Origin of the sequence: Stieleria magnilauensis (assembly GCA_007753675.1) — a bacterium.
Classification (GTDB): Bacteria; Planctomycetota; Planctomycetia; order Pirellulales; family Pirellulaceae; genus Stieleria; species Stieleria magnilauensis.
In genome coordinates, this window is record CP036432.1 from 3,740,357 (window position 1) to 3,971,042 (window position 230,686).

General features: G+C 59.4%; 154 protein-coding genes and 1 pseudogene (1 of these 155 only partly in view). 68 read left to right on the forward strand and 87 right to left on the reverse strand.

Going from position 1 to position 230,686, the window contains the following annotated elements:
• Positions 1-126 precede the first annotated feature (126 nt).
• The 4 genes from TBK1r_RS13240 to TBK1r_RS13255 form a co-directional block, all read right to left on the reverse strand.
• Positions 127-1,206: a methyltransferase domain-containing protein gene (locus tag TBK1r_RS13240; RefSeq protein WP_145211177.1), complete on the reverse strand. Its 1,080-nt coding sequence runs from the start codon at positions 1,204-1,206 to the stop codon at positions 127-129.
• A gap of 6 nt (positions 1,207-1,212) precedes the next feature.
• Positions 1,213-1,599 (reverse strand): PAAR domain-containing protein, encoded by a 387-nt coding sequence (locus tag TBK1r_RS13245; RefSeq protein WP_145211179.1) that lies wholly within the window; start codon positions 1,597-1,599, stop codon positions 1,213-1,215.
• Positions 1,600-1,708: 109 nt separating this feature from the next.
• Positions 1,709-1,996: a peptidylprolyl isomerase gene (locus TBK1r_RS13250; RefSeq protein ID WP_145211182.1), complete on the reverse strand. Its 288-nt coding sequence runs from the start codon at positions 1,994-1,996 to the stop codon at positions 1,709-1,711.
• A 56-nt stretch (positions 1,997-2,052) separates the two neighbouring features.
• On the reverse strand, positions 2,053-3,150 hold the full coding sequence (locus TBK1r_RS13255) for a hypothetical protein (RefSeq protein ID WP_145211185.1): 1,098 nt from the start codon (positions 3,148-3,150) through the stop codon (positions 2,053-2,055).
• A 142-nt stretch (positions 3,151-3,292) separates the two neighbouring features.
• Here TBK1r_RS13255 and TBK1r_RS13260 point away from each other — a divergent pair, with 142 nt between their 5' ends.
• The 4 genes from TBK1r_RS13260 to TBK1r_RS13275 all read left to right on the forward strand — a co-directional run bounded on the left by TBK1r_RS13260 (position 3,293) and on the right by TBK1r_RS13275 (position 6,543).
• Complete coding sequence (locus TBK1r_RS13260; RefSeq protein ID WP_095740215.1) at positions 3,293-3,487, forward strand: hypothetical protein; 195 nt, start codon at positions 3,293-3,295, stop codon at positions 3,485-3,487.
• Between the two features lie 74 nt (positions 3,488-3,561).
• Positions 3,562-5,097, forward strand: coding sequence for a type VI secretion system contractile sheath domain-containing protein (locus TBK1r_RS13265; RefSeq protein WP_145211188.1), 1,536 nt, complete (start codon positions 3,562-3,564; stop codon positions 5,095-5,097).
• 40 nt (positions 5,098-5,137) lie between these two features.
• Entirely contained in the window at positions 5,138-5,719 is a 582-nt protein-coding gene (locus TBK1r_RS13270; RefSeq protein WP_145211191.1) for a class I SAM-dependent methyltransferase, read from the forward strand.
• A gap of 236 nt (positions 5,720-5,955) precedes the next feature.
• Positions 5,956-6,543, forward strand: coding sequence for a hypothetical protein (locus tag TBK1r_RS13275; RefSeq protein WP_145211194.1), 588 nt, complete (start codon positions 5,956-5,958; stop codon positions 6,541-6,543).
• A gap of 10 nt (positions 6,544-6,553) precedes the next feature.
• On the opposite strand, the gene TBK1r_RS13280 is transcribed toward TBK1r_RS13275, so the two are convergent.
• From TBK1r_RS13280 to TBK1r_RS13335, 12 genes are all read right to left on the reverse strand, one after another.
• The gene (locus TBK1r_RS13280) at positions 6,554-7,678 is read right to left on the reverse strand and encodes a phosphatidylinositol-specific phospholipase C domain-containing protein (protein ID WP_145211197.1); all 1,125 of its coding nucleotides are present in this window, start codon (positions 7,676-7,678) and stop codon (positions 6,554-6,556) included.
• Positions 7,679-8,080: 402 nt separating this feature from the next.
• Positions 8,081-9,034, reverse strand: coding sequence for a phosphatidylinositol-specific phospholipase C domain-containing protein (locus TBK1r_RS13285; RefSeq protein WP_145211200.1), 954 nt, complete (start codon positions 9,032-9,034; stop codon positions 8,081-8,083).
• A 248-nt stretch (positions 9,035-9,282) separates the two neighbouring features.
• Positions 9,283-12,048, reverse strand: coding sequence for a type VI secretion system ATPase TssH (gene tssH, locus TBK1r_RS13290; protein WP_145211204.1), 2,766 nt, complete (start codon positions 12,046-12,048; stop codon positions 9,283-9,285).
• 66 nt (positions 12,049-12,114) lie between these two features.
• The gene (gene tssG, locus TBK1r_RS13295) at positions 12,115-13,140 is read right to left on the reverse strand and encodes a type VI secretion system baseplate subunit TssG (protein ID WP_145211207.1); all 1,026 of its coding nucleotides are present in this window, start codon (positions 13,138-13,140) and stop codon (positions 12,115-12,117) included.
• The gene (gene tssF, locus TBK1r_RS13300; protein ID WP_145211209.1) at positions 13,104-14,978 is read right to left on the reverse strand and encodes a type VI secretion system baseplate subunit TssF; all 1,875 of its coding nucleotides are present in this window, start codon (positions 14,976-14,978) and stop codon (positions 13,104-13,106) included. The genes tssG and tssF overlap by 37 nt, the downstream gene beginning before the upstream one ends.
• Before the next feature lie 14 nt (positions 14,979-14,992).
• A complete protein-coding gene (tssE, locus tag TBK1r_RS13305; protein WP_145211212.1) occupies positions 14,993-15,490 on the reverse strand; it encodes a type VI secretion system baseplate subunit TssE in 498 nt (165 codons plus the stop codon).
• Positions 15,491-15,495: 5 nt separating this feature from the next.
• Positions 15,496-16,455, reverse strand: a complete 960-nt coding sequence (locus TBK1r_RS13310) for a type VI secretion system accessory protein TagJ (protein WP_419581310.1) — start codon at positions 16,453-16,455, stop codon at positions 15,496-15,498.
• Between the two features lie 158 nt (positions 16,456-16,613).
• On the reverse strand, positions 16,614-17,099 hold the full coding sequence (locus TBK1r_RS13315; protein ID WP_145211215.1) for an Hcp family type VI secretion system effector: 486 nt from the start codon (positions 17,097-17,099) through the stop codon (positions 16,614-16,616).
• A 100-nt stretch (positions 17,100-17,199) separates the two neighbouring features.
• Positions 17,200-18,696 (reverse strand): type VI secretion system contractile sheath large subunit, encoded by a 1,497-nt coding sequence (gene tssC / locus TBK1r_RS13320; protein WP_145211218.1) that lies wholly within the window; start codon positions 18,694-18,696, stop codon positions 17,200-17,202.
• Between the two features lie 6 nt (positions 18,697-18,702).
• Positions 18,703-19,230 carry a type VI secretion system contractile sheath small subunit gene (tssB, locus tag TBK1r_RS13325; RefSeq protein WP_145211221.1) on the reverse strand — a complete coding sequence of 176 codons (528 nt, stop codon included), beginning with the start codon at positions 19,228-19,230 and terminating at the stop codon, positions 18,703-18,705.
• A gap of 59 nt (positions 19,231-19,289) precedes the next feature.
• Positions 19,290-20,462 carry a type VI secretion system protein TssA gene (gene tssA / locus TBK1r_RS13330; RefSeq protein ID WP_145211224.1) on the reverse strand — a complete coding sequence of 391 codons (1,173 nt, stop codon included), beginning with the start codon at positions 20,460-20,462 and terminating at the stop codon, positions 19,290-19,292.
• Positions 20,463-20,944: 482 nt separating this feature from the next.
• Positions 20,945-22,666 carry a hypothetical protein gene (locus TBK1r_RS13335; RefSeq protein WP_145211227.1) on the reverse strand — a complete coding sequence of 574 codons (1,722 nt, stop codon included), beginning with the start codon at positions 22,664-22,666 and terminating at the stop codon, positions 20,945-20,947.
• 454 nt (positions 22,667-23,120) lie between these two features.
• Here TBK1r_RS13335 and tssK point away from each other — a divergent pair, with 454 nt between their 5' ends.
• From tssK to TBK1r_RS13350, 3 genes are read left to right on the forward strand one after another with little or no spacing between them, the layout of a single operon-like run.
• Entirely contained in the window at positions 23,121-24,551 is a 1,431-nt protein-coding gene (tssK, locus tag TBK1r_RS13340) for a type VI secretion system baseplate subunit TssK (RefSeq protein ID WP_145211230.1), read from the forward strand.
• A gap of 3 nt (positions 24,552-24,554) precedes the next feature.
• The gene (locus tag TBK1r_RS13345; protein WP_145211234.1) at positions 24,555-25,205 is read left to right on the forward strand and encodes a DotU family type IV/VI secretion system protein; all 651 of its coding nucleotides are present in this window, start codon (positions 24,555-24,557) and stop codon (positions 25,203-25,205) included.
• Between the two features lie 36 nt (positions 25,206-25,241).
• On the forward strand, positions 25,242-27,299 hold the full coding sequence (locus TBK1r_RS13350) for a type VI secretion protein IcmF/TssM N-terminal domain-containing protein (protein ID WP_145211237.1): 2,058 nt from the start codon (positions 25,242-25,244) through the stop codon (positions 27,297-27,299).
• Between the two features lie 55 nt (positions 27,300-27,354).
• Here TBK1r_RS13350 and msrA (TBK1r_RS13355) read toward each other — a convergent pair whose 3' ends face one another.
• The 3 genes from msrA (TBK1r_RS13355) to TBK1r_RS13365 form a co-directional block, all read right to left on the reverse strand.
• Complete coding sequence (msrA, locus tag TBK1r_RS13355; RefSeq protein WP_145211240.1) at positions 27,355-28,002, reverse strand: peptide-methionine (S)-S-oxide reductase MsrA; 648 nt, start codon at positions 28,000-28,002, stop codon at positions 27,355-27,357.
• Between the two features lie 29 nt (positions 28,003-28,031).
• A complete protein-coding gene (locus TBK1r_RS13360; protein WP_145211243.1) occupies positions 28,032-28,736 on the reverse strand; it encodes a hypothetical protein in 705 nt (234 codons plus the stop codon).
• Between the two features lie 313 nt (positions 28,737-29,049).
• Positions 29,050-31,134 carry a TolC family protein gene (locus TBK1r_RS13365; RefSeq protein ID WP_145211245.1) on the reverse strand — a complete coding sequence of 695 codons (2,085 nt, stop codon included), beginning with the start codon at positions 31,132-31,134 and terminating at the stop codon, positions 29,050-29,052.
• 191 nt (positions 31,135-31,325) lie between these two features.
• Between TBK1r_RS13365 and TBK1r_RS13370 the strand changes: the two genes are divergently transcribed.
• The 3 genes from TBK1r_RS13370 (at position 31,326) to TBK1r_RS13380 (ending at position 36,660) form a co-directional block, all read left to right on the forward strand.
• On the forward strand, positions 31,326-33,380 hold the full coding sequence (locus tag TBK1r_RS13370) for an efflux RND transporter periplasmic adaptor subunit (protein ID WP_145211248.1): 2,055 nt from the start codon (positions 31,326-31,328) through the stop codon (positions 33,378-33,380).
• A gap of 29 nt (positions 33,381-33,409) precedes the next feature.
• Entirely contained in the window at positions 33,410-34,297 is an 888-nt protein-coding gene (locus TBK1r_RS13375) for an efflux RND transporter periplasmic adaptor subunit (RefSeq protein WP_419581311.1), read from the forward strand.
• 146 nt (positions 34,298-34,443) lie between these two features.
• Positions 34,444-36,660 (forward strand): site-2 protease family protein, encoded by a 2,217-nt coding sequence (locus TBK1r_RS13380; RefSeq protein WP_145211254.1) that lies wholly within the window; start codon positions 34,444-34,446, stop codon positions 36,658-36,660.
• Here the strand turns inward: TBK1r_RS13380 and TBK1r_RS13385 are convergent.
• The gene (locus TBK1r_RS13385; RefSeq protein ID WP_145211257.1) at positions 36,653-37,702 is read right to left on the reverse strand and encodes a hypothetical protein; all 1,050 of its coding nucleotides are present in this window, start codon (positions 37,700-37,702) and stop codon (positions 36,653-36,655) included. The genes TBK1r_RS13380 and TBK1r_RS13385 overlap by 8 nt on opposite strands.
• Before the next feature lie 574 nt (positions 37,703-38,276).
• Here TBK1r_RS13385 and TBK1r_RS13390 point away from each other — a divergent pair.
• Together TBK1r_RS13390 and TBK1r_RS13395 are read left to right on the forward strand one after the other, a co-directional pair.
• Complete coding sequence (locus tag TBK1r_RS13390) at positions 38,277-50,957, forward strand: hypothetical protein (RefSeq protein WP_145211260.1); 12,681 nt, start codon at positions 38,277-38,279, stop codon at positions 50,955-50,957.
• Positions 50,948-57,085 (forward strand): protein kinase domain-containing protein, encoded by a 6,138-nt coding sequence (locus TBK1r_RS13395; RefSeq protein WP_145211265.1) that lies wholly within the window; start codon positions 50,948-50,950, stop codon positions 57,083-57,085. The genes TBK1r_RS13390 and TBK1r_RS13395 overlap by 10 nt, the downstream gene beginning before the upstream one ends.
• A gap of 66 nt (positions 57,086-57,151) precedes the next feature.
• Here the strand turns inward: TBK1r_RS13395 and TBK1r_RS13400 are convergent, their stop codons facing one another.
• From TBK1r_RS13400 to TBK1r_RS13420, 5 genes are all read right to left on the reverse strand, one after another.
• A complete protein-coding gene (locus TBK1r_RS13400) occupies positions 57,152-58,060 on the reverse strand; it encodes an FHA domain-containing protein (protein ID WP_145211269.1) in 909 nt (302 codons plus the stop codon).
• A gap of 78 nt (positions 58,061-58,138) precedes the next feature.
• Positions 58,139-60,169 carry a type VI secretion system Vgr family protein gene (locus TBK1r_RS13405; RefSeq protein ID WP_145211272.1) on the reverse strand — a complete coding sequence of 677 codons (2,031 nt, stop codon included), beginning with the start codon at positions 60,167-60,169 and terminating at the stop codon, positions 58,139-58,141.
• 190 nt (positions 60,170-60,359) lie between these two features.
• Positions 60,360-61,679 (reverse strand): tetratricopeptide repeat protein, encoded by a 1,320-nt coding sequence (locus tag TBK1r_RS13410; protein ID WP_145211275.1) that lies wholly within the window; start codon positions 61,677-61,679, stop codon positions 60,360-60,362.
• A 53-nt stretch (positions 61,680-61,732) separates the two neighbouring features.
• Positions 61,733-62,371: a hypothetical protein gene (locus TBK1r_RS13415; protein WP_145211278.1), complete on the reverse strand. Its 639-nt coding sequence runs from the start codon at positions 62,369-62,371 to the stop codon at positions 61,733-61,735.
• Positions 62,372-62,376: 5 nt separating this feature from the next.
• Entirely contained in the window at positions 62,377-63,339 is a 963-nt protein-coding gene (locus TBK1r_RS13420) for a hypothetical protein (protein WP_145211281.1), read from the reverse strand.
• 326 nt (positions 63,340-63,665) lie between these two features.
• Here TBK1r_RS13420 and TBK1r_RS13425 point away from each other — a divergent pair, with 326 nt between their 5' ends.
• Positions 63,666-65,006: a tetratricopeptide repeat protein gene (locus TBK1r_RS13425; RefSeq protein WP_145211284.1), complete on the forward strand. Its 1,341-nt coding sequence runs from the start codon at positions 63,666-63,668 to the stop codon at positions 65,004-65,006.
• Positions 65,007-65,058: 52 nt separating this feature from the next.
• On the forward strand, positions 65,059-66,540 hold the full coding sequence (locus TBK1r_RS13430) for a methyltransferase (RefSeq protein ID WP_419581312.1): 1,482 nt from the start codon (positions 65,059-65,061) through the stop codon (positions 66,538-66,540).
• Positions 66,541-66,543: 3 nt separating this feature from the next.
• Here TBK1r_RS13430 and TBK1r_RS13435 read toward each other — a convergent pair whose 3' ends face one another.
• Complete coding sequence (locus TBK1r_RS13435; RefSeq protein WP_145211290.1) at positions 66,544-66,960, reverse strand: hypothetical protein; 417 nt, start codon at positions 66,958-66,960, stop codon at positions 66,544-66,546.
• 221 nt (positions 66,961-67,181) lie between these two features.
• Positions 67,182-67,559: an RNA recognition motif domain-containing protein gene (locus TBK1r_RS13440; RefSeq protein WP_145211293.1), complete on the reverse strand. Its 378-nt coding sequence runs from the start codon at positions 67,557-67,559 to the stop codon at positions 67,182-67,184.
• Positions 67,560-67,935: 376 nt separating this feature from the next.
• Here TBK1r_RS13440 and TBK1r_RS13445 point away from each other — a divergent pair, with 376 nt between their 5' ends.
• The 18 genes from TBK1r_RS13445 (at position 67,936) to TBK1r_RS13530 (ending at position 88,511) form a co-directional block, all read left to right on the forward strand.
• A complete protein-coding gene (locus TBK1r_RS13445) occupies positions 67,936-68,949 on the forward strand; it encodes a metal ABC transporter solute-binding protein, Zn/Mn family (RefSeq protein ID WP_145211296.1) in 1,014 nt (337 codons plus the stop codon).
• Positions 68,950-68,981: 32 nt separating this feature from the next.
• Positions 68,982-69,815, forward strand: a complete 834-nt coding sequence (locus TBK1r_RS13450) for a metal ABC transporter ATP-binding protein (protein WP_145211300.1) — start codon at positions 68,982-68,984, stop codon at positions 69,813-69,815.
• A 128-nt stretch (positions 69,816-69,943) separates the two neighbouring features.
• On the forward strand, positions 69,944-71,518 hold the full coding sequence (locus tag TBK1r_RS13455; protein ID WP_419581313.1) for a metal ABC transporter permease: 1,575 nt from the start codon (positions 69,944-69,946) through the stop codon (positions 71,516-71,518).
• Positions 71,518-72,873: a metal ABC transporter permease gene (locus TBK1r_RS13460; RefSeq protein ID WP_419581314.1), complete on the forward strand. Its 1,356-nt coding sequence runs from the start codon at positions 71,518-71,520 to the stop codon at positions 72,871-72,873. Before TBK1r_RS13455 ends, TBK1r_RS13460 begins: the two co-directional genes overlap by 1 nt.
• A gap of 198 nt (positions 72,874-73,071) precedes the next feature.
• Positions 73,072-73,548, forward strand: coding sequence for a hypothetical protein (locus TBK1r_RS13465; RefSeq protein WP_419581315.1), 477 nt, complete (start codon positions 73,072-73,074; stop codon positions 73,546-73,548).
• Positions 73,541-73,969, forward strand: coding sequence for a TadE/TadG family type IV pilus assembly protein (locus TBK1r_RS13470; RefSeq protein WP_145211303.1), 429 nt, complete (start codon positions 73,541-73,543; stop codon positions 73,967-73,969). Before TBK1r_RS13465 ends, TBK1r_RS13470 begins: the two co-directional genes overlap by 8 nt.
• Positions 73,970-73,976: 7 nt before the next feature.
• Positions 73,977-75,053, forward strand: coding sequence for a VWA domain-containing protein (locus tag TBK1r_RS13475; RefSeq protein WP_419581316.1), 1,077 nt, complete (start codon positions 73,977-73,979; stop codon positions 75,051-75,053).
• Between the two features lie 200 nt (positions 75,054-75,253).
• Positions 75,254-75,619 carry a TadE family protein gene (locus TBK1r_RS13480; protein WP_419581317.1) on the forward strand — a complete coding sequence of 122 codons (366 nt, stop codon included), beginning with the start codon at positions 75,254-75,256 and terminating at the stop codon, positions 75,617-75,619.
• 191 nt (positions 75,620-75,810) lie between these two features.
• Entirely contained in the window at positions 75,811-76,689 is an 879-nt protein-coding gene (locus tag TBK1r_RS38585) for a DUF4339 domain-containing protein (protein ID WP_419581318.1), read from the forward strand.
• Between the two features lie 135 nt (positions 76,690-76,824).
• The gene (locus TBK1r_RS13490; protein ID WP_145211305.1) at positions 76,825-77,400 is read left to right on the forward strand and encodes a hypothetical protein; all 576 of its coding nucleotides are present in this window, start codon (positions 76,825-76,827) and stop codon (positions 77,398-77,400) included.
• A gap of 70 nt (positions 77,401-77,470) precedes the next feature.
• On the forward strand, positions 77,471-78,997 hold the full coding sequence (locus TBK1r_RS13495; protein WP_145211308.1) for a hypothetical protein: 1,527 nt from the start codon (positions 77,471-77,473) through the stop codon (positions 78,995-78,997).
• Complete coding sequence (locus tag TBK1r_RS13500) at positions 78,994-79,767, forward strand: CPBP family glutamic-type intramembrane protease (RefSeq protein WP_145211311.1); 774 nt, start codon at positions 78,994-78,996, stop codon at positions 79,765-79,767. Before TBK1r_RS13495 ends, TBK1r_RS13500 begins: the two co-directional genes overlap by 4 nt.
• An 11-nt stretch (positions 79,768-79,778) precedes the next feature.
• Positions 79,779-80,495, forward strand: a complete 717-nt coding sequence (locus tag TBK1r_RS13505) for a methyltransferase domain-containing protein (RefSeq protein WP_145211314.1) — start codon at positions 79,779-79,781, stop codon at positions 80,493-80,495.
• Between the two features lie 12 nt (positions 80,496-80,507).
• A complete protein-coding gene (locus tag TBK1r_RS13510) occupies positions 80,508-81,743 on the forward strand; it encodes an NAD(P)/FAD-dependent oxidoreductase (RefSeq protein WP_145211317.1) in 1,236 nt (411 codons plus the stop codon).
• 853 nt (positions 81,744-82,596) lie between these two features.
• Positions 82,597-83,457: a rhomboid family intramembrane serine protease gene (locus tag TBK1r_RS13515; RefSeq protein WP_419581319.1), complete on the forward strand. Its 861-nt coding sequence runs from the start codon at positions 82,597-82,599 to the stop codon at positions 83,455-83,457.
• Positions 83,458-83,574: 117 nt separating this feature from the next.
• The gene (locus TBK1r_RS13520; RefSeq protein WP_145211325.1) at positions 83,575-84,216 is read left to right on the forward strand and encodes a redoxin domain-containing protein; all 642 of its coding nucleotides are present in this window, start codon (positions 83,575-83,577) and stop codon (positions 84,214-84,216) included.
• A 78-nt stretch (positions 84,217-84,294) separates the two neighbouring features.
• Positions 84,295-85,164 carry a sugar phosphate nucleotidyltransferase gene (locus tag TBK1r_RS13525; protein WP_145211328.1) on the forward strand — a complete coding sequence of 290 codons (870 nt, stop codon included), beginning with the start codon at positions 84,295-84,297 and terminating at the stop codon, positions 85,162-85,164.
• Positions 85,161-88,511, forward strand: coding sequence for a UTP--glucose-1-phosphate uridylyltransferase (locus tag TBK1r_RS13530; protein WP_145211331.1), 3,351 nt, complete (start codon positions 85,161-85,163; stop codon positions 88,509-88,511). The genes TBK1r_RS13525 and TBK1r_RS13530 overlap by 4 nt, the downstream gene beginning before the upstream one ends.
• Positions 88,512-88,575: 64 nt before the next feature.
• Here TBK1r_RS13530 and TBK1r_RS13535 read toward each other — a convergent pair whose 3' ends face one another.
• Positions 88,576-89,082: a hypothetical protein gene (locus TBK1r_RS13535; protein ID WP_145211334.1), complete on the reverse strand. Its 507-nt coding sequence runs from the start codon at positions 89,080-89,082 to the stop codon at positions 88,576-88,578.
• A gap of 13 nt (positions 89,083-89,095) precedes the next feature.
• Here TBK1r_RS13535 and TBK1r_RS13540 point away from each other — a divergent pair, with 13 nt between their 5' ends.
• Positions 89,096-89,653 carry a hypothetical protein gene (locus TBK1r_RS13540; RefSeq protein WP_419581320.1) on the forward strand — a complete coding sequence of 186 codons (558 nt, stop codon included), beginning with the start codon at positions 89,096-89,098 and terminating at the stop codon, positions 89,651-89,653.
• Between the two features lie 113 nt (positions 89,654-89,766).
• Here the strand turns inward: TBK1r_RS13540 and TBK1r_RS13545 are convergent, their stop codons facing one another.
• The gene (locus tag TBK1r_RS13545; RefSeq protein WP_145211337.1) at positions 89,767-90,342 is read right to left on the reverse strand and encodes a hypothetical protein; all 576 of its coding nucleotides are present in this window, start codon (positions 90,340-90,342) and stop codon (positions 89,767-89,769) included.
• 445 nt (positions 90,343-90,787) lie between these two features.
• Here TBK1r_RS13545 and TBK1r_RS13550 point away from each other — a divergent pair, with 445 nt between their 5' ends.
• A complete protein-coding gene (locus TBK1r_RS13550; RefSeq protein ID WP_145211340.1) occupies positions 90,788-91,681 on the forward strand; it encodes a universal stress protein in 894 nt (297 codons plus the stop codon).
• A 32-nt stretch (positions 91,682-91,713) separates the two neighbouring features.
• The gene (locus TBK1r_RS13555; protein ID WP_145211343.1) at positions 91,714-92,673 is read left to right on the forward strand and encodes a universal stress protein; all 960 of its coding nucleotides are present in this window, start codon (positions 91,714-91,716) and stop codon (positions 92,671-92,673) included.
• On the opposite strand, the gene TBK1r_RS13560 is transcribed toward TBK1r_RS13555, so the two are convergent.
• The 7 genes from TBK1r_RS13560 to TBK1r_RS13590 form a co-directional block, all read right to left on the reverse strand.
• Positions 92,665-93,183 (reverse strand): response regulator transcription factor, encoded by a 519-nt coding sequence (locus TBK1r_RS13560; RefSeq protein ID WP_145211346.1) that lies wholly within the window; start codon positions 93,181-93,183, stop codon positions 92,665-92,667. The two genes, TBK1r_RS13555 and TBK1r_RS13560, sit on opposite strands and share 9 nt — an antisense overlap.
• Positions 93,184-93,632: 449 nt before the next feature.
• A complete protein-coding gene (locus TBK1r_RS13565) occupies positions 93,633-94,526 on the reverse strand; it encodes a hypothetical protein (RefSeq protein ID WP_145211349.1) in 894 nt (297 codons plus the stop codon).
• Positions 94,523-95,401 carry a hypothetical protein gene (locus TBK1r_RS13570; RefSeq protein WP_145211352.1) on the reverse strand — a complete coding sequence of 293 codons (879 nt, stop codon included), beginning with the start codon at positions 95,399-95,401 and terminating at the stop codon, positions 94,523-94,525. Before TBK1r_RS13570 ends, TBK1r_RS13565 begins: the two co-directional genes overlap by 4 nt.
• Before the next feature lie 6 nt (positions 95,402-95,407).
• A complete protein-coding gene (locus TBK1r_RS13575) occupies positions 95,408-96,406 on the reverse strand; it encodes a MotA/TolQ/ExbB proton channel family protein (protein ID WP_419581321.1) in 999 nt (332 codons plus the stop codon).
• Entirely contained in the window at positions 96,403-98,475 is a 2,073-nt protein-coding gene (locus TBK1r_RS13580) for a hypothetical protein (RefSeq protein WP_145211355.1), read from the reverse strand. Before TBK1r_RS13580 ends, TBK1r_RS13575 begins: the two co-directional genes overlap by 4 nt.
• Positions 98,476-98,533: 58 nt before the next feature.
• Positions 98,534-99,070, reverse strand: a complete 537-nt coding sequence (locus tag TBK1r_RS13585) for a hypothetical protein (protein WP_145211358.1) — start codon at positions 99,068-99,070, stop codon at positions 98,534-98,536.
• A 6-nt stretch (positions 99,071-99,076) separates the two neighbouring features.
• Positions 99,077-100,252, reverse strand: coding sequence for a redoxin domain-containing protein (locus TBK1r_RS13590; protein WP_419581322.1), 1,176 nt, complete (start codon positions 100,250-100,252; stop codon positions 99,077-99,079).
• A gap of 394 nt (positions 100,253-100,646) precedes the next feature.
• On the opposite strand from TBK1r_RS13590, the gene TBK1r_RS13595 reads away from it, so the two are divergent.
• Positions 100,647-101,012, forward strand: coding sequence for a DUF5658 family protein (locus TBK1r_RS13595; protein WP_145211364.1), 366 nt, complete (start codon positions 100,647-100,649; stop codon positions 101,010-101,012).
• Between the two features lie 12 nt (positions 101,013-101,024).
• On the opposite strand, the gene astB is transcribed toward TBK1r_RS13595, so the two are convergent.
• The 5 genes from astB to TBK1r_RS13620 all read right to left on the reverse strand — a co-directional run bounded on the left by astB (position 101,025) and on the right by TBK1r_RS13620 (position 110,195).
• Positions 101,025-102,374, reverse strand: coding sequence for an N-succinylarginine dihydrolase (astB, locus tag TBK1r_RS13600; RefSeq protein ID WP_145211367.1), 1,350 nt, complete (start codon positions 102,372-102,374; stop codon positions 101,025-101,027).
• A gap of 43 nt (positions 102,375-102,417) precedes the next feature.
• Positions 102,418-103,866, reverse strand: a complete 1,449-nt coding sequence (gene astD / locus TBK1r_RS13605; protein WP_145211370.1) for a succinylglutamate-semialdehyde dehydrogenase — start codon at positions 103,864-103,866, stop codon at positions 102,418-102,420.
• A complete protein-coding gene (locus tag TBK1r_RS13610; RefSeq protein ID WP_145211373.1) occupies positions 103,863-104,912 on the reverse strand; it encodes an arginine N-succinyltransferase in 1,050 nt (349 codons plus the stop codon). The genes astD and TBK1r_RS13610 overlap by 4 nt, the downstream gene beginning before the upstream one ends.
• 160 nt (positions 104,913-105,072) lie before the next feature.
• The gene (locus tag TBK1r_RS13615) at positions 105,073-106,533 is read right to left on the reverse strand and encodes a DUF1501 domain-containing protein (protein WP_145211376.1); all 1,461 of its coding nucleotides are present in this window, start codon (positions 106,531-106,533) and stop codon (positions 105,073-105,075) included.
• 224 nt (positions 106,534-106,757) lie between these two features.
• On the reverse strand, positions 106,758-110,195 hold the full coding sequence (locus TBK1r_RS13620; RefSeq protein WP_145211379.1) for a DUF1553 domain-containing protein: 3,438 nt from the start codon (positions 110,193-110,195) through the stop codon (positions 106,758-106,760).
• A 525-nt stretch (positions 110,196-110,720) separates the two neighbouring features.
• Between TBK1r_RS13620 and TBK1r_RS13625 the strand changes: the two genes are divergently transcribed.
• Together TBK1r_RS13625 and TBK1r_RS13630 are read left to right on the forward strand one after the other, a co-directional pair.
• Positions 110,721-111,827, forward strand: a complete 1,107-nt coding sequence (locus tag TBK1r_RS13625) for a hypothetical protein (protein ID WP_419581323.1) — start codon at positions 110,721-110,723, stop codon at positions 111,825-111,827.
• A 425-nt stretch (positions 111,828-112,252) separates the two neighbouring features.
• Positions 112,253-112,630: a SpoIIAA family protein gene (locus tag TBK1r_RS13630; RefSeq protein ID WP_095736400.1), complete on the forward strand. Its 378-nt coding sequence runs from the start codon at positions 112,253-112,255 to the stop codon at positions 112,628-112,630.
• A 67-nt stretch (positions 112,631-112,697) separates the two neighbouring features.
• Here the strand turns inward: TBK1r_RS13630 and TBK1r_RS13635 are convergent, their stop codons facing one another.
• From TBK1r_RS13635 to TBK1r_RS13650, 4 genes are all read right to left on the reverse strand, one after another.
• The gene (locus TBK1r_RS13635) at positions 112,698-114,176 is read right to left on the reverse strand and encodes a proton-conducting transporter transmembrane domain-containing protein (RefSeq protein ID WP_145211382.1); all 1,479 of its coding nucleotides are present in this window, start codon (positions 114,174-114,176) and stop codon (positions 112,698-112,700) included.
• A gap of 46 nt (positions 114,177-114,222) precedes the next feature.
• Entirely contained in the window at positions 114,223-115,617 is a 1,395-nt protein-coding gene (locus tag TBK1r_RS13640; protein ID WP_145211386.1) for a proton-conducting transporter transmembrane domain-containing protein, read from the reverse strand.
• Between the two features lie 122 nt (positions 115,618-115,739).
• Positions 115,740-118,934, reverse strand: coding sequence for a DUF2309 domain-containing protein (locus TBK1r_RS13645; RefSeq protein WP_419581324.1), 3,195 nt, complete (start codon positions 118,932-118,934; stop codon positions 115,740-115,742).
• Complete coding sequence (locus tag TBK1r_RS13650; protein ID WP_145211389.1) at positions 118,931-119,143, reverse strand: hypothetical protein; 213 nt, start codon at positions 119,141-119,143, stop codon at positions 118,931-118,933. The genes TBK1r_RS13645 and TBK1r_RS13650 overlap by 4 nt, the downstream gene beginning before the upstream one ends.
• Before the next feature lie 238 nt (positions 119,144-119,381).
• On the opposite strand from TBK1r_RS13650, the gene TBK1r_RS13655 reads away from it, so the two are divergent.
• The 3 genes from TBK1r_RS13655 to TBK1r_RS13665 all read left to right on the forward strand — a co-directional run bounded on the left by TBK1r_RS13655 (position 119,382) and on the right by TBK1r_RS13665 (position 124,647).
• Positions 119,382-120,023 (forward strand): carbonic anhydrase, encoded by a 642-nt coding sequence (locus TBK1r_RS13655; protein WP_419581325.1) that lies wholly within the window; start codon positions 119,382-119,384, stop codon positions 120,021-120,023.
• Positions 120,024-120,102: 79 nt separating this feature from the next.
• Positions 120,103-121,473, forward strand: a complete 1,371-nt coding sequence (locus TBK1r_RS13660) for a two-component system sensor histidine kinase NtrB (RefSeq protein WP_145211395.1) — start codon at positions 120,103-120,105, stop codon at positions 121,471-121,473.
• A gap of 243 nt (positions 121,474-121,716) precedes the next feature.
• Entirely contained in the window at positions 121,717-124,647 is a 2,931-nt protein-coding gene (locus TBK1r_RS13665) for a PVC-type heme-binding CxxCH protein (RefSeq protein ID WP_145211398.1), read from the forward strand.
• 524 nt (positions 124,648-125,171) lie between these two features.
• Here the strand turns inward: TBK1r_RS13665 and TBK1r_RS13670 are convergent.
• Positions 125,172-125,447, reverse strand: a complete 276-nt coding sequence (locus tag TBK1r_RS13670) for a hypothetical protein (protein ID WP_145211401.1) — start codon at positions 125,445-125,447, stop codon at positions 125,172-125,174.
• Between the two features lie 344 nt (positions 125,448-125,791).
• Here TBK1r_RS13670 and TBK1r_RS13675 point away from each other — a divergent pair, with 344 nt between their 5' ends.
• On the forward strand, positions 125,792-128,752 hold the full coding sequence (locus TBK1r_RS13675; protein ID WP_145211404.1) for a PVC-type heme-binding CxxCH protein: 2,961 nt from the start codon (positions 125,792-125,794) through the stop codon (positions 128,750-128,752).
• Positions 128,753-128,817: 65 nt separating this feature from the next.
• Here the strand turns inward: TBK1r_RS13675 and TBK1r_RS13680 are convergent, their stop codons facing one another.
• Positions 128,818-129,438 carry a DNA-3-methyladenine glycosylase gene (locus TBK1r_RS13680; protein ID WP_145211407.1) on the reverse strand — a complete coding sequence of 207 codons (621 nt, stop codon included), beginning with the start codon at positions 129,436-129,438 and terminating at the stop codon, positions 128,818-128,820.
• A gap of 25 nt (positions 129,439-129,463) precedes the next feature.
• Between TBK1r_RS13680 and TBK1r_RS13685 the strand changes: the two genes are divergently transcribed.
• Both TBK1r_RS13685 and TBK1r_RS13690 read left to right on the forward strand, forming a co-directional pair.
• Positions 129,464-130,702 carry an amidohydrolase family protein gene (locus TBK1r_RS13685; protein WP_419581326.1) on the forward strand — a complete coding sequence of 413 codons (1,239 nt, stop codon included), beginning with the start codon at positions 129,464-129,466 and terminating at the stop codon, positions 130,700-130,702.
• A 47-nt stretch (positions 130,703-130,749) separates the two neighbouring features.
• The gene (locus TBK1r_RS13690) at positions 130,750-132,030 is read left to right on the forward strand and encodes a radical SAM protein (protein WP_372896760.1); all 1,281 of its coding nucleotides are present in this window, start codon (positions 130,750-130,752) and stop codon (positions 132,028-132,030) included.
• Positions 132,031-132,210: 180 nt separating this feature from the next.
• Here the strand turns inward: TBK1r_RS13690 and TBK1r_RS13695 are convergent, their stop codons facing one another.
• From TBK1r_RS13695 to glgA, 3 genes are all read right to left on the reverse strand, one after another.
• Entirely contained in the window at positions 132,211-134,376 is a 2,166-nt protein-coding gene (locus TBK1r_RS13695; protein WP_145211410.1) for an alpha-amylase/4-alpha-glucanotransferase domain-containing protein, read from the reverse strand.
• Positions 134,377-134,870: 494 nt separating this feature from the next.
• Positions 134,871-136,286: a galactose-1-phosphate uridylyltransferase gene (locus tag TBK1r_RS13700; RefSeq protein WP_145211413.1), complete on the reverse strand. Its 1,416-nt coding sequence runs from the start codon at positions 136,284-136,286 to the stop codon at positions 134,871-134,873.
• Between the two features lie 211 nt (positions 136,287-136,497).
• Positions 136,498-138,000 carry a glycogen synthase GlgA gene (glgA, locus tag TBK1r_RS13705; protein WP_145211417.1) on the reverse strand — a complete coding sequence of 501 codons (1,503 nt, stop codon included), beginning with the start codon at positions 137,998-138,000 and terminating at the stop codon, positions 136,498-136,500.
• A gap of 243 nt (positions 138,001-138,243) precedes the next feature.
• Here glgA and TBK1r_RS13710 point away from each other — a divergent pair, with 243 nt between their 5' ends.
• Complete coding sequence (locus TBK1r_RS13710) at positions 138,244-141,438, forward strand: serine/threonine-protein kinase (protein ID WP_145211420.1); 3,195 nt, start codon at positions 138,244-138,246, stop codon at positions 141,436-141,438.
• A 117-nt stretch (positions 141,439-141,555) separates the two neighbouring features.
• On the opposite strand, the gene TBK1r_RS13715 is transcribed toward TBK1r_RS13710, so the two are convergent.
• The 5 genes from TBK1r_RS13715 to rpsR form a co-directional block, all read right to left on the reverse strand.
• The gene (locus tag TBK1r_RS13715) at positions 141,556-143,196 is read right to left on the reverse strand and encodes a hypothetical protein (protein ID WP_145211423.1); all 1,641 of its coding nucleotides are present in this window, start codon (positions 143,194-143,196) and stop codon (positions 141,556-141,558) included.
• Positions 143,197-143,530: 334 nt separating this feature from the next.
• Positions 143,531-145,351, reverse strand: coding sequence for an ABC transporter ATP-binding protein (locus tag TBK1r_RS13720; protein WP_145211426.1), 1,821 nt, complete (start codon positions 145,349-145,351; stop codon positions 143,531-143,533).
• Between the two features lie 130 nt (positions 145,352-145,481).
• Positions 145,482-147,224, reverse strand: a complete 1,743-nt coding sequence (locus tag TBK1r_RS13725) for an ABC transporter permease (RefSeq protein ID WP_419581327.1) — start codon at positions 147,222-147,224, stop codon at positions 145,482-145,484.
• A 290-nt stretch (positions 147,225-147,514) separates the two neighbouring features.
• On the reverse strand, positions 147,515-147,940 hold the full coding sequence (locus TBK1r_RS13730) for an acyl-CoA thioesterase (RefSeq protein ID WP_145211433.1): 426 nt from the start codon (positions 147,938-147,940) through the stop codon (positions 147,515-147,517).
• Positions 147,940-148,203, reverse strand: coding sequence for a 30S ribosomal protein S18 (gene rpsR, locus TBK1r_RS13735; RefSeq protein ID WP_095736868.1), 264 nt, complete (start codon positions 148,201-148,203; stop codon positions 147,940-147,942). The genes TBK1r_RS13730 and rpsR overlap by 1 nt, the downstream gene beginning before the upstream one ends.
• Before the next feature lie 591 nt (positions 148,204-148,794).
• On the opposite strand from rpsR, the gene fusA reads away from it, so the two are divergent.
• Positions 148,795-150,876, forward strand: a complete 2,082-nt coding sequence (gene fusA, locus TBK1r_RS13740) for an elongation factor G (RefSeq protein WP_145211436.1) — start codon at positions 148,795-148,797, stop codon at positions 150,874-150,876.
• A gap of 32 nt (positions 150,877-150,908) precedes the next feature.
• Here fusA and TBK1r_RS13745 read toward each other — a convergent pair whose 3' ends face one another.
• The 5 genes from TBK1r_RS13745 to TBK1r_RS13765 all read right to left on the reverse strand — a co-directional run bounded on the left by TBK1r_RS13745 (position 150,909) and on the right by TBK1r_RS13765 (position 155,558).
• Positions 150,909-151,214, reverse strand: coding sequence for a hypothetical protein (locus TBK1r_RS13745; RefSeq protein ID WP_145211439.1), 306 nt, complete (start codon positions 151,212-151,214; stop codon positions 150,909-150,911).
• Positions 151,211-151,954, reverse strand: coding sequence for a 4Fe-4S dicluster domain-containing protein (locus tag TBK1r_RS13750; RefSeq protein WP_145211442.1), 744 nt, complete (start codon positions 151,952-151,954; stop codon positions 151,211-151,213). Before TBK1r_RS13750 ends, TBK1r_RS13745 begins: the two co-directional genes overlap by 4 nt.
• Before the next feature lie 76 nt (positions 151,955-152,030).
• Positions 152,031-152,852 (reverse strand): multiheme c-type cytochrome, encoded by an 822-nt coding sequence (locus TBK1r_RS13755; protein ID WP_145211445.1) that lies wholly within the window; start codon positions 152,850-152,852, stop codon positions 152,031-152,033.
• Positions 152,849-155,266 (reverse strand): molybdopterin-dependent oxidoreductase, encoded by a 2,418-nt coding sequence (locus TBK1r_RS13760; protein WP_145211449.1) that lies wholly within the window; start codon positions 155,264-155,266, stop codon positions 152,849-152,851. Before TBK1r_RS13760 ends, TBK1r_RS13755 begins: the two co-directional genes overlap by 4 nt.
• Before the next feature lie 16 nt (positions 155,267-155,282).
• Positions 155,283-155,558, reverse strand: coding sequence for a chaperone NapD (locus TBK1r_RS13765; RefSeq protein ID WP_145211453.1), 276 nt, complete (start codon positions 155,556-155,558; stop codon positions 155,283-155,285).
• A 232-nt stretch (positions 155,559-155,790) separates the two neighbouring features.
• Here TBK1r_RS13765 and TBK1r_RS13770 point away from each other — a divergent pair, with 232 nt between their 5' ends.
• The 5 genes from TBK1r_RS13770 (at position 155,791) to TBK1r_RS13790 (ending at position 161,454) form a co-directional block, all read left to right on the forward strand.
• Positions 155,791-156,360: a cytochrome c3 family protein gene (locus tag TBK1r_RS13770; RefSeq protein WP_419581328.1), complete on the forward strand. Its 570-nt coding sequence runs from the start codon at positions 155,791-155,793 to the stop codon at positions 156,358-156,360.
• Positions 156,344-157,306, forward strand: a complete 963-nt coding sequence (locus TBK1r_RS13775; RefSeq protein WP_145211459.1) for a 4Fe-4S dicluster domain-containing protein — start codon at positions 156,344-156,346, stop codon at positions 157,304-157,306. The genes TBK1r_RS13770 and TBK1r_RS13775 overlap by 17 nt, the downstream gene beginning before the upstream one ends.
• A gap of 173 nt (positions 157,307-157,479) precedes the next feature.
• Positions 157,480-158,760, forward strand: a complete 1,281-nt coding sequence (gene dsrP / locus TBK1r_RS13780) for a sulfate reduction electron transfer complex DsrMKJOP subunit DsrP (protein WP_145211462.1) — start codon at positions 157,480-157,482, stop codon at positions 158,758-158,760.
• 280 nt (positions 158,761-159,040) lie between these two features.
• Complete coding sequence (locus TBK1r_RS13785; protein WP_145211465.1) at positions 159,041-159,904, forward strand: alpha/beta hydrolase; 864 nt, start codon at positions 159,041-159,043, stop codon at positions 159,902-159,904.
• A gap of 77 nt (positions 159,905-159,981) precedes the next feature.
• Positions 159,982-161,454: a sulfatase family protein gene (locus TBK1r_RS13790; RefSeq protein WP_419581329.1), complete on the forward strand. Its 1,473-nt coding sequence runs from the start codon at positions 159,982-159,984 to the stop codon at positions 161,452-161,454.
• A gap of 508 nt (positions 161,455-161,962) precedes the next feature.
• Here the strand turns inward: TBK1r_RS13790 and TBK1r_RS13795 are convergent.
• From TBK1r_RS13795 to TBK1r_RS13805, 3 genes are all read right to left on the reverse strand, one after another.
• Complete coding sequence (locus TBK1r_RS13795; protein WP_145211471.1) at positions 161,963-163,180, reverse strand: carboxypeptidase-like regulatory domain-containing protein; 1,218 nt, start codon at positions 163,178-163,180, stop codon at positions 161,963-161,965.
• A gap of 95 nt (positions 163,181-163,275) precedes the next feature.
• Positions 163,276-166,941: a carboxypeptidase regulatory-like domain-containing protein gene (locus TBK1r_RS13800; protein WP_145211474.1), complete on the reverse strand. Its 3,666-nt coding sequence runs from the start codon at positions 166,939-166,941 to the stop codon at positions 163,276-163,278.
• A complete protein-coding gene (locus TBK1r_RS13805; protein ID WP_145211477.1) occupies positions 166,938-167,354 on the reverse strand; it encodes a BlaI/MecI/CopY family transcriptional regulator in 417 nt (138 codons plus the stop codon). Before TBK1r_RS13805 ends, TBK1r_RS13800 begins: the two co-directional genes overlap by 4 nt.
• Positions 167,355-168,276: 922 nt before the next feature.
• Between TBK1r_RS13805 and TBK1r_RS13810 the strand changes: the two genes are divergently transcribed.
• From TBK1r_RS13810 to TBK1r_RS13820, 3 genes are all read left to right on the forward strand, one after another.
• The gene (locus tag TBK1r_RS13810; protein ID WP_145211480.1) at positions 168,277-169,821 is read left to right on the forward strand and encodes an arylsulfatase B; all 1,545 of its coding nucleotides are present in this window, start codon (positions 168,277-168,279) and stop codon (positions 169,819-169,821) included.
• Positions 169,822-169,845: 24 nt separating this feature from the next.
• Entirely contained in the window at positions 169,846-171,258 is a 1,413-nt protein-coding gene (locus TBK1r_RS13815) for a DUF4832 domain-containing protein (protein WP_145211483.1), read from the forward strand.
• 110 nt (positions 171,259-171,368) lie between these two features.
• On the forward strand, positions 171,369-171,644 hold the full coding sequence (locus tag TBK1r_RS13820; RefSeq protein WP_145211486.1) for a hypothetical protein: 276 nt from the start codon (positions 171,369-171,371) through the stop codon (positions 171,642-171,644).
• Between the two features lie 114 nt (positions 171,645-171,758).
• On the opposite strand, the gene TBK1r_RS13825 is transcribed toward TBK1r_RS13820, so the two are convergent.
• From TBK1r_RS13825 to TBK1r_RS13835, 3 genes and pseudogenes are all read right to left on the reverse strand, one after another.
• Positions 171,759-172,490, reverse strand: coding sequence for an IS630 family transposase (locus TBK1r_RS13825; RefSeq protein ID WP_145211489.1), 732 nt, complete (start codon positions 172,488-172,490; stop codon positions 171,759-171,761).
• Between the two features lie 56 nt (positions 172,491-172,546).
• Positions 172,547-172,939: pseudogene (locus TBK1r_RS13830) on the reverse strand (helix-turn-helix domain-containing protein); the annotation flags it as partial.
• A gap of 177 nt (positions 172,940-173,116) precedes the next feature.
• Positions 173,117-174,466 carry a sulfatase gene (locus TBK1r_RS13835; RefSeq protein WP_145211495.1) on the reverse strand — a complete coding sequence of 450 codons (1,350 nt, stop codon included), beginning with the start codon at positions 174,464-174,466 and terminating at the stop codon, positions 173,117-173,119.
• A gap of 544 nt (positions 174,467-175,010) precedes the next feature.
• Here TBK1r_RS13835 and TBK1r_RS13840 point away from each other — a divergent pair.
• The 3 genes from TBK1r_RS13840 to TBK1r_RS13850 all read left to right on the forward strand — a co-directional run bounded on the left by TBK1r_RS13840 (position 175,011) and on the right by TBK1r_RS13850 (position 188,857).
• Positions 175,011-176,111 (forward strand): cis-3-hydroxy-L-proline dehydratase, encoded by a 1,101-nt coding sequence (locus TBK1r_RS13840; RefSeq protein ID WP_145211498.1) that lies wholly within the window; start codon positions 175,011-175,013, stop codon positions 176,109-176,111.
• A gap of 305 nt (positions 176,112-176,416) precedes the next feature.
• Positions 176,417-183,136, forward strand: coding sequence for a tetratricopeptide repeat protein (locus TBK1r_RS13845; protein WP_145211501.1), 6,720 nt, complete (start codon positions 176,417-176,419; stop codon positions 183,134-183,136).
• A gap of 291 nt (positions 183,137-183,427) precedes the next feature.
• A complete protein-coding gene (locus TBK1r_RS13850; protein WP_145211504.1) occupies positions 183,428-188,857 on the forward strand; it encodes a tetratricopeptide repeat protein in 5,430 nt (1,809 codons plus the stop codon).
• Between the two features lie 28 nt (positions 188,858-188,885).
• Here TBK1r_RS13850 and TBK1r_RS13855 read toward each other — a convergent pair whose 3' ends face one another.
• Entirely contained in the window at positions 188,886-189,980 is a 1,095-nt protein-coding gene (locus TBK1r_RS13855; protein ID WP_145211507.1) for a hypothetical protein, read from the reverse strand.
• 222 nt (positions 189,981-190,202) lie between these two features.
• Between TBK1r_RS13855 and TBK1r_RS13860 the strand changes: the two genes are divergently transcribed.
• The 3 genes from TBK1r_RS13860 (at position 190,203) to TBK1r_RS13870 (ending at position 193,825) form a co-directional block, all read left to right on the forward strand.
• Positions 190,203-191,522, forward strand: coding sequence for a hypothetical protein (locus tag TBK1r_RS13860; RefSeq protein WP_145211510.1), 1,320 nt, complete (start codon positions 190,203-190,205; stop codon positions 191,520-191,522).
• Between the two features lie 127 nt (positions 191,523-191,649).
• A complete protein-coding gene (locus TBK1r_RS13865; RefSeq protein ID WP_145211514.1) occupies positions 191,650-192,435 on the forward strand; it encodes a hypothetical protein in 786 nt (261 codons plus the stop codon).
• A gap of 88 nt (positions 192,436-192,523) precedes the next feature.
• On the forward strand, positions 192,524-193,825 hold the full coding sequence (locus TBK1r_RS13870; RefSeq protein ID WP_145211517.1) for a DUF11 domain-containing protein: 1,302 nt from the start codon (positions 192,524-192,526) through the stop codon (positions 193,823-193,825).
• Positions 193,826-194,270: 445 nt separating this feature from the next.
• On the opposite strand, the gene TBK1r_RS13875 is transcribed toward TBK1r_RS13870, so the two are convergent.
• A complete protein-coding gene (locus tag TBK1r_RS13875) occupies positions 194,271-194,783 on the reverse strand; it encodes a CAP domain-containing protein (RefSeq protein WP_145211521.1) in 513 nt (170 codons plus the stop codon).
• A gap of 275 nt (positions 194,784-195,058) precedes the next feature.
• On the opposite strand from TBK1r_RS13875, the gene TBK1r_RS13880 reads away from it, so the two are divergent.
• The 4 genes from TBK1r_RS13880 (at position 195,059) to TBK1r_RS13895 (ending at position 202,227) form a co-directional block, all read left to right on the forward strand.
• A complete protein-coding gene (locus tag TBK1r_RS13880; protein WP_419581330.1) occupies positions 195,059-196,483 on the forward strand; it encodes a hypothetical protein in 1,425 nt (474 codons plus the stop codon).
• Positions 196,484-196,613: 130 nt separating this feature from the next.
• Positions 196,614-197,039, forward strand: coding sequence for a globin domain-containing protein (locus TBK1r_RS13885; protein ID WP_145211524.1), 426 nt, complete (start codon positions 196,614-196,616; stop codon positions 197,037-197,039).
• A 38-nt stretch (positions 197,040-197,077) separates the two neighbouring features.
• Complete coding sequence (locus TBK1r_RS13890; RefSeq protein WP_145211526.1) at positions 197,078-197,776, forward strand: MBL fold metallo-hydrolase; 699 nt, start codon at positions 197,078-197,080, stop codon at positions 197,774-197,776.
• Positions 197,777-198,078: 302 nt separating this feature from the next.
• Positions 198,079-202,227, forward strand: a complete 4,149-nt coding sequence (locus TBK1r_RS13895; protein WP_145211529.1) for a calcium-binding protein — start codon at positions 198,079-198,081, stop codon at positions 202,225-202,227.
• Between the two features lie 340 nt (positions 202,228-202,567).
• On the opposite strand, the gene TBK1r_RS13900 is transcribed toward TBK1r_RS13895, so the two are convergent.
• The 14 genes from TBK1r_RS13900 to msrA (TBK1r_RS13965) form a co-directional block, all read right to left on the reverse strand.
• A complete protein-coding gene (locus tag TBK1r_RS13900; protein ID WP_145211532.1) occupies positions 202,568-204,379 on the reverse strand; it encodes a V-type ATP synthase subunit A in 1,812 nt (603 codons plus the stop codon).
• Positions 204,380-204,509: 130 nt separating this feature from the next.
• A complete protein-coding gene (locus TBK1r_RS13905; RefSeq protein WP_145211535.1) occupies positions 204,510-205,169 on the reverse strand; it encodes a DUF2764 family protein in 660 nt (219 codons plus the stop codon).
• A gap of 6 nt (positions 205,170-205,175) precedes the next feature.
• On the reverse strand, positions 205,176-205,886 hold the full coding sequence (locus TBK1r_RS13910; protein WP_145211538.1) for a hypothetical protein: 711 nt from the start codon (positions 205,884-205,886) through the stop codon (positions 205,176-205,178).
• A gap of 4 nt (positions 205,887-205,890) precedes the next feature.
• The gene (locus tag TBK1r_RS13915) at positions 205,891-206,355 is read right to left on the reverse strand and encodes an ATP synthase subunit C (RefSeq protein WP_095736334.1); all 465 of its coding nucleotides are present in this window, start codon (positions 206,353-206,355) and stop codon (positions 205,891-205,893) included.
• The gene (locus tag TBK1r_RS13920) at positions 206,355-208,256 is read right to left on the reverse strand and encodes a V-type ATP synthase subunit I (protein ID WP_145211541.1); all 1,902 of its coding nucleotides are present in this window, start codon (positions 208,254-208,256) and stop codon (positions 206,355-206,357) included. The genes TBK1r_RS13915 and TBK1r_RS13920 overlap by 1 nt, the downstream gene beginning before the upstream one ends.
• Positions 208,257-208,271: 15 nt before the next feature.
• The gene (locus tag TBK1r_RS13925; protein WP_145211544.1) at positions 208,272-208,862 is read right to left on the reverse strand and encodes a V-type ATP synthase subunit D; all 591 of its coding nucleotides are present in this window, start codon (positions 208,860-208,862) and stop codon (positions 208,272-208,274) included.
• Entirely contained in the window at positions 208,859-210,178 is a 1,320-nt protein-coding gene (locus TBK1r_RS13930) for a V-type ATP synthase subunit B (RefSeq protein WP_372895528.1), read from the reverse strand. Before TBK1r_RS13930 ends, TBK1r_RS13925 begins: the two co-directional genes overlap by 4 nt.
• Before the next feature lie 155 nt (positions 210,179-210,333).
• Positions 210,334-212,235, reverse strand: a complete 1,902-nt coding sequence (locus TBK1r_RS13935) for a propionyl-CoA synthetase (RefSeq protein ID WP_145211549.1) — start codon at positions 212,233-212,235, stop codon at positions 210,334-210,336.
• Positions 212,236-212,292: 57 nt separating this feature from the next.
• Positions 212,293-214,257 carry a YXWGXW repeat-containing protein gene (locus TBK1r_RS13940; RefSeq protein WP_145211551.1) on the reverse strand — a complete coding sequence of 655 codons (1,965 nt, stop codon included), beginning with the start codon at positions 214,255-214,257 and terminating at the stop codon, positions 212,293-212,295.
• A 356-nt stretch (positions 214,258-214,613) separates the two neighbouring features.
• The gene (locus tag TBK1r_RS13945; RefSeq protein ID WP_145211554.1) at positions 214,614-216,047 is read right to left on the reverse strand and encodes a phytoene desaturase family protein; all 1,434 of its coding nucleotides are present in this window, start codon (positions 216,045-216,047) and stop codon (positions 214,614-214,616) included.
• A gap of 86 nt (positions 216,048-216,133) precedes the next feature.
• Positions 216,134-216,814, reverse strand: a complete 681-nt coding sequence (locus tag TBK1r_RS13950; RefSeq protein ID WP_145211557.1) for a hypothetical protein — start codon at positions 216,812-216,814, stop codon at positions 216,134-216,136.
• On the reverse strand, positions 216,811-217,785 hold the full coding sequence (locus TBK1r_RS13955; RefSeq protein WP_145211560.1) for a sugar phosphate isomerase/epimerase family protein: 975 nt from the start codon (positions 217,783-217,785) through the stop codon (positions 216,811-216,813). The genes TBK1r_RS13950 and TBK1r_RS13955 overlap by 4 nt, the downstream gene beginning before the upstream one ends.
• Positions 217,786-218,057: 272 nt before the next feature.
• A complete protein-coding gene (locus TBK1r_RS13960) occupies positions 218,058-218,636 on the reverse strand; it encodes a hypothetical protein (RefSeq protein WP_145211563.1) in 579 nt (192 codons plus the stop codon).
• Between the two features lie 48 nt (positions 218,637-218,684).
• Complete coding sequence (gene msrA, locus TBK1r_RS13965) at positions 218,685-219,413, reverse strand: peptide-methionine (S)-S-oxide reductase MsrA (RefSeq protein WP_145211566.1); 729 nt, start codon at positions 219,411-219,413, stop codon at positions 218,685-218,687.
• 109 nt (positions 219,414-219,522) lie between these two features.
• Here msrA (TBK1r_RS13965) and TBK1r_RS13970 point away from each other — a divergent pair, with 109 nt between their 5' ends.
• Complete coding sequence (locus TBK1r_RS13970; RefSeq protein ID WP_419581331.1) at positions 219,523-220,005, forward strand: acyl-CoA thioesterase; 483 nt, start codon at positions 219,523-219,525, stop codon at positions 220,003-220,005.
• 96 nt (positions 220,006-220,101) lie between these two features.
• Here TBK1r_RS13970 and TBK1r_RS13975 read toward each other — a convergent pair whose 3' ends face one another.
• The 4 genes from TBK1r_RS13975 to TBK1r_RS13990 form a co-directional block, all read right to left on the reverse strand.
• Positions 220,102-221,370: a DUF1559 domain-containing protein gene (locus TBK1r_RS13975; RefSeq protein WP_145211568.1), complete on the reverse strand. Its 1,269-nt coding sequence runs from the start codon at positions 221,368-221,370 to the stop codon at positions 220,102-220,104.
• Between the two features lie 41 nt (positions 221,371-221,411).
• Complete coding sequence (locus tag TBK1r_RS13980; RefSeq protein ID WP_145211571.1) at positions 221,412-221,675, reverse strand: hypothetical protein; 264 nt, start codon at positions 221,673-221,675, stop codon at positions 221,412-221,414.
• Positions 221,676-221,989: 314 nt separating this feature from the next.
• A complete protein-coding gene (gene uvrA, locus TBK1r_RS13985) occupies positions 221,990-224,536 on the reverse strand; it encodes an excinuclease ABC subunit UvrA (RefSeq protein ID WP_419581332.1) in 2,547 nt (848 codons plus the stop codon).
• Between the two features lie 136 nt (positions 224,537-224,672).
• A complete protein-coding gene (locus TBK1r_RS13990) occupies positions 224,673-225,671 on the reverse strand; it encodes a lysophospholipid acyltransferase family protein (protein ID WP_145211574.1) in 999 nt (332 codons plus the stop codon).
• Between the two features lie 327 nt (positions 225,672-225,998).
• Between TBK1r_RS13990 and TBK1r_RS13995 the strand changes: the two genes are divergently transcribed.
• A complete protein-coding gene (locus TBK1r_RS13995; protein ID WP_419580133.1) occupies positions 225,999-227,708 on the forward strand; it encodes an IS1182 family transposase in 1,710 nt (569 codons plus the stop codon).
• A 235-nt stretch (positions 227,709-227,943) separates the two neighbouring features.
• Here the strand turns inward: TBK1r_RS13995 and TBK1r_RS14000 are convergent, their stop codons facing one another.
• A complete protein-coding gene (locus TBK1r_RS14000; RefSeq protein ID WP_145207138.1) occupies positions 227,944-229,338 on the reverse strand; it encodes an IS4 family transposase in 1,395 nt (464 codons plus the stop codon).
• A gap of 428 nt (positions 229,339-229,766) precedes the next feature.
• On the opposite strand from TBK1r_RS14000, the gene TBK1r_RS14005 reads away from it, so the two are divergent.
• The gene (locus TBK1r_RS14005) at positions 229,767-230,585 is read left to right on the forward strand and encodes a sugar phosphate nucleotidyltransferase (RefSeq protein WP_145211578.1); all 819 of its coding nucleotides are present in this window, start codon (positions 229,767-229,769) and stop codon (positions 230,583-230,585) included.
• A protein-coding gene (locus TBK1r_RS14010) for a ribose-phosphate diphosphokinase (protein ID WP_095742452.1) crosses the window boundary here: on the forward strand, positions 230,578-230,686 show its start. The gene runs 842 nt beyond the window's last position; 109 of the gene's 951 nt are visible here — the first part of the coding sequence; its start codon is at positions 230,578-230,580; the stop codon falls past the right edge of the window. The genes TBK1r_RS14005 and TBK1r_RS14010 overlap by 8 nt, the downstream gene beginning before the upstream one ends.

Below are 230,686 nucleotides of genomic sequence, written 5' to 3' on the forward strand. Positions count from 1 at the left end.
CTGGGTAGGCGTACGCTGGTCGCGTACGCGAAGAGTCGCAAGCTGGAAGCGTACGCCACTGCTGGAGGCGTGCGCGAAGAGACGCAAGCTGGAAGCGTACGCCACTGGTGGAAGCGCAGCTACTTTTCAGCTGCACTTTTGGGCGACGACGAGATGGCTGTCGTAGGACACCATGCTGCGGTCGTGCATGCGGACGTGCCAGGAGCAGTTGTCTTCCACGACCAGACGCAACGTGGTTAACGATTGCGGGTGACCGGGGCTGAGCAACTGTCGCAAGATGGGTTCGCTGGCGCCGCCGCCGGGACCGCGTTGGGAGTGCCCACCGAGCCAGCCTTCCATCGACGTGGCCGAGGATGACCAATCGTAGGGACAGGCCAGAACCGCCGAGCCATCGGGCTTCAAAACCGATCCGAGCGACGCGAGAAATTCCATCGGCGAGTGGACGCAATCGAGCAGGTTCATGCTGAACGCGGCGTCGACCGAATGTTCAACAAACGGTAACGCGGTTGCGTCGCAGGCCCAGAAGTCAACCTGATGAGCATTCGGAAAAGTCACCGGAAACTCACGCCGATCATAGACAACCCCGACGCGCCGTCTGGGATAACGCACCATGCCGTCGCGCAGGGCCCCCGCGGCGATGCGCAACATCGGAAAATTCAAGTCGATGCCGAGCACCGGGCGATCCAGTTTTTCGGCCAACGCGAACGTGCCTCGTCCGACCGAGCATCCGACGTCTAAAACGTTGTGCAGATTCGCCGATTTCAACTCGGACAATTCCAAGCCACGTTGGAGGACACGGAGCATCGAGCCCGGTTTCGGATCGACCGGCGGCTCCTCCGGATCGAGATCACCGTAATGGTCCCAGGTGTAACAACTGGTGTGCTGTCGGATCGCATCCAGCGTCGACCCGTGCCCACAGCAATCGCCCAAAACGCTTTCGATGGTTTCACTCAGATCGCTTCGTTGGCAGACCTGCAAAACATTCTCCGAGAGATAACTGCGGATGTCTCGGATGATCAACGGCACGCCATCGATGATGGGGTATTCGCGTTGGCAATGAATGTTGCTGCAATGCAACAAGCCTTCGACGATGTGATCGTCGACTTCTTTGATGACCGTTGCCAGTTCGAGAAAACTGACCTGGTCGGTCGCGGCGCGACAAACCGGGCAGACCGGTTGAAAGGTTTCGAGATGCCGGCGTCGCACGAGACGTCAGCCCCCGATCATGACAGTCGGGCAACCCGGCGGCAAGACTTTACCGACCGGGCTGGGGATCGGCGCAACGCAACTGGCGTGGGCGGTCATGTCGTTGATCCTGGCAGCCGGCAGACCGCCGATCAATACCTTCCCGGATCCCTTGGCAATCATGCCGGGACCGGCAGGTACACAGCCTGGCAACATGCAAGGCAGTGTCGTGTCGGTCACGCGTGCGGCGGGCATTTTTCCGATCAGCACGTTGGCCTGGCCCTTGATAATCGTCAACGGCAGTGGCGGATGAGCCACCGGCGTCGGAACCGGAGCCGGCGGATGAATCGGTGCGTGGCAATGCGGAGCGTCTTGTTTGACAAGATCAGTCATGCGGGCAGCGGGAGGAGCCATGGAATCAAACTCGTGGCAGTGCCGGTCGAACAGGGGTCGCGGAAGTGAAGTTTAGCTTGGGGAAGGTGATTGTGCCATCGCAGTCGGCGTGATTGGGGCTTCGTCGGTCTTACGCATAGTCTGTCCGCGCGAGCACTTCGACGAGGTGATAACCGTTGGCGGTGGCGACGGGTCCATAAACGTCGCCGATGTCCCCTTGCAGAAACACCGGCTCCAGTTCGGGAGCCATGTGCCCGGGACCGAATTCGCCCAGCGAGCCGCCTTGGCGGGCGGTGGGACATTCCGAATAGACCCTCGCCAATTCGCCAAAATCCGCACCCTGTTGCCATTTCACCATGACCTCGTTGGCCAGTTCGGGCGTGGAGACCTGAATGTGGCGGGCTTTGATGCGTAGCACGTTGTGAGTCTCCGTGGTGGGTGAAACTGAATCGGTCGATGTTGAAATGACAGTCGTCAACGTCCGGCGACGCAAAAGATGTTGGGGCAGGGGGCGCCGGAGATCATCGGGGTTTCCATCGCGGCTTCAAAGGACGCGGCCATGGAGGCCGCGATCGACATGTCGCCCATGCTCGGCAACCCGCCCGGCTCCATCGCAGCCAACGCGGGCGCCGCCGGCATCGGTGCTTCGGCGGCGATGGCCATCGCCGCGGCCAGTTCGGCGGCGGCGCCCCCTTCCGCACCGCCGGTTAACTCGGCAGCCATATCACCGGAGGCGGCGACAGCGGCTTCCATGTTGGCGGCCATCCCCGCGGCGCCTGCTTCCATCGCCGGCAATGCCATTTCCATCGACATCTCGCCCATCTCGGCGCTGACGAGCCCGAAATCGGAGAGCCCAGCGCTGACTTCGCCCATCTCACCGGCCGACATCGCGAGCGGAGGGACTTCGAGACTGCCCGCCATTTCCAGCGCCGCGGCAAATTCGCCGGGGGCGGCAGGGTTGAATCCCAGCGCGACCGCGGCGTTCAGTGCTCGGGCGGCCAACGCGAGCTCCATCGCAAAGGAACCTCCGGCGGAAACGGAAAGACCGAGTGTGCCCGACATTGCCAGTGAAGCTTCCAGCGCCGCGGCCAAGCTCGCTTCGAGTGCCGCAGCCGCGCCGGGGGCGGCCATGTCGATTCCCAAGGACGCTTCAATCGCGGCGTTGATCCCCAGCGCCATCGGCAGTCCGCCCAGCGGTTCCATCGCGGCACCGAGAGCCCCGCCCAACTCACCCAAGGCGGGCGCGGCGATGTTCAAGGCGCCCGCGGCGAGCGACAGTTCCATCGCGGCGCTCGGTGCGGTCATGTCGATCCCCAACGAAGCGCCGACTTGCGCCATCGCTTCCATCGCCAAAACAGCTTCCATCGAAAACGCCGGCAACTCGGCGCTGAGCATCGCCTCGAGGGCTCCCGAGGCGGCCATTTCAGCCGTCGCATTGACCGCCGCGGCGACTCCCGCGGCGGCTGCCAGTCCGGCTGCACCGGCGGGCAGCGGCGGCACCTCGATCGCGACCGGCGGGATCTCGATGCCGGCAGCCATCTCGGCAACTTTCGGCATGCAAATACAAAACATGGATCACACCTTCACAAAGACACGTTTGACTCGGCCGCCGGCGAACTTGTCGCCCCAAGTCGCGACAACGCTTCGCAATACTGGTAGATTATGGACAAGAAACGGTCGCGTAGGGCCATGATGTAACTGTCGGAGAGATCTTTTGTCAGAAGAGAGTCAGCTTTTCCATGTCGCCGAAGAATCGGGAAAATTTGAAGTGCTCGATCCGTCCGGCCGTTCCATCTTGACCTGCCGCGATGCCGCCAGCGCCAATCACTATGCCGTCCTACTCAATAAGGCCTACAAACACGGTTACAAAGACGGCTATCACGCGGCAAAGTCCGTAGACGATTCATGAAGACCGAAACCGTTGACCGACTGAAACGTTCAGAACCCTTCCCGTCCATTGCTGCCTGAACCGGAGTCCTTACGTTGTCCAACTCATTTGAATCCAGCTTTCAATTCGGCAATGTCGGCTCGGCACGCCCGCTCGATCCACAACAGCCGATGCGGATCGTAGTGATGGGGAACTTTTCCGGCCGCGCAGGCGACTCCGGATCCCTGGCGGAGAAAAAGTTTCAACGCGTCGATATCGACAACTTCGAAGACGTGTTGGAAAAAGTCGCTCCGACCGCAGCGGTCCGGTTGAGCGACCACTGCGACGGCGTGATCGAGATCGGAATCAGCGAGCTGGATGACTTTCATCCCGATTCACTGTATCGCAACGTGTCGATCTTTCACGAATTGCGGCAATTGCGAAAGCGGCTGATGGATCCCAAGTCGTTCTCCGCTGCGGTCGCGGACTTGAGCCAGGCACTGTCGCTGCAAACGGCAAAGGAATCAGAAGAGGCGAAACAGGATGCGTCTGCGGCAGCGGACGCAGAACCCGAGGCCGGCGACGAAAGCGACTCGGATACGTTGGAGCGTGTGCTGGGTCAATCGGCCAAAAGCGTGGACACGACGGGGCCACGCTCACCACAGCTGGACATCCAAGGTTTGATCAACCAGATCGTCGCACCCTACATCGAACCGAAGCCCGATCCGCGGCAGGACGAATACATCGGCCACGCCGACGCGGCGATCGCCGGACAGATGCGAACGATTCTGCACGACCGATCGTTCCAGGCCTTGGAAGCCGCTTGGCTGGGCCTGAATTTCCTTGTTTCCCAAGTAGCGCAATCCGAGGAGGTCCAGGTCTTCCTGTGGGACGTGACCAAATCGGAGTTGCTGGAAGCGGGCGAGTCGCCGTCGGAACAATTGGAAGATTCGTTGCTGTTTCGACGTCTGGTCACCGATCGAGAACAAGTCCCGTTTTCGCTGTTGGTCTGCAATGAAACCTTCAGCCATGAACTGAACGATCTGATCTTGCTGACCCGGCTGGGAGCCATCGGGGCAAACTCGGGAGGCCCCGTGCTGGCGGCGGCATCGCCACAGTTGGTCGGTTGCCAGGCGTGGACGGATGAAATTCCCAAGCCCACTGCGGAGCCGAGTCGACAAGAAGCGGATTGGCAAAGCATTCGCGAGAGCGCGGCGGCGCGTTGGATCGGATTGTCCGGACCGCGGTTTTTGTTGCGATTGCCCTACGGCGCATCGACCAGTTCGGTCGACGCATTTGATTTCGAGGAGATCGACGACCCGATCACCGATCACGAGTCGCTGCAGTGGGGCGCGTCGTCATGGTTCGTCGCGACGTTGTTGGCGACCTCGTTCCTGGAATCGGGCTGGCAAATGACGCCAGGTGACTTGCAGGAGATCGGTGATTTACCCGCGCTGACGTACAAGGACGAAGACGGCGAAGTGCACTTGAAGGCTTGTGCGGAAGTGTTTCTGTCGGAGCGTGTGGCCGATCAGGTATTGGATCAGGGCGTGATGCCGCTGATGAGTTTCAAGAACCGCAACGCCGCGCGGGTGTTGCGAGTGCAATCCGTCTCCTCTCCGCCGTCGGCGCTCGCCGGGCCGTGGTCGTAGCTCGACAGGCATGGCCAAACAGGAATCTCATTCGCCTCCGATGGATCTCATCGAACTCGACTTCCCGGTGTGCTGGGACACACCGCCGCAGGAAATTTTGCGCACGATCGAGATCGCCGAGCGTTTGCGAGAGCAGATGAAGTCGGACGAGAATCAGAAGCGGATCCCGTTGCTGGTCAACAGCAACTACTACATCGCCTACCACGCATTCAAGCACATTCGAGACGCAGGACTTGGCGGCGACCTGTCGTTTTGCGAATGGGGCAGCGGGTTGGGAGTGGTGACGTGCATCGCGTCACAACTCGGTTTTCGCGCGACGGGAATCGAAATCGAGGAATCGCTATGCGAGTTTTCAGAGAAGCTCGCCAAGCAGGCAGACGTTGACGCACGATTTTTTCAGGGCAGCTATCGATCCCCGATCGGCAACGAAATCTCTCAACTTCAGCCACGTGAAGGGGACCGTCCTTTTCCCCTGGGGCGAAGGAACTGCGACGTCATCTATGCCTACCCTTGGCCTGCTGAAGCAGCGTATCTCGCGTCGCTTTTCGAGCAATCCAGTGCGTCCTTGCTCGTCACCTACCACGGCGGAACAACGCTTCGCGTCAGAAAACACATCTGCTGATTCAGCGAAGCCGTTCGCCCGAATCTCTCAGAGATGACCATCATTGTCGCCTTGAAAAAAGTCGAGTCTGATGCGAGTCATCAACCATTATGATATGATCAAAAAAGTCAAGGGGTCCCACTTCAACAGGCCCGACACGCGATCAAGAGACACGGCGTTTTCCTGAATGCTCACCGGGATCTTGGACGAAACCCAACTGCAAATGCACCACTCTCAAACATTGAGGATCGTAAGCCATGCCATTGAGCGGAAGAGATATCCAGGAAGGAGTAGCAGGCAGCGACGCGCATCGTTTGTATGGCGAAGTTGAAGACGCGATTGCGGCCAATACGTACTCCGAAAGTGAACTGAGAGTGGTAAACGCCGTTCGGGAATTATATCGACGTGCCGCAGCCGAAACGCCTGGGGGCGCAGGCGCGCTTGGTGGCAGCCGCGTGTTCGAGGGCGGCCATGTCTTGCTCAACGACAAAGGGACATGGTACACCTGGCTCAAGGCGAGAGCGGGAAAATCTCAAAAGCAGAACGCCGGGCAATCGCGAGTCCGCTGGTCGTCACACGAAAGCACATCGCAGAACCAATATGAAATCCCACTCGGCGGACTCGGCTGCATTTTGTTTGGAAAGATCAACGGTAAGACGTGGTTCCAAAACGAGGCGCATGCGGCAACGACGACTCTCTCCGATTCGATCCTACACGGCTTGGACTGGGTCAAGCATAAATGGAGTGGGAATCAGCAAGTCGGTGCGTTGGGATACAGCCCGTTTTCAGAAAAAAATGGCACCCATCTCGTGCTGAGCCACCCGCCCAGCCCGGATGACTACTGAGCGTAAGCGATTAGTCATCTTCATGACCAGCCAGCATGTCGACCAACGCGGTCGATGCAATGGTGTTTAGATCATAGACAATGGTGCATTGCGTATCATTGGCAAAATCCATCATGATGATATTGGGGATGAAGGCTTTGAGTTGCGGTCCTGACGCATAATTGGTTCGCTTGATTCGATTGTGTTCACTTCGTTCACGAATGGAGTCATAGAGACCACCTTCCCAAAGCCCTTTCATTCGGTCGACGTTTGCGCCTTCCCACATCTTGGTGTTTCGCTTCTGGATGTTCTCGAAGTACCCCGTCGAGGTCCAGTACATCATTCCGAGGACGTCGGAACTATGAGACATGACGCCGTTTGCCTCAATCATCGGCTTCATGCGTTTTAATTGTGTTTTTTCATTATCTTTGATTTTCCCTTTCATCGTCCACTTCATCTTGAACGGGTTCAAAGTGGTCCCACCTTTCCCGGAGTACTGGAGCCCGTCGAATCTTGAATCGTAGGCTTTCGGGCCATTCTCCTTGTCATAAACATTGCGCCATTTCTTGATGCCTCTGGCGGCGTAATAAGTCAAGTGCCCGGTTTCTGCGAAGCCCTTCTCTGAGAACAACACAATCACCTTTCCCTTCACGTCCTGCAAGGTCCTGCGATTGATATCACCCTGATCGACGAAGATCGTGTCACCAAGGTAATCGATGCAGTAGTCAGCAATCAGACTCCAATTACTACACTTGTCGAACTTGAAGATCAGAAATTCAGACTTGTAGTTCGTGACGAATTGCTTGGCCTGTTCCAACATGCCTTTCAGGCCCATCCCCCAGGTACCGACAGTAAGCTTTGACCTGGTCACCTTAACGGTTTCACCGCTGCCCTCAAGTTCTACTGTCTTCTTGCCTTTGATGATCCCGCCCCCGGCGTGATAGGCGCTAAGTCTTGCCCGTCCACCGCCGATGGACCGGGCATGGATGCGAAGATCGAAGAACCGCACCCCCGACATCGCTTGGTGGTAAATGTTCTGGCTTTGAGTCTTGGCATTTCCGCCACCCTCGGTAATCCCCGCGTCGTGGCTACCAGCGATCACGATATCCCTGAGCCGTTTGTCCATCCCAAGCTGTCCGTAGAAGCAATTGCTCATGAGGTTATCCTCCTTATCAAAAACCTGAATTGAATTGTGGCAAACACTTACAGAATCGATTATATCTGCCGCTGAAATCGCTGACGACTACTTCACATCACACTTTCCGTCAAAAATCCAGCACGCGGTCTCTCTATTCGGGATTGGCTTGCTGGCAGGTCCAGCCGTCGATGCTGCTCGTCAACCCCGAGACTGATGGGCAGAGAGGAATGCGCCACGAATGTTAGTCGTCCAGGAACCGAACTCGTGGTCGCCGCCCCGCCTCAAATCGTCCGTCCGCGGAATTGCGACGGTGACGATGCGTCAGAACAATCCAATCGTCGTCGCGCATCGACAGGAACGCACAACCAGTTCTGCCGACCGCATTCATCTGAATCCACCCACTTGCAAAAAGTGAAGCCCCTATCTGGGCATGACGAACTCGTTCGTGAATGGCTTGTAAGGATTGTTCAACGAAATGATTTTGTCGCTAATCTCCTTGCAGACAAAGTCGTACTGAATGATGTTTGGCATTTTGTACCGAACACTCTTTCGTTCATTGAGTTCGTCGACCAATTCATCGACGCGAAGGTTCACTCCTGCGGGCTTTTTCACCCGCCCTGCCCTATTCCTCACTTCCGGCCCCTTCGTCATTTCCTCGATACTCTTATTTCTTATCGCCCCCGTCTTGGACAAGGTCTGCTGCCAATAGAGTGAGTGCAGCACTCTGCTTGTCACCGCCCCATTTTGATCATTGAAGGCGTCTAACTTGCCCAATTGTCCCGTCAGCACAGTCGTGGAGTCTGGGTTATCTGAGAATTTGCCGTTGATGGCTAACCCAGTATCGCACGGCTCGATCCCTTTTAAGTACTGATGAATCCCTTCTTCCTGAGGAAATGCCCTTGTCTTCGTTTTTGAGAAGATGCAAATTGCTTTGCCTCGTAGCAAGCCAATATCCATTGTCGCGATATTGCCAGTCTGGCACAACAATTTACCCTCGAATATTTCACGCACTCCATCTTCGAGATCCTGCTTATCGTGACATTTATCAAACCGCAGGATCACAAACTCCGAGCCCCGGGCGCTTAAGAAGTTGCTAACACCTTCGAGTGAATCAGTCACATTAGCGCCATAAGAACCGATCATGGCCTTTTTGCCGAATGGCGTCTTTCCATGGTAAAATCGGTCGCCGATCACTCGCAAATCGAAAAACCGAGATCCAGCCATACACTGTTCCTGCAACGTACCATCCTGAGTCTTGGCATTCGCGCTGGCACCTTCATTAAAAATTCCTGCGTCGTGACTTCCCGGGATACAGATATCCGCAAGTGATTTATCATCCCTAAAGCTCGCCATAAATAATGAGGTGTCTATCACTTCACTGTTCCTTGCATTATGTCGGTAATCTGAAACACTGCACTCCGAGCGACGTTGCTTAGACTAAAATGACAGGCTTCTATTAAAATGGCATTGCAGGCCACCGGGAACATCTGTCCCAGGTGGCAATCATTTTGCGGCGCGGCGAATTGCTTCACTTGCGCCGACGCTCCAAAAACATCGGTGCGCCGCACAAGCCCCCGCCGCTATGGCGGGTGAGAATTCAGCCTCGATAAAACTCGTTTGTCCTACTCAAACGAATAATCAAATTCACCGTCTTTGACTTGTACATGGACGCGCTTGGCAGGGTTGCCTTCCATCATACGGGTCAGGAATTCGCCGCTGATTTGTGGCAGGACTGTGTTGGTCAGGATCGCGTCGATCATGCGGCCGCCGCTTTCCAGTTCCGTGCAGCGGCTGGCGATCAACTTGATCACTTCATCATCGTACGTGAACGGGATGCCGTGGTTGGCTTGCATCCGTTTGGCGATTCGGCCGAGCTGTAGTTTCGCGATCGCGCCGACCATTTCGTCGCTGAGCGGATAGTACGGAATCGTCACGATGCGGCCGAGCAGTGCCGGCGGGAAGACCTTCAACAGCGGTGCACGCAACGCCTTGGACAGGCCCTCGGGATCGGGCATCAACTCCGGATCCTTGCACATGTTCATCGTCAGGTCGGTACCGGCGTTGGTGGTCAGCAGGATCAGCGTGTTTTTGAAGTCGATCACGCGGCCTTCGCCGTCTTCCATCCAGCCCTTGTCAAAGACCTGGAAAAAGATTTCGTGCACGTCGTGGTGCGCCTTCTCCACTTCGTCCAACAACACGACGCTGTACGGTCGACGCCGTACCGCTTCGGTCAACACGCCGCCTTCGCCGTAGCCGACGTATCCGGGAGGCGCCCCTTTGAGCGTACTGACGGTGTGCGCCTCTTGGAACTCGCTCATGTTGATCGTGATGACGTTTTGCTCGCCGCCGTAAAGCGCTTCGGCCAGGGCGAGTGCGGTTTCCGTTTTCCCGACGCCCGAGGGACCGGCCAGCATGAACACGCCGATCGGTTTGCCGGGGTTGTCCAAGCTTGCCCGCGACGTTTGGATGCGTTTGGCGATCATCTCCAGCGCGTGACGCTGGCCGATGATTCGATCGTTCAGGATATCAGCGAGTTTGAGAACGGTCGCCAATTCGTCTTTCACCATCCGTCCGACAGGGATCCCGGTCCAATCCTGGACAACCGATCCGACGGCTTGCTCGTCGACGGTGGGCAGAATCAACGGGTGTTCGCCTTGCAGCTCCTGAAGCTGGGATTGCAGTTCTTTGAGTTCATCGAGCAGCTTTTTTCGGTCCGCGTCGGACAGCTTGACTTCGGCTTTCTCTTCGGCCGGCTCGGCGGTCTGAACCTTGACGCTTTTGGCTTCCGCGTCGGCGGCCTTTTCCAACGGACTGTCGGTGCCTTCGACTTTGCCGTGGTGACCGCGGAGCTGGCTGCGAACGTCCAGGATTTTTTCGACCAGTTCCTTTTCGTTGTTCCAGCGTTCTTCCAAACCGCTCAGCCGTTCTTGTTCGTAAGCGAGCGCCTCGGTCGCGCGTCGCTGTCGTTCGGTCGTTTCGACGCCCACCAGGTCCTCGTCGGCAATGATTCGCAATTCGGTATTGAGCGCATCGATGCGTTTCCGAGAATCATCGACTTCGGCCGGAACGGCATGCTGACTGATTGCGACGCGTGCAGCGGCGGTATCGAGCAGACTGACCGATTTGTCGGGCAACTGACGCGCGGGGATGTAGCGGTGGGACAGTTTGACGGCGGCTTCCAGGGCTTCGTCGAGCACTTTCACCTTGTGGTGTTTTTCGAGCGTCGACGCCATGCCACGCATCATCAGGATGGCGCGTTCTTCGCTGGGCTCTTCGACTTGAACGACCTGGAAACGCCGCGTCAGCGCGGGATCTTTCTCGATGTGTTTTTTGTATTCGGCCCAGGTCGTTGCCGCGACGGTGCGCAGGGTCCCTCGGGCGAGGGCCGGTTTGAGCAAGTTGGCCGCGTCGCCGGTGCCCGCGGCGCCACCGGCGCCGACCAGCGTGTGGGCTTCGTCGATGAACATGATGATCGGCTTTTCAGAGGATTGGACTTCTTCGATCACCTGTTTGAGTCGGTTTTCAAATTCGCCTTTCATGCTCGCGCCGGCTTGCAACAGGCCGACGTCCAGCGAACGCAACGAGACGTCTCTGAGCGGCGGCGGCACATCACCCGATGCGATCTTGAGCGCGAAGCCTTCGACGACAGCTGTTTTTCCGACGCCGGCTTCACCAGTCAGAATGGGGTTGTTCTGCCGGCGTCGCATCAGGATGTCGATGATTTGACGAATCTCTTCGTCGCGTCCGACGATCGGATCGATCTTGCCTTGGCGAGCATTTTCGGTCAGGTCGACAGTGAATTGTTTGAGCGCTTCCTGTTTGCCCATCGCCGCCGGAGCCATCGCGCCGCTGGCTTCGCCCGGGGCCGCGCCGCCGCCGACCTGGAACCCGTCGCTGGCGCGCATGGATTCTTCCGGGGACCCGCTGACAACTTCATCGAATCGGTCGGTCAGCGTGTCCAATTTGACCTTTTCGAATTCCGCGGAGATGTCGTACAGGGCGTGTGTCAGACTGCGTGTCTTGAGCATTCCGACGACGAGGTGCCCGGTGCGGACTTGCGATTCGCCGAACATCAACGTTCCGTAGACCCAGCCCCGCTCGACGGCTTCTTCGATGTGTGACGACAGGTCAGAGATCGAGGTGGACCCACGGGGCAGCTTGTCCAACGACTCGGTCATGTCCTTGACCAGTTTCGAAGGGTTGATGTTGAACTGCTTGACGATGTGATGGAGGTCCGAGTCCTCCAGCTGTAGGATTTGGTTGAACCAGTGGACGAGTTCGACGTAGGGGTTACCGCGCATCTTGCAGAATACGGTGGCACTCTCGATCGACTTGTAACCCACGCTGTTGAGTTTTCCAAACAGTGCGGTGCGGCTGATATCGGACAAGGTCTTTCTCCTAGGTTGCGAACTTGACAGGCCGGAAGCCTATCCCACTTGTTCATTCGAGTCTTTTTAACTGTGTAACAATAAGTCTTTCGGATCTTCGGTGACGCCATCGCTGTCCAACCACATGGTTTGACCGAGTTTTGCCTCGCCCAGTTGCCAGGAAGGCGTTTCTTCTTTCTTGAGGACGAGGTTCAGATCCCAAAGCAATTCTTCGCCGAGATAGTTTTTGACCAGCGCGGTCAATCGCTGCAGGCTTTCGCCACCGGGAAGCAGGCGGGAAAAATCATCCCAACCGACCGGTCCGACGGTGATGCGAAAGTTTTGTTGGCACTCCCAGACATGCGAACCGAGCGTGCAAGCGACCCCGACGCTGGAACTGTCGGGATCGTCACCGAGGTTGAAGCGGCAGTTGTCGGGGATTTCGGTCCATCGGCCGACAAACTCTTCGATCTCGCAGGGCACTTTGAAAAAGTCTGAAATCATGGCCTGCAAGCCTTCCGGGTTGCGGGCCTGGCAGGCGAAGCGACCGGCATAAAACAGCTTTGCCAGATCGGGCAATTCGTCACGATCTTGCAGCGACGGCATGCCGATCCCCATCAGGGACCCGACGTAGACCGAGAATCGATCCGATTCGGGACGATCGAAATGCGCGACCGGTTGAGCATCAGCCCAAGCCCGATAGAAGAGCGAGAGCATGCGGTGATGAAAGACGTCCAGGAAAGCGGCGAACGTGGTGTCGTCGTGGTGCTGGATTCGATCGCGAATGTATTCGGTCAAGTGCAGCGGCAGAGCGCCGTTGGGACCGCACAGCCCGAAGAAGCGGACGCTCATTTTGTGGTAGTCGTTGGCGCCGGCCCCGCTGGCGAGATCAAACGCCGACAACGACGACGGTGCGAAACTGAGCGAGGGTTGCTGTGCCAACCGGACGCGATCGTCGGACAGACGAATGGTGTGACCGAACCGAGGGGAATCGGGAAACGCACATTCGAGCAACCGCATCGCTTGATAGAAATCAAACTTGTACGGTTCGTCGTTTAGCCGTTGCAGCGTCACGTCTAAAGGGCGTGTCGCCGTCCCATCTTCGCGGGCCATCGCGTTACCTCTCCTCGTTCGGCCGTTCGAAAGACCGTTTCGGTAAATGAGTTGATTGACACATACTTTGCAAAGAATTCGTTGAGCACCGCCGCCATCAAGAACGCACCGGTTCCCTCGAATCCTGTTTCGTCCAGCGTGAGCGTGAGTTCGAGACCACGGCCGAAACTGAGCGGACCGGACGACGAAATCGGGCGGGTGACCGGTTTGGATTCGATCGACCGCACTGCGTCGATCTGCTTGTTTGTCATCACGTTGTTGGTGTCGGAGTAGAGCGACAGCAGCTCGCGGAGCGCGGTCGCGCCGCCGGATTCGCTGTTGACCAACGAGAGATAATTGAGCGACAGGTGATTGATCAGACGCCAAGTGGTCTGGCCGTTCTCGTAGCTTCTGGAAGGCTGTGGTTTGGTGGGGCCGACCAGACAGCGAACGGCCTGGACGGGGGCGCTGACTTCCAAGGTAAAGTCGGAATCGCTGATTCCCACCGGCATCTGCAGCGGCAGATCACGATTGGTGCAAAGTGTCTCCACCGACAGCTGGCGAAGCTCGTGCGAATACGGAGCCTCGTTCGCGTCGACCAACGTCAGGAATGCTTCGCTGCCGATGTAGCTCGAACGTGGCCCGTATTGTTTATGCTTGCCCGACAGCATGCGGGGCCGCCGCGTGACGGTGAAGTACGCCCGGCTACGGTGATCCGACGTGAAGTCATTGATCGAATAAAACGGCCTGAACTCCTGTTCGCGGTCGTTGCTGGTGCCGTAGCCTCGCACCTCGCCGACATCGTAAACTTCGAAATCCAGGGGCCGCGTGCGATCCGGCATGACCTGGTATTCCGACGCACGGTCACTGAGATGGATTCGATCGGCGCGTTTGGGGAACAGATTGACCGCCGGACAGCTGAAGAGCGAAAAATGAGTCGCGTCGACGCGATTGGAAAGCTGCGGGTCGCCGCGGCGAAGCAGAATCGCAATTTCAATCGACTCGCTGTCGCATTGTTTGACCAGTGACTGAAGCTCGTTCAGCCGGGCGAACATGTACCGATGCGGGAACGAAAAGTATTCCTGCAACAAGCGGTATCCCTGGAAGGACCGCGGGCCGTAGGGGAGCATGGCTTGGTCATCGCCAAAACCCATCGGGCTGACCTTCGACTTCCCCATTTGGACCTTCCAGCGTGCCTGATTGCCGCCGGCCCGCACGGCGATTCCGACGCCACCGGTCATCAATTGTTCATAGATCCGCATCGGCACGTCGGTGGCGCCGCGAATAAACAGGGGCAGCTGATCGAGCGGAAGCTGATTGAATTTGAGTCCCGCGGTGGACTCCAGCTTCAACACCATGGCGGCTTTGACCGACGGATGGTCGGGCAGCCCCAGCGCGGCGACGTCACGCAGGAAGTAATCCGCCTTGGCCAACTTGATCGGCCAAAGCGTGACCTCGTCGGCCGTGCGGAAGGTACAGCGTGTCTGTTCGCCTTTGCCCAACAGACTTTGCAGCAACGTGTTGCGAGGCAGCTTGAATCCCTCGGCCAACGCCCCTTCGGTCAAATCGGGCTGAAACTGGACAACGGCCATCGAGGGTTGTGGCGACAGATAGTGGGGACACACCATTTGCAGCAAGTGCTGTGTCAGCCGGGGGAATTCGGCATCCAGCTTCAACTGAATCCGCGCGGCCAGCAATGCAAACCCTTCGAACAACCGCTCCACATACGGATCGGCGCACTCAAAAACGTCGATCCCCAAACGGCTCGCGATCTTGGGATATTCCTCCGCGAACTCGGCGCCCGATTCTCGAACGAATTGGAGCTCCTGGTTGTAATAATTCAGCAGACGCGGATCCATGCAGACGTGCCTCGTTAGGCTTCGTGAATATTGACGTTGCCCGTCTCTAGATCGAGCTCCGAACGCAGATACAGACGTTCGGGAAACGGCCTGGACCAAAGTTCGCCTTCGATCTCAAACTGCAATGAGTTTGACAGCGGCGAATCGGGGTCCTTTTCACCTCGCACTTCTAACGTGTCGGCAAGGATTCGGGGTTCGAAATCCAAAATCGCTTGACGGAGCGCCTGTTGGACCTCGAACACTTGCAATCCGGAGACAGTTTTACCGGTCAGATCCGGGATGCCATAATTGATGACCGACTTGGCCACCTCGGGGTAGTCACTGAGGTCCTGGTGGGCGGCAAGGTGGCACGTGTTCATCAGCCATGCCAGGTCACGCAAAACGGCCGCGCGCAACTTGTGGATCGAGAACACACGCTGGTCGCGTGATTCGGTTTTGGTTCCCGCTTGGTCATCGGTCAACCGATCCAACAGCGAAGGAAACAGACGTTCTTGAGAACTCAGGTCTGCCATCGTACTCAGTCATCACCACTTGGAACGTCGCTTGATTCGTCCTGGTCAGATTCAGATTCCTGATCGGCTTCGATCTCCACGTTCAACGTGATTTTTCGGACGTCCAGCAACGCGTATTCATCGGCGTCGGTCGCGAGCATGCGTTGACCGATACCGATCGTGAGCTCACTGTCGGAATCCACAACGTGTTGCCAGTCGGTTTTGCGGGAGAGTCGGACCAGGGGATCATCGATTGATTCGGACCCGGGATAGCGAGTCGGAATCATGCCGAAGGATTCTCCGCCGTTGGCCCACGTGAAATGCACCGGTGTCCAGACAAAATCTCGCAGGTCCGAGGGTGCTTCGATTTCGATTCGGGCGATTCGGTGGAACGGGATCCAGTAATATTGTCCGTTGAGCAGGCCTTCGAGCACGGGTCCGAGTCTCGGATCGGCGTCGGCAATCCAATCGAATTCGTGCCGATGATCACCGGTCAATTCGAGGGTCCCGGCGGTGGTGGGAGCGGACTCGAACGCCTCCGACCGCAGCGATTCGGCTTTAGCGTGTTGCCCGTTGGCGGCCAGCTTGAGCGCCTCGATCATCAGGGCCAGCCAGCGATCGGGTTCGCCAAAAATCATCGGCGAGGTCTCGCCGGCGAAGACGCGGGCCCGAATGGTTTCGCACTTGATGGCTTCGCGATAGGCTTGCACCATCGCCAGATTCCCGGCGTCCAGATCGCCGGCGATTTCGAGTTGGCTCAGCGCGCTGTCCCACTTGCCGAGCACCGTCAGCATTTGGAACAGAAACACCCGATACTTTTCATTGGCCGGATCCTGCTGGACGACCTTTTTGAGTTCCGCAAAGGCTTCATCCAATTTTCCATCACGGAGGTATTCTTCGGCGAGCATTTGCAGCGATCCGATAAGAGAGACGCCAACGTCAATCGGTCCAATGACGACAGCGATCGAGTGAATGGGGAACAGCACCGAGGGTCTCGGCGCTAGCAATGTCAGAAGCCCTGCTCCCGATGCGCGATGGGAAACCGCACATCGGCAAAGGACATCATGGCTGGACGACCGACCCAGCGGACGAGCGTGTCACCGACAGGCTCGTCCCCTCAGATCAATCGATCGCAATCGCAAGATCACGATGCGGCGTTTTCGGCGATGTTCCAGGTGAACACTTTTGCAGAGTCTGCCGTTCCGTCAGCCTTTTGAGCTTTGTACTCGACCTTCACTTCACGGAAGTTGAGCGACACGTTTTCGGTCAATCGGTCTTCTCCACCCGACCCACCAGTGCTGACCGAGGTCACCAGAACATCCTTCATCTGAATGACCAGATATTCCAGCGGGTTCTTACCGGCCTTTCGGATCGTCAATTTGGCGTTGGTGAAGTGATCACCGTTCGCACAGTACACCATCAAAATCGGCGAGGAGGAGTCGATCCATTTGGTGACACTGATGTCTTGGAAGTTCGCCTTTCCGGAACCACCACCGCCACCGGCGTGGAAAGAGCCGGATTGCGACATCCCCCAACTCCAGGCGAGAACATCAATCTCGTCCTTGTGAGTTTTGTCTTGAGATTCTCCTTGAATCTCTCCCTTGATGTCCAGAAACATGTCTACAGCCATCGTGATTTCCTTTTGCAGTCAAGTGCCAGTCAGTGAATAAAACGTCGCGAAGGTTACCGCTTCGCGACGTGCGAAAGTCTACACGCCACGGAGCTATCGATCAGCCACCCTTGGCCGAAGGAAGTTTCGAGACGAGACGCAGAGATACCGAGAGTCCCTCCAATTGATAGTGCGGACGCAAGAAGAATTTGGAGGTGTAGTATCCAGGATTCCCTTCGACCTCTTCAATCACCACTTCGGCGGCGGCCAATGGCTTGCGTGCCTTGGTGTCTTCGCTGGAAGTCCCAGGGTTACCGTCGACATATTGGTTGATCCAGTCTTGCAACCATCGCTGCATGTCCTTGCGTTCTTTAAAGCTGCCGATCTTGTCACGCACGATGCACTTCAAGTAGTGCGCGAACCGGCAGGTGGCGAACAGGTAAGGCAGCCGCGCACCCAGGTTGGCGTTGGCGGTCGCATCGGGGTCATCGTACTCGGCCGGCTGATGCAACGACTGGGCGCCGATGAAGGCGGCAAAGTCGGAGTTCTTTTTGTGGATCAATGGCATGAAGCCATTTTTGGCGAGTTCCGCTTCACGACGATCGCTGATGGCGATTTCGGTCGGACACTTCATGTCGACGCCACCGTCATCGGTCGGGAACGTGTGACAGGGCAAGCCTTCGACGGCACCGCCGGATTCGATTCCACGAATTCGCGAGCACCAACCGTACATCTTGAACGAACGGGTGATGTTGGTCGCCATGGCGTAAGCGGCGTTGGACCAGCAATAGTTTTCGCTGTTTGCCGCATCGGTGTCCTCTTCGAACGCAAATTCGTCGACGGGATCCGATGCCGCACCGTAGGGCAATCGCGACAGGAAGCGTGGCATTGCCAACCCGATGTACTTGGAATCATCCGACTCCCGTAGCGAACGCCAGGCGGCGTACTCGGGGGTCTGGAAGATCTTGGTCAAGTCGCGCGGATTGGTCAGCTCTTGCCAACTGTCCATCTGCAACACTGCCGGTGCGACACCGGCGATGAAGGGCGAGTGACAGGCGGCGGAGATTTGAGCCATTTCGCCCAGCAATTCGACGTCCGGCGGGCTGTGGTCGAAGTGGTAGTCACCGACGAGGCAGCCGTAGGGCTCGCCGCCGAATTGACCATATTCCTCTTCGTACATCTTCTTGAAGATCGGACTTTGGTCCCAGGCGGTGCCTTTGAACTTCTTGACCGTTTTGTGCAGCTCTTTCTTCGAGATGTTCATCACTCGAATCTTGAGCATCTCGTCGGTCTCGGTGTTGTTGACCAAGTGATGCAATCCGCGCCACGCACCTTCCAATTTTTGGAAGTCCGCGTTGTGGAGAATCAGATTGATCTGTTCGCTGAGCTTGGAGTCGATCTGGGCGATGATCGCTTCGACCGATGCCAGCACGTCATCGGAGATGAGTGCGGTTTGCGAGAGCGCGTGTTCGGCCAGCGTTTTGACGGCGGTTTCGACCGCCTCTTTGGCTTGGTCGGACTTGGGGCGGAATTCCTTCTGCAACAGCGAAGAGAACTCACTCGCTTCGAGGGTTGCGCCCTCGGCCTGTCCTGCGGATGCGGCTTCGTCAGTACTCATTATGGATTACTCCTCGTTGGCGGGTGTTTCTGCGTCGCCGTCCGCTTTCGGAGCGGCGGAAAGGGATTGCAGCAGTGCGGGGTCTTTCAGGGCTTTGGCGAGCAAGGCTTCGGCGCCGTCTTTGCCGTCCATGTAGGTCAGCAGATTGGAGAGTTGCTCACGGGCTTGCAACAGTTTGCTGAGCGAATCGACTTTGCGGGCGATTGCCGCGGGCGAAAAATCATCCATGCTCTCGAACGTCAAGTCGACGGCCATGTTGCCTTCGCCGGTCAACGTATTGGGCACCTGGAACGCGACGCGAGGCTTCATGGATTTCATTCGTTCATCGAAGTTATCCACGTCGATCTCAAGCGCCTTTCGGTCCGCGACCGGCGCGAGCGGTTCTTCCGGCTTGCCCGACAGGTCAGCCAGCACGCCCATCACGAAGGGAAGCTGAACCTTCTTTTCGGCACCGTAGACTTCCACGTCGTATTCGATCTGCACACGAGGAGCTCGATTCCTCGCGATAAATTTCTGAGCGCTAGCTTTAGCCATCTGTTACTCCTGCGTAAAAATTCGGGCGGTCACGTGCCGCCGCTATTGAAATTGTGGGGTCACCAACTTGATGATTCGTCTTGGGTCGCTTCGCCTGAATCGCTGACCGGCTCGCTGCTGGAATGTGAAAGATCCGATTTGCTTCCGCCGAGCGCTTCGGCCTGCGAGACGGCATCGGGGGCCAAGTCACGCAGAATGTCCAGAAAACTTTTCGATGCGAGACGTTGGGCGCGTCGAATCAGCAGGGGAAGCGGGCTGGACGGTTCGTTTTCTTCATAGAAATCGCAAACATCATCCAACGCTTTGATCGCATCTTTTCGTGACGCGATCTTGCCGTTGACGCGATACCCCGGTGCCGCGACTGACGCGGAATCCGCGACTTGCTCGCCTGAGCCAGGCGTTTCAGCACTGTCATCCCAGCCCCATTTGCCCTCGCTTTCGGTTTCGGATTCGGGTTCGCTGGCAAAGACACCGCGTCGCTCGAGTTGCGAAACGACAAACTTGTCCATCTCCTCAAGCAGCATGCGCGGCGGAGCGAGGCTGACGGCAAAATTGACACCGACCTGCTGGGTGACAAACTTTTCGATCGCATCGAGGTGTTCGGCCGCAAGACGCAGTGCTTCTTCGGTCGCCTGAATCGATTCCACGCTCACATCACTGAACGCCGCGTCGATCACGCCGAGCGTGGGACCGCTGGAACCGGATTCTTCGTCGGTGCTGGGATTCTCGGCAGCCTCGCGGGCATGTTCGACGTCGCGAAGCGAAAAACGTCCGACCGTGCGCGATGCGACCAACGGGGCGTCGCGCAAATCTTTCATGATCCCCTGTTCGTCACAGAACGTGATCAATGTGTTCGTGCGGTAGGTCGGATCGTCATTGTCTTCGCGGTCCAACTCGGGATGCACGGTCTCCCAAAACGTTTCGAGATAGCTGCGTAGCAGATGCAATGCGTGAGAGAAACCGATCACGCCGTCTTGGTTGAGCGTCGCACGCGCCAACATGGCGACGACTCGCATGTCCTTGGTGCGGGACAACAGGGCTTCGGCCCGTTTCTTGACGTCCTTCCAATCGGGCGGCTCGGCGGCGACGACGGTATCGCCGTACTGTTGTTCGGCCGTGCTCTGCGCCGCTCGCTCCATCTCGCCGAACTCGGCATCGTATTCCAAGTCCGGACCACAGGGTTCGTCGTCGGAGATCGGCGCAAGTAGTGTTTCGAGATCCGTTAGATCCATCTGGCTTACAACTTCCCGGAGAGCGACTTGGATGAAGGTACGATGGCACCGAGGTCGGTGCGAAACGACGCCGCCACGCCGCTAGAGTGTCTCAAACGCTTGATACGTCGAGCGTCGGACTTGGGAACCGTAGGACATCGATAACGATGCGGTCGTTGACCAGAAAGATTGGCAGTCACGATTTACCCCATCTCGGTTGGATGGAAGGAAAACTCCGGTGATACCACTCAAGATACAATTCCTACAGTCGCCAATGTGTAACGTGGGGAAAAAAATCGTCTCAACACGATTCTATCGCGATGGCAGCGACAGCATGCGAAGCTCTAGTTTCGGCGAACAGGTGCCACCGGCTTGAGTCGCACCTGGACGATCGTCCCAAGGAGAATGCAATTTGTGAACGCAAAACGGCCCCAAGGGTACTTCGCCGTTTTGCAACCTGACCCCTATTCTGTGGCACTCCAGGTTGAAAAGTTGACGGAGCGTTAGAACGTCCAGCGCAGATCCAGTCGCAACACGCTGCGATACCAATGTCGCTCGGTCACGCTGACCCCGCCGTTGATCCCCAGTTCAAACAGTCGTCCGTTGTCACGAACGATCCGCAAACCGGGATAAAGATTAATGATATTTTCGCCGTCGATGCTTTGAGGATTGGGCAAGCCGACGGATTTCTGTCCCGTCAAAATGGACCAACCAACCAGCTCAAACGTGGGAAGAATTGCAAACGTGTCACTGTCATAGAGGACGTTTGCAAAACCCATGCCGTATCTTAATACCGGACCCGAAAACCCCGGTTCGCCGCCGATCGGAAACCATAATTTCAGTTCATTATGAATCAGCGTGCGATCGCTCCACTTATAACTTGCGACAAACCCCGGCTCCATCGAGACGTGTCCGTTGCCGAGCCCACGTTTGGCCGACCCCGTCGCCAGCTGGTTCCGCAACACCTGCGTCAGCTGCAGTGAGTCGCCATCGAGGAGCACCGTTTTGGTCGTGATTGCCATATCCCCCATTCCACCTGTATTACTCAGGATGGTGGGATCGATGAACCGCAACGGCAGTTCAGTGGTGGCGGAGAACCTGCTGCCGCCGACTTCGAACGACAGCCGAATGTCCTGGTAGTCGACCGAGGGTTCGAACGTCAGTGGGTTGGTAAACTCAGGCCCCTTCTTGCCGATTCGGGACCAAAAGTATTCCACGCGATCGGCGAATTCCCAGTCGCGCGCCGACTCAAACCGCAGACGAAAATTATTGGACGGTTGTGAGGCATCGATTTCGAACAGGGCGAACGGCAACCGCTCGACACCCACACCGACATCGCGTCCGGCTTGGCTGCGCATCGCCCTGGCGGTGCGTTCAAACAGTGCTGCCAAGGGTTTTCGCCGTCGATTGCGAAACGTTTCGAACCGATCACTGGCCGCGGAAGGGACCCAGACAGGATCGGGTTGGAAGTTTTCGGCGATCGGAACGCGGTCGCCTTCGACTGGCAGCGTCGACGGAATCAGCTCCGTCGCGATGGCGTTGGGCGTCGGCAGAATCTCAGCGGCGGGATCATCGGCCAGATGAACGGTCGGCTTCAAAATCGTGCCCGCGGCAGGGTCCCAACTGGGAACGGCTGGCTGAAACAAGATCCTGGGCCGCGCCGCATCGGGCGTGACGAACCGCTGTGAAACCGTTTTGCCTGCGGTACTTGGTGAGCGTTGAGGGGCATCGGCTGCCATTGCGCCGTGATCGGGCGGCGGCAGCGCCGAGTCCGATTGGGCCAGCACGACGGCGGGCTGGCCGTCGGTCGTCGGCAGGTTTTCCAGCGGATCGGACGAGGCAATCCGAACGTGCGGCGGTCGCGTCGTCGCCGAGGGCGATTGGCCGAGCGAAGGCGATTGACCGAGCGCATGCGAGTGACCGAGCGCATGCGGCGTGCTGTTGAGCGTCGCCGGCATCGTGCCCACCGTGACGGGAACCGACAACCGCTCGGGCAGCAACAGCCCTACGATCGGCTGCGGCTCGTCGATGGTCCACGAAAACGGGGCGTCGGGATCGGTGGACGACCGCTGGGTTGAAGACGGTTCGGCGGACGACAGCGGCGTCGAGGTCTGACCGGCCGCGAGTGACGGGTTCTGGGCATCCGCGGAGTGGACTGCCCCCAGGGTGCAGCCGAGCAGCAGCCAGATCAGCAGTCGTAGCGGGACGTGCAGAGGATTCGTCACTGAAATGGTGAGTGTCTCTGGAGGAATCGTGGGTCTAAACCTCAGCCTGACCGGCGGGCGACGTGGTGCGAACCCGCTGCCAGGACGGTCGATGTTGGTTGGTCTCTGTCGATTTATCGGACGTTCGGAACTTTACGGTCATGAGAATTGGGTAAGATTTGTCGGTTATTACCGAACGGCCGCTTGATTTCCTGCCCGATTGGGCTGTGGGAACGGATGTTGGGCAACGAGGATGCCGATGACGGGCCGGTCGGGAACACGCAATCACGTCCGTGAAGGGAGGATCAGCAGTTTCACGGCAGAAACGTTGAACGCCGGGTCCGGTTTGCCAGGTGTTGTTGGCGGAATGACGTTGCGACGACTGCTGTAGGAGATCCAACAGCGGATGGCGCATAATGGGCCGGAGTCTCACAAGATGGGTCGACTTGATGAATAACAGAGGCGTTACCGACGTATGAAGAATCCACGCGTGCACTGGTATCAAGGGCTGTTTGTGCGGCCCCACCATCTACAGGCAGCCGATCGACACTGGTTGGAGCTGTCGCACACGTCCGAAAGCTGGGATCATCCCTATGGTTATGGTCTGCACGCGTTTCAGTACAGCAAAGACGCCTTGGCCAGCGGCCATTTTCGCGTCGAAGAGCTTGACGCCCGCTTGCGTGACGGCACGTTGATCCGATTGGACAGCGGCCAGGAACTGGAGGTGGATTTGAAGGCGGCGTTCGACGCCCAATCGGCGACCGAGTCCGAGACGTCGTTGATGATTTACATCGGCGTCCCGAAGTTGAACCTGGGCGGCGAGAACGTCAGCGGAGATTCCACCAACGGATTCGCGCGTTTCACCCGCATTCAATCCAACGTTCCGGACGAGAACGGCCAGGACAGCGGCCAACCGATCGAATTTCGCCGGCTGAATTTGCGGCTGATCGTCGGCAGCGACACCGCCGGCTACGAAGTGCTGCCGATCGCGCGGGTCCGCAGCGCCAGCGAGCGCGAGGTCCAACCGGTGATCGATGAAAACTACATCCCGCCGATCCTGGCGACCCATTCCTGGCCCTACCTGCGGCGCCATTATGTGCAGGGGATCCGCGACGTGTTGAGCGGCAACATGGACACGCTCAGCGAACCGGTCCGGCAGTTGAGTGTCGGCCGCCACAGTCTGGAACCGGCCGATTCGGGTCGCGTGTCGATGCTGGACCGTTTGAACGAAGCGTACAGCACGTTGGACGTGATGGGCCCGGCCTTGGGCGTGCACCCGTTCGACGCCTACATGGAATTGGCCCGGATCTTGGGTCGGTTGTCGATCTTCGGCCCCGAACGACGCGCCATCGAGGTGGAGCCGTACGATCACGACAACTTGGGATTCATCTTTGCCGACATCCGCGAAAAGATCCTGGGCATTTTGTACGCCACGCAGTTCGACGAATACCTGCGGGCCAACTTCGAGGGCTACGGATCGACGATGCAGGCTCGGTTGGGCCCGGAATGGTTCGACCCCGATTGGGAATGGTACCTGGGCGTCGAACGCGGTGGTGCGAGCGAGTCGAACTTGCGCGAATTGTTGGAGCGTTCCCCGGAATGGTATTGGGTGTTCGCCAGCGCCGATCAGGTCGAAGATTTCTTTCACGTCCGCCAGAACGGGCTGGGCCGCGAGATCGTCTCGACCACGATTCCGGATCTGCCCTCGCGACAGTACTGGACGTATTACAAGGTTTCTCAAGACGAGTACGAATCGCCGGCCTGGCCTGAGATTCGGCGCACCCAGTCGGTTGCGATGCGGGTGCGGAACTATGACGAACTGACCGGTGCGCGACACTTGGATGTCGTGACCCCCGACGGCAATCGCGCCCGACTTCGATTCGCCCTTTTCGCCATCCGCACGTAAGTCATGACGCCAAGATTTGCCGACGCCGTCGATCCGATCCTGATTCACGCGTTTTCTTTGATGGAGCGGATCGATGGAGGCGTGGAGATCGCTCCGGCGGAAGAGAAACGGACGTTAGAGGGGCTGCTGCAACAGGCCGACAGTCGACTTTCCGGCTACACCGATGACTGGGATCTGGCCAAGTACGCCTTGGTGACGTGGATCGATGAGATGCTGGTCGATGCCCACATTTGGTCGGGGCAAAACTGGTGGCGTGACAACGTGCTGGAATGGAGTTTGTTCAATACCCGGCGCTGCAATGATTTGTACTACGTCAACGCGACGACGGCGCTCAATGCCGGCTCCGATGACGCGTTGCAGCTGATTTATGTCTGCGTGATGCTGGGATTCCGCGGTCTGTATCGAGACCCCAAATTGAATCGGATGCTGATCGACAAACATGGTTTGGCGGTCGATCTGCCGTCCTGGGCGGCCGAATATGGAAACGCCGTCGGCCAGGCGCGACAGCGCTGGAACGACGCGACCGCGGGACAGGAATGCGAACGGAACCTGGTCCCGGCGGTTCCGCACTGGACGCGCGCCCGGCTCGTTTGGCCTTGGCTGTTGGCAACCATTCTCGCCGGATTGCTCGCCCTTTCCTTCTTCCGAACCTGATGACAGACGTCACGGTAACCGCTAACGATAGTGACCATGTCCAACGAACCGCCGCCCGAAAAAAAGCTTCCGCTGCATCGTCGTTTTTTGCCCACGACGCTGGCCGGAAAATCGGCCGCCGTGACGGCATTGGCGCTCGTGATCCTGTTGATCATCGTTTGGATCTTCCGCTTGTTCGGTTCGCAAAGCGTCCGCTTGATTCACGCGGTCTCGATGACCCACATCGTGATCGAATTCGCGCTGGTGATTCTGATTCCGGTCGTGCTGTACTGGGGCATGCGGCGTTGGAACCAGGTGATCGAGGGTGAATTTCCCGATATCGACCGTGCCTGGGAGGCCGGGATTGCAGCGCTCGAGGCAAAGGGCGTCTCTCCATCGGACTATCCGATCTTTTTGATCCTGGGATCGTCCGACGACCAAGCCGAACAGGGTTTGATGGAAGCGTTGGAGACCAAGCTGCCGGTGCACGGCGTGCCGGAAGCGGCTGGCGTCAGCCACGCCTTGCAGTGGTACATGAGCACTGATGCGATCTACCTGTTTTGCCCCGGCGCCAGCTCACTGAGCGCGTTGATGGGGCGTTGGGCGCCGTCGTCGATGAACGTCGCATCGCGGCGGATCGCGCGCCGCAGTGACGGCGGGGCCGCCGCCTCGGCCGCGCCGAACGCCGCGCCGGATGCGTCACCCAGCCCGATCGGCATCCAGAAAATACAGCGTGCCGCCCCCGGCAAACCTCCCGCACCGGCCGCCGCCAAATCGCAACCGCCGAAGCTGCAGAAGGAATCGGCGATGCGTCCGGCTCCGCAATCGACACCGCCTGATCGGCAGCCGGCACAACCGCAGACCTACCTGGGCACGATCGGCAACCAAGCGATGGACTCGTCACCGCTGGCCGGGGCGGGCCGAGAATCAGCGTCACTGCCGCCGCGTGGATCCGCGTTTGACCTCCCGACACCGCCCCGCCCTCAAACGCCTCAGCCTCAGTTGCCTCAACCGCACGTGCCCCAACCGCAAGTGCCGCGTCCCCCCGCACCCGCCGCGGCGATGGGTGACGCGCTGCGACCGGCACCGCGGTACGAAGGGACGATCTCGTTCGACCAATACCCGCCCAGCCAACCCAGCGCAACCCCCACGCCGGCTGCCGCGTCCGCGACGGCTTCGCCATCGCCGGCGGTTGCCGCTGCACCTCGCGCAGCGGTTGCTGCCGAGACGCCGTCGCCGCCCCACGTCACCACGACGACATCGTCCGGGGCTCCGTTGGCCATGCCGCGCAGCAGCGGCAACAAAAAGGTCGCCTTGCCGGCGTCGCTGGACACGTCGGACCAAATCCCTCGCTTGCGTTATGTCTGCAAATTGCTCAAGCGTGCTCGACGTCCGATGTGTGGCATCAACGGTGCTGTGACCCTGATCCCGTTTGAACTTTCTCGCGTCGGTCCGTTACAACTTTCGGCCATCGCCCAATCGGCCCGCAGCGACATCGAAACGATCCAACAAACGATGGGCGTGCGGTCGCCGGTCACCGCTGTGATCGTCGGTCTGGAACAAGACAAGGGATTCATCGAGCTGGTTCGTCGCTTGCAATCGGGATTGTTGTCGCGACGACTGGGTGGCCGTTTTGATCTCCGCAGCCGGCCCACGCCCGACGAATTGAACACCCATAGCGATCGCTTGTGCGATGCATTCGAAGACTGGGTGTACCGGCTGTTCAGCCGCGAGGACGGACTGGCCCAGCAACGTGGCAACCGCAAGCTGTACGCGCTGACGTGCAAGATTCGACACGAGTTAAAACCGCGACTGCGGATGGTGCTGGGACAAGCGTTCGGATGTGAATCGAGCGAGAAGAGTGCCGGCGGCGAGAAAGACGATTCCTTCTTTTTCAGCGGTTGCTACTTTGCCGCCAGCGGAGCGACCACGGGACAAGCCGCGTTCGTCAAAGGCGTGTTGAAAGACAAACTGATCGACGAGCAATCCAAGGTCGAGTGGACGCCCGAGTCCCGTCGGAAGCAACGGCTGCTGACCACGTTCACCGTGCTCGGCTGGATCATCGCGCTTTTGCTGACCGTGCTGTTGGTGCTCCAGAGTTTTGTCTGGAGCTAAGGGTCGAATGGGAAAGAAGTGTCGAATGCTACCAGTGGGATAGGCATCCGGCCTGTCACCGAGCGTCTGTGCTGTTTGCCGGATCGGCTTTCAGTTGATCAGGAAAGAGTTCCTCTAACTTCTTCAGTTTCGGAACGATGTACGCTTGGCAATACTGCTTGTCTGGGTTTCGGTTGAAGTAGTCCTGGTGATCCGCGTCTGCGGGATAAAACGTGCTGGCCCGTTCAATGGACGTCACGATCGGCGACTGGAATGCCTTTTGCCGATTCAACAGTCGCTTGTACTGTTGGGCGACGTCTCGCTGCTGGTCCGTGTGGGTGAACACCACACTGCGGTACTGCGGTCCGACGTCTGGACCTTGACGGTTCTTGGTGGTCGGGTCGTGCGTGCGCCAAAACACCTGCAACAACGTCTCAAAGGTGACCACATCGGGGTTGTATTCCAATTGGATCACTTCGACGTGACCGGTCCGTCCCGTCAGCACTTGGCGATACGTCGGATTCTCAATTCGTCCGCCCATGAATCCGGGCCGGACATTGCTGACGCCTTCAATCCTTTGAAACACGGCTTCCACGCACCAATAACAGCCACCGCCGAACGTTGCCGTTTCTCGCTTGGGTTCCTCGGCCGAGCCAGCCGAGGGAACGCAACACCATGCGGCCAACAGGATCAACGCAAGCAGCGCGTGTCGATTGATAGTCATGGCAGCTCGTTGATGATTGGTAAAAAAGGTCATTCGATCAGTTTAGGAAAGTTCATTGTCGCGATGGACGCCGCAACATTTTGCTGTCGTTCGGTTGGCAGTTCGTCCTTCACCAGGCCGCTGCTGCCCATGGTATACCGGGTATCGGCGTAGTAGTCGAAGAAGTACGTTTCGTCCTCACCGCGGAAGACGATTCCCGATGGCTGTCCGTCGCCGTGCCGGGCCGCGACGAAGTACGTGTTCTTGTCAAGTTTCTTGTACGTATTGGATCGTTTGAATCCGTGGTCATACAGAAACTGCCCCGCCATCGCGGCGTTGGGAAAGTCATCGGCCAACTGATCCTCAATTGCACCGACACGTTCCTTCACGGGGCTCCCCTTCACAGGATACCAATCGGCAAACCGCAAATCGGACTCGGGACGGTGGGGCTTGCAGGATTTGCCCCGGAGAAGGAATCGGTTGCACGGCTGGTACTGAATCAGATGCTTGCCGAGGATGAACTTGACAAAGAAAACGCGCCGAGCCGCCTCGGTTGCCTGACCGCCAGGCGTACTCACGCTGTACTCCCCCTCGTCAACATCGGGGGCCCCTCTGCGTTGATAGCCGAGGGACTCGAGCAGTTCGATGGTCGGCTCAAATCGCTCGTCCTGCGGAAAGCCGTCGATCACCATGATGATGGCGCCCAGTTCGTCGAAGCCTTCCGCAACGAAGCGGTCGAATTGTGTTTTCAGCATGGTCAAACGGCCCAGGAAAAGCCGGGCAATAAAAAATGGTGCGTCTCAAGTCGGTGAGAGATTTGATTTCCACCTAGGCAGGTGTCTAACGTACCAGCATTCTGTCGCAACTCAATTTTATCGTTGTGGAACTTTCAGAAAATTCACAACGTTCTGCCCGGTGAATACGTTGCGGTAGACGACAGGTCTTCGTCCGCTTTACGGCCATCCCGCTGAGTCGACCTCAATGAGGAGGCCGCTGGCGCTGGCGCGAACCGGCTGATGTCAATGGATGATCAGCCGTATTGGGCGTGAGCCGACGGGCCCCAACGAGTCAGAACGCGACATCCGAAGGTGACTCGATCGGTGCGTCGATGTCGACGGTCTGCCCCCGAGATGCTTCGAAGGCAAGCTCTCGTTCGATGATCGCGTTGATCGTGCTTTCACCGAACACCGATTCTTCGGGTTCGGCGGCCACGGTCGATGGCGGATTGCCGGCGAGGGGGGCGTTGTCGTTGTCGTCGCTCCACGGGGAGGTGGCGAAATCGACGACCGAGCGAACGATTTGTCGGCCGGGTAGGGGCGATGTCATCCGCGCCGCGGCCGACTGCGTTTCCGTCAAGTGAATGTTGAAGTACTCCAGCAGCGTTCCCATTTCGAAGTTCAGGTTTTTCGTCGCCAAGGCGTACTGGACGCGGGCACGATTGGCGTCGCTGGCCGCCTCGGCGTAACGCTGTTCGGAGTCCAACAAGGCATTGAAATCGAATTGACGCACCGGCGCCTGGGCTTCCCCGGCCAAGATCTCGTATTGTTCTTTCGCCGCGTTCTCGCGATTCAACGCCGTTCGTAAGATTTCGTAGGCGCGATCACTTTCGGCCATCGCGTTGCTCAATCCATACACGACCTGACGCTCCAGTTCACTCAGCAGGGCGCGTTCACGGGCCAACCGCAATTGGGCGTTGCGGACCGCCGAGTGGGCTTGCCGGAATCCGACCGGATAAGAAAGACTGAGCCCCATCAACCATTCGTGCGTCCCCGTGCCGGTCGCGGTACCGGCCGGAGAGATATTGTGATCGAACAGGCTTTCGCCCAGGGCGCGATACCGGTAACGACCGACGGCATCGAGACGTGGCAGCAAGAAATTTCGGCTGGCGGTCAATTCGTAGCGTCGTCGATCGACGTTCAGCCGCTGGCGGCGCAGCTCGGTGCGGCGTGCTAAGGCGTTGGAAACGATGTCGTTCCAATGGTAGGTAACCGGCGCGTCAGTCGGCGGGCTGGAAGGATGAATCAGTCGACCATCGTTGATCGGCAATCCCATGATCAACCGCAATCGTCGTTCGTTGACATAGACGCCACCGGTCCCTTGAAAGGTCCCGCCGCCACTGCCGTTGAACGTTCGGGTGCCGACGACCAGACGACCGGCCAGCGAATTTTGAACGTCTTGCTCGAACCGGAAGTATTGCTCTTTGGCCTGCGCCAGTTTGTCGTCTTCGGCCCCGGGAAGCCCCTGCCGTGCCTTGAGTAACAGGTAGGTATTGAGACTGCGGTCACGAGCCTGTTGCTTGACTTCCAAATCGGCGTACGCGAAGTGTAGATCCCAGTAGGCGTTTTCGACGTCGCTCAAGTAGTCTCGCAGCGCGATCTCAAGCTGGGCCACCGTCACGTCGGCACTCAGTCGGGCGATAACGACGCCGTTGTAGACACCTGGTGTGGCATTGGGGCCGGCGATTCGATTGAAGTTGACGCCCCGCCCTTGCAGCAACGGATGTCGGACCTCGCCTTCAAAATTCCAATTCCACGCCGTGCCATCGAGCAGATTGCGATCGGAATTGTTCAAGTCCGCGTCAAAATTGTGTCGCAGGGTAAACAAGGCTCCCGAGGCCGTCTGTTTACTCAGGCTCGATTCCAGCCGCGTGAGTTGCTGTTGGTAGAAATTTTCGCCGCCGCCGGCAAACTCGTTGTTGAGCACCCGGTCGTTGTCTTCGTGAAACAGGTCGCCGTTGACCTGGGCATCAAATTCGCTGAGCGCCGCTTCCACACCGCTGGTCGGATCGGTTGCCTGAATTGCCGGTCCATAAATGGTCGGCGTTAATCCCGGCGTTTGAACCACACGGGCACCCAGGTCACGCAGCACTGTGGAGTTGGCCAATGCGATCTGAACCGCCTGATCGATCGTCAGATCCCAGGGCTGGGGTGCCGCGGTCCCGGGCGACGCACCCTCACCAATGGAGAACGGCGTGTTGGCACCGAGCGGGGCATCGCTCTGGACCACGTCGTTCAGATTCGGCTGCGCGATCGTGACCTCCGCCAAAATGCTCGACACCGCCGCAGACGGCACCGAAACACGGGTCGCGCAACCGACAATTGCCAGCAGGGAGATCGCGCAAAGGCTGTAGTTCGTGATGCTCCTACACGTCATCGGAGGTCTAATTGTTTCCGTAGCGTTTGCGAATCGTTCCGTGGTACGATGGTAGCCCCGTGTCGTAGATCGGCATCAAGACGGCCGAAATAGATTCTGTTTTCGGCAAAGACGCTCTTTTTGATACATTCGCAACAGGCGACCTAGACCCCCTATTTTATCGTAAAGGTCGATTTCAATTGGCAGACAGTGTGACGTCCTCCCCGGAACAATGCGGCGAAGAGTGGGGCGAGATCGAGCAGTTTGTTGCCGAGATTTCCGAGCTTTCCCAGGCTTCCGATTCACTTCACGCGTTCGCCAGCGAAGCACTTGAGCGAACCGTTGAACTGCTCGGTGCCGCCGGCGGCAGTGTTTGGATGGTCGACGACGCCGCAGGGTTTCAGTCGCTGTGCCAGGTAAAGGTCGACTCGGACTTGCCGGAAGCCGCTTTGATCGCTGGTGAACACCACACACGATTGTTGCGTTCGGTGCTCGACAGCAGTCGTCAGCAGTCGGCCGCATTGCCCCACACCACCGAACCGGGCGACCGGCCCCAGAGAACTCCGTCACGGCGCGGCGGCGTCCACGAAACGTACTTTTGGACCGGTTCGCCGCTGCGGATTGACCGGGACGTGATCGGCGTCCTTGAAGTCATTCAATCCAACTCGGTCAGCCCCGCGGCGCGAACGGGAAGTGAACGTCTGCTGGCAATCGTCGCCGATTTGGCGGGCGACTTCTTGCGGCGACAGCGGCTGAAAGATCTTCAATCGGCGGTCGATCGCTGGCGTCAATATGAAGCGTTGTGCCAGCGTGCCCATGCGAGTTTGGACTTGCGCGACACGGCGTATCAACTGGTCAACGACGGGCGCTGGTTCATCGGCTGTGACCGGGTCAGTTTGCTGGTTCCCCTGCGTGGTCGCTTGACCGCGATGGCGACCAGCGGCGTCGACACGCTCGATCGCCGCTCGGACCTGGTGCGTTCGATGGAAGAACTGGCCAAAGCGGTCGAGCCGTCGCGACAGTGGTTGCGTTACCGGGGGACGACCGATCAGTTCCCGCCTCAATTGGAACGCCCCCTGTGTGCGTTTGCTGATGACTCCCACTCGCAATCCATCGACGTGGTGCCGCTGTTGGCGGCGAGCGACGTCTCGGGCAACGTAGCGGGCGATGCGGCGGGCAATGCGGCGGGCAATGCGACGGAATCACTGGTCGGCATGTTGGTGTTGGAAACGTTCGACGCTTCGATCAACCCGGATGCGGAAGAGCGGATCGTTCGCATCGCCAACCTCTGCAGTTCTGCGCTGCGCAACGCGATCGACTACCAATCGCTGCCTATGCTGTCGTTGGCTCGTTGGCTACGCCGGACGATCCGTTATGGCGGACTGCAACGACGAAAACTGGTGATCGCCACGGTGGCCGTGGTGCTAACGATCTTGGCGCTGCGGGTGATTCCGGCGACCCATTACGTGGCAGCCGAAGGGGAAGTGCAACCGCTGATCCGACGCAATATCTATGCGCCCGTGGATGGTGAAGTGGTCGAGGTGCGTCGCGGGCACGATGAATCGGTCACCGCCGACCAGATCCTGGTGGTGCTCCGCAGCCGAGATTTGGAACTTGAACTGGAACGGTTGCAGGGCGAGTATCAGACGACGGAGAAACGATTGTTGGCGATCGCATCGGCGCGTGTTCAAACCGGGTTTAACGAGACGTCCGCGCGAATTCCAGGTCAGTTGGCTGCCGAAGAACAAGAATTGAAACAGCAACTGGCGAGTTTGCAGACCCAGATCGCGTTGGTCCGCAAACAGCGCGACAGCTTGGAAGTACGCAGTCCGATCGGCGGGCGAATTCTGACCTGGGATCCCGAAGACTTGTTGGCCGATCGCCCCGTCCAACGGGGGCAACTGTTGGTCAGCGTCGCGGACCTGTCCGGCCCCTGGGTGCTGGAATTGTTGGTCCCCGATCGCAGCGCCGGCCACGTGATCTCGGCCCAGCGAATCGAGGACGCCCCCCTGGACGTTTCGTTCACACTGGCGACCGGCAGCTCACCGACGTATCGTGGCAGCTTGAAGCAGATCGCCGGACGCACCGAAGTGCTGGACCAACAACAGGCTTCGACTCGGGTACTGGTTTCAGTGCCGAGCGAAGCGGTGGAGTTGCTGCGACCGGGAACGACGATCAAGGCGAAATTCGATTGCGGCCGTCGATCGTTGGGCTTCGTCTGGCTACACGACCTGTTTGAAACGGTCCGAGGATGGATTTTATTTTGAACCTGTTGAATCACGAACGGGATAGACGGATGAAGAACGGGAAAGCGATCGGCATGTTTCACCTGGCCTTGTGGACGATCATGCTCGCATCAACTTCCGTCGTTGCCTCGGCCGAAACGATCGGGGTGGATTCGGTGCTGATTCGATTGATCGATCAAGTCGACGTGCCCGCTCGGGCGGTCGGCTCGCTGGTCCAGGTCCATGCATCGGAAGGCAAGCTGGTCGAGAAGGGAGATCTGCTCGCACAAATCGACGACACCGAAGCCCAGTTGGACTACAAGCGTGCGACGTTTGAATTGGACATCGCGATGCGCGACGCTGAAAACGATGTCGCGGTCCGATCGGCCATGAAGACACGGGTCTATTCACAGGCCCATTTCGATCGACTGGTGCGAGCCGACGCCGCACAGCCGCGAAGTGTTTCTCAGTCGGAACTGGAAAAGGCGCGACTGGATGCGGAACAGGCGGAAATTGAGATTGAAAAAGCGCGCAGCGAACTCCAAAATGCCAAGACGAAAAGAGACTTGATGGCCAACGCGCTCGCCATGGCTGAACGAAACATCGAGGTGCGGCGCATTTTGGCGCCGCAGAGCGGAGAGGTGGTCGAAGTGTTGCGTCACGTGGGAGAGTGGGTAACGCCCGGCGAAAAGATCTTTCGGATCGTCAGCATCAAACGGTTGCGTGCAGAAGGATTTGTCCAAGCGAGCCAGGTCACCGAAGCGTTGAAGGGAATGCCGGTTTGGGTCGTGCCGCACGACGAACACGATACCGCGCAGTCCTATTCGGGAACGATCGTGTTCGTCAGTCGCGAGATCGACCCGGTCAACGGCCAAGTTCGTATCTGGGCCGAGGTCGACAACCACGACGGACGATTGCAACCCGGCCATCGCGCTCGAATGTCGATCATCACGGATTGACCCTGGGGTGCCGCGGAAAAGGGGTCAGGTAACAAAAATGCGAAGCACCCGTCGGGCCATTGGGTTTTTGGTACCTGACCCCTTTTCCGCTCGACAAACGCAACCCTTCATTCAAATCGGAACAGAGCACCAGGGAGACAAGCGAAGTGTCGACCGACAGTGAATCATCGGCGGGAGCGGGGCGTCTAAAGCTTCGCAAACGTCCGGACCTGGAAGTCTACCCGCAGCGTCGTCGCGGACAGTCCGTGTGGGTGATCAAAGACCCGCTTGCGCTGCGATACTATCAGTTTCGTGAGGAGGAGTTCGCGATCCTGGGGTGGCTCGATGGTCGCTCGAGTCTGGAGCAGATCAAGCAACGGTTTGAACAACGTTTCGCCCCGCGCCGGATGACCAACCAACGGCTGCACTGGTTTGTGGCCCATTTGCATCGCAGCGGCCTGGTCCTTTCCGATACACCGGGACAAGGCGAACCGTTGCGGACGCGTCATGACCAGCAGCGACGCGCCTCGTGGATGAACGCATTCTCCAATCCGCTGGCGATCCGATTTCGCGGATTTGATCCCGAACGTTTACTGAACTGGCTGTATCCGAAACTGCGTTGGGTGTTCTCGCCCTGGTGTGGTGCGGCGTGTGGTTTATTGGTTGTCACGGCGGTTGCGTTACTGGTGACGCAAGAGGCTTCACTGACACGGCGATTGCCGGAGATGAATGCGTTATTGAGCCCGCGCAATTTATTGGCGTTGGCCGTAGCGATGGCGTTGATCAAGTTGCTTCATGAAATCGGTCACGCGTTGACGTGCAAACACTACGCCGCCCGCTGTCATGAGCTGGGTGTCATGTTGTTGGTGTTCACGCCCTGCTTGTATTGCAATGTGACCGACGCATGGAAGCTGTCCAGTCGATTGCAGCGTGTGGCGATCAGTTCAGCGGGGATCGTTGTGGAGGTGGTTCTGGCAGCGATTTGCACGATCCTATGGTTGTCCAGCCAACCCGGATTGTTCAACACCCTCTGCCTGAACGTGATGATTGTCTGTTCGATCGGAACGGTGCTACTCAACGGAAACCCGCTGCTGCGGTACGACGGCTACTACATCTTGTCCGACGTCCTGGATTTGCCGAATCTCTGGCAGGACTCACGGCGCGTGGTGCAGCGTCTCGCCTGGCGTGTGTTTCTGGGCATTGATCCGGGGAAACCGGTCTCCGTTCAGGGGCGACGCGGAGTGTTGTTCCTTTATGCCCTCGCGTCGATGCTTTACCGAATGGTGGTGATGGTTTCGATCCTGTTTCTGGTGTACCGCATTTGCAAACCGGCGGGATTGATTTTGATCGCCCAGATTTTGACCGTCGTTTTGCTCGTCGGTCTTCTTTCGCCTCTCTTGACCGCGGTAGCGAGAATCATGACCAACCCTTCGACACGTCGCAAAATGAAGCCCGGCCGGTTGTTGATTTCCGCTGGGGTGGTGACCTTGCTGGTCGCCGCCTGCCTGTGGGTGCCGCTTCCCTGCCGGATTGTCGCGCCGACGATGATCGAGCCGTTGAATGCCCGCCGCGTCTATGTTTCGGTGCCGGGCCGGCTGACGAAATCGGTTGCTGCCGGAACCAAGGTGGCTGCGGGAGAACCGCTGGCCTACTTGGAAAACATCGATGTCAAGCGCGAGCTGGAAAGTGTTCGCGGTCAGCTGAGCCACCAAGAACTGCGGGTCAAGCATTTGGAATCGTTGCGTGGCGACGACGAGACGCTGGCCTCTCAATTGCCGGCCGCCCGAGAAATCCTGGCGGACTTGCAACGCAGATTGGTTCAGTTGCGCAACGATGAACAAGCGTTGGTGTTGACCGCTCCGGTCGAAGGCACGGTGCTGGCTCCGCCGACAGTGCAGCCGCCGACGCCCGGTGAGCTGGAACTGGTCCGTTGGAGCGGCACGCCGATGGACCCCAACAATTTGGGGATGACGCTGGAGCGAAAGACGCTGTATTGCCTGATCGGCCAGGAAGATGCTTTTGAAGCGGCGGTTTACATCGACCAATCGGACCTGCAATTTGTCCGCAAGGATCAGCGGGTGAAGCTGCTGTTGGACATCGCCGGCGGTGAAGTCATCGCAGGCACGGTGACAGAGATTTCACGAGTGAGTGTGAAAAGTGTTCCAACGGAATTGGCGGTGGATCAACAACTCTCCAGCCGTGTCGACCAGGCCGGCGTGCTGCGACCGGAAACGACGTCTTACAAGGCCCACGTTCAACTCGATCCGACCGATGTGCCGCTATTGATCGGCGCTCGCGGTCGGGCGAAGATTTCGGTTCAATCGCAACCGCTCAGCCAACGTGTGCTCCGCGTCCTCTCACGCACCTTCAAAACGGTTATCTGATCAACCGTTTCAACGGTGGCGTGTGGTAGCCGCTGCGAACGGAACTGCAGGGCGGATCGATGGCCGCAGACAACGGCAAGACACCGGCTTTCCATGCGAAGTGGATCCCTGAGTGGACCGCCGGCACGCGTTTCAGCGGACCACGGATCGCGCCGTAGCGTTCCAATCGGTTGTCTTCAAAATACAGCGGCTGGTGGCAAAACGACGCGCCCGTCCAAAAGTCTCGCATGGTCAAGTCAGACCGATGCAACGAGGTCAGATGCGGAACAGCATCGTGCCGGGGCAGGCCACTGGTATCGCCGGGCAGATCCGCGTCGGCAACCAGCTGCGATGACGCGCCCAGGCCTCGAGGGCGAACGTCCAGCCACGCGCCCGTGGATTGCGGTGTGGCTGTGACACGTTCGTGCCGCATGACATCGCGACCGAACTGCCTGTCACCCAGATCCAACACGTCGCTCTCGATCAGCTCCGGCTGTGGGTCGTCAAATGAATCGAAGGTCCGGGAGCCCTCGTCGTTGGACTCGGCGGCGGGTTCACGGCGGATCGGCAACAGCCCCGGCGGTTGTGACACGGGCACGGGCTGCACCAATGCCGGCACCTCCACTTCCACTTCGACCGTGTTGTCGGCGGACGGTCGGGGCAGTGATTCGAATGGTTGTTGCGTCGACGGCTCCGGCGCCGCCGGTGCTTGGCCGGCCTGATGGAGCGAGGAAAAGGTCGCTTGGGAAACGAGCGTCGGTGGATTCGAATGACGCCGCGACTGATTCCATGTCTTGCTCGCCGAAGCGTTGATTTCGGCTGGGTTGCTGATCAAGATCCTGGGGGCGAGTCGAACGATGGTGGCGGTCGGATCGGTGGTGATCGGCACGGTGGTGATCGGCACGGCGCGGTCGATGTCGGCGCCCCCGGCGGCCAGATGGGTGGCGGTCAGCATCGAGGTGGCACAGGCCAATGTGGCCACGCCCCTGCGGCACAACGAATCAAGGGTGTTTCGACGTCGAATGCGGAGCGATCGCGTCGGGCGGATTGCCGAGTCGGTCATGGCCAGTCACTTTCCAGCGTGTTGATGCAACGTGTGGATGCATCGTTTCGATGCACCGTGTGTTCAATCAGCGTGTTAAATCAGCCGCTCAGATCTCGAGGCCGCCGAGGGCGGCCGCTGTGAATGGAGGACAGAGTACCTGGAGCAAGAGATGGCTTCGTCGCCGACGGACATCGGACTGCAGTTTCTGGCGTTGCGCGATCAAACAGGCAGGACCGCTACATCCAGAGCAAGTGCATCAGTTGCCCAGAATTGTGACTCAAGCCGATCGAGATTCCGCAAAGCCTGGGAATCTGATCCGTTTGTACCGAAATTACACCGGGACGGTTGCGGACCTGTCAGTGTTTCTGACGGTGATCCAGGGGCGATGTGTTAAAATCTGAAGGTTGCGTCAATCGTCGGTAAGAGAACGCTTCTTTCGGCTGTTCGTTTCGTACCATTTGCCGGTCTGTCGGGGTCACGCCGGGTCCCGACCGATCAGCAGGCGGTCATCGGCCGGGAAGAATGCAGGGAACTCCTTGCCCGGCAGATAGGTCCAACGTCAGGTCGCCTTGTTGATTCCGAGCTCGTCATCATGAAACTCCCCAATTGGATTCGAAAGCTCACCGGTGGACGCCCACCGGTGCGACGAAGACGAATCGATCGGCGGAGAGAGGAACTTTTCGCGGAATTGAACGTAACGCGACTGGAAACCCGCCGTGTGCTCAACGGCGATGGTTTGGCCAGCGAATTGGTCGTCGACGCCGGCGCGGACGCCAACGACGGCCACGCCGATGCGTTTCATTTGCAAGTCGATCAGGATCAGGTCCACGTCAGCGTCAACGGCGAACGCGTCAACAGCGTTTCGGTCGATCAAGTCGACACCATCACCATCCACGGTTCCGCTGACGATGATTCCCTCGTCATCGATCTCGGTGACGGCACGATGGCCGAACAGACGATTCGGTTTGATGGCGGACAAGGCCAGGATTCGGTTCGGATCATCACCGCCGCGCACATCGAGTCGCTGATCCACGCCATTGAGTCTCCCGGTGTCGTGCATACCGATCTCCGTTCCGCCGCCGGCGGCTCAGCATTTCAGTTCGAGGGCATCGAGGATTTGAGCCACGACCTGAGCGTGGATCGTTTGACCGTCCAGCTGGGCAACGATGCCGATCGGGTCACGTTGGATCAATCGGACGTCGCGGGAGTCAGCCAATTGCAGGTCTGGCAATCGTTTGACGCGAACATCGATTCTCAATCGCCATTCACGATGTCCTTCGATGATCCGAATGAATCCTTGCGAATCGTATCCGACGTGGACGGTGAAACCGATGCCGATCACGTCGACGTCAAGGGACTGTCTGATTCATTCGGGGCAAGCTTTGTTTTCCAGGGCGACGAAAACGATTTGATCGTGTTCTCCGGCGCAACGAATCTGGGCGGCGGTGACGTTCGCGTGACGGCGGGCAACGTGCAGCTGTCCTCCGCGATTCACACCGATCATGCCGAAGTTGAATTCGTCGCGACCGAGGAACTGACGCTCACTACCACCGGCAGCATTGTCAATCACGGCGGCACCGTGGAACTTTCCGGTCCGTCGCTCGAAATGGACGGCTCCATCGATGCCTCCGCCGGCTTCGCCTCCCTCGATAGCGGTGAAACTGGCGTTGCGATTGTCCGCGGACGGATCGACGTTTCGTCCGACCAAGCGGGACATCAAGGCGGTGTCGTTCATGTGTTGGGATTCGATGTCGGCTTGCTGGAACAAGCACGCATCGATGCGTCGGGGTCAGCCGGTGGCGGAACGGTCTTGATCGGAGGCGATTATTTGGGCAAGGGCGAAGTGAAAAACGCTTACGTCACCTATGTCTCTCAAGACTCGATCGTTCGTGCCGACTCGCTCGACAACGGACGTGGCGGCAAAGTGGTTGTCTGGGCCGACCACACCACGCGGATGCATGGCACCATCTCGGCACGCGGGGGCAGGCTGGGCGGGGACGGAGGCCTGATTGAAACGTCGGGAAAAGTGTCGCTCGACGTGACCGCAAGTTCGGTCAACGCCAGTGCCGCAATGGGTGTTGCGGGATCATGGTTGTTGGACCCCTTGGATGTGACGATCTCCGACGGCTCGACACAAAACAACATCCCGAACACTGGCGGACTCTTCACGCCCAGCGGGAACAATGCAAACATCGGTGACGACATCATCAACGCCGCACTTGATGCGGGCACCAGCGTCACGATCACCACAGATTCCGGCAGTACCAGTGACAACAGCGACGATGGCAATATCCAGCTCAATGCGAACGCAGATATCGTCCTCAGTACCGCTCAAACGGTCACTCTAAAACTGATCGCCGCGGGTACCATCGATCTACGGGGCACGATCACGACGGCAACGGGGACCTTGAACGTCGAATTGGTCGCCAATGACAATAGCGGGACTCAAACCGATCAAAAAACGGGCGAAGGCGATGTACTGGTCAAGGATGTCGTGACCACCGGCGGAGGAACGTTCACTGCCTCTGGAGTCAACTTTGATAATTCCGGTGGCGCGATTACCACCGGCGGTGGTCTGATGAAAATCGAACACACCGGCAACGTAAAGATCGGTGCGGCGATTGATGCCGGAGTCGGCAATGCCGAGATCACCACGACCGGCGGCAACATCAATGGTGGGGGCACCGTGACCGCCGCCGCATTGAGATTGGACGCCTCGGGTGGCATCGGGACAGCAACCACGTTCAACACGGACGTCGATTCATTGGACCTGACAACCGGCGGCTCTGGCAACGCCGGCGACATCACACTGGTCGAAGCCGATGGGGCAAGTCTGACCGCTGCAACCGACGCCACGGCACAGTCGATCCAAGTCACCGCGACGACCGGAGACTTGACCATCGGAGGCGCGACCGGTGATGGCAATGACAATGTCACCTTGATCGCCTTGGCGGGAGACGTCGACGGCGGAGCGACGGTGACTGCGAATGCACTGGTGATCAATGCCGGTGGTGGGATCGGGATCGGCACAACATTCTCCGCCAATGCAGCCAGCTACAGCCTGACCACGTTGGGCGTCGGGGCATTGGGCGACATCACGTTGGTGGACACCGGCGCGCTCAACACGAGCCAAATCACGACGCTGTCCAGTGTCGCGTCGGTTCAAACGGTCAGCCTGACCGCGACGACAGGCGACCTGACGATCAACTCGGCGATCGGCAACACCACTGACAACCTGACCCTGACCGCGACGGCGGGCGATATTGTGGGCGGCCTGACGGCGACGGCGGCCACGCTGACGCTCAATGCCAACGGCGGCATCGGAATCGGAACCGCGGTGACCGCCAACGCCACCAGCTACGTGCTGACGACGTCCGGTGCCGACGCTTCCGGTGATATCCACCTCAGTGACACCAACACGCTGAACACCAACCAAGTCACACTCACGACAGCCGGAACGGCCCAAACGGTGCACCTGACGGCACTGACCGGCCATCTGACCGTCGGTAGCGCGATCGGAAATGCGACCGACAACCTGACATTGACCGCCACCGCCGGGAATGTCGTCGGCGGAGCGACCGCGACCGCTGCGGCACTGACCGTCAGCGCCGGACTCGGTATTGGAATCGGCACCACGCTCAACACCGACAGCGACACACTCGATCTGTCCAGCGGCGGCGCCACCGGAGCCGGCGACATCACGGTCATCGAAGCCGACGCCGTGGACCTGTCCGTCGCCACGGCCGCCACGGCGCAAACGGTCAGCGTCACCGTTTCCAGCGGCGACCTGACCGTCGGCGGGGCAATTGGTGGTGCCAACGACAATGTCTCCTTGATCGCTTCATCCGGCGACATCGTCGGCGGTGTGGCTACGGTGAGCGCGAACACTTTGACGCTCAACGCCAGCGGCGGAATCGGGATCGGTACCGCCCTGCAAGTCAACGCGACCAGCTATAGCTTGACCACCACCGGCGTCGCCAACGCCGGCGACATCGTCTTGATCGATACCGGTGCCTTCAATACCAATCAGATCACACTGCTTTCCACGGTCGCATCGAAGCAACTCGTCAGCCTGACCGCGACCACCGGCAATCTGACCATCGGCGCAGCGATCGGTAACGCCGTCGATGATCTGACACTCGTCGCCACCGCCGGTGACATTGTCGGCGGTGCGACCGCGACCGCCGACGCATTGACGTTGAACGCCGGCGGCGGCATCGGTGTCGGCACCGCCGTGACCGCCGATGCGACCAGTTACAGCCTGACCACCGCTGGAACCAATGCCGACGGCAACATCACACTCATTGACGTCGGAGCACTCAACACCAATCAAATCAGCACGCTCGCCACTCACACGTCGGCACAGATCATCAGCCTGACTGCGACGACGGGTGACCTGACCGTCGGGGCCGCGATCGGCGATGCGGCTGACGACCTGACACTGATTGCAACCGCCGGTAATGTCGTCGGTGGCGCCACTGCCACGGCGGCAACCTTGACGATCAACGCCAACGGCGGAATCGGCATCGGAACCACGTTCAACTCGGACGCCGATACGCTGGACCTGACCAGTGCGGGTACCACCAACGCCGGCAACATCACCATCGTCGAAGCCGACACCGCGAATCTTTCGGTCGCCACCGCAGCGACCGCGCAAACGGTCGATGTCACGCTGACCACCGGCGACCTGACGATCAGCGGAGCCGTCGGTGATGCCAATGACAACGTCAACCTGACCACCTCCGGCGGAGACGTGGTCGGCGGGGCAACGGTCACGGCCGGCACCCTGACGATCGATGCCAGCGGTGGCATCGGCATCGGCACCGCACTCGACACCGATGCCAACACGCTGGACCTGACGACTGGCGGAACCAATGCCGACGGCAACATCACCGTTGTCCAGGCCGATGCCGCCAATCTGATGATCGCCACCGATACGTCGGGTCAAACGATCAGCATCACGCTGACCACCGGTGACTTCACCGTCGGCGGTGCGATCGGCGACGGCAACGACAGTTTGACCTTCATCGCATCAGGTGGCGACATCGTTGGCGGCGGAACCGTCATCGCCAACGACTTGACGCTCGACGCCAGCGGCGGCATCGGCATCGGAACCGCCGTGACCGCCAACGCGGCCAGCTACAGTCTGACCACCAATGGCGCTGACGCCGCCGGCAACATCACGCTGGTCGACACCGGGGCGCTCAATACCAGTCAAATCACCACGCTCGTGACCGCCGGCACGGCGCAGACGATCGACCTGACCGCGACCACCGGCAACTTGACCGTCGGCGGAGCCATCGGACAGTCAAACGATGACCTGAACTTGACCGCACTGGCAGGCAACATCGTCGGCGGTGGCGCGACGGCGACCGCGGCAACCTTGACGTTGGATGCCAGCGGCGGAATCGGGATCGGTACCGCCCTGCAAGTCAACGCGACCAGCTACAGCTTGACCACCACCGGCGTCGCCAACGCCGGCGACATCGCCTTGGTCGATACCGGTGCCTTCAACACCAATCAGATCACACTGCTATCCACGGTCGCATCGAAGCAACTCGTCAGCCTGACCGCGACCACCGGCAATCTGACCATCGGAGCAGCGATCGGTAACGCCGTCGATGATCTGACACTCGTCGCCACCGCCGGTGACATTGTCGGCGGTGCGACCGCGACCGCCGACGCATTGACGTTGAACGCCGGCGGGGGCATCGGTGTCGGCACCGCCGTGACCGCCGACGCGACCAGTTACAGCCTGACCACCGCCGGAACCAATGCCGACGGCAACATCACACTCATTGACGTCGGCGCCCTCAACACCAATCAAATCAGCACGCTCGCCACCCACACGTCGGCACAGACGATCAGCCTGACTGCGACGACGGGTGACCTGACCGTCGGGGCCGCGATCGGCGATGCGGCTGACAACTTGACGCTGATTTCAACCGCCGGTGATGTGGTTGGTGGAGCGACAGCCACTGCGGCAACCTTGACGATCAACGCCAATGGCGGAATCGGCATCGGAACCACGTTCAACTCGGACGCCGATACGCTGGACCTGACCAGTGCGGGTGCCACCAACACCGGTAACATCACCATCGTCGAAGCCGACACCGCTAACCTTTCGGTCGCCACCGCAGCGACCGTGCAAACGGTCGATGTCACGCTGACCACCGGCGACCTGACGATCAGCGGAGCCGTCGGTGATGCCAATGACATCATCAACCTGACCACCTCCGGCGGAGACGTGGTCGGCGGAGCAACGGTCACGGCCGACACCCTGACAATCGACGCAAGCGGTGGCATCGGCATCGGCACCGCACTCGACACCGATGCCAACACGCTGGACCTGACGACTGGCGGAACCAACTCTGACGGCAACATCACCGTTGTCCAGGCCGATGCCGCCAATCTGATGATCGCCACCGATACGTCGGGTCAAACGATCAGCATCACGCTGACGACCGGTGACTTCACCGTCGGCGGTGCGATCGGCGACGGCAACGACAGTTTGAGCTTCATCGCATCAGGCGGCAATATCGTTGGCGGCGGAACCGTCATCGCCAACGACTTGACGCTCAACGCCAGCGGCGGGATCGGCATCGGCACCGCAGTGACCGCCAACGCGGCAACCTACAGTCTGACCACCAACGGTGCTGACGCCGCCGGCAACATCACGCTGATCGACACCGGGGCGCTCAATACCAGTCAAATCACCACGCTCGTGACCGCCGGTACGGCGCAGACGATCGACCTGACCGCGACCACCGGTAACCTGACCGTCGGCGGAGCGATCGGACAGTCAAACGATGACCTGAACTTGACCGCACTGGCAGGCAACATCGTCGGCGGCGGCGCGACTGCGACCGCGGCAACCTTGACGTTGGATGCCGACGGCGGGATCGGGATCGGCACGGCGGTACAGGCCGACGCGACCAGTTACAACTTGACGACGACCGGCGTCGGCAACGCCGGTGACATCGCCTTGGTCGATTCCGGCGCCTTCAACACCAGCCAACTCGCCACGCTCTCCACGGTCGCCTCGGCGCAAACGGTCAGCGTGACCGCGACCACCGGCGATCTGACCATCGGAACCGACATCGGCAACGCCATCGATGACCTGACCCTGGTCGCGACCGCCGGCAACATCGTCGGTGGCGCGACCGCGACCGCCGCCACGTTGACCCTGAATGCCGGCGGCGGGATCGGCATCGGCACCTCCGTGACCGCCGATGCGGCCAGCTATAGCCTGACCACCGCCGGCACCGGCATCGTTGGCAACATCACGCTGATTGATATCGGGCCACTGAACACCAATCAGATCACCACCCTGGCGACCGACGGTCCGTCGGCACAAACGATCAGTCTGACCGCCACCACGGGGAACTTGACTGTCGGAACCGCGATCGGCGACGCGGCCGACAACCTGACGTTAATCGCAACCGCCGGGAACGTCGACGGCGGGGCGACCGCGACCGCAGCGACGTTGACGATCGATGCCGACGCGGGCATCGGCATCAATGCGACCTTCAATTCCGACGCGGACACGCTGGCCTTGACCAGCGCCGGTGTGGGCGTTGCCGGCGACATCACCATCATCGAAGCCGACGCCGCCAATCTTTCGGTCACGACCGACGCGTCGGCGCAGACCGTTGACGTGACGATCACCACCGGAGACCTGACCGTCAACGCAGCGGTCGGTGATGCCAACGACAACATCAACCTGACCGCCTCCGGCGGTGACGTGGTCGGCGGAGCGATGCTGACGGCCGATACCCTGACCATCGATGCCAGTGGCGGCATCGGCATCGGAATCGCACTCGACACCGATGCCAACACGTTGAACCTGACCACGAGCGGAACCGACGCCGCCGGCGACATCACCGTCATTCAGGCCGATGCGGCCAACGTGATGATCACCACCGATGCCTCGGCACAGACGATCGGCATCACACTCTCCACCGGTGACTTCACCGTCGGCGGTGCGATCGGCGACGGCAACGACAGTTTGAGCTTCATCGCATCAGGCGGCAACATCGTCGGCGGCGGCGGAACCGTCACCGCCAATGCTCTGACGCTCAACGCCAGCGGCGGCATCGGGATCGTCACCGCCATCACGGCCAACGCCAACACCTACAGTCTGACCACCGCCGGAACGAACGCCGCGGGCAACATCACGCTAATCGACGCCGGCGCACTCGATACCAATCAGATCACCACGCTCGTTACGCACGGTTCGGCGCAGACGATCGACTTGACCGCGAACAGCGGTGACCTGACCGTCGGCGGAGCGATCGGGCAGTCAAACGATGACCTGAACTTGACCGCAGCGGCCGGCAACCTCGTCGACGGCGGCGCTGCGGTAACGGCCAACGTCCTGACGCTGGATGCCAGCGGCGGGATCGGCATCGGAACCGCCGTACACGCCAACGCGACCAGCTACAGCTTGAAGACGACCGGAGTGGGCAACGCCGGCGATATCGCCCTGATCGATACCGGAGCCTTCAACACCAATCAAATCACCCTGCTGTCCACCGTCGCGTCGACCCAAACGGTCAGTCTGACCGCGGCGACCGGCGACCTGACGATCGGAACGGCGATCGGCAACGCCGTCGATCATCTGACGCTCATCGCCACCATCGGTGACATCGTCGGCGGTGCGACCGCAACCGCCTCGACGTTGACCCTCAATGCTGGCGGCGGCATCGGCATCGGTGTCGGCAACGCCGTGACCGCCGATGCGACCAGTTACAGCCTGACCACCGCCGGCACAGACGCCGCCGGGGACATCACGTTGGTCGACATCGGAGCACTGAACACCAATCAGATCACCACCCTGGCGACCGACGGTCCGTCGGCACAAACGATCAGTCTGACCGCCACCACGGGGAACTTGACTGTCGGAACCGCAATCGGCGACGCGGTCGACAATCTGACCTTGGTTTCCAGCGTGGGCGATGTCATCGGTGGAGCAAACGCGACCGCAACCGCCGAAACGTTGACCGTCAATGCCAACGGGGAGATTGGGAATGGAATGGCGTTGATGACCGACGCCAACACATTGAACCTGACGACGAGCAGCGTGGGGGCTGCCGGCGACATCACAGTGATCCAAGCCGACGCCGCCAATCTCTCGGTCACGACCGACGCATCGGCACAGACGATTAGCGTGACCGTCTCGACCGGAGATTTCACCCTGGGCGGTACCATCGGCGACGGCAATGACAGTCTGGCCTTTGCCGCTACGGCCGGGAACATCATCGGCGGTGGCACCGTGACGGCCAACGATTTGTCTTTGAGCGCGGGCGGGGGAATCGGAATCGGCATTGCCGTGATGGCCGATGCGACGACCTATAGCTTGACGACATTGGGAACCGACGCTGCGGGTAACATCACGCTGGTCGATACCGGGGCGCTCAATACCAATCAAATCACCACACTCTCAACGAGCGGCTCAGCGCAAACGGTCAGCCTGACGGCGACGACAGGAGATTTGACCGTCGGCGCTGCAACCGGTAACGCGACCGACAATCTGACGTTGATCGCATCGGCCGGCGACGTTGTCGGGGGTGCGACCGCGACCGCCGCAACACTGACGGTGAACGCCGACGACGGGATCGGAATTGGTATCACGCTGAACACGAACGCCGACACGCTGAACCTGACCAGCGGAGGCGCAGCGGGCAACGGCAACATCACGGTGATCGAAGCCAATGCCGCGAAGCTTTCGGTCGACACTGCGGCGACGGCTCAAACGGTTAACGTGACCGTGACGACCGGTGACCTGACCATCAGCGGCCCCGTCGGAGACGCCAACGACGACGTCAACCTGACCACCTCCGGCGGCAACGTGGTCGGCGGCAGCTTTGCCGTGACCGCGGACACGTTGACGATCGATGCCAGTGGCGGGATCGGTGTCGGAGTGGAGCTTGACACCGATGCCGACACTCTGGACCTGATGACCCACGGTGTCGCAGAGGCCGGAAATATCTCGATCGTTCAGGCCGACGCGGCAAACTTCTCGATTGTAACCGATGCGACCGGCCAAACGATCAGCGTGACGCTAACGACCGGTGACTTCACCGTCGGCGGTGCGATCGGCGACGGCAACGACAGTTTGAGCTTCATCGCATCAGGCGGCAACATCGTCGGCGGCGGAACGGTGACAGCCAACGACTTGACGCTCAGCGCCAGCGGAGGGATCGGCATCCTCACTCCGGTGCAGGCCAATGCGGCAACGTACAGCCTGACGACGACTGGAATCGGAACCGACGGAAACATTCGATTGGTCGATACAAATGGGCTCAATACCAATCAAATCACCACGCTCGACACGGACGGTTCGGCGCAATCGATCAGTCTGACCGCATCGACGGGCGATCTAACAATCGGTTCCTCGATCGGGAATGCCACCGATCATCTGAGCTTGATTTCAACCCTGGCGAACGTGGTGGGCGATGAGACCGTGACCGCGACCGCGACGGCGGCGACGTTGACCCTCAGCGCCGGCGGTGGGATTGGGATTGGCGTCGGAAAGGCCGTGACCGCCGATGCGACCGGCTACAGCCTGACGACGACAGGAATCGGTACCGCAGGCAACATCACGCTGATCGACGCCAATGCGCTCAATACGAATCAGATCACGACGCTCTCCACCGACGGTTCGGTCCAAACCGTCAGCCTGACCGCGGCAGCGGGCGATCTGACGGTTGGATCGGCGATCGTCGATGCCGTCGACAATCTCACCTTGATCACATCGGCCGGAAATGTGGAAGGTGATGGAGTGACGGTGACCGCGGAAACGTTGACCGTCAATTCCAGTGGTGGAATCGGGATCCTGACCCGGCTCGAAACCGACGTGAACACATTGAACCTGACGACCGACGGCATCGGTGCGGCCGGAGACATCACGGTGACTCAAGCCGACGCATCGAATCTGTCGATCGCAACTGACGGATCAGCACAAACGATCAGTGTCACGTTAAACACGGGTGACTTTACGATCGGCGGTGCGATCGGCGACGGCAATGACAGTTTGACCTTCATCGCATCAGGCGGCGACATTGTCGGCGACATCGGCGGCGGCGGAACGGTCACCGCCAATGTCCTGACGCTCAACGCGAGTGGCGGGATCGGGATCGGAACCGCCGTGACCGCCGACGCCAACACCTACCATCTGACCACCTCGGGGACGAACACCGCGGGCGACATCACGCTGATCGACGCCGGCGCACTCAATACCAATCAGATCACCACGCTCGTTACGCACGGTTCGGCGCAGACGATCGACTTGACCGCGAACAGCGGTGACCTGACCGTCGGTGGAGCCATCGGGCAGGCAAACGATAACCTGAACTTGACCGCAGCGGCCGGCAACCTCGTCGGCGACGGGGCAGCGGTGACGGCCAACGTCCTGACCCTCGACGCCAGCGGTGGGATCGGCATCGGCATGGCGGTGCAAGCCAACGCGACCAGCTATAGCTTGAAGACGACCGGGGTGGGCAGCAACGGCGACATCGCACTGGTCGATTCAGGAGCCCTGAACACCAGCCAACTGACGACCCTGGCGACCGACACATCAACTCAAACGATCAGTCTGACCGCAGCGGTGAGCAACCTGACGGTCAATGCCGCACTCAACCACGCCAACGACAATCTCGAATTGATCGCTTCGGGCGGCGCCGTGCAAAACACCGGCGCGTCCGTCACCGCCAACGCGCTGGCGGTTGATGCGATGGCGGGGATCGGGCTCAACACCAATGTCAGCTCGTTGACGGCGATCAATCGCGTCGGCGGAGACATTCAGGTCGCTGAATCCGACGCCGTCACGATTTTGATGGTCGAACAATTCTCCCCGGGCGACATCTCGATTTCCGCCGGCGGAACCATCGACCTGTCCAGCGGCGGACGCATCCCGAGTGGCATCACGTCGAGCAGCGGTTCAATCAGTTTGGAAGCCGTCGGTACCGCGTCGGATCTAAACGTCAATGGCTGGGTCACCTCGGGGACCGGACAGATCACCTTGCGGGCCGACGACGACCTGGCGCTGGGCACCGTGGCCCGCGTCACCACCGGCAGCAACGATGCGGTGTCGGTCACGCTCTCGGCCAACGACGACGGTGCCGGCACGGGCGTTCTGACACTCAATGATTCCGCCATCGTGGCAACCAACAAGGGACAAATCAGCGGCGTGCTGGTCAACTCACCCACTCCGATCAGCGGAACCCAAGTCGGTGAACTACTCGGCGGCACCCAGCGAAACGCCCAGATCGATGTGACGGTCAATGATCCTTCGGGGCTGGGGTTTGTCGCCGAAGTGGACTGGCTGGAGGGCAACCCGGGTGACAGCGACCCGTCTCGCCGCAACCCGCTGGAAAAGAACATCAGCACCGGTGGCGTTGGGGTGAACTTTCAACACTCCTACGACGTCGCCCCGAATCAGGGTGACATCAATGTGAACGTTTCGCTGACGTCGATCGCCGATGGTTCAATCGTATTGAGACAAAACACGACCGACTTGCTCAATCGCCCGGAGTTCACCACCACGGTCACGCTGCGGGTCGAAGGCGCGCTGCTGCCGTTCTCGGCTCCGTTGCCCGAAGCCGACAGCGTTGATTTTGTCCGCACCTTCGAGCAAATCGTCGTCACCACTCCGGCCACCCAACGCATCGTTTTCGTGACGCCTCCGTTGCAATTCAACAATTCGGTCGGTTCCGCCGTCGTGACCAGCCAGCGCTACTATGTGCTGCGAATCGTTTCGTTCGGTGCCGAGTCGGAGGGCGAAGTCAAGCTTTGGGATTCCGAGCCGGGACGCGAGGAGTACAGCCTGCCGGATCTGGAAGACCCGAATTCGGGCGAGGGATTTGAACTGAGCCAGTTGCCAGAATTGTTCAAGCGATTGCCCGACGATCGTTATCGAATCTATTTGATCGAAGGTCAAACGGAACGTCTGGTGTTGGACTTCATCATCCGCGACGGACAACCGATTGAATCTCAAAGCGACGACCAACCGGTTCAGGAAAGCGAAGCGACCGAGTCCGACGGGGAAATGGACGCCGAACCGCCGGAGATCCCTGAGGCTGGGCCGATCGCGCGTCCCAACTTGAGCAGCATCGAACGCTTGGGCAGCGTTCCAGTGGTCTCCACGGGCGGCATTGTGCTGGCCGCGGGGATGGCCAAACGCGATGGAAGACGGCAGCGGCGCACCGCGTCAGCGCAACCCGAGCGCGATCGAAATAACATGTCAGCGAGGAGACCAGCGTCATGGCGCTAATCTGTTCTTATTGTGGTTCCGAATGCAGCCAGCGCGACCAGGCCAATGGGCGTTGCGGAAGCTGTGCGTGCTTCTTCACCGGCAACGAAGAGATCATCCCTGATGCCCCGGCCGAACAGCCGGTTGCGTCGTCCGACGATGCCGCCTCCTCTCCCTTGACCGCCCCCAAACCGGCGGCCGAGACTGCGGAATCCGATACGGAACAGGCGGGATCGGCACCGGACACCGCGGTCCCGCCGCCGAGTCAGTTTGATCCGACAGCGATTGAGCCCGACAGCCCACTGCAGGAGCTTCCCAGCAGCGAAGGGTTGATTCAGCCGCGACGTTTGTCGCCCCAATTTCGGCGACGGGTTGAACGCACGTGGGAGTCGACGTTCGGCGGCGGAGGAGCAGGCTTTACCGCAGAGAGCACGCTCAGTTCCCATCAGCCGTCGACCGAAACGAAGGTCGAAAGCCCGACGCTGAGCATCGCGACACGAAAAATCACCAAGGGAAAAAGCGGTGCTAAAGGGGCCAGTGAAGGCGATTACGAACTGACCGATGTGATCGGCGAAGGCAGCATGGGTCGTGTTTGGTCGGCCCGCCAGACCTCGCTGGACCGGAACGTCGCAGTCAAAGTTCCGATGCCTGAATTGGCCGGCGCCGGAAGCGTGGGCGAGAGCCAATTCATTTCCGAAGTCGTCGTCACGGGACAACTGGAACACCCCAACATCGTTCCGATTTACGAACTCGGACGCGATTCGACCGGGATCCCGTTCTATTCGATGAAGCACGTTCAAGGGCGACCCTGGAACGAGTTCATTCAGGAGAACACGATTCAGGAGAATCTGGAAATCCTGATGAAGGTCTGTGACGCGATCGCCTTTGCCCACGACCGAAACTTCTTGCACCGAGACATCAAGCCACACAACGTGATGGTCGGCGAGTTCGGTGAAGTCTCGGTGATGGACTGGGGGATCGCGGTTTCGATCACCAAAGATCCCAACCAACCCTGGGCGTCGGTCGCGACCGGACCGGCCGGTACACCGGCTTACATGGCGCCCGAGATGGCGGCCCACAATCCGTCCGAGCTGGGTGTGGTCAGCGACATCTATCTGTTGGGCGCGGTGCTGTATGAGATCGTCACGGGAACACCGCCACACCCCAAAACCGGCGACACCGGGGAAGCCCTGCTCGCCGCGGCAGCCAACGAGATCATTCCGACGACGCGATCGGGAGAGTTGGTGGACATTGCCCGCCGCGCGATGGCGACCAATCTGGATGACCGATACCAGTCCGTTCAAGAGTTGCAGGATGCGATTCGAGAGTACCAATCGCATCGAGAGAGCATCAAGCTATCCGAAAGTGCCGACGAGCACTTTGCCCGGGCGAAGGAACAACAGAGCAGCGACGAATTCGCCCGCGCCAGGTTCGCTTATGAAGAGGCATTGAAACTCTGGGACGGCAACACCGCTGCTGCCATCGGCATGCGACTGTCGACGTTGGAACACGCCAAAAACGCTCTCGCGCAAGAGAACTATGAACTGGGGATTTCCGTTCTGGATTCGAAAAATCCAGAGCATCGCGATCTGCTTTCCAAGCTGGAAACCAAGCGGGCGGCGCGACGACGCCTGGCATGGTTTTCAAAGATTGCGGCGGGAACGGCGATCGCCGCCATTCTGACCGTCGTCGTCGTGACGCTTTACTTCTACATGGAGTCGCTGGAAAACGCCAAGTCGCTGGAAGCCGAACGAGATAAGGCCCGTGAACAAGAAGTGGTCGCGACCAATCTGAAAACGAAAGCGGAAGCTGAAAAAGAAAACGCCGAAATCGCTCGAAACGAAGCATTCCGGGCACAACGGGAAGCTCGGCGATTGGAAGCCGAAGCCCGGTTGGAAAAACGCCGCGCCGAAGAAGCACCCTATTCCTCCGAAATCGGATTGGCCGCCGAGTCGATCCGACGCAAGCTGCGCGACAAGGCCGAACGCATCCTCGATAAATTGGATCCGACCAAGCCCGATGCCGATCCGGTGATGTCGCAGTTGCGGCACATCGAATGGGGGATTCTGAAACACAGTTGGGGCCCGTCCTCGGTGGCGACGCTGACGGGCAAAGATCATGTCGAAGCGGTTGCCAGTTCAGCCGGCGGCGACGTGCTTGCCGCCGGAACGGATCTCGGAGACGTGTTGGTGTGGAAGGGTATCAACGGCTTGGACAACGACGCGGAGCCGGTGACGATCCGATTCGGAAACAAAATTAGCGCCCTGGCGGTCTCCGACGACGGACGATACCTGGCCGCGGCGGGGATTCGCAAACAAGATCCGGAAGGTGATTCGCGACAAAACGATTTCGACGTTTGCGTCTGGGAAATCACGTCCGATGGAGTCGCCCAATCGCCTCTGTTGCTGCACGGCCACAAGGCTGAAGTGTTGAGCGTCGCCTTTTCCAGCGACGCGACCAAGGTCGTCACCAGCGCCGCCGACCGCACCGCCGTGGTTTGGGATCGGATCACCGGTGACCGTCTCTCCGTGATGGCGGACCATTTGGATCCCAAGGTTTGGAGCGCGAGGCTTTCACCCCAAAACGATGACCTGGTCGTCACCGCCTGCGAAGACGGCAGGGTCCGAGTCTGGCGAACCACGCCGAAGTCCGGTGGCGTCAGTGAAGCGAAGAAGCTGTACGATTTTCGCGGTCACGACGGACCGGTCTACGCCGCCGTATTCAGCCCCGACGGCCAGTCCGTGCTCTCGGGCGGTTACGACCGTAGCCTGCTGCGTTGGAAACTCAGTTCGGCGCAAGCCGACGTGGTCGCCGCAGGCACCGAACTGTTGAAAAAACGATTGCAAGGACAGGCCGATGCGAAACAGGGGGACGCCAACGAGCGAGACGAGATCGGCTCGACCGGCGATCGTCACACCGCCAGCATCCGCAGCATCGCGGTGGGCCGACTGGGCGATCAGCAGATCATCGTCACCGGCGGAAACGACAACACCGTGCGTGTGTGGCGGCCGACCGAAGCCAGCTGGAAATTGGACAAAGTACTCAGCGGACACGGGCGTTGGGTCCGGTCGTGCGTGTTTTCCAATCACGGTCAATACGTGCTGTCGGGGGCCGACGACGGTTTGAAACTGTGGGCCTGGCAAGATTATTCGATGCCCCGGGATCTGATCCCGGATCCGGAGGTTCGCTTGAGCCGCCAACCGAGTGAACGCGGACTGTCCAGTGCGCTCAAGTCGACCTATTCCCGCGACGGACGTTGGATCGCAACGGTCTATGCCAACGGCACGGTCGAAGTCTGGGACCTCCAAGACCCCGGCCGCGCGACCGGAGAGATGTTGGTCCAGGGGCACGCCATGTTGGCGGCCACCGGCGTGATGGATCAGCAAGGCGAACGGTTGATGACCTCGGCCGGCGACAACACCACGCGACTGTGGAACGTCACCCGCGGGACGCATACGCTGAAGCTTGATGGGACCGGCTATCGAGGCGCCGCGGACGTGGCGTGGCAGCACGACCAGGGCAACGCCTTGGTAGTCACCGGCAGCGATGAACACATGACGCCGGCATGGTTCTGGCATGTCGATGCAGAGGGCAAAGTGGTCAAGACGGCTCTGCTGGGCGACTATGCCCGTGCTCAGTTGGCCCAGCAAGCCGAAGCGGAGACCAAACGCCGCGGCGCGACTTATTCGGCCGTCTCGCTTCGGACAACCGACGACGGTGTCGATGCGATGGATCGTCTGCGACGGCGAATTCCCGATGTGACGACGACCAAGTTCTCACCCGATGGAGGGCGGTTCATGGTCGGCGATTCCTCGGGCCACTGTTTCGTTTTCCAGGTCGACGCCGAATCGAATCGCCCTCGCCAACTGGTCCGTTTTCGGGCACACCGTTCCGCCATCCGCAGCGCCGCGTTTTTGCCATCGGGACAGTCATTGATCACCGCCGGCGTGGATGGTGAAGTCATCATGTGGAATGCAACTGACGGAACGCAACAAAACAAACTGCCTTGGTCGGGACCGGTGACGGCTTTGGACGTTTCCGCCAGTGGTGACCGCCTGCTGGTGGGACACGCCCCGTTGGAAGGCACCGATTTCCCCCTCGCCGAACTGTTCCGCCTGGAGGGCGAGGAGATTCGACCGGAAGCCAGCTTCTTGCTCACCGATGATGCAGGCCATCGCGATTGGACCGACAACCGGCCGACGGTTCGTTCCGCGCGATTTGTACCGGGAACCGATCGGGCTTTGCTGAGTCTGTTTTTCCCGGCCAAGTCAGGCTCGGAGCGCGGCGGCCAGTCGGCCACCAGCCGCCCCTCACGTTATCGGATCGGCTATTGGACCTGGAACCATCAGGGCACTGATTTTGCCGAGATGCGTTCAACGCAAATCGGTGAAGTCTCAACCGCGTTCATCGTGGGCAATGACGCGCCGCAAACCGAACTGCTGGTGGTCGGCGGCAAGGGTGCCCGACTGTTGGCTGCCGATGATCAGCGGCCGTTGAGTTTTACGACACTCAAGAAGAGTTTTCGCCCCGCATCCAAAATCGTTGCCGCCGATTTTTCGTACGATCCCGCGGGCGGTCAAAGCAATCGATTGGTGGTCGGCGACAGCGAGGGCAACGTACGCGTTTGGGAACTGGACGCGGGGCGCTGGAGTGAAAACACCAGCGCCGCGGTTCACCTGGTCGGCCGGCATGACGGACCGATCGTGTCCACCTTTTTCGATCCGTATGATCCGAACCGTATGATCACTGCGGAGCGAAATGGAACCTGGAAACTTTGGCGGTTCGATGCCGAGCAGTGGCACAGTCCAATTCAATCGCCCCCGGACGCTGATCGGCGCGCGTTGAATTTCGCGATGTTTTCGCCCGATGGTAAACGCATCTTGGCCGGGACCGACAGCGGCGCGGCGGTTTGGCAACTCGAGGATGACGGAACCTTGCAGCGTGTGTTGGAAACGTGGCAACCGGGAAAAGTGCAGACGGCCGTGTATGCCGACGACGGCAGTTGGATCGTGACCGGTGACGGGGACCGAGTCGTGGCGTTCTGGGATGTGCGCGGAAATCTGCTTGCACAGATGGATCAGGAAGACGCCAGTGGAACAACTGCGATCGCGCTTTCCTACGACCGACGACGACTGGTCACCGGCCAGGGCAAAGGCATCGGCATCTGGGACACCAGTCGCATCTTAGAGGCAATCGTTGCGAAAGATCCGTCGCAAGGGGAAGCCGGTGCAGTAGCAGAAACGATCGCTTCGAGCGGCTTGATCAAAGAGTTGTTTACGCTGAACAAAAAACTGTTCCGACTGGATGCCGAAAGTGAAGTCAATTCCGAAAGTGACGTCACCTCCATTTCAATTTCGCCCGACGGCCAAAACCTGTTGTCGTCCGGGATGAATGGTCAAACGACGATTTGGGAGGGCGCGCCCCTGTATCCGATCGCGTTTGCGTTTTCGAATGATCAGTTCACGGTTCGACGCAACGCATCGTTCAAGCATATCGGCAGATCTGCGTTTCTGAGCGATCCCAGTCGGTTGGCACGATTTGACGGTGCCGAATTGAACGTGACGATTCAAGGTGAACCGCTTGCCGGTGAGGCGTTGGCGATTCGTCCGATGACCGACCTGTTGGGCGCAACGATCGTGACCGACACCCGGCAGGGCCGCACCATGCTTTATCACCGCGCCCATCACCTTGCCGCACCAAAGTTGATCGGAGAACTCACTTCAGCCGAGGGGCCAGCGGATCGATTGAGTATCCGATTCAGCGATGCGGTCGACGTCAGGTCGGTGCAAGCATTGATCACCGCGTTGGCCTACCGGGTCGAATCGTCCACCGCCGATGTCCCTCGCGACAGCGCCGATGTACCAAGCGACAGCGATGACGTGCCGAGCGACAGCGCCGAGGCGGCGGATCCGGAGCAGGATGCCGAAGTCGCTGAAGTGGCCGTGATCTCGCGGACCGTCCAGGTCACGCTGTCCGGTTTTCAGTACCAGATCGGTGACCCGAGCGGGGCAACGGACGGGTTGCCAGGAGAATCCCTTCCCAAGCAGTCCCTCAGCCAGACGATCACGATTGAAGTGGAACCGGATCACAATCAAGAGTCCGGGCAAGAAACGCCGCTTGCGGAAAGTTTGGCGGCCGGTGCCTGGTGATTCAGATCTCGGTGATCGTGGGGAAGGATTGCTGAATGATGCGGGGCTGACCGATGAGTCCGGCCGCTATGCGGGCAACTCCACGTCACCGGCAAGAAACTCTTTTCCGATCTCGGTCATTTTTCGGAAGCGATCATTGATCGATGGCACCTCGCCGGTGGTCGCCGTCATCGACATCGCAGCGGCGGCCATTTGGGCAGTCAGTTTCGGATCCGGCGGGACTTCTTCGAACTCCGCCGGCGCCATACTGCCTTCGCTCCAACACGCCGCCGCGGCGACCAAACTGGCGGCATTGGCGAATTCAAGTTTTTCGGCAATCGCCATCGCCGCGCGGCGGTTTTCTTCGCTGGGATCCTTCAACCACGCCAGCGTCACGTCGAGCGCGGCTCGCTCCTCGCTGGTCAACTCTCGTGGAAAGACTTCGTCGACGGCCCGATACGCCCAATAAATGGCTTGTCGCTTGGGGAGGTACAGCGAGAGGATTCGGATCGCGTCGGCAAACAGGTTGTTCTCCGTCAGAACCTGAAAAAACTCTTCCGGCGAATGACTGGGACGAAAGAGCTGCAACGACTCTTCCTCCAGGTCGGTCATTTGACACAGTTCGACGGCGGAGCGTTTTGGCTCGACCGGTTCCTCAGTCGGTGGCTCGTCGGGCGTGTGCTTTGGACCGCCGGGGCGTTCCTTGACCACGGTTCGAAGCATCGTTTGCCCGGCGACGATCTGATCGCCGTCGTCGATTGACGCTTCCGTGACGGGTTCGTTATTGACAAACGTCCCGGCGGAACCCGACAGATCGCGAACCAGGCATTGTTCGGATTGGCAGTCCAGTTCGAAATGCACTTCGGCCATCTCTCCATCTTCTGGAAAACAGACATCGGCAACGTCACTCCTTCCGAACCGTGCCCGTTCGCCGGACTGCAGCGGGATTTGGCGACCCAGTGCCGGTCCTGCGGTGACCTGAAGAATGACTCTCATGACTAGAGATCCGGAAAGAAAGAAGGTGGATCGAGGACTGGGAAGCGGATGGACGACGAGACAAATGTGCGGGGCGGATCAGTTAATTTGCACCAGGCTACCCTTCACAGTCACCATGCTGCCGGAGACGCTTGCCATGGGAGCTTTGAGGGTCGCCGACGCATTACCTTGGACCAGTACCTGAGGCGCCTTGATCGTGATGCCCGAGTTGTCGATCTTGATGCTGCTTCCTCCGACTTTCAGCAGGATCGACTTCGCCGCTTCGGTCTTGTGTGCACCTGATTTGACCTGCAATGAGTCGTCACCCGTGGTGACCACCGAGGTGCGATTGCCGGTCTTGATCGTCAACGCTTCATCGCCATAGATGGTTGTCGAGCGTTTTCCTTTTTCGATGGCGATCGTCGCGTCACCCTTGCTGACCGTTTGGGTAAAGTTCTTGAGGATCGTGATGGTCTGGCTGCCGTCTTGGGCGCCGGCGTCACCGATCACGACTTTTTGGTTGTTGAAAATTTCGATCAGCTGATCGCCATCGTCTTTCTTTTCGAAACCGACTTTTAGGGTGTCGTTGTTTTCGACGACTCGTTCAAAATCTTTTTCGGCGTGAAAGTAGACTTGTTCTTCGCCCTTCTTGTCTTCGAAGCGAAGCTCGTTGAAGTTTTGGTCGGTCGCATCGGACGAACTATGGGTCTTGATGCCGCTTTGGGTCCGGTTGTCCGGCAACTTGTAAGGCGGCATCTCATCGGCGTTGTAAACCCGACCGGTGATGATCGGCCGGTCGGGATCGCCTTCGAGAAATTCGACAATCACTTCCTGGCCGACTCGCGGAATGTGAATCGACCCCCACCGTTTGCCGGCCCAGGATTGGGCGACACGGACCCAGCAGGAACTATTTTCGTCTAATTTCCCCTCGCGATCCCAATGGAATTGAACTTTGACGCGTCCGTACTTGTCGGTGTAGATCTCCTCGCCCTGTTTCCCAACCACAACCGCCGTCTGCGGGCCACGAATCCTGGGCAAGGGCGTTTGGCGCTGCGAGCGAAAGACTTGACTACTCTTGATCGCCTCGAACGAGCATTCGGGCAAGATTCCGGCTTCGGATTCTCCCGACCCGTAGTCGCTCGTGCTCAATTCCAGATTGGTCGCAACCGTCAAATACTCCTCGTTTTGATCGCCGCGAAAATGACCGGCCAGGGTGAACAACGATCCGGTTTCAAAACCGAGGACGTTGGAATTGCCTCTCACTCGTTCGAATCTGGCCTCTTGTTCTTCGATGCGTCGCTGAGAGTAGCTCACCCCGTCTGGCGCTTTGGTGTATTCACCGGGGTAGTCAAACATCTCAAACTTCGACATGTCGTGCTTGAGAGACGTCTTTGACGTCGCCAACAGTTCTGCCCTGGGGCTTTCAAAATTATAGTCGTTGAGGACATACGCACCGGTTTGGACCTCTTTGCACACAGACCAATGATGGACGTGCTCGATTTCCCGCAACCGCCCTTCATCGGGTGGAAAAAACGGCACGGTCGCGTAGCCGTTGGCCGGCGAATGCGCCGAGACACCATCGGCCAAAACCATTTCGTGTTTTGATTGCTCGTGTGTGAAGTAATAGTAGATCCCTTCCTGTTCCATCAATCGATTGACGAAATCGAAATCGGATTCGCGGTACTGAACGCAATAGTTCCATCGTTGATAGGTTTCACCGAACCGTTCGACATAGTCGGTGAACCCATGATCGCGAAACACGGTCGTGATGATCTCCGGGACCGTCATTTCCTGAAAGATTCGGCAGTTGGTGTTACGAGTCAAGAACCACAGCCAAGGCACCAAGGTGGCGCGGTACACCGAGAATTCACCGTGGCTTCCCGCCCACGAAAAACGGTTGATCAGCCCGTGGAAGTGACGCGTCGAACCATTCGGACGCAACACCGAGACGCAAGCCGGTGTGCCGAGCAGGTCATCGAGGACGATGTTGTGATCGGTCGACAAGAGATCCAACGAAAATTCAAACGGACTTCCCAGCCGTTCGAAGGCAGACATGCGATGGAACAGCAGCTTGTCCAGCCCGGCCTGTGTGGTGACTGCAATCCCGCGGTTGATCTGGGACGGACTCATAATTCAGCTAATCTCAATGCGCCAGAGCAGGGACAATCTGTAGTGGCCGGATTGTACAGTATCAGAGGACTGCAGCACCAGACTGCGACGTGCAGCCCGCTGCTTCCACGATGGCGTGCCGCCGGGCCAATCCTCCCGTGTGGAGACGGAATCTCGATTCAGTCGACAGGCCCGTTTCCGTGCATCACGTTCAGTTTTCTTTGACCGCTGTCACCACGAAACCGTGGACGGGGCGTTTCAGTTCCTGACGAAGGGTCACCGGCTCAATCGCGCGAACGGCGAGTGAGGCTCCATTGATGCAATCGGTGAGATAATCTTGCCGATGGCTGTATCTGCCGTGGGGATTGAGTCGATAGGGCGGCACGTCGTCTGCATCGGAAAGACTTTCGACGGTGAACAACAGCATCCCTCCCGGACGCAACGCCTTGGCCGCCGCGCCGATCGCCTCTTCGAGTGCTCCAAAATAGATCAGCGTGTCGCACGAGACGATCAGATCGTATTGGTCGGCGTGTTCGGACAAGTACTCCACCAAGTCGGCCTCGATCATTTCATCGTACACACCGCGCGCCGCCGCCTTGACCATCATTTTGGGGGACAGATCGATTCCGACCAGCCGCTTCGCGTAGGATCGCAAATCCTCGCCGCACAACCCAGTGCCACAACCGGCATCGAGCACCTGCATGTTTCCCTGCGGGCTCGCGACATCCGAGAGTGCGTCGGCAATCTGGGCCGGTGCCCGATAGTCCAACCTTTCCAGCACTTCGTCGAAACTGGACGCAAACACATCAAACGATTCTCGGACAAAGGCTTCGGAACAACGGTCGGGAATCTCTTTTCCCTCGCACGCAGCCAATATGTGCTTGGCGATCGGATTGTCGGGGTCAATCGCCAGCCACTGACGATAGACGATGATCGCTTCGTCGATTCTGCCGAACGCATACAGCGCCCGCCCCAAGTTCAAGTGGGACGTGCTGCGGTTCGGATCGATTTCGACCGCCTTTCGCAAGGCCACCAACGCCTCTTCCTGTCGCCCGCTGGCTTTCAACGCATTGCCAAGATTTTGGTAAGCGTCGGCATGTCGAGGCTGTAACTCAATGGCCGCCTCAAACGAAGTGATCGCCTCATCGGTCCGTTTGAGCGCGCGAAGCACGGCCCCGAGATTGTTGAGCGCATCGGCATGCTTGGGATCCGCCTCGATCACCTTTCGGTACTCGGCTTCCGCCTCGACAAACCGTTCGGACTCTTTCAGTACGTTTCCCAAGTTGTTGCGGGCACCGTGATAGCGGGGATTACCGCGAAGCGATCGCCGAATCAGCCGCACCGCCTCGTCGGAGTTGCCCTGCGTGTGCCGCAGCACGCCCAGAAAGTGCAGCGCATCGACGTTTTCGGGCTGCCGTTCCAACGCGCGTTGGTAAAGCCCTTCGGCTTCCGTCAAATGCCCACCCTGATGGAGCGAAACGGCTAACGAAACGACGTCCGCGACGGGTGGGAGTTGGGGTCGAGATGCCATGCAGACGGGTGACGTGTGAAGGGAAAGTTCGAGTCAATCAACGGGATCGGTGCTCAACCGACGGTCGAAACGCGCCAAAAACCCGACGAAACAAGGTAGGGACGAATCCGTGGCATCCAGACGTGATCCACAAAGGCACGCTGGGCCGCGGTCAGCTCACCGCCCGGCAAGTTCTCTTGGGGCGTGCGTTTGGGGTCGTAGTAATCTTCCAACGTGGCGATTTTCGCCTGTTCCGAAACACTCAGGCTCGCCGCGATCGAATCAAACAGATAACGGGGCGGAAGCGGGATGGCGGGACCATCAGGGTGTGTCGATTCATCTTGCACAGCATCCTGCCCAGCATCTTGCCGTTGATCCTGTCCGGCGCCACCGCTTTCGTCGTCGGCAACACCTTCGGATGGGGGCGGATCGCAGGTCGCCGCCTGCAACGCCTGCCGCAATGGGGCGATCGATTGATCGATCCGCACATCCTTGGGCGGAATCAGGGACAGGTCGCTGATACGCGCGGGAGCTGTCGGGGCACAGAACACGTCGTAAATCGCAATCGCGCTGACCGCTTGTGGACGCAGCTGGTATTCGCCAACGCAATACAAAAAAAGGACGTCGGTGTTAAACGAAAACACACAATGGGTGAGCAATTCGATCAACTCCCGACCGCCGCGTTGCAAGATGGTTTTGGTGCAAACCGGCACGTTGTTCAAGCCTCTGAGGATGTGATGTTGTCGTCGTCGCCGCGCTCGGCTGATTCCACGAACGGATAGCGTGTCACGTTTTGGGCGTCAATGACAGCCACCCGGGTGGACGGGCAGGATGAATCACCGGGATCAGCTCGATCGTAGTCGCTGACGGAAATCACAAAAACCTCCGGTGATGAATCCTGCAACTGGTCGAGGATCTCGTCGAGGCCTTTGCAAAGATAGCCGTTACAGACCGTGGATCGCATCTCTCGTGGCAATGTGCATCCTGTCTCGGCATGGTAGACGCAGGAATCTTCGTAGGCTTTGGACCCGATGCGAGACACGTAAGCGTCCAAGACATCACGCGGTCGCTGGTCCGGATGACGCTGCATGTATCCGAGTACAGTCTCCACATGAATGAACGCGTGGCCGCGGCCTTGGAAACAACAGTGGCCGCGACACACCGCACATCCGTTGCCCAGGATTGCGAGCTGGGAAGGCGACAAGTCGGCGGGTGTTTGGTTGCCGGCACCGTCATCTTCCAGTGTCGCTTTGCCGAAGCGGATGGCGGCCGCCCGGCTGATGACGCCCATCAAACGATCGATGAACGGGCGCAGCTGTCGCTTGGAAATTCCGACCAGCCGACGCTGATTGGAGGGCAGCACACCGAGTCGTCGATCGCCCCCGGCGGGAATCGAATCCGATTGAACGAGCGCTTGCTCGGCCATCGCGACTCGATCACGCAACTTTTTTCGGTGACGAATGTCTGCCTGTGCTTGCTGCCGCACCTGATGCGTTTTGCATTCGACGCGCGAGCAGCTGTTCCCGACCGCCTGCTCGGAAACCGTCAACAAGTTCCCGCAGACGACACAATGGGGCGCCCCATGCGACCGAAACGGTCCCGGCCTGGCCTGGGCGCCACCTGGTGGTCGCATGTCGGCAGATTGCGACGGTCGATGGATCGAACGATCGGGGCGCGACATGGTGCGGATCAAAAGATAAATGCGAAGCAGTCGGACAGATCAATGGCGTCCGTCGTTCATGGTAAGGGTTCGCTGACCCGCTGCCTACAGAGGTGCGGCCGGAACGATCACATGGCTGCAAGGCAACAGCTGCAAGGCAAGAGCTGCAAGGCAAGAGCTGCAAACAAGCGACGATCACGGTGTCACACCGGTGGGTCAGCCGATGTGCCGCTGGGCCTGATTGCCGTCGTCCGCTAAACTCGTTTTTCCGAAGACCGCCTGCGACAAACGGGCGGTGCAGTTTTTGTTGCTTTGTCCAAAATTCCATCCGGCGGAAAACCAACATCATGGCGAGTGAGGCATCGACCGAATCAAAAGAATTGCTGAAACAGGCCATCGCGTCGCATCGCGATGGGGATTTGACCCGCTCGGAATCTCTTTACAAGCAAGTTTTAGAACTCGATCCGAAGCAGACCGACGCGATGCAATTGCTCGGAGTCATCGCGGCCCAGTTGGGGAACACTCCGCTGGCGATTGAACGAGTCAACCAGTCGATCGCGATCAATCCCAATCAGCCAGGTGCACTCAACAATCTCGGCAACATGCTGGTCCGAGAGGAGCGGTACGAAGAGGCCATGGATGCCTTCGAGCGGGCGATCCATTTCGCTCCCGACGACACCCAGTCGCACTTGCATTTGGGGCACGTGTTCGGTTACCTGCACCGTCATCTGGACGCCTATACCGCGTACACCCGAGCCACCGAGTTAAGTCCTGAGGACGCAACGGCATGGCACTCGCTGGGTGCAGCATTTGAGAAGCTTGGCCGCCTGGATGACGCCGTCGAAGCCTACCAGAAGTCAATCGCGATCTCCACCGAGTACGTCGCGCCCCGAGACGGACTGGGAAGAGCATTGCGGCTTGCCGGGCGTCTCGACGAAGCCTTGGAAGTCTATCAACAATGGCTGGCGATGGATCCGGGAAACCCCATTGCGGAGCACTTTATTCTGGTCTGTGGCGCTCCCGAGAACGTTCCCGAGCGAGCTTCACAGGACTATGTCAAACAGACGTTTGATGGATTCGCCGATACGTTTGACTCGCTGCTTTCCAGACTCGACTACTGCGTCCCCGAACGATTGGGAAAGATCGCCGACTCGCTTGTCGCTGATAAAGATCGCGGCACGCTGCGAATCGCTGACCTGGGCTGCGGAACCGGACTCTGCGGCCCGTACCTGAGAGATTTGGCAAGTCATCTCGTCGGCGTGGACCTGTCGCCGATGATGCTGGCCAAGGCGAAAGAACGAAACCAGTATGATGAATTGGTCGAGGCGGAACTGACGCAATACCTGATCGACTGCTCCGAGCCTTTCGATTTGATCGTCTCGGCCGACACCCTGATTTACATCGGTGACTTGCGTCCGACCTTTGACGCCGCTGCGGCCGCAATCCGGGCCGGCGGAGCGTTGGTGTTTAGCATCGAAAAACTGGAATCGGAAACGGCACCAGACGATCCCGATCATTTTCGACTGGGAACGAGCGGCCGCTACCAACACACCGAGGCCTGCATTCGCAATTGGCTGCAAGCACGCGGGTTCACCGTCAACGCGTGCACCGAAACGGAAGTCCGCAAAGAAGGCCACGACAGCGTGACCGGATACCTGTTCACCGCCACACGAAACTCAACCGATTGATACTCAACTGATTGATATCGATTCGCCATCACCCCTGAAGGACTCTGATCCCGTGTTCTCCGATAATACGCCGACTCCCCTGGGAGCGAAGGAAGCGAAGCTCTTTCGTGACGTTTGCCAAGCCGCCGGCTACACCTCGCCCCAACTGGAGGAGCGTTTCGGATTGCTGGTGCCGCCGCCGAGCGACCGACTGCCCGCAACACTGGGGGCGAGACTGGACCAGAATGGAACGCCGCTGGATGTTCTGGCCAAAGCGTTTTTCCTGGGGACGGCGGTCGATACCGAGACGGCAAACGCACTGCTGCCCGATGGCTTCATTCGCTTGTGCCTGCAGTGCGGCTTGCTGATCGAAGACGGAACCGATTACCGCCCGACCGCCCTCGTCACCCCCGTCGGCACGGCACTGCTGGCCTCCGATCTGCAGCGGATCGAATACCAGGACGAGGAACAATTCGTGCCGGCGCTTTGCGACGCGGCACTGCACCTCAATGCTGTTGCGATACGCCAAAGCGTCGGCAAAACGCTCGACCTGTGCAGCGGGTTCGCGCTGCACGGCGTCCTGTCCTGCCCACACAGTGAAACCGTCGTAGCGTCCGACTTGAATCCGAGGGCAGCAGCGTTCGCCCGCTTCAACGCCGCGCTGAACGGTTTCGAAAATTTACGCGCCGTGACGGGGGAACTCTTCGACGCGGTGAAAGGCGAACGATTTAACCTGATCCTTGCCAATCCGCCGTTCGTCATTTCGCCCGACGCGATGACGACGTATCGATTCAACCCCATCGCATTGGACGGATTTGTCCGGCAGATGCTTTCGCAAGCGGCCGACCACCTGGAAGAAGGCGGCATCCTGCAAACGATCTGTGAATGGGTCGAAGTGCAAGGCCAGGACTGGCAAGATCGACTCCGCGGCTGGCTGGCAGATTCCGGTTGCGATGTCTGGATCCTGCCGGCCAATCGACAACTGCCGGCCAGCTATGCCCGTAACACTTTGGCCCAAACGATTTCCGACGAAGCGGAATTGGCAGCACAACAGGCGAAGTGGGAAAACTACTTTCAAGAGCAGCGGGTCGAAGCCATCCAAGGCGGCTTTCTCTTCATCCGCCGTCGAGCCGGCAAGAACTGGTTCGACGTGACACAAATGACCAAACCCATCCGCCAACCGATCGGCGACGCAATCGCCCGCGGTTTCTCCAATCGAGATCTGGCACTGAGTGACGACAGCGACGCGTTGCTGTCCAGCCGATTGACCGTGGCCAATGGCTTGCGTCAGGTCGAGACGTCGCACTGGAAAGAATTTCGTTGGCAACGCGACTCGATCGTGCTCCACCTCGACGATGGATTACCCGTCTCGATCGGCATCGACGAATACGTGCGCACGTTGCTCGAAATGTTTGATGGCAGCCGGCCCGTCTTGGAGTGCCTGGACCGGTTCGCCAACCAAGTGGGACTGGCGATCGAGACCGGGCGGAAACAGGGCACTGCCATGGTGCGCTCGCTGCTGAAGAACGGGATCCTGGTCGCGACGGGCCGCTGACGCTTACTGGTCGGCGCGAAACCGCTGGATCAGTTCACGGAGCGTCATCTCGTTGGCGTAATACTCTCGCTCCACATCGTTTTGCCCGTGCCAACGCAAGAACTCCAACAGCTCGGATTGTTTCAATTCCTGGATCAATGTCGGATTGATCGGATACTGGTAGCCGTGCTCCTGAATCTTTTCGCACACCTGAATCAACTCGGAAGGATCCAGCAAGTTGGCGGCACCGGCAACGACCAGTGCGTGGACACCAAACGGCGTCGGCGCGGGATTCTGGGTCAAGAATCGATCGACGACCTGCCAGACCGTGGCGACCTGCAGCGTCTGCCGCAGATCGTCCGCCGGCGGAACGCGCGTGCCCTGTGATGGTGCGGCGGAGGGCTTGGAACGGGTGACGATCTTTTTTAGCCATGCGAACATGAAACAAGCATAGCAACACGGTCGGTGCGCAGACCAGACGGAGCAAGACCGAAGCGCGCGGGGAAACATGAGTCGCGTCGAAAGCCGCTCGTCACCGCGATGAAGGCGGGGGCAAAAAACAAACGCGACCCGGTCTGTGCAGACTCGGGTCGCGTTCATGAATTCGTTGAGTGTGAGCCGGCAACGACCCACATGACTTAAGCACGATGGCTCAAGGTGACTTACCAGCCGCCGCGGCCTCCGCCACCGCCACCGCCGTAACCTCCGCCGCCGCCACGGTTTCCACCGCCGCCGCCGCCGCCACGGTAACCACCGCCGCCGCCACCACCACCGCCGCCACCACCACCGCCGCCACGCGGCGCTCGCTCTTGGGCTTCGTTGACCCGCAGCGGTCGACCTTCAAAGTCTTGTCCGTCGAGAGCATCGATTGCTTCCTTGGCAGCCTCGTCGGGCATCGTCACAAAGCCGAAGCCACGGCTTCGACCAGTCTCGCGATCGGTCAAAACAATCGCATCATCGACCTGACCGTACTGGCCAAAAATCTCTTCCAGCTTTTCCGTCGTTACGGCCCAAGCCAGATTTCCCACATACATCTTCATCGCTACTACAGCTCCAAATTCCGGAAGGCCTCATCACTCGGAGCTGTCCGCGACGCACAATAGGCGTCCATTTCGTTCTGAGAGTCTCGGTCTTCGATCTAGCCGGACAACGACAACCGTCGTCCGCACACGCGATAAGTGTAACACGATTTCCAAGTAGCTTGGGAGTGATTCTTTCGGGGATTACAAGTGGATACCCAAAAATATGGGTGATATTCTGTCCACCTCCGTGGTTGGGGCAGGCGAAAGGCGGGGGGCAAAGCAGCCGTTCCGCCCGTCATTGAGCGGTTTTTGTTCGTTTCCTCCGCTGGGCTTGGCGCCACAATGGACATAGATTGCGGTCCGCAAGTCGAAGACAAGCCAAGGAAAAAAGTTCATGAAATTCTGCCAAATTGGTCTTTTGATGGTCGCCGGATTGAGCATCGGATGCGGTTCCGGCAAGCCGACCGGGGCGCCAGGCGGTGCCGGAACCGGCGCCGTGGAGAAGTTGCAAGTGGTGGTGACCGTCGGGATGGTCGGCGATTTAGTCCGCAACGTCGGCGGCGATCGGATCGAAGTGACACAGATCTGCGGCGCCGGGGTCGACCCCCATCTCTACATGCCGACGCGTGATGACGTCCAGGACATCATGGAGTCCGACGCCGTCTTCTATTGCGGTTTGATGCTGGAAGGAAAGATGGCCGACACCCTTAAGAAAGTGGGACGCCGCAAACCGGTGTTCGCGGTGACCGACGCGATCGACCGCAGTCGCTTGATGTCCGGTGACGCCAGTCAACCGACTGACGGAAGCGAGGCGCACGGCGACCCCCATGTCTGGAACGACGTCTCAATGTGGAGCCAATGCGTGGACTTGATCCGCGAGAAATTGACCGAGTTGGCGCCCGAGCACGGAGATCAATTTGCGGAGAACGCCGCGGCGTATCGAACCGAGTTGGAGCAGTTGCACGCCTATGGACTGCGGGTCATCGCCACCATCCCCGAAGAGAGTCGCTTGCTGATCACCTCCCATGATGCGTTCAATTATTTCGGACGCGCCTACGGATTGGACGTACGGGGCATCCAGGGAATCTCAACGGAGTCCGAAGCCGGTCTGCAACAGATCAACGCGCTGGTTGATTTGTTGATCCGTCGCAACGTCAAAGCCGTCTTCGTCGAAAGCAGCGTGTCGCCGAAAAATGTCGAGGCCTTGATCGAAGGCGCGGCGAGCCAAGGGCACACGGTGACAAAAGGCGGCACCCTATTTAGTGACGCGATGGGGCGCGAAGGCACCTACGAAGGAACGTACATCGGCATGTTGGATCACAACTTGACGACCACCGCACGCGCGCTCGGCGGCCAAGCGGATCCCGGCGGATTTCAAGGCAAGCTGAGCGGCCAAACGAAACATTAACGGCGTCTCGCCAGCGGCGGCCGAATCCAACCATGCTGAACCCACCAGAACGAAATGATGACGCGAACCTGCCGACCGCGGCCCGGGACGATGGAACGGGCGCCGAGGTGCCGTTGTCGGTCTATGATCTGACCGTGGCTTACCATCGCAAGCCGGTGATCTGGGATGTCGGCTTCGACCTTCCCGCCGGCCAATTGATCGGAATCGTCGGCCCTAACGGTGCCGGCAAAAGCACCTTGCTCAAAGCCGTGATGGATCTGATCCCGCGGGCATCCGGTCGCGTCCGTGTGTTCGGCGATACCTATCGAGAAAACCGGCACCGGGTCGGTTACGTGCCGCAGCGTGAAAGTGTCGACTGGCAGTTCCCGGTCAGCGCCTTGGATGTCGTCGCGATGGGGCTGTACGACCAAATCGGTTGGTGCCGACCGGTTCGTAAGAAACATCGCGAACAGGCCCGCGATGCGCTCGGTCGGGTCGGGATCGGTGACTTGGCGGATCGTCAAATCAGCCAACTTTCCGGCGGCCAACAGCAACGCACGTTCTTGGCACGCGCCCTGGTGCAAGACGCCGACTTGTACCTGATGGACGAACCCTTCGCCGCCGTCGACGCCGCTACCGAACGGGCGATCGTCGAAATCCTGCGAGACTTGAAGGAACGTGGCAAGACCGCGGCGGTGATCCACCACGACTTGCAAACCGTTCCCGAGTACTTCGACCACGTGGTGCTGTTGAACATGCGCGTCGTCGCACAAGGCCCGGTCTCGCAAACCTTCACGCAAGACAATCTGCAAAAGACCTACGGAGGACGGTTGACGCTCTTGGACGAAGTCACCGAGGCAATGCGGAGACGGGAAAGTTCGCTTTGAGTGGTTCGCTGTTAGTGGTTGGCGGTTAGATTTGAGATTTGAGATTTGGATTGGGTGACGCAACGATGTGGCATGCGAAGACGAGCAGGAGGAACGCGTTGGCCGGGATCGCTTCGTGCGATCGGGGTGTGCAGCTGTCTCGTGGCCTGTGGTTGCTGGCGTTGCTGACGGTTTCGGCGACCGTCTGTCACGCGCGGGGCAGGCCGTCGCCGGAGGCGTCCTCGCAATCCGCCGCGTTTCAGTGGACCGATTCGCAATGGGGCCGCGTGTTGTTGATGAAGGATTACAACACGCGGATCGTGATCTTCGGCGTCGCGGTGCTCGGCGGGGCCTCGGGCTTGGTCGGCAGTTTTACGCTGTTGCGCAAGCGTGCCTTGATGGGCGATGCGCTCAGCCACGCCAGTTTGCCGGGGATCGCGATCGCGTTCATCGCCGCCAATTGGTTCGGCGGAGACGAAAAATCCCTGCCGTGGTTGCTGGTCGGTGCGACCGCCAGCGGGTTGCTGGGTGTTGCGGTGATTCTGGTGATCCGCAACCAAACACGGCTGAAGGAAGACGCGGCGCTGGGCATCGTGCTCAGTGTCTTTTTCGGTGCCGGCGTCGCGCTATTGGGTGTGATCCAGCAGATGGACACGGGACACGCGGCGGGTTTAGAAGGTTTTATCTATGGCAAGACCGCTTCGATGCGGGCGGCCGATGCGCGATTGATCGCCATCACTTCGCTGATCGTGATCGCCGGTTGCCTGTTTCTGTTCAAAGAACTCAAACTGCTGTGTTTTGACGAAGGGTTTGCGGGGGCGCAGGGGTTTCCCGTGATCGCGCTCGATGCCGGCTTGATGACGATGGTGGTCCTGGTGACGATCGTCGGTCTGCAGGCGGTGGGATTGGTGCTGATGATCGCGTTGCTGGTGATTCCGGCGGCGGCGGCGCGGTTCTGGACCGAAACGATGTGGCGGATGATGCTCTGGGCGGCGGTGCTGGGGACCGGCGGCAGCATCGTCGGTGGATTGGTCAGCGCGCTATTCCCGGGACTCCCCTCCGGTGCGATGATCGTCCTGGTGTGTTCAGTGTTTTTCTTCGTCAGCATGATGCTGGGAACGCGACGCGGCGTGATCATCCGCTTGATCCGCCGGATGCGGCTGAACCGTCGAATCGATCGCCAGCATTTGCTGCGGGCGATGTATGAACAACTCGAAAAATCATCCGGCGGGCCCGACCACCCGGGGCTGGCCGAGCGCACCAACCGACGCATTTCTGTCAGTCTTGACAAGTTACTTTCGATGCGAAGCTGGTCGCGGCGACGCTTGAGCCGGGCGATCGAGCGGGCGGTCGAAGACGAGTTGCTGCGGATCCAAGACGGTGCCTGCAAATTAACCCAAGCCGGATTCACCGAGGCGGCACGGCTAACCCGTCAACACCGCTTGTGGGAAATGTATCTGATCGCCTACGCAGACGTCGCGACGGCCAACGTGGATCGCGACGCCGACAAGATCGAACACGTGTTGGCACCGGAAGTGATCGACCAACTGGAAGACTTGTTGGATGAACAAGGCATGACGATCCCGGTGCCGCAAAGCCCTCACGGCCCCCTCGGCACAGGCGAAACACTCGGCACAGGCGAAACACTGGACGGCCAGGGAGTCGACGCCGACGGTTACGCCGGCTCGGAGCGACAGCGCGACGCCTCGGGGGGACCTCAGTGATGACCGGCGAACCGCTCGTTGCATGGATCGGACAGATGCTTCCTCTCGGTTTTTCGTGGAGCTGGGGTCTGGACGGCTGGATCGTGGTGATCGGCAGCCTGGCGGCCGTCGCGTCATCGCTGCTGGGAAATTTTTTGGTGCTCCGCAAGATGAGCATGTTGGGCGACGCGATCACGCACGCCGTGCTGCCGGGGATCGCGGTGGCTTTTTTATTGACCCAGACCCGCAGCAGTCCGGCGATGTTTGTCGGTGCCGTGATCGTCGGGCTGTTGACGGCTGTGTTTACCGAATGGATTCGCGGCGCCGGGGGTGTCGACGAAGGCGCTTCGATGGGCGTCGTGTTCACGTCCCTGTTTGCGCTGGGGTTGGTGATTTTGGTCCAAACCGCTGACGCGGTGGACTTGGATCCGAATTGTGTGTTGTACGGATCGATCGAGTTGACGCCGCTCGATACAGTCTCAGTCGGCGGTCGCGACGTGCCCCGAGCGGCGGTCGTCCTTGCGGTGGTGACTGTGGTCAACGCGTTGTTCGTCTTGCTCTTTTTCAAGGAACTGCGTTTGACCTCGTTCGATCCGGCGCTGGCGACGACGATGGGTTTTTCGTCCAAGTGGATGCACTACGGGTTGATGATTCTCGTCTCGGTGACGGCGGTCGCGTGCTTCGAAAGTGTGGGCAGCATTTTGGTGGTCGCGATGTTCATCGTGCCCGCCGCGGCGGCTTACATGTTGACCGATCGGTTGGGCGTGATGATTGCGATCAGCGTCGCGTTGGCGATCGTGTCGGCGGTCCTCGGCCATGTTTTGGCGCTCAGCGTTCCGGCCTGGATGGGGTACCGCAGCACGACGACGTCGGGCATGATCGCGGTTGCCGCCGGAGGTCTGTTCTTTGCGGCCGCGACGCTCGGCCCCAGGCACGGCGTGTTGGTGAAATTGGTCCGACGCCAATTGTTGTCGCTTCGCATCCTCTGCGATGACATCGTCGCGTCGCTGTTTCGGGGCGAAGAACTGGAACAACCACCGCCCACGGCGACCTGGTTGGCCGGGGAGTTGTTCGCTTCCAACTGGTCCATGAAGACCGCCCTGGCGATGCTCCGCCGGCGCGGTGAAGTCGCCGATCAGGACGATCGATTGCAATTGACCCACGTCGGACGCGAACGGGGACAACGGTTGGTCCGGTCACACCGATTGTGGGAACAATACCTGGTCGACCGGGCCGGCAGCGGTGCCGAGAGGATTCATGACCAGGCGGAACGATTCGAGCACTTCACCGACCGCAATCTGCGCGACGAGCTGGCCAAAGAGACCGACACACCGGTCGAAGACCCGCACGGCCGGCCAATTCCCGATGAGAGTTAAAAAGTCCCCGCTGATGGCCTAATTCGTGGCCTACGGTTTTCCTAGTGCTTTGCCAACTTTGAAGTTTCGGGTTGCAATTGTTAGCGGAAAAGGGGCCGTTTTCCCCGGCCCCCCTCAGTTCGAAGCTGACGGAGCACAAGGGCGTGCCTGCGAGAGTCTGCGGGCCACCGGTCAACCACGAATCAATCAGATAGGACGATGGCTACAATTCCCGCTAAACGCAGCAGAACGCTTGTTGATTCGGAGGTCCAGGGCAGCCTGGTCCGCCGTGTGGCGTTGCACTGGGTTGTGTTCTTTGTTTGCAACACGATCGCACTGACGTTCTGGATCCGGTTGTTTGAGCAACCCGATGCCGATTGGGGACAGACATTCGGCGACACCATTCGTCGGTTCTTGCCGTTCTTCGTGATCACGGTCGCGTTGATCCCGGCGTTTGTCTGGGACACGTTGAAGCTGAGCCATCGCTTTGCCGGCCCGATCCTGCGATTGCGCAACACGCTCAAGGACATCAAGGCGGGTCGCGCGGTTGCCCCGTTGAAATTCCGCGACAACGATTTTTGGCAAGAGATGGCGTGCCACTTCAACGACGTCATGCGGCTCCGCGACGCCGACGGTCAACCGAAACCGGTGGAGTCCGACACCGACGAGACAGGGAGGGAACCGTCCAATGCATAACCCCTTCAAACGCAGTTCGATTCTCGGCGTGCGAAGTGGTCGCCGGAAACGAGACGGGGTTGCTGCGGTTGAATTCGCGGTTTGCTTGCCTGTGATCGTGCTGCTGGTTTTCGGATCGATTGAGGCGTCCAGCTTCATCTTTCTCAAACAGTCTCTCAGCGTCGCCTGTTACGAGGCCGCTCGAGAAGCCTCGCAGTCAGGCGGCACGGAGGCGGAAGCGGACGCGCGTGCCTCGGCGATCCTGGAATCCCGACGCGTCAATGACTTCGAGATTCGATTTCCCACCGGCGTGGACGAGTTGCAACGTGGCGAACAAGTCGTCTGTGAAGTCTCGGCCCCGACACGAACCAACAGTCCGATCGCGGGCGAATTTGTCACCAACCGAACACTGGTCGCCCGCGTCGTGATGTTGAAGGAATAGATCAACCGTGCCCCATCCCACTGATAAACCTGATAATCCAAATCGTTTCCATCCCATGGTCAAGCACCGTTTGACGCGTCGCCGGCAACGCCGCGGTGCGATGCTGGTTTTAATCCTCGTGATGCTGATCGGGTTTCTCGCCACGGTCGCCTTTTCGGTCGACATCGCACACATGCACCTGTCGAGAACGGAATTGCGTTCGGCCACCGACGCGGCATCTCAAGCGGCTTCACAAGAACTGTCCAAGACCTTTGACACGTCGCTGGCGATTCGCAGGGGCCAGGAGATCGCGTTGCTCAATCGAGTCAACGGGCAGCCGCTGCAGTTGGAATCCCGTGATTTCGAATTCGGTCGCAGCGATCTCGATGCCGACGGACGCTTCGTCTTTCGCCAAGGCGCGACTCCGCTGAACACCGTCCGCGTGACCGGCCGACGCACCAGCGGCTCCGCTTCCGGAGCCATTCCGTTGTTGTTCGGAAACGTGTTAGGGTTCAACACGTTTGAACCCGAGATGACCGCGGCGGCAACGTACATCGAACGCGACGTCGTTCTGGTGGTCGACCGCAGTGGGTCCATGAGAGGAACCAAATTCGCCAATCTGCAAACAGCGATCGGCGTGTTCGTCGCCACACTCGAAACCACTCCGGTCAACGAGCAAGTCGGCTTGGCATCCTACAGCCAATATGCCACCGAAGATGTCTCGCTGACCACCAATCTGGTCGAGGTGACCGACGGGTTGTCCGCCCTGATCACCAGTGGCCGCACCAGCATCAGCCGCGGGATGAAAGCCGGTGCGGCGATCATGAAGGACGGTCGCGATGAGGAGTTCGTCGAGCGGACGATGATCGTGATGACCGATGGATTGCACAACGAAGGCCCCGAGCCGAGCACCGTGGCAAGAGATTTGGCAGCCGATCGGATCCAAATCCATACCATCACCTTCGGCCGCGGCGCCGACCAAAACCGCATGCGGACGGTCGCGCAAATCGGCGGAGGCAAACATTTCCACGCGCTCAGTGCCGCCGAACTGATCGAGGCCTATCGTGAAATCGCTCTCACCCTGGGAACGGTGATCACAGAATGACAGCCACCAACCATTCAGCGACGGCGACAAACCGGAGTGACAACCACGTGAACGCCCCCACGGATTTCCAGACCGACGCCCGTCTCCGATCCGATATGCAACCGCGCGACCAAGTGCAGACCGATAATCGAGTCAGTCGCCGGCGAGTCAGCCGACGACGCGTTAACAGAAGATCAGGGCATCCTCGACGCGGTGCGGCGATGGTCGAGTTCGCGATCGTCGCTCCGCTGTTGTTTTTCTTTTTCTTCGCGGCCTTTGAATTCTGTCGCGTCTCGATGATTCGACACACCGTCGACAACGCCGTGTACGAAGGGTGTCGCAAAGCGATCGTCCCCGGGGGCACCGCGTCGGACGCGCGGGCCGCGGCCAACCACGTGCTGGGAACCTTGGGACTGCAGAAGGCCACGGTCAACGTCTCCCCCGCCAAGATCAATAACCAGACGCCCGAATTGACCATGACCATCGAGGTCTCGTTGGACGCCAACACCTTTGTGCCGCCCCAATTCACCGGCGGCAGAAAGATCATCCGAACGCTGACGATGAAGCGGGAAACCGCCAATCTGTAGGTCCGACGCAAGCTGGAAGCGTACGCCACGACGCGAACGCAAGCCTGGAAGCTTACGGCACGACGGCAATGAGCTACACTGGTCGCTTCTCCCACTCGCGGTCGCCGGACTGCGAACCGGGATCTCCGCTCCAGTCTTTTCAATGCAGTCCGATGGGAATCCGCTTTTCGTGTCACGGTTGTGCGAAACCGTTGAATATCAAAACCGAGTTAGCGGGCCGTCGTGGACTGTGCCCCGAGTGCGGCACCAAGTTTCGCATCCCACTGACCGACGCTGAGTTCTCGACGCCGATCGCCCCGACCGGCACCCAGGCGGGAAAGGCAGTCACCCCGAACGAACCGTCCGCCACCGCAACCGCACCGCAACCGGCGACGCCCAACACGGCGATCAAGCAAAACGAGGCCCCCCTGCCGTCCGCAACGGCATCGCCGTCCGCAACGGCATCGCCGTCCGCAGCGGCATCGCCGTCGACCGAGGCATCAGCGTCGCCAGCGGACGCACCGCAAACCGATCCGATTCCCGGCGGTCAGCAACCGGCGACCAACCAAGTGGCGACCACCGACGCGGCGAATGCCGACGCAGTGCACCCTGCCGCGGGCAACTCCACGGTCCCATCAGCCGGGGAACCGGATTTGCTGTCCAGCGAATCGACCGCTACCTGGTACGTCCGTCCACCCAGCGGGGGACAATACGGGCCCGCCACCTCGGCGATGTTGAAGGTTTGGATCGACGAGGGACGCGTAGCGAAGACCGCGTTGCTGTGGAAAGACGGCTGGCCGCAGTGGCGTGAAGCGTCCGAGGCGCTGCCCGAAATCGCCGACTCCCTGCCCGGATCGCTGTCACTGGAAACCGCCGAACCGTTCCCCGACGGCCCCGGCGGGTCGAAATTGACGACGCCGATCGCCCATGAAAAGACCAGCCGGATCCATTCTGATTTCGCCGGTGATGCAAAAATCGGTGCCGTCCGGCGAAAACGCTCCTCACGGCGGATCACCTTGGTCGCCATTCTCGCGGCCCTGGTCGTCGGCTTGATCGTCACCCTATTCCTGGTGGCCTCCACCAGTAGTTGACGCGAGAATTGGGTCGGAACCGTGCCCGACGACTTTCGTACTCTTTGCCTGATCGGCTAAAGTGTTCCAAGATTGAGCACTGTCTTCTTCAGCACTGTCTTCCCGTCTTCACCTGACCATCGCGGAGTCCCCAAGATGCGAAACCGATATCCAGCCCTTCGCCCCGTCGTCCTGATCGCAGCGTTCCTTTCGTCGGCCGCCTTTGTCACCGGCAGTCCGGCCACTGCCGAAGACGCGGAGAAAGCTCCGGAGTCGGTCAGCGTGTTTGACAAAGCCGAGTTGAAGGTTCCCGCGGAATTCAAACGGACGCAACCGGCTTCCCGGATCGTTCAGCATGAGTTCAAGGTCGGCGAAGGTGACTCGACGGCGCGATTGACGATGATGGCGGCCGGCGGTAGCGTCGACGCCAACATCAAACGCTGGAAAGGTCAGTTTTCCGGCGGCGACGAAGCGGACCAGAAAAGCGAAAAGATGGACATCGGCAAATGGACGGTTCACATCGTCGATGTCAGCGGCGCCTATGCCGAGCGGATGGGCGGTGGTCCGTTCGCCGGAGGCAAGGTCGTCCAACGCGAAAACTACGCCATGGCCGGCGCCATCTTGATCGAGCCGGAAGGACGCCAATTCTTCATCAAGATGATCGGGCCGGCCGACGTCGTGAAGGCCAACCGTGAAAAGTTTGTGGCGATGGTCAAGTCGATCGGTCAGTGAGACCGAGACATCACTGAATGGGTTTCAAGCACCGCTCTTGAGTTTCTGAGCACGAGGCAATGATTCGAATATGAATATCCAGAGTTTGCTTGAGCACCACGGGATCATCCGCAATCCGTTTGCCGAAGAAGACGCCCAGACGGATCAGGTGTTCAAGGAACACTGCATTGCCAACGCCTACCATCCCGTCTGGGACAAGGTTTACGGCGATCCCGAGGAACCGTCGACCGCGATCGTGTTCGGCCCCAAGGGGTCCGGCAAGACAGCGATGCGGTTGCAGATCCGGCGGCACCTCCAGAAGTTCAATCAAGAACACCCCGCCGAACGGGTCTACACGATTGCCTACGACGACTTCAATCCGTTCCTGGATCATTTCAGTGAACGATTGAGCCGACGCACCAATCGCAAGCCCGAACGTGTGCTCAAAGAATGGAAGCTGTGGGACCACATGGATTCGATTCTGTGTCTGGGCGTCACCAAGCTGGTCGATCAGATCTTGAAAGCCGACCACGTCGAAGACGGGATCGATCGCCAGGCACTCTCAAAGCTGGACCGAACGGCGTCGCGTGACTTGCTGTTGTTGGCCGCCTGTTACGACCAGTCCAGCGACGGCTCGTTCACCGATCGTTGGAATGACCTGCGACGCCACCTCGGTTACAACAACGTGGTGGCAAAAATCAGCTGCTGGTTCGCCTGCGTCTGGAGCGTGATCGTCGCCTGCGGATTCGTTTACCTGATGTTCACCTCATCTGGTGGCGGTGATGCCGCCGCGGCCGAAGGCGGCGAAGTGGTGGCGCCCAAAACGGTTTGGGATTACCTTTGGTTGGCGCCCCTGTTGATGTTGATCGGGTCGGCACCCTACCTGCTGCGTCTGCTGAAAACGTGGTGGGCGGCGTTTCGGATTCGTCGACACATGCGAGTCGGGAAACGGGAAATCGGCACCACGCGCAAGCTGCTGCATTGGATTCCCACCAAAGAATTGGCCAGTCAACCGTTGCCGCGTTACGATCGGACTGACGACCGCTACGAATTGCTGAACAAGTTTCAGTCGGTGATCGATCGACTCGGCTATTCCGGCATGATCGTGCTGATGGACCGCGTCGACGAACCCCACATGACCGGGGGCAAGACCGAGTTAATGCGTCTGTTTGTTTGGCCGCTGTTGGACAACAAGCTACTCAAGCATCCCGGGATCGGATTCAAATTGATGCTGCCCCAGGATTTGCACCGAGACATGGAACGCGAGTCACGTGACTTCCATGAGCGCGCCCGACTGGACAAGCAAAATGTGATTCCGTCGTTTCAATGGACCGGCGAATCCCTCTATGATCTGGCGCGGGCCCGGATGATGGCCTGTGCGGCGCCGGGGCAATCGCCCGAGCCGAAGGACCTGTTTGCGGATCTGGATTACGCACGGATCATCTCCGCATTCAACTCACTGCGCGTGCCCCGGCATCTGTTTCGATTCCTGTATCGGGTCTTGGTCGATCACTGCAATCGATACACCGACTCCAATCCCGAGTACAAGATTCGCTCGGAGACGTTCGAAACCGTCCTGGCCGTCTACAGTCGTGAAGTCGACTCCAACACGCTGTGAGCGATCCAGTGCAGCGTCCGGTCCACGATCCGGCGCAAGGCTCGGGCGGACCGGCCGCGGCGACGTGGCAAAGCAAAGCCGCCATGATTGTGCCGCTGCTGGTGTTCTTTGTCTTGGCCGCAGCGATCGACACCAGCCCGGTCCGCGACGGCGACACCATCAACGCCCAGGCGTACTTGATTTCCGTCATCGCTCGGGTCGTGGCGATGTCGGCGATGATGCTTTGGTTCGGCAAAGAGATCGTCCGCCAGTTTCCGTTGGCGATCGATCGCTGGGGATGGATCGTCGGCATCGTCGGCGCGGCGGTTTGGATCGGCGTCTGTTCGCTCGATCTGGAACGCCAACTCATCGAGGCCGTGGGACTATCGGACGATTGGTTGCCCCAACGCGAAGGGGTCAATCCGTTTGCGACGTATCAACCGGGATTCGAGCTGATCGGTTTTCTGATGGTGCGATTCACCTTGCTGGCGGTTTGCGTCCCGATCGCGGAAGAATTGTTTTTGCGTGGGTTTGTGATGCGGGCCTTCGAAGCGGAAAATTGGCCCGCACTGCCGCTGCACGAAATCGGCCGTAACGGTTTGATCGTCGGTACCGTCTACGGAATCGCGACACACCCGGCCGAGTTCATCGCCGCGGCGTTGTGGTTTTCGTTGGTCAGCTGGCTGATGGTGAAAACGGGAAAGTTTTGGAATTGTGTGATCGCACACGGTGTCACAAACTTGATCTTGGGCATCTATGTTTGCCTGACCGGCACCTGGCATCTTTGGTAGTGATCAACGCCATGCACTTGAAGACCCGCGATCGCCAAGACGAATGGATGGACGAACCGGACATCGATTCGACCTTGCACGCCGATGCCTTGCGAGGCCTTTCGCGAGTCAATCGGCTCAGCGGCGCGGTGCGTTCGATTTGGAATCCGATTGCCGAGGTGGCGCGGAAGCGGACCGGGGGTCCGATTCGGGTGCTCGATGTCGCATCCGGCGGCGGTGACGTCGCCATCGGAATCAAGCAACTGGCCGATCGCAAAGGTTTGGCGATGGACGTCGTCGGCTGCGACATCAGCCAGACCGCGGTGGAATTTGCCGGGGAAAACGCGAAACGCCGGAACGCGGACGTTACGTTTGTCCAGCAAGACGTGCTCGGCCAAAATTTGCCATCGGACTTCGACGTCGTCTATAGTTCATTGTTCCTCCATCACCTCGAATCGACCGATGTGGTTCGTCTGTTGGGTTCGATGCGGGCCGCGGCACGACACCGAGTGGTGATCAGTGACTTGTTGCGATCTCAGCTGGGCTACGTGTTGGCCAAGTGGGGCATACGGCTGCTGACGACCAGCAAGGTCTGTCACGTCGATGGTCCATTGAGCGTGCGCGCGGCGTTGACGATGCCGGAAGCGATCGAATTGGCATCGCAGGCCGGGTTGACGCCGGTTCGTATCCAGCGGAGATGGCCGGAGCGGTTTTTGATGGTTTACGACATTGAAGCCACCTCGCAATGATCCGACTTCGCAATGATCCAAGAATTGGCCGCGACGACGACCCGACAGCAAGCGTCTCAAGAACGCTGGGACGCGGTGATCGTGGGCGCGGGGATCGCGGGATCGTTGGCCGCGCTGGGGCTGGCCCGGCTAGGCCGTAAGGTCTTGCTGATCGAGCGGACGACGTTTCCACGTCACAAGGTTTGCGGCGCCTGCCTCAACGGCGACGCCATCGCCGGACTTCGCGGCGCCGGGGTCTGGGATCCGATCGAAGCACTCGGCGGGCATTGGCTGAGCCAATACAGCATTCGCAGCGGATTGAACCGGGCGAATTTAGAACTCCCCGGCGGACATGCGGTTTCACGATTCGCGATGGACCGCGTGTTGGCCGAGTCCGCGATCGCTGCCGGCGCACAATTTTTAAGCGACACGGCGGTGACGATCGGCAGCGACCCTCCCGACAGTCCGACACGCTCACTGCATGACAACGACGGCCATCGCTATCATGCTTCCGTCTTGATCGCGGCCAACGGTTTGGCCAGCAAGCCGGCTTCGGGTGATCCCGACGACCGGCTGGTCGTACCGGCGGATTCACGCATCGGCTTGGGCGCCCATTGGACGCAATCGGACGACCCGCGAGGCCCGATGCACTTGTCCAGCGGAGTGATCTACATGGCGATCGCGGAAACCGGATACGTCGGCTTGGTGGTCACGGAGAATCAGGTGATCAATCTGGCCGCGGCAGTGGATCGGTCCGCGGTCCAAACATCCGGGCCGGCGGAGGTCTGTCTTCAAATCCTGCGCTCCTGTGGCTGGGATCTGACCAAACAGCTTCAAACGACGCATTTCCGAGGAACGCCCACGCTGACGCGTCGCCGCAAGATCGCGGGGGGGCACCGGCTGTTCTATGTCGGTGATTCGTCCGGTTACGTCGAGCCGTTTACCGGTGAAGGCATGGCGTGGGCGATCCGCGCCGGGTTGGCGGTCGTGCCACGAGTCGATGCCGCAATCGACCGCTGGACGCCGGATCTTCCCCAGCGATGGACCGAGGACTTGAAACAGACGTTGGGAAAACAGCAGTGGCGTTGCCGGATGATTTCCAGGTTGCTCCGCCACCCCGTGCTGGTGCGGCACACCGTCGGTGCCCTGTCTCGATTCCCGCGATTTGGCCGATTTGCCGTCCAGCAGATCCATCGCGACCGTCGACAAGTGCTACAGGAGCTTCACTCCGAAGCGCGCCAGTCGGGGGCAAGTGGGGATGCTGCGTGAGCCGCGGAACCTCTCGATTGGCTGGATTGCCGGCTCTTTTGGCCGTGCCCGGGCCCGCAGGCCATTTTCGGCTTGCCCGTGGTCGTGAATTTGCTAGGCTTTGGGGCTCGCAGTTGGCCGAGCCGAAGCGCCGGCCGAGACATCCATTCACAATTTTCTAACGGCCGATCAAGTCGGCGCAAACTTTTGGAGAACCGACTAGGTGGGTACCAAGAAGACCGGTAAAGGGCGACGAAAAGTAGGACGAAAGAAACGACGCATGCGCAGCAAGATTCGGCATCGCAAGAAGTAGACGCCTGCGGTGATGACAAGTGAACAAACGGCTTCGACCGCCATCGGGGCCGTTTTTTCGTGCGCGGTCGGGTGGTTTCAGGTTTCAGGTTTCAGGTTTCAGATCGCTCCCACTGGGAGAGTTCAGCGTAGCAAAGAGAGGGTTTTCTCTGCTCGGAGGGACGCGACTCTGACCGGCGAAGTGAACACCGCGATTGACCGTTCGACCTCCCCTCGCTTCGCTCGACCGGCCTGCCGGAAGGGTGGCTTCACATTTTGCGACACATGTAGACCCCCACGGGCTTGGTCGTAGTCGGCCCGGCTGGCCCTTCCCGGCTGTGATCGGTTTGACTTCAGTTGGGCGTCGGACGCTGCAACTCCCAACCGGTCTTGACTGATTCCTCGCCCAACCTCGTCTCGACCGGGTGATTGGCGATCTTGTAGGATGCGCGTTGTCGGCGTCGCGATTGCTCGAATCGCGACGCGTCCTTTTTTCCCTTAGTTACAAGAGACTGGTTCTACCCGGATGGGATTGTACGAACGTGATTACGGCCGCGAGGATGAATCGCCCTGGGATCGGCACATGCGATCACAATCCCAGATGCCCAAGAGCATGACGATCATCTTGGTGATCATCACCGTGGCGGTCTTTCTGGTCGACGTGTTCACGGCCAAAACGGTCGGGCAAGGCGAAACGGTCAGCCGGTTGATGCCCTGGTTCGGCTGCTGGAAACAAACGCTGTTGCAGCCCTGGATGTGGCACCAGTTCCTGTCCTACGGGTTTCTGCACTCGTTGGAGACGCCGTTTCATGTCGGCTTCAACATGTTCGGTCTGTTCATCTTCGGCCGGTCGGTCGAAGAGCGGATGGGACGCTACGAGTTTCTGCGGGTTTATCTGGTTTCGATGTTTCTCGGCGGTATTGCGGGCTGCCTGACGTACTGGGTGATGGGCGTACCATCGGGCGTGGTGATCGGTGCCAGCGGCGCGGTCAGCGCCGTGACGATCCTGTTCGCCTGCTACTACCCCCACGCGAACATCCTGTTGATGTTTATTTTTCCCGTCAAAGCTTGGGTGGTCGCCGTTTTCTTTGTGATCAGCAACTTGTTCGGTTCATTGTCGATGCTGTCCGGGCCGGCGGGCCAGGACAGCGGTGGGACGGCCTTCACCGTCCACCTGGCCGGAATCGCATTTGCCTTGGCCTATCACTACCAACGCTGGAATCTGAGCTGGCTGGACGTTTCCAAGCACCGAAATCGCGTGGGCCGATCGGTCAAACGAACCAAGTTAAAACTGCACGACCCCGACGCCAAACTGCGGCGGGAAGAAGACGACGTGGACCGAATCCTGGCCAAGATCCACGCTTCCGGTGAAGCCAGCCTGACGCGGGCCGAGCGACGGACCCTGGAACGACACAGTCGCCGGAAACGCGAGAGCCGCAAGTGAGACCGGTGCGTTGCCGTCGTTTGGTTTCACGATCGGGTCAGGATCTGTCCTGGCGAGATTGATCATGCAGGACGAGTTCCTGAGCTACACACCACCACGTCACCATGAGGGTTCCCGATGAGTTCACCACCCGTTTCGTTCAGGCTCGCTCGTTCCACTCGCACACGCTCAGGCGTGGCACTCGTCGCACTGCTGGGCGGCCTGTTGGGTGGCCTGCTGGTTGCTTCGCCGCTGTCAGCGGCAGACGCTGACAAACCAATTGCCGTCGGTGACAAGGCGCCTGATTTCGAATTGCCGGTCCAAGGCAAAAACGGATTCGTGACGCTCTCGCAGCTCAACGAGCAGGGTCCCGTGGTGGTCGTCGTTCTGCGGGGTTATCCGGGGTACCAGTGTTCGATCTGCAAGCGACAGGTCGGCAACATCATCAATCGAGCCAAGGCACTCGCCGCAGCGTTGGGCGATCAACCGAATCGTGTGCTACTGGTTTATCCCGGCAACGAATCCAGCGCCGAACTGGATCGACTGGCCACACAATTCATCGGTGGACGCAGGATGCCCGATCCGCTGGTGATGGTCTGCGACCCGGGGATGGAGATGGTCAAATCGTGGGGGCTTCGCTGGGACACACCTCGCGAGACCGCCTATCCGGCGGCGTACGTGATCGGTGCGGGACGCCGCGTCGAGTGGGCCAAGGTCAGCGATTCACACGCCGGTCGCGCCTCGGTCGATGACATCTTGAAGGCGCTCAAGAACCTGTAGTGCTCCGTCAACATTTAGATTGACGGTGCCGCTCGTGTTTGTCATTTCCCGTTCCCTTCCAATTATCCGGCGACCGCCATGCAGGTTCGAAAAGCAGTCATCACAGCTGCGGCCCCCAACCAGAATCGTATTCCAACCCAGCAACTGGTTGACTGCCAGGGGAAAGACAAATCCGCGTTGCAGCTGATCCTTGAAGAGGTCCTGTCCTGCGGCGTCGAAGAGATCTGTCTGGTGATCCGGCCGGGCGATCAACGGTCCTTTGAACAGGCCGCCGGTGATCTGGTCGGCAGTCTGCAATTTGTCGAACAACCCGAGCCGGTCGGATACGCCGACGCGATCTTGCGTGCCAAGGGGTTCGTCGCCGGAGAACCGTTTCTGCACTTGGTCGGCGATCACTTGTATTTGAGCGCGTCGAACCTCTCCTGTGCGAAGCAGTTGGTCAACGTGGCCTCGGAGTTTTCGTGTTCCGTCTCGGCCGTCCAGTCAACGCGTGAAAACAACCTGCCCTACTTCGGAATCGTCTCGGGCACCCGCGTGGCGCGAAAGGAGGGTGTTTTTGAAGTCCAACGGGTGGTGGAAAAACCGACTCCGACACGCGCGGAGCAAGAATTGGTCACGCCAGGACTTCGATCCGGTCACTACCTGGGCTTCTTCGGCATGCACGTGCTGACCAACGACGTCATCGCCGCGCTGGAACAAGTCGTCGCGGATCACTCGGTCAGCAAGCCGACGCTGTCCGATGCGCTGGACGTGCTCCGTTCGCGGCACAAGTACATGGCCTATGAAGTTCACGGGACGCGCTACAACTTGGGCATTCCCTATGGGTTGCTGATCTCGCAATTGGCGATTGCACTCTCGGGACGCGATCGCGATCGAATCCTGACCGAGTTGGTGGACTTGCTGGCACAGCGCAATGCCGTCGCCGTCGACGGGGGACGGAACGCATGAGCAATCGATTGATTGACATCATTCGGTCGGAAGACGATTCGGTTCGGCACCGTTCCTTGGAATCGGTCGTCGCCGACGCCGACACGCAACAACTGCTCGAGCATTGCCGACAACTGGACGCCTACCGACGGACCGAAGACAACCTTTATTGTCGCGTCCGCGCCTTGTTCTTTCTCTCCTCGATCCACCGCTATCACCTGCCGGATCGACTCGAGCAGGAGCTTACCGATTCGACCGCGCGACGCTGCGACGGATTGATCCCCTTTAGCGGTTATGAGCATCTGCTTTCGCGTCGCTTCGGCGAGGCGATCGATGAATTTCTTCAGACCCAGGAAACGTCCGGCCCCAGCGATGCGGTCAGCAGCGCCTTGGCCCAAGCGTATCACCAACTGGGTTTTCAAACGCTGGCCGACCAGGTGCGAAAAAGCGTTCGCACGGTCCGCGGCAATCAATGGATGTTTCGCCTGGGGCACCCGATCGACCATCCGCTACGGCTGCGGCGTGAATTGCTCGACGGCGATCAACAACACGGTGTGATGCCGTTGCTGTGTGAAACGACCGCAGTCCGCATGGACCTTTCGCACAGCGCCTGGAGCGACATCTTTTTTTTAGGGATGGACTACCCCGAAGGCGCGCGGGTGTTGAACATCTCGGTCGACCTGGGTGTGCGTGGTCGAGACGATCACCCCAGCCCGCCGATTGAAACCTACCTGCGGGTGATCGACGAACCGGTGTTCCGATTGGCCAGCGTCGACTTGGCGGCAACCGCCGACGTGACAACGATCGGCGAGATGTTCGATTTTGCCCGCGATTATTTAGGCTTGTTGAAAGCGGCCGTCATCGCCGCGGGCATCGTTCCGCCGGGGCTGGAAGGCTGTGGTCGACCGATCAGCGAATTGCTGACCCAACTGGTCGGTCCCGGCAAAGGTCTGGAACTGGTCTCCAAGATCAACGACATCCCCAAGGGGTCGCGGTTGGCCGTGTCGACCAACCTGCTCGGCTCGCTGATTTCGATTCTGATGCGTGCGACCGGACAGATCGAATCACTGACCGGCGGATTGACCGAATCCGAGCGGCGTCTGGTGGCAGCCAGGGCGATTCTGGGTGAATGGATCGGCGGCAGCGGAGGCGGCTGGCAGGATTCCGGTGGGGTCTGGCCGGGCATCAAACTGATTTGTGGCACCGATGCCGGCGAGGGAGATCCCGAGTACGGCGTCAGTCGCGGACGATTGATGCCAGTCCACGATGTCTTTGATCGCAAACGGGCGACCGAGCAAACCCGTCAAAAATTGCAGGACTCGCTCGTCTTGGTGCACGGCGGCATGGCGCAAAACGTTGGCCCGATCTTGGAAATGGTGACTGAGCGTTACCTGCTGCGCAGCGAAGCGGAATGGATCGCCCGCAGTGAAGCGATGTCGATTCTCGATGAAGTCGTGGCGGCGATCGAGTCGGGCGATATTCGCAAGATCGGCCAAGCCACCACTCGCAATTTCCAAGGCCCGTTGCAGACCATCATTCCCTGGGCGACCAACCGTTTCACCGATCGACTGATCGACGCCTGTCGTGACCAATACGGCGACCAGTTCTGGGGCTTTGTCATGCTGGGCGGCATGTCCGGCGGCGGCATGGGGTTCCTGTTTGATCCGTCGATCAAAGCGAAAGCGAGCGATTGGCTTCAATCCAAGATGATCGAAGTCAAGACACAGTTGCAGACCGCGTTGCCATTCGCCATGGACCCGGTCGTTTATGATTTTTCGATCAACGATCATGGCACTTGGGCAGAACTGCGAACCGGCGGCGATGGGATCATGCCCGACCGCTATTACCAATTGGTCCTGCCCGGACTGCTGCGAACGGCGCCGCGTGATTTGTCACCCAACCGACGGTCGGAGCTGCAGTCGATCGCGCGGCGCTGCGCCGAAGGACAGATCGCGACGACTGCCTCGTCGAAACTGTTGCAAAGCGTCCTCCCCCACGACGAATCCAAGCAGCGATCTGGCGGCTCCTTGCACGAACTGTTGCACGCGATCGGGTTCGACGCCGAACAACACGAACAAATCCGTGCCGATCTGAAAAACGGACGCATCGGATTGGCACAGAACCGGCTCTCGCCCAGCACCACGATTCGCGACGTCGGCCCGGAGCACGTCACCGACGTCCGCCAAGGCTGTGCGGCGAAAGACATTCGGGCAGGGAAACAGGCGATCGCCGACGGACAGGTCGCGGTTGTGACGCTGGCGGCGGGCGTGGGAAGCCGCTGGACCGAAGGCGCCGGCGTCTGCAAGGCACTACACCCCTTCCATCGGTTTGCCGGCCGCCACCGAAGTTTTCTGGAAGTCCACCTGGCAAAGACGCGCGCGACCACACGCGCGTTCGGTGGACCAATCCCACACGTCTTCACGACCAGCTATTTGACCGACGCCCCGATTCGAGAACACCTGCAGCAGAACGATGATTTCGGGTTCGAGTCGGGTGTTGAAGTTTCCACCGGTAAGAGTGTCGGATTGCGAATGGTACCGACCGTCCGCGATCTCCATTTTCTTTGGGAGGAAACGGCCAGCCAGGTCTTGGATCAACAGCAGCAAAAGGTTCGCGAGAGTGTTCGCGCGGCGCTGATGAATTGGGCCAAAGCGACCGGCGAAGCGAGTGACTATACCGACAACGTCCCCAACCAGTGTCTGCATCCGGTCGGTCACTGGTACGAAGTTCCCAACTTGCTGCGAAACGGAATGCTGCATCAATTGTTGCAGGATCAACCGTCGCTTCGCTATCTGCTGCTTCACAACATCGACACGCTCGGTGCAAACGTCGACCCCGGGCTGCTGGGGATGCACATGCGGAGCGGCGCCGAACTCAGTTTCGAAGTCATCCCGCGTCGCTTGGAAGATCGCGGCGGCGGACTGGCGCTGGTCGCCGGCCGGCCCCGATTGGTCGAAGGGCTCGCGATGCCGGACGAACGCGTCGAATTCGATTTATCGTATTACAACTCGATGACGACCTGGATCGATCTCGACAAGTTGCTGCAAACGTTCGGACTGACGCGCGAGGATTTGGCCAATCAAACCAAGGTCGATGCGGCGGTTCGCAAGTTGGCAAAACGATTGCCCACCTACGTCACGCTGAAAGATGTCAAAAAACGTTGGGGCCACGCTCAAGAAGACATCTACCCGGTGGCCCAATTCGAAAAACTGTGGGGCGACATGACAGCGCTGCCGGAAGTGGAGTGTCAGTTCATGGTCGTCCCCAAGCGTCGCGGACAACAACTCAAGGAGCAAGCTCAGCTCGATCCTTGGAAACGCGATGGTTCGGCCGATGCGATCGATTCGCTCTGTGATTGGAGCGACTGAGTCGCCGCCGGGGCGTCAGCCGGCAGGACGATCATTCTGCCCCCATCATTCTGCCCCCTCCCGATCACGCCGACGGCCCACCAGCCACCCCCATCGACCGATTCCAATTCGCGATCCAGGCTCGGACGCGTCGGGCGAATTCCGGCGGAGTCGCTCCGACGGTTTGCAGGAGAGTCTGATCGCCGGCAAGCATCATCCGATCGAGCGTCGCGTCGATTTGTTGCAAGCGGTCAGAAAGCCGTTGTAGAATTGCGGCTTCATCGTCTGCGGAGATCGGTTCGGTCACCATCCGTAATCGTTCGACGGGGCGATCGATGGATTCGTGTGGCTGACGCAGGCGGACCAGTTTTCCGTTTTCTGCTTTCAAACGACACGAATCGATAAAGACGCGTCGCAGCCGGCAAGACTCATCGAATTGAAACACCGGATCCTGGTCCCAATACAGACTCAGCTGCCCTTGGGATCGGAACCCGATCACGACTTCGGCTCGGTCCACCCACAGTCTGCCGCGAACCGGCATTGCGGTCCCATCGCGGAGCAAGTCTTCACGGTCGTCGGTTTGCTTTGCCATCAGGAGCGAGAGAATGACGAATCAAATTCAAATGCAGCCGACGTTTCGTGTCCAGCTTCCTTGGGAACGCGAGGAGGCCAAACAACGGCTTCGCCGTGCGATTCAATCTGACGAACTGTCTCCCCACGCGGAAGCGGCCGGTTGGGTGATCGATTTCCAGATCGAATCGGCGGACAAACGGTTCTGGTCGCCTCATCTATCGGTCCAATTGAACTGTATCGACGAGCCGCAGTCTAGCGAGGCATTTTGTCGATTTTCGCCACGGCCCGAAATCTGGACGATGGTGATGGCGATTTACCTGGTCGCGGCCTGCTGTTTCTTCGGCGCGCTGATCTTTGGATTTGTGCAGTGGTCGATGGGCAATCCGCCCTGGTCGCTGGTCGTGGTGCCGATCTCAATCGCCGTGATCACCGGGTTGCATCTGGCCAGCCTGGTCGGTCAGGGCTGGAGCCGTGACCAGATGGATTTGCTTCGCGCCCGCTGGGACCGCACGCTGGAACTGGCGCGAGACCTGACGGTCGTTGAGTGTCAAAGGAGAGAGTCAGCGAATCCGGTATCCCGTTCGGGGTAGGCCGCCGACATTCGGTTTAAGGTTTTAGCGGAACGGCGCGAGCCGTCCGGTTTGACCGTGAAAGACCGGAGGGCTCGCGCCCTGCCGCTAACAATGCTTCACAGCGCGATCCACTACGCCTGTTCGGCTTGCTCATGCATGATCGTCAGCAGCCGGTTGATCATCGTGCTTTCCTTGTGAGAAACCTTGCCCACTCCCAGATGCCCGCCGGACGCTTTGGCAACGGTAATCATTTGCTTCTCGGTCAAGTGGATCAATCGATTCGCGGCGTTGCGTGACATCTTTTTCAAAATCCCGCGCGTGTACCGTTTCCAAGCATCGATGCCCAATCCCGGCGGCTGTTTTTGCAACCACGTTTCCAGCACCAGCCATGCGGTGGAGTCTTCGCGAATCCCCAGCTTGGCGGCCTGTGACTGAATCACCTCGCGTTCTTCCGAGTCGGCGTGGTCTTCGGCCCACGCGACCAACACCAGCGGGATGAATCGCAGGCAGATCAATTCGTCGGCGGTGATCCCCAACTTGGAAAGCTCGTCGATCAATTGGGGGTCTTCGACACCGGTGCTGCGAACCAACGCGGCGCGCGACGCCTCCGAGCCGGCTTCGGCATGGAGTCGCTGGACGATCCTGGCCTCCAACTCGGCGAAGTAGTGGGCCGCTTGTGACTTCGTGGTCTCTGGCTGGTCGGTCATGATGGCTCTCGATTCAACTGGATGGCGGGGAGGACGACGTCGATCACACGTTCGCGGCAAGCGGCGGGTTGATTGAAGCCCGCAGGCGTGAGCGACGGGCCACGCGGCGCCCCGCGCTGACGTGTCGCGCCTGGCGCGATCGCATTCGATTCGGAAGATCGACTCATTCGATGTCCCGAAATCAACTCGCGATGCTCTCCGCCTGAAGGTGCAACTGGAGGGCCAAACCGGGGTGGCAGGATGGTTTTACCGGTGTGATTGGAACGCGTTGTCATGATGTCACACATTGGCGCACCACCGATTGAGACAAATGGCACACTGTGGGCCATTTCGCGCGCTCGATGGAAATTCAAATGATCGAGAGGGGCGATCTGACTGTCGTCGCACGTTCTGGCATTCGATTTGCTTGACTGCTGGTTGATCACCACCCTGGAGAATTTTTGCTATGCATAATGTCTTACTTGCCATCGACGGATCGACCCCTTCAATCGAAGCCGCCAAACTGCTTGCTCACCTTCCCCATCCGGACAGTTTGGACCTGACGGTGTTGAGTGTCGTTCAACGTCCTTTCATTCACAGCAGCTATGCGACGGGCGAATTGCTGGAAAAGGCGTTTGAGCGAGACAAAGCCTTTGCCAACGAGACGTTCAGGCAGGTGGCAGAGATGTTCGACGGGGCCAATGTCACGATCAAGCATGCGATGCGTGAAGGTCCGGTCGGTGAATCCATCGTCGAGCTTGCCGGATCGCAGAAACGAGATTTGGTGGTGGTCGGTGCCAAGGGGCATTCGCAAATCACGCGTTTGTTGTTGGGCAGCGTCAGCGATCACGTCGCCACCCACGCCCCCTGCAGCACGTTGGTGGTTCGTCCCACGGGGCTGCACGAAACGGCACGTCCGATCCGAGTCTGCTTGGCGTACGAGAGCAGCGACTCGGCGTCCTTGGCGTTGGAAGAGATCGCAGAAGTCCCTTGGAAAACGGGCACCGATTTTCATCTGCTGACGGTCGAAACCTACCTTTCGGACTTCATCGGTCAGCGCATCGCGGACGAGGGCATCGAGATCTCGTCGCACTACCTCGACGGTCTCTCTGACGCCAAAGAGCGACTGGCCGACGTGGCCCCGCACGCCAAAACGCATCTGGTCAAAGGGGATCATATCGGCGAAAGCATCGTCACCTTTGCCGAAGACAACGCCATCGACTTGCTGATTGTCGGTGAGACGCCTCGGAGCGCGGTGAATCGATTCCTATTGGGCAGCACGTCGCGGTATGTCTTGCGTCATGCACCTTGCAGCGTCTGGGTGACACGCAATCGAGCGGTCAAACACTTGGACTCTTAAACCACACCACCACCTCTCTGGAGCGTGAGACGATGAAAGTCTTGCTAGCGACCGATTGTTCTCAGCAGGCGGCAGCGGCCGCAAAATTTCTGCGCTCGCTGAAATTCACCGAGCCGATGAGCTTGACGATCATCACCGCGCTCGGCGACCCCTACGGGTCAAGCCCAGAATCGACCCAGCATTGGTTTCCCGAACTGCTTCGACAAGAACGTGCGCGGGCGGAAGTGCATCAAGCCGACATGGCAAAGCTATTGCGCGAACGCTGCACACGTATCGATACGATCTGTCGTCCGGGCCATCCGGTCAAAGTCGTCTTGGGCGAAGCCAAGGATTTGGACTGTGATCTGATCGTCATCGGTGCCCGCGGCCACTCGTTCTTCGGCCGTTTGTTGATCGGCAGCGTCTCGGACAGCATCGCCACGCACGCCAAATGCTCGGTGCTGGTCGTCCGCCCGCCGGAAGAGGAAGATAGTCAACGCGACGCCGATGCGTCCAAGGCCAATCGAATCCTGATCGGTTACGACAGCTCGAAAGCGTCTCGTGATGCCGTCGAAGAGCTCATGGCACTCGATTGGCAGGCCGACACCGAGGTCGAATTGCTCAGCGTGGCTCCGATCTACGATTATCTGCTCGGCAACGGTTTGTCGACCGCCGCGATCGCCAACGAAGAGGAGATTTTCAAGGAGATGAAGCAGGGTGGTGATCAGATGAAGGACCGCTTGATCAAGAAATTGCCTAAGACCCAATCGGTGATCATTCATGACCAGCGGGTCGGAGACGCGATCGCCGATCTGGCGGACAAAAGTGATTCCGATCTCGTCGTCGTCGGTGACTCCGGTCACAGCTTGCTGGACGACTTCCTGCTCGGCAGCACCACAAAGTACGTGTTGCGTCATGCCCCCTGTAGCGTCTGGATCTCCAGGCACCACCGCACCAACCCTGATCCAGACACGACCGCGGCCGACGCAGTCTCCAACGGGACTTCAGAATGAGATCGATTGCAGCGGAGCCGCGTTGGGGTGACAGTAGCGGGCGGCAAAGCCCGTGAGTGATTCGACACTGGGCAGCGCCAGTTTTTGTCGCGCCCGTCTCAAGTGCGTGTGAACGGTGCTCGCGCTGACGTCCAAGCGTTCGGCAATTTCACGGGTCGGGCAGCCCAACGCCAACAGTCCCAAAATCTCGCGCTCTCGATCGGTAAGCGTTTTCAGTTCGCTCGGGATCAACACCGACAACACGCACACGGCGACCTCCGGACGGTCCAGCGGCCACAACCATTCGCGTGAATGTTGGCCGCGTTTGTTCTCCAGCTCCAGTGTCGCCTTTTCACCGAGCGTGACGACCTTGGCAAAGGCCAGCTTGGCCCGCTCGCTCGATTCACCGGTCAAGTGCTTCCATGCCAAATCACCGGGTTTCCAAGACGGCTTTCGATCGCTACGCCAGATCACATGGCCTCGCCAGTCGCAGATCGTGACATTTATTCCATCCAGTATCACATCAGACATTAAGAATCGCCGTCATTTTGCTCGTATTGCGATGTTTCACGGTGCCCAACTCGCTTACAACTTGGCCTTCATGAATCGGACATTGTTCTTCGAAAATCCACCTCCAGGCGAGACCGGGGCAATCTCGCCGGGAGGCTTCGAAGCAATGCCGGACATAATGGATCTACTCCATTGCGGCTTTTCGATGCGGCGAGTTCTGATTAGATCCACGACATGGTTAACAATGGTGCTCCGATCGTCATCGTTGTACGTGTTGTAACGTCGTCGCCGATGGGGTTGACCGCCAATTTACCAATTCCTGATCGACCGCTGCGCTAGAAAAAGCTTCACCGCCGTGCCGCCGCGCGATACAGGTTCGTCGGCTGTTTTGACAGCCCCGCCCTTCAATCACGCGTTATCTGGCGGCTAATACCGCAACGACACGCGACAAAGACTCGAAGGCCGGTGCGTCACTGCACATAGGCTTCGGCCGCATATTGATTGCTCAATCGCGTGCTGCTGTCACACGGCAGCGTACGATAGGTGTACCCGGCCGCCTTGACCGCGTCTTTGACCGGATTGAATTCCGAAAATGAATCATCCCAAACGGCGATCAACACATGAAATTGCCCGGGCTTGAATTCGGCCTTCAGACGCGTGACCAAGTCGGACAGCGATTGCGAGGTCACCGGCGATCCGCGGTGTGGCTTCGGCGTCACGCGCGTCAACGAGCGACTGTGCTGTAGTACAAAGAAATCGTCGCGATTGACGCCTTCGCTGGGTCCGGTTTGTAACAGGTACCAACGCCCGTACCGTAGCAACACGACCGCCTCATCGGTCATGCTACGACTCAAAGGGCGGAATTCAACGGACCGTTCGGACTGGGTGCGGATCGCGCTGGCGGTGGCCGCTTGGTCGGCGATCTGTTGTTTCACGTCGGCGATTTGTTGTTCCAGTTCGGACTGGTTCGCCAATTGATCCCGCAACGCCTGCTGTTGTGCTTCCTTCAGGTGATCGGTCCGGCCGGCGTGGCGTCGTGCCAGCGAGAGCGTCTGCTCGAGGGATCGCAACCGATCCGATTTGGCCATCACGTCGCCGTCGGGGTCCAGTTGTCGCATGATTTCTTGCTGAGCCTGGATCGCGGCGGCGGTCTGCCGGATCTTTGCCTCCACCAGTACCGCACTGACCGGCACGGGCCGCTCCTCGACTGCGTCGTCCGGTTCCGCCGGCGCGGTCCCTCGCGCGATGATCAACAACGCCGCCAACAGCGTCAAAAACATCACGCCCCCAAACACATTGGACACCGTGTCCAGTAACAGTTCCAGCGAATCGTCTTCGTTGCTGTTCGTCCTCCGCCGGCTCATCGTGCGTCCCCCTCGATACGGTCCCCTTCGATCGGCACGTTGCCCTGAACCGTGATCTCGGAATCTTCGTCCAACAACTCTAACGCCAGATTAAATCCGGCCTGACGGAAATCAGATAACAAGACGGCACCGGCGCCGGCCACCGAGGGACGCAGCACCAGGATGATCGATCGCGTTTGAGTCTTGTCCGCTAACACGTCACTGATTTGGGCAACCGTCTGCATCGGGAGCTGCTCCCGGTCGTAGGACACGGTGGTCACATCGGTGAGTTGGAGCACATCGAACAGTTCCGCGTAGGTGTCGCGCAAATCGACGACCCACATCGGACGCGTGGGGCTTGCGGTGGTCTTGAATGCGACCAGTTTGCCACTGCGGTGGAGCACTTGTTCTTGTTTCAGCGACTCCAACTTTTCCCGAAGTCGCTCCCGCAATTCAAGGATCTCTTTGCGCTGCTGACTCATCTGCTGTGACGCCACCTGCTGCTGTAACTTCTCTGCCTGTGTCTTCGCCTCGTCGGCTTGACGAACCAGTTCGGCGAGTTCCGATTGAGCGGCCTGGATGTCAAAGTCCAGGTCGCGAGCGGTTGCATCGAGCAGTTCCTGGTTGTCGCGGCGCAGTTGTTTTAACTGTTGTTCCAGCTGATCCAAATCCTGGAAGGGATCTTCCATCGCCTCGTCCGGCGGCGTTGTGGCAGCAGCGGCGTTGGCGGCATCATCGGCCAGCTTTTCCTGCAGTTCAGCCGCTTGGGTCGCCAGTCGTAGACTCAACTGCACCACCAACAGCAACAAGATAAACAACATCACACCGGCGACACCGGTGATGATGTCTTGAAAGGCAAACAGGTTGACGGTCTGCTCACGTCGTCGACGTCTCATCGTGCATCACTCCAACACAATGGGCCCATCGATGACAACTGCGTCCGCGTCTGCTTCGCCTTCCTGGATCACTTCGACCGGGGCAAAACCCGTTTCGTCGTCTGGAATCGATCCAGTTGCGTCCGATTGTGGTTTCGTTTCAGACGTGACATCGCTCGCGTCGGAATGTGCGATTCGGCTCAGCACTTCGCGCTGACAATACTCCGTGCATTCATCAAGAAACTCTTCTTCCTGTTTCTTCTGAAACGTCATCGTCATCTGGACCAACAACGCCGCCATCAGGGCCAGTAGTGTTGTTTCAAAGGCTGTCGCCAGTCCGCCCGTCACACCTTGAAGCGCGCCGATCAATTTCGACGGGTCTTCGGTCTGGCTGAGCACCCGTCCGAATCCGCCGATCGCGATCGATAGTCCCGAAACCGTCCCGATGAAACCGAGAATCGGAATCGCCCACACCAACCCGCGAATCAGATTGAAACTGGTTTCCATCACCGATTCGTCGTGCTCGGATTGTGTCCGCAAGATCTCGCCCAGATCGACCACACGGCTCAAGTTCCGGGCATTGGACAGGCCGACTTCGATTCGATGCAGCAGCACAAACCGTTTGGGATCGTCACAGACTTCGTACAAGCGATGCAACACTTCGCTCACCCGATCGACCGACAGGACAAAGTCGATTTGGTCCGGCATCACGCGCAGCCGTAGCGCCTTTTGTTGCAGCTTCAGTTTGGCGCGTTTGAACCACAGAATCAGCATCGACCAGACGGAAAAAAAGACGATCACCGGCGGCGTCCAACCTCGTCGAATGAACATGTCCACGATCGGATTGGAACCGATCGCGACGAACGATCCGAACAGGGCCACCGTGATCGCCGCGGCGATCAGCGCGGGCAACACGCTGCCCACACGCGTGTAGCGCGCGCCCGCAAAACCGAAACGGCGTTCGATGTCACGTCGCATCCAAACGAGTCGATCGTTGCTGACCGGCGATGCATCCACCTTGTTCATTTCCTGGTTGTGGAGGGAGTTGATACGGCGGAGCGTGGTGAGACGACACAGAGGATCGCGCCGCACTGCTGGGCGTCCGGATGGGTCACCCGGAGTGGCTTTGATGTCGGCGCCGCGCCGATGTCGACGCGTTTCGTCTGTCCGGTTTGCGAATCGACCGGAAAAACAACCAGCGGATCGGAATCGGCCGTCTCACTGAGAACCGATTCGTAGTATTCACCGTCCAGGGAGACCCAACCGATCCAACGCGGCGCCGGCGGACGGGGGCTACGGAACGCTTTGAATTCGGCGAGCATCCGTTCGACGCGATTGTTCCAATCGTCCACACCTTCGAGCAGTCGTCTCGCTTGAGTCACTTTTACCAGTCGATCCACGTCTTCAGGGTCAGACGTCAACCAGTTGGTTTCCCAGTCGAAATCGGACGCTTGCAAGGATTCGAGCCAATCACCAAAGGCCAATTTGATCGGAACGCTTCCCTGGACGGCGATCTCCAACACGCGTCGCATCCAAATCAGTCGATAGATCGGATCAAATTCCGGCTCGCTCTGAAACGATCGCAACTCGCTGATCAAACGATACGCGACGGGAGTGAAGTCGGTCACCGTGACGTCGGTGACGCTGGGCGCCATCTTCGCGGCGAACTGGCTGTGCCCCGACAACGCAACCTTGGGCAGCACTTCCTCACGAAACCGCAAGCCGAAGTTTTGGGTTTCACGCTCCAACGAGGGATTCAATAAAACCGAAACAAGGTGTGCCCGCGGCGACTTTGGATCCGGCGCCTGTTCCGAATAAAACACACTGCCGCTGGGATCGGGATAGACATAGATGCGATTGACCAACGGTGACCGAAACGCCTCACGCAGTTCCTTGATCGCCTCGTCACAGCCGGCGAGGGTTTGATACGTCGCCCGCCATCGGGTCGCCGGAACGGACAGCGGATGCTCAGGCTCCAGCGATTCGGCGTGCTCGAGCGTCGCCAACCAGGCTTTCGCCATCTCAGCATCGGCCGATTGTGGCTGTTGATAAGCGGGATGGCTCAGCACATCGATCCAGGCAAGCGTGGCATCGATGGCGTCGGCACTCGGGGCGTCTCGCTGCAACCGCTGGGCCAACGTGTCTCGGGGCCAATCGTCGACAAACTGCTCGATCGCTCGCCTGTAACGTTGGGCGTTTCCCACCGATCGCGTGATCGCCTGAACGAGCTTGTCGCGGTCGGTCTGCTTCCTTTCCTGCTGGGCGGACGCGGCGAGCATTTTGGCTGCCTGTTTGGCTGCCTCGCTCAATTCCGGATTGCCCAGTTGATGGTCGGCGGCAAACCGCCCCAATTCTTGTTGCAACTCAAAACGTCGTGCCGCCCGCGCGTCGTCATCAAGTTCCTCGGATTCGACACGAAGGAACCGCTCGACCTTGTCTTGCAATGTCTCGAAAGCATGCGTTTGATCGTTCGCGCGGGCGGCTTCTCGTTGCAACCGTTGCTCTTCCACTTTGGCAAGCATTTCGCTGGCGAACTGCCGCTCCTCATCGCTGCGCGCCAACGTGTTCAATCGTTTGACGTCTTCGGCATCAATGTCGGTCACAGAAGAGGATCGCATCTGATCGGCCAAACGTTTGAATTCAGCCTTGCGTTCGGCTTCGCGGGCGATCGCTTGATCGACCATTTCACGGCCGCGGACGAACGCGGGTTCGGATCGCGTGTTCTCGTCGAGCTGATCGAGAAAGTCGGATGCTTCGTCCCAGGATTCCGCCGCAACCAATTTATCGAACTCGGCCTCGTGATTGACCAGCGTTCGCATGCGGTCCAGAGTGGTCAAGCCGAATGCGCCGACGACGGTCGCAAACAGGCACACCACACAGGCGACGGCGAACATCAGCCGACGCCGTTCCAACATGCGTTCGGCCTGGACGTACTCTTCGGCACGGTACCGCAACAGCGACGAGAATGCCTCGCCCGACTGCTCGGCCGCCGATTCCGCCGCTGCCAAAGCTTCAGAAACCTCTTCGCGCGACGCACCGGTTTCCAGTGCACGTTGCAGACGATGAAGAACCGGGTCGACGTTTCGCTGAATCAAAAGTGCACCGCTGACTGGGAAGACAAGACCGACCGCAGCGCGATCACGCTGCGTTGGCTCACTGAATCTCGATGAGGTCCCGCTCCAAGCTTAATTCGCTGTTGGTCCGCCCGGTACTCCCTTCCAGCCGTTCGAGTAAAGCTTCCAGCTCTTTTCGCATTTGCCGAACCTCCGCATTGGTCACGCTCGAGCTGGTCGAGGCACCTTGGCCTTCGTCCTCCAGATCGGACTCGGGTGATTCCCCCGCTGATCCGCCGGCCGGATCTCCCCGCAGGCCTGCCAATTCGGTTTCCAAGTCAAAGTCTTTGCCCGGCGGCGGCATCAGTCGCGCTGCGTCCAAGGCCTGCTCAAGCGCGGCTTGCGATTGTCCCCAACGACGGTTGGACTGAGCTTGCTCGAGCAATTCTTTGGCCGCATCGACCCGGCTCCGCCAATCCATCTCGCCCGACTCGTCTCGGAACGCCAATTCCTCCTCACGATCAGCGATCGCCTGGGCCTGGCGCTTTTGTGCCGATGCAGGAGACGAAGCCGGTGGCGGGAAACAGCCACAGCAAACCAACAGACAGCCAATCACAACGTACGTTCTCTTCATCACCGTCACCTATTCCAGATACGTTTCTTTCATTTCGGCCAGCAACGCTTCCAGCAGTTCCGTTTCGCCGATCATCCCATTGTGACGAAAGACGATCTTACCGCCCGGCGCGACCAACACGGTGTGCGGCTCGGGCCCCTCCCACTGTGGATCCAATGCCGCGATCAGTGCATCAACATCCGGGTCGGTAAACAGATAATTGTTCGACGTTCGGCCTTCGGATTCCAGCGAGGGTTTCAATCGCGCCGGCAGTGCGGCTCGGTTTGCCGACAGAAAGGCGAGTACACGGTCGCGGTTTTTAGGCAGATCGGTGCTGATGGTGATCAGCTCAAATTTTCGCAATCCCATCCGCCGCGAAACACGCGTCAGCCCCGGAAACTCTTCGACGCATGGCGCACACGTCGTGGACCAAACATTGAACAATCGATACTTGTCGGTGTTGTTTTCGACCAACTTGGCCAGCCCCGCGGCATCGATCTCGTCCAGCGTCACCTCCGCCGATTGCCAACGCGTCTCATCCTCTTCCACGTTGACGATCTTTTCACGCCACTTCGTCGAACAGCCGAACGGTTTGGTCACCGGGACAGGCACGGGTTTTCCATTTAAGAGCGCGAGAACGGCGTCACGTGTTTCGCGCGACTTGACCGTCGCAGGGTCTGGATAGCGGGAATTGTCCAGACGCCCCTTGTAGCGCAACTTTCGGTCGGAATCAAAAACGAAAACATGGGGCGTTGCCAAACAGCCATAGCTCTTCGCCGTCGCTTGCGTGGCCCCGTCGTACAGGTACGGAAACGTGAATCCATGTTCTTTCGCATACGGCGTCATGTCTTCGAAACTGTCATCGTACTTGGAATAGCCCAATTCGTCGGGCCGAAGCCCGTCGCCGGAATTGGGATTGATGGCGACGACCCTCACGCCCCGGCCGTCGACTTCGCGAACCAATTCCATGAATCGCGGATCGTGGGCGTGGCAGACCGGACAATGGTTGGACGTGAAGTAAACGATCAACACCTTTCCGTCTGAAAAATCGTTCAAGGTCCAGTCACGGCCGTCGATCCCCGGCAATTTAAAGTCCGGTGCCGCATCGCCAATTTCCAGGGTTTGCAGTCCGGGTGGAAAATCGGCCCCGCCGGACAACGAGGGCACACAGCTCAGGGCCAACAACACGAGTAAAACTTTGGGCATCACGATCACTCTGAGGGGAAGTGGCGATATCGGTTCGGTTTCCGGTGCACCCGATTGTAGCGGAACTCGCCGGGCATTTTGCGGTCCCTCGTTCATCTCACCCGAACCACGAGCGGTGAAGCCGTGAGATCGCAGGATTGACGATCAACGTGAGCTCTAAAAGATCAACGCCGAAAAGCAGCCCCCCTCGACTCGACTCGATTTCCGCACCTTTTTAGCGGAAACGCGTGTTCATCGCGGTCACTGCGGGAGTCCGTCGACTGATGTTTCGCGATTTGGCACGACGTGTGCGATGCACTGAAATCCGCCAACGCAATGTTGAATCTCGATGATGTCCATTGAGACGACTTGTGTGTACCAATCCGGGGCGCAATACCAGAGAGGAGAACCGATCGTGACATCATGCCAAACAATCAGTTGTCCTACTCGCGCCGAGCAGTTCTTTACGACTCGTCGCGGGAAACGCGTTGGCCTGTTCGCACTTGTATTGGCCATGCTGAACTGGTTCGATCTCGAGATGACGTTGATGGCGTATCACGCCGGCATCCTCTATGAAGCTAACCCCATCGCCGACTGGGTCTTGAACTTTCATGGTCCGGTCGGACTGCGCGTCTTCAAAGTCGCTTTGGTCGCAAGTTCGGTTTCCGCGTTTTTAATCGGAAGACAACTTGCGCTGAGCGAAGCCGGTTGTATCGGTGCGAGCGTGATCTACCTGGGCGTCGCAATCGCATGGCTAAACTATCCGCTGTTTTATCTTTGAACCCAACGACGATTAACGTTGGAAGTCATAGATCGCTCCCAGACGCAACAGATCGGTCAGTTCATCTAACGCTTGATAAGACTCTTTCATTAAAACAGGATCGGCCAAGTCGGCCGCGGTGAGAGATTCTCGGTAGTGCCGATCGATCCAGTTTTCCAACTGAATCACAAGTTCGTCGGTCAATAAAACGCCCGATGCGACCGATGCCAGTTCATCAGGCGTCAAAACGACCCGCAGCCGCAAGCACGCCGGCCCTCCACCGTTGTCCATGCTCTCTCGCAGATCGACGAATTCGACTCGGTCGAACGTGTTGTCCTCGACCAACTCGCCCAGCAGGGCGTTCACGCCGGAATGTTGTCGACAATCCTCCGGGGCGACCAAGACGGTCTGGTCCGTTTCCGTCGTCACGATCTGGCTGTTAAACAGGTACGTTGCAACGGCATCGTCCAGGCTGACACGTTGCTCGGGAACCTGGACGACTCGGATCGTGTCGTTAGTCGTCCGCCGCAAGTCCTCGATGACTCGATCCGGTTGCGCAAAAGCTTGTTCGTGGCAAAGCAGCAGCTGGCGATGTCCCACCGCGATAACATCGTTGTGGAACACCCCCGCGTCGATGGCGCGAGGATTCTGTTTTGCAAAGACAACTCGGTCCGGATCGAGACGATGAAGTCGAGCAATGGCCTCGCCGGCCGCTTTCGATTGGCGGGCCACAAACCGTTTCGGACCCGATCCGTCATCGCCGCGGGAATCGCTTCCGTACACAAACAGTTGCACCCCGGGAGCGTCGAACGTGTCACAGAATCGCGTGTGATTGGCGGCGCCTTCGTCACCCATGTCTGTCGAACTGGGGACCGCATCGTGGTGCACGAAGAATCGCGGGTCGTGAAAGATGCGTCTGAGAAGCATCGCCGTCACGTCGGTTTCGCTGGCACGGTGCAGACTGGTGACCAGATTGGCCGGTGTGAAGTGGACGCGTCGGTCGTCGGCGTCGGCCGACGGACAAACCGTTGCCGCGTTGGCCGTCCACATACTGGAACTAGACATCGCGGTCGCAAGTAAATGTGGAGACTGCTTCTGTGCCGCTTCCAACACCGTCGCGTCATCACCGGAAAATCCCAACCGTCGCAATAGGCCCAGGTTCGGCCGCGGTTGCGGAGGCAGAACCGCCTGCGGAACCCCCAACGAACGCAACCGCGCCATCTTTGCCAGCCCCTGGCGGGCGGCAGCGCGCGGATGGCTTGGTTCACGGCGGTGCGACCGTGAAGCAAGGTTGCCCGGAGCGAGGCCGGCGTAATTGTGTGTCGGTCCGATCAGACCATCGAAGTTGACTTCGGCGGTGGTTGGAGCAGTCGTATTGGACATCGGCATCAAGTTGAAGAATCACCCTCCTCGCAGGAGCGTCGAACTAAGCGGGGGCCGGGTCAATCCCCGGCATGATCGTCGCAGGCATCGACAACGATTCCGACTCCAGCATCGCGGCCGCGTCGCTGCAGTAATCGGCCGCGAAGTAACCACTCGGGCGATGATTGCCCGACGCACCCAGACCGCCAAACGGCAGGCGACCACTGGCACCGATCGTGGCTTGGTTCCAATTGACGACGCCGGCACGAATGAATGTTCGAAACCGATCGAACAACTCGCGATCATCGCAAAGCAGCGAGGCGGACAATCCATACGCCGTACGATTCGCTTCGTCGATCGCCGCATCAAAATCAGCGACACGGACGACCTGAAGCAGCGGCCCGAAAACCTCTTCATCATTCCGATCGGGCATGGCGGTCACATCAATCAGACCGGGGCGAATCAGCGCCGGATTGCGAGGATCACGCTCCGCCGTAACAAGTTCCACCGCGCCACCACGAAGCCATTCGGCTTGGGCGCTGAGCACTCGGTCGGCGGCCAGGCTCGAGATCAACGGCCCCATGAATGGTTGCGGATCATCGTCAGGCAATCCAATTCGCAAGGTCTGGCAATGCACGGTAAGCCTTTCCAACAACGGTTCCGTGTCGGCGCCGTCCACCAACACCAACCGCCGCGCACACGTGCAGCGTTGGCCGGCGGTGACGAACGCCGAAACGGCAGTCAGATACGCCGCGGCGTCGAGATCTTTGGCTTGATGAACCACCATCGGGTTGTTGCCACCCATCTCCAACGCCAACAATACCTGGGGGCGGCCGGCCAACGATCGATGGATCGCGCAGCCGGCGGAGTAGCTGCCGGTGAACAGGACACCGTCGACGGCTTGCGACACCAGCGTGGCGCCGACCTTGCCGTCGCCCTGAACGGTCTGCAGCACGCCCGGCGGCAACCCGGCGGCTTGCCAAAGCTGGACCAGCAATTCTCCCGTGCCCGGCGTCATTTCGCTGGGCTTGAATACGACCGTATTCCCCGCGATCAACGCCGGAACGATGTGCCCGTTGGGCAAGTGGGCAGGAAAATTAAACGGTCCGAGCACCGCCATGACGCCGACGCCACGATAGACCACGCGTCCGATGCCTTGCGGCAGATCGATCTGTTGCGCCCCACTCCGCTCGCGATAGGCTTCGATGGCCAACTTGACTTTCGCCGGAATCAGCTTCGCCTCGCCGACGGCTTCCCAATGGGGTTTACCGGTTTCACGACTGATCTGTTGCGCGATCTGGTCCTGGCTCTGGATCGCCGCGTCGGCAAATCGTTCTGCCACAGCGATCCGTTCCTCCACCGGGCTGGTCTGCCATGACGTCAGCGCGGCCCGTGCGTGCGAGACGGCGTCGGCCACCTGCATCTCTGTCGCCACGGTTCCTTCCCAAACCACTTCATTGGTTCCCGGAAAGCAGGCCACCAGGGGCGGCGTGGACTCGGATGAAGCTGTCATGATGGTTTCCTTTCGTTAGACGGCTCGCCGCTCCAGAAGGCTTTGGCCGTTCCCTTCAGCGGCGAGACGATCAACGAATCACCCACCGAAACGCCCAGGCTTTCGGCATCCTGTGGTTGCATTTGTATTCCATCGGGTGACCGCCGCGTCGCACAACCGATGCACCGGAAGGGACCGTCGGCGGTCGCCACCAGGGTGTCCATGACGGCATCCTGGTTCTCGTTGAACAGGCCCACCAGTTCAACCTGACTCGATTCAACAATCGTCCGAATCGCCTTGCGATCGCATCGAATACACGGCCCGCCGTCAAAGATGTCGACCATTTGAGCCTCGTGGAAGCCTTCGGATTCGAGCAACCGCAAGGCGGGCTCGGTGTCGGTGTGCACCTTCCCGATCACCTCACGCGCCTGCTCGGGAAGCAGCGGCACATAGATCGGATGCGTCGGCATCAACTCCGCGATGAACCGCTTGTCTCGAAACGACAACGTGTCGGCGATCGGAAAATCGACCTGAAAAAAAGGCCGGCCGACGGCGTCCCAAAACGGAGAACGCCCATCCTGGTCGATCACGCCCCTCATTTCTGCAATGACCTGCCGATCGAAACGCTCGGGGTCACGGGCGATCAGCATGAACCGCGACAGCGACAACACACGACCTTTCCCTCCGCCGCGAAATTGGGGATGCAAAAACAACGTCCCCAGCTCGGTCGGCCCGTCAAAGATCTTGGCCAAATGCAAGGTGTCGACCTCGGTGCGAACGTTCAACGCCTCCGATCGATGGATGCTGCGTTCCAATCGAAACGCGTAAAACGGTTCCCCTTTGGCGGAATCACCGACGTGGGTGAACAATCCCGCGGTCCCGATCACGCGTTGCTCAGCACCCTCCACCCACACCAACAACGGCGATTGGCCACACTCGGATTCTTCAATCCGCTTGGCCAGCCGTTCGCGATCCGGTGTCAAGGTGGTCAACCCAAATGTCGACTGGCCGGCCAAGTCGAACAGTGCATTCAGGTCTGCCGGCCGGACGAGCCGGATGGTGTGCATCGATAGGTATCCTGAAAAGTAGGCATGTTATTGTATCCCATTGAACACGATCGGTCCAAATCGATCGGCCTCGGAAAAGGGGGCAGGTACCAAAAATGCGAAGCACCCTTTGGGCCATTTGGTTTTTGGTACCTGCCCCCTTTTCCGCTCGACTACGAACCTAAGCCAGCAACTCCTTCACCACGTGTCCATGCACGTCGGTCAGCCGATAATCACGCCCCTGGAATCGATACGTTAACCGTTCGTGGTCGAAGCCCAGTTGGTGCAGAATCGTGGCTTGCAGGTCGTGCACGTGCACGGGGTTTTCGGCGACACCAAAACCCAACTCGTCGCTCTGACCATACTCGAATCCGCCCTTGACTCCCCCGCCGGCCATCCACATCGTGAACACGTCGGGGTAGTGATCACGACCCAAAATCTTGCTCTTCGCCGTCCGGCCCTCGCGAAACGGCGTCCGACCAAATTCACCGCCCCAAACGATCAGGGTGTCTTGCAACAGGCCGCGTTGTTTGAGATCGCGGATCAACGCCGCGATCGGCTTATCCATCGTCGCACACTTGTTGGTCAGGCCGTCGGTCAGTCCCGTGCCGGCTTGCGTGCCGTGGAAGTCCCAGCCCCAATCGAACAACTGCACAAACCGCACTCCCGATTCGACCAACCGGCGGGCGAGCAAACAATTGTTGGCTAAACTCGACGCGCCCGGCGTCGCACCGTATTCATCCAGAGTCTTCTGGGACTCGGCCGAAATGTCCATCACCTCCGGAACCGAGGTTTGCATCCGGAAGGCCAGTTCGTATTGCGAGATCCGCGTCAACGTTTCCGGGTGTCCCATCTGTTCGGCTTGCAACTGATTCAGATCCGCCAACGCATCGAGCGTCGCGCGGCGCGTCGCTCGGCTCATCCCCGGCGGGTCCGACGAATAAAGTACCGGGTCGCCCTTGGATCGACACTGCACGCCTTGATAGACCGATGGCAAAAATCCGCTGCCGAACGAGTTATTGCCGCCGTTGGGTTGGACGCCGCTGGAAATCAAGACGACGAACCCGGGCAGGTTTTCGTTTTCGCTTCCCAGCCCGTACGTGATCCAAGATCCCATCGAAGGTCGTCCGCTACGCGGCGAACCGGTGTAAACCAACAACTCCGCAGGCGCGTGATTGAATTGATCGGTATGCATCGAATGCACCACACACATCTCGTCGGCGACTTCATGGAAATGTGGAATCGCATCGGACATCCACATGCCCGATTGACCGACGCGCTGCCACTTCCGCGGCGACCCCATCAACTTCGGCGTCCCGGATGTAAACGCAAATTCACGACCGGCCAGAAACTCGTCGGGGCAATCCTGGTCGCTGCGTTTGACCAGTTCGCTCTTGTAATCGAACAAGTCCAGGTTGGGCGGCGAGCCGGTCATGTGCAGATAGATCACCCGCTTGGCCTTGGGAGCAAAATGGGGCGATCGACTGGCAAGTGGATCACTCGCCCGTAGGACCGCTGACTCGCCGGCGACACCGTCTCCCGCCATCAACGACGCCAACGCCATCGAGCCGATCCCGGCAGTGGATTGCTGCAAGAAATGCCGGCGGGTGCGCAATTGAAGGTGATTGAATCGAGGATCCATGGCAGTCTAAAGGTTCGTTGGGGGCTTGTAATAATCGTTGCAAGATTCAGTGCAAAATCGTCAATGCAAAATCGTTGATGATGACTCAACCAGACCCAATGACGGCCGTAACGGACGCCACCGCCAGCCAACCATCGGCGCCTCCTTCTCATCACTGACCCTTCTTCGCGGGGAGGGGCAAGCGAGGTGACAGGAGCATCGCACCAGCAACGTTTTTGTTCTCTCTATCGTTTCATCAACAGTTCGTCCAAGTTCAAGATCACGTTGGCGACCACCGTCCAGGCGGCGTATTCGGCCGGGTCGGCATCGACGGGCAGGGCGCCGATCGGATCGGTTGCCATCTTCATCGCATCTGCGGTCGCCTCGCGATAGGTCTCGGTCGCGGCGATCACGAGTTGTTCCAGACGCTTGATCTCCGCAGCACTGGGCGGCCGAATCAATGCGGTCTGAAAGGCGTACTGGATTCTTCCTTCGGCCGAGTCCGCCTCGCGGATCATGTTTCGCGCGAACGACTGGGCCGCTTCGACATAGACCGGATCGTTCATCGTGACCAAAGCTTGGAGTGGGGTGTTGGTTCGAATCCGGCGGACCGTGCAAACCTCTCGGTTGGGTGCGTCGAACTGGGCCATCGACGGATAGGGGCTGCTGCGGCGCCACGTCGTGTACAACCCGCGTCGGTAGCGGTCTTCCCCCTTGCTCGTCTGCCAATCGGTGGCCGATCCGAACGCGGCTTTCAATCCCAGCTCGGGTTGCGGCGGATTGACCGGCGGCCCGAATCGTTTGTCGCTCAACAGCCCGCTGACGAACAATGCCTGGTCGCGGACCATCTCTGCCGAGACGCGGAATCTCGGTCCCCGTGCAAGCAGTCGGTTGGCCGGATCGGCGGCGATCAATTCCGGCGTTGTCACGCTGCTTTGCCGATAGGTTGCGGACATCACCATCGACTTGATCAAGCGTTTGATGTCCCATCCGCTGTCACGAAACTCGACCGCCATCCAATCCAACAGACGCGGATGGGAGGGCAATTCACCTTGCGATCCAAACTCTTCGCTCGTTTCGACGAGACCAACGCCGAACAACTGTTCCCAATGTCGATTGACGATCACCCGCGGGGTCAACGGGTTTGCCGGATCGACCAACCAGTGCGCCAAATCCAGGCGGCTGGGGTTGTCGGCATGGGCGATCGGGTGGAATGCTTCCGGCGTGCCCTCCTGGACCACATCGCCGGTGCTTTGGTAGTTGCCCCGCAGCTGCACCTTGGTGACGCGACGCTTGTCGGTGGGCAGCTCCTTCATCACCGGAACGCTGGTTATCGGCTTCATCTGGGCTAGTTCGTCGCGCGCCGCCTGCAACTCGTCTCGCCACGGTTGGAGCGCCGGTGCAATGTCACGGAAATACGCTTCAACTTGCGATGCCTCGTTTTCGTTCCAGCGATCTTTGCGTTTGGCGACGATGCGACGAATCGGGTCCGGCAACGTCGCCCAGCGGGTCAGGTTCACGTCCGAACTGATGGACAAGCGAAAGTGATCGATCAAATGACGCGGGTGTTCCGATTCTTGTGCGATCGATACCGTCAGCACGCCCTCGGCCGCCGGGGTCGGTGCATCGAGCGACACGGTCAATTGATGGGGGCGTCCGACCTGAGGCGCGATGGCCCAGCCCGACTTGGAACTGACCGGCGTTTGCAGGACGGCCGTTGCGGGAAATCCACTTTGTTCGTGATCGGCCGACGCATGACTGAACGAGACCGTTCGAACCCCGGATGGGGACAGGGCATGTTTGGCTTTGGCCGGGGTCTCGGGTTTGCTCGTCCAGACGACGTCGCGTTCGTTGCTCAACAGCGTCACCGTGAATCCGTTCAACCGTTCGATGATTCCCGCGCCTCCGTCGGTGCGATTCCACAGAACCAGGTTGTCGATCGGCATCGCTTCGCCTAAATCGATTTCAACCCAGGGGTCCGTTTCACCGTTGGTGTGTTGGACCGAACCCTTGTTGTAGTCGCTTGCCGTGTTGCCGTCGTTGACTCGCGTGGCGTCGGCATCGGCGTAGGTAGAACTCTGAGTCGCCTTGCCGCGCGGCGCGACGTTTTCGCCTTCGCTGAACACTTCGATCTCCGCGAGATGCAAAAACCGTGATTTCCCAGGCAAATCGACTCGCACGAATCGGGCTTGGACCGGAGCAAGTGGCTGGGGCGTCCAGGTCGCGCGAAGCTGGGTGATCACGAAGTTACGTTTCTGTGACGGTGACGTTTCCAGGCGAAGGCCCGTGATGGATTCGTCCGAGGTGGGAATCTGGATCTGATACGTGTCCGTTTCCAGCTCGTCTTCGGCAGCCTGAATCCATCCGTCGTCGGTCATTTCCAGCTGGCGTTTGGAGTCGATCGAGGCGACATCGGCGATTCGCCACTCGGGCGGCGAAGAGAACTGGGCCAACCACTGTTCACGTTCCTGGTCGACTTGATCGGTGGGGGCGACCAGTTTGGCCTGGAGTGATTCGATGCGTGCGGACAATTCGACTTTGCGGCGTTCTTGATCGTCACTCCAGACTTCCAGCAGCGGGCTTTCGTCACGTTTGTCTGCATCTTCGGTGCTATTGAAGAAAGCGAAGAATTGGAAGTATTCGTCTTGGGTGATCGGATCGTACTTGTGGGTGTGGCATTGGGCGCAGGCCATGGTCGTTCCCATCCAAACCGCCATCGTCGTGTTAACCCGGTCGACCACCGCGACGTTGCGAAATTCTTCGTCATTGGTGCCGCCTTCGTTGTTGGTCAACGTGTTTCGATGAAAGGCCGTGGCGATCAATTGCTCGTCGGTGGGATTGGGCAGCAAGTCACCGGCAATCTGCTCGATCGTGAATTGATCAAACGGCATGTTGTCGTTGATCGCTTGGATCACGTAATCGCGGTAGGCCCAGATGGTGCGTGGCGGGTCATCGGCGTAACCTGCCGAGTCGGCGTAGCGGGCCAGGTCCAGCCAGACCCAGGCCCAGCGTTCTCCGAATGCCGGACTGGCGAGCAACGAATCCACGTAGATCTCGTACGCATCGGCGCGATCGTCCTCGGCAAACGCTCGGGCTTGTTCCCAGTTCGGCGGCAAACCCGTCAGGTCGATCGCCACGCGTCGGGCCAGCGTCAAACGGTCTGCTTGGGGCGAGGGATGCAAGCCTTCGGCATCCATCCGTGCCAGCGTGAAATGATCGATCGGACCGGTCGGCCAGGCCGGGTCGGACACTTTCGGCAGCGGCGGTCGACGAGGGACTTCGTAAGACCAGTGTCGGGCGTAGCGTCCGCCCTGTTCGATCCACGTTCGCAGCAAAGCGACTTCGGCCTGCGTCAGCGGATCGCCTTTTCCCGACGGCGGCATCACCACGTCTTCGTCGTCGCTGGTCACCCGGGAGATCAGTTCGCTGGCTTCGGGGTCACCGGGCACCACGGCCGCGTATCCGCCCAGTTCCTCATGCGCCCCTTCGGCGGTATCCAACCGCAATCCCGCCGCCCGCTCCGCTTCGTCGGGGCCATGGCACGTGACACAGCGATTGAACAGCAGCGGCCGAATGTCACGATTGAAATCAACCGCGGATTCCCCCGCCGGTGCGAAGGCCGGTGCGATGGACAAAACCAAGGCATAAAGCAGAGAAACCGAAAAAACGCGTGTCAGTCGCATAGGTGGGAACGTTCAACGTTTGGAGGGGCAAGGGGCGCCATTAGTATACCCGAAACACAAGTCGACTCCCGAATCCCCGCCCGCACAAATCCCCTCCCGCCGGCATCCCACCACTCCGCAGACCGCCGTCCCCCGAATCCCCCCATCGACCTCAACCACCCGGGGACACGGCACCAACTCACCCGGGGACACGGCACCAACTCACCCGGGGACACGGCACCAACTCACCCGGGGACACGGCACCAACTCACCCGGGGACACGGCACCAACTCACCCGGGGACACGGCATTAACTCACCCGGGGACACGGCACGTTGATCTAATCCAGTGCTATCAAACTTAAAAGATTGTGTCTGATCTGAGCTGGATTTTGGAGCAGCGAAGGTTGACTGATGGATCGGTTTGCGTTGCAATGAAAGCTCGTGGGAGTCGCACGGAGCGACTCGTTTTTGGGCTACGCAATTTGAAGAAGATTCACTTCAAACCGTAGCAACGTCTAGAAACGAGTCTCTTTGATGAGGATGCGATGTCACGTTCCAACCGCGGCGACAAGATTGACCCTCGCGAGGTCCAAATCGTTCATGCCATCAGTCGCACCACGCGGGCTTGCCGGTTGTTTGGCGACGATCCGCTGTCCGGCAAGAACTGCGACCATCGCAAGGGCTGGATTGAAGGGTTGATCGAGCATTTCGCAGGCCAGTTTGCCATCGACGTTCTGGCGTATTCGGTCCTCTCCAGCCATCACCATCAGATGCTACGTTCGCGCCCCGACATCGTCCAAACTTGGGACGACACCGAAGTGGCACGACGCTGGCTGATGATTTGCCCCAAACGCAAAGACGACCACGGCAACCCATTGCCGCCGTCAGAGTCCGAGCTCAACACCATTCGGAACTGCCCGATCAGGCTCAAGCAGATACGTCTTCGGCTCAGCGACGTTTCCTGGTGGATGCGTCTAATGAACCAACGCGTTGCCCAGCGAGCCAATCGGGAAGATGACTCCAGCGGCCGATTCTTCGAAGACCGCTTCAAGGGGATTCCGGTGATTGATGATGAATCCGTGTTGGCTTGTGCCGTCTACGTGGATTTGAATTGGATTCGAGCTTGCATGGCCGAAACATTGGAGTTGAGCAATCACACGTCGGCTCAGCGCCGTATCGAAGCGATCACGGCGGAAACGCAAGCCCCGGCGTCGGACCCTGCATCGGCCCCCACCAGTGCGTCGGAGCCCGCGGACAGACGTGGCCGGCCGCTTGCGGATTCGTTTCTAGCGCCGGTTGATCTGAATGAAGCGACGGAGTTGCCCGGCCCCCAACCGAGCCAATGCGATGCACGCTGTAGCGACAAGGGGTTCCTACCAATCAGTGCGGCGGAGTACCTTGAGCTACTTGACTGGTCGGCTCGCCAATCGGCGGTTGGTAAACCCGGACGTACCCCTGACACTCTCCCGCCGATATTGATTCGGCTCGGTTTATCGCCGACAGTCTGGCTGGAGCTTGTGGCCAATTTTGATGATCTGTTCACCACAATGGCTGGATTACCGGAACACATCGATCAGCGACGTGGCAAACAAACCGGTCGCTGCTTTCACGTCCAGAAGCGGACGCGTGAGCTGTTCGCCCAAGCGGCCTAGATTGAACAATCTCCATCGATCTGGTTGGATCTTGCAACAAAGGCTTTGCAAGATCGCAGCATGCTCGCTGCGTTTCCGCTTGGCTCTCTGTGTGCGGAGTCGCTGACGTCTGCAGGGCGACGTCGCTCGGGTGATTGAGTCGGGTCGAAAAACAAGGTTTGAACCGCAGGCCGAAGCATTTGCAGCAACAATCGAAATCTCTACGCTGAAGAAGCTGTGCCGTGTCCCCGATCGTTGTTATCGTTGTTCTGTTGGGTTGATTTGATGCCGTGTCCCCAGGTGCTGTTTGTTATTGCTTTGGGCTGGTGCCGTGTCCCCGGGGTGTTGGGTGGGCGGGCATTTTTTGCTTTCCCGGCCGGTAGACGTTAGACTCGGGCGGTTTAGACCTGCGATTTCCTTTTTCTTTTCAACGGAAGGGCCAATTGATGGGCGTTCGATTCAGTGAAGTCGACTTGGCGACTCGAAACGATAGCAACGTGATTCACTTGCATGTCAGCGGCACGATGAACCATGAAGATTACGAAATCTTCGGCCCCGACATCGAGCAGGTCATTCAGAAACATGGCAAGATTCGCGTGCTGCTGGAATTGGATGACTTCCACGGCTGGACGGCCCGAGCACTGTGGGATGACATCAAGTTCGACATCCAGCACTTTCGCGACATCGAGCGAATCGCCATGGTCGGTGACAGCACCTGGGAAAAGTGGATGGCCATTTTCTGCAAACCCTTCACCGCCGCCACGATCAAGTACTTTGACGCCAGCGACATCGACGCCGCTTGGGATTGGATCTCCGAGAAATAATACGAACGATTGTCGCTTCACGAAAAACGCCACCTGATTTGGTTCGCTTGCGGCGTGGTCGCCGGGATCATGGCAACACGCTGCTGGTGGCGACAGCAACTGCCGCGCGGTTGCTTGTTTTCTGTTGCGAGCTTTCTCGTGATTCCGTTGTCGCGTCAGCTGTCGTGAGACGCAGTCGCGTCAGTTCTTTGGCGGCGTGGTAGCGTGACGCGACGCCGGGCTGCGGTACCAGACCGCCGCCGAGAATCAGCACCGTCAACAGCAGCACCGCGATCCGTTCCGCGGGACGAGCGTGCATCGGAACCTGGGTCCGAGTCGGGTGACCGGTGAAGATGCGAAAGTACGCCGAGAGCACGGTGATCCCGCACAGTGCAGCCGCGATCACCACCATCGTTCCGACCAGCGGGTAGATATCCACCGCACCTTCGATCAGCAATTCCATGCCGACGAAGCCGACCGTCGCGGGAAAGCCGATCGCAGCCAGCCCGGTCAGCAGGAAAAAACCCGCCAGCATCGGCATCTGGTGATACAAGCCGTGGTAATCGGCCAACGCGACCCGCGAGATCCTCGCTTCGATACAGCGGAGCGTGATCCCGAACCCGGTCAGCGACAGTCCCACGGACAACCACAGGCACAATGCACCGGTCAGTCCGATCGGCGTGACCAGTTCCAGTCCGGCCAGCACCAGCGAAGATTGGCTGAGAAACAAAAAGCAAAACATCCGCCGGGCTTCTCGTTGAATCAAGGCCATCGATCCCGCATAGACGGCCGTCACCAACGACAGCACGGCAATACTTTGCAGCGCCCACGACGGCGCGATCGGCAACACCAACCGCATCACGGCATAGGCCCCGACCAGCGGCGTGGAAAACAGAATCGCGGTTCCGAAGGTCGCCTTTTCAAACAGATCCGTCATCCACAGATGAAACGGGAACACGCCGCTGCGAAACAACGCCGCCGCCGTCAACAATGCCCCCGGGATCAGCACCGCCGTGCTGTTCATCTCGGTCATGCTGAGCCAGCCATAGCCGACCAGCAGCAGCGCCGCAAAGACGGCCATGTGCAACACATACAGACGCGTGCACCGCTGCCGGTTCCGCAGTTCCAAATATGGTGGAATCGTCGCCGCGATCAGCAACACGATCAGCGTCCAAGAGCTGCGACAGCTGAACGTTGCCAACACAAGCGTCTCGGAGACCAACGCGAGTTTCAGCGAGAACCGTGGCGCTTTGGTGCGCAGCGTCGACATCACCGTGACCAGAAAGATCAACGCCGCGAGCGGCAATTGAAAGGCGCTGAGTTCGTCGACGACAAAAACGTCTCGATCGAACATCCAATCGATAAACGGCCAATGGTCGTGCGCTTCGAACGTCCCGATCAAGACAAAATCGATCAGTTCGCCGATCGTCAATGCGAGCGTCACCGAACAAATCGCGATGGCGTGTCGCAAGATGTTGTCGCGGTTGCCGAGCACATGAATCCAAACCGCCCCGAACAGGGGAACCAGAATGGAAACTTCAATCCAGGGAAAGTGAAACTCGGGCATCGTGGACGTTGCGGGGGTAAGTGATCAAATCGTGGACGGTGATGCGTTAAGCCGCGGACTTTAAATCTTCGGGGTGCAGTTCAGCCTGGTCGGATTCACGTGACGCTTCATTGGACAACGCATCGGTGACTTGTCGCTCCATCGAATCGCACCAGCGGAACACCCGCACGAATGGCTGGACGATCCACTTGTCCAAAGCGATGTCCATGAATCCCCGCTCGAATCCGAACCGGTAGCACCAACGCTGCATGCGTGGCGGCAAAAAACCAGCTCCCACCCAGGCATCACGCGGCAATCGCGTGCCCATCTTGTTTTCCAAATCGCTGTAGTCCCTGAGCAACGTCGGGGCACGCAACAATTGCATCGTTCGCAGGCTCGCGTGTCCGATGATGTGGATCAGTGCCAGATACTTCAGCCCCAATCCGATCTCCACGACGATGATTCCGACCTGGGTCAGCGAGGCGTAGGCGAGCGAGACCTTGACATCGTTTTGCACGCGTGACATGACCGCGCCGCAAACCGCCGAAACGACGCCGAGACTGATGACCATCACTTGCAGGGTCAACGAGGCTTCGAGAATCGGACTGAGTCTTAACAGTAAGAACGCGCCCAAGTGAACCGACAAGGCGCCGTAAAAAATGGCACTCGAGGGTGTCGGGCCTTCCATCGCTCGGGGCAGCCAACCGCTGAACGGAAACAGGGCCGACTTACCGGCCGCCGCGACCAACAGCAGCGACCCGACCATCAAGGCCTGGCTGGACGTGATCGCGGCCGTGCCCTCGGGCCAAACGCCGCTGCTCATCAGCCCACCGAAGTCGCCTTCGCCGGTCATGTGATGCATCGTGATCGCGGCGATCAAAAACGCGGCGTCGCTGAGGCGATAGATCGACCACACCCGTTGACCGTTGCGCACCGGATTGGTCCGTTCATGAAAATAGGCCACCAGCAGCGCGGACGACAGGCCGACCATTTCCCAGCCGACAAACAACGTTTCGATCGTACTGGCCAACGAAGACAGCACCATGCCACAAAAGAACATCGCGTAGTACAGAAAGAAACGTCCATACCCTTCCTCGCGATGCAAGTAGCGACGTGTGAACGCACCCACGACACCACAAAGGACGCAGGAGAGCATCAAGAAAGGAATACTGAGGCGATCGAAAACGAACTTCAAATGAAATTGAAACTGCTCCTCGGGAATCGTCACCCAGTTCCCCAACTCGATCGGCACATAGCGAATGTCCGTTGCAAGCATGATCAACAGGATGGCAACGGCGGGCAGCAACGAAAACAGTACGGCCGCCTGCGTGAAACGCGCGATCGACGTCTCGCTCAAGGGACGATTGACGAGTGTCGAAAGCCCAAGAATCGCCAACAACACGATCGGGCTGCAAACGACCGCCGTGCCGAGGATATGAAAGAGCAGGTGGAGGGGAGTCATGATGAAGGGTTCAAATTGAATTCAAGGTGCGAGCCGAAGTGGCGTAAGCTGCTAGCTTGCGTTCGGTGGTCTGTTTGGAGATGGCAAGCAAGCTGCTTCCCCGACGATTGAATCGGACAATCTCACGAGGATTCTTCGATCGACGCATAGCCCAGGTGATCTCGCTGGCCGCGGTACCAATCGGCCGACGACGCGACGACCGGCAAATCGCTCGACTCCGGGGTGTAGCGTTGATACGTGCCGTTGACGTACCGCATGATCGTCGAGGTCTCGGGATCGATCAGCGCAATCTGAACCCAATTCCCCTTGATCAAGCGTTCGATCCCCGGGTTCTCGTTGATGATCCTGTCCATTTTTTCTGGCGAGGTTTCGATGACGAACAGGATCCGCATCGGTTCGTGGATTTCAACCATCTGTTGAGACAATCCCGGACGCAGATCACTGGCGGCTCCGGTCATCACGCCGATCATCGACGCCACGTTGTGGGGCAACTTGGATCCACAGCCGTATCCTTCGACATCGACGGTGGAAAAGTAGTATTCCAAACTGATCCCCGCACAGACGGGGATCGCCGCTTGCAGAATCCGGGTCAGCACGCTGACGTGTTCGTCGTCCACCGCCGGATCGTATTCTGTCAAGAACACGCGACGATCCATGAACAGGCCACGGGTCCAGTCGCGACGTCCGACGGTGACGACCGCATTGGTCGCGTGGTTGTATTCCGGCCGAGCCTGAGACAAATCTTCCGCCCGCTCTTCGACATGTTCGAGCGCCTCTTCGGCGGTCAGATCCAACGGCGCGGATTCGAACCGTCGAGCCCGTTCGTGAGCATTTCGGGCGCGCGTCTCGTTGACGCTTTTTTCAATGCGGCGAAACAGCGAACGATGCGTCCGTGGCAACAGATCCAGATCGTAGTACTCCACGTCATCATTGCAGGTGTTATGAAACGCCCCCACAAAACGCACGTCATCGGGCAATTCCATGCCGCGTCCGGAGATCAATCGTCGGACACGGGGATCGTTGGCCATCATGGCAAAGGCTCGTGCGTTGGGACCGCCACGTCCGCCGCTGCAGGCGCCACAGTTGTAAGCGGATTCATGGGGATTATTCAGACTGCCGCTGCCATGACCGAAGAAGACGATGATCGGAGGAAAGTTGTCGACCATCCCAATGTCTTGCAGGATACGGATCACGATCCCCGCCATCTCGTCCAAGCTGTAACCGAGCGATTCGGGTTCGGGTCCGGGTGCTGCGGCGGTCCGTTCCAGATGCAACTCGGTCGCGGGTGGTTTGACAAAGGACCCCATCGTTGCGCGAATTTTGGAAGTCAGCCGCGGAGCCAAGATGCGTGCCACCATCGGGAATGTCGCCAACGCCCCAAAAACCCCGGTCACCCAGCCACCGATCATGGTCCGCGAATGGGCGTGAACTTGATGGGTGAACCAACCGATGCGGCGGCGTCGTTCCGCCCGTTTTGCGCTGACGTGCCTGGCCGAGAACAGGGGTTCTTCGCGGACGAAATGCTGCGGCGTCAGAATCGCCGGACAGAGCGCTCGGTAGTGTGCGTGGTCGACGCCCTGGTAATACATGGCGACCGCGAAGAAACCGGCGGCCGAGGCCGTCACACTTTCCGGATCGACTTCTTCCAGGTGTCGGCGGAACGATTCTTCCCGATCATCGATGCAAAAGATCGCCGCATACGCGGGCTTGCCGGACTTGCTGTCGCGACGTTTTTGGCGGCGACGAGCCGAATGGATGGCGATCGCATCGAGCGTCGCATTGCGATAGTGCCGTTCATAAGCGGCGTGCAGGACGCGACGCCGTTGGACCGAATCGAACGTTTCGATTTCACGAATCAGACACGCCCATTGCCCGGGCGTCATGTGGACCAATTGTTCGGGTGTCCAACCGCCAGCCTGGGCGAGTTGAAAGATCGTGTACGTCCGCTCGTCGGTCGAGGGTCCCCGTTTGACGCCAAGCCGGCTTTCGGCGATCCCGCGAATCTCCCGATAATCGCGCGTCCCGTACTGTCGTTCGCCGAAGTCAGAGATTGCATAGCGTTCGAGCATCAAGCGAATGGCCAAGTATTCGTTCAACGTTCCGCCGCGAACCGGGTGCTGCAGGAACGGAGTATTCGTCTCCATTTGCCAGATCATGCCCGCCCAGCCTCGCAGGGCCAACAGCGTCGATGCGATCTTCTCTTCGACCTCTTCCTCGGCGATCCCCAATGCTTTGAGCGACTGCTGGATCGAGACGAGCGGATCGAACGGTTCGGACTGGATCGCTTTCAATTCGCCGACGATCCCGTTCATCCAGTTCGGCGTCACCGCCAGCGATCCCTGGTACAACCGTGCAAACGCTTGCGCGAATCCGAGTCCTCGATCGGGCAACGCCCAATCGGAAAAACCTTGATCGAGAAAGGCGCCGCAGAAACGAATCAGCACGTCGTTGACGCTGACGTCGATGTCTTCGCCAGAAACCTCCCACAACAAGTCACGTAACCGGATCGGATCCCGCCGTTCAAATTCGGGTAGTCCGGCGGATTGGACGCCGGCGCGTGAAATCTGCCACAGCAGTTCCAGCGTGAAGGCTTCCCACTGGGCGTCGGACCACCATTCAATCGACTGGCGACGTGAACGATCGACCGCCGACAAAACGACATCGGGCAATCGCGTCTCCGAATCGCCTCCGTCACGTTCCGCCGCTTGCCCAGTCAGATCCAGATGACGCATCACCCAACTGCGGGTCTTCCCCACCATCTGTTCGGCACGCTGTGGCGAAACCTCGGCGCGAAACCGGGTCAGCAAATCCGATTCGGCCAACAACCATTTCAGCTCCGCATCGGGGGCCGAATGCAGCGTCATCTGCAGCATCGCCAAGCGAAGGGTGTAGCGTGTCCCGAAACTGGCGACCAATTCATCAGCTTCCTCATCCAGGTCATCCATCAAGACCTGTCGCAGATCCTCCGCTGAGATCCGCCCACGAGCCAGTTCGCTCCGATAGCGTTGTTCCGGCCAGTAGGGCTCGCAACCGTAACGCCGTCCCCCTTCGATCACCGCCTGTTCAAACGGCATGTCCTCAAAGGAATGCAACGTGTTGTGGTGAACGAAGACCGAGATGGGTCCTTGAGAAGGCAAGAAGTGAGTCGCGTGTTCGATCGCCGCTTGCAGCTTGGAGTGTTGATCCGCGCCGGCTCGAACGAAGGCTTCGGTGGTGGGAATGACGGCGGAGGTTGCGTCTTGCATGGTGGCGATGGCTGGTTCGAGCAAGGTGATCACATCTTCATGATTTGTGTTGTGATCACGTGTTGACGTCATTCGTTGGGCACAATCCGTACCAAATCGATGAAGACCGTCTCGGCGGCGGCCCCCGATTGCCGTCCGTCCCCCCAAACACGGACGTTTGCGCCAATCACCGACAAGAAAAAAACCAGGATGGCATGACGCAGCAGCGGGCAATCCCACACCCCTTGCTTGAAAGGCGGGCAGGTGCATGCCGTTGCTTCGACGCATCGAGAGGCGTACATGCTTCATCTTGCAGAGTGCATCGCCTTGCACGTACGTGCAAAGATTTGCACAGTTCAGCGCATCGATCTGTTCAACGCATCGATCTGCAATTCACTGCGCGGCCGGCATCGAATTGCATCACATCCAGGCCAATAGGGCCGGAGTCACGTGGCGTCGAGGGATGAAAACGGATTGGCATGCGGTATGCGAAGCGTGCAGCGAGGAAATTCCCAACAGACCGGCGATCGAGGCGGGGAGATGCACCGACGTATCCAATTGCACAAACACGTTCACACACTTCGGGCAGACGAATTCGGCTCGCTCGCCGACGTTCGTGAATCAGCCGCTGCGACTTCACCGCGGATTTTGATCGTCGGATGTGCCGATCATGGACTGGCTCCCGACATGCTCTCCTTCGCGACACCGGGTCGCTGTGCCGTCGTGCAAAACTTGGCGGCGTCGATTCCGGCGGCGGACCAACCTTACGATTCCACGATGGCCAGTCTCGAGTACGCGGTCGTTCAACAGGGTGTCCGCGACATCATCGTGTGCCACCACCTGTGCTGCCGAATCGTACGTTATTGGATGAGAACACCGATCCTGCACGCCCCCAACGATCCCGGTTGTCGATTCAACCAAAACGCTTGTTGGACCGTCGACCGTCTTTACCGCTACACGACCCAAAGTGAGCGGCAGACGCTGATGATTTGTGAGCACACGCTCTATCAACTTGAAAACCTGAGGTCACATTCCTTCGTTCAGGATCGGCTGGCGGTTGGGCGATTACGGCTTCACGGCTGGGTCGTCGACGACAGCACCGCCAGGGTCTTGGCGTACACCCCCCACACGCACCAGTTTGTGAGTATCGAAAAAATCTCCAACGGGAAACGCATCTCATGATGAACGAGCTCGACGGCGGATAAACTCGTGACACGCGAGTCTTCTTTTTCCAACGACAACTTTCTCACAGCAACACGCGATGTTTGACTCTCATGACGGGCGGGGGATTCGTCGGTTCGCATTCGGGCTGGCGTTGCTGAGTCTGACGGCGGTCTCGGTCACCGCCTGGATCCTGTCCAACGTCCGTCGCGAACAGGAGATCGTGGCGCGTTTGATTCAACACTTGCCCGAGAGCGACCTGCAAGTAGCCAAGGAACTCTCCGGCGATTTGAACCTTCAAAGCAGCCTGTCGTTTCTGCTGGTGTTGAATATCGTCGCAACCGCGATCGCGTTCGCGCTGGTCGTCCGCGGTTACTTGAGCAGCGAACGAACGCTCCGCGACGTTCGGGTGCTTTCGGCGGACATCTTGGCCAGCATGGATGTGGGTGTCATCACCACGGACAAGAACGCGGTCATCACCAGCACCAACCCCAGCAGTCGTGAGCTGATCGGATTGGACGGTGATGGCGTTGGCACCCGGTTGTCCGAGATCGATCCGCAACACGCCTTGCTGGACGAGATCTGCGAGGAAATCACGACCTACCATCAACCGATTCGCGATCGAGACTACTGCGTCCATCGCAACGGTCACCCCTCGACCCTGCGCGCCGGTTGCACGATGCTCCACAATCGACACGACGAGCAAATCGGCATGGTGATTCACGTTCGTGATGTCACCGAAAAAACGCTGATGGAAGAACGGCTCCGCAGGATGGAGCGTTACATGGGTCTCGGATCACTCGCGGCCGGCTTGCAACACGAAATCAAGAACCCGCTGAGCGCCCTGTCGTTGCACATCCAACTGTTGTGTGAACGACTGGACCAGGAGAGTGAGGATGCGGAAGTCGCCGAGTTGCTGGACATCTTGAACACGGAGGTCAGACGCATCAATGACGTGCTCGATGGTTTCCGCAACTATGCCTCCGTCGCCGAGCTCGGCCGCGTACCGGTTGACGTGACGTTCTTGGTCGAAAAATTGATCCGACTGCTTCGCCCCCAAGCGGAACACCAGAACGTCAAACTGGTGGCCGATCTTCCGTCGGAGATGGTCGGGATGATCCAAGCCGATTCGGCGCGGTTAGAACAGGTCTTCTTGAATCTGGCAATCAATGCGCTCGCGGCGATGCCCGCGGGCGGCACACTGCGTTTTGAAATCGCCGGCGAAAATGGCGACGTCAAGATTGCCGTCAGCGACACCGGAACCGGTATCCCCGCGGAGATCCAGGACCAGATCTTTGATCCCTATTTCACGACCCGTAACGAAGGCACCGGAATGGGCCTCGCCCTGTGCGACAAAATCATTCGCCAACACGACGGCAGCATCGATTTTCAGTCTAACGGTCAAGGCACCGTGTTCACCGTGGTTCTGCCTGTCGGGACGGTCGAAAGCGGGGGACAGATGGCAGAATGATGGGGGGCAGAATGATGGGGGCGCGGGGGCGGGCGCCCAACCCCAGCTACTTTGGCTCTGAAGGTGTTAGCGGAACGGCGCGAGCGGCCTGTTTCAGCGAAAGACCGGAGGGCTCGCGCCCTACCGCTAACAAATGCGCCCCGCTTGGCGGCAAAGTAGCAGGCATCGGGGTCGCGTCGTGCTGGTATAGTGTTCGGCAGATCAATCCGCGTTTCCTTCCGTCATTCAAGCGAGATCTGCGACGTGAATCCCCGGTGCTCCTTCGCCCCCACGAACTTTGTCCGCTCCGTCGCATCCCTGCTCGTCATCGGCTGGCTCACCTGCTGCTGCCAGGCCGATGACTTCCCGCCCGTGTTCAACAACGAGGCAAGCTCCGACGCCAGCCCGATGCCTGCTGCCGAAGCCGCCGCCACGATGACGCTGCCCGAAGGGTTTCGGGCGACGGTTTACGCCAGCGAACCCGAAGTGCGTAACCCGATCGCGATGGCCTGGGACGACCGTGGCCGCATGTGGGTCGCGGAGAACTACACTTACTCCGATCGCACCCAGCACTTTGATCTTTCGTTGCGTGACCGGGTGATCATTTTGAATGACCGCGACGGCGACGGGCACGCGGAATCACGCAAGGTGTTCACCGACAACGTCCAAATGCTGACCAGTGTCGAAATCGGTCGAGGCGGCGTTTGGTTGATGTGCCCACCGCAGTTGCTGTTTATTCCCGATGCCGATGGTGACGATGTCCCCGACGGATCACCCGAAGTCGTCTTGGACGGGTTCACGGTCTCGCAAAGCAACTACCATAACTTTGCCAACGGACTCCGCTGGGGCCCCGACGGTTGGCTGTATGGGCGTTGCGGCCATTCCTGTCCCGGCAATTTGGGTGTTCCAGGGACGCCGGAAGATCGACGGATTCCGATCGATGGCGGCATGTGGCGTTATCACCCGCAGCGTCAGACCGTCGAGGTTCTAAACCACGGCACCGTCAACCCTTGGGGATCCGACTGGGACGCCAACGGCGAACTGTTTTTTATCAACACCGTGATCGGCCATCTCTGGCATTCCATCCCCGGCGCCCACTTCATCGAGTCGTTCGGTGAAAGCCCCAACCCGTTGGTGTTCGAGCGGATGGACATGATCGCTGACCACTACCACTACGATCGCACGGGATCGTGGACCAACAGCCGCGATGGAGCCGCCGATGAACTCGGTGGCGGCCATGCCCACATCGGCATGATGATTTATCAATCCGACCGATGGCCGCAGCAATATCGCGACAAGTTGTTCACCTTGAACATGCACGGCTTGCGGGCAAACGTCGAAAGGATCAACCGTCACGGCGCCGGTTACTTGGCCAGTCACGAACCCGATTTCTTGATTTGCAAAGACCCGTTCTTTCGCGGCATCGAAATCAGCGTCGGTCCCGACGGCGATGTCTATGTGCTCGACTGGAGTGATACCGGTGAATGCCACGATCACACCGGCGTGCACCGAACCAGCGGACGCGTTTACAAAATCAGCTATGAAGGCGGCAGCAAGCCGACTCGCCCATTCACCAAGCCGGCCTGCTTGGCCGGTGACGGCGAATTGCCCCAGCTTTGGCGTGACTACCAAGCGGGGAACACGACGCCCGAGCAACTGCGAAGCCTGCTCAGTGATCCCGATGAACACGTGCGTGTCTGGGCCATTCGGCTGCTGACCGACCACTGGCCGCTGGACACGTTGCTGGGACCGCAACCCGATGTCACTTATCCCGACGATCCTAATACGCTGGCGGCGTTGAAACGCTCTGCGCAGCGAGATCCATCCGGGCTGGTCCACTTGACCTTGGCGTCCACGCTGCAACGTTTGCCCGTCCGGCAACGCGCCTTGATTGCCAGCGAACTGGTCGCCAAACCAGAATTTGCCGAAGACCGCGATTTACCGATGATGGTCTGGTTCGGTCTGATGCCGCTGGTCGATCAAGACCCCGCGGCGTTGGCGGAGGTCGCGGCAAAGTGCCGCTGGCCGGACACGCTGCGATGGATCACGCGTGGATTGGCAACCCGGGTCGAAACAACGCCCCAGCCCCTCGACGGTGTGTTGACCGCTGCGCTGAAGATGCCGGAAAGATTGCAAGCGAGCGTTCTGCGCGGCATGGCGGAAGCCTATCGCGGGTGGCTGAAAGTTCCCATGCCTGAGAACTGGCCATCCATCGCACAAAGCCGAGCGGCACGAGCCCATCCGGATATCGTTCGAGAGCTAAATCTACTGTTCGGTGACGGCAGAGCCATCGACGAGTTGCGCGAGCTTGCGATGTCGTCCAAGGTTTCGCTCAAGACTCGGCAATCGGCGCTAGAGAGTTTAATCAGTGCGCGGCCCGATGACCTACGTGAGATCTGTGAATCGCTGCTGACCCAGCGTGAGCTCAATGCGACGGCGGCTCAAGGTTTGTCGCTTTTCGACGATCCCGCCGTCGGCGAAAAACTGGCCAAGATGTATCGCCGGTTTCATGTCAATGATCGGCCCGCGTTGATTGAGATCCTGGTTTCCCGCCCCAGTTTTGCAGCAGCGTTGCTGGATCGGATCGACGCACCGAAAGACCCGATTCCTCACAGCGACATCAATGCGTTTCACGCCCGGCAAATCCTGGGACTCGGTGACGATGGCTTGCGGGAAAAGCTGACCGAATCCTGGGGCGCACTGCGTGATTCGCCCTCGGAACGTCGCGAGAAAATCGCGGCGATGAAGGCCCGGCTCTCCGGCGATGTTCTGGCCGAAGCGGATTTATCGGCAGGGCGTGCGTTGTTCAAGAAAACGTGCTCGCAATGCCACATGTTGTTCGGTGACGGTGAGAAGATCGGTCCCGACCTGACCGGTGCCCAGCGATCCAGCCTGGAATACCTGTTGGAAAACATCCTCGATCCCAGTGCGGTGGTTGGCAAAGACTATCGCATGACGATCGTGTTGATGGAGGATGGTCGCGTGTTGAACGGCTTGGTCGTTTCGAAGAACGACAAGACGATGGTCATTCAAACCCAATCCCGTCAAGAAACCATCCCGATCGAATCGATCGAAAACGTCAAAGAAACGACACTCTCACCGATGCCCGACGGGTTGCTGACGACACTGACCGACGACCAAATCCGTGATCTAATCGGCTACCTGATGTCTCCGACGCAAGTCGCGTTGAAGTGAATGGGTCAAAAGATGAGTTGGTCAAAAAATGGGAACCTCCCGATGGAGACTTGGTCCTGAGTACTCGACTTCATTTTTTGACCAATCAATTTCTCGACCATCAGACTATCCACGTTGGATTCCTCGCTGGACAACCGTAGAATCATTGCCCAACAAACAAACCCGGGGACATGGCACGAAAGCAAACCTGGGGACATGGCACGACCCCTTGGATTGCAATCAAATCCCCTCAAGGAGCCGTGTCCCCGAGCCGGCTCTGGCTCTGCTATTGCAATCAAATCTTGCCCGGTGCCGTGTCCCCGAACGGTGTGTCGGAGTGAGTTGGTCAAAAGATGAGTTGGTCAAAAAATGGGAGCCTCCCGATGGAGACTTGGTCCTGAGTACTTGACTTCATTTTTTGACCAAACAATTTTTTGACCATCAGACAGTCCACGTTGGATTCCTCGCAGGACAACCGTAGAACCATTGCCCAACAAGCAAACCCGGGGACATGGCACGAACGCTTGGCTTGCAATCAAATCCCCTCAAGGTGCCATGTCCCCAAACTGGCTATCAAATCCTCTCAAGGTGCCATGTCCCCGAGCTGGCTTGTTCTTGATCAATCGAACGTGCTCCACCTTGCTGTCGAACACGGCGGACTGCGAATTTGACGTCGTGTCGCCGATCGGGCAGTCGAGCGCTAGTGTGAAAGGCTCTACCAACACAACGCGGGTCTCAAGATCGGCATCGGCTAGGCGCACCGCCAACCAGGAACCGATGCATTCGGCAATCGGATTCTGATTTCGAAATTGAGTTTCCAATGCGACTCGCAGTACCGCCGCAATCGCCGCCGGACCACCATCGGTAGCGGTGCGAACAATCGACTCAATTGGAGTCGCATCTTCGCTACATCGAAGCAAATCGGTTAGCAAGTCGTGGTTTCACGGGTCAATCCGGCTCCGTGAATGGCGAGCCATTCCTTGGTGACCAAGCCCGCCGGAAAAAGGTGTTGACTTGGGAACATCCAGATTGCGGTGGTTAGTAGAATAGCGAATCCGCGGTGTTTTCGGTGACGGCATCCAATGCATGCAATCACCGTCGAAAGCGAGAGCACTCGTGAGTGGGTCGATCCGTTTTTCAGTTTCAGTTTTGACTTGAGTGATGAATGATGCGTTTTGTGATGACTCTTGCGGCTTTGTTGGTTGCGTCTGCGGTCCAATCGGCCGAGCAGGACAAGGCGAAATCTGCACTTGAGGCGATTGAGAGTAATCGCGGCGGCCGGCATTGGGTCGAACAGGAAACGGCGCCGCCGAAGTCGCCGGCGGATTCGCTCAACGCGATTCAAATTGAACCGGGCTATCAGATCTCTCTGTTCGCGGCCGAACCACTGGTCCGCGATCCCGTCGCGATCTGTTTCGACAAACATGGCGACATGTACGCCGTCGAATACGGCGACTATCCGATCGGTCGCGAAGATGAGGGTGATCCGCTATCAAAGATCGTGATGTTGGAAGACAGTGACGGCGACGGCGTTGCGGACCGCCGACACGTCTTTGCCGATAAGCTGGATTTCGCCCACAGCATGATGGCTTACAAGGGAGGCTTGCTGGTCGGTGCGAAAACGAAAGTCTTGTTCCTCAAGGACACCGACGGAGACCATGTCGCCGATGTCCAAGAAACCTTATTCCACGGATTCACCCCCGCGCACCCCCAGATGCAAATCGGCAACCCACGCTGGGGAATCGATAACTGGGTGTACTTGAATTACGGTCCGGGAAAAGTGACGTCGAAAGCCGACCCGGATTCATCCATCGATCTGCCGCGCAAAGACTTTCGCTTCCATCCCCAGACGATGGAGTTTGAAGCCGACAGCGGAATGGGACAGTTCGGCAACACCGTCGACCGTTGGGGGCATCGTTTTTATTGCACCAACCGAAACCCGATCATCACGACCTTTCTGGCCCCGAGCGTCCTGGCGAGAAACCCGTTTCATATCGTCAGTGCCCCCTACTACGACGTCGCTCCTTCGGGCGGACAATCACAAGTCTTTCCCCTGGTTGCGATGAAAAGCAATTATCTGTCTCACGCGGGAACCCATACCTCGGCCTGTGGCACGACCGCGTACACGGGCGACCTGGGAGACGAATCGTTTCGCAACAGCGTGTTCGTTTGCGAGCCGATCGGCCACTTGGTGACACGGTCGATCGTCGACACCGATTCCCTGAAATTCACAGCGAAACGTGCGCAACAGAAAAGCGATTTCGTGGCCTCGGCCGACACTTGGTTCCGGCCATCCAGCCTGGCGACCGGTCCCGACGGTGCGCTGTACCTGGCAGACATGTATCGTCTGTGGGTGGAACATCCAAAATTTCTGCCGCCGGAAATCGCGGCAAAGCTGGACTGGCGGGCCGGCGATGATCGCGGCAGGATCTATCGAATCGTTCCCGCCGGTTCGAACACACGGCCATTCACTCCGCCGCAATCAGACGCCGATTGTGTCGACTTGTTGGCCGACGGCAACGGATGGCGCCAATTCCTGGGTCAACGGCTGTTGGTCGAGCAGCAGGCGACCGATCAGACGGCTCGAGTGCGCAGCCTGCTGACGTCGCAATCACCGACGACACGTTTGCACGCCCTTTGGACGCTCGACGGGTTATCGGCACTGACACCATCCGACATCCGGCAGATGAGTTCCGACGCGAACGTTCATTGCCGTGTCGCGGCGGCGACGTTGGCGGGCGACATGACCGATGACGACACCGTTCAGGACGCTTTGAACTCGCTCGCGGGCGACCCCAGCCCCCGCGTCCGTTTCCAAGTCGCCCTATCGCTCGCGGCCAACGATTCGCCACAGGCCACCGCAACGTTGACTCAACTGGCGCGACGCGATGGGCACGACAGCGCCTTTGCCGACGGATTGCTGACCTCACTCCGGCAGCGCAGCGGCGCGGTGTTGGTCGGGTTGATCGCCGACGGTTCGTTTCGCGAGCAAGGTAACGCCGGCAAGTTGGAATTGGTCCGAAGACTGGCCGCGATCGTCGGCGCCCGTGGCGACCAGACAGAATTGAGAACTGTTTTTGAATTGCTCGGCAGCGACGGCGACGAAAATTGGTGGCGTGCCGCGGCGATCGCCGGGATCGGTGACGGCCTGCCGCGTTATCGTGGCGAGCGGGGACGGATGACGTTGCCGAGTCTGATCGCGAAGCCGCCCGCAGAGCTGAGCGATTCCATCGTTGCACTCAAAGCGGTGTTTGATCGCAGCGGAGACATTGCGTTGGATCCCGAACAAGCTGTCGCGGATCGCGTCGCGGCGATCGAGTTGATGGCCTATCAACCGTTTGACGCCGCCACAATAATGTTTGCGGAGTTGCTCTCGAGCGAACAACCGGTGCAAATCCAATCGGCCTGTTTGGAGGCACTGCAACGGAACGGCTCGGCTGGAGCCGCGCAGATCGTTTTGGATCGGTGGCCAGAGCTGGGACCGTCGGTCCGCGGCACCGCCATCGCGTTCTTGCTGCGTCGGACCGAATCCACCCGTCTGACACTTGATGCGATGAGCGAGGGAAAAATGAACCCGTCGGCGTTGAGCATCGATCAACGGGTACGATTGCTCAAACACTCCGATGAACAACTGCGAGACCAAGCGACAAAACTGTTTGGCGGAGTGGTTTCGCCGAACCGCCAGAAAGTGGCAAAGGATTATGAGAGCGCGCTGGCGATGAGTGCCGACGCCGCGCACGGCAAACAAGTCTTCACGCGGGTTTGCGCCAGTTGTCACCGGATCAGCGGCGAAGGCCATGAGACGGGTCCCGATTTGACCGACGTCCGCAATCGTTCCAAACCTGCGTTGCTGTACGACATTTTGGATCCCAACGCCAAAGTCGAACCGCGTTTTACGTCGTATTCGATTTTGACGGCCGAAGGCTCGGTGTTCACAGGACTGATTGAATCGGAAACCAGCGAGGCGGTGATCTTGAAGATGGCGGAGGGGAAGACCAAAGCGATCGGCAGGGCAGAGATCGATCAGATGAAAGCCAGTGACGTGTCGTTGATGCCCGAGGGAATCGAAAAAGACATCACGCTGCAGCAGATGGCTGACCTGTTGGCCTTTCTGAAGGACCGTTAATCAAGGAGCAGCAATCAAGTGGATTAGGTTCCTGTCTGTCATTTCAGCATGGACAGGCAGGAAGCCTATTCCACTTTGCGGCTCAGGTATTCGGAGTTCACGTCGACGAATCGCAGGTTGCGGTGTTTGGCCTTGCTGATACCGATCCGTTTTGTCGCCCGGATGACGGGGACACGCGGGATCGAATCGGTGAACACGCCGATCCGTTCGTCGCTGACCAGACATCGGCCGTCGTCGCCACGATCGATTTGCAACGCCTGGCACAACATTGCCGGACCGCGAGTCAACCGGCGGACATCGTCGTAACCCCGGAGGCGACGCATGACATCCAGGCCCCAAACTGGTTCGATGGCCCGGATCAAAACCGCGGCCCCCTGGTCAGCCGGTTGCGTGACCGCATTGAGACAATGTTTCGCATGAATCGGATAAACGTACAGCGTCCCCGGGTCGGAAAACATCGACGCGTTGCTGGCCGTCTTTCCACGCGCCGAGTGACTGGCCGGATCGCCTTGATCCAGATACGCTTCTGTCTCGACGATCCAGCCGCCCAGCCATTGACCGTCGACGTGATGAAGCAGAGCTTTGCCGATCAGTTCTTTCGCCACGACCGCCGTCGGACGTCCGTAGAACGCGGCGCCGAGGCGATTGGAGTGCAGCGATTTTGGGGGCGAGAAATGTTGGACCATTCAAGACATTCGAAGAAATGACGCTGTGAACGCAACAGGCCGTGAAACAATCTATACCGCTGGTTGGATTTTCCCCATCTGTCGACCGCCGATCAATGGTGGTTTCTTGCGCGTCGTCGATGACCGAATCGTGGAGATCGGGGCACTGTCTGACGGCGATTACCGACACCAAGATGTCGTGGATCTGGGGGACGTGGCGGTGCTACCACGAATGGTCAATGCGCACACGCACCTGGAGTTTTCTGATTGTCTGACACCGATCGGCCAACCGGGGATCGCACTGTCCGACTGGATCGGCAGCGTGATCGCCGCTCGCGGTGTGGCAACGTCTGACCAGCGTCAGGATTGCATCGGCGCGGGGATCGCCGAATCGGTCGCCGCCGGCGTGGGATTGATCGGGGATATCGCGACCGCACCGTCCGCCTACCCGACCGACGCGGGTGCGACGATTGTCTCGTTTGCCGAAGTACTGGGTTTGAGTATCGACCGAGCCGGAGAGCGGTTTCGATCCGCACAGAAGCACGCGGACAGCTTAGCGGCGAACCCGTCGGTCGACTTTGGCGTCAGCCCCCACGCGCCCTATTCAACGCCACCTGATTTGATTCGCCGCTGTGTCGATTTGGCCAAGCAGCACGGCGCTGCATTGGCGATGCACGTCGCCGAGTCGCCCGACGAGCGAACGTTGCTGCGGCAGGGCAGCGGGCCGTTTGCCGATGCCCTCCGCAGCGCCGGGCTGTGGACGGAGGGGCTTTTCCCTTGGGCCGGTTCACAACCGCTGATGGAGCTGATCGGCTGGCTCGCCGAGGCGCCGAGGGGCTTGCTGATTCACGGCAACGACCTTCAAGACGACGAAATCGAGCGAATTTCGCGACACCGTCAACTGAGCGTTGTGTACTGTCCACGAACGCACCACTTTTTCGGTCATCCCCGCCATGGCGTCCAAAAACTGCTCGACGCGGGAATCCGAGTCGCTATCGGCACGGATTCGCGGGCCAGCAATCCCGACCTGAGCGTCTGGAAAGAAGTGCAATTTCTACTCGATCATCGCCCCGATCTCGATCCACACGCGGTGCTGGAGATGGCGACGCTGGCCGGATCGGATGCCTTGCTAGGCGCCGGATCTCAATGTGGGAGAATCCAACCCGGGCGGATCCCTCACCAGAGGCCGGTTATGATTCCCACGACCGCCAAACGCCTGAATCAGGTGTGGCGGGATTTCGCAGTCGGGGAATTGTCGTGCACGGGGTTGCCCGGGCGGGCATAATAGGTCCGAGTTTCAAGTTCCAAGTCCCAAGTCCGGTTTGTTGCTTTATGTATCTTCGTTTGGCTTCGCGATTCCTTTTCGAAACCGACAAGCGATTGCTTGCCAAAGCGGCGTGGACGCTTGGTGTGAAGGGACTTTGGAGTGTGCACAAGCACAAGCGGCGGCTGAAACGCGGCGAGTTCTTTCCGCCGTTTCTGTATCTGTCGGTGATCAACAGTTGCAATTTGCGCTGCCAAGGTTGTTGGGTGGACGTGGCGGCCAAACAACAGCGGATCGAACTGGATGCGGCGAACGAGACGATTCGGCAGGCCAAAGCGATGGGCAACAGCTTTTTCGGCATCCTGGGGGGGGAGCCCTTCATGCACAAGGACCTGCTGAAAATCTTTGAACAAAACCGCGACGTCTATTTCCAAGTATTCACCAACGGTCACTTCATCACCGACGAGGTGGCTGCGGAATTGAAACGGCTGGGGAACGTCACGCCGCTGATCAGCGTCGAGGGATCAGAAATCATCAGCGACGAGCGACGTGGTCGTGCCGGCGTCTTGAATCAAACGATGGAAGGGCTGAAGACTGCCCTGAAACACAACTTGTTGGTCGGCGTGTGCACGAGCGTTTGCAAGTCTAACATCGATGACCTTGTCAACGACGCCTGGGTCGATCGATTGATCGAGATGGGGGTGATGTATTGCTGGTTCCACATCTATCGACCGGTCGGTCCGGAATCCAATGCTCAGTTGGCACTCAATAGTGACGAGCAACGGCGGGTTCGACAGTTCGTCGTGGACACCCGCGCGACCAAGCCGATCATCGTCATCGACGCTTATCACGATGACGCCGGAAACGCCCTGTGCCCTGCGGCGACCGGGTTCACCCACCACGTCGGCCCGTGGGGCGATCTCGAGCCCTGTCCGGTGATCCAACTGGCCACCGAGTCGATCCACGACGACCGTCCACTGGCCGAAACGTTCAACGAGTCACAGTTTCTTAAAGAGTTCCGATCGCTGACGGCCGAGCACACGCGCGGCTGTGTGATCATGGAGCGCCCCGACTTGCTGGTCGAATTGGCCGAAAAGCACGGCGCCCGCGACACGACCGCTCGGGGTGCCGTCATCGAGGAACTGAAAAACGTCACGCCGCGGCGGAGCCAGTTCCAACCCGGTGATGAGATTCCCGAACGGAGCTTTGTTTATCGCTGGGCCAAGAAGTACGCCTTCAACGATTTCGGAACCTACGCACGGCACTTCGACGCGGCGAAGTATCGCGACCCGGACAAAGACGCCCCGGATCGCGAGTCGTCCAAGAGTGAGTTACCGGTGCTGCAGTAGCGCGCCGCTCCCCCTTTCGAACGGGCGGCGGCAAAGCCGCCGCCCGTTCGAAAGGGGGAGCGGGTTGGGGGCTTTCTTTCCTCGGGTGGCGGTCACTCCGCTGCGCTCGTTCCCTGACCCCAGGCTATGTTGTGCATGCCCTTTGGGCAAACACTGCGGAACGTTATCCGCACCAGGCAACTACAGCTGGATCACCTGTTCTTCGTTGATCGTTTCGGCGTGGGATTCGCAGCTTGCGGCCAGTTCGATCTTGGCGTGCCAGCGACCTTCGGCGTCACCGCGGACCAACCAGTGCGGCTGCACGCAGACGCTTTGGTGCACTAGTTCGAACCCCGCTTCACTTTGGCTGACCGTTTCGACGGGGAACGCCCAGATGCCGCTGGGGCGATCCAGTTTCAGCGACACGTCGATCCCCAGCCAGCGATCGGAAAGCGATAACTGTGAGGCGTGTTCCAGATTCAGTTTCTCGCCGAGTTGTCCGAGATGCTGGCCGTCTTCGTCGCTGAAATAGCGGTCGTCGGCACCGGAGGGAAGCCCCGCAAAATTCATCTCGACTGCAAAGTGCAGATCGCGATCTCGCGGCAGGTTTTCCAGCAAGTAGGTGATCTCCAACGCATCGCTTCCGGTCACCATCGTGACGGCTTTGGTCAGCACGATCGGGATTCCCCAGGCGTTGCCTTCGCGGCGCATCTGCACTTGGACGCGATCGGCACCCCGACGCAGTTTCGCCTCAAAGGGAAGCTCAACGAAATCGCCGCGTTCCATCGCTTCACCACGGGCGACCGACTCGAGATCCGTGTCGACGTCGTAGAAGTGGTCCATCAAGCTTTTTCGCGGGTAGCGATCGTATTGCAACCGCTGATCCAGATCGGCTTGTTTGAACACCACGCGGTCGTGGATGCTGGCGACGCTGTCGCCATCGGCGTTGGGACCGGCGAGCACTTTCTGGTGGTAACTTTCCGGACGCCGCTGCAGCGTGGCGAGCAAGTTGTGGCTGATCTCGCGCACATCCAACTCATAAATTCGACCGCCACGTCCCGGAGCGACCCAGGCGCAGAGTTTGTCATTGCTCAAGCGGACTTCTTGCAGCCCATCAAAGTCGTAATCGTCGGCAGTCGCCTGGACCGCGCCGGACAGTTCACCGGTCAGTTTGCTGAGCAGATTGTCGGCCGTGATCAGGTGTTGATAGACGGCGTTGCGGAGGTGCGGCAGATAGATCCCACCAAACGCGCCGTGCCAGTAGGGGCAATTGCACTGGCCGCGGTACAGATGATCGCGAATCACCGCCAATTGCCCGGCGTCGATGCCGGCCGATTCGGCATCGGCCAGACGACGGCTGACGTGCATCATCCGCGCGTACATCTCGTTGGTTTCTTCGTACTTCGATTTGAAGTTCCGCCAGTACCCGCCGCGGACAAACGTTTTCAAATCGTTCCAACGCTCGTGGGAGTCCATCTCATGGGTCACCTCATCGAGCACGACTTGTGACTCGGTCGGCAGCGACCACTCGGTCATCTCGCGATAGCTGCAATCGGGCAAATAGATTTTCCCGACCGGTGCGGTGCGATTGATCGCTTCGCCGAGGGCCACGGTGTGCAACCACGGGGCGTTTTCTGTCAGCGCGTTGAACAGCGATTTCAACCAGCCCTTGTCGTACACGTGTACTTTGGTGTCGGGCCAGGTACCAAATTTTTCGCCGTCGTCGCCGAAGGTCAGGACCGCGCCAGGGGCTCGCTCGGCCACGCTGCGACAATAATCGATCGTCGCCTGGACCGGTTGGAAGGGGATCGTGTAACGCAGGTGTTCTGAACCGGGGAAGATACGCAGCAACCGCCCGTCGTCTTCGGTGATGAAGTAACCGGTCAATTGATTCTCATCGACTCCCGCGGCCCGGAAGTGATAATCGTCCAGCACGGTGTAGCGAATGCCGGCATCGGCGACGTCACGCGTCAACGTGGATTCCCAAACCCGCTCCGGCGTCCACATCCCTGCCGGGGTGCTACCCAGGTGCCGCTCCAGCCAGCGGCCATACGCTTCGATTTGGCCGATCCGGTCTCGCGCCGGCAGCATGGTCAAGATCGGCTCGTATTGCGGACCACCGACGATCTCGATCCGTCCCGCTTCGACCAACAGTCGCAGCCGATCGAGATACTCCGGATGACGCTCGGCCAACCACATCATCAACGGTCCCGACGTGTGCAGCGAAATCTGCAACTTGTCATAGGGCTCAAAGACATCCAAAAACGGTCGATAGCTATCTTGGTATGCCTGCTCAAACACGCCGTCAAAGTTACCGATCGGCTGATGATTGTGCAAAACCAAGCAAAGATGAACGTGAGCAGACATGTTCGCAGGAGTTAAAGTCGTGAATTGGTAGCAACGATTGATGACACCGTGCGTTGTCGCACAGCGTAAGGGTTCAACCAGGTTGCCGGACGTGATTACTGAGCGAATTGTATGAAACGAGTGGACGTTTCCGAATGGCCACTCCGGACGGATCAGTCCGGTTGCACGAAATCGATCAGGCGTTGAAGCAAAAGGTTTCCCAGTTTGTACGTCTTCCCCTAACCGTTAACGGCGACCCACAGCTTGTATCGGCATGACTGTAGGGGTGGACAACAGTCAGAATCGGCAAATTTTCACAGCGATTCTTGACCGATCGCTGGGGCAGACCGGCCGACAGGGTGGTGCCGGTGACCACACCGGCCAGCCGGGGAACTGGATTGCTTGAGAACGGGGTCGCCAGCCGGTGGGCCGTCGGGTCGCCAGCCGGGCGGCCGGTTCGCGAGTCTCAACGCCTGGGGAAGGCGGAGGTCTGGAGCCGCCAGCGTGCGGGTGTCTTACCGCGTCAGCAAAACGTTTCGCGGATCATGCCGTCGGGCGATCTCGCGGTAACGCAGCGCGGCGGTTTCCGGCAACAGTGAATTGATCATGCAGTCACAGCTCCACTCGAATCCCGCGGTTTTGTTCAATCGCGGAAAGACATCGAGCGACCATTGAAAGGCTTCGGGCTGTTGGCCGCCGGGAGGGCAGGTGTGTAGCAGGTAATTGAATGCTTTGCCCGGGAAGGCTTCGTTGACCCAGCAGAGCACTCGCCACAGGAAACTGGACAATTGGTCCAACGACGTGTCGGTCATCAGATCAAAGTGGGGTTGGTGTTCCACCGACGTCAATCGAATCATGCCACCGAAGCGGCTGGCGAACGGGCAGAACGCGACAAACGAGTCGGTACGATCGATCACCCGACTTCGCTCGGCCAACTCGGCACGCAACAAATCGCAGGCGAGCGTGCATCCGGTCCGTGCCCGGTGGTGCTCGCAACGAAGCAACGTGGTACGGACATGGTGCGGCATCAGGCTGGTCGCGATCAGCTGGCTATGGCTGTGCCGCAGCGACGCACCGGCTTCGGGACCGCAATTCTTGAACACACTGATGTAGTTGATCCCACGGACCTGTCGCCAATGGCGAATCCGGTCGCGGAAAGCGAGCAAGGTCATGTAGACCATTGCGGGGTCATATTGCGTGATCGATTCGGCGTGCAGCGAGGATTCGACAATCACTTCGTGTCCCCCGACCACATCGGTGATCGGAAACAGATTGTGCCGATCGACGTGGCCGCCTTTCTCGGCATCGCAGGGGCTGACGGCCGGAAATTTGTTGGGCACGACACGCACGTCCCAGTTCTCTTGTTCGCCCGGAACGACCTCGACCGCCGGTCCGGCAAAGCGGGTCGCCGCGCTATCGAGTGGCGCCGTTGCCTGGTCGCCCAATTTGGCCGACCAGACGGCCTCCGGCGTGCGGTTTTCGGCGCCGACACAAAAGGGACAGGCCGCATCGACGCTCGGACGCTCGAACGTCGGGTGCTCCAACGCCGAATGCTCTGTGGCGGTGGCGACAGAGGGCTGCTTGGCGGATTCGTAATCGTTGGGGCGCTGATCGCGTTTGGGCGCAAAAATCGTCCAGTCGCCGGTCAGCAAGTCTCGCCGGGTATGCGACGTTGCGCTGCTGCCCCGATAGGAAGCCGCTTCTTTTCGGCTTTTGGTATCGGCATCTGAACGTGTCAGTGAACGGATGACCGATCGCCGCGCCGGTCGTCCCGGCCACATCGCTTCGGTTTCGCCGGCCGACGCCAGTCGCGTGTCGGTGTCGATGGTCCCGGGCTTCGCTTGATATTCTGAGACCGCTTCGCTTACTTGACGGGGCAGATCTGATTCTGCCGAAACGATTTGCGGTTGTTGCTCAGAATCAGAAGACATGCGTCGCAGCAGGGTTAGGTTGGGATTGATGAGGATGCCTGAACACGGGTGCTGCCACCACCGGCTTGTCCATCAACCTCTCGTCCGCTTGAGCCGTCCCAAGTCATCCAGATTGGGAGTGCTGTTTACGGACCCGACTTGCGTCACTCTACCAATTTCTGAGCAATTTCCAGTCTTGTCTGAGCAAAAAAACAAAATCGTTTGCCGGCCCTCATTTTGGCACGAGAGCCTTGCCCCCCTTAAGGGAAACTGCGTTGTCGTAAAGCTCCACATACTGGGACGCACTCTTCCTCCAAGACCAGTCCGCGGCCATCGCCCGCTGCACCAAATTATTCCAAATTTTTTGCTCGTGATATCGCAATTTCAGGGCTCGGCCGATGGATTCGTCGAGTCCGCGCGGAGAAACCTCGCGCAAGTGGAATCCGGTCGCCGTTTGGTTGGATAGCGTTTCGGCCGTCGTGTCGACGACCGTGTCAGCCAGACCGCCCGTTGCGGTGACAATTGGTATCGTTCCGTAACGGAGGCTATAGAGTTGATTGAGCCCACACGGCTCATAGTGACTGGGCATCACAAACAGATCCGCACCGGCTTCAATCCGGTGCGCCAGGGCGTCATGAAAGCCGATGTGTGCGGCGACTTGCTGGGGCGCTTGGGCCGCCAATGCCGTCAGTTCGGCTTCGATCTGCTTGTCGCCGCTGCCAAGGATCATCCATTGCGTCGGCCGGCCTTCTTCAACGTGCTGACGGATCAACGGCAGGATCAAATCCCAGCCTTTTTGTTCGGCCAAACGCCCCACCAAACCGATCATCGGCACGTCGGCTGATTCTTCGAGTCCGAACTCGAGCTGCAGTGATCGTTTGTTGGCGGTTTTGCCCGACGGCCAATTGTTTTGATCGTAGTTTGCGCTCAGGTGAACATCGGTCGCCGGATTCCAGACGGTCTCATCGATTCCGTTGGTGATGCCAGTCACACGCCCGCCTTTGGACGCCAGCACGCCATCGAGACCGCAGCCGTGCTGCGGCGTGCAGATCTCCATCGCGTAACGGGGACTGACGGTCGTGACATGGTCGGCGCAGACGATTCCTGTTTTCAGAAAATTGAGCTGCCCGTAGTACTCGAACGTCTCGTGGGTGAAATGTTTCCAATCCAAGCCCGTCCACTTGAACGCGTCATGGTGAAACTGACCCTGGTAGGCCATGTTGTGGATGGTCATCAAGGTCGCCGCCTTTCCGAGCGACCCAAACGCTTTCGGTGACGCCTGGAGCAGGGCGGGGATCAAGCCGGATTGCCAGTCGTTGCAATGCAGCACATCGACGTCCATCTCGATCCGCGCGAGCGCAGCCAGCGCCGCACGACAGAAGAACGTGAAACGCTCGGCATTGTCCCGATAGTCCCCCAGCGCGTCTCCGTAAAGTGATTCGCGGTCGAAGTACTGGGGCTGGTCGATCAACCAAACGACGACGTCGCTGTCGGGAAGCAGACACCGCAGCAGCCTCCCCCCCACCAGTTTTCCTGGCGACATCGGGATGGCGAAACTAATATCCGTCGTGTCAATCTTGAGACCGGCCCGGTAAACACTACGAAAGGCGGGCAGGATCACGGCACAGCGGTGTCCCAGCGCGGCGACTTCGCGGGGCAGCGTGCCGCAGACATCGGCCAACCCGCCCGTTTTTGCCAACGGTACTGCTTCGGAAGTTACGTAGACAATATTCAAAACTTGGTACCTGAGTCGGAGCCGGACGTCACCCACCGAATGTGGGCCACGGCCGAAGTTAATTCAACGGGCCAAGGATTTACAGCGTTCCCACCCACCCGTATGGAATTATTGGTCGCAATTAACGATCGAGCGGGAAAGCGCGGGGGGCGAATACGCCAGATTTCCACCGCATCAGCTAAACTTTCTCCTGAACCGTCGTAATCTGGTCTTCTCATCCAAATCCGTAGTTGTGTTGCCTGCATGTCGATCGCACAGAGCGAATTCTGGTCTCGTTTGGTCCAATCTGGACTCGCCGACGCGGGGAGTTGCCAACGTTATTCGGCCGCGTTCGAACAGTCGCCGGACAAATCGACCGGCGAGGACGCCAAACCGCTCGCAGCGTTCCTGGTCCGCAGCGGCGTTCTGACAAAGTTTCAGGCCGGCGAGTTGCTCCTTCCGCAGCCACCGACGCTGCGAGTCGGCTCGTTCGTGATCACCAGCGATGCGCCGGTCGCACCGTTTTCGCACTGGATTCCCGTCCAAACGCCGGTCAGCGAAGACGCCCCCGTCCCGCGGTACGGATTCCTGCTCCGCGTCCCCCTGGCCAGCCTGGATGAAACGCGTCGCGGTTGGCTGGCCGTGCACAGCGAAATCCAGGCGGAATCGTTACAGGCGATTGAATTGTCCGGTGGCGCCCAAGCGGGCAACGCCGAGCAAACGGTCGAGATTTTCTCACCGCTTCCCGACGGCACGCCGCTGTTGAACGTGCTGCAATCCAACCCACCTCTGAGCCCCCGCAAGACCATCCGCATCGGCGTCGACCTTGCCAACGCACTGGAAACGCTGCACCAACCCCTCGACTCCGGATTGGTGATGGCACACGGGGCCGTGGCCGCCGACCACGTTTGGGTGACTCCCAAGGGCCGCGCGATCTTGCTCCGCGATCCCTCCTCCCCCGCGCGATCGCCTCGCGCCGATCTTTCCACCAGTTGGATCGACCGCATCGAACCACCCGCGCTCTATGCCGCCCCCGAACTGGCCGATCCGGCCGCCATGCCGACGCCGGCGTCGGATGTCTATTCGCTGGGATGCTTGCTGTTCTCGTTGCTGCTGGGACGCCCCGCGTTCTCCGGCGATGACGATCGAGATCTGTTCGCGGCGCACAATGAGGTGCTTCCACCGGAACTGATCGAGGCGGTCGAGCAAGGTGCCGCCGGGAACCCGCTGCTGCGTGTGCTCGCCTACGCGATGGCCAAAGACCCCGCCGCCCGATTCGGATCCGCCGGGTCGATGGCCGAAGCTCTGCAACGAGCCGGTGAGCTGGTCGACAGCCAACCGAAACCGACCCGTCAAGCGAAACAGAAACCGAAACCAGCGAAGACGCCCTCGGCACCGCCGGTCGAAGCCCCCACCGCACCGCCGATTGACGTGGCCTCTGCACCGCCGGTTGAAGCAGCGTCGGCACCGCCGGTTGAATCGTCCTCAGCACCGCCGGTTGAAGCAGCGTCGGCACCGCCGGTTGAAGCAGCGTCGGCACCGCCGGTTGAAGCCGCGTCGGCACCGCCGGTTGAAGCCGCACCGGACGCCGCCGCCGAGCCCGCTTCGATTCCCCCCAAGCCGCCGACGATCGAGACTCAGCCAACCCGCGATCAGCCGCCATCAGAGCTCGCCCCGGTTGAGCAGGCGCCTGACGAGCAAGCGTCTGCCGGGGAGACCGCTGAGTCGGAGGCTGAGCAATCGGAGACGCCCGCGCGGCGAAAGCGGCGCAAACGACGCAAGAACCGGATTCCGATCCTGGCCGGCACGATGATCGTGCCGCTGTTGATGTTGGGCTTGGCGATTGCGCTTCGTGGACGCGGCCCCATCGAACCTCCGCCCCGGCCGCGGCCCAACCCCTCGATCGTCAACCGCGTCCCCGAAGTCCGTGAGTCACGGCGCGAGGTGCCCAGCGACGAGCCGACGCTGGTCAATGGCTATGAGATTGTCGACAGCGATCGCTTGCTTTGGGTGCCACCGTATTCCGCCGATTCTCCACCACCTTCCTTGGAGCTTTTGCCACCCGGGCCGGCGGTGATCGTTTCGATTCCCCTGGCACGCGTCTCGGCCAGCGCCGATGCGCAAACGTTGACGACGACCTTTGATGCCGAATTGTCGCCGTTGATCGCCTTGGTCGAACAGCGTGCCGGAGTGACGCGGGACCAGATCGGACGCTGTACCGCGGCGTTGTTCCCCGGCAAGCAGGGATGGCCCGAAGTCGCTTTGGCGATCGACTTGGTCGCACCGGTCGAACTAGACACGTTGAGCGAGAAATGGCAAGCCTTGGAATCCCGCACCGACACGGGCGTGATCCTCTACGCCGGCGAAGACCTGGACGGGGATGCGTACTTCGTCGGCGGCGGTGAAAAAGGAAAACCGCCCGAAGACGGCAAGGCCCAACGGTTCGCCATCGCGTCGTTGGATCGAATTCGCGAGGTCGCCGAGACCGAGGGCGCGTCGATCCCCTTGGTCCGCAGCATGCAAACGCTGTGGAATCAAACGAGTGTCGAAAGTGATCTGGTCGCTCTGGTCACGCCCAACTTTCTGTTTGCCGACGGCCGCGAGATGTTGGCATCCTCATTGCCAGAACTCAGAGCGCCGCTGAAACGATGGCTGATCCCCGATGTCGCCGCGTTCTCCTTGTCCGCTTCGGCAACGGATGGTGCGCTGTATCTGGAATTACGTGAACTGCCCAGCGGCGGCGCGACCGCGGCGACGTTGTTGAAATCGTTCCGCGAAACAACCCAAACGTGGCCCGATTGGGCGGACAATTTCATTTTGAATTCGGTCCCCGATCCCTCCTGGCGTCTGCTGGCCACGCGCTTGCCGCTGATGTTGCGGTTCGTCAACGAACAGACGCGCAGCACGATTCTTGGTGAAACGGTCGTCGCGTCGACCTACTTGCCCACCGATGCCGGAACCCAAGTCGCCCTGGGCACGTTCCTGGCGATGAACACCGAACCCGGACAAGAAAGCCTGGTCCAAACTCCGACCGCGGACCCGTTGACGGTCGACGAGCTGCTGGACCGGCCGATGTCGGTTTCGTTTCTGCAACTATCTCTGCAGTTCGCCGTCGATGCCGTCGTCGATGAATTCAAGTCATCGCTTCCGGCCGGATCGACGATGCCGGATGTCAGAATCATCGGCGCCGATCTGGAGAAAAACGGGATCACACAGAACCAACAGATCCGCAACTTTCAACGCGATGAAGAACCGTTGCGAAAGGTGTTGACCGACTTGGTCTTGGGTGCCAATCCCGACAAGACGGCGACGGGGCCGAGCGACGCAAAACAGTCGCTCGTTTGGGTCGTGCACCCGCAGGGCAAACCGCCCGAGGAAACCGAGATTCTGATCACGACCCGCGATGCCGCAAACGGCAAGTACGAATTGCCGAACGAGTTCCAGATTCCCGCCCCCTAACGCCGCAAGCTTCCAGCTTGCAAAAGTGGCGTCAGCTTCCAGCTTGCGATCCGTGGCTGCAACGCAGACAGAGTGCAAAAACTCTCTGATGGCAAGCAAGATGCTTACCCCACGTTATTATTCGATCAGATCCAACAACGCGTCGACTTTGGCTTCGGCCGGATCGACCAATGACGCCCGTTGAGCTTGCAAGACGCTGCTTCGCCAATGCTGTTTGGCGATCTCCGTCGTCGACTCCGCGGCCGCTTGTTGCGGTCGCGTGTGCAAGTCCCAGCCTGCCGTGTCGGGGTTGACGCCGACCACATAATCACCGGGCGTGACCAGCGTCGACTTGCTGCTGCCGTCACCGAGTCCGCGATCAAAATCGATCCGGGCCGGGCCGTCCAACCGGTGCTGCATCACCGAACCGGCTGCGGCGATCTGCGGTTGACCATTGATCAGGTAATGGAATTCGGCGGGCGATTCACTGGCGTCGATGGTGACGTCCACCGCGGTCTTTTGACGAAGATCCCAGCTGTCTTGATCGACCACCCAGCGATACATGCCATTCTTAATCGTGTATCGCTTGACGACGCCTTTCCCGTTTTGAAACGCGACGACGAAGGATTGGTCCAACGGCACCATCTCGCCCGGGGCGAGCGTGATTTCCAACGCGTCGTCACAGACAAAACTGATCGGTGTCGTGTTGAGTTCTGGACTGTAGAGCACCACCGCGGGAATGCCTTCGGGAAGCTGCATGTCGGTCACGGTACTACCGCCAGCTCCCAAGCCGACGCCCAACAATCCCGTGATCGCTTCATCCGGCGCGTCGCTTTTGGCGGCCGCTTCGGCGATCCGTGTGAACAGATCGTCGCGACGTTGCACCCCAAGCACCCGCGCGATCTCGCTCAGCACGACCATGTTGCGGATGTTCTTGGCGCGCTGGGCAATGACTGCGATCTCATTGCCGCTGAGAACCTGCCCTGTGATGCCGGTCACCTTGTTCCGCAACGCTTCGATCGCTTCGGTCAGCGCTTTTTGATCGGATTCGGGCGGCAACGCCGCGATTTGATCCGCGGCGTCGGCGGCGTCAACGAGGGACGACCAAGCTTGCCGCGACCCCGCGGCGGTCAGGGCCGCATCGTGGTTGAGCATCAGGTCGGCGCGCGCGGTTTTGGGATCATTCTTGTTCAATCGATTCTGATAGTCGCGACGCAACGCCTCCAGCGTGGCATCACCCGAAGATTGGCCGAGAGATCGCATGACGGCCTGATCGATCTGGCCGGCGATTTCGGCCGCTTCGGCACGAATGACTTGACCGGTCAAACGCGGACCTGCGGAGACGACGTGGGTCAACGCAATTTCCGTCGGCGCCGGATTGGGCGAAACCGACGGTCGCGACACGATTCGGTTTTCAGGTGGATCGACCGGAGGCGGAGCGGTTGGAGCCGGAGCGACGCTAGATGGCGGCTGAACCTGGTAGGACCCCGAGGGCACGGTTTGTGGAGAAGGTTGCGGGCGGATGACTTGGGGACGTGAAGGACGCGTCGGCGTTCGCCCGCCCCGACCCGGCAACCTTCCGCCTTTTCCGAATCCTCCGTTCAATCCCTTTTCAAGGATCTGGCCGCCGGCACGGTCCAGGATGACAGGCCCGACGGCCGGCAAAATGACTTTTCCCAACGCCTCGCCGATGATGTCCTGCCCCGAAGAAGCCGACGGAAACGCGGTGAGTGTTCCGGCGGCGGCCAGAAGACAGAGGATTTTGTGTCGTCGTTTCATCTCGTCGCGCCATCGTTGGAGGATTCAGACCGCGAAAACGGGGTCAGGAGTCAATAGCCGGAACGGCCCTACGGGTGCTTCGCACTATTGACTCCTGACCCCCTTTTCGCTCGCCGTTGGAGGATTCAGTGGTTCGCAAAGACTAGCTCAAAAACCAGCGACGCGGCGCCCGCCCGTACCGCTAAATCGACAAGGTCTTGACCAAAGCAGAGGCCCGAAGGCTTGCGGCAAACGGCTGATCATCAATGGACATCAGCCGGTTCGCGCCAGCGTCCGGGTGCCCGCACCCTTCCATTGTGCCCGATTTCGGAGAGCCGCGGGGGATCGCAGCGAATCATCGCCCCGGGCGGTAGGGGTTGAACAACAGATAATTCAGATGGCGATACAGATCACTGTCGCTCAGCAATTCTGAATGTTTTCCTTCGCCGGCGAGATTGGGGCCGTTGAGCAGAATCACGCGATCGGCTGTTCGTAAGGTTTGCAGCCGTCGCGGCAACATCACGACCAACGATCCCTGGTCGACCAGTTTCTTGATCGCCTTCAAGCACGGATCATCAGCCAGTTGCGCGTTCGGTGCCGGCGGTTCATTGACCAGCAAGATCGGCGGGCGATGCAGCAGCGCCCGCGCCAGCCCGATCCCATAAGTCGCTTCGGTGGACAACGAAAATCCTTCGACCGATGCATACGTCGACAGCCCTTCGGGAAGACGCTGGATCTGTTCATACACATCGACTTCGCGTAACGCCTCGACGATGTCCGCGTTGCTGATCGTGCCGCCGCTTCCGGCCGACAGGTTTTCCTCGATCGTCCCATCCCACAACGGGCCCGACGGTTCGATCCACATCACATTCTTGGCCAGCGACGCGGGGTGAACCTCCAACAACTTCAGCCCATCGATCCGAACTTCGCCTGAGCCCGGACGTCCGAATCCCATCAACAATTCCACCATCGCTTGCGGAGACACCGAATCGGTTCCCAACAGCGTCACCAGAGACTTGGGCGTGAACTCGGTCGTGATGTGATTGAGGATCGCCTGACCGTGCGAATCGGCCAGCGTCACGTCACGAAACTCGACGCCGTCCCGCAGCCCGGCCAATCCGACGCGTTGTTCCGAAGGCGTCGCTCCATCGCTTTTGCGCAAGTACCCATAGACCGCATCGCAGGCCGTCCCGCTGGCACGCAATCGTCGGGCGAGTGTTTGCAATCGCCACACGCCCGACACCGCGCCGGCAAGCGCCAACCCCAACACCACTGCCGACGAAAGACTTAACCCGGAGTCGGTCTCCAGCAGATTCAGCCCCAACCCGATGACCATGATGGCGGTGGCCGCCGACGTGGCCAAGAACAGCAGCGGCCAGACACGTCCCCGCCGGGAATCGTTTTCTGCCAATTTCTGATACAGCTGGTCCAGTTCGTGTTGAAACGAAGCTTCGGCAATGCCTTGCGCCTGCAGCCGAGCCATCTTGGGGGCGCGGCCGACCAACGCCGCCATCTGGGCGCGCAACTGCGGCAGCTCCCACCGACCGGCTTCGTCCGTGTCGCCGCCATGCACCTGACGATACAGACGCCAAACCATCACGCCGCTGATCACCGCGACGATGGCCAACCAGATGTGAACCAACAGGGCCAGCGACACGCACCCGAGCAACAGAAACAGGCTGCGGGGCAACGAGCGATACCAAAGCGACAGCCCGGCCTGAACCGACGGCAGGTGCCGACCGATCAGCTTCTGAGCGTTCAACGATTGCGCGGCGGCACCTTCCAACTCGGCGCGACGCACGCTCTGTTTCAAGACCTTTTGATGCAGCGACTTGGTGATCGCCGCGGCACGACGATCCGCCAAGCATCGATGACGCCAAACCGCGGCGCTCAACACGACTGCCATCGCAAAGGCCAGCGAAGTGAGCTGGGTGAGTTGGACCAGCGGCGGCTGATCGACAAACGACGCCGGAAGCCGGATGTACAGATTGGCTCCCAACCGCACCGTCGATTGGCTCAGCTCTCCGGTCTGCAGCAACAGCGAAATCAGGCCGACGACCAAAACGATGCACGGGACCAGCAGTCCGGCGAGCGTCGCCCAAAATAACGAGAACAGTTTGCCCGGACCCGCCTCCGGTTCATTGCGGGCTGCCGACAAGGTGTGAAATCGATTCAAAGCAACGGCTCCCCGATGATAAACGCCACTGAGTCTTCGGGGAACGAAACGTCTGTTGATCCAATCCGAAGGTTTCCGCAGTGCGTCCGGCGTGTGTCGCCATGCGGAAACCTGGTTTTTCGTTCACCCACTATGCCAAATCGCGGTCCTCGAACAACAGCATCGCCAGCATCCAAATCGCGACCGCGAAACACACAAGATAGTTAAAAGAACCGGCCAAGTAGATCCATGGGACCTGGCTTCCACTATCCATGGCGCTTTGAACGTTAAAAATGTTCAAATTCGGGACAATCACCGCGATCAGATTGCCGAAGAAGCCGACCAGCGGGTTTTCGCCCTGGGCCGACGCGACGAGCGGCTGGGTCAGGTTTCCGATCACATAGATCACAAAACACAGGATCAAATTGGCCAGCAGGGGCAGCCGGGTGGCCAGGGCAACGGCGATCGACGCGATCACCATCGTCTGCATGAAGTACAGCCCGAGGACGGGAACGGTGGACATGATCTCTTCGAATCCGATTTCCCAAATCGGCGTCGCCGCGGGCGTCTCGCGGGCGTCATAGATCGGCTTGTAGGCCATCAACAACAGTAACACGGCTCCGATGATGACAAACATCACCGCGACCGACATGATGATGCCGGCATACTTGCCCAGCAAAAACGATCGCCGCGACACCGGCTTGCTCAGCACCGTCAACGCCGTTCGACCTTCGATCTCTTCGCTGACCGAAGTTCCCGAACTCCAAACGGCTTGCAACATCGCCAGCACCATGATCAGCGTCACGCTGCTGTCCTTGAACATGCGAATGTCATCGCCGAGCGTATTGAAGGGGTAGATCGAAAAGATGATGACCCCGACCACGCCAATCACCAACAGAATCAGATATAGCGTCTGGGCCATCTCGTTCTTGGCGGTCGACCAGGCCAACGCCCAGACACGCGGTGCGGCTTGTCGAAACGCCACCAGCCCGCTGAACAGAAAGAACACCATCGCACCGATGCCGGCCGCCTGTGTGACCTCGGGGACTCGGGGGATCGATGTCATCGTGATCGTCACGGTCGCCGGATCGAGTTCGCGGTTCTGAATGTGGAACCGCGACGGGTCCTGCGGCAGCGGCGGCTGGTCACGGTCTTGATAGCGGAACACCAACGTCTCGCCTGCGTCGACGCGGGTCGGGTTGCGTTCAAAATCGATCATCTCGGCACCATCGGCCAACATCACCGTCTTGTCGGTCGTGATCTTCAGCTCGGAAATCCCCGTCAAGTCATAGTCGATGGACTGGGGGTGAAACGTCGCCGCATCGGGACTGACCGAAGGATCGGCGCCGGGGATGGTCAGCGCGACTTCCGTGACGCCGTCACCGACCAAATGGACTTCCGAGAGCGAGCGGACGAACCGCATCGGGTCGGAGATGAAGTAGCTGCCCGCCAGTCCGACCAAGACAAACAACCCCGCGACCGACAACACGTAAGGCACGATGCCCTCGGTCAAGATCTCTCCCCATTCCACCCGCGTGCGATACCACATCGCATAGATGATCGCGTAGCCCATCACCAACCCGATCAGAACCAGCGGCAGGATCAGCGTTTGCGCAAACCCGTCGTCGGACCAGGCGTACTGGCTGCACAGCAATACCGCGATCACGACTCCGATCACCAGCGAGGCGATGTTTCCGGTGGTCGGCGAATCGGCCAATTTTCCCAGCGGCGGAATGAACGACAGCAGCGCCAGGACTCCATAGAACAGCGCCGCGACCCCCGCTCCGAGCAGCAGACCGATTGCGATCGTGTAGATCGGTGTGACCCAAATTGGAAACCAGTCCGCAATTTGCCCGAGCAACATCGGTCCGGGGAACAAATTGGAAACGTCCAACGACAAGCCAGAAATGGCGGCAGGAGCCGATAGCACAGACGGGGCCATGAGCAGGGCAGCAACGAGGTGAAGGGAGACAAGCGCGAGCGACGGACCTTTTCCGCCGACTGATCGCTACGCAACGAGTCGCCAAATGGTTGCCCCGCTTCCCCGAGATTTCTCAGTTTCGCAGCGAAGACGCGTACGGCATGCCGTGCATGCCAACCACCACACGTCGGGCATGCTGTGCATGCCAGCGCCTCGCCGGGCACCACCTGACCGACGCCACGGGACGCAATTCCCATCCGCCCCTACACGGATTCCAGCTTGGCGCGGATCTCATCGGGGATCATCGCCTTTTCCAGCCCACCGCCGGGGCGGAGACGGCAGCAGACAACGACCGTGGTCCCTTTGGCGACCGGGACGATGCCCCCGCCTTTGTCCTGGCGTGAGAACGCCACCTCGTAGCGGATACTGGAGCGGCCGATCTTGACGACCGAAACCTCGATCTCCAGCCAATCTTCGAAGCGGGCGGCGTTGGCGTAATCGCAGCCGACACTGACGCGAGGCCACGTCACGGAGGGGTCGTCGTGGGAATCCGGCAAGACCTTGATTCCCAACGACCGCAACATTTCGTGCTCGGCGGATTCCATCCAGGGGAAGAACGCCGAAAAGTGAACAATTCCGGCGGCATCCGTGTCACGAAACTCGACGAGACGACGAGTTCGAAAACTCATCAATCGCCTTGGAAGGGCAGCAGAGCCATGTAGCGGGCGCGTTTGACGGCGGCGGTCACCGCGTGCTGGCTGACGGCCGTGCATCCGCTCTTGCGCCGTCCGACGATTCGGCCTTGGCGATTGATCATTTTCTTCAGCAGCTCGACGTCTTTGTAGTCCACGTACATCGGACGGGGACGCTGACCATCGACAAAAATCGGATCTTGTTTCTTGGCTCGGGAGCGGACGCGTGAACGTTTTCGGGCTCGGCTACGCGAACTCATCGGTCGGGCTGGCATTTCTTTTCTTGGGCTCTACAGAAAGGGTGGCGATCGGACACTCAAGGCGGCGTGCAACACCCTTAAATCGCTGAAGCGGTGTTGTCGGTGAAGACGTCGCGAGTGGTCGGTGAGACAGGAGCTTGGGCGGAAACCATTCCCGCGGGCGGCTCATCGACTCGCCAAGGGATCGAATGAAGCGGGGCAGTATGCCGCGGTCGCAGCCCTTCGGCAAGAGGAAACCAGCGGGGGCCTTGTGAAAACGGTGTGAAAAGCGGTCGAATTGTTGGCCGCTCCCGTTGGATTTGCCCTTTCCGCTGGGCCAAACCTTTGCCATATTCCGCAAAAATTTTCGGCGTGATTCAAGACGGCCTCCTTTGCCGCGATCGAATCAGCCCTTCCCCGTTACTGAGACTTGTACCGAGCCGGCTGTACCGTTTGCCCCCCAGGGGGCGTCGCGGACGACACCGATCGGTGCCCCACAACACAATTCGTTCCGACCCACCATTCTCGGTCTTTCCAATAAACAAGTTGACGCGAATTGTTTTCCGCGTCCCCGAGACGTCTTCGGTCGGCTGCGACAGCTAGGTGAATGAGATGAAATTGGAGAAAGTTAGAAACATTGGGATCAGCGCCCACATCGACTCGGGCAAGACCACATTGAGCGAACGCATCTTGTTCTACGCTGGTCGAATTCACAAGATCGAAGACGTCCGTGGCGGCGGCGACGGCGCGACGATGGACCACATGGAACTGGAAAAAGAACGTGGGATCACGATCACCAGTGCCGCCACCAGCCTGGAATGGAAAGGCTACAAGATCAACCTGATCGATACGCCCGGCCACGTCGACTTCACCGTCGAAGTCGAACGTTCTCTCCGCGTCCTCGACGGCGCCGTCCTGGTGCTGTGCAGCGTCGGCGGCGTCCAGAGCCAATCGATCACCGTCGACCGGCAAATGAAACGCTACCAAGTGCCCCGCGTCGCGTTCATCAACAAGATGGACCGAACCGGCGCGAACCCGTTCCGCGTCGTCGAACAACTCCGCGACAAACTGGGTGCCGAAGCGTTCTTGATGCAATACCCGATCGGTGCCGAAGACAAATTCCAAGGCGTCGTCGACCTGATCGAAATGAAGTCCTACCGCTTCTCCGGCGACGAAGGCCAAAACGTCGACGTCGGTGAAGTCCCCGCCGAATTGATGGACAAGTGCGTTGCCCAACGGGCCCACATGCTCGAGCAGCTGTCGATGTACAACGACGAGATGATGGAACTGTTGCTCAGCGAAGAAGAAGTGCCGCTGGAGATGATCTACAAGGTCACCCGCGACGCCGTGCTCGCCGGTGCCACCCCGGTCTACATGGGCAGTGCGTTCAAGAACAAGGGTGTCCAGCCGCTGCTCGATGCCGTCAACCGCTACCTGCCCAGCCCGCTGGATCGCGAAATCCGTGGCGTCGACCCCAAAGACGAAACCAAAAAGATCGAACTGAAACCCGATCCGGATGCACCGTTCGTCGGCATGGCGTTCAAGATCGTCGACGACGAGTTCGGCCAATTGACCTTCATGCGGATCTACCAGGGAACGATCCAAAAAGCCGGCACCTACGTCAACCAACGGACCGGCCGCAAGGAACGCTTCAGCCAAATCGTACGAATGCACAGCGACAAACGCGAAAAAATCGACTCGGCCTGCGCCGGCGATATCGTCGCCGTCACCGGCATCGATTCGGCCAGTGGTGATACCTATGCCGAAGAGCGAGATCAGTGCACGCTGGAATCGATGTTCGTCCCGGATCCCGTCATCAAGATCGCGGTCATGCCCAAGAACCGCAGCGACGGCGACAAGATGAGCAAGGCGCTGCAGCGGTTCCGCAAGGAAGACCCCACGTTCCGCGTGATGACGGACGAGGAAACCAACGAAATCCTGATCAGCGGCATGGGCGAATTGCACCTGGAAGTCTACATCGAACGGATCCGTCGTGAGTACGACGTCGAAATCGAAGTCGGGGCGCCCAAGGTCAGCTACCGCGAAAGCCCGACCCGTGCGATCGAGTTCAATTACAAGCACAAGAAGCAAACCGGTGGTTCGGGACAATACGCCCACATCGTCGGCAAGCTCAGCCCGCTCGACTCGATCAGCGAAGACAGCTTTGAATTCGAAGATCACGTCGTCGGCGGCCGGATCCCCAAGCAGTACATCCCGGCAATCGAAAAAGGGTTCCGAGATATCCTGGGCAAAGGCCCCCTCGCGGAATACCCCGTCGTGGGCACCAAGATCGATCTCGACGACGGCTCGTTCCACGAAGTCGACTCGTCGGAAAAAGCGTTCTACACCGCCGCCCAAGGTTGCTTCCGCGAGTACTTCAAGCAAGCCGCTCCGAAGTTGCTCGAACCGATCATGAAGATCGAAATCGAGTGCCCGGAAGATTTCCAAGGGACCGTCGTCGGTGACGTCATCCGTCGCCGCGGCATCATGAACAGCAACGACATCGTCGACGGAGTCAGCGTCATCATCGCTGAAATCCCGCTGGCTGAAACCTTCGGCTACTCGACCGATCTGCGTAGCATGACGCAGGGCCAGGGAACGTTCACGATGGAATTGGCGACGTATCGCGAAACGCCGTCTAACGTTCAGGACGAAATCGTCGAGATGAAACGTCGCGAAAAGGAAGGCAAGTAGTCCGGACGCAAGTGATCACGGCGCGATCACCTTCATGGTGACGTGCCGTGGTCGGGCAACCGGCTGCGAATGATCTTGGTCGTCGGATCGCCGGGCAAGATCGTGTCGCTCCACCATTCCCCCTCGAATCGATAGCGGACTTGGATCGCGCGGGCGGTCCCTTGGGCGAATGCCGCTTCGGCATCGGCCAGCGTCACCGCCGCGTCGTCCGACGCGGTTCGCAACTGCACGTGCCGGACCTCAGATCCGGCCTCCAGATCGGCGAACAACGCCATCACCTGATCCCGCGCCCATTCGGCCTGCAGGATTTCTGGAAGTGGTTCTTCTTCGGGCGTCATGACGGCAAACTCGGGCGATTCAGCAGCGGCATCAGCAGAATCGCGTTTTCCGGTGCCGGACAAACATAGCGGCAGACACCACAACCGGTGCATGTCCCTTCATCGATCGTCGGCTTTCCATCGGAAACGCTGATCACGCCCGCGGTCGGACAACGCTCGCTGCAAACCGTGCAGATCGTCGAGTGATGGGCCAGGCACAGGTGCTCGGTGACCCTGGCGGTGCCGATCGTCGTGGGCAGCAACCGTGACAACACGCCCGGTTCGCAGGCACTGATGCAAGGAAAGTCTTCGCACATCAAACATGCGTTGGCATCGGCGTCGATGGTCGGCGTCCCCGCGATCGCCCCCATGCGATCCGGTGCTTTGACGATCGCGTCATGCGGACAGACATCCACGCAATCGCCGCAGCGCGTGCAACCGGCGAGAAACTGGTGCTCAGCGACGGCGCCGGGAGGCCGAAAGACCGGGAACGATCTCGGCGGCGCGGTCGTGTCGAACGCTGTCGGCGGCACCGGTTCGATCGCGATGCCGCCGATACTACGTGGCGTTTTGCTTGACGGCTTGCTTGACGGCGCAAGATCGGAGCCATCGACGTCCGCGCGCGTTTTGGGATAACGCATCACCAACGGCGTCCGCTCCGAAGGCCGCATCAGTTTCCAAAGCCTGCCTTGCAGCAGATCGCGGCGATTGAGCGTCGGCTTTCGGCTCGGTTGATTATCGTCTGCCGCAGGCGATGGCATTGAATCGGACCGTGAAGTGATGAACAGGAATGAGTGGAAGAGGGCGCGTTCGCAGTACAGTGCGAGCCCAATGCCCCTAATTCACCACCACATCGAGCGGCGGCAACATCGGAATCGTCTTGGCGGGAATCGCTTGATCCAGGATCGCCGAGGGTGCGTGGCATTGGGTGCAGTTGGTTCGCCAGGGGTGCGTCGATTCCATACCCGCCCAACCGTTGGGACCGCCGTGACACGCATTACAACTTTCTCGCATCCACTGCGAATGTGGGATCGTGGGCGGCGCGCCGGGGTAGGCCCGTTTTCCGGCCTGGGGTGCCGCCAAGCCGACGAAATGATTGTCAACGTCATGGGGAACGTCTTGAAACGGCGTCGGCGGAGGCGGCGAGTGGCACTGGACGCAATTGGCCAAATACGCGTGCGACATCACGCTGGCCTTCATCCCGTCCAGCCGAACGCCGCCGCCATGGCAGGCGTAGCAGGCCGCGTCGCTGGTGTGTTCCACCGCATGCGGAATGATCGGCGGGGCGCCGTTGTACGCTCTGCGGGAAGACCGGATGCGACTGGAATCCAGTTTATCGGCTTCACTCGGCTCGATCTTCTTAAACAAATCGTACGCCAGCTGATCCGACAGCGCGACGGGTTTTGCCTGGTAGGCGACCGTCGGCCCCATCGGCGTGGCGGGAATCTCGGCATAGCTGACCGCCGGGATGACCTTCCCCGACGCGTCGACCGCGGACGTTTCGGCGACGTCCGTCGGAGAACGTTCGGACACGCCATCGGGCCTGGGTACACCGTCGGAAAGTCCGACGAGATAGCCGATCGCGGAAACCGCAATGACGACAAACAGGAACATGGACATCAGCCGTCCGCGGCCCGCGAGCTTTGGTTGATCGCTCATGACGACGCCTCACTGAGCTTGCGAACCCGCGCGGCACACTTCTTGTAATCCGGTTGCTTGGAGAACGGGTCGTGATCATCCAAGGTGCAGTTGTTGATCAGTTTGGTCTCGTCAAAGAACGGAACGAAGATCGTCCCCCGCGGCGGTCGGCCACGGCCATCGATCCACACCGGCAGCTGTGTCGTGCCGCGTAACGATTCGATCACCACCGTTTCCCCTTGGCGAATGTTCTGCGCCAACGCGTCCTGCAGATTCATTTCGACATAGGCGGTCGGCATCGCGCGGTTGAGCTGCGGCAGACGCCGGGTCATCGTCCCGGTGTGCCAGTGCTCCAGAACCCGTCCGGTGCACAGCCACATCGGAAACTCTTCGTCGGGAACCTCTGGCGGTGGTTGGTAATCGTGGAACCACACCTGGGCGCGTCCGTCACCGCTGCTGGAATGATAGAAGTCGAATTCCTCGCCTTCGGCCACGAACGGGTCGTCGAAACCGGCGAAACGGAATCGCGTTTCACGCCAAGACCCGTCATCTTGCTGGACGACCGGCCAACGCAATCCACGCGCTTTGACATACTCGTCATAAGGCGCCAGGTTCTTGTGCTTCATCGTCGTGAACTGGCGATACTCCTCGAACAAGTGCTTGTCGACGTTCGTGTCGTAGTAGTGTTCAAATTCCCAAATCGGGATATCTTCGCCCTGATCATCTTTGACCGCGAAGATAAATTCGCCGTCTTTGTCTTTCATGCCTTCGTGACCGAGTTCCAGCAAACGGTGCGCGATGGCGATCGTCATCCAGGTGTCGTCACGAGCTTCGCCTGGCGGATCGACCATTTTGAACCACTGCTGGGTTCGGCGTTCGCTGTTGCCGTAGATCCCGTTCTTTTCGACCCACAGCGCGGCCGGCAAAATCAAGTCGGCCAGCTGCGTCGTCGCCGTCGGATAAACCTCCGAGACGATCAAGAACTTGTCCTTCAGAATTTCTTTGTCGTTGAACAACTTGTTCAAGTTGGGCAGGGTTTGACCCGGATTGGTGACCTGGACAAACAACGTATCGATGTCGCCGCCTTCTTCGGCGGACTTGGTGAACTGGTCGAACATCTTGACCGTGTGAAAGCCCGGCGTGGGACTGATGCGGCCGGCCGGCAGGTTCCAAAACCCTTCGCATTGGCCGCGATGATCCGGATTGGCGACCACCCGACCTCCGGGCAACGCGTGAGCCAACGTGCCGACTTCGCGAACCGTCCCGCAAGCAGACGGCTGCCCGGTCAAACTGGTCGGCGCATCGCCGGGGCGTCCGAAGTGGCCGCTCAATAGGTGGACCCCGTGGACCAGCGAGTTGACCGCCGTGCCCATCGTGTGCTGATTCATCCCCATGCACCACAAACTGGTGATCCGCAAATTGCGGTCGCCGAACAGTTTGCCCAACATGCGGATCTTGTCGGCGGGAACCCCGGAAAGCTCTTCGACACGTTCGGGCGTGTAGGCCGCGATCCGTTTGCGAAACTCGTCCTCCGAAATCGCCTCACCTTGCAGCGTCGGGGATTCGGATTCGAGCGCCCGAAACGCGCAATGTTTTTCCACGAAGTCTTTGTCGTAGGTGCCCGAAGCGATCAGCTGGTTCATGATCCCCAAGGCGATCGCAACGTCGCCGTGGGGGTCCATTTCCAAATAATCGTTGGCCGCATCGGTGGTCCGGGTCCGTCGGGTGGAAATGTCGATGATGCGAACGTTCTCTCCGCGGGAGCGGCGGTCGGTGACCCGTGAAAACAGAATCGGGTGCATTTCCGCGGGGTTGTTGCCCCACGTGATCAGGACATCGCAGGCGTCCAGGTCGTCGTAGCATCCGGCCGGCTCGTCGACCCCGTACGTCGCCAGAAATCCGGTCACGGCCGACGCCATGCACAACCGAGCGTTGGGGTCGATGTGGTTATTGGAAAGCCCACCCTTCATCAGCTTTTGCGCCGCGTAACCTTCGGGGATCGTCCATTGACCGCTGCCGTAAAACGCGAACTTCTCGGGAGCGTCCATGATGCGTTTGGCGATGAGATCAATCGCTTCGTCCCACTCGATTTCGACCAAACGGCCGTCTTTGCGAAGCAACGGTTTCGTCAATCGATCCGCGCCATACAAGATCCCACCGACGTGATAGCCCTTGACGCACAACAGGCCCTTATTGACCTCGGCGGCTTTGTCGCCGGCGACCGCCACCACGCGTCCGTCGTGCACACCGACTTGGACGTGGCACCCGGTTCCGCAAAAACGACAGGGCGCCTTGTTCCACGTCACATCATCGCCATCATTGGGCGCATCGGCCGCGCCGAGCACGGGCAAGGAGAACTCCCCGTCGCCGAGCACCATCGAACTGGCCGCAGCCATCGCGGCGGACTTGAGAAAACCACGTCGCTTTGAATCCATTTCTGTTCCCTACTGGTCAGTCCACCGAATCGGTCGTTGAAGAGGAGTCTGGGGTCGCGTCGTCATCGAACCCGACGAACGCAACCTGGATGCCCGCTACTCCAGGCAAGTCCTGTACCCACTGGTAAATCTTTTTGTCGTCCGCTTGAGAAGGCGTGTCGACAACGATCGCACATTGTTGCCGGTCGCAGGCGCCAACTTCGATCGCCGGCTCGGCCCGCAAACGGGAAAGGGTCTCGTCGATGTGGTCGAACGTTTGATCGAAAGTGATCACCAAGCCGCTGATTGGCACTTCGCTTGCTTCTTCTACTTGAGTAGTGTTTAATCTGCACAGCAGTGTATAGGTTTTGTCTCGTCAGTTGAACCCAATCTCCGCCAGAAAATGCATGACGCGAATCGCCAGTCTTCTTTCAGCCGGTGTCGTTTGTACAGCCGCGCTGATGGTTGTGGTGTGCTGGGACGGCACACCACCGCGCGACAATCAGCGCAGGGAGCGTGACGTTTTAGCGCAGTCGATCTCGACGGTGCCCTCCCCGATCGTGGCTCAAGCGATCAGCGAGACAGAACGCAAGTCGAGTGCGCCGAGTGAGCCTGGACGTCATGCTGTCGTGGTTCGTCGCCCCGATGGTCCACCGTTGATCGAGCTGGCCGCGACGGACCCGCAAGGTCGATCCGGTCAGGTCGCCTGCTCGACCTGCCACAGCGTCCGCCCACCCAACCTTGCCAACCGAAGCAGCGATTCGTTGGACGAGTTTCACCAGGGTTTGACGTTCAATCACGGCACCTTGGCCTGTTATGCCTGCCACAACCCCGAACAGTCCGACGCCTTGCGACTGGCCGATGGCAGCGTGGTCGAGTATCGCGACGTGATGACATTGTGTTCGCAATGTCACGCCGCCCAGGCGACCGCGTTTCGGCACGGTGCCCACGGCGGCATGAACGGGCACTGGGATCTGTCGCGCGGTCCGCAAACGAAAAACAACTGCATCGATTGTCACGACCCCCACGAGCCGAGCTACCCCAAGATGATCGTCGGCTTCAAGCCACGGGATCGCTTTCTGAAGGATGAAACGAAGCATGACGACCACAAATGATCCGTCACCGGCAGGTGATGGCGGGGGCGATCGTTCGCTGCCGGTCATCGCAAATCCCAGCCGACGCACCGCGGTCAAAGGCGCCTTCGCCACCCTCGGCGCCGCCGCGTTTGTCGCCGCCGTTTCCCCGTTGCGGCAAGCCGCCCAGCGGAGCTCGGCGGCCGAGTTCATGCAATCGCATTACAAACGCTTGACCGATGAGGACAAGCGTCAGGTGATCGCGCGACTGGAAGCGGAGGCCAAAGAAAACCATGGCGTCGAAGTCGAGATCGCCGACGACCGTCCGATCCCGAACACCAAGTTTGTCTACGCGATCAACCTGAGCGTCTGCAACGGCAACGGAAAATGCGTCGAAGCCTGCCACAAAGAGAACAATCACGACCGTTCGACCGGCCAGTCGTACATCCGTGTTCTGGAAATGCCCAAGGGCACGATGGACATGGAGCAGGGCAACACGACGTACAGCGGCGTGGTTCCCAAAGACGACAAGTTTTACTTGCCGGTCCAGTGCCAGCAGTGTGACGAACCGCCTTGCGTCGATGTCTGTCCGGTCAAAGCGACGTGGAAGGAAGAAGATGGGATCGTCGTGGTCGATTACAACTGGTGCATCGGTTGCCGGTACTGCGAAGCGGCCTGCCCCTACCACGCACGGCGTTTCAATTGGAAACAGGCGGAGGTTCCTGCCGAGGAAATCAATCCGGACCAAAGCTACCTGAGCAATCGAATTCGCCCCGTCGGGGTCGTGGAAAAGTGCACGTATTGTTTGCATCGAACCCGTCGCGGGAAGCTGCCCGCTTGTCTGGAAGCTTGCCCGACCGGTGCCCGTGTGTTCGGAAACATCTTGGACCCCGATTCCAATATCCGATGGATCTTGGAGAACAAACGGGTCTACATCTTGAAGGAAGAACTGGGAACCAAGCCGGCGTTCTTTTACTACTTCGACTGACAGTCACAACATCCAAACCGTTGGTGTCCAGGCTTTAGCCGCCTCCTCGCTGCCGCGTCGCGGCTGCCGCCTGTGCGGGGTGCCGAAAGGCATCCGTGGAAGCGTCTCAAGGCTGCACACCAACCATCAACGTCCATCCCCCGTTTGCTTCGGCAAGTGAATCAAGCAAGAACATGAGCAGCACCACGGCCGTGCCGACGAGCGATGATCATCGCAGCGATGAATCCCATCTGCTCAGCTATCCGCGATTTCTCAAACGCATCCTGTGGCTGGCGACCGAGGGATCTTTTGGGTTCTATGCCTGGATGACCCTGCTGACCGCATTGTCTTTGGTGGGGGCCAACGCATGGGCCAATCAGGTCGCCGGCGGCATGATCGGCACCAACATGACCGATCACGTCAGCTGGGGTTTGTACATCGCCAACTTCACCTTCTGTGTCGGCCTGGCCGCCGGCGGCGTGATGATGGTGATCCCCGCGTATTTGTATGACGACGAAGACATGCACAAGGTGGTGATCGTCGGAGAAACAGTAGCGATCGCGGCGATCGTGATGTGCACGTTGAGCGTGATCGTCGACCTGGGCCGCCCAGATCGATTCTGGCACATGATTCCCGGCATCGGGGAATTCAATTGGCCGATGTCGATGTTGACCTGGGACGTGATCGTGCTCAACGGCTACCTGTTGATCAACCTGCACGTCGTCGGCTACTTGCTCTACATGCGTTACCTGGGTCGCAAACCCGATCCCAAGTGGTATATCCCGTTTGTGTTTTTGTCGATCTTTTGGGCGATCAGCATTCATACGGTCACCGCATTCTTGTACTGCGGACTGGGCGGACGGCCATTTTGGAATACCGCTCTGCTGGCGCCGCGATTTCTGGCCTCGGCATTTGTCAGCGGACCGGCATTCATCATCCTGGTGATGCGGGTGATCCGGGTCACCACCGGCTACACCGCGCCGGTGGGTCCGGCCAGGACGCTGATTCAAATTATCCGCGTCGCGATGGTGGTCAATCTGGTGATGTTGGCCAGCGAGATTTTCACGCTCTTTTACACCGGCGGCGGGCACGCATCGGCAGCCAACTACCTGTTCTTCGGGGCCCACGGTCATCACGGCTTGGTGCCGTGGATCTGGTCGGCCATCGCGCTCAATTTGCTCGGCACGTTTCTGTTTTTCCTGCCCGCGGCCATGGAACGCAGTACCGTCCGCATCGTCGCCTGCCTGTGCTGCATCGTCGGCATCTGGATCGAAAAAGGCATGGGCCTGATCATCCCCGGATTCATCCCTTCGACGCTTCACGAGATCGTGGAATACACGCCCAGCCTGATCGAATGGAAAGTCACCGTCGGGATCTGGGCGTTCGGAATGCTGGTTCTGACACTGCTGATGAAATTGGTGGTCAGCGTCTTCACCGGGCAGGTGCGTTCCAAAGAGCCAACCGCGACGGTCTGATGCGGTGTACAATGCCCGACCAAATGCGTCTTGCATGAACGCCGCCACAGACAGAGCTGGTAGCGATTCAGCAAGCGTTGGTGTCCAGCCTTTAGGCGCATCCGCAATGCGGCGGGTGTTGGCCCGCAGGCTCGCGGCAAACGGCTGATAGTCGTTTGACATCAGCCGGTTCGCGCCAGCGCGAGCGGCCCCCTCGTTGACGTTAACGTAGCGGGAATCGGCTAAAGCCTAAACACCAACACGCATGCTCGTTTCATTCGCGTCTTCCAACGTTGTTGCCATGCGCCGATTCTCTCTGTGCCTATTGATGGTCTGCTCGATCGCAATCCACGTCCGTTCAGCCGAGCCTGCAATCCAACATGATGTTGCGTTTGCCAAGATCGACGGCGTTGATCTGAAACTGGATTTCTACCCCAGCCAGACCGATGGCGTGTCCCCATTGATCGTTTGGGTGCACGGCGGTGCCTGGCGAGCCGGTGACAAACGCAACGTGCCGATCAAGCGATTGACCGAACAGGGCTTCGCGATCGCAAGTCTCAATTACCGCTTGAGCGGGACGGCACGGTTTCCCGCGCAAACTGAAGACATCAAAGCGGGAATTCGTTTCCTGCGCACGCATGCGGCGAGGTTTGAAATCGATCCTGATCGGATCGTGATTGCCGGTGCATCGGCCGGTGGCCATCTGGCAGCGTTGGTTGGCGTCAGCGACGGCGTCCAAGCCTTGGAAGATCTGGCGATGGGAAATGCGGAGGTTCCATCCGGCGTCTCCGCGATCATTTCCTTGTACGGCGCGAGCAACTTGCAAACGGTCCTCAGCCAATCGACGCCGCACGGTTTGAGCGTTCGCGAACCGGCACTGAAGCTTTTGCTGGGTGACTTGCCGACCGGCGTTCCCGATGCGGCTCGGCTGGCCAGTCCGGTCGAGCACGTTGATTCCGGCGACCCGCCGCTGTTGCTGATCCACGGGGACCAAGATCCGCAGATGCCGATCAACCAGTCACACGAACTCCAAGGGGCTTACGAGCGCGTCGGACTGGATGTCACGTTCCACGTCATCCACGGCGCCGCACACGGCGGAAACGCATTTTATGATGACGAGCACTTGAAGCTGATGGCGGAGTGGATTCGCAGCCGGTTGGATTAGTCAGCCCTGAAATGACAGGCTGGAAGCCTATCCCACTTTTTCGATCCGATCATCCTTTCCTATCACTTAATCAGACAATGTCCCTACGCCTTCTCGCCCTATTGCTTGTCGCTTCCCCGGGCTTCGTCACGATTGCCCACGCACAAGCCCCGACCAAGCCACCGAATATCCTTTGGATCATCGGCGAGAACTTTGATCTGGACTTTGGATGTTACGGTGCGAAGAACGTCCACACGCCGAACGTCGACGGCTTGGCCGCGGCAGGGATTCGCTACACCAACGTCTTTTCAACCTCACCGGTTTGTGCACCGAGCCGGTCGGCATTCATGACCGGCATGTACCAAACGTCCACCGACACGCACCACATGCGTTCGCATCGCAGCGATGACTTTCGGCTGCCGTCGGGCGTGCGTCCGATCACGCAACGGTTGCACGACGCCGGCTACATCACCGCCAACCTGAAAACGATCGGTGATCGCGTCATCGGCACGGGAAAGTTGGATTTGAACTTCGTCAACGAAGGCCAACTTTACACGACCGACGACTGGGAGAAACTCAAGCCGGGCCAGCCGTTCTTCGCCCAGATCAATATGCCGGAAGCGGAATACGACATTTACGACCGCAAGTCGGCTGAAAAGGAACGCGTGAAATGGGTGGGTGAAGAGTGGCATCCCAAGGTCGCGACGCCGGAGAACGTGACGCCGCCACCGTATTACCCCGATCACCCGATCACGCGCCAGGAATGGGCGCGGTATTTGAACTCCGTCACCGGAACCGATGTCCGCGTCGGCTGGATCTTGGACCGGCTGGAAGCAGACGGTTTGGCCGACGACACCATCGTCGTTTTCTTTTCCGACAACGGTCGACTGGAAGCACGCGGGATTCACTGGTGTTGGGATTCGGGGTTACACGTCCCGATGGTGATTCGCTGGCCCAAGAATTATCCGGCGCCGAAACAAATCAAACCGGGCGCCGTCAGCGACGAGCTGATTAGCCTGATCGACTTGACCGCCACGACACTTTGGATGGCCGGAATCGAGCCGCCCCTCGGCATGCAAGGTCGTCGGTTTCTGGGTGAACAAACCGGACCCGATCGCAAGTACGTGTTCAGCGCCCGCGATCGCATCGACGAAACCGAAATTCGATTGCGCAGCGTCCGTGACAAACGCTACCACTACATCCGCAACTTCACGCCCGGAGCCGGTTTTACGACGCTGAATCGCTACAAGGAAAAGTGTTTCTTGGTCAAGCCGTTGATGAGGAAATTACATGCCGAAGGCAAACTGACGGGACCGCCGGCGGAGTTGATGAAACCGTTCCCGGACGAACTGCTTTACGACACGCAAGCGGACCCTTACGAGATCAAAAACCTCGCCGATTCCGGTGACGCATCGCATCAAGAAGCCCTGACTCGGATGCGCGCCGCGCTGGATACCTGGATCGTCGAAACCGGCGACCGAGGAGAGATCCCAGAGCCCCGCGCCGTCGTCGCCCCGTTCGAAAAGGAAATGCACGATTGGTTCGGAACACCCGATTGGTATTCGAAGTGAGTGTTGGTGTCCAGGCTTCAGCCGCTTCCCCTGCAGCCGCGCAGCGACTGGCGGAGAGACGCGATGCCTAAAGGCATCCATGGAGGCGCCTAAAGGCTGGACACCAACACCTGCCGAAAGTCCATGGTGAGTGTTGGTGTCCAGGCTTCAGCCGCTCCCCCTGCAGCCGCGGAGCGGCTGGCGGAGAACCGCGATGCCTAAAGGCATCCGAGGATGCGCCTGAAGGCTGGACACCAACGGATGCCGAAAAACCATGGTGAGTGTTGGTGTCCAGGCTTCAGCCGCTCCCCCTGCAGCCGCGGAGCGGCTGGCGGAGAACCGCGATGCCTGACGGCATCCGAGGAGGCGCCTGAAGGCTGGACACCAACAACTGCCGAAAAACTTTGGTGAGTGTTGGTGTCCAGGCTTCAGCCGCTCTCCCTGCAGCCGCGGAGCGACTGGCGGAGAACCGCGATGCCCAAAGGCATCCATAGAGGCGCCTAAAGGCTGGACACCAACACGTGTGACCTTAATTCCCCGTCCGCTGCAAAATAAACACGACACTTGATTCGACGCTGGCGTCTACCGAATAACTTCGGTTCAGATCGACGTTTAACGTCGGCTGGGTTTCCAAGACGGTGTAACCCTTTGTCCGCACACCGACCTCATAGACTTCAGGGGCTGCGTCCAGGATCGCCACCTTCGACGTTGTCTTTTGCTCCAGCGGCAATTGCGAGCCACGCCAACCGTAGCGTCGCCCGATGTAGACGTAACTATCTTGGGGAAGTGGCGAACCATCGCTGGTCGTCACGGTGACCGACAAGCGTCTCGGTTCAACCGCCGGAATGTCGCCCAGATCGGCCAATTCACCGTGCCGGGCTGCCTGGACAAAACTCAGTGGCAACACCGCCGATGCAGCCTGGCCGGTGTGCGTGTAGAGGGCGTAATCAAGTTCCGGTGGAAGCTGTTCGAAGCGGAACATTCCGGATTCGTCGGTGAAGACTTCCTGTGGCGTCACGATGCTGCCCATCATGCGATTCTTTTGTACCAGGCCGACTTCGACGCCGGCGACGGGTTTGCCGCGAAACACCAATCTGCCCCGTAGATCTGCGCCGGCTCCAAGCGAGATGATGAGTTCGTCGTCACCCGAACGACTCCACCGGGTTTGTGCCGGTGCATAGGCAGACGCATGGATCCGCAGGTCGATCCACTGGATGTGATCACCGACCGACATTTCGAAGAAGCCGTCGACATCGGTCAACGTCAGCGGTGTCACCGAACGGTCGGATCCGCCACCGATGCCGTTGCTGCGGAGGATGTTATGGGGCCGCACCTGGGCTCCCGCGATCGGATCTTCATCGCTGTCGACCACCCGCCCGCGGACGACGTCGATTTTTTCCGTCCGCTCGAGTGGTTCGAGCTGAAATGTGATCTCCGGTTTCAGGGCCGGGTCAAAGTGCTCGGAGACTTGGCCTTGATAGCCCGCACCGCCGGCGGCCAAGCTGAACAGCAAGCTGTCGGACAGATCAGGGATCGAAAACCGTCCGTTTGAATCTGTGGTCGTGCGTTTGGTGCAATCGCGGTAGCACGACGGGCAGGTGGTGGCCGGGCCGACGCGCGGTTTGGCGGTGCTGACGACGACGATCGCCCCGGCAACCGGAGCCTTCTCGGAATCGACCACCCGGCCTGACAGTTCGGCTGTCCCGGCGGTCAGCAGCAGCGACAACAGGAATTTGATCGAGAGCATTTTTCGGGTCCAGCGTCTTGGGTGATGGTGTGGGATAGGCTTCCAGGCTCATCGATCCGGCGAATGACGATCCTGGAATCCAATCCCACTTGTTGCTACCGCCTGGGGGTGATTTCCACTGGAATCAATCTCTGGATCGGGGGGGCACTGGGCAGGTTTAACGAGATGTCCAAATTCATCTCGCCGGTGCTGACCGGAACCATCGTGGAGATCCGTGACGACGAGACGGAACTTGCGCCTCGGGGTCCGCGGACCATCAATTGATAGTTTCCTTGCGGGACCTTTTTGAGGTGAAACCGTCCGTTGGCGTCGGTCGTCGATTGGCTTTCGCGATCGTGATCAACCCAGAAGTTGGGGATCACGTTCCGGTCGCGGCGGATGGAAACCATCGCCTTGGCGACCGGGTTGCCGTCGGCATCAATCACACGTCCGGCGATCTCCTGGTCACCGCGAATCAATTCAAAGTCCTTGACGATCAGCTTTCCGTCGCTGGCGGGTTGTGCGTTATAGCCAATCCCCGCTCCGACACTGAGGCTCGGCACACGGTTCAAGCTGACGCTGACCCGCTCTCCGGCGGGCACGGATGCCCGATACACACCCTCGGAGTCCGTCGTGACGAACTGATGGCCTTTGGATTGAATGACAGTCATGGTCATGCCGTTGGCAGTTCGCTGGATAGGCTTAGTCAGGCTGACTTGCATTCGGGCTCCAGCGACCGGCTTGCCATCGAGCAACACGCGGCCTTCGACGATCGCGGAAGATTGCAACACCAGATGGACGACGCCGTCTTTGGCTTCGCTCAGCTTGACTGTGCCGTCGAAGGCGGCGTCATCGCGGAGATACTTGACGTCGATGAACGCTTTGGGTGATGTCACCCCTTGGGGAACCAGCGTGGCGCGCCCGAGTGAATTCGTGGTTTCGGCCTCGGACTTATCCACGATGCGAGGTGCCCGATCGAATTCGGGAGCGTTCGTGCTAGCCGTTGCTTCGTCACGCAGAATTACCGATGCCCCAACGGCAGGTTTACCGTCGGGCAGCGATACAATGACTTGGTACGTGGCCAGCTTGGGGACCACGATCGGTTCAAGCTCGCGAGGGACAAAATCGGTGATCGTGATTTTTCGATGCGGTAACGACGCGGCTTCCTCCTTCGTCATTCCATATGAAGACGAAGGGATCGCATAGCCCGGTTCCCTAGTCGTCATCACCAACAAGTGCTCGCCCAGGGGGAGTTTCAGACTGAACGTTCCGTTTTCTTTCGAAACGGCCCCGTACGGCGCCGGACCGTCGAGCGAACGTATCGAGATGCCTTTAACGGGAGTTCCCGACGCGTCCACCATTTTCCCGCTGATCGCGACGGCACGGGGGAGCACAACATTGATCGGCTCTTTTCCCGTCACTTGCTCCTTGGAAAGCTCGATTTGCTTCAACAGGAACGGGCTTTCTTCGGGCGTTACGACCGAAAACTTCATCGGCCGATCGTCGCGATCGAAATAGTATTTGATCAGGTGTGTCGCGACACGAAATCGAAAGTTGCCGTCCGAATCGGTCTCGTCGCGGTCAACGCTGGACGATGGATAGACGCTGACTCCCGCGATCCCCGCGCCCCGTTCGTCGCTGACGTTGCCAACGAGCGTATAACCTGGGTCGGCGACAACTGTTGCCGGACTCTCAACGACCTCTCCACTGGGAAGCCTGGGATTGGGACGTTCAAATTTCCCGATTGCGACGTCGTCACTGGTCCGAATGGCAGCGTATCCGTCCTCCCAGTCATCATGAGAAGCCTCGATCGATGCGATCAAACCGACGGGAATGTTTTCGAACTCGAAGTAGCCCGAATTGTCGGTGATGGTTTTCGGTGTCAATTGGCTCATCAACAATTCGAATCGCTCGGGGGCATCCCATGGATCGGCCGTCGGCGCGTACAAGCCTGTCAGGTTCACGATCGCCCCGCCAAGGGGTTGGCCATCGGGCGTCACAAATCGACCGCTGATGGAGTTCGTCTTCGCGAGTTGCAAGGTGATTGCTTCGACCGGCTTCGGATTCGACTTTTCGATGATCAGCTGCAACGTGGCGACGCCCGCGCCCGGCATTGCAGCAACGAGTGAGCCTACCCAACGGTCCGTGCGATCATTCGGAAACGCGGGTGCTTTGACAGCGGCGAATTCGAACTCGCCGCTCGCGTTTGTGTCGGTCCGCCCAATCACGTCGGGCGCTCGAATCAGATCTCGGTCCACCGAGTAAAGGTACTTTTGAGGATCACGTGACACTCTGTGACCACTCGATTCCCTCAGTACGACCGCCGCCCCCGACACCGGCTGGCCGTCGGGCGAGAGGACTGTGCCGGAGACATTGACGATCACTGCGTAATCATCCGGCTCGGCCAGCGTCGGTTTAGACCCTAGTACTCGGGCAATCAAGTCATTGTCGTCTGGTCGAATCGGCTCGTACACGGGGCCGGCGTTGTCTGCTTCCGCTTGACCGGTATCCGCTGAACCCGACTGCGTTTGCTGGTCCGGAGTTCCTTGAGCGATTGAATGCTCCAGCCGCACCGTCGTCGCGATTGCCGCCACAGCAAGCAATGCGACCATCAATCGCAACGAAGCGATTCGCCAGCGGGACAGCCCCGGAACGCCGTTGAGGATCAACGTCAAGCGATCTTCAATTTGAGTGTGACGGCTCATCGCGATGGCCGAGCGATTGGAAAGCTGAGTCGTCGTTCCCTCGCTGCGAAATCGCGAAACGATATTGAGCAGGCTCTCGGCATAACGCCCCGACGACAGTCCGCTGTAGTTTTCGGATGTTGCGATCAGGACATCGCGATCGGTTGCCCATTCACGCGATTCGGAGAGCCGCCGATCGATCAGCCAAACGGCGGGATGGAACCAGTAGAGCATCAGATTCATGGACGCAATCAGCTGGACTGCACCGTCATGCCGACGAACATGCATCAGTTCGTGAAACAACGTCGACCGAATTTCATCGTCACTCCACGATTCAAATTGCCTCGGAACCAGAACGGTGAATCGGAACAGGCCGAACACCAGCGGCATCGAAGTGCGATCCGTCCGCACGATCAAAGGTACTCGCGTCAAACCGATCCGTTCGGCAATGTCATTGGCCAGCGCAACGAATTGCGGATCGACACGCTGTCCCTTCGCCGCCGCGACACGCAATCGAATCATCCCGGCCGAGAATCGCAACGCCACCCACACAAATCCAGCGACATAGATCCAAACAAACACGGTCAATGTCGTCGATCCATCGAGCTTGCGATCGATGGTGGCTGAGCTACGGAGATCGCTCGTGCGCCCCAGTAAAACGTCCTCTCCCGCTGAGGTGAATGCGGACGACGACGTGGCCGGCAAGGCGGTGGAAAGCCGGTTCGGTTGCGTTGTCAGATCGGCGAGCGTTGAGTCTTCTTCTCGTTCCAAAGGACTCGGGATGACTGCCATCGGTTGCATCGCCCGGCCATCATTCCGCCGCGCCCGTTGATCTGTGCCGATCGATTGCCTTGCCACATCGACTTCCGCAGAAGCCAACGGAATCTTCCATCCGCCGAGCAGCAGATGCGCCGGCAAGATCCCCAAGGTCAAGCAAGCCGCCGTCAGCCAGACGGCATACGTGCGTCCTGCGTCGACGCGTTTGATCCGGGCCGCGACCAACCATGCGATGACCGAAACGACCGCAATTTGGACGATCACGACCAAACACAGTGACAGCGGACTATCGATCAACCAGTGGTTCACGCGATCGCTCATTGCTTGCCGCCTTTGGTTTGATGTTGGTTCAACAATCGACGCAGACGCTTGACCTGCTCGTCGCTCAATTCCGTCTTGGGATCGGCAAGGTGCGTGGCCAGTGCATCTTCCACCGAGCCGCCGAAAAAGATTTCCAGGACTTTGCGAAACGCCTTGGCCGCGGCACTTTTTCGCGGCACCGCGGGCAAGTACACGAATCGTTTTCCTTCGCGACGGTGCTTGACGACGCCTTTTGATTCGAGCGTGCGAAGCTGTGTCCGCACGGTCGCATTGGCAAGCTCGTCGGGCATCGCCGCAACGATCTCGTTAGCCGTCGGTTCGCCGAGCTGATAGATCACTTCCATGATCTGCCGCTCGCGGCGGGAAAGGTCAGAACGCACGCTGGACTCCGGGGGCAAATAAGGGTGTCGCATCGAAGTGTTAGAAATGTAACAAATCGAGCGTCACTGGCAAAACCTCTTTTGTTATTTTTCTAACATTTGTGACATTGGTGTCCAGGCTTCAGCCGCTCCCCCTGCAGCCGCGAAGCGGCTGGCGGAGAGACGCGATGCCTAAAGGCATCCATAGAGGCGCCTAAAGGCTGGACACCAACACCTGCCGAAAAACCATCGTGAGTGTTGGTGTCCAGGCTTCAGCCGCTTCCCCTGCAGCCGCGAAGCGACTGGCGGATAGCCGCGATGCCTAAAGGCATCCATAGAGGCGCCTCAAGGCTGGACACCAACGGATGCCGAAAAACCATGGTGAGTGTTGGTGTCCAGGCTTCAGCCGCTTCCCCTGCAGCCGCGAAGCGACTGGCGGATAACCGCGATGCCTAAAGGCATCCATAGAGGCGCCTAAAGGCTGGACACCAACACCTGCCGAAAAACCATCGTGAGTGTTGGTGTCCAGACTTCAGCCGCTCCCCCTGCAGCCGCGAAGCGGCTGGCGGATAACCGCGATGCCTAAAGGCATCCATAGAGGCGCCTAAAGGCTGGACACCAACACCTGCCGAAAAACCATCGTGAGTGTTGGTGTCCAGGCTTCAGCCGCTCCCCCTGCAGCCGCGAAGCGGCTGGCGGATAACCGCGATGCCTGACGGCATCCGAGGATGCGCCTGAAGGCTGGACACCAACAGGTGCCGAAAAACCATGGTGAGTGTTGGTGTCCAGGCTTCAGCCGCTCCCCTGCAGCCGCGAAGCGGCTGGCGGAGAACCGCGATGCCTGACGGCATCCGAGGATGCGCCTGAAGGCTGGACACCAACGGATGCGAGTAGGACCTTGAACCGGCGCGAACGACTACAATGGGGTCCACTCGAACCCAACTCCATTGACCTTACCTCTCCCATCCATTTCCAAATGCATCTCCCTTTTCGTTTCATTCTTGCCACCCTGACCGTCTTGGCGTGTTTCGCGTCCCCTTCTGCTGCCGCCGAGCAGCCCAATATCGTCTTGATGCTGTCCGACGACATGGGCTGGGCCGACCCCGGATTTCAGGGCGGCAACGCCGATCTGACGCCAAATTTGGATCGTCTGGCCGGCGAAAGTCTTCGTCTGACGCAGTTCTACGCCCATTCGGTCTGCGCACCGACTCGCTGTGCCTTGATGACCGGACGCTATGCGTTTCGCAATTGGATGGATTGGCGGTCGGAGGACTTCGGCAAACCCAGCTACCTCGAGAAACTCGGTCTGGAACTGGCCCACACCGCCGACGGGACGCCGACGCGGATGCTGCACGCGCTGGATACGAACGAACACACCATCGCAGAAGCACTCAAAGCCTCCGGCTACTACACCGCTTTGATCGGCAAATGGCATCTGGGTGAATGGTTACCCGAACAATTGCCGATGGGCCAGGGTTTTGATCACCAATATGGTCACTACGGCTGGGGCATCGATTACAACAACTACACGATCCCCCACAATTCGCCGGCCACGTTTGCGGTCTATGACTGGCATCGCAATCAACAACCGCTCGATGAACAGGGATACTCGACCGACCTGTTCGCCAACGAAGCGGTTCGGTTGATTTCCGAGCGCAGCAAGGACGTCCCGTTTTTCATCTATGTTCCCTTCAACGCGATCCACGGACCGTTGGAGGAGATTCCACGCTACACCGACACGCTCGACAAGCGTTCGGCGGCGCTGAAATGTCTCGACGACGCAGTGGGACGCATCGTCGGTGCGGTTGACCAACACGGTTTCGCCGAAAACACGATCGTCGTATTTGCCAATGACAATGGAGGATTGACCGAAGAGGTCAACCGGCCGTACCGCGGAACCAAGAACACGACGTTCGAAGGCGGAGTCCGTGTGGCGTGTACGATGCGATGGCCCGGAAAGATTCCCGCCGGAAAAACCAGCGACGCGATGATGCACGTCGTCGACTTGCTGCCGACCTTTGTCAGCCTGGCCGGAGGCAGCACGAAACCGTGTCGACCGCTTGACGGCATGGACATGTCGCAAGTGATTCTGAATGGTCAGCCGAGTCCACGGACGGAGATTGTGTACGAGGTCGCCGGCAGCGTGCGATTGCCGACCATCCGCTCGGGTGACTTTAAACTGATGGGCGACATGCTTTACAACCTTGCCACCGATCCGACCGAGTCCACGGACATCGCGTCAAAGCATCCCGAGATTGTCGCTCGATTGAAATCGCAACTTGATGCGATCGGCAAACAACGACCACCGTTGCAAAAAGTCCTCGGATCGCCGCCGCGATTGATGCATCCGCCGCAGCCCTTTGTCTATGGTCAAGCTGAAAACCGCGATGCACCGGACTGGTTGAAGACGCGGGTGATGGCGGTGCGGAGCAAGCAGCCCCAGTCGTGGGCGCCCGGCGAGACCCCTTGGCCGCAAGCCCCGACCGGTGCGACGATCAAGTACAGCGGCGACGGACGGTAGCCTTGAACCCGTGAGAATTACGCTTTGAGAGTCCATCACCCAACCCTGGCGTTTCGCTCCGTCCTCGGTTTGCTGTTCATTCTCGGCGGTGTCACGACCGTCGTCGCCCAGCAAACGTTTGACCTGAAACCGGCCGCCAGTCCGGTCGACAATCCGCTCAAGGGTTTGGTGCCGTACGCGCGTCCTTACCCGGATCGATTCCCGCACAGCATGGAATTCAGCTATCTCGCACTCAGTGATCTGATGCGGGCGGAAGACGAATTCGACTGGCAGCCGCTTGAAACACTGCTCGACGACATCGCCTCGCGTGGCAACCAAGCGGTGATTCGGGTCTACGTCGAGTATCCGGGAAAGCAGAAAGGGATCCCGGAATACCTGATCAAGGGCGGGCTGAAGCTGCACACGTACCTCAACACCAACACGGCTCCCCTGCCGCCGAAGCAGATCACGACGCCGGACTACGAGGACGAGCGTCTGCGATCGGCGTTTCGTGCCTTCATCGCTGCGTTTGGCAACAAGTACGACGGAGACGCACGGTTGGCCTACATCACCGCCGGCTTGCTGGGCACGTGGGGCGAATGGCATACCTATCCCCGCAACGACCTCTGGGCCAGCAACGAAACCCAAGCCATCGTGCTGGATGCGTACGAGGCCGCGTTCGCATCGACGCCCGTCTTGCTGCGTTACCCCGCCGGACCGAATCACGGCTATCAGGCCGAAAACGCGTCGCGCCCCTTCGGCTATCACGACGACTCCTTTGCTTGGGCAACGATCGAAACCGGCAAACAGGAGGACGATTGGTTCTACATGCCGGCGCTCAAGGCCGCAGGCCGCGCGGCGATCGATAAATGGAAAACCCAGCCGATCGGCGGCGAGATTCGTCCCGAGGCTTGGGGCAAAATTTTCGATGACCGCGATCAGTGGCCCAAGCAGGTGCAGAGTTTCCACGAATGTGTCAGCCAAACACACGCCACGTGGTTGATGGACACCGGGATGTTTCGTGAAGTCGCTTCACCGAAGCGGCTGGAACGTGCAACGAAGGAAGTCCGGCGGATGGGTTACGACTATTATGTCCAACGAGTGGCGTTCGTTCCCGATCGACAGACGGACCGATGCCAAATCACTCTGCAGCTGATCAATCAAGGCGTCGCGCCGTTCTACGCCGACTGGCCCACCGAAGTGGCCGTTGTCGATGCAGCCGGCAAAATCGCCAAACGCATGATCGCGCCCGGGCTGTCGATGCGGGGACATTTGCCGAGCGCAACGGCGCACGAGTTGTCGGCGTCGATCGACATTGCAGGGCTTTCGGGAACGAACACCGTGTTGATGCGAGTGGTCCATCCGCTCGAAGCGGGAAAGCCGTTGCGGTTCGCCAACGCGGAGCAAGGTCAAACGAAACCGGGCTGGTTGACCCTCGGGCAAGTTCGCTTGCCGTGACGAAACGCGTTCCAGCCAGACCACAAAGCCCCGTGCCGTTCTGATACGATTGAGAAGTTGCACGCCGTTACCGTGCCGTGTCTTTTGACAAACGCTTGAGTTGAAGTGTCATGAAAAAATTGATCGAACCGCAATTGGGAAACGAGATCGGGATCAACATTCACAGCGCCCACCGGATCGAATCGGCAACGCTGCTTGCCGCCGAGGAGGATTATTTTTCGGTTCGATCCGGCGATGACGCGAACGTTTTTCACGTCCCGTATGTCAACATCGTCAAAGTGATCGAGAACCCGGAGGGGGTGACGGTCAGCGGTTTTTTCAAGAGCCACAAAACGCACCCGTTTGTGATCAAGATCGGCCACGTGGTGGAATACGTCCCGACGTAACCAGCCGCCGTAGGTCACGCTGTGCGTGACATCACGATGTAGGTCATGCTGTGCATGACGTCACGACGTAGGTCACGCTGTGCGTGACGTCACCGTGTAGTGGTCCGTCTATCTCTAAATGTCATGCTGAGGGTATAGGCTTTGAAGCTTGACCCGCGCGTCTGCCGTGGTGAATCTCCATTGAGCGCCACAGCGACCCGCATTTCGAGCTGCAACCCATTTATGCACGGCTGCATCAAGAGATTCCTCGGAAGCAAAACGCTGGCTACCGATGCATTGGCGGCTTAGAACGCTCAGTTCCATTTCAGCCATGTTCAACCACGAACCATTTTTCGGCGTAAAGACGAGGTGGATACGGCGACGCAGATCACCGGCCGTCTTCGCGTCAAACGTGTGGTACAGGCTGGCTATCGCATGAGTATTGAGATTATCACACACCAGCGTGACTGTCTCGGCGTGTGGATAGTCGTGCTCAAGAAGTTGCCGGACTTCCTCAGCCCAGTCGGTACGCGTACGGCTCTCACGGCAGCCAATCCGTCGCCATCCCTCAATCGGGTTGTAGAACAACAATAAGGATCGAACGCCGTGCCGAACATATTTGTCATCAACGCGTTTCCAGTTTCCTGGCTTCCCGTCTCGTTTGGGGCGAGCCGGCAACGGTTCAGAGAGATCTGCGAGTATTTGCCGTGATGCTTCGTCCATGCAAATCAGGACGTGTTTGTCATCGTATTGCTGCTGATAGACGTCGAGGACTGTTTCCATTTGAGCGACGAATCTCGCCCGATCCGACTCGGGGATGCAGTAGCGTTCAGTCCGCCAGGGCTGCAGCTCGTTTTTTTTAGACATTGACGCACGGTCTCGGGGCAAACCGATTCAACAACTTTCAGGCGAGCTAATTCGTCACAAAGCAATTGCAACGTCCAATGATCGCGTCCATCAGGTGGCTCGGCGCAGGCCAAAACGATAAGCTGAGCCTCGGCCTTGCCATCAAGCTTTCGTCGCTCGGGTGCGGCTGGACGTGGTTTGCGCTCGCACGCAGCTTCCACACCCTGAGAGTCACGCTCACAAACAAATCGTTGTCGAATGCGAACGACCTGACGCACAGAGAGTCCTACCAATTCCGCGATATTGGCATCCGTCCGTCGACCATCAGGGTGATTGACATCGGAGAGAAGTAGAATTCGTGCCCGCCGCTGCTTCGACACACCAACAGACTGCAGGCGTACAATCGCCTGCAACTCCTTGCGTTCCGCCACAGATAATTCGACACAATACTTCCTTGACGTATCTGGCATCACTAGTCCTCCTATCTAGCACTCTGGGAGCCCAGAGTGTAAGAGATGGATGACATTTAGGCATAGATCAACCAGTAGGTCACGCTGTGCATGACGTCACGATGTAGGTCATGCTGTGCATGACGTTACGATGTAGGTCACGCTGTGCGTGACGTCAGATGGCATGCACAGCATGCCCTACTTCTTCTTGGGCTCAGGTTTCTCTTTATTGGGCAGCCATTCAGCCAGCTGTGCTTTGATCGGGGTACTGCTCGTCTCGGCGGCCAGATTTTTCCATTCGTAGGGATCGGCGACAACGTCGTAGAGTTCTTCTTCGCCGTTGGCGTAACGGATGTAGCGATGCGTTTCGGTCTTGACCGAATGGTTGCCGCGTCCGTGCGTGGTGATCGCGGGGAATTCCCATGGCGATTGGGGATCGCGTAACAACGACGAAATGTCGCGACCGCTGACGTGTTCAGGCGTCGCGATCCCTGTCAGCTCACACAGCGTCGGGTACACCGACATCAAATCGACCGACCGGTCACAGCGTGTGCCGGGCGTCGTCAATCCCGGGACGACCCAGAGGAAGGCGGTCCGCGTGGTTTCTTCCCACAACGCGAACTTGCGCCAGTGTTCTTTTTCGCCCAGGGACCAACCGTGATCGCTCCACAGGCAGATGATCGTGTTGTCTTTGTTCGGGCTGGCATCGAGTGCGTCGAGCAACCGGCCGAGGTTCATGTCGGTGTAGCTGCATGTCGCCAAGTAGGATTGAATCGCGGCTTTCCAACGCCCGCTTTTGAGGAACTTGGCGTGATCGCCTTGCGGCCCGGCCATCTTCACGCCCGACGGCGGAATGTCGGCCAGATCGTTTTCGATGTGCGGCGGCAACTGGATCGATTCCAGCGGAAACGCATCGTAGTACTTTCGCGGGGCGACGAACGGCAGGTGGGGTTTGTACAGTCCGCAGGCGACGAAGAAGGGTTTGTCGCTTTTCTTGGTGATCCGTTCGATGCAGTAGTTGACGCAGTGCCAATCCATGATGTCGTCGTCTTTCAGGTTCGGGTGCGTCACGTCGTCGTGATAGCCATCATATTTCTTGACGCCCGGTCCACTGGCGCTCAATCCGTCATCGGACATGTACTCGGTCCATTCGCTGGGATAGTACTGCCTGGAGTGATAGATTTTTCCGGCACCGGCGACGTGATAACCGGCCTTCAGAAATTGCGCGCTCAATCCCTCGCCGGCCGCTTGGTGGTTTTTCCAGGCGTGACCGTTCTTGTAGCAGCCTGACACCCACGGTCGTCGACCGCTCATCAACGCACAACGCGATGGTTCACAGGCCGGCACGGCACAATGGGCGTTCGTGAAGGTGACGCCGCGCCGAGCCAGCCGATCAAAGTTCGGCGTGCGGGCCTGCGGGTTGCGGTTCAAATGCGTCAGCCAGTGGTTTAAATCATCGACGGCGATGAACAAGACATTCGGCCGATCGGCCGCCGAGACGAAACCGGACAGACAGCACAAGACGGCGACAATCATCAATCGCGACATGGGAAATGGCCGGGGTGAGGGGGAGACGGTCGGGGTGGGTGAATACCAACCCCTGCCAGTCTATTCGATTGAACGGATCGCGGTGCAGCTCGTCAATCAAGCATTTTTTAGCGGTAGGGCGCGAGCCCTCCGGTGTTTCGGGAACGATGAGAGAGCGGAGGGCTTGCGCCCTGCCGCTAACACATCGTCAAACGCAGAGAATAAATGCTTCACAGCGTTGCCCTTCGGGGTCGCGTCTGACGGGGGACCGGATGTCCGGAGGTGTCGCTGCGCTCACCTCCGGCTACTGGCTTTGACCCCGTCGGGGTAGGCCACCTGCTTAGGCACTGCAGGCGCTCGCACCGTTCCGCTAGCTCCTAAAGGCCAACGTGTGGGCACAAGATCAATCAAAGGGTGCGCCCTGGGGCAGGCGCGTGTCTGCGGGCGCCGAACCGGTGCCGCGCCATTGCGATTATTGCTAAATTCTCTTCGCGACATCGAATTCCGCAGTCGCGGAATTCGCCTGGCGGTCTCAACCCATTGCACCACCCATCGAGTGAACGAGATGAAGATTACGGGATTCAAGGTTTATCAAGTCGACCTGCCCCTGGCGGAAGGCAACTACAGCTGGTCGGAGGGGAAGAGCGTCGACGTCTTTGATTCCACGGTCGTCCAAGTCGAGACGGATTCGGGAGTAGTCGGTTTTGGTGAAGTCTGTCCTCTCGGGCCGGTCTACCTGCCCGCCTACGCCGCCGGAGCCCGCGCGGGGATGCAAGAACTCGCCCCCCAACTGATCGGCGAAGACCCGACCCAGTTGTGGGCGCTCAATCACAAAATGGACCGCGTGATGAAGGGGCACCCCTACGTCAAAACGGCGATCGACATGGCCTGCTGGGACATCCTGGGCAAAGTCTCCGGGCTGCCGGTTTGCACCTTGCTCGGAGGCCGATTCGGTGACGATGTGGTGCTCTATCGCGCGATCTCCCAACGACCGGCCGCGGAGATGGCCGACAACGTGGCCGGGTACCGTGCCGAAGGTTATCGGCGGTTTCAGTTGAAAGTCGGTGGCAAAGCCGATGAGGACATCGAGCGAATCCGCGCGGTCCGAGAGATCTTGCAGCCGGGCGATAAGTTGGTCGCCGACGCCAACACGGGATGGTTAATGCATGAAGCGATGCGGGTCGTCGGTGCCGTGCGTGACGTCGACGTCTACATTGAACAGCCCTGTGCGACCTATCAGCAGTGTTTAACGATTCGCCAAAACACCAACCTGCCGTTCATCTTGGACGAAGTGATCGACTCGGTCGACGCGATCCTGAAGGGCGCCTCCGATCGCGCGATGGATGCCGTCAACATCAAGATCAGCAAGTTCGGCGGACTGACCAAAGCGAAACAGGCGCGCGACCTGTGCGTGTCCCTGGGAATCGCGATGACACTCGAAGACAGCTGGGGCGGAGACATCATCACCGCAGCGATCGCGCACCTGGCACACAGCACGCCGACGGACTATCTGTTCACTTCGACCGACTTCAACAGCTACGTCACCCAATCGATCGCCGATGGGGCACCCCAACGGGTCAACGGCCGGATGGCAGCATCGACCGAGCCCGGGCTGGGGATCACACCCAAGTTCGACGTCCTCGGCGACCCGGTCTGGAGCTGCTGAGCGAGCCCGTTGACGCGAATGCATTCAGGATGGAACCGGCATAGGGTCAAAAAATGGGTTGGTCAAAAAATGGGTTGGTCAAAAAATGGGTTGGTCAAAAAATTTGGGGCCTGATGGGATGATTGCAGTGGAGTCGGGTCACTGCATTTTTTGACCACCCAATTTTTTGACCAAGATCAGAACCGGCAGGTGAGGAGCACACACACATTTGCGTCCTACCCGTGGTCAGCGTCATACTGGGATTCTGACAGCCGCGGACGACGCGTTGCGGCAACGGGTTTTGAGCACGGCCAAAGACGACGAAGATGGCGACACTGTTTTCCTTCTCACTGCGTTTCAGGTCGACTCATTCGAAGGTCGTCTCGGTCCGTTTCGTCGCGCTCTGCCTGATGACGCTGCTGGCCACTCTCTCGCCCTTGTCCGCGCAGCCGCCCGAACAAGAACGTCAGGTCGCGGATCGGTTTCTTGACGTCCTGCTGCGGAACCCACAACCCGGCACGGCGCTCGATCGTGTCTATGACTTTCATGTCCAAGGTCAATCACTCGATGCCTTGCTGCAGTCGCTCGATGATGCCAACTCGGGTCACAAGCAGATGGTCCGTGGCTTGATTCAGCTCAAGCGGGCCGACACATCCGCCGCGGTTGTTTCCCTGCAGAAAGCGGAAGCGTTGCTGGTCGGAAATGCCAGCGTCAGTCACCAGCTGGCCAAAGCGCTGGCGGCCGAAGGTGAAAACGAAAAAGCGATCGAGGCGTTTCAACGTGCAATCGCCAACCGCCCCGATCGTCGGCAAGCACCGGACATCTATCTTGATCTCGGCAGACTTCATTGCCGGACCGGTCAGACCGACCGGGCGATCACGCTTTGGAATCAGTTGGTCGATCAATACCCCGACGATCATTCGATGGCGGAAAAAGTTGCAACCGCCTTGGTGGCCCAGCAAGCCTACGAACCAGCGCTCGACCACTATCGACGGTTGGCCGGACAAGCAAAGACGGCGGAAACCCGCGTCGGCTACCAAATCAAAGTTGCCGATCTGACGGCCCGGATCGGTCAAACACAACAGGCCCGCGATCAGTTGCAATTGATCCTGGATCGACTGCGACCGGGAAGCTGGCTGCACTCCGACGTCCGTAGCCGATTGGAACGGAGCTATCTGTCCGCCGGCGACACCGATGCGTTGGCGGATTACTACCGGCACCAGGCGGAACGATTTCCGGACGACGTCACGCTGCCGATTCGATTGGCAGAAATCCTGGCGGGATCCGGGCGTCATGACGCGGCCGTGCCGATCTTGTTGCAGGTGATCGAGCAGGCGCCGCAACATGTCGATGCCCTACTTGCCCTGGTGGAAATCCTGGAAGGCGAAGGCAGGGCCGGCGAGGCGGCTCGACAGATCGAACAGCTGATCGCCATTGATCCGGCCAACCCCGACTATCGGTTGCGGTTGGGAGAAGCCCGTCTCGGTGATTCAACGATGAGTCTCAAACGACGGCGCGCGGCGGCACAGCAGGCCTGGGATCAGCTCGCCAACGTCAAGTCGGATGATGCCGCCCTGTTGGCGACCCTCGCGCGACACATGCAATCCATCGAAGCCTCCGATCGCGCCGTCGAACTCTATCGGCGAGCGATCGATGCGGCGCCCGACGACCCGCACTATCGCGAATCCCTGGGCGAACTGCTGCACGGTCTCGGACGGCACGACGAGGCGATCGCCGCTTGGCGATCCATTGCAGATGGCCAGCGGCGGACCGCGGAATCGCTGATCCGGCTCGCGACGGTCTTCGGTTCATTCAAGCTGACCGACCTGGCATTGCAAAGCTGGCAGCGAGCGGCCGAGCTGGATTTGTCGATTGACCAACGCTTGCGTTACGTCCGCGTGCTCTCGGAAGCGAAGCGACACGACGCGGCGTTTACAGAATTGGAAACCGCAGCGGGTTTGGCGCAAACCGCTGAAGAACGCGAGCGACTGATCCGGCGTCGCATCGAAGCACTTCGGGCGGCGGGCAAACTGGGCGAACAGATCGCTCAGGTTTCCGTCGAAGCACCGACGCCGGAAAACCAACGGTTTCTCGCTTTGCTTTTTCTTGCCAACAGACAACCGGCGGCGGCATCGCTTTCGATCGACGCCGCATTGAAACTTGATCCAGAAAACGTTGCGATCCTTCGCGATGCGGTCGACATCGCCGAAGGATGGGGGCGACGTTCCACCGCCGCAACGCATCTGGAAACGTTGGCGCAGTTGGACAAACGCTTTCAAGTCAACCATCTCGGTCGATTGGTTCAAATCTGGGAGCAGTTGGGCGAATGGGATCAAGCCTCTCGCGCCGCCCAAGCCATGATTGACGCCAATCCGGCATCCCCGGATTCGTATCGCTTGTACGCCCGCATCGCCTTTGCGTCGGACCAGGATCAAGCCGGCGAAAACGCGCTGCGACGAGCCATCGTGGTGGATCCCCGCGCCATCGACGCACGCGTCACCCTGGCACGACGATTGGCCGACCGCTATGAAACACTTGCCGCGATCGATTTGTTCTGGCAAGCCATCGAACACGAACGTCGATTCACCGAACGGACAGACCTGGTCGAGCAACTGGTGCCGCTGTATGCACGGCGTGGAGAAATCGACCAGCTCGTGACCCGGCTCGAACGCGCTGAAATGGACGGACTTGATCAAAAATCCAAGTCAATCTTGATCGCGTCCGTTTGGACGTTCGTGAAGGATTTCCGGCAAGCTCACACCGTGGTCAAGCGGATGCTCGGCAAACATCCGCGGGATGTCAAACTGCTGCAGGCGATGGTCGACCACTTGTCGCAATCCGGGAACCTGCTCTCGGCGATTTCGTATCAACGCCGGCTGGTCAATGTTGAAGACACGCCGTCGAATCAAAGTCGACTCTCGTCGCTCGAATTGGAAGCCGGCTTGGTCACGCAAGCCGAAGTGAACCTGCGAGAGATGAAGGCGACGAAGGATCCCACGCGGATGGCGTCCATCATCCGTCGCATCGCAATCACCGATCCCGAGCAGGCGGCCGAGTTGTGTCGTGTGGCGTTGGAAAACAATCGCACCTTGTGGGACATCCGCATCGTCCGGGCTCAACTGCTGTTGCTGTCCGACGCCCCCGAACGCGCCGAGCATTTGGCGCAAGCCGCGAAGGTGGCCGGCGAAGTTGCTGCGTTGAAGCTCGATGACGACGCACCGTCAATCTCTGGTTTTGCCCCGACGCTTCAGTCCCCTTCCGCGTCGCGGGCTTCGTTAAGGACATTCCCTTCGTCTGCCCCAATGTCGAATGTTGTCGTGGTGCGTGGCCCTCCGGGATCTCCCCTGACGCTCAAAGCCAGGCGACTGACGCAAGTTTTCATCGACCGCGATCACTTTCCCGCCTCGGCTGCGGCATCACTGCAAACCATTTTGTTGCTCAATGAGCGACGAATCACGAGTCGGCAAAACAGCGGTTTCAAAAGTTACTCGTTCTCCTTTGGCAGCAACTTTCTCGCGCCCGAGAATTACTTCCAGGCCTACTGGATCGCGCATTGCGTGCAGATTCTTGCCGATCGTGAATTGGCGTCCCTGCACGGACAATCAGTCACGACGAAACAATTGATCGATAAACGGTTCTCCGCCCCGCCGAACGACTCCGATGACGTCGCCGCGTTTCGACACGCCATCCTGCTGCACTCGATCCAGAATTCGCTCGACGACACCGACACGTTGCCACCCGAAGCAATCATCTGGCGGGTGGCTCAGCTCGATCCGGCGGGCGACCACCCGGCGCTGGTAGACCTACTCGCCAGGCGATCACGCATTCGGCAGGTACTGGAAAAGACCCAGCAAGAAAAGATTTCCCCACTCGATGATTCAAAGCTGGAGATCCTTTCCACCGTTTGTCAAACACACCAGACCCTGGCAACGAAGCGTTCGGCGCCGATCGAGTCGATCATGCGCGATCTGCAATTGCGACAAAACTTGATCGCCGAGTGTCGTGTGGCGGGGAAAAAATACCCGTTCGCAGAAACGCTCGATCAGTCGGTCGTCCCATCGACTTACCACCGCGCGGTCGCCGAGATCCATGCCGCTTTGTGGGAAAACAATGTTTCCTTTGCAGATGAAAAAGCTGCCCATCTGGTGCAGATCGCCAGGGCCAGTCGCCCCGGAGATTCGATGACCGACCAAGTGGTTCCGTGGATCGTTTCGCCGACGAGTGAACCGGAACGAGCCTTCGTGCTTCGCCATCGCGAGCTACTGGCCGATGCCTGGATCGCGCATTGTTCTCGTTGGTCTCTTTTGTATCGACAGGGGCTGCCACCGTCCGAGTTGTTCGGGGGTGAGCAACTGCAGATTGTCACGCCGCTGTTGTCTCCTGGTATGAGTCCGACGCGATATGAACTGTTCAAGTTGCAGATGCCGCTTTCGAAGCGATTGATTGAGGCGAATCTGTTGCGGGGGTTGCTGCCGCTGATTCCGAAGCAGATCGTCAGAGGTTCCTCACACGCCATCCTTTCGCTCCCGGACGATTTCCTGGAGCGGTTGGTCGAGCCGCTTGAGGGTGCGACGCCACACGAGTTGAAATTGCGGCGGATTCTTGCTGCGTTCGCCGCATGGTGGGACCAACGGCCGCTGGATTGTCTTGTCCAACTGGAAACGCTGGCCGATGAGTTCCCCGATGATCTGGATTTACAACTCGAAGCGGCACGTCTGGCCGTGATCACGGAGCAACCCGCCAAAGCGTTCGAGCGTCTTGATCAGATCACAACAGCCGACGCCCCCTCCCGCCAGCAAGTCGAATTGGCTCGCTTAATTTTGGCCGCACAGGCGGGCAACGAGGACCTCGTTCGCTCCACCGCCCGACAACTCCTCGCCCGGCCGATCGATACCGACACGCGGACCTTCCTGACAAAACAACTGCAATCGATCAATTCAAAAAATGCATCGGTGGCCTCGTTGCAACAGGCGATCGCACAACAGCCTGTTGCCTCGCCCCCCAGTCGCCGTTCCAAACGCAATCCACGGAGCGATGATGTCGAGCAAATGAAATTGGCCCAGTCGCTGTTGGAGTCCGGTGATTTGATCACCGCGTCGGAGGTCGCCTATTCAGTCATCCATCGCCAACAGGACCCTCGCCAGGAAGACCGCTCCGGCACACGGCGTCAGGCGATCCTGATCCTCGCCCAGACGAATCGTTTGCAGCCCCTGATCACTTCGACCAAGCGAAAACTTGAGTCATCCCCGAACTCGAACGTCTATCGCGAAGAACTCGCCGACTTGTATCTCGCCGCAGGGAAACCGGAACTCGCCCGCGGTCTTTGGGAACAGATTATCGAGTCCGAACAGCTGACGCCGCGACAAATCATCATGCGAGCGAGTTCGCTGCGGGGCAAACGAGATTTCCATCACGCCGCTGTGCTGTACTTGTACGCGTTCGAACGTGATCCCAAGCAATGGAAAATTCACTGGAATGTGTTCACCCGCGCCGCGTCGATGTCGACGTCGCAGGAGATCCTGTTCGATCACCTGTGCCGAATCGACATCCGAACGTTTTCACTGGAATCTGTCTGCAGTGCAATCCGGATCCCCGGCTCGAGGCCATTTAGCGACGCCCAGCGGCGTTTCGCCCGACATGTCGTCGTAAACCATCCCCAAGCCGTCGCACAGTTGGACGTGTTGCTGGCCTCGATCCCTGAATCCGAACGGAAGCAGATTCCCGAGTTGAACTCGATGATGGTCGATGCCATCACGTCGCCGAACGCCTTTCGCCACGATTCACCGCTGTGGAGCGTGCGGGGATGGAATGAATCGGGAGTCGTTCGGGGCGTCTTGGCCGATCTGATGAATCTGTTGCATCGCGATGACCAAGCGTCGCAGCGGTTTCTCAACGCGGTCGACGGTTCAATGGACAAGGACACTCAAGCGGTTAGGCAATGGCTGAAAGCCGTTTATCAATTACACACCGAGTCGACACGGGCCGCGGCGGCGGAGCGGATTCGTGCGATGGTTCCCGCTCGCTTGAATGACCAGATCACCACCTCTCCGCCGGTAAACCTCCCCGCCGGACTGCTTTGGCAAACCGGCCAGCTGATCGAAACGCTTGATCCGATCGATCAGAAAGCGATGCTGCAGATCGGTATCTTTCAGGCCGCGGTTGGCAATTCGCCAGCGGAGCCATTGCCGTCACACACCGTCGGTTCTCCGCTGGATCAACTGTTTCGAACCTATGTCAAAGTCGGCCGGAGTGAGCTTGCCCGTCGCGGTTGGCTGGAGCGTCTGCACACGTGGCAATTTCCGCGAACCACGGGCGTGCGTGAGAATCGGCAATTGCAGGTCGCGGCGCACCTCGCAGAGAACCTGTTCGATTCCGGCTTCCCGATCGATGCCGCCGGAATCTGTCGGCGTTTCTTGGACCAGCCCTTGGTGTTCCAACTGGCCAGGCGTTATAGCCAGGGACGGAATCATCGCAGGATTTTGGAAACCCGATTCGAATCGGCAATCCAATCCGTCGATGCCGAAAACTCCATCCACTACGTCGACGCGATGCGGAGTGATTTTTTGGGCGGCGTTCCGAATGCAACGTTGGATCTTTACGGGACCAAGTTGGACGACTTGACCGAGACCCCACAGGATTGCCTGTTCGAGTTGGCGATCCGATCCGCCTGCTCCACTCCGGCTGGGCGTGATGCATGCCAGAGACTGCTGGAGGAACTCGATCGCATCGCGGATGCGGAAGAGCGTTCATCGGCGAATCTTCCCGCCCATCTGGTGTTGGCGTCGGTGGTCCGCCCAGACAGCTTGAGCGACTTGCTGGACGAATGCTTGCAAACGTTGCCGACAGGGACGCGGATGGATTCGGGTCCGTTGCATGAATTTGTCATCGCGTTGACGACGATCATGAGGAGTGATGTCGAATCCGCCGACGCAGCGACGACGCAAGTGATTGCACGGTTGAGTGAAATCGCGACCCAGCGCAACGATCAGACCGCCCTGTCGGTGCTGTCCGGGCTCAATCGCGGCGAAACCCCCGCCGCCCGCTGACCGGTTTGCCGACTGGATCAGCCGTTTGGCGCGAGCCTACGGGCCTGGGTGTGTTTGTGTCGTCGTTGGGGCCCGTACGCTCGCGCGATACGGCTCATCCCACGTGCGATCCGATTCAACCAACAAACCGCGAAGCGTCCCATCCCAGCACGTGGCGTCAGCCAGTGGCCCGTGACGGCACCGCATCGCCAACGCGCCGTTCGCTCACGCGTCCCGCCTACACCCAGCACGTGGCGTCAGCCAGTGGCCCGTGATCTTGGTACGATGGATCGGTACAATCGTTGATGGCGTATGGGTACCGATGTCAACGCGGCACTGTTCGGAGAGTGGTTTTCCACGACGATGACGCAACACAATCGCTCTCGATTCCACTCGCCACGCCGCATGGTGTCGCTGGTCTGTTTGCTAACGATCGGGGGCGTTGCCTTGACCGATCGATGCGGTGTCCTGGCGCAACGCCCAGCCGCCGAGTCCGACCAGGCGATCAAGCGATTCACCGAGGTCCTGCTGCGGCGACCGAGACCGGGAATTGCGCTCGATCGGGTGTACAGCCACCATCTCCAAAATCGCACGTTGGACGATTTCCTTCGATCGCTTGATGCCGCTGAGTCGGCCGAGCGTGCCGGGGAACGTCAAATGGTGCTCGGGCTGATTCAGCTCCGTCGCGGTCTGTACGGCAAGGCGATCGTGGCGCTGGGCAAGGCGGAACGTTGGCTGGAACAGGATGCCATGGCCAGCTTTCAATTGGCAGCGGCATTGCGTGCGACGGGAAAGACCGACGAAGCGATTGAGGCGATGCAGCGTTCACTCGATCGCGGCCCCAGACGCGTCGATGCGGTGGAGATCTATCTGCAGCTCGGTCGACTGCATGCTCAATCGGGCAATCAAACGAAAGCGATCCAAACGTGGAAACAACTCGAACAACAGTTTCCCGGTGATCAATCGATCGCTGAACGGGTCGCCCGACAATTGGTTGACGAAAGGCTGTACGAACCGGCTTTGGAACAATACACCCAATTGGCTCGGGGGGCGAAGAACGCCGAACAGAAGATTCGCATTCAAATCCAAACGGCGGAACTGCAGCGTCTGCTCGATCGCCCCGACGAGGCGAACGAACAATTGAAATCCTTGTTATTGCGTCTCCGTCCGGGCAGCTGGCTGTATCGCGATGTCCGCGATCGTCTGGAGGCAGGACTACTCCACGATGGTTCATTCGATGCACTGATCGAGTTTTATTCCGCGGAGGTGCAGCGGTTGCCCGATGATCTGTCCTTGCGGATTCGCTTGGGTCAGATCCAAACGCTCGCCGGACGTTCGGATTTGGCCCGAAAAACGATGCTGACCGCCGTCGAAAAAGCGCCGGGCGACATCTCCGCCCGTCTGGCATTGATCGACGTCTTGGACCGCGCCGATCGTCTGGCAGATACATCGCCGCACTTCGAAGCCCTCGTTCGTCTCGACCCCAACAACCCGGATCACTTCATTCGCTGGGGCCGTCTGTTGTTGCGTGACGTGGACAGAGAACTGGACGCACGACGTGATGCCGCCGCTGGCGTCTGGGAACGGCTGTTGAATTTGCGGCCCGAGGATCCGGTGCTGCACGTCCGCGTTGCCAAACTGCTGTCCGGCATTGGTCGTACCGACCAGGCCATTTCTCTGTACCGCAAGGCAGTCGAGCTAGCCCCCGATTCCACGCAATACCGCGAATACCTGGGCGAGCAACTTCATACGCTCAAGCGGGTGGATGAAGCCATCGAGGTTTGGCAATCAATCGCGACGGGTCCGCGTCGGAATCGCGAGTCGTTGATTCGGTTGGCCGAGATTTTTGCATCGTTCAAGTTCAACTCTCAATCACTCGAGGCGTGGCGCGAGGCGGCTTCATTTGATCTGACCTTCAATCAACGGCTCCGCTACGCCCGGGCGTTGATGGACGCAAACGCCTATCGACAGGCCATCGCACAGCTGGAAACGGCAGAGTCGATTGCGGAAACGCGAGACGAGCGTCAACAGGTGCTTCGCGACCAAATCACGGCCTACATCGAAGCTGGAACCCTGAGACAAGTGATCGCACAAACGGCCAATCAAGAAGCCTCGATCAAGAACCGTTTGCTGTTGGCGCATCTGTACCTTGCCGACAACCAACTTTCCCGCGCCGCTGAGACAATCCGAGACGCCTTCGATCAAGCCCCCGACGACGTCGAAACGCTACTTGTCGCAGCGGAGATCGCCCAACGACAGCAGCGGCGAATGGACGCGATCAAGTATTACGAGCGTTTGACGGAACTGGACGCGCGGTTCCAAACGGAATACCTGCGTCGAATCTTGACCTTGCAAAACGAAATCGGCGATCTGGAACAAGCGGCTCAGACCGCCGTCGCCTTGATCCGCGTCGCTCCGGGTGCCGCAGATTCCTATCGAATCTTTGCGGAACTGGCGTTCGCCCTCCGGCGCGACGAAGAAGCGGTCGCGGCCCTGCGAAACGCAATTGATCTAGCACCGCGTGACAATCTGCACCGCTTGATGTTGGCCAAACACTACGCCGATCGGTTTCAGACCGACCCGGCGATCCTGCTGTATTGGGAAGCGATCGAGATGGAACGCGACTGGGATCGCCGTCAGGAACTGATGCAAATGATGGTTCCACTGTATGAGCGGCGGGGAGAATCGAATCAGCTGCTCAGACGATTGGAACAGTTTTTGTTGACGACCAAGGACCGCTACCACGCACAGCGAATGGTCGCATCGTTTTGGCAATCGATCGAAAACTACAAACGGGCGAGTTTTCTGTTGCGGCAATTGGTAGATCAGCAACCCGACGATCAGGATTTGATCCGGCAAACCGTCACCTGTCTGATGGCGATGTCCGATTTTGAGACCGCCGTGGAGTATCAGCGTCAATTGATCGACCTGGCAGGCACGCCGGACGACTATGATTTGTTGGGGGAACTGCAGGCCAAGCTTGGCAAGTTGAAGCAGTTCGAATTAAGTGCCAGCGAACTGGCCCACACAACCGATCCGCAACGCGCCATGACCCTCATCGCGCGAACGGCCGACCAAAGTTTCGACAAGGCAATCGAACTGTGCCGCATCGCAGGCGAGCATCAAACGGCGTGGTGGGGAATCAAATGTGTGGAGTCGCAGTTACTATTCTTGACCGCTCGCGACGCCGATGACGCTCGGCTTGCCAAAGCGATTCGCTTGGCCGGCGAGATCGACGCCCTGGACGCCCAGTTCGACCTGCCTCCGCCCTGCCAAGCCACGCAAGCGTCCGGCAGGGGCCTGTCCGGCAACTACACGATTCGTCTCACTCCGCGAGTCAGACGTTCCGGCACCGCCAAATTGAGCACGTACACGGTGTCGAAACGCAACTTCACGCTTTTCCTAAGCAACTTCCTTGGCAAAGCGGACTCCGCCAATACCGCCCGCGTTCCGGCCGGTACCCCCGCGCGACCCGCCCCGCGGGACTACCTGATCCCCGAGGACTACTATCAGGCCCGTTGGATCAGTCGCGCGATCGTGGTGCTCGGCCGTAGCAAACAAAACACACGCGACGGCAACCCGCAATCGGTTCACGATCTGATCGATGCGATGTTCCCGATGCCGCCGCCGGATCAGATCAAGGACCCGCGCCAGTTGGAAGAACTGCTGGCGCTTTATGGCTTGGAACGATCGCTCAGTCGCACGGCGATCCGTCCCCCCGAGTCATTGTTTTGGCGAATGGCAGAAGTTGCCCCGGCAGACGAGCACCCGGAATGGCGATCGATCTTGGAAGCCAGGACGAAGCGGATGAGGGTCGAGGGAGATGGATCGTCGAGGCGTCTCAAGTCGCTCGACGACCACCAACTGGGGATCCTGGCCAAGGTTGTTGCGGCCAGACGGGAAGTGATGCTTGTCGGCAACCTATCGCCCGAGCAGATCGGGCAAGAACTTGAATTGCATCGTTTCATGATCCGTGAGTATCGGCAAGCTGGAAAGGAAATGCCGACGCCCCATCACGACGCGGCGGCTCCCCCACTGAATCGTTTGGTGGTTGCCATCGCGGACGTCCAGGTTGCACTTTGGCAAAACGACCTGCCCCGTGCCGACGAACTTGTCGCCCGATTGCCCGACATCGCACGTCGCGACCGGCAACTCGATTTGTTGAAGAACATGCAGTCCAACAAAGTCAAAACCTGGCTCTTCTCACCCGCGTTGCCTTCGGAAATAGAGTTTCGACGGCGGCATCGGACGGTGCTTCTGGATACGTGGTTGGCCCACTGCACACGTCGAAACACGCTGAAACAAAATGCGCTGACCGGCAACGAGTTTGTGCGTCAGTATGCAACTGACGCGACCCGACAGGTGACAACGTCGATGACCTCGATGAGTTTCACCTTCTCGCGAAACCAACGGCACACAACGCTTGCCAGGCAATTGATCGACGACTATCTGATGCGAGGTTTTCTGCAACTGGCAATCGACGGCGACCCTCAGCGTTTCAGCCCCGTCCCGGATTCTCAGTCGGATGGCTGGATGATGGGCCTTGAGCGTGATTTGCCCGATGCGACGGAACAAGAACTGAAACTGCGCAAGTTGGTTGCGGCGTATGCAGCATGGTGGAATCGACGCCCCGCTGATTGCTACAGAAAGTTGTTAGGGCTTTGCCAAACTTATCCCAACGACGTCGACCTGCAAATCGAATTGGCGCGTTTCGAGATTGAAACCACCAAAGCCGACCAGGGGTTTGCGCGGCTAAACAATGTCGAAACGAGCGACGACCTGTCGACGCAGAAACTCGAATTGGCGAAGTTTTACCTGGCGACACGGATCGGCGCCATTGCATCGGCCCGTGATGCTGCCGATCAATTCCTGAAATTGCAACTCAACCACTCCACTCGCACGGCATTTGAAAGACTATTGGCGGAACAAGGATTGGGCGGCCGACCGAACCTGGCGGTCGCGACTCGTCGACGCGTCACCTCACCAGTGACGCCCTCGCTGCGACAAGACGATTTGTATCAACTGCGGATCGCCCAATCACTTCTGATGGACGGAAACCAGGTCACGGCCGCGGAGGTCGCGTTTTCGATCATCCAAGGTCACGTGTCCAATGGAAAGATTTTGCGATCCGCGGTGTCTCACCAAGCCATGGAGATCCTGATCCGTGCCGGTCGGATTGACCAATTGATTTCGCTGTTCGAGCGGCGGGTCGGTACTGCCCCCACCCCCGACGCGCCGATCCCGGAAGGCTTCGTTGACACACTGGCAGCGTTGTACCAGCGCGCCGGCCAAGGCGACAAAGCGATCCAGCTTTGGAAACAGGCCATCGACCAGGAAAAGTTGACGCCCGAATTGACCCTCGCACGAGCCGACAAACTCTTATCAGAGCGAAAGTATCATCAAGCCGCGATCACCTACCTGTTCGCATTTGAGCAAGCCCCCGGACTGTGGAAATTACACTGGAGTGCGTTTGTCCAGTCGGCCGAAATGTCGAAAGATCCCTCAGTGATCTACACGCGACTGTTGCCGATGGACGTCAGCCCGCATTCGTTGTTTTCACTCTGCAATGTCATCGGCATCCGCTCCGGCGACGCCTTCAACGAGAGTCAACGAGCGTTCACCAGACATGTGATCCAAACGCATCCGGACGTCCCCAAGAAACTCTCGCTGTTAAAGCAATTCATCCCGGAATCCGAGCGGTCGAATTTTCCCCGATTGGTCGAACTGTTGCAGCGGGATTAAAGAGCGAGCGGGTGAGCCGTTGGATGATTCAGCGGTACCGTTCGCGTTCCTTGGCGCTGACTCGGATATTGAATCGGTCTTCGTAGCGTCCGGTTTCGTTGACGAAATCGATCTCGGTGTCCTGGTTCTCGAAGCGGAACCGTTGGATCGGGGGAGGGGCGACGGGACGAATCGAATAGAATTCCAGCAACGAGATCATTTGGCGTTTTTTGAGCGTCGACCGCAGTTCGCCTTGGGGGGCGTCGGACGTGGCAATCGGGTCGCTGAAGTGCTCGATTCGAACCGGCAGGCCTTTGCCGAAGTTAATTTCGGGGTCGTCGTCTTGGGCGATGGCCACGTTGACGCGTGTGGGAAACAGTGCCGGCAATTCGGCTCCGTCGACGATCGCGGTGATTTCGTCGCGTCGACTTTGTTTCAGCGTGCCGATGACGACCAATAGCGACCGTCCGGCGAGCGAGCTTTTGCCGAGTTTCAAGTCATAGTCTCGGCGAATGCTATCAAGCATTTCGCAGGGTCCCCCGACCATCATGCTGGGTTTGATCCGGTTGTTTCTGCGTAGCGTCCGGGCTCCTTCGTCCAACCATCCGACATCAACGCGGCTGAGGGAGATGACGCCGGCGACCTCGGTGCGGGTCCATGCCAGGCGTCCGTCGCTGATTTGTTGCAGACGATGTTTTCCGGTGCCATCGTGCATTTCAATCTGAAAAGAAAATTGTCCGGTTCCGCCACCGACCTGCAGGTAGGTGCCGACGCCGAGCACTTCGCGTCCGGCGGTTCGAACACGTTGGCGGATTTTACAATCGAAGGCGGCACCATTGGCCAGACGATCGATGACTTGATCGATCAATGCGGCGGCACGCTGCTGGTCGGCGGCGCTGTCCGCCGAGCCATCGCCGGTATTTTCTACAGCATTTCCAGCGGGCGGTGGGCTTGGATCGGGCGCCGGCGGGTGTGTCGTCTGTCCGGTCATTGGCGGCTCGGCTTGGGCCGGTTGTCCACCGAGCGGCTGATTGAAAAGCACCGCGACGAGGACACAACCGAAGGCGAATAGGCACAGTGGGGGCGTGAAACGGAGTTTCACGGGGCCTTTCGGCTGCTCGCGGTCGTGTCGATCGATCTTCATGGTCGGGTTATGGCGATTTTTCCAAAGAATCAGGACGCAACGTGCCGATGGGTTTATCACGTGGCCGTCCTGTCCGTTGCGTGGCGCGAATCGTAGATGCGATTCGGGTCACACGTCCAGGCAGATCGTGCACGAGAAACTACCTTTGATTTTTCAGCCCAGGCGGGGACCGACCCGCAAACCGCATTCGAGCGCGGTGCTACCCAAGGAATGGGGGAAAAGATGAAACGATTCGTCACTCACTTGTCGCTGATTGCGGCTGGTGCGATGGTCGCGACCGGATGCGTACCGACTCGCCACAATTTACCACCGGCTCAACAAATGATGGAGCCCGGTCCTGGAGTCGGAGGCCCCGGCCCCGGCGTCTTGGGACCACCACCGTACGCCGGTGCCATGGCTGCTCCGGCCGGATCCTGCAACACGATTGCGGCCAACAAGGTTCCGACGGAAGTCCCGTCGGAGCTCGCCGCCGCAGGCCGAGATTTAAGCCAGAGCGAAATCCAGCAAGTCGGATTCGTTGACGGCATGCACGCCGGCGGTGCCGCCTGCGGATGCAACGCCGGATCCAGCGGAACGATCGTCGGCGGAGCCGGCATGGGCGGCATGATGGTCGCCGCGCCGATCAATCAAGCCGTTCAAGTCACCTTCGGTCGCCCCGAAGGCATGCAGGTTCGCTACGACCAAACCGGCAGCGGCATGTTCGACAGCGAACCGTTGATCGTCCCCGCCCGCCAAAACTTTCCCCAAGGTGGTTTGTTCCGCATCAAGCTGACGAACATCCCGGGACGTGAAGGCGTGGAACTGTACCCGACGATCGAATTGGCCTATGCCAATCCGCGCACCGGCGCTTACCTTGCCCACAACTCGATTCCGCTTCAATTCGACGAAGAGGATTTCGACCAAGTGGTCACCGGTAATTTTGTGACCAAGGTGCTGTACCTGCCCGATCCGGATTTCCAAGGACCGGCTTTGGCGGGAATTGATACCCTGGTGAGCACGCGGCTGGATCCGGGCGTGGATCCGATCGTCGAAGCCGACCGACGCGGTTCGATCCTGGCGATCATCCGACTCGGTGACAAAGATATCGAAATGCCCGGATCGGGCGGCATGGGACTGGGAATGTCTCCGCCGATCGCCGGACTGCCCGCACCCTTCGCCCCGGCGTCGACGAGCGGCTGTGGCCCCGATGGCGGTGCCTGTTCGATGACTCCGCCGCAACTGCCGGGCATGATCGCCGGCGTCAACGCACCCCAGTACGGCATGCCGATCAGCGGCACACCGATCGGGTTGCCCGGACCGCCGCACATTCCGTTGGGAGCCCCCGCGGGATTGAAGAAGCACGTGATGCGGAACCGCACCCCGATGCATATTCCCCAGCCCGTCGAAACGATGCGAACGACCGTTCGTCATCAGCCCGGCTACAGCTATCCCAACCCGGTCAGCCGAGTGCGGATCACCGAGCAGAACATCCACCCCGGTGCACCTGCGGGACGTCCCCTGTTGCCGGGAAGTCAGCCAGTCGATCCGAATTGCCAACCCTGATCGCAGGGACCGCATGACGAAGGGCTGAAGAGGTAACTGTTGAAAGCACGTGGCGTCGGCATCTGATTTTCGGATGACCGACGCCCACGTTTGAGTGGACCCCATGATGCAAACCAGGCCGAGATCCATGCATACCAGGCCCAGAACCGCCACCATCACGATCGACGTGGCCGAATCGAGCAACCGAGCTGAGGCGTTGGTTTGCATGTTCGTCCTTGCCTTGCTGATCACCTTGTTCAGTAGCGTCGCGTTCAATCGTGTCGCCGCAGCGGTCGAACCGCTCGATACCAGCGGGCGGCATCCGCTGTACTACAAATCACTGCCGCCGGGTGCGGTTTGGCAAAGTCCGGCTGCGGTCTCTATGCAGCAGGGCACGTTCCAACCGGTCGCCTTCTCGGGACCCGCCGGCACCAAGTTCTCCTTGCCCCTGGCGGGCAGCCACAGCGAAGAGGAACCGGATCTGATGGCCGGCCTGATGGTCGGTGCGGTGTACCGTTTTCGCATCACCGGCATCCCCGACGCCATCGGCGCCGAACTCTATCCGACGGTCGAACTGATCGGGCGAATCTATCCGCCACGCGGACTCGAAACGCTGTACCCGATCCCGATCAACCTGAGCGAATCGGACTTGCAGGAAGCGCTCGACGGCAATTTGGTCACCAGGGTCGTTTACCTGGAAGACCCACAAACGGCCATCCCGCTTGCCCAGCAACGCACCGAGTCGCGTCCGATCGATATCCCATTGGACCAAGACGCGCTCGCGACGGCCGATTCGTTCGGCCGACCCGTTGCGATCGTACGCCTGGGATCCAAGTCGCCGCCGCGGAACCCGGCACTGAGCTCCCAGTTCTACTTCGGCTTTCCCGCTTGGGCGCCGATTTACAAGCCAGAACCCATGCCTGAAACACCTTGATCGCGTCGGCAGCACGAAAACCACGCATCTGGACCGTGCCGCTGAGCGACAAGCTTTGTTCCCGATACACCTTCAACTGCAACCGACCATGTTTCACTGCTTTGCATCTTGCCGATCTTTCTGTCGGGGCACGTTCGCGGCAGGGACACTGCTGGGAACGATGGTGGTCCTTGTCGGTTGCCAGTCGCCGGCGGTGACCAACGGATTGCGGTTGCCGGGAACACCGAACTTGCCAGGCATGCATCAGACACCCACGCCGAAGCTGACTCCCGGCGGTCACACGCCTGCGGTTCCCGGAGTGAAGACCGCTGCAGCGATCCAACCGGAACCAAACGAAATCGCACAGGTCGGCTACTTCGGTCGATTGAGCGATCGCGCCGGTGATCAAGCCGGGGTCTGCCAAGGATGCATCCAAAGCACCGACGCCGGATCATGCCAAACCTGGGCGCCCGCGACTCCCGTCATGGCGATGGGCCAGCCCTACGATCCGCAAGAGTTTTTGTGCAACGGCGGTGACACGCCGCCCGAAGCCCGCGTGATGGTCAATGACCACGTGGGCGGGCTCGATCCCCAAGATGCCGTGGTGCATTACACGACCGAGGCGGGTGACATCGCGGTCCAAGCGAGCAATCCCGTCTGTCTGTACTCACCCCGCTTCGGCGCGATTCGGCAAGTCAGCGGCGCGGTCGCCGGCGAGAAAGCCGTCGGCCTGCGCGGCACCTTTCAACCGGTCGGCCCCAACGGAATTGGTTTGACGCAACCGAGCTTGGTGGTCGGCGAGACCTTGGAACTGGCCCGTGCGGACGTCGCACGACGCGTCGACGCGATGCGCGATCGCAATCGCGGTGTTCCGGTCGAAGGCATCGTGCAACCACTGCTGGCCGAAGACGCCTTGGAAATCCTGGCGACACTCGATGCCGTTTCGTTGAATCGTTTGGATGAATCGCAAATCGCCATCCTGAAACAAGGCGCCGTCGCGGCCCAATCGTGGATGATCCGCGATGCCGTGGAAGTGATGATCGAAAGCATCACGCCGCCCGTGCTGACACGTGATGCCAAGGTCGAAGGATTCGTCCGATACGATTTCCCGGACGCCGGTCGCCTGGAAATCATGAAGGTCGCCGACAAGGCTCACGCACAGCAGGGCGACGAAGTCAGCTTCGCCATCCATGTCCGCAACGTCGGTGACTCTGCAGTCAGCCACATCGAAATCGCGGACAGCCTGGTCGGACGACTGGAGTATATCGAAGACTCCCAGCACTGCGATCGCCAAGCCGAGTTCACAACCAAGGGCAACGCCGCCGGTTCGGTGCGGATGCAGTGGACGCTGGCCGATCCCCTGGCCGTCGGCGAAACGGCAACGATCGAATTCAAGTGCCGCGTGCGGTAGCACGCAACGATTGGTGTTGTCCCGCCATCACTATTTGGCTGCGTGGGGCATGCGGACAAGTCAATCGATTGGAGGATCGACCACCCGCTGCTGGCGGAATCGCGATCGCACGGTCAATTGGAAAAGTACTTTGGCTGTTGGTTGGCGTTCGGCTGCAGCGGTTGCCCGGTAGGGACCCCGCTGGGCACAGCGGTAGTGGAACCACCGCCGGTCGTGATTGCCGGCCCGGGCAGGCGCACGCCCCTATTTAAGCGTCGTTTCCTCTAGGGAGGGCCCGTAGGCTCGCGCCAAACGGCTGATCATCGTTTGACATCAGCCGGTTCGCGCCAGCGTCCGGGCCTTAACTTAGCGGTATTGGGATGAAGCCGGCACGCCATCGAAGTGCTTTTTGATGGTCTGGACTTCATCGCTTTTCAATTGCTCGTCCGTTCCCGGCACCACTGACTCAGTGCACTCGGCCGCACTTGGGGCAGCGTTTGGAGGTGGAGTCGGCGACCCGCGATGCCACACGCGACGCGACCGCCCGCAACGGGTTGGGGGTCAAGTGCGCCGTCTTGATGATCGGGTAGCGATTGGGATCGATCAACGCTCGGTCGCTTCCGCCTCGCCCGACAAAGACCATGTAACGCTCGCCGTCGGCGCCGATCGCCACCCCGGCTCCGGCGTAACGGAAATCGCATTCGGTCGCACAGGTCAGCCAACCCCACGTCGCAGTTGCTTCCCCACAACCCTCGGTCCAACCGGCCGGAACCGAGGGGCCTTGATGTCCGTTCTTCAGTCCCCGTGCGGCGCGGTACTCCGCTTTGCGTTTGGCAAACTCGGTCATCGCGGGGTCTTCGATCAATTCGGGTAACCCGGCAGCACGGCGCCACGCATTGACTTCATCAAAGGCGCCACCCTGGGCGACGGCAACGGAAGACACGGCAAAGACAACGAGAAGAATCAAACGTGATTTCATCAATACAATCCCTTTTCATCGTTCGGGCGACAAGCGTCCATGAAACGACGGTCGGCGAACGAGAGCCGACCGTCAGCAGCACACCGCCACCGGTGGCCGCGAAGAAACCTAACGCTTCTGCCCTCGTCGACAACCCCGGCCGAAGGGCTGATGCGACACGGCAGGGCGGGTGACGGACAAGCGAACAGACGCGTTTGGCCAAGGGGACCGACAGGCGTGCTATATTCTTGACCACCAGAAACGCCCCTCCGCCGATGCGACTTCCACACCCCCGCATGAACACCCCGTCCGATATGATCCGTTGTCTCGTTTCCCGCCCAGTCCTACTGATCGGTGTTCTGCTGGGCACTGTCATGCCGTTGACGGCGCAGTCTCCACCGTACGACGTGTTCCTCGATGTGGAACCGCCCTATTACCGAGTCCGCTACGATGCCGCGGAGACGTCCGACGCCCAGAAGCCTGATGACCCGACGTCCAACGAGTTAATTTTCCCGGTCAGCTACACGATTTGGATTCCACCGGGCGTGAAGACGTTGCGAGGTGTCGTCGTGCACCAACACGGATGCGGCGAAGGTTCTTGCAAATCGGGACTGACCGGTGCCTTTGATTTGCACTGGCAGGCGCTCGCCAGAAAACATGACTGCGCGCTGTTGGCTCCGGCCTACGAACAACCGCAGGAAGCAGACTGTCAGATGTGGTGCGATCCCCGCAACGGATCGGCGACCACGTTTGAACAATCGCTCGTCGACCTTGGCAGGCAATCCGGGCACCCGGAACTCGCGTCGGCACCGTTGGCGCTGTGGGGACACAGCGGCGGTGGTCACTGGTGCGGCGGCATGGTGATGATCCGGCCGAATCGGATCGTGGCGGCGTGGCTACGCTCTGGCGTTCCGCTGCTGGCCCCCAACCCCGATCGCCCCGGTATCAAACCGCACACATTGCCCGAGGCTGCGTTGGGTGTGCCGATGATGTGCAATCCCGGTACGAAAGAAGGCGTGACGGTGAAGGACGGACGGTTCGCGAAGGTCTGGCCTGCGAACCTGGAGTTTTTTGAAACGGTTCGCGGTCGCGGCGGGTTGCTCGGGATCGCGATCGATCCCTTGACCGCACATGAATGCGGCAATCAGCGCTACCTGGCGATCCCGTGGCTGGATCGATGCCTGGAACGTCGGTTGCCGATGGAACCCGGCGGTGCCTTGCGTCCCATGCCCACCGACTCAGCCTGGCTGGCCAAGCCGACCGACACGACTGCCGTCGCGGCGAAGGACTTTGACGGCGATCCGCTGCAAGCCGGTTGGCTGCCCGACGAGACGATCGCGACATTGTGGATGCAGTACCGCAAAGACACCCGGGTTGCGGATGCCTCACCGCCACCGCCGCCGAAGTCGGTTCAGCTTCAGGGCAACCGTTTGCGCTGGCGGGCGGAAGCCGATTTGCAAAGCGGGATCGAGAAGTTCATCATCCTTCGCAACGGCAAGCCGCTAGCCGAAGTGCCAATCGAAGTGACGAACCGATTCGGTCGCCCGATCTTTCAAGGCTTGCAATACAGCGACACGCCGATGCAGACGTTGGTGCAGATGGAGTTCGTTGATCAAACGGCAGAGCGAGGCGTCGACCACGGCTATTCTATTGTTACGGTCAACACCGTCGGCCTGAAGTCGAAACCGACCCCAGCCGGCCCCACGCTCGGCGGTGATTGAATCCAGGTGGTCGGCACAGTCTGGCCGGGGCAGTCTGCCCGGCCAGAGCAGCCCGGTCTGCGTCGACACACCACCGGGTGCGACGTGCTAGAATGTCGGATCTACTTTTCAAATCCAGTTGGGTCCAGCCGTGGAACTTGACGAAAGCGTCGAAGCGATTCTGAGCGACGAATCCAACGCACTGGATGGGTTTTACGAGCGGCTGTTTCAGCGCTATCCCGAGTTCAAATACTTCTTCGCCGGTGCCAACGTCAAACGCCAAACGGCGATGTTGACCATGGCGTTGCTAGCCGTCAAGCAATACCCGGCGCTGCGTCGTTCCTCCAAGGACTACCTGGAAGTGCTCGGAACGAAACATCACGGGCTCGGGATTGCCAACGAGTTGTTCCCGAAGTTCATTGAGGTGCTGGTCGAAACAATTGCCGAATTCCACGGCAACGACTGGAACGCGGCACTGGACAAACAGTGGACCGATGCATTGAACTATGCCGCGGCGATCATGCATCAGTCGCCCCACGAATTAGTCTTCCGCGTGACGTCGGCTTCGTCGTCTTGATCCTCCACTGAAACGCCCTGAACCAAAGCACTTCAACCATGACCGACTCCGACCAGCCCGATGCCGCGCCGCAACCCCGTTTCCGAGTCAGCATCGTGCCGGTCACGCCACTGCAACAAAACTGTTCGATCATCTGGTCGACTGAAACGAAACAGGCCGCCATCGTTGATCCCGGCGGCGACACCGAGCTCATCATCGGGGCCGTCGAAGAACTCGGCGTCGATGTCTCGGCGATCTGGCTGACACACGGCCACATCGATCATGTCGGGGCCGCCGGTCCATTGAAAAAGAAGTTCGGCGTCCCGATCATCGGCCCCAACGCCAAGGATCAGTTCTTGCTCGATTCGATCGAAACCGATTGTGGCAAGTACGGCATCGTGGGCGGGACGAACGTGACCCCCGACCACTATTTGAATGAAGGCGACAAAGTCGAGCTTGCGGGAATCGAATTTGACGTGTACGAGTGCCCGGGGCATACCCCCGGGCACATTGTGTTGGTTCAGCCCGACGACGCCTTTGCCTTCGTCGGTGACGTGTTGTTCTGCGGCTCGGTCGGACGCACCGATTTCCCCTACGGCAGCACCGATGACCTGATCGAATCGATCGTTCAAAAACTGTGGCCGCTGGGCAAGCAGATCCAGTTCCTGCCCGGCCACGGACCGGTGTCCACCTTCGGCCAAGAGCGTCTCAACAACGCCTTCGTCGCCGACTCGGTGCTGGGCATCGAGGAAAACTAGCGTTCAGTCTGAAAAGATGCCACGACCGGTGTCCCGGCAATCGAGCTCGTTTTTCGGGATCGGGCCGACGGAATGCTTGCGATTCAGACCGCGACTTCACCCGCTGATTTGCGGCCTAAAAACGCCCATGGAGAAAAGTTCAGGGGTTTTCTGTAACGGGATGGGTGCCTGCGCATATGTGCCGATGAGAGCAGGAATTTTCTGTTCGCGGCGTTAAGGGATCCCCAGCAAATTGACGCAGGATCCGACGTCCAGCCCCATTCGCACCCATACAGACCACCGATCCATCAAGGAACACCCCGATGCTGACTCCCAAACGACGCGACAAACGGAATCGACGCCCGCGCAAGATGCTGATCCAGAAGCTGGCAAACCGGCAAATGTTTGCGGCCGACCTGGGCGTGATCGACGAAGGTCTCCAATCGGAACTGTTCGACTCGCTTCAACAGCAAGTCAACGAGCTGGTGCTCACGACCGAAGCCCCGTTGATCGGCAGCCAACTCGCGGGGCAAGGTTCGAAAGGCCAATTCATCACGCAGCTCAAGCAAGAATTGGCGGACGTCGAGCTGGAATCGGGTGCGACGGTGGAGGAAACCAAGACGGCACTTCAAACGGCGCTCAACGGCATGATCGCCGAAACGGGAATCACGGTGACGCAGAGTGACGACGGCGGCGAAGTCCGATTCACGATTCCTGTCGAGATGACGTTGCAAGACTACTTGGATCTCGATCTGGGGCTCGGCGACGATTCGGTGGTCGACGTCTTGCTCGACAACGATGACGCGGTCGACACGAAACTGACCGTACGATTCGATCTCGAATTCGGCGTCCGCGAACTTGCCGGCGGCGACACCGAGTTTTTCGTCGTGACCAGCGGCGCCGATGAAATCACCATCAACGTCGACGCCCAACTCAATGAAACCATGGGCCATGGCGAATCCGGACCGGCACGTGGAAAGATGGGGGTCTTTATCGGCGAGTTTCAATCACACGATGGGAATTCGCACTTCAAGGGCACTTACACGATCGACATCACCGATCCCAGCAAAGACGGTTTCTTGGTGACCGACGAGTTCGGCAAAGTCGGCGTGTCCGGGACGCTCACCGGGGACGGCGTCGTCACCCTTGATGCCGAGGGAAGTTTCCTGCCGACCATCGAAGGGCTGGGCAGCGATTCGATGTTCAACCTCGCGGTCACGAATCGGGTCGAAGTGAAGTACACCCTGCGTGAGGCGACGACATCTGGCGAAAACACCGCTGAACAGTCGGACGTCGCGATCGAGTACAAGGACATGCGTCTCGATTTGGGAACGCTCTACCGAAACTTCATCGATCCGATCCTTTCCGGCATTCGCGATGTCATCATGCCCGTCAAGCCGATCGTCGATCTGCTGACCGATCCGATCCCCGGACTGGGATCGTTTATGGATCTGACGTTCCTGGATGTTGCCCGCAAAGCGGCCCAGGCGAATCGCAATGCTGATGATCGTCGCGAGGCCTTGCGCAAGATCGATCGCGCCGAGTCGGTGCTTAGCCTGATGAATCGGATCTTGGACTACAAGACGCCGGGTACCGAAGACTTGAATGACACGACACGCGGCCTTGGAAACGTCAAAGCCTCGTTCGACTATCAATTCGGCAAGCAGGATGACGAAGACAAACGTAGCAAACTAGATCAATTGAAGAATATCACGACGGAGCAGAAATCCGCGAAAAAGACGAAAACCTCGTTCGAGACCGAATTCGAAGGCGACCTGCGTCTGCCGATTCTTTCCGAGTCGCAGACGCTCGTCGACCTGCTCCGCGGTGACGCGTCCACCACACTGTTCCAAGCCGATTTGAATTTTGACCTGACGGCGATCAAGTACGAATACACCGCGCCGATCGCCGCGTTGGCCTTTCTTGCCAACGGCGAGTTCCAATTCGAACTCGGCGCTGGACTGGACCTCGGGTTCGGTTTTGACGCGCAAGGCATCGACGACTACACCAACGCCTTGGACTTCACCGATCGAGAGACATTCGAAGAGAGCGGGAAGCAGAACGAACATTTCCTGGATCGAGGATTCTATGTCGATGACAACAATCAGTACGGCGCGACCGATGGTGACGTTAGCCGGATTCGCAGTCAAAAGAAGGACCTGCCCGAAGTTTACTTTCGTGCCAAAGCTTCGGTCGGGGGATCGCTGGGGCCTGACTGGAAAGTCCTGACGGCAAAGGCGGGGATTCTCGGAACGATGTCGATCGACGTCAATCTGGACCTGAACGATCTTCCCGACACGCTGCCCACCGACCAGTGGACGGATCCTTTCACCCCGACGCGTCCCCAAAATGAAAAGGATTGGACCTACGACGGACACGTTCGCTTCGACGAATTGCAAGAGATCGTCGACTATAACCCTGCGTCGATCGTCAACGCGTCGGGCCAATTGCTCGTCGGCGTGGATGCCATCGCCAAGGTGTCGATCGTCGGCTTCGACCTGCTCGACTGGAAGTCGACTCTCGCCGAGGTTTCGTTGGTCGACTTCGACATCTCGACGCCGGACGACAAAGACATTTTGGCGAAGACACAGACAGAAGCCACGCTCGGAGCGATCGATGAGAACGGAAACCTGGTCGTTCACGCCGGCGAGACCGCCGGTTTACGCAAAGGGATCACGCACACGAAACAGGGAACCGTCGCAGACGAGAATTTCCGTGTGCGGTCGCTTGGCGAGACCGACCAGGGGCATCGCGTCCAGGTCATCTACTGGTTCGTTGATACAAGCGGCGTGCGACGTTCCTATAGCCAAACCTTCGAAGGTGTGCAGTCGCTCGAACTCGACGCCGGCAGCGGAAATGACGAATTATTGGCTGCCCCCGGGATGACGTTGCCGCTGAACTTCAACGGCGGCGACGGCAATGACATCATCGTCGGCGGCAAGGCAGGCGACACCTTACTCGGCGGCAACGGGAATGACGAAATCCGTGGCGGCGGCGGCAATGATGCGATCAATGGCGGAAACGGAAATGACCAATTGATGGGCGGAACCGGAAACGATGCGATCCGCGGCGGCAATGGAAATGACAACATCATGGGCGAGGAAGGCAATGATGAAGTCTGGGGCGACCATGGTGAAGACAAAATTCGCGGCGGTGAAGGTTCCGACACGTTGCATGGCGGCGAACATCGAGACGTCATTTACGGGGACGAAGGTTCGGACAACCTCGTCGGCGATGGCGGCGACGACTGGTTGCATGGCGATTCCATCGCAAACTACATCTTCATGACCGCGACAAGCAAGGGCGCCGGCAACGACACCATCGACGGCGGCAGCGGCAAAGACAAGGTGATGGGCGGATTCGGCAACGATCGGCTCTACGGCGGAAGCGATGCAGACTTGATCTACGGTGAGGCCGGCCACGACTACATCAATGGTGGTTCGGGCGCCGACGAATTGTTCGGCGACTTCAGCGATATCGACAACGTGCTCAAGATCTTTCAGGCCGGTCATGACACGATCGAAGGTGGCAGCGGAAACGATGTCTTACGCGGCGGATTCGGAAACGACACCCTTCGCGGCGGCGACCACAACGACACGCTCTGGGGGCAAGATGGGGGTGACACACTCGAAGGCGATGCGGGCAACGACGTGCTCTACGGTGACCACTTCATCAGTCTGACCGGCGGCAACGACCGACTCTTTGGAGGCTCCGGCAATGACAAACTGTACGCCGACCTGGGTGACGATTACTTGGACGGTGGCTCGGGATCGGATCACGTCCGTGGCGGACGAGGAAACGACACCGCGCGTGGCGGCAGTGGCAATGACAACGTCGACGGCGGCTGGGGCAACGACGTGATCTATGGTGACTCCGGAAATGATCACCTCAGCGGCGACCTCGGCAATGATCGTATTCACGGCGGAAGCGGCAACGACTACGTCCACGGAGGATGGGGACATGACACGCTCTACGGCGATGCCGGACACGACAAAATCTACGGCGACCTCGGCAACGACACGTTGCGTGGCGGTGACCACAACGACCTCGTCGATGGCGGATGGGGACACGATCGCCTGTACGGCGACCGAGGGCACGATCGCATCCTCGGAAGCTTAGGCAACGATTACATGTCCGGCGGATCCGGCAACGATTACATCCACGGCGGATGGGGAAACGACAAGATGTACGGTGGCTCGGGACATGACAAAATCTATGGCGACCTGGGCCGCGACTACATGCGGGGCGGGTCCGGCAACGATCACCTCGATGGCGGGATGGGAAAAGATTCGCTCTACGGTGATAGCGGAAACGACTATCTGGACGGCGGGCGTCTGCTCGGAGGCCGAGACTGGTCCAGCGATTACCTCAATGGAGGCAGCGGCTACGACACCTTGAAGGTCCACCGTTACTGGTGGTTCGGCTGGAAGAACGAAGACCGCTACACCGGCGGAGAACGCATCCGGCACTAGTATTCCGTGTCAGCTAAATTTTCGGGTAGTGGACGAGGCGACGAGTCCTCTGCGGTCGGCCTATTGGCAAGGCCCCGTCGCCTCGTCCTCTACCGCCTACCCGAAACGCAAGGTGACAAGGAATACTAGGGCTCCGGCCAAACTTAATTTCGGTGTAGCGTAACTCGCAAGCGGCTCGTTGATCGAGTGAGCCGCGACGCGTCAGCGGCCGGGCGCGTCGGACTTTACCCGTGGCCTCACGGCCAGCGGCTCACCGATCGTGTTGAAGGGCGTGGATGAGAGTGCAGCTCGACAGGCTCCTCATTTCCCGATCGGGTGACTAGGCTTTCAAAGTCAGATGTCAGCCGGCATCGACGACCAATGCGGTGGCCTGGAGCTCTGAGATCCGGTTGCGGAACCGCTTGAAATCGTCGGAGTCACTTTTGGCGGTGTTGAGGTTTTTGAACAGCCCGATCAGCTCGGTGAAGAACACTCGAGCTTGCTCTTTGTCTTCGAACGCATACTCGTCGTTGATCAGCTTCTGGCAGAGCAGGAACGTTTCCTTTTGTCGTTCCAGCGGCACCGAGACGTCGACCGGATCAAAGGCGTCTTGTTGCAAGTACACCATATCCAGGAACATCGCTTTTTGGTACGTCACGTAGTCTTCGATCGAGATGCCTTCTTCGCCGGTGACCTGCATCATCTGGTCGATACTTTCGCCGTCTCGCAACAACTGGTGCATCGCCGAAACGCCGGCGGTCCAATGCGGATCGACTTCGGATTTGAAGAATGATTCGAGCTGATCGCGATAGCGAGACCACGAAATCAGCGGATCGATGGCGGGATAAAAACGCTTGTACGCACGGTCATACGACAGTCCCAAAAAGCATTTGACCGTCCCCAGTGTCGACTGGGTGACCGGTTCTTCAAAGTTGCCGCCGGCGGGTGAAACCGATCCGATCAGGGTCAAACTGCCGGTCGTGCCGTCCGCCATCCGCAACACACCGGCGCGCTCATACAGTTCCTTGATCGCACTGTCCAAATAAGCCGGAAACGCCTCTTCGCCGGGGATCTCTTCCAGCCGTCCGCTGGTTTCCCGCATCGCCTGGGCCCAACGCGATGTCGAATCGGCAAGCAGCAACACGTCCAGGCCCATTTGCCGATAGTATTCGCCCAGCGTGATGCCGGTGTAGATGGATGCTTCGCGGGCAGCGACCGGCATCGACGAGGTGTTGCAGATGATGATCGTGCGATCCATCAGCTTTCCACCGGTCCGCGGATCGGGCATTTCGGCAAAGTCATGAATCGTTTCAACGACTTCGCCCGCCCGCTCGCCACAGGCCACCACGATCACCACATCGACGGTGCTGTAACGCGCGATCAATCCCTGCATCACGGTTTTGCCCGCCCCGAACGGGCCGGGGATGCAGGCGGTCCCGCCGCGGGCGATCGGAAAGAACGTGTCGATGATTCGCGTGGTGGTGATCAGCGGTTGCGACGGGAACTCTCGCTCGATCAGCCGCTGTTGCTGCATCAGCGCCGAGATCGGTCGACGAACGGGCCACGTTTGCACCAGCGGGATCCGCATCTGGCGGCCCTTAGAATCCGTCAACGTGGCCACCGTTGCGTCGGTCCGCCAGCGGCCCTCGGCGATCGCCTGGACCGTCATCGTGCCGCTTGCATCAAAGGGAACCATCACCTTGTGAACGATGTTCTTCTCAGGAATGGTCCCCAGCACCTGACCGGCGACGACCTGATCACCGACCTGACACACCGGGGTGAAGTCCCACCGTCTGGCCGGGTCGAGCGCGGCGACGTCACGACCGCGTTTGAGAAAGAACCCGTCCAACTGGGCCAACTCGCTGAGCGGGTTCTGCAACCCGTCATAGATCGTCCCCAGCAGCCCCGGGCCGAGTGACACCGACAACATTTCACCGGACAGCTCGACTTTGTCACCGAAACGCACGCCGTCGGTTTCTTCGAAAACTTGCAATTCGGCTTGGTCGCCGTTAACCCGCAGGACTTCGGCCTTCAAGCGTTCTTCACCCACGCACACGTAAGCGACCTCGTTCTTCATGATCCGTCCGCCGGACACTTCGATACGAACGATGTTCCCGTTGACCCCCAAGACCTTGGCGGTGGCAGAGTCTTGATCGTTGGCGGTAGCGTTCATTGAATTCCCAGGTATCGACGAAGAGAAAAAAATCCGTGGCGTAAGCAGCCGGCTTGCGTCTGGCCTCGCCCCAATCGGCCTGTGCATGAGTCGGCGTCATTCGGGTCACCCATCCAACTGGAGTAGCACATCAGCAATTCACCCCACCGGTTTGCAGGATGTCATCGACCAAGTCGTGGAACCGTTGTCTGCCACATTGTTCATTTTGGCTTGCCCAACGATGCAGGATCTCCCATCGCGCCAGGTACAACACGACCGACTCGAAAGAAAACGTGTACTGATCGTTCCATCGACTCCAGTGATTCCACAGTTCTGTGAACAGGTGCCACTGGGCCCGTCGCGGTTGATGGTCTTCGATCGCCTGGCAGAACCGTGGCAACCAACGGAAACGGTCGTTGAGCCGAAAACAGGGTTCATCCCAATGCCGTTGGATCCAGACGGCCAAGGGCAATTCGGGAAACTCGGGCGGAGGCAACCCGCTGCGTTGGCATCGCAGCGCCGCGACCAGCATCCGCATCTCAAATCGATGGTGAACCAACTGGGCGACCAACGGGTGCCGGATCTCCGCGACCAGGCGACGGTGCGTGGCGCGGATTTCGGCATCGCTGCGGTCGCGTGGCTGACGGTCCCAACGAAAGAAGTCAGAAACTTGCTGGACGGTTTGCCGGTCGTGGTGGTCGAGCATGGAAACCCTGTGCCGCAACGTGGCTGCGGAGATCGGGATCGGCCCGTCATCAAACTCGCGTGGCAACTGCGGCAGCGATGCCATCAGCGTGTAGTAGGACTGCATGTCAAATCAGGCATCGTTGGCGAGGGAACTGATCCGTTGGCGAAACTTGGGTGCCAAGAAACGCATCAGCGCAGCGGTGACCGCCTCGTCGCTGAAGTTGATCTCGATGTCGTCGTCGACGATCTGGATGCGAAATCCGTGCGTCAACGATCGATCGGCTTGCAAATGAACGCCCTGCCGCAACATGTCCGCGGCTTGGCCTTTGACGAACGCTTCGATCGACTTTGCGCCGTCCGGGGAGACCAAGAGTTTTAGCTTGGCCGTTTGATCCGACTGGGCGCCGGCAGGCCCGGCACCGAGCGTCGCGATCGCTTGGGTGGCCATTTCTCGAATCAGCTCCGCGACAAATTCGGCGTCTTCGAATTGCTCGCGCACCAATCCGCCGACCCAGCCGCGGAATTCGTGTTGCAGTTGTTCCTTGAGGTGCAAACTGGCATCGCGGCTGGCCAATTCGAGCGCCCGCTTGCCATTGGTCTGCGTCCGTTCGGCTTGCAGCTGAGCTTCGCTTGCGATCGTGGCGGCTTCGGCACGAGCCGCGTCGATCAACTTGGCGGCCTGCTTCTTGGCTTCGGCCAACAAGGCCTCGGCCTGCTGCTGGCCTTCCTGAACGCCTTCGGACTTAAGCCGGTCGATCAGTTCTTGAACGCCCACATTGGCGTCCGCTTTGGCGTCTGGCTGGGGTTGGGCCGCCTTGTCGACGGGGGATGAAGTTGACATGGAATCAGGAACCTCCAGCCGCTGAGGGCAATCCGCCCGCGAGGATCAAGGCAAACACAAAGGCGAACACGGCGAAACCTTCGACGATCGCCGCGGGTGCCACCGACAATCCAAACACTTCGGGTTTACTCTTAGTCGCGTGAATCGCCGACGCACAGCACTTGCCTTGGAACCAGCCGCTGAACAACAACGCCAATCCGCACAGCGTGCCGATCGCGAACATTCCCGGCGCCGCTTGGATCTGGAAACTGCCGTTCATCGACAGCATCACGACAATCCCATAAATGGTTTGCGAGGACGGCAGCGCGGATACACCGATCAGTCGCCCGTAGCCGCCTTCCACATCCAACATCGCCCCGCAGGCGGCTTGACCACCGGCGGCGCAGCCCAAGATGCTGCCGATCGCCCCCAAGAACAGCGGGGCATAGATCCCGATCCTGCCCAACATTTCCACCATCGGTTCGTCCATCACTTGTTCGCTCTCATTTCAAAGGCTTGGAACGGTTGCCCCTCGTCAGTCAGGGACCAGCTAAAGAATTCAATACAGGTCAATCGCAGCCCGTGGACGACGCCTCCGACCACTGCCAGGACGAAGTTCAGGGTATGGCCCAACAGAAAGACCAACAAACCCAACAAGATCCCCACGCCGGGCACCTGCGACGCATCGGACGCCATCTCGTTGAACAACAGCGCCAATTGAGCACTGGCCAACCCCAATGCGAACAGTCGCAGGTAACTGAGCGCGTCCCCGAACGCCTTGGTCACACCGGTCAGCCCCAACGCGCCATCGAGACAGCGCGCCAGCAGGTCGCGTGGACGCGTTGAAAAGACGGGACGCGTGCTGGAAAAGCAAAACACGAGCAGCAACCCGACACCCAACATCCACCAGCCACCGGCGGCAACCGTTTCCGACCACGTGGCGGAGTCTCCGCCAAGATTATCCGCCAACAGCGCCATCACGTCAGGCTTGGGCAGCATGGTCAAAGTCAACAACCACCCGCCGATCAAAGCGACCACCCAGCCGACCGAGGACAACGCATGACCGCTGCCCAGCCAGCGCCAGGCGACCACCGCGTTGGCCAGCACCAGATGAAAAACTCCGATCGTGGCCGAAATCAACATCATCGCCTCGCGATCCTGCATGATCGAATTGTCACCGCTCTTGATCACCAGTCGGTCCAACCAACTCCCCGGTGCCGGCGCGACGCCGAAAAAGCTTCCGATCATCAGCCCATAGACAATGGTCACCACGACCATGAACACCGCCAGTTGCCGGAACTGACGTCCCGCGGCGGTTCGGCCGAGCCGCCGCGCGGACAGTGCCACAATGCAACCGAGCACGACTCCGTAACCGGCGTCGGCCAGGATCATGGCGAAGAACGCGGCAAAGGAAAAAAACATCACCCAGGTCGGATCCCAGGAGCGATAGCCGGGGGTCATGAAGAACGTGACGGCACCCTCGGCACCGGCGATCGGACGCGGGTTGCTGAGCAACGTCGGTGGCAATTCGTCCATTTCGGGAGCCCGTTGATGCAACGCCAACGTGTTTTCCCGAGCAAAGGTTTCCAGCGCCGCCAGTTTGCTGCGTGGCGCCCAGCCTTGCAGTGCAAACACCGGACCATCGACCAACGAACGCTGCTTCGCGTTCAACCGCGCCGTTTCGTCTTCGGTCACCGCAAGCGCTCGCCGCAAACGATCCAGCCAACGGGTCAGCGCGATGCGCTGCACTTGCAGCCGTTCGCGTTGTTCGCCGATCTCCGCCAGTCGCGACTGCAGCTGCGACAACGGACGCGGATCCAACTCCTCCGGATCGCAGGGCATGTCGGCGGGCGGGTGTTTCGCGATGATCACCCAGTATTCGTGTTCTGAGTCGGTGTTGACCACACTGACACAGCAGTCCGCTCTGACGCTAGCCGGCACCTGGCGGACCTCGCGATGCAACAGCCGGTAAAAGAAGAATTGTTGTCCTCGCAATTCGTCGGTCGCCGGCAAACGGAAGTCGCCCCACGGACGGATTTGTTCGATCTTTTCGGCAACCTCCTCCTGTTCGTCGGCCAGTTCCCGCGATTCAGATTCGATCCGTAAGACTTCTGCGGCGATTCGCGTGACGTCACCAGGATCCGAGACGGTCTTTGTCGAACCGCGCCGCGTGGACCGTGACGGCGGAGGACGTTTTTCGGGGCAACTGTCCAGAGAGGCGATCGCCGCTTTCAAGTCATCGGCGCCGATCGCCGTCCCCTGCGGCTTGCTGCCATCGTTGACCAGATCCACCAGATGGACACAGCCCAATCGTTGCAGTTCCAACAAAACCTGATCGCGATCTTTCAAATCACCGATCAAAGTCACTCGTTGCAGCGGAACAATGGCCATCTCTTGATCTTCCGCCTAACGTGACTTGGCAATTTTTGATCGCACGACGGCCGCGCGTTCTTGGTCGGACAGGAAGATCACGATTCGGCGAATATTCTCCTCCGCTTTAGGAATCAACACCTTGTCGAACAGATTCACCCGTTGCGTCACGCGGCGCAGCGCCGCGCCCAATGCGTCGGTTCGCTTTTCCGCAATCCTCATTCGCACCCGCAATCCCACCATCTGCTTGAGTGCTTCGACGAGGGAATCGACCCAGAACGGAATCGCCAGACGCGAATAGGGATCGACTTCCAAACGCAGTCGGCCGAACTTGGGGATGGCGGTACCGACGACGTTTTCCGTTTTGATTTCAACCTCGGCCACTCGCACCCACTGGGCCATCTCGGTGATGTCGATCGTGGAACCGCCGATCAGCGGGTACAGCGATTGCAACTCCTCACCGACGCGGTGGACTTCGGCCGCGATCTCCTCCAGTTCCTGTTTCGACTGTCGCCACGCGGCTTGCAACTGCTGACGCTTCAGTTCCAACGAAGGCAAGAACCGGCGATACAGTTTGGCTTGATCGCGTTGCCGCTTCAGCGTCGTTTTGTTCAGCGCAAGTGTCATGATGCTGGGTAATACTTGTTCAACAACTTTTCGCGAACCAACAGCTCTTGTGGCTCAAAACATTCCGCCATCGTTTGCCATCCCAGGTCCAATGCTTGTTCCAGCGGCACGGCGACGTCGAAACGCATGAATCGCTGCGTGAACAGCTCGCCGAATTTCAACAGTTTGTGATCCATCGCCGACAGTTCGAACGCCATCTGTTGTTTCTGTTCGGCTTGACGGGCTCCGGAGTACAAGCGGATCATGGTGTTCATCACCGCCGAATGATCCTCGCGAGTGACTTTACCGATCACTTGTTGTTTCAACCGCGAGAGCGAACCGAAGGGGTCGATCATCCCATCGTGCAAATAAAACTGTCCTTCGGTGATGTAGCCGGTGTTGTCGGGCACGGGATGGGTCACGTCGTTGCCGGGCATAGTGGTCACGGCCAGCAGCGTGACCGAACCGGCACCGCGATAATCACACGCCCGCTCGTAGCGCAACGCCAACTGGCTGTACAAGTCGCCCATGTAGCCGCGATTGGACGGGATGCGTTCCATCGCCACGCCGATCTCTTTCAGCGCGTCGGCGAATGCGGTCATGTCGGTCATCAGCACGAGCACGCGTTTGTTTTGTTCGACGGCAAACCGCTCGGCGACTTTCAACGCCAAGTCGGGGGCCAACAACCGTTCGACGATCGGATCCGATGCCCGATTGGCGAACATCACCGTGCGGGGGAACACGCCTTCGTTTTCGAAGGTGTCGCGAAAGAAGTGGAACTCATCAAAGATCAGCCCCAGTCCGCAAAACACGACCACGTCGGCGTCGGCTTGGATCGCGATCCGAGCCAGCAGTTCGTTGTACGGCTCGCCGGCGATCGAAAAGATCGGGATCTTTTGACTTTCCACCAAACAGTTGAAGACGTCGATCATGGGGACCTTGGTCTCGATCATCTTCGACGGCACGACCCGCATCACGGGATTGACCGAAGGCCCGCCGACGTCGACACGCCGTTGTCCGAGCAATTCCGGACCGCCGTCGACGGGCTGGCCGACGCCGTTGAAAATGCGGCCCAAGATGTCATCACAGAAGAGCACTTGGGCGGCGTGACCCAGAAAACTGACCCGCGCGTCCGAACGCAGCCCCTTGCCGCCGGCGAACACTTGCAGCGAAACACGTTCGTGATCAATCTCGGTGACTTGAGCCAACGACGTCGTCCCGTCGCTGTTCTTGACCCACGCGAGTTCGCCGAGCGCGACGCCACTGGCGTGGATCGTCAGAATGTCTCCGACGATCGAGAGCACTCGGGTATGTGAAAATAGTTCAGGAAAAGGCACAGTGGAGTTATCCGCACAGGCGTATGAATTCACAGCATCATCACGTCAATGGCTGTTTGAATCAATGTCATTTCGAATCGATCACTTCGACAGACGCCTCACCGCAGCCAACTTGGGATGCAGGTGGCGAAGTCATCATGACGTCTAGCGATCGACTAGGTTGCGTTGGTCGCAGACACCCCCTTACTGTCAAGCAGCGATAACAACTCATCGAGCACGCTGGGATCTTCAATCGTGGAGGGCAGTTGCCACGTTTTGCCTTCGGACATCAAACGCATCGTTCTCCGCAAGATCTTTCCCGAACGCGTCTTGGGTAACCTGTCGGCCAGGATCACGTGTTTGAGCGCCGCGACCGGCCCCACCTGATCGCGCACTCGCTGGATCAGTTCCGCTTCCAAGACCTCCGGATCCAGCGTCACATTGGATTTAAGCACCGCAAACCCCACCGGCACCTGGCCTTTGAGCGCGTCTTCCACGCCGATCACCGCACATTCGGCCACCGCCGGATGCGACGCCAGTGCCTCTTCCATCGTTGCGGTGGAAAGACGGTGGCCGGCAACGTTGATCACGTCATCCATCCGGCCGGTGATATAGAAATATCCGTCCTCGTCGCGATAGCCTCCGTCGCCCGAGGAATAATAACCGGGGTGCTCGGTCAGATAGGCGTTCCTGAATCGTTCGGTGTTGTGCCACAAATTCGGCAGACACCCCGGTGGCAACGGCAACCGGACCACCACCGCGCCTTCTTTGTTGGGCGGCAACTCTCGCCCCTCTCGATCCAGGATCCGAATGTCATAGCCGCAAACCGGCTTGGTGGCCGAGCCGGGACGCAGCGGCAGCAATTCCTGGCCCGCCATGTTGGATATCATTGGCCAACCGGATTCGGTTTGCCACCAGTGGTCGATCACCGGGACGCCGAGCACGCGTTCGGCCCACTGAAGCGTGGCGATGTCACACCGCTCACCGGCAAGGAACAAATAACGGAGACAACCTGTGTCATAATCGCGCGCCCGCAGCCCGTCCGGATCGTCGCGTTTGATCGCGCGGATTGCCGTCGGCGCGGCAAACATGGATCGCACTTGGTGTTCCGCGACGACACGCCAAAAGGCCCCGGCATCGGGAGTGCGAACCGGTTTGCCTTCATACAGCACCGTGGTGCAACCCTGTATCAGTGGCCCGTAAACGATACACGAATGCCCCACCACCCAACCGACATCCGACGCGGCCCAAAAGACTTCGCCCGGTTCAACGCCATAGACGTTCTGCATGCTGAACTTCATCGCGACGGCATGGCCACCGTGGTCACGGACGATCCCTTTCGGACGTCCGGTCGTGCCGGAGGTATAGAGCACGTAGAGCGGATCGGTGGCGAGGACGGGAACACAGTCGGCCGGTTCAGCAGTCGCGGCCAATTCGTCCCAATCCCAGTCGCGCCCGGGCTGCAAATCAACACGATGAACCTCGCGCTGATACATCACGCAGTGGGACGGCGCGTGGACCGCTTCGGCCAACGCGGCGTTGATGATCGTCCCATAGTCAATCACGCGATCACGCTCTTTCCCCGCGCTGGCCGCCAGGATCACCTTGGGTTGCAAATCGTCGATCCGGACCGCCAATTCGTGCGGTGCAAACCCTCCGAACACCACCGAGTGGATGGCGCCCAAGCGGGCGCACGCCAGCATGGCCACGATCGTTTGTGGAATCATCGGCATGTAGATGATCACGGCGTCGCCTTGACCGACGCCCAGTCGACGCAACACGCCGGCGAACCGGGCCACCTGATCGAGCAGTTCTCGATACGTGTCGGTCCGCCTCGTGCCCGTCACCGGAGAATCATAAATCAACGCCGGCTGATCGCCGCGTCCCTGTTCAATTTGCCAATCCAACGCCAGGTAGGCGGTGTTCAGTTGGCCGTCGGGGAACCAGCGGAAAAACCCCTGCTCGTCTTGAGACAGAATCTGGTCGGGCTGGCGATACCAAGCAATCTGACCCGCCTGCTCGCGCCAAAACGCTTCAGGCTGTTCGATGCTGTGACGGTACTGCTGCTGATAGGTCATCTTGCCTACATCCCTGACCGCGGCGTGTGATGCCGCGGCTGATCGATCCTACACGTCTTATTTGCCCCGACCTTTTCCTTTGGATCCTCCGCCCCCAGACCCACCGCCGTTGCCGCGACCGCCGCTGCCTCGGCCACCGCCACCGCCACCGGAAGCCTTGAGCCCGCCGAATCCGCCGCCGGATGCTTTGAGTCCGCCATCGTTCCCACGGCCGCCGGAAGCCTTGAGCCCGCTGCGGTTGCCAAAGTCGCCGCGATTGAGCGTGGGTGAAGACGATTGCCGGGGTGTGTACGATCGGCCTTGCGGGATCGAACGCCCCGGCGGCGAGGACCTGAGATCCGGAATCGAGCGGAGGTTCGGCACCTCGCGGTTGCTGGACCTGCCGAAACCGGACGGCGGCGTCGACTCGTTGCCACGCGGTGATCCGAATTGGCGAACCGGGGGCGATATTTTGTCAGACGTCGGCGCCCGATTCACTCTGCCGCCTCCCCTGATGTCATTGCCTCTGATGTCGTTGTTCAACACGTCTCGCCCACGAATCGACGATGGCACGCCGCGCTGGGGCGACTCGTCGCCTGGCAGACGAAAACTGGAAACGCGTGAAGGTCCCCGTGGTGTGGTGGATCGGCCGACCGCTGACGCATCGCTCGCGATCTTCTTTGCTGGCGGCAACTTTTCGAAGTCTCGCCGGGCACTCCGTGTTTTTTCCTGGGACTGCTCCGCAAAACGTCCCAACGACGAGGCTTGGGTATCGCTGATGCGACGAAATCGAATGTCATCGGAGTTCCGCCGGGCATAGTCTTCCAGCGAATTGGCCAAGTTTGCCGTCTCGACCCGCTCGCGATTCCCCCTGCCCGTCGCCGAACCTGCTCCACGCGGTCCCGCGTGAGCGGGCGGTCCCGCATACGTTCGCGGCGGCCTGAGTTCTTGATGCTCGCGGATCTGTTGATGTTGTCGTGCGATGCGATCGAGCGAATACTCTCGATCGTGCAGCGACCGGATCCCGTAGTACGAGTACAACGGATCGTACAGCCGTGGCCGCTGGTAGTAGCTGATCCAGGGATAGTAACTCGTTCCATATCCCACTCCGTAGTAGTCGCCAAAGTAATAGCGACCGTACCGCGGATTGACGAACAGATTCGCCAACAGACCAAGACCGCTGTTGATGACGTAACGCGGCCGATACCAGTAGTTGGCGCGCAGATAAATCGGCGACCGATAATACACCGGAGTGAACAACACGCCGCGCCGCTGGAGACGATAGTCCCAATACCCGGTTCGGAAGATGCAGCCCCGCGGGGTCCAGACGTATTGGTTCGGAATCCAGACCCAGTTGGGCTGGGATCTGGCCCAGAAGCCCGGCGTCCACTGGTACTGGCTTGTTTGATAGGTCCAGTTTCCAGGCACATAGAAATAATTGTCCCCCGGCGCCGGCGAGGCCGGACCTTGCTCGAGTGACTCCGGCGGCGGCGGCAGGTAGTCGACCGTTGCCGCTTGTTCATTCGCCCAAAAGCCTGCGACGCGACGATAGCCGTCCTCGGCCGGCTCCCAGTAACCGGGCACCCAGCGACGTTGCGGCGGGACTTCTCGCCACACACCGCTGATCCACAGGTAGTCACCAAGCTCTTCATCCCAATCCCAATATCCCGGGATCCACGTCGATTTCTCACTGTCCGGCCGAAGCGTCGGCGGCAGTTCCTTGACCGGCGGCGGAGGTTCTTTGGGGACCACCGGGGCGGGCTTCGGATCGGCCGCGTAAGGTTCAGCGTACGACTCGTGCAACGGTCCGTGTGTCAGGTATTCCACGCCGGATTCATCGACCACCAGATCGCCCTGCGCCGGATCGATCGCCTGCAAGTCGGCATTGAGCACTTCGGGAGATGCGTTGATCGATCCCGCACTCGGCTGTCCGACTTCCTGGGGTTGGAACGGGGGAGCTTGAGCAAGCAGCGGACTGGCCAACAGAACCGCAACGACGGTGTGCAGGCAGGAGAAAAAGAGAGACCTTGGGAAGTGGATCATCGTGTAGGTTGGCTGTGAGTGATTCGTCGAACACCTTCGCACCGCTTTCCACTGCAATCCGTGTACCGTCCGCGGTAGCACGACGTTGCGAAGTTGATATTCCGGCGAGATTCAGTCGCTCAGTCGATCACCCGGCCACTGCAGCTCGATTTGTCAGAGGGCGCGACGTTTTTAGCGGCCAGCGCGAAGCCTTCGCGCCGTATGGCTGGAAGATCGATTTGACGACAGTTGGTTGAGATTGCGACGATTCTGGACTGGCTCGCGCCGTTCCGCTAACTCCAGCCGCTGGATTGATTCACTTGCACGCTCCCGATGGACGCCGATCAAACATCTGCCGATCGCCGCAGCACCCAGGCTCACACCGGCGAGGATTCGCTGGTCAACAACTGGTCGACTTCGTTACTGACGATGACGCCGTAATTGATCGCCCCGAGCCAACCGCTCATGATGATCCCGACGCTACCGGCGTGGTACATGCCTCCGACTTGGTTGGGCAGGTCTCGGCTGACCCCCAGGCCTTCGAATTTGGTACCGAAACTGGCGCCCCGTTCGTGGAGCGTGTAGTGCTGGAAGGTACGCGGCGTGGCGGCTTCGGCATGGTCGATCTTGTCACGCACCCCGGGGATGTAACGCTCCAGCGCATCGATCGTGGTCTCCACCAGATCTTGCTTGCTCGCTTCGTAATCCTCTTCGTTCAGATCGTTCCAGTCCGACCAGTTGGCGTTGGTGCTGCTGACGATCGCGTAGCGTTCCTTCGTTTTCCAGGGCCGTGTCCGAGGATAATAAAAGCTGAAGGTCCGACTGGTGATGTCTCGGCTGAGCAAGGACTCGGTATTGAACGTCTCCGCCGTGCTGGTGAAGAACAGGTCACCGCTGCTTTCGTCGATCGTTTCGCCCTCTTTGAGCGCCATGTAGACTTGCGTGCTGCTGTTGTTCAGCCGGACGGCGTTGGTCCGTTGGACGTAGTCGGCATCCAGTTTTTCTTTGCCGATCATCTTCAGGATCGTGGTCCGCAGGTTCGCATTGCTGACGACGGCACGACAGCGAATGGTTCGATCGCCGACCCGGACCGCACTGACCCGACCGCCTTTGGTAATGATCTGATCGACCGGACAATTGATGCAGATGTCGACCCCGTTGGATTCCAATTCCTTTTTCATCCGCTTGATCAGGTCGTCGGTTCCCCCTTCATAGATATAAACGCCCTTGCTCATGAAGTTGCTGAAAACGATGCCGTACGTGATCGCGGGGTCTTCCAGTGTGGACCCGTTGGCGTAGGTGATCGGTTCCATCAACAAACGAACGATGTCGTTGCGTCCGGGAAAGAACCGCTCAAAGAGTTCTCCGGTCGTGGTGGTTTGGTCGTCGTAGAAATTCATGCCCCGCGCGGTATCAAAAAACGACTTGACCGTCTCGGGATTCTGACCGAACCGCTCGACCAACAACCGCGAAAAATCTTCGCGATCGAACGTCGTGGTGAGCGAGAACTGGGGGTTGTCGAAGCGAATGTTTTTGAGCTGGACGATTCGGTCGGAGATGCCACGGTTCCAATATCGGCGACACGATTTGATCATCCCGTGAGGAAACCCATGCAACGAGATGTCGAAGGTGTGGCTTCCGGGCCGCAGAAACCAGGTCGCCAACCCGCCGAGTTTGTAGTGCTGTTCCAACAACAGCACACGGTGGCCGGCGCGACCGAGAATGTTGGCACTGGTCAGCCCGGCCAACCCGCTGCCGATCACCACGACATCGTACTCGTCTTTGGCACCTTTTAGAAAATCACGCGGCATGGAACGGCAGCAGCAATGGGGGAAAAAGGAATCGAAAGCGTCTTGCGGGGATAATTTGAACGATGACGGGCGGGAAGCCTATCCCACTAGATGGCGCCGGTGTCGGGTTGCAGTTCGGCGAACACGCCCACCATCTCACCGCTCGGCGGCCCGTCACCGTACAGCATCATCGCCCCTTCGCCAACCAAGACCCGTTCATCCAACAGTCGCAACGACTGGCCGATCGGCCGGGTCGAGCACTGTCGGGTCACGCCGGAGCGGAGCCAATCGTGGGACCCGCGAAAGATCTCGACGTGCTTTTCCGGCAGCACGGTCGCCATCCGGCGGGTCCCATCGGCACCGCGACGAAGTGTCGTGATTTTCCAGCGATCATCGCGTGGATCTCTCAGAATTCGCACCGTCACGACCGACTCCCCGGGCGGCACGGCGACCGCGCCAAACCAGTGGGGTGCGGCAGCGGATTCCGGCCAGAGTGAGCTGTACGCGATCCGATACCGCGGTGAGGCGGGCACGCGGACCCGCAGCCGATAGGTCATCGGCTGGTCACTGTTCAGTCGCACCGCGGCGATTTCGTCCTGATCCGAGGGCGGCAGATAGCCCGTTTCCTCACGCAGCCGCATCAATTCGGTTTCGGCCGATCGCAACCGCAATGCAGTCACCGCGTAACCCGACGCCAGCGCGACCACCAGCAGCACCGTCAACAACCAGGTCAGTGAAAACTGAACCGGCACGCGTCGCGGCGACGTTGCTGGGGCTTCTTCGCTCATCCGACCGACAGGGACAGGGCTTGCTGGACGACGGCTTTTGATTTTTCCAAGCCTTCGCGCGCAACGGCCAGCGCGTCACGTTTCCAGTACTCGGGGTTGAACAATTCCAGTGAAAACGTTCCCGTGAATCCGTTGTCAATCAAACCGCGGATGATCGTGGGCAACGGGCAAACGCCGTCGCCGGGAAACACGCGGTCCTTGTCGGCGATTTTGTCCTGCGGCGGATCAGCCGGGTAATCGTTGATGTGAAAGCACAGCATTTTGGAGGCTTCGATCATGGACAGGCCGGCAAAGTCGTTGCCGCCCTTGTAGATGTGATAGAAGTCCGGCAAGACGCAGGCGGCGGGATGAGCCGCCGCGGTGGCCACGTACGCCAATTCACCCAGTTTGCTGAGCGTGGGCGAAAATCCCCACAATTCCAATTGGGGTTGAACGCCCACCGAGGCTCCGATTTCGCACAGCGCGCGATAACGCTCGGCAACCAGTTCCAACGGCGGCGAGACGCTGCCGCCTCGATGCGCCCCGATCGGCGGCGCCGCGATCAGCTTGCCTCCCAGTCCCGCGACCAGTTCCATATCGTGACGGGCCGCTTCCAGTCCCGCCCGCCGCTGCTGGTCATCGTCTGAAATCCAATTGGCAAACCCGATCGCGCTGGCGACAAACAACCCGGCGTCCTCGATGCGTTTGCGCAAGTCACCGAGTTTGCCGCCTTCGGCAAGGAAGGTTTCGATGTCACGCATCCACGGTTCGATCCCGTCGTAACCGGCCGCGGCAGTGACATCGACCTGTTTTTCGATGCTCAGGTTTTGACCGCGAATCGTGCTGGTATTGAGCGAGAAACGGACGGGCAGCTCGGGGGTGCTCGGTTCTGCAGCCGCGAGTCGTGCGGAAAGGCTGGGAAACGTTGCCGCCGAAGCCGTGGCGGCGGTGGCGGCGGTGGCGGCCCAAATAAATGAACGTCGGTTGGTCATGTCGATCTTTAAAAAGCTAGGAAGGGTAGCCGCGTAGTTTAATCTCAAACGGATCTGCGTTGGCAGTGGCGCGATCGGATTGCGAACGAAGACCCACCGATGGACTCGTACTCCTTGTCACCTTGCGTGTCGGGTTGGCGGTAGTGGACGAGGCGACGAGTCCTTGCCAATAGGCCGACTGCAGAGGACTCGTCGCCTCGTCCACTACCCGAAAATCAAGCAGAGGACTCGTCGCCTCGTCCACTACCCGAAAATCAAGCTGCGGCGGAAGTCTAGCCATCCGCACCGGCGAACCGGCCGGGATGGATGGTGACGGGACGCTGCTCGGCCGGGAAGACACGACGGAATTCAGCCGCCGCCAAGTCCGAGAGCCTTGGTGAGAGTGTTTCGATCGCCAGTCGGTACGCGTCAAACGCGGAAGTGCGGTTGCCGGCGAGAAACTGTTTGCGAGCGAAACGGACCAACGCTTTGCCTTCGGCATCGGGATCCGCTTTCGTGGCACCTAACTTTGCCGAACGGACGGGAAGACGCGACGCGGCGCCGGACTTGGGCGGCAACCCACGAAGCTGGCGATCGATTGCGTCGTGATCAATGATGGTGACGTGGGCACTGGCCCCGGCGTGACCCACTCCCGCTCCGATGCCGCGCCCGCCGCCTCGACGCGAGGATCGCCCGCTCGCCGATCGCGAGACGCCGCCCAAGGAGGTGGAACCACCGGTCGGCACGAGCACGCTGCCGGAATACGTGAATCGCGAGAACGATGGCAATTGGATCGTCGACTGGGCCGACGCGAACTGGTCGATCCCAAAAACGAGCAGCGCGGTGGTGACCAGAATACCGGTTCGATGCATGGGACCGATCCGCCTTGGGCGTTTCGTGAAACGATCTTGGCCCGTTGGTTACTTTTTGATTTTGTCGCCGAAGTTCCGATTGAACTTCCGCACCTTGTCTCGGACGATGGCTTGGCAATAGCCGTAATTGGGGTTCTTTCGATAGAAGTCTTGGTGAACTTCTTCGGCCGGATAGAACGTCGTGGCCTTTTCGAGCAGGGTGACGATCTGGCGATCAAATTCGCCCGATTCGTTCAATTTCTTGATGTACGCTTCCGTGGCTTCTTTTTGCTGTTCGTTGTGAAAGAACACGCTGCTGCGGTACTGCGGACCTTCGTCGGGTCCCTGCCGATTGAGCGTCGTCGGATCGTGTGTCTTGAAGAAGACTTCCAGCAATTCTTCGAACGTGACTTGAGAGGGGTCGTAATAAATCTCGACCGCTTCGGCGTGTCCCGTTTTCTTGCCGCACACTTGCTCGTACGTCGGGTTGGGAACCGTGCCACCGATGTAGCCGCTGATCACGTCGTTGACGCCGATCATCCGTTCGAACACCGCTTCGGTGCACCAGAAGCATCCGCCGGCAAAGGTGGCGACAAGTTCTTCCTTCTGTGGCTTGTCTTTGGTATCAACCTTGTCAGCAGACGCCGCGGAACCGTCTTCGGGAAGCGGCGCTGCAGAAACGTTGAGGCAGAAGCTGGCCAGTGCGGCCAGGACCCAGAAGCAGATCCAGAGGGTTTTTTGTGTCTGGCGCTGGGGCTGCTCGACCACTCGAACCGCAACTCTCGTGTTTGACATCATCGAACGGATTCCTAACTGATCTGGTTCTGCGTGTGCGTCTAGACTGGACTCGATTATACGCTTCCGGACAGGTGAAAAGTCGTCAACCGACCGAACATAGGCAGAAAGCTTGACACAATCAATCGAAGATCACGCCGCGACGGCGGCAGACGGGCATTTCGACCTCGCCCACACGGTCGCAGAGGACGAAATCGACGCGCAGCAACACGTTCACAATTTACGTTATCTGCAATGGACTCTCTGGGCCGCCGGCCGGCATACCGAGTCGATCGGGTGGGATGCCAAAGCAGCCCTGGCACGCGGGCTCGGATGGGTGGTGCGAGAACATTCCATTCAGTATCGCGGCGCGGCGTTGGCCGGAGACGAAATCATCGTCCGGACCTGGGTTCACGATCTGCAGCGTTTTGCCTCGCGGCGAAAGTACGTGATCTTCCGCCCAGCCGACCGCACCGTGTTGGCCAAAGTGGAAACCCGCTGGGTGTTCGTGGATTTGAATCAGCACAAGGCGTTGCCGATCCCGGAGGAAGCCAAGGAACACCTGGTGGTCTGCCCCACGCCGCCGTCGTTGCCGTGGGAATCCGCCCGATCGTAGCGAGAAGCGTCAGCGACCGGCGCGTGTGGATCACGCCGCCCACGCGCCACTGGCTCACGCCGCGTGCTGAGAGCCACTGCGTGCTGAGATGCGGCCCTACTGATTCAGGGCCTCGTCGATGATCTCACGGCTGGCACGGGTGCCGAGTGCCCCGATGATGCCGTACGGGCTGGCGTCGCCGGGACGAATGCCATCGTTTTGTCCGGCGCGGGAATCCCCCGACCCGATCGAGTCGGAGATGAAGACGACCGCCCCGTCCCCCATCAAAATGTGGGCGCCGCCTTGGTGCCGGCTGCTGATCGACCAGTTGCCTTCGGTCAATTCGTGGGCACCATGCAGACACAATTCGGTGTTGGGGCCGCGGTTGGTGGTGACACTGGAATGGATGTGCCCGAAGTTGGCCCAACTGAACCCGCGACGCGTGCCCAATTCGACCGCCACGAAATACGCCGAGCCGTCGTCGTTCTTGGGGTTGTGGGCGGGGAACGCTGTCGGAACCCAAAACGAAGGACGTTCCGGATCGATCAGGACTCCGGAATCTTGGCAGGCCATCGTCCCGCCGTCGGCGCTCATCGTGACCTGCAATCCATCGACGTTGCTGACATCGAACAATCCGTGCGAGCGCGTGTCACGGTCCAGCAGGTCGGTCATGATTTCGCCACAGCAGATCGTGTTGGAAAGCCCGTCCAGGATATCGCGGAATCGCGTGAATTTGCGGGTGACGAAAATCCCACGTTGCCAGCGAGCCACGGCGCTGGCCTGGATGACCGACGGGGGTTGGTAATCGCCATGCAAAAAGTTGGTCAAACCGATCCGCGACGACATCGCGCTGTCCCCGATGCAAGCCGCATAGTTGGTGCGTCCCAGGGCCGGCAATCCCGTACCAGGGTCGCTGGGGCAACGCAGCGTGGGGATTTCGGTCACCCAGGGCCGGTAACCGTATTGGCCCCCCTGGGGCTTTGGCCCCATCGGTTGCCAGGGCGGATTGATCCGGTTCCCCAACGGGTCGGTGGCCAGTCGATTGGAAATCTGACTCCACAAGGCTTGCTGCTCCATGAACGGAGTCAGCCCGACCAGAAAACTGAGACTCTTTTGGTTCGTGCGGGGAGAATAAAACGCCAACGTGTTGCCGGCCTGGTAATCGATCCCGGTGCCGCCACCGTGCATCGGCAGCCGCTTGTAGGCGGAGTGGTAATTGTGCAGCGCCAGCCCGATTTGTTTGAAGTTGTTGCTGCAACTCATCCGCCGCGCCGCTTCGCGGGCCGCCTGGACCGCCGGCAACAACAGGCCCACCAAAATTCCGATGATCGCAATCACGACCAATAATTCCACCAGCGTAAACCCGGCAGTGTTTCGCCTCGACATCGACGGCTCCTCGTTTCTAAAAAAGTGGTGGACGGTCGCGTTCATTCAGCAGGCGCGCCGGCCGCCGCTGCGGCTTCTTGCTCCAACGCTTCCTGCTTCGCTTTCTCGAGCTCTTCAATCTCTTCTTCGGACAATCCCGACGTCTCATCGATCTTGGCGTTCATCGCCCGCTGTTCTTGCTCGCTGATCTGGTAGGGGTTCTCGTTCAAGGGGACATCAACCACCCCGCCTTCATGACCACCACAACCCGTCATGACGACCATCGACAAACAGACCAAACCGGCTGCCAAAAGGAGGCTTCTCATTGGAGATCACTTGAAAAGGACGTGAAGAGGACGCGCCGGCAGAGCCGGACAGAACCTGGACGACTGTATTGTAGCCACTTTCCCGCCGCAATCACTCACGAGGGATTTGGGCAACGAAACTCGCTTTGGAGGCATGACTGTCGACACAGGACGCTCAATGGGCCCCGTGAAAAGCTACGCTGCGAAGCAATCTTTAGCGGTAGGGCGCGAGCCCTCCGGTCTTTCAAGGTGGTTTCGCGCTGCAACCGGACGGCTCGCGCCGTTCCGCTAACACCTTCGTTGCCTTCCTGTGACATTCCTCACCGCTTGCCCGATTACCGCAGCTTCTTACTCAGAAACCGCGCCGTCGCGTTGTCGGTCTGTTCGGCGATTTGCTCCGGCGTCCCCTCGGCCATCAGCCGTCCGCCATGGATGCCGCCGCCGGGACCGAGGTCGAGGATCCAGTCACAGCAGGCCAACAGGTCGAAGTCGTGCTCGATCACAACGACCGTGTTGCCCGAATCGACCAACCGTTGGAGCACGCCGACCAGGCGTTTGACGTCGTCGAAGTGCAATCCCGTCGTCGGCTCGTCGAGCACGTACAAGGTGTTGCCGGTCGAGGTGCGTGCCAGTTCGGTTCCCAGTTTGATGCGTTGGGCCTCGCCGCCGCTGAGCGTCGTGCTGCTTTGCCCCAAGTGCATGTAACCGAGTCCGACGGCTTGCAGTGAAGTCAGCAAGCGATGGGCCGCGGGCATGTTTTCAAAAAACGCGGCGGCCTCGTCGACCGTCATCGCCAACACATCAGCCACGTTGGCGCCTTTGAATCGCACTTGCAACGTCTGGCGATTGAAACGTTTTCCGCCGCAGCGTGGACAGGTCACGAACAGGTCGCTGAGAAAATTCATCGAGATCCGTTCGACGCCGTGCCCCTTGCAAAGTTCGCAGCGTCCGGCGGCCGAATTGAAACTGAATCGGCTGGTCGTGAACCCACGTGTCTTGGCCTCCCGCGTCGCCGCGAAGACCTTGCGAATCTCATCCCACACGCCGCTGTAGGTCGCCGGACAAGAGCGTGGGCTGCGCCCGATCGGAGCCTGGTCGATGGGCACCAATTTGTCCAACTCCGCCGCCCCGGTCAGTTTGCCGAACTGGGCCACGCTGCCTGCTGTGGTGGGCAATCGTTTGCCATGGGCCAGTTGATACTCGACCGCGGGCAGCAGCGTGTCGACGACCAACGAACTTTTTCCGCTGCCGGACACGCCACTGATTCCGATCAGACATCCCAGGGGAAATCGCGCCGTGATGTTTTTCAGGTTGTGCGTGTTGACGTCGGTCAGGCTCAGAAAACGATCGGCCGCGCGCCGCGTCTCTGGAACCGGGACCGCGTCGACACCCGACAAGTAGCGGCCGGTCAAACTCCGCTTGTTGGCCTGAATTCGTTTGGGGGTTCCCGATGCAACAATCTTGCCGCCCTGGGCTCCCGCACCGGGACCGACATCGATCACACGATCGGCTGCCCGCATCGTCGCTTCATCGTGTTCGACGACCACGACGGTGTTGCCGTTTTGTTGCAGCCGCCGCAGACAGCGGATCAAGCGATCGTGATCGGCCGGATGCAATCCGATCGAGGGTTCATCCAGGATGTAGCACACGCCGACCAGCCCGCTGCCGATGCTGGTTGCCAACCGCACGCGTTGCAGTTCGCCACCGGAGAGCGTTTCGGCACTGCGGTCGAGCGTCAAATACGAGACACCGACTTCGTCCAAAAACTCCAATCGCTTGGTGACTTCGGATTGAATCGGCTTGGCCACGGCGCGATGAAGTGGCGAGAGCGAGGGACCGAGGGCGCCGATCCAAGTCGCAGCGTCGGTTAGATTCATCGCCGTCAGCTCGGTGATCGAAACGCCATCGATCGTCACGCCCATCGCTTCGCTGCGCAGCCGCCCGCCGTCGCAGGTCGGGCAAATCGTTTTCGAATCCCCCGAATCGACTCGCCCCAACCCGTCGCAGGTCGGACAGGCGCCGTAGGGACTGTTGAAAGAAAACGTCCGCGGTTCGATCTCTTCGACGCTGGCACCACACTCGATACACGCCATCGCGGTGTTGTAGATCGAATCGATCCAGTTTCCGCTTCCGTCTTCAACCGCGGCGGTCACCAGCCCCTTGCCCAAACGCAACGCCAACGAGAGCGAATCGGCCAACCGAGAATCGACGCCATCACGCACCACCAAACGGTCCACGACGGCTTCGATGGTGTGATTCTTGCGCACCGCCAATTCGGGCACGTCGTCCAACAGATACATTTCGCCGTCGACGCGGGCGCGGACCAAACCGGCGACCTGGATCGATTCGAACACGTCCCGATGAGCTCCCTTGCGGCCTCGCACCATCGGCGCCATCAACACCAGCTTGCTGCCCTCGGGACGAGACAACAGCGCATCGCGGATGACGTCGGCAGACTGTCGGGCGATCGCCGCACCACAGCTGCCACAATGCGGTAGCCCCACGCGAGAAAACAACAGACGCAAGTAATCGTAGATCTCGGTGACGGTGGCCACGGTGCTGCGGGCACTCGTCGAGCCGGGCTTTTGATCGATCGCCATCGTCGGCGCCAAACCGTCGATCAGATCCACATCCGGTCGCGGCATCGAATCTAAGAATTGCCGGGCATACGCCGACAGGCTATCGATGTATTGCCGCTGCCCCTCGGCGAACAACGTGTCGAAGGCCAGCGAACTCTTGCCGCTGCCCGAGACACCGGTGATCACCGTGATCGCGTCGCGGGGAATATCGACGTCCACCGATTGCAGATTGTGAACCCGAGCGCCGCGAATTCGGATCGAGTTGGGGATTCGGCGCGGGCTGGCGGAACGGGATTTCGGCACCGGTGTTCAAGCTGCGGGGGGAAAGACTGGGGCAACGCGGCTGGACAGTCTATGCAATCGGGCAAGCGGACAACACGGTGTAGGCCAGAGCCAGCCCCGTAGGTGACGCTGTGCGTCACCTACCGCTACCGCAAACTCAAGCCGCTTTGGCGAGTCGTTTGGCGACGCGTGGGGGCGGCTCACGCCAACGTCGGTGCAGCCACCAGTATTGCTCGACCGCTTCGGAAACGCTGATCGCCAGCTGGCGGTTGTACCACTTGGTCAACGATTCGACCGACTCGCAATCGCCCCGGGGATCATCTTGCGGATCGGCGACGGCGACGCAAGCGGTTTCGAATCTCATCGGCTGGTCGTCGATCCGCCGGGTGGATCCGGCCAGCATGGGCGCGCCGCTGCCGAGCGAAAACAACGCCAGTGCCTTGTGGCAGGACGCCGGAACGCCCAGAAACTTCGTCCAACATCCCTTGGGGCCGGCGTGCTGATCGGCCAGGATCGCCAACGTGCCGCCGTCGGCCAGATGCTGATCGACCTGGATCGCGCAGCCGTCCTTGTCCAACATCCTCTGCCCCTTGGCGCTACGGAATCGGTGAACCCATTCATCCAGAAAGGGGTTGTCCAGACGGCGGGCAATGGTTGTCGATTCACACCCCATCAACCCCGCGGTGTAGCCGCCGATTTCGAAGTTGCCGAAATGTCCGGTCACCATCACGGTGGGACGTTTGGACAGACAGTTCCGCAAGATATCGCGGCTGTTGCGAAAACGAACGTATTGGGACCAGTTGGTCAGGTGCAGCCGCCGTTGAGCCCAGGCGATTTCGCAGACCATCAGCATCAGCGAGTGCCACATCGACACTTCGATCGCCTTCCGCTGACGCTCGCTGGCGTCGGGAAAGACCTGTTTCAGATTCGTCGCCGTCGTGTGTTTTCGGAGCGGCCCGAGACGGCAGATCAGCGTCGCCAACAGGCGACAGAGCGCGTCGCCCAAGTCCAACGGCAGCGTCTGGATCACCGCGACGACCAGCCGAATGACCAGGTAGCTGGCAAAATCGACCGCCCGCTGCCGAGCCGGTTTCCAGCCGGCGGCCAGTTTCCCGCCGACACCGAGCGGCATGAATCGTTTGAGTGGCGTGACCATCGGGATCAGATTGAACCGGGGAAAACTTGCGAAATGCGACGACGCCCGCAGCGGAAGTCCGGCGAGAGTGTCTCAGAAGTGACGCGTCAGACTCCAGAGCGATTTTCTGAACTGCGTTTTGCACTGAGTTCCTGGACTGCGGGGTGAAACACGCCCCAGCGGGACGCGTCGCGGCTTGTTGATTTAGTGAGCCGTCGGCGCTAGCGGCCTGTCGGTTTAGTGTATCCACAAAACGAGGGGAGGTGGCTTAGTAGGCATCGTCACGATGTTTGCTATTCTTGGCGGATCGTCGTCGCGATTCACTTCTCACGCAGGGAGGCTTGCCCAGTGAGCCAGAGACAACCCAAGACCAGCTATTGGCAGGAAGCTCCTACACCACGCGGGCAACTGGTCCTCATTCCCACCGCCCTGGAGGAACTCATCCCTCAGGATCATCCCGTTCGCTTGGTCGACGAGATTCTCGATCAGATGGACTGGACTGATTGGGAGGCGGCCTACAACGGCGGATTCGGTCAGCCGCCGATCCATCCCAGCGTAATGGCAAAGATCCTGCTGTTTGCCATGATTCGGCGAATCCGATCCAGCCGGAACATTGAATACGAACTCAAGCATTCGATCGATTTTATCTGGCTTAGCAGCGGTCGCCGCATCGATCACAGCACGATCAGCGACTTCCGCCGAAACAATAGTGATGCAGTCAAAGGCATCTTCAAACAAATGGTCAAGCTGGCGATCAACCTGGGGATCGCCAATCTCTCGGAACTGTGCATCGACGGCACACGCATCCTGGCTGACGCCAACAAATACAAGACTTGGACGGCCAAACGATTAGCCAAAGCACTCGAAGAACTTGACGCGCAAATTGATGAGGCCCTGGAAACCTTCGAAGTCAACGACGCATGCGACGAAGATCTCATCGGCCAGGACGTTTCGGCGGACCGCCTCCCCGCCGCCGTCGCCAACTTGAAGTCACGCCGCTCACAACTGGCCGCTCATCTGGAGACGGTCAATGCGATGGACGAAGTCCGCAGGAAAAATGGGACGAAGGGCCCCGCCCAGTTACCCAAGACTGACACGGACAGTCGCATTCTTCCCAATAAGGAGGGTGGTTACGCAGCCAACTTTACTCCGATGGCGACGACCGAAACGCAGAGCGGCCTGATCGTTGCGGCGGACGTCTTGATCGGCAACGTCGAACACCACGAATTTGCCACCATCGTCGACTGTGTGGCCAACGACTTTGGAATTGACATTAAGCGAGTCATGGCTGACTCGGCTTACACGACGGGCAAAAACCTCACTGCGGCTGAGGAAAAACAGATCGAACTGATTGGCCCGCTTGCCGAAACCAATCGCGAGAACAACCCTGCCGAGCGTTCGGATTTGACTGAGCCCGTTGCCGCCGATCAGATTGATCAGTTGCCGGTTAATCCACAAACCAAACGATTTGACAAAGCAGCGTTTGTGTACGACGAAGCGAACGACTGCTATTACTGCCCGGCAGGCAAAGTGCTTTCACATCGGACGACCGAGAACACGACGCATGGCGACGGCTCTCCGGTGCAGCGAAAGGTTTACACCTGTTTTGAATGCGAGGGCTGCACGCTGGCTGGGCGTTGTCGCAAGAACGTGAAGCCAAAAGACGAGGCAAGCAGCAGCGAGGCATCGTCCCAGGAGTCCAGCGAAGCGACCTCGTCGGACAAGCGAGCGGGCAAGCGACGTGGTCGCAAGCCTGGCCCGCCACGTGGTCGCGAGACGATGCATGATGAGCATGAAGGAGCGCGACGTCGGCAGCGTGCGCGAATGGAAACGCCTGCAGCCAAAGAGGCTTACTCTCGTCGTCAGCATTTCGGTGAAACGCCTTTCGCCGTGATCAAGAGCACGCTTGATATGCGGCGATTCCTGCTTCGAGGTATCGCAGGTGTGAATCAAGAATGGCGCTGGGCGGCGACCGGATTCAATCTGAAGAAAATCATGAGTTACTTGGCGAAGCTGCGCGCCGCCGCGGCGACACAATCGCTCGGAACAGCAAACTAGGGGAGATAGGGGGCATTTCGAACGAAATCCGCCACAAGCGAACGCCACGATCCCGTCAACACGCTTACCAACGACTCTGGATGCCCCGCATAGCACCATAAAAGCCTCGTCCGGAACCAAAATCGAATCAACCGTCCCCAGGAACTAAATCGACAGGCCGCTAGCCGCGGGCCTAGTGGAGACGACGTTGCCCTTGGAGGCCCGTGGCTAGCGCCCAATGCCACCTACTTTGTGGTCATTCGGGTGGTATATCATCGGGCTGCTGTTTTTTTCTTCGAAGTGACTTCTGGAATTTCGTTGTCTTTTGGCGCCGCGGGTGGGCTATGCGTGGGTAGCTGCGAGGCAATTTTCGATTGGGAAGTTTGCGGCCCGCTGCGCTCACCAAAGCGCCGTGATAAGCCAGCCTCCATTCCTCCAGGGTCGTAAGCTTTTCACGTAGCAGATGATGCTTGAACGTCGTCCAAACTCCCGTGAAGCTGAGCTCGCGAGGGTCAACTCGAATCAATTTCGCTGCTTGTTTGCGTAGCTGAGCGACAAGATTATAAGCGATGATCGATCCCATTAGCTCCTTCATCACCGTGTCGACACTCTTGGCGCGAATGTTTTCTGTGTCCATCGTCACTTTGACATCGCGGATATCGAACTCCACATCGTAGCGACGAACGTACAGGGCAGCGGCCGAGTGAGCGTCCGTCTCAAGGCTCGTCACGATCTCCAGCGTGTCTCCATTTTCAAGTTCAATTTGGTGGAGAAAGACTTCGATAGACGTGTCTTTACTAAGATCGAGATTGGTTCGGCGGTCCTTCGGTGTCGGCCGCCAAATCAAGTGAAACGTCTTGTACCCGTCCCCTTGGTCGACCAACGTAGCCGACTTGCGGTACGACCTGAATCGCTGTTTGGTCAGCCGCAGCACGAAGTCTTGATGATGTAATTGGCAGTGGTGGGCGACATTAAAAATCCCAAAACCGCTATCAGCCAGAACGATCGAGCGTTTCGGGAGTCGTTCAATAATCGGCTTGGCTTGCTCAAGTTCACTTTTGTTGTCCGCTCCGTACATCGGATCGACTTGCGGCAACAACGCGCACCCGGTCTGCATTTCATTTGCGACCAGCAATCTCGCAATAGGCCAAACCGTCTCTCCGTGTTGGTTGGACGCCGGCGGGAACGCTTTCTGAAGTGCTTCGGTCGGAGGAAGCGTGATCGTCGTCCCATCGATAATGAATACACGTCGATCGAGAAAGGCTTTGGGAGCGCGGGAAGCAAGGTGATCGCAGATTCGATGGGAAAACTCTTCCACGACAGCGAGCGGAATCCTTTTTCTGGCGGCGTTGTAGGCCGAATTGTTTTCGGAAAGGCGATTCTCTTGAACCCTTCGATTGTCAGGCAAAATATCCGTATGATTTTTGAGCAAATCTGCGACGGCATCGGTTAGTGAGATGCCTCCTTCGAGCCGTTGTAAAACGAGTAGCCAGAGGGTCGGGGCCTGCGTATAGACCATCCGCGCGTTGGCACAATCGTGATCTTCAAAGACCCGTTGTAGTTTGGGTAATTCAAGAAGCTCAGCCAGCAACGCTTTGGCTTTGCCAAAGCGAGACTCTTCATCGGCACCGAGTGTCGTCGGGTCGACCATGGCGATTCCCAGTCAGAAAGGCAGTAAGTGTAAACTTACCTGCCAGGCGCAAAAATCGTGCCAAAACCGGGTTTTTGGGACCGCGCCACCCGATAGGGTCCAGAATAGGTGGCATTGGGCTAGCGCCATCGGCTCACGATTGTTTCGGTGACGACTAAATCGACAGCCCGGTCAGCGAGCGGCACCCCAGACGCGACGCCTTGGCGAGGGGCGCCGCGTGGCCCCTTGCTCACGCGTGCGGGCTGAAATCGACAGCCCGGTCGGCGACCGATGTGGGTTGATCGCCCCGATAAAACCGGGCGTCGGGACACTATTTTGGCATTCGTCGATTCTCACCGCTGGGGTGGTGGTTGTTGGATCGGTGCTCGAAAGCGAACATGCCGCTTCTGAGCCTTTGGTTTTCGTTTGTCCCCCCAATCCCCAGACCGATGAATTCCCCCGACCCTTCCCGTTCATCTCCCCCCAGCCCCCCAGCCTCCGACGGGGCCGATCCGTCCAGCGGGGCCTGTGCCGTCGTGTTGGCCGCCGGCAAAGGGACGCGCATGAACAGCGATCTACCCAAAGTCCTCTGCCCGGTCGTCGGCCGAGCGATGATCCATTTCGTCATCGACGCCTTGGAAGCCGCCGGCATCCACCGCCAGATCGTCGTGGTGGGCTACGAGGCCGATGCGGTCAAGCGAGAGTTGGCGACGCGGCAGGGGAGCAACATTCAATTCGCACTGCAGTCCGAACAACTCGGGACCGGCCACGCGGTGCAGTGTTGCGGTGACTTTTTGGCCGACCAAACCGGTCCCACGATCGTGGTCGCGGGGGATTCCCCCTTGATCCAATCCGACAGCTTGAAAACGCTGCTGGCGCACTTCAACGAAACACAACCGGCCCTGCTGCTGGGCACGCTGAAAAAAGACGACCCGACCGGTCTCGGCCGCATCGTGCGAAACGAACACGGCGACTTCATCGGCATCGTCGAACACAAGGACGCGACGCCCGAACAGTTGGCGATCAACGAAGTCAACATGAGCACGTACCTGTTTCGCACCCCGGATCTGCTCGATGCACTTGCGATGTTAAAAAACGACAACGCCCAGGGCGAATACTATCTGACCGATTGTGCGCGTTTGTTGCGAGAATCCGGACGCCCGGTCGCGGCGTTGCCGGCGCTGCAACCGTGTGAATCACTGTCGATCAACAATCCCGACGAACTTCGATTGGTCGACCAACAGATGCGGACGATGGGTTATGCGTGAATTAAAAATTTTCAGCGGCAGGGCCAATCCCGATCTGGCGATGAAAATCTGTCGCCACCTGCACCTCGAACCGGCCGCGATCTCGCTGGGCAAGTTTCCCG

What these genes read in the sequence shown, in the direction of transcription:
- TBK1r_RS13715 (WP_145211423.1), bottom strand. Translation starts at nt 143,196, where the DNA reads ATGAAACGACGACACAAAATCCTCTGTCTTCTGGCCGCCGCCGGAACA.
- TBK1r_RS13345 (WP_145211234.1), top strand. Translation starts at nt 24,555, where the DNA reads ATGACGCCAAGATTTGCCGACGCCGTCGATCCGATCCTGATTCACGCG.
- TBK1r_RS13275 (WP_145211194.1), top strand. Translation starts at nt 5,956, where the DNA reads ATGCCATTGAGCGGAAGAGATATCCAGGAAGGAGTAGCAGGCAGCGAC.
- TBK1r_RS13895 (WP_145211529.1), top strand. Translation starts at nt 198,079, where the DNA reads ATGCTGACTCCCAAACGACGCGACAAACGGAATCGACGCCCGCGCAAG.
- rpsR (WP_095736868.1), bottom strand. Translation starts at nt 148,203, where the DNA reads ATGAGTTCGCGTAGCCGAGCCCGAAAACGTTCACGCGTCCGCTCCCGA.
- TBK1r_RS13865 (WP_145211514.1), top strand. Translation starts at nt 191,650, where the DNA reads ATGCATACCAGGCCCAGAACCGCCACCATCACGATCGACGTGGCCGAA.
- TBK1r_RS13910 (WP_145211538.1), bottom strand. Translation starts at nt 205,886, where the DNA reads ATGTCAACTTCATCCCCCGTCGACAAGGCGGCCCAACCCCAGCCAGAC.
- TBK1r_RS13900 (WP_145211532.1), bottom strand. Translation starts at nt 204,379, where the DNA reads ATGAACGCTACCGCCAACGATCAAGACTCTGCCACCGCCAAGGTCTTG.
- TBK1r_RS13850 (WP_145211504.1), top strand. Translation starts at nt 183,428, where the DNA reads ATGGGTACCGATGTCAACGCGGCACTGTTCGGAGAGTGGTTTTCCACG.
- TBK1r_RS13570 (WP_145211352.1), bottom strand. Translation starts at nt 95,401, where the DNA reads ATGAGACGTCGACGACGTGAGCAGACCGTCAACCTGTTTGCCTTTCAA.
- tssE (WP_145211212.1), bottom strand. Translation starts at nt 15,490, where the DNA reads ATGGCAGACCTGAGTTCTCAAGAACGTCTGTTTCCTTCGCTGTTGGAT.
- TBK1r_RS13940 (WP_145211551.1), bottom strand. Translation starts at nt 214,257, where the DNA reads ATGATCCACTTCCCAAGGTCTCTCTTTTTCTCCTGCCTGCACACCGTC.
- TBK1r_RS13700 (WP_145211413.1), bottom strand. Translation starts at nt 136,286, where the DNA reads ATGTCTTCTGATTCTGAGCAACAACCGCAAATCGTTTCGGCAGAATCA.
- TBK1r_RS13980 (WP_145211571.1), bottom strand. Translation starts at nt 221,675, where the DNA reads ATGAGAAGCCTCCTTTTGGCAGCCGGTTTGGTCTGTTTGTCGATGGTC.
- TBK1r_RS13835 (WP_145211495.1), bottom strand. Translation starts at nt 174,466, where the DNA reads ATGTCGCGATTGATGATTGTCGCCGTCTTGTGCTGTCTGTCCGGTTTC.
- TBK1r_RS13490 (WP_145211305.1), top strand. Translation starts at nt 76,825, where the DNA reads ATGCGAAACCGATATCCAGCCCTTCGCCCCGTCGTCCTGATCGCAGCG.
- TBK1r_RS14005 (WP_145211578.1), top strand. Translation starts at nt 229,767, where the DNA reads ATGAATTCCCCCGACCCTTCCCGTTCATCTCCCCCCAGCCCCCCAGCC.
- TBK1r_RS13470 (WP_145211303.1), top strand. Translation starts at nt 73,541, where the DNA reads ATGCATAACCCCTTCAAACGCAGTTCGATTCTCGGCGTGCGAAGTGGT.
- TBK1r_RS13440 (WP_145211293.1), bottom strand. Translation starts at nt 67,559, where the DNA reads ATGAAGATGTATGTGGGAAATCTGGCTTGGGCCGTAACGACGGAAAAG.
- TBK1r_RS13805 (WP_145211477.1), bottom strand. Translation starts at nt 167,354, where the DNA reads ATGCGACACCCTTATTTGCCCCCGGAGTCCAGCGTGCGTTCTGACCTT.
- TBK1r_RS13695 (WP_145211410.1), bottom strand. Translation starts at nt 134,376, where the DNA reads ATGTCTGCTCACGTTCATCTTTGCTTGGTTTTGCACAATCATCAGCCG.
- TBK1r_RS13790 (WP_419581329.1), top strand. Translation starts at nt 159,982, where the DNA reads ATGTCCCTACGCCTTCTCGCCCTATTGCTTGTCGCTTCCCCGGGCTTC.
- TBK1r_RS13650 (WP_145211389.1), bottom strand. Translation starts at nt 119,143, where the DNA reads ATGTACGCCTCTCGATGCGTCGAAGCAACGGCATGCACCTGCCCGCCT.
- TBK1r_RS13540 (WP_419581320.1), top strand. Translation starts at nt 89,096, where the DNA reads ATGACGAATCAAATTCAAATGCAGCCGACGTTTCGTGTCCAGCTTCCT.
- TBK1r_RS13730 (WP_145211433.1), bottom strand. Translation starts at nt 147,940, where the DNA reads ATGAGTTTTCGAACTCGTCGTCTCGTCGAGTTTCGTGACACGGATGCC.
- TBK1r_RS13795 (WP_145211471.1), bottom strand. Translation starts at nt 163,180, where the DNA reads ATGCTCTCGATCAAATTCCTGTTGTCGCTGCTGCTGACCGCCGGGACA.
- TBK1r_RS13950 (WP_145211557.1), bottom strand. Translation starts at nt 216,814, where the DNA reads ATGAGCGAAGAAGCCCCAGCAACGTCGCCGCGACGCGTGCCGGTTCAG.
- msrA (WP_145211240.1), bottom strand. Translation starts at nt 28,002, where the DNA reads ATGACTATCAATCGACACGCGCTGCTTGCGTTGATCCTGTTGGCCGCA.
- TBK1r_RS13615 (WP_145211376.1), bottom strand. Translation starts at nt 106,533, where the DNA reads ATGGATCCTCGATTCAATCACCTTCAATTGCGCACCCGCCGGCATTTC.
- TBK1r_RS13495 (WP_145211308.1), top strand. Translation starts at nt 77,471, where the DNA reads ATGAATATCCAGAGTTTGCTTGAGCACCACGGGATCATCCGCAATCCG.
- TBK1r_RS13450 (WP_145211300.1), top strand. Translation starts at nt 68,982, where the DNA reads ATGCTGAACCCACCAGAACGAAATGATGACGCGAACCTGCCGACCGCG.
- tssK (WP_145211230.1), top strand. Translation starts at nt 23,121, where the DNA reads ATGAAGAATCCACGCGTGCACTGGTATCAAGGGCTGTTTGTGCGGCCC.
- TBK1r_RS13945 (WP_145211554.1), bottom strand. Translation starts at nt 216,047, where the DNA reads ATGCCGCGTGATTTTCTAAAAGGTGCCAAAGACGAGTACGATGTCGTG.
- TBK1r_RS13255 (WP_145211185.1), bottom strand. Translation starts at nt 3,150, where the DNA reads ATGTTTTGTATTTGCATGCCGAAAGTTGCCGAGATGGCTGCCGGCATC.
- TBK1r_RS13915 (WP_095736334.1), bottom strand. Translation starts at nt 206,355, where the DNA reads ATGGACGAACCGATGGTGGAAATGTTGGGCAGGATCGGGATCTATGCC.
- TBK1r_RS13955 (WP_145211560.1), bottom strand. Translation starts at nt 217,785, where the DNA reads ATGACCAACCGACGTTCATTTATTTGGGCCGCCACCGCCGCCACCGCC.
- TBK1r_RS13405 (WP_145211272.1), bottom strand. Translation starts at nt 60,169, where the DNA reads ATGAGTCCGTCCCAGATCAACCGCGGGATTGCAGTCACCACACAGGCC.
- TBK1r_RS13785 (WP_145211465.1), top strand. Translation starts at nt 159,041, where the DNA reads ATGCGCCGATTCTCTCTGTGCCTATTGATGGTCTGCTCGATCGCAATC.
- TBK1r_RS14000 (WP_145207138.1), bottom strand. Translation starts at nt 229,338, where the DNA reads ATGGTCGACCCGACGACACTCGGTGCCGATGAAGAGTCTCGCTTTGGC.
- TBK1r_RS13245 (WP_145211179.1), bottom strand. Translation starts at nt 1,599, where the DNA reads ATGGCTCCTCCCGCTGCCCGCATGACTGATCTTGTCAAACAAGACGCT.
- TBK1r_RS13935 (WP_145211549.1), bottom strand. Translation starts at nt 212,235, where the DNA reads ATGACCTATCAGCAGCAGTACCGTCACAGCATCGAACAGCCTGAAGCG.
- TBK1r_RS13375 (WP_419581311.1), top strand. Translation starts at nt 33,410, where the DNA reads ATGAAGAACGGGAAAGCGATCGGCATGTTTCACCTGGCCTTGTGGACG.
- TBK1r_RS13530 (WP_145211331.1), top strand. Translation starts at nt 85,161, where the DNA reads ATGAGCAATCGATTGATTGACATCATTCGGTCGGAAGACGATTCGGTT.
- TBK1r_RS13565 (WP_145211349.1), bottom strand. Translation starts at nt 94,526, where the DNA reads ATGAGCCGGCGGAGGACGAACAGCAACGAAGACGATTCGCTGGAACTG.
- tssA (WP_145211224.1), bottom strand. Translation starts at nt 20,462, where the DNA reads ATGGATCTAACGGATCTCGAAACACTACTTGCGCCGATCTCCGACGAC.
- TBK1r_RS13280 (WP_145211197.1), bottom strand. Translation starts at nt 7,678, where the DNA reads ATGAGCAATTGCTTCTACGGACAGCTTGGGATGGACAAACGGCTCAGG.
- TBK1r_RS13270 (WP_145211191.1), top strand. Translation starts at nt 5,138, where the DNA reads ATGGATCTCATCGAACTCGACTTCCCGGTGTGCTGGGACACACCGCCG.
- TBK1r_RS13390 (WP_145211260.1), top strand. Translation starts at nt 38,277, where the DNA reads ATGAAACTCCCCAATTGGATTCGAAAGCTCACCGGTGGACGCCCACCG.
- TBK1r_RS13465 (WP_419581315.1), top strand. Translation starts at nt 73,072, where the DNA reads ATGGCTACAATTCCCGCTAAACGCAGCAGAACGCTTGTTGATTCGGAG.
- TBK1r_RS13385 (WP_145211257.1), bottom strand. Translation starts at nt 37,702, where the DNA reads ATGACCGACTCGGCAATCCGCCCGACGCGATCGCTCCGCATTCGACGT.
- TBK1r_RS13620 (WP_145211379.1), bottom strand. Translation starts at nt 110,195, where the DNA reads ATGCGACTGACACGCGTTTTTTCGGTTTCTCTGCTTTATGCCTTGGTT.
- TBK1r_RS13410 (WP_145211275.1), bottom strand. Translation starts at nt 61,679, where the DNA reads ATGGCATCTCGACCCCAACTCCCACCCGTCGCGGACGTCGTTTCGTTA.
- TBK1r_RS13350 (WP_145211237.1), top strand. Translation starts at nt 25,242, where the DNA reads ATGTCCAACGAACCGCCGCCCGAAAAAAAGCTTCCGCTGCATCGTCGT.
- TBK1r_RS13435 (WP_145211290.1), bottom strand. Translation starts at nt 66,960, where the DNA reads ATGTTCGCATGGCTAAAAAAGATCGTCACCCGTTCCAAGCCCTCCGCC.
- TBK1r_RS13445 (WP_145211296.1), top strand. Translation starts at nt 67,936, where the DNA reads ATGAAATTCTGCCAAATTGGTCTTTTGATGGTCGCCGGATTGAGCATC.
- TBK1r_RS13625 (WP_419581323.1), top strand. Translation starts at nt 110,721, where the DNA reads ATGTCACGTTCCAACCGCGGCGACAAGATTGACCCTCGCGAGGTCCAA.
- TBK1r_RS13710 (WP_145211420.1), top strand. Translation starts at nt 138,244, where the DNA reads ATGTCGATCGCACAGAGCGAATTCTGGTCTCGTTTGGTCCAATCTGGA.
- fusA (WP_145211436.1), top strand. Translation starts at nt 148,795, where the DNA reads ATGAAATTGGAGAAAGTTAGAAACATTGGGATCAGCGCCCACATCGAC.
- TBK1r_RS13480 (WP_419581317.1), top strand. Translation starts at nt 75,254, where the DNA reads ATGGTCGAGTTCGCGATCGTCGCTCCGCTGTTGTTTTTCTTTTTCTTC.
- astD (WP_145211370.1), bottom strand. Translation starts at nt 103,866, where the DNA reads ATGACAGCTTCATCCGAGTCCACGCCGCCCCTGGTGGCCTGCTTTCCG.
- tssC (WP_145211218.1), bottom strand. Translation starts at nt 18,696, where the DNA reads ATGAGTACTGACGAAGCCGCATCCGCAGGACAGGCCGAGGGCGCAACC.
- TBK1r_RS13360 (WP_145211243.1), bottom strand. Translation starts at nt 28,736, where the DNA reads ATGCTGAAAACACAATTCGACCGCTTCGTTGCGGAAGGCTTCGACGAA.
- TBK1r_RS13630 (WP_095736400.1), top strand. Translation starts at nt 112,253, where the DNA reads ATGGGCGTTCGATTCAGTGAAGTCGACTTGGCGACTCGAAACGATAGC.
- TBK1r_RS13860 (WP_145211510.1), top strand. Translation starts at nt 190,203, where the DNA reads ATGAAACGATTCGTCACTCACTTGTCGCTGATTGCGGCTGGTGCGATG.
- TBK1r_RS13975 (WP_145211568.1), bottom strand. Translation starts at nt 221,370, where the DNA reads ATGTCGAGGCGAAACACTGCCGGGTTTACGCTGGTGGAATTATTGGTC.
- msrA (WP_145211566.1), bottom strand. Translation starts at nt 219,413, where the DNA reads ATGATGTCAAACACGAGAGTTGCGGTTCGAGTGGTCGAGCAGCCCCAG.
- TBK1r_RS13315 (WP_145211215.1), bottom strand. Translation starts at nt 17,099, where the DNA reads ATGGCTGTAGACATGTTTCTGGACATCAAGGGAGAGATTCAAGGAGAA.
- TBK1r_RS13755 (WP_145211445.1), bottom strand. Translation starts at nt 152,852, where the DNA reads ATGAGCGATCAACCAAAGCTCGCGGGCCGCGGACGGCTGATGTCCATG.
- TBK1r_RS13660 (WP_145211395.1), top strand. Translation starts at nt 120,103, where the DNA reads ATGTTTGACTCTCATGACGGGCGGGGGATTCGTCGGTTCGCATTCGGG.
- TBK1r_RS13990 (WP_145211574.1), bottom strand. Translation starts at nt 225,671, where the DNA reads ATGGTCACGCCACTCAAACGATTCATGCCGCTCGGTGTCGGCGGGAAA.
- TBK1r_RS13460 (WP_419581314.1), top strand. Translation starts at nt 71,518, where the DNA reads ATGACCGGCGAACCGCTCGTTGCATGGATCGGACAGATGCTTCCTCTC.
- TBK1r_RS13905 (WP_145211535.1), bottom strand. Translation starts at nt 205,169, where the DNA reads ATGCAGTCCTACTACACGCTGATGGCATCGCTGCCGCAGTTGCCACGC.
- TBK1r_RS13645 (WP_419581324.1), bottom strand. Translation starts at nt 118,934, where the DNA reads ATGACGTCAACACGTGATCACAACACAAATCATGAAGATGTGATCACC.
- TBK1r_RS13555 (WP_145211343.1), top strand. Translation starts at nt 91,714, where the DNA reads ATGAAAGTCTTGCTAGCGACCGATTGTTCTCAGCAGGCGGCAGCGGCC.
- TBK1r_RS13760 (WP_145211449.1), bottom strand. Translation starts at nt 155,266, where the DNA reads ATGGATTCAAAGCGACGTGGTTTTCTCAAGTCCGCCGCGATGGCTGCG.
- TBK1r_RS13820 (WP_145211486.1), top strand. Translation starts at nt 171,369, where the DNA reads ATGAAAAAATTGATCGAACCGCAATTGGGAAACGAGATCGGGATCAAC.
- TBK1r_RS13560 (WP_145211346.1), bottom strand. Translation starts at nt 93,183, where the DNA reads ATGTCTGATGTGATACTGGATGGAATAAATGTCACGATCTGCGACTGG.
- TBK1r_RS13840 (WP_145211498.1), top strand. Translation starts at nt 175,011, where the DNA reads ATGAAGATTACGGGATTCAAGGTTTATCAAGTCGACCTGCCCCTGGCG.
- TBK1r_RS13960 (WP_145211563.1), bottom strand. Translation starts at nt 218,636, where the DNA reads ATGCATCGAACCGGTATTCTGGTCACCACCGCGCTGCTCGTTTTTGGG.
- TBK1r_RS13575 (WP_419581321.1), bottom strand. Translation starts at nt 96,406, where the DNA reads ATGAACAAGGTGGATGCATCGCCGGTCAGCAACGATCGACTCGTTTGG.
- TBK1r_RS13505 (WP_145211314.1), top strand. Translation starts at nt 79,779, where the DNA reads ATGCACTTGAAGACCCGCGATCGCCAAGACGAATGGATGGACGAACCG.
- TBK1r_RS13845 (WP_145211501.1), top strand. Translation starts at nt 176,417, where the DNA reads ATGGCGACACTGTTTTCCTTCTCACTGCGTTTCAGGTCGACTCATTCG.
- TBK1r_RS13535 (WP_145211334.1), bottom strand. Translation starts at nt 89,082, where the DNA reads ATGGCAAAGCAAACCGACGACCGTGAAGACTTGCTCCGCGATGGGACC.
- TBK1r_RS13520 (WP_145211325.1), top strand. Translation starts at nt 83,575, where the DNA reads ATGAGTTCACCACCCGTTTCGTTCAGGCTCGCTCGTTCCACTCGCACA.
- TBK1r_RS13800 (WP_145211474.1), bottom strand. Translation starts at nt 166,941, where the DNA reads ATGAGCGATCGCGTGAACCACTGGTTGATCGATAGTCCGCTGTCACTG.
- TBK1r_RS13395 (WP_145211265.1), top strand. Translation starts at nt 50,948, where the DNA reads ATGGCGCTAATCTGTTCTTATTGTGGTTCCGAATGCAGCCAGCGCGAC.
- TBK1r_RS13810 (WP_145211480.1), top strand. Translation starts at nt 168,277, where the DNA reads ATGCATCTCCCTTTTCGTTTCATTCTTGCCACCCTGACCGTCTTGGCG.
- TBK1r_RS13775 (WP_145211459.1), top strand. Translation starts at nt 156,344, where the DNA reads ATGACGACCACAAATGATCCGTCACCGGCAGGTGATGGCGGGGGCGAT.
- TBK1r_RS13855 (WP_145211507.1), bottom strand. Translation starts at nt 189,980, where the DNA reads ATGAAGATCGATCGACACGACCGCGAGCAGCCGAAAGGCCCCGTGAAA.
- TBK1r_RS13920 (WP_145211541.1), bottom strand. Translation starts at nt 208,256, where the DNA reads ATGGCCATTGTTCCGCTGCAACGAGTGACTTTGATCGGTGATTTGAAA.
- TBK1r_RS13655 (WP_419581325.1), top strand. Translation starts at nt 119,382, where the DNA reads ATGCACCGACGTATCCAATTGCACAAACACGTTCACACACTTCGGGCA.
- TBK1r_RS13510 (WP_145211317.1), top strand. Translation starts at nt 80,508, where the DNA reads ATGATCCAAGAATTGGCCGCGACGACGACCCGACAGCAAGCGTCTCAA.
- TBK1r_RS13825 (WP_145211489.1), bottom strand. Translation starts at nt 172,490, where the DNA reads ATGTCTAAAAAAAACGAGCTGCAGCCCTGGCGGACTGAACGCTACTGC.
- TBK1r_RS13745 (WP_145211439.1), bottom strand. Translation starts at nt 151,214, where the DNA reads ATGACGCCCGAAGAAGAACCACTTCCAGAAATCCTGCAGGCCGAATGG.
- TBK1r_RS13635 (WP_145211382.1), bottom strand. Translation starts at nt 114,176, where the DNA reads ATGCCCGAGTTTCACTTTCCCTGGATTGAAGTTTCCATTCTGGTTCCC.
- TBK1r_RS13420 (WP_145211281.1), bottom strand. Translation starts at nt 63,339, where the DNA reads ATGTCGCGCCCCGATCGTTCGATCCATCGACCGTCGCAATCTGCCGAC.
- TBK1r_RS13680 (WP_145211407.1), bottom strand. Translation starts at nt 129,438, where the DNA reads ATGGTCCAACATTTCTCGCCCCCAAAATCGCTGCACTCCAATCGCCTC.
- TBK1r_RS13550 (WP_145211340.1), top strand. Translation starts at nt 90,788, where the DNA reads ATGCATAATGTCTTACTTGCCATCGACGGATCGACCCCTTCAATCGAA.
- TBK1r_RS13690 (WP_372896760.1), top strand. Translation starts at nt 130,750, where the DNA reads ATGTATCTTCGTTTGGCTTCGCGATTCCTTTTCGAAACCGACAAGCGA.
- tssB (WP_145211221.1), bottom strand. Translation starts at nt 19,230, where the DNA reads ATGGCTAAAGCTAGCGCTCAGAAATTTATCGCGAGGAATCGAGCTCCT.
- TBK1r_RS13675 (WP_145211404.1), top strand. Translation starts at nt 125,792, where the DNA reads ATGATGCGTTTTGTGATGACTCTTGCGGCTTTGTTGGTTGCGTCTGCG.
- TBK1r_RS13640 (WP_145211386.1), bottom strand. Translation starts at nt 115,617, where the DNA reads ATGACTCCCCTCCACCTGCTCTTTCATATCCTCGGCACGGCGGTCGTT.
- TBK1r_RS13525 (WP_145211328.1), top strand. Translation starts at nt 84,295, where the DNA reads ATGCAGGTTCGAAAAGCAGTCATCACAGCTGCGGCCCCCAACCAGAAT.
- TBK1r_RS13750 (WP_145211442.1), bottom strand. Translation starts at nt 151,954, where the DNA reads ATGCCATCGCCTGCGGCAGACGATAATCAACCGAGCCGAAAGCCGACG.
- TBK1r_RS13925 (WP_145211544.1), bottom strand. Translation starts at nt 208,862, where the DNA reads ATGACACTTGCGCTGAACAAAACGACGCTGAAGCGGCAACGCGATCAA.
- TBK1r_RS13425 (WP_145211284.1), top strand. Translation starts at nt 63,666, where the DNA reads ATGGCGAGTGAGGCATCGACCGAATCAAAAGAATTGCTGAAACAGGCC.
- TBK1r_RS13400 (WP_145211269.1), bottom strand. Translation starts at nt 58,060, where the DNA reads ATGAGAGTCATTCTTCAGGTCACCGCAGGACCGGCACTGGGTCGCCAA.
- dsrP (WP_145211462.1), top strand. Translation starts at nt 157,480, where the DNA reads ATGAGCAGCACCACGGCCGTGCCGACGAGCGATGATCATCGCAGCGAT.
- tssG (WP_145211207.1), bottom strand. Translation starts at nt 13,140, where the DNA reads ATGGCCCGCGAAGATGGGACGGCGACACGCCCTTTAGACGTGACGCTG.
- TBK1r_RS13870 (WP_145211517.1), top strand. Translation starts at nt 192,524, where the DNA reads ATGTTTCACTGCTTTGCATCTTGCCGATCTTTCTGTCGGGGCACGTTC.
- TBK1r_RS13590 (WP_419581322.1), bottom strand. Translation starts at nt 100,252, where the DNA reads ATGCCCAAAGTTTTACTCGTGTTGTTGGCCCTGAGCTGTGTGCCCTCG.
- TBK1r_RS13545 (WP_145211337.1), bottom strand. Translation starts at nt 90,342, where the DNA reads ATGACCGACCAGCCAGAGACCACGAAGTCACAAGCGGCCCACTACTTC.
- TBK1r_RS13875 (WP_145211521.1), bottom strand. Translation starts at nt 194,783, where the DNA reads ATGAAATCACGTTTGATTCTTCTCGTTGTCTTTGCCGTGTCTTCCGTT.
- TBK1r_RS13890 (WP_145211526.1), top strand. Translation starts at nt 197,078, where the DNA reads ATGACCGACTCCGACCAGCCCGATGCCGCGCCGCAACCCCGTTTCCGA.
- astB (WP_145211367.1), bottom strand. Translation starts at nt 102,374, where the DNA reads ATGTCCAATACGACTGCTCCAACCACCGCCGAAGTCAACTTCGATGGT.
- tssF (WP_145211209.1), bottom strand. Translation starts at nt 14,978, where the DNA reads ATGGATCCGCGTCTGCTGAATTATTACAACCAGGAGCTCCAATTCGTT.
- TBK1r_RS13515 (WP_419581319.1), top strand. Translation starts at nt 82,597, where the DNA reads ATGCGATCACAATCCCAGATGCCCAAGAGCATGACGATCATCTTGGTG.
- TBK1r_RS13365 (WP_145211245.1), bottom strand. Translation starts at nt 31,134, where the DNA reads ATGACGTGTAGGAGCATCACGAACTACAGCCTTTGCGCGATCTCCCTG.
- TBK1r_RS13610 (WP_145211373.1), bottom strand. Translation starts at nt 104,912, where the DNA reads ATGCACACCATCCGGCTCGTCCGGCCGGCAGACCTGAATGCACTGTTC.
- TBK1r_RS13880 (WP_419581330.1), top strand. Translation starts at nt 195,059, where the DNA reads ATGAACACCCCGTCCGATATGATCCGTTGTCTCGTTTCCCGCCCAGTC.